This window comes from Kitasatospora sp. NPDC001261 (genome assembly GCF_042896795.1).
Classification (GTDB): domain Bacteria; phylum Actinomycetota; class Actinomycetes; order Streptomycetales; family Streptomycetaceae; genus Kitasatospora.
The window spans coordinates 87200-314838 of sequence record NZ_JBIAXP010000003.1; the positions used below are offsets into that span (position 1 = coordinate 87200).

The 227639-nt window shown below is 74.6% G+C and carries 198 protein-coding genes and 1 pseudogene (2 of these 199 running past the window's edge); 109 read left to right on the top strand and 90 right to left on the bottom strand.

Annotated features, from left to right (window positions below; genetic code table 11):
* From ACFY4B_RS05395 to ACFY4B_RS05405, 3 genes are all read right to left on the bottom strand, one after another.
* A protein-coding gene (locus ACFY4B_RS05395) for a ferredoxin (protein ID WP_387966561.1) crosses the window boundary here: on the bottom strand, positions 1-460 show its 5' portion. It extends 203 nt beyond the left edge of the window; the window shows 460 of its 663 coding nt (coding positions 1-460); its start codon is at positions 458-460; its stop codon lies beyond the left edge, outside the window.
* A gap of 122 nt (positions 461-582) precedes the next feature.
* Positions 583-1077, bottom strand: coding sequence for a hypothetical protein (locus tag ACFY4B_RS05400; RefSeq protein WP_049651013.1), 495 nt, complete (start codon positions 1075-1077; stop codon positions 583-585).
* A gap of 65 nt (positions 1078-1142) precedes the next feature.
* Positions 1143-1586, bottom strand: coding sequence for an ArsI/CadI family heavy metal resistance metalloenzyme (locus ACFY4B_RS05405; protein WP_387966562.1), 444 nt, complete (start codon positions 1584-1586; stop codon positions 1143-1145).
* A gap of 88 nt (positions 1587-1674) precedes the next feature.
* Between ACFY4B_RS05405 and ACFY4B_RS05410 the strand changes: the two genes are divergently transcribed.
* From ACFY4B_RS05410 to ACFY4B_RS05425, 4 genes are read left to right on the top strand one after another with little or no spacing between them, the layout of a single operon-like run.
* Complete coding sequence (locus ACFY4B_RS05410; protein WP_387966564.1) at positions 1675-2097, top strand: ArsR/SmtB family transcription factor; 423 nt, start codon at positions 1675-1677, stop codon at positions 2095-2097.
* Positions 2094-3194, top strand: a complete 1101-nt coding sequence (gene arsB, locus ACFY4B_RS05415; protein WP_049651011.1) for an ACR3 family arsenite efflux transporter — start codon at positions 2094-2096, stop codon at positions 3192-3194. Before ACFY4B_RS05410 ends, arsB begins: the two co-directional genes overlap by 4 nt.
* Before the next feature lie 28 nt (positions 3195-3222).
* The gene (locus tag ACFY4B_RS05420; protein WP_387966738.1) at positions 3223-3654 is read left to right on the top strand and encodes an arsenate reductase ArsC; all 432 of its coding nucleotides are present in this window, start codon (positions 3223-3225) and stop codon (positions 3652-3654) included.
* Positions 3655-3677: 23 nt separating this feature from the next.
* The gene (locus ACFY4B_RS05425; RefSeq protein ID WP_387966739.1) at positions 3678-4169 is read left to right on the top strand and encodes a GNAT family N-acetyltransferase; all 492 of its coding nucleotides are present in this window, start codon (positions 3678-3680) and stop codon (positions 4167-4169) included.
* A 121-nt stretch (positions 4170-4290) separates the two neighbouring features.
* On the opposite strand, the gene ACFY4B_RS05430 is transcribed toward ACFY4B_RS05425, so the two are convergent.
* Complete coding sequence (locus ACFY4B_RS05430; RefSeq protein ID WP_117490663.1) at positions 4291-4632, bottom strand: hypothetical protein; 342 nt, start codon at positions 4630-4632, stop codon at positions 4291-4293.
* A gap of 198 nt (positions 4633-4830) precedes the next feature.
* Between ACFY4B_RS05430 and ACFY4B_RS05435 the strand changes: the two genes are divergently transcribed.
* A complete protein-coding gene (locus ACFY4B_RS05435) occupies positions 4831-5214 on the top strand; it encodes a VOC family protein (protein ID WP_049651006.1) in 384 nt (127 codons plus the stop codon).
* On the opposite strand, the gene ACFY4B_RS05440 is transcribed toward ACFY4B_RS05435, so the two are convergent.
* The 4 genes from ACFY4B_RS05440 to ACFY4B_RS05455 all read right to left on the bottom strand — a co-directional run bounded on the left by ACFY4B_RS05440 (position 5201) and on the right by ACFY4B_RS05455 (position 8619).
* Positions 5201-5701 carry a hypothetical protein gene (locus tag ACFY4B_RS05440; protein ID WP_387966565.1) on the bottom strand — a complete coding sequence of 167 codons (501 nt, stop codon included), beginning with the start codon at positions 5699-5701 and terminating at the stop codon, positions 5201-5203. The genes ACFY4B_RS05435 and ACFY4B_RS05440 overlap by 14 nt on opposite strands.
* A gap of 150 nt (positions 5702-5851) precedes the next feature.
* Positions 5852-6718, bottom strand: a complete 867-nt coding sequence (locus tag ACFY4B_RS05445) for a DUF3592 domain-containing protein (RefSeq protein WP_387966566.1) — start codon at positions 6716-6718, stop codon at positions 5852-5854.
* Between the two features lie 24 nt (positions 6719-6742).
* Positions 6743-7834, bottom strand: coding sequence for a hypothetical protein (locus ACFY4B_RS05450; RefSeq protein ID WP_387966567.1), 1092 nt, complete (start codon positions 7832-7834; stop codon positions 6743-6745).
* Positions 7835-7941: 107 nt separating this feature from the next.
* Positions 7942-8619, bottom strand: coding sequence for a CPCC family cysteine-rich protein (locus ACFY4B_RS05455; RefSeq protein WP_387966568.1), 678 nt, complete (start codon positions 8617-8619; stop codon positions 7942-7944).
* 212 nt (positions 8620-8831) lie between these two features.
* Between ACFY4B_RS05455 and ACFY4B_RS05460 the strand changes: the two genes are divergently transcribed.
* Both ACFY4B_RS05460 and ACFY4B_RS05465 read left to right on the top strand, forming a co-directional pair.
* A complete protein-coding gene (locus ACFY4B_RS05460; RefSeq protein ID WP_387966569.1) occupies positions 8832-9671 on the top strand; it encodes a helix-turn-helix domain-containing protein in 840 nt (279 codons plus the stop codon).
* A gap of 146 nt (positions 9672-9817) precedes the next feature.
* Positions 9818-11620: a CocE/NonD family hydrolase C-terminal non-catalytic domain-containing protein gene (locus ACFY4B_RS05465; RefSeq protein ID WP_387966570.1), complete on the top strand. Its 1803-nt coding sequence runs from the start codon at positions 9818-9820 to the stop codon at positions 11618-11620.
* A gap of 73 nt (positions 11621-11693) precedes the next feature.
* Here ACFY4B_RS05465 and ACFY4B_RS05470 read toward each other — a convergent pair whose 3' ends face one another.
* Positions 11694-13262 (bottom strand): MFS transporter, encoded by a 1569-nt coding sequence (locus tag ACFY4B_RS05470; RefSeq protein WP_387966740.1) that lies wholly within the window; start codon positions 13260-13262, stop codon positions 11694-11696.
* Between the two features lie 160 nt (positions 13263-13422).
* Here ACFY4B_RS05470 and ACFY4B_RS05475 point away from each other — a divergent pair, with 160 nt between their 5' ends.
* Entirely contained in the window at positions 13423-13734 is a 312-nt protein-coding gene (locus ACFY4B_RS05475) for a helix-turn-helix transcriptional regulator (RefSeq protein WP_049650999.1), read from the top strand.
* Between the two features lie 110 nt (positions 13735-13844).
* Positions 13845-14078, top strand: coding sequence for a helix-turn-helix transcriptional regulator (locus ACFY4B_RS05480; protein WP_049650998.1), 234 nt, complete (start codon positions 13845-13847; stop codon positions 14076-14078).
* Positions 14079-14090: 12 nt separating this feature from the next.
* Here the strand turns inward: ACFY4B_RS05480 and ACFY4B_RS05485 are convergent, their stop codons facing one another.
* A complete protein-coding gene (locus tag ACFY4B_RS05485) occupies positions 14091-17264 on the bottom strand; it encodes a putative bifunctional diguanylate cyclase/phosphodiesterase (protein WP_387966571.1) in 3174 nt (1057 codons plus the stop codon).
* A 231-nt stretch (positions 17265-17495) separates the two neighbouring features.
* Here ACFY4B_RS05485 and ACFY4B_RS05490 point away from each other — a divergent pair, with 231 nt between their 5' ends.
* The 5 genes from ACFY4B_RS05490 to ACFY4B_RS05510 all read left to right on the top strand — a co-directional run bounded on the left by ACFY4B_RS05490 (position 17496) and on the right by ACFY4B_RS05510 (position 24581).
* Positions 17496-20960 (top strand): amino acid adenylation domain-containing protein, encoded by a 3465-nt coding sequence (locus ACFY4B_RS05490; protein ID WP_387966572.1) that lies wholly within the window; start codon positions 17496-17498, stop codon positions 20958-20960.
* Positions 20957-21772, top strand: a complete 816-nt coding sequence (locus ACFY4B_RS05495; protein WP_387966573.1) for a leucyl/phenylalanyl-tRNA--protein transferase — start codon at positions 20957-20959, stop codon at positions 21770-21772. Before ACFY4B_RS05490 ends, ACFY4B_RS05495 begins: the two co-directional genes overlap by 4 nt.
* 79 nt (positions 21773-21851) lie before the next feature.
* Positions 21852-23414 carry a hypothetical protein gene (locus ACFY4B_RS05500; RefSeq protein WP_387966574.1) on the top strand — a complete coding sequence of 521 codons (1563 nt, stop codon included), beginning with the start codon at positions 21852-21854 and terminating at the stop codon, positions 23412-23414.
* Between the two features lie 136 nt (positions 23415-23550).
* Positions 23551-24096, top strand: a complete 546-nt coding sequence (locus tag ACFY4B_RS05505; protein ID WP_387966575.1) for a hypothetical protein — start codon at positions 23551-23553, stop codon at positions 24094-24096.
* Complete coding sequence (locus ACFY4B_RS05510; protein WP_387966576.1) at positions 24093-24581, top strand: hypothetical protein; 489 nt, start codon at positions 24093-24095, stop codon at positions 24579-24581. Before ACFY4B_RS05505 ends, ACFY4B_RS05510 begins: the two co-directional genes overlap by 4 nt.
* Before the next feature lie 123 nt (positions 24582-24704).
* Here the strand turns inward: ACFY4B_RS05510 and ACFY4B_RS05515 are convergent, their stop codons facing one another.
* Both ACFY4B_RS05515 and ACFY4B_RS05520 read right to left on the bottom strand, forming a co-directional pair.
* The gene (locus ACFY4B_RS05515; protein WP_387966577.1) at positions 24705-25670 is read right to left on the bottom strand and encodes a DUF2510 domain-containing protein; all 966 of its coding nucleotides are present in this window, start codon (positions 25668-25670) and stop codon (positions 24705-24707) included.
* A 9-nt stretch (positions 25671-25679) separates the two neighbouring features.
* Positions 25680-26921 carry an MFS transporter gene (locus ACFY4B_RS05520; RefSeq protein ID WP_387966578.1) on the bottom strand — a complete coding sequence of 414 codons (1242 nt, stop codon included), beginning with the start codon at positions 26919-26921 and terminating at the stop codon, positions 25680-25682.
* Between the two features lie 152 nt (positions 26922-27073).
* Between ACFY4B_RS05520 and ACFY4B_RS05525 the strand changes: the two genes are divergently transcribed.
* The 5 genes from ACFY4B_RS05525 to ACFY4B_RS05545 all read left to right on the top strand — a co-directional run bounded on the left by ACFY4B_RS05525 (position 27074) and on the right by ACFY4B_RS05545 (position 30802).
* Complete coding sequence (locus ACFY4B_RS05525) at positions 27074-27613, top strand: CGNR zinc finger domain-containing protein (protein ID WP_387966579.1); 540 nt, start codon at positions 27074-27076, stop codon at positions 27611-27613.
* 95 nt (positions 27614-27708) lie between these two features.
* Positions 27709-28281, top strand: coding sequence for a hypothetical protein (locus tag ACFY4B_RS05530; RefSeq protein ID WP_241853023.1), 573 nt, complete (start codon positions 27709-27711; stop codon positions 28279-28281).
* Positions 28282-28358: 77 nt separating this feature from the next.
* A complete protein-coding gene (locus ACFY4B_RS05535) occupies positions 28359-29126 on the top strand; it encodes an HAD hydrolase family protein (protein ID WP_387966580.1) in 768 nt (255 codons plus the stop codon).
* A 160-nt stretch (positions 29127-29286) separates the two neighbouring features.
* Positions 29287-29736 (top strand): nuclear transport factor 2 family protein, encoded by a 450-nt coding sequence (locus ACFY4B_RS05540; protein WP_387966581.1) that lies wholly within the window; start codon positions 29287-29289, stop codon positions 29734-29736.
* 34 nt (positions 29737-29770) lie between these two features.
* Positions 29771-30802: an aminoglycoside phosphotransferase family protein gene (locus tag ACFY4B_RS05545; protein WP_387966583.1), complete on the top strand. Its 1032-nt coding sequence runs from the start codon at positions 29771-29773 to the stop codon at positions 30800-30802.
* Positions 30803-31282: 480 nt separating this feature from the next.
* On the opposite strand, the gene ACFY4B_RS05550 is transcribed toward ACFY4B_RS05545, so the two are convergent.
* Positions 31283-31672: a nuclear transport factor 2 family protein gene (locus ACFY4B_RS05550; protein WP_049655217.1), complete on the bottom strand. Its 390-nt coding sequence runs from the start codon at positions 31670-31672 to the stop codon at positions 31283-31285.
* 65 nt (positions 31673-31737) lie between these two features.
* Positions 31738-32886 (bottom strand): MFS transporter, encoded by a 1149-nt coding sequence (locus ACFY4B_RS05555; protein ID WP_387966741.1) that lies wholly within the window; start codon positions 32884-32886, stop codon positions 31738-31740.
* A gap of 241 nt (positions 32887-33127) precedes the next feature.
* Here ACFY4B_RS05555 and ACFY4B_RS05560 point away from each other — a divergent pair, with 241 nt between their 5' ends.
* On the top strand, positions 33128-33724 hold the full coding sequence (locus ACFY4B_RS05560; RefSeq protein WP_387966584.1) for a TetR family transcriptional regulator: 597 nt from the start codon (positions 33128-33130) through the stop codon (positions 33722-33724).
* A 228-nt stretch (positions 33725-33952) separates the two neighbouring features.
* Positions 33953-34234, top strand: a complete 282-nt coding sequence (locus tag ACFY4B_RS05565; RefSeq protein WP_387966585.1) for a hypothetical protein — start codon at positions 33953-33955, stop codon at positions 34232-34234.
* A gap of 120 nt (positions 34235-34354) precedes the next feature.
* On the opposite strand, the gene ACFY4B_RS05570 is transcribed toward ACFY4B_RS05565, so the two are convergent.
* Positions 34355-36049, bottom strand: coding sequence for a hypothetical protein (locus ACFY4B_RS05570; RefSeq protein ID WP_387966586.1), 1695 nt, complete (start codon positions 36047-36049; stop codon positions 34355-34357).
* A gap of 318 nt (positions 36050-36367) precedes the next feature.
* Between ACFY4B_RS05570 and ACFY4B_RS05575 the strand changes: the two genes are divergently transcribed.
* From ACFY4B_RS05575 to ACFY4B_RS05595, 5 genes are all read left to right on the top strand, one after another.
* The gene (locus tag ACFY4B_RS05575; protein WP_387966587.1) at positions 36368-37771 is read left to right on the top strand and encodes a cytochrome P450; all 1404 of its coding nucleotides are present in this window, start codon (positions 36368-36370) and stop codon (positions 37769-37771) included.
* Between the two features lie 122 nt (positions 37772-37893).
* A complete protein-coding gene (locus ACFY4B_RS05580) occupies positions 37894-38550 on the top strand; it encodes a DUF1707 domain-containing protein (protein WP_387966588.1) in 657 nt (218 codons plus the stop codon).
* Between the two features lie 84 nt (positions 38551-38634).
* Positions 38635-39453, top strand: coding sequence for a serine hydrolase (locus ACFY4B_RS05585; RefSeq protein WP_380779363.1), 819 nt, complete (start codon positions 38635-38637; stop codon positions 39451-39453).
* Positions 39454-39625: 172 nt separating this feature from the next.
* Positions 39626-40834, top strand: a complete 1209-nt coding sequence (locus tag ACFY4B_RS05590; protein WP_387966589.1) for a transferase — start codon at positions 39626-39628, stop codon at positions 40832-40834.
* A 30-nt stretch (positions 40835-40864) separates the two neighbouring features.
* Positions 40865-41515 carry a DUF4328 domain-containing protein gene (locus tag ACFY4B_RS05595; protein ID WP_387966590.1) on the top strand — a complete coding sequence of 217 codons (651 nt, stop codon included), beginning with the start codon at positions 40865-40867 and terminating at the stop codon, positions 41513-41515.
* A 12-nt stretch (positions 41516-41527) separates the two neighbouring features.
* On the opposite strand, the gene ACFY4B_RS05600 is transcribed toward ACFY4B_RS05595, so the two are convergent.
* The 5 genes from ACFY4B_RS05600 to ACFY4B_RS05620 form a co-directional block, all read right to left on the bottom strand.
* The gene (locus ACFY4B_RS05600; RefSeq protein WP_387966591.1) at positions 41528-42661 is read right to left on the bottom strand and encodes an FAD-dependent monooxygenase; all 1134 of its coding nucleotides are present in this window, start codon (positions 42659-42661) and stop codon (positions 41528-41530) included.
* 141 nt (positions 42662-42802) lie between these two features.
* Complete coding sequence (locus tag ACFY4B_RS05605) at positions 42803-43393, bottom strand: ATP/GTP-binding protein (RefSeq protein ID WP_049654460.1); 591 nt, start codon at positions 43391-43393, stop codon at positions 42803-42805.
* 2 nt (positions 43394-43395) lie between these two features.
* Positions 43396-43971, bottom strand: coding sequence for a DUF742 domain-containing protein (locus tag ACFY4B_RS05610; RefSeq protein WP_387966592.1), 576 nt, complete (start codon positions 43969-43971; stop codon positions 43396-43398).
* 5 nt (positions 43972-43976) lie between these two features.
* Complete coding sequence (locus ACFY4B_RS05615) at positions 43977-44441, bottom strand: roadblock/LC7 domain-containing protein (protein ID WP_049654463.1); 465 nt, start codon at positions 44439-44441, stop codon at positions 43977-43979.
* Entirely contained in the window at positions 44441-47380 is a 2940-nt protein-coding gene (locus tag ACFY4B_RS05620) for a nitrate- and nitrite sensing domain-containing protein (RefSeq protein ID WP_387966593.1), read from the bottom strand. The genes ACFY4B_RS05615 and ACFY4B_RS05620 overlap by 1 nt, the downstream gene beginning before the upstream one ends.
* Before the next feature lie 879 nt (positions 47381-48259).
* Here ACFY4B_RS05620 and ACFY4B_RS05625 point away from each other — a divergent pair.
* Complete coding sequence (locus ACFY4B_RS05625; protein WP_255357445.1) at positions 48260-48391, top strand: hypothetical protein; 132 nt, start codon at positions 48260-48262, stop codon at positions 48389-48391.
* A gap of 234 nt (positions 48392-48625) precedes the next feature.
* A complete protein-coding gene (locus ACFY4B_RS05630; RefSeq protein WP_387966742.1) occupies positions 48626-50452 on the top strand; it encodes an ABC transporter ATP-binding protein in 1827 nt (608 codons plus the stop codon).
* Positions 50453-50468: 16 nt separating this feature from the next.
* Here the strand turns inward: ACFY4B_RS05630 and ACFY4B_RS05635 are convergent, their stop codons facing one another.
* From ACFY4B_RS05635 to ACFY4B_RS05645, 3 genes are all read right to left on the bottom strand, one after another.
* Positions 50469-51113: a response regulator transcription factor gene (locus ACFY4B_RS05635; RefSeq protein WP_049654400.1), complete on the bottom strand. Its 645-nt coding sequence runs from the start codon at positions 51111-51113 to the stop codon at positions 50469-50471.
* The gene (locus ACFY4B_RS05640) at positions 51104-52267 is read right to left on the bottom strand and encodes a sensor histidine kinase (RefSeq protein WP_387966594.1); all 1164 of its coding nucleotides are present in this window, start codon (positions 52265-52267) and stop codon (positions 51104-51106) included. The genes ACFY4B_RS05635 and ACFY4B_RS05640 overlap by 10 nt, the downstream gene beginning before the upstream one ends.
* 86 nt (positions 52268-52353) lie before the next feature.
* A complete protein-coding gene (locus tag ACFY4B_RS05645) occupies positions 52354-53019 on the bottom strand; it encodes a DedA family protein (protein WP_387966595.1) in 666 nt (221 codons plus the stop codon).
* Positions 53020-53216: 197 nt separating this feature from the next.
* Here ACFY4B_RS05645 and ACFY4B_RS05650 point away from each other — a divergent pair, with 197 nt between their 5' ends.
* Positions 53217-53723 carry a hypothetical protein gene (locus tag ACFY4B_RS05650; RefSeq protein WP_387966596.1) on the top strand — a complete coding sequence of 169 codons (507 nt, stop codon included), beginning with the start codon at positions 53217-53219 and terminating at the stop codon, positions 53721-53723.
* A 45-nt stretch (positions 53724-53768) separates the two neighbouring features.
* Here ACFY4B_RS05650 and ACFY4B_RS05655 read toward each other — a convergent pair whose 3' ends face one another.
* Positions 53769-54572 carry a nucleotidyltransferase family protein gene (locus ACFY4B_RS05655; RefSeq protein ID WP_387966597.1) on the bottom strand — a complete coding sequence of 268 codons (804 nt, stop codon included), beginning with the start codon at positions 54570-54572 and terminating at the stop codon, positions 53769-53771.
* Positions 54573-54782: 210 nt separating this feature from the next.
* On the opposite strand from ACFY4B_RS05655, the gene ACFY4B_RS05660 reads away from it, so the two are divergent.
* Complete coding sequence (locus ACFY4B_RS05660; RefSeq protein ID WP_387966598.1) at positions 54783-56003, top strand: glycosyltransferase; 1221 nt, start codon at positions 54783-54785, stop codon at positions 56001-56003.
* A 55-nt stretch (positions 56004-56058) separates the two neighbouring features.
* On the opposite strand, the gene ACFY4B_RS05665 is transcribed toward ACFY4B_RS05660, so the two are convergent.
* Together ACFY4B_RS05665 and ACFY4B_RS05670 are read right to left on the bottom strand one after the other, a co-directional pair.
* Positions 56059-57009 carry a hypothetical protein gene (locus ACFY4B_RS05665; protein WP_387966599.1) on the bottom strand — a complete coding sequence of 317 codons (951 nt, stop codon included), beginning with the start codon at positions 57007-57009 and terminating at the stop codon, positions 56059-56061.
* Positions 57010-57017: 8 nt separating this feature from the next.
* A complete protein-coding gene (locus ACFY4B_RS05670; protein WP_387966600.1) occupies positions 57018-57551 on the bottom strand; it encodes a SigE family RNA polymerase sigma factor in 534 nt (177 codons plus the stop codon).
* Positions 57552-57673: 122 nt separating this feature from the next.
* Between ACFY4B_RS05670 and ACFY4B_RS05675 the strand changes: the two genes are divergently transcribed.
* From ACFY4B_RS05675 to ACFY4B_RS05725, 11 genes are all read left to right on the top strand, one after another.
* Complete coding sequence (locus ACFY4B_RS05675; RefSeq protein ID WP_387966601.1) at positions 57674-58435, top strand: alpha/beta fold hydrolase; 762 nt, start codon at positions 57674-57676, stop codon at positions 58433-58435.
* 99 nt (positions 58436-58534) lie between these two features.
* A complete protein-coding gene (locus tag ACFY4B_RS05680; RefSeq protein WP_387966602.1) occupies positions 58535-59365 on the top strand; it encodes a dienelactone hydrolase family protein in 831 nt (276 codons plus the stop codon).
* Positions 59366-59629: 264 nt separating this feature from the next.
* Complete coding sequence (locus ACFY4B_RS05685; RefSeq protein WP_387966604.1) at positions 59630-60568, top strand: urea transporter; 939 nt, start codon at positions 59630-59632, stop codon at positions 60566-60568.
* A gap of 114 nt (positions 60569-60682) precedes the next feature.
* Positions 60683-60988 (top strand): urease subunit gamma, encoded by a 306-nt coding sequence (locus ACFY4B_RS05690; protein WP_117490737.1) that lies wholly within the window; start codon positions 60683-60685, stop codon positions 60986-60988.
* A gap of 3 nt (positions 60989-60991) precedes the next feature.
* Positions 60992-61855: a sirohydrochlorin chelatase gene (locus ACFY4B_RS05695; RefSeq protein ID WP_387966605.1), complete on the top strand. Its 864-nt coding sequence runs from the start codon at positions 60992-60994 to the stop codon at positions 61853-61855.
* A 23-nt stretch (positions 61856-61878) separates the two neighbouring features.
* On the top strand, positions 61879-62316 hold the full coding sequence (locus ACFY4B_RS05700; RefSeq protein ID WP_063780133.1) for an urease subunit beta: 438 nt from the start codon (positions 61879-61881) through the stop codon (positions 62314-62316).
* Positions 62316-64040 carry an urease subunit alpha gene (gene ureC / locus ACFY4B_RS05705; RefSeq protein WP_387966606.1) on the top strand — a complete coding sequence of 575 codons (1725 nt, stop codon included), beginning with the start codon at positions 62316-62318 and terminating at the stop codon, positions 64038-64040. Before ACFY4B_RS05700 ends, ureC begins: the two co-directional genes overlap by 1 nt.
* A gap of 35 nt (positions 64041-64075) precedes the next feature.
* On the top strand, positions 64076-64792 hold the full coding sequence (locus ACFY4B_RS05710; protein WP_387966743.1) for an urease accessory protein UreF: 717 nt from the start codon (positions 64076-64078) through the stop codon (positions 64790-64792).
* Positions 64793-64844: 52 nt separating this feature from the next.
* Complete coding sequence (gene ureG / locus ACFY4B_RS05715) at positions 64845-65465, top strand: urease accessory protein UreG (RefSeq protein ID WP_049651049.1); 621 nt, start codon at positions 64845-64847, stop codon at positions 65463-65465.
* Positions 65462-66466: an urease accessory protein UreD gene (locus ACFY4B_RS05720; RefSeq protein WP_387966607.1), complete on the top strand. Its 1005-nt coding sequence runs from the start codon at positions 65462-65464 to the stop codon at positions 66464-66466. The genes ureG and ACFY4B_RS05720 overlap by 4 nt, the downstream gene beginning before the upstream one ends.
* 81 nt (positions 66467-66547) lie before the next feature.
* On the top strand, positions 66548-67837 hold the full coding sequence (locus tag ACFY4B_RS05725) for a PQQ-binding-like beta-propeller repeat protein (RefSeq protein ID WP_387966608.1): 1290 nt from the start codon (positions 66548-66550) through the stop codon (positions 67835-67837).
* 10 nt (positions 67838-67847) lie between these two features.
* On the opposite strand, the gene ACFY4B_RS05730 is transcribed toward ACFY4B_RS05725, so the two are convergent.
* Complete coding sequence (locus ACFY4B_RS05730; RefSeq protein ID WP_387966609.1) at positions 67848-68345, bottom strand: MarR family winged helix-turn-helix transcriptional regulator; 498 nt, start codon at positions 68343-68345, stop codon at positions 67848-67850.
* 68 nt (positions 68346-68413) lie between these two features.
* On the opposite strand from ACFY4B_RS05730, the gene ACFY4B_RS05735 reads away from it, so the two are divergent.
* The gene (locus tag ACFY4B_RS05735) at positions 68414-69310 is read left to right on the top strand and encodes an NmrA/HSCARG family protein (protein ID WP_387966610.1); all 897 of its coding nucleotides are present in this window, start codon (positions 68414-68416) and stop codon (positions 69308-69310) included.
* A gap of 139 nt (positions 69311-69449) precedes the next feature.
* Here ACFY4B_RS05735 and ACFY4B_RS05740 read toward each other — a convergent pair whose 3' ends face one another.
* Together ACFY4B_RS05740 and ACFY4B_RS05745 are read right to left on the bottom strand one after the other, a co-directional pair.
* Positions 69450-69896, bottom strand: a complete 447-nt coding sequence (locus ACFY4B_RS05740) for a protein phosphatase (protein WP_387966611.1) — start codon at positions 69894-69896, stop codon at positions 69450-69452.
* A gap of 31 nt (positions 69897-69927) precedes the next feature.
* A complete protein-coding gene (locus ACFY4B_RS05745; RefSeq protein ID WP_387966612.1) occupies positions 69928-71271 on the bottom strand; it encodes a LuxR C-terminal-related transcriptional regulator in 1344 nt (447 codons plus the stop codon).
* Positions 71272-71510: 239 nt separating this feature from the next.
* Here ACFY4B_RS05745 and ACFY4B_RS05750 point away from each other — a divergent pair, with 239 nt between their 5' ends.
* The 3 genes from ACFY4B_RS05750 (at position 71511) to ACFY4B_RS05760 (ending at position 74395) form a co-directional block, all read left to right on the top strand.
* Positions 71511-72437 carry an NADP-dependent oxidoreductase gene (locus tag ACFY4B_RS05750; protein ID WP_380740964.1) on the top strand — a complete coding sequence of 309 codons (927 nt, stop codon included), beginning with the start codon at positions 71511-71513 and terminating at the stop codon, positions 72435-72437.
* Positions 72438-72668: 231 nt separating this feature from the next.
* Positions 72669-73400 (top strand): MIP family channel protein, encoded by a 732-nt coding sequence (locus ACFY4B_RS05755; RefSeq protein ID WP_049651042.1) that lies wholly within the window; start codon positions 72669-72671, stop codon positions 73398-73400.
* A 206-nt stretch (positions 73401-73606) separates the two neighbouring features.
* Positions 73607-74395, top strand: coding sequence for an SDR family NAD(P)-dependent oxidoreductase (locus ACFY4B_RS05760; protein WP_049651041.1), 789 nt, complete (start codon positions 73607-73609; stop codon positions 74393-74395).
* Between the two features lie 80 nt (positions 74396-74475).
* Here the strand turns inward: ACFY4B_RS05760 and ACFY4B_RS05765 are convergent, their stop codons facing one another.
* The gene (locus ACFY4B_RS05765; protein WP_387966613.1) at positions 74476-75405 is read right to left on the bottom strand and encodes an NAD(P)-dependent oxidoreductase; all 930 of its coding nucleotides are present in this window, start codon (positions 75403-75405) and stop codon (positions 74476-74478) included.
* 130 nt (positions 75406-75535) lie between these two features.
* Here ACFY4B_RS05765 and ACFY4B_RS05770 point away from each other — a divergent pair, with 130 nt between their 5' ends.
* Positions 75536-76117, top strand: a complete 582-nt coding sequence (locus ACFY4B_RS05770) for a MerR family transcriptional regulator (RefSeq protein WP_387966614.1) — start codon at positions 75536-75538, stop codon at positions 76115-76117.
* Between the two features lie 4 nt (positions 76118-76121).
* Positions 76122-76895 carry a GNAT family N-acetyltransferase gene (locus ACFY4B_RS05775; protein WP_380777048.1) on the top strand — a complete coding sequence of 258 codons (774 nt, stop codon included), beginning with the start codon at positions 76122-76124 and terminating at the stop codon, positions 76893-76895.
* A gap of 447 nt (positions 76896-77342) precedes the next feature.
* On the opposite strand, the gene ACFY4B_RS05780 is transcribed toward ACFY4B_RS05775, so the two are convergent.
* The 4 genes from ACFY4B_RS05780 to ACFY4B_RS05795 form a co-directional block, all read right to left on the bottom strand.
* Positions 77343-78479 (bottom strand): PP2C family protein-serine/threonine phosphatase, encoded by a 1137-nt coding sequence (locus ACFY4B_RS05780; RefSeq protein ID WP_387966744.1) that lies wholly within the window; start codon positions 78477-78479, stop codon positions 77343-77345.
* Between the two features lie 232 nt (positions 78480-78711).
* Positions 78712-79134, bottom strand: a complete 423-nt coding sequence (locus ACFY4B_RS05785; protein ID WP_049651037.1) for a MarR family winged helix-turn-helix transcriptional regulator — start codon at positions 79132-79134, stop codon at positions 78712-78714.
* Between the two features lie 30 nt (positions 79135-79164).
* Complete coding sequence (locus ACFY4B_RS05790; RefSeq protein WP_387966615.1) at positions 79165-80385, bottom strand: M48 family metallopeptidase; 1221 nt, start codon at positions 80383-80385, stop codon at positions 79165-79167.
* A gap of 166 nt (positions 80386-80551) precedes the next feature.
* Positions 80552-81340: a universal stress protein gene (locus ACFY4B_RS05795; protein WP_387966616.1), complete on the bottom strand. Its 789-nt coding sequence runs from the start codon at positions 81338-81340 to the stop codon at positions 80552-80554.
* A 359-nt stretch (positions 81341-81699) separates the two neighbouring features.
* Between ACFY4B_RS05795 and ACFY4B_RS05800 the strand changes: the two genes are divergently transcribed.
* The gene (locus tag ACFY4B_RS05800) at positions 81700-82947 is read left to right on the top strand and encodes a CapA family protein (RefSeq protein WP_387966618.1); all 1248 of its coding nucleotides are present in this window, start codon (positions 81700-81702) and stop codon (positions 82945-82947) included.
* A gap of 157 nt (positions 82948-83104) precedes the next feature.
* Here ACFY4B_RS05800 and pepN read toward each other — a convergent pair whose 3' ends face one another.
* Positions 83105-85594, bottom strand: a complete 2490-nt coding sequence (pepN, locus tag ACFY4B_RS05805; RefSeq protein WP_387966619.1) for an aminopeptidase N — start codon at positions 85592-85594, stop codon at positions 83105-83107.
* Positions 85595-85842: 248 nt separating this feature from the next.
* On the opposite strand from pepN, the gene ACFY4B_RS05810 reads away from it, so the two are divergent.
* The 6 genes and pseudogenes from ACFY4B_RS05810 (at position 85843) to ACFY4B_RS05835 (ending at position 91501) form a co-directional block, all read left to right on the top strand.
* On the top strand, positions 85843-86658 hold the full coding sequence (locus tag ACFY4B_RS05810; protein ID WP_375874454.1) for a 2,3-dihydro-2,3-dihydroxybenzoate dehydrogenase: 816 nt from the start codon (positions 85843-85845) through the stop codon (positions 86656-86658).
* Positions 86659-86752: 94 nt separating this feature from the next.
* Complete coding sequence (gene dhbC / locus ACFY4B_RS05815; RefSeq protein ID WP_387966745.1) at positions 86753-87964, top strand: isochorismate synthase DhbC; 1212 nt, start codon at positions 86753-86755, stop codon at positions 87962-87964.
* On the top strand, positions 87961-89640 hold the full coding sequence (locus ACFY4B_RS05820) for a (2,3-dihydroxybenzoyl)adenylate synthase (protein WP_387966621.1): 1680 nt from the start codon (positions 87961-87963) through the stop codon (positions 89638-89640). The genes dhbC and ACFY4B_RS05820 overlap by 4 nt, the downstream gene beginning before the upstream one ends.
* 51 nt (positions 89641-89691) lie before the next feature.
* Positions 89692-90309: pseudogene (locus ACFY4B_RS05825) on the top strand (isochorismatase family protein); the annotation flags it as partial.
* Positions 90310-90425: 116 nt separating this feature from the next.
* Positions 90426-90659 (top strand): phosphopantetheine-binding protein, encoded by a 234-nt coding sequence (locus tag ACFY4B_RS05830; protein ID WP_049657883.1) that lies wholly within the window; start codon positions 90426-90428, stop codon positions 90657-90659.
* The gene (locus ACFY4B_RS05835; RefSeq protein ID WP_049657881.1) at positions 90659-91501 is read left to right on the top strand and encodes an AMP-binding protein; all 843 of its coding nucleotides are present in this window, start codon (positions 90659-90661) and stop codon (positions 91499-91501) included. The genes ACFY4B_RS05830 and ACFY4B_RS05835 overlap by 1 nt, the downstream gene beginning before the upstream one ends.
* Positions 91502-91619: 118 nt before the next feature.
* Here ACFY4B_RS05835 and ACFY4B_RS05840 read toward each other — a convergent pair whose 3' ends face one another.
* Positions 91620-92765 (bottom strand): amidohydrolase, encoded by a 1146-nt coding sequence (locus tag ACFY4B_RS05840; protein ID WP_387966622.1) that lies wholly within the window; start codon positions 92763-92765, stop codon positions 91620-91622.
* A 231-nt stretch (positions 92766-92996) separates the two neighbouring features.
* On the opposite strand from ACFY4B_RS05840, the gene ACFY4B_RS05845 reads away from it, so the two are divergent.
* From ACFY4B_RS05845 to ACFY4B_RS05855, 3 genes are read left to right on the top strand one after another with little or no spacing between them, the layout of a single operon-like run.
* Complete coding sequence (locus ACFY4B_RS05845) at positions 92997-100307, top strand: amino acid adenylation domain-containing protein (RefSeq protein WP_387966624.1); 7311 nt, start codon at positions 92997-92999, stop codon at positions 100305-100307.
* Positions 100304-100489, top strand: coding sequence for an MbtH family protein (locus ACFY4B_RS05850; RefSeq protein WP_049656914.1), 186 nt, complete (start codon positions 100304-100306; stop codon positions 100487-100489). The genes ACFY4B_RS05845 and ACFY4B_RS05850 overlap by 4 nt, the downstream gene beginning before the upstream one ends.
* The gene (locus tag ACFY4B_RS05855; protein WP_375874448.1) at positions 100486-101892 is read left to right on the top strand and encodes a DHA2 family efflux MFS transporter permease subunit; all 1407 of its coding nucleotides are present in this window, start codon (positions 100486-100488) and stop codon (positions 101890-101892) included. The genes ACFY4B_RS05850 and ACFY4B_RS05855 overlap by 4 nt, the downstream gene beginning before the upstream one ends.
* Positions 101893-102187: 295 nt before the next feature.
* Here ACFY4B_RS05855 and fes read toward each other — a convergent pair whose 3' ends face one another.
* A complete protein-coding gene (gene fes / locus ACFY4B_RS05860; protein ID WP_387966625.1) occupies positions 102188-103297 on the bottom strand; it encodes an enterochelin esterase in 1110 nt (369 codons plus the stop codon).
* Positions 103298-103317: 20 nt separating this feature from the next.
* Positions 103318-105510: a Fe(3+)-hydroxamate ABC transporter permease FhuB gene (gene fhuB, locus ACFY4B_RS05865; RefSeq protein ID WP_387966626.1), complete on the bottom strand. Its 2193-nt coding sequence runs from the start codon at positions 105508-105510 to the stop codon at positions 103318-103320.
* A 107-nt stretch (positions 105511-105617) separates the two neighbouring features.
* On the opposite strand from fhuB, the gene ACFY4B_RS05870 reads away from it, so the two are divergent.
* The 8 genes from ACFY4B_RS05870 to ACFY4B_RS05905 all read left to right on the top strand — a co-directional run bounded on the left by ACFY4B_RS05870 (position 105618) and on the right by ACFY4B_RS05905 (position 121137).
* Positions 105618-106646, top strand: coding sequence for an ABC transporter substrate-binding protein (locus ACFY4B_RS05870; RefSeq protein WP_049658516.1), 1029 nt, complete (start codon positions 105618-105620; stop codon positions 106644-106646).
* A 27-nt stretch (positions 106647-106673) separates the two neighbouring features.
* Positions 106674-107456, top strand: coding sequence for an ABC transporter ATP-binding protein (locus ACFY4B_RS05875; protein ID WP_049658517.1), 783 nt, complete (start codon positions 106674-106676; stop codon positions 107454-107456).
* A 248-nt stretch (positions 107457-107704) separates the two neighbouring features.
* Positions 107705-108562 (top strand): DUF4132 domain-containing protein, encoded by an 858-nt coding sequence (locus tag ACFY4B_RS05880; RefSeq protein WP_049658519.1) that lies wholly within the window; start codon positions 107705-107707, stop codon positions 108560-108562.
* Positions 108559-113658, top strand: coding sequence for a hypothetical protein (locus ACFY4B_RS05885; protein WP_387966627.1), 5100 nt, complete (start codon positions 108559-108561; stop codon positions 113656-113658). The genes ACFY4B_RS05880 and ACFY4B_RS05885 overlap by 4 nt, the downstream gene beginning before the upstream one ends.
* Complete coding sequence (locus ACFY4B_RS05890) at positions 113655-114818, top strand: AAA family ATPase (RefSeq protein ID WP_387966628.1); 1164 nt, start codon at positions 113655-113657, stop codon at positions 114816-114818. The genes ACFY4B_RS05885 and ACFY4B_RS05890 overlap by 4 nt, the downstream gene beginning before the upstream one ends.
* Positions 114819-114822: 4 nt before the next feature.
* Complete coding sequence (locus ACFY4B_RS05895) at positions 114823-118443, top strand: DUF5682 family protein (RefSeq protein ID WP_387966629.1); 3621 nt, start codon at positions 114823-114825, stop codon at positions 118441-118443.
* A gap of 2 nt (positions 118444-118445) precedes the next feature.
* Positions 118446-120353, top strand: coding sequence for a hypothetical protein (locus ACFY4B_RS05900; protein WP_387966630.1), 1908 nt, complete (start codon positions 118446-118448; stop codon positions 120351-120353).
* Positions 120354-120678: 325 nt separating this feature from the next.
* Positions 120679-121137, top strand: coding sequence for a MarR family winged helix-turn-helix transcriptional regulator (locus tag ACFY4B_RS05905; protein ID WP_049660429.1), 459 nt, complete (start codon positions 120679-120681; stop codon positions 121135-121137).
* Between the two features lie 124 nt (positions 121138-121261).
* On the opposite strand, the gene ACFY4B_RS05910 is transcribed toward ACFY4B_RS05905, so the two are convergent.
* Both ACFY4B_RS05910 and ACFY4B_RS05915 read right to left on the bottom strand, forming a co-directional pair.
* Positions 121262-123112: an ATP-binding protein gene (locus ACFY4B_RS05910; RefSeq protein ID WP_387966631.1), complete on the bottom strand. Its 1851-nt coding sequence runs from the start codon at positions 123110-123112 to the stop codon at positions 121262-121264.
* Positions 123113-123614: 502 nt separating this feature from the next.
* Entirely contained in the window at positions 123615-124892 is a 1278-nt protein-coding gene (locus ACFY4B_RS05915) for an acyl-CoA dehydrogenase family protein (protein WP_063780157.1), read from the bottom strand.
* A gap of 467 nt (positions 124893-125359) precedes the next feature.
* Between ACFY4B_RS05915 and ACFY4B_RS05920 the strand changes: the two genes are divergently transcribed.
* The 3 genes from ACFY4B_RS05920 to ACFY4B_RS05930 all read left to right on the top strand — a co-directional run bounded on the left by ACFY4B_RS05920 (position 125360) and on the right by ACFY4B_RS05930 (position 130876).
* On the top strand, positions 125360-126433 hold the full coding sequence (locus tag ACFY4B_RS05920; protein WP_079272425.1) for a GAF domain-containing protein: 1074 nt from the start codon (positions 125360-125362) through the stop codon (positions 126431-126433).
* Between the two features lie 253 nt (positions 126434-126686).
* Positions 126687-128273: a lipase maturation factor family protein gene (locus ACFY4B_RS05925; protein WP_387966746.1), complete on the top strand. Its 1587-nt coding sequence runs from the start codon at positions 126687-126689 to the stop codon at positions 128271-128273.
* Positions 128274-128593: 320 nt separating this feature from the next.
* Positions 128594-130876, top strand: a complete 2283-nt coding sequence (locus ACFY4B_RS05930) for a hypothetical protein (protein WP_387966632.1) — start codon at positions 128594-128596, stop codon at positions 130874-130876.
* 118 nt (positions 130877-130994) lie between these two features.
* Here ACFY4B_RS05930 and ACFY4B_RS05935 read toward each other — a convergent pair whose 3' ends face one another.
* A complete protein-coding gene (locus ACFY4B_RS05935; protein ID WP_387966633.1) occupies positions 130995-131816 on the bottom strand; it encodes a helical backbone metal receptor in 822 nt (273 codons plus the stop codon).
* Between the two features lie 259 nt (positions 131817-132075).
* Here ACFY4B_RS05935 and ACFY4B_RS05940 point away from each other — a divergent pair, with 259 nt between their 5' ends.
* Genes ACFY4B_RS05940 through ACFY4B_RS05950 form a run of 3 tightly spaced genes read left to right on the top strand, consistent with a single transcriptional unit; the run spans position 132076 to position 135080 of the window.
* On the top strand, positions 132076-133176 hold the full coding sequence (locus tag ACFY4B_RS05940; protein ID WP_387966634.1) for an ABC transporter substrate-binding protein: 1101 nt from the start codon (positions 132076-132078) through the stop codon (positions 133174-133176).
* A gap of 3 nt (positions 133177-133179) precedes the next feature.
* Positions 133180-134268 carry a FecCD family ABC transporter permease gene (locus tag ACFY4B_RS05945; protein WP_387966635.1) on the top strand — a complete coding sequence of 363 codons (1089 nt, stop codon included), beginning with the start codon at positions 133180-133182 and terminating at the stop codon, positions 134266-134268.
* The gene (locus ACFY4B_RS05950) at positions 134265-135080 is read left to right on the top strand and encodes an ABC transporter ATP-binding protein (protein ID WP_387966636.1); all 816 of its coding nucleotides are present in this window, start codon (positions 134265-134267) and stop codon (positions 135078-135080) included. Before ACFY4B_RS05945 ends, ACFY4B_RS05950 begins: the two co-directional genes overlap by 4 nt.
* A 32-nt stretch (positions 135081-135112) precedes the next feature.
* Here ACFY4B_RS05950 and ACFY4B_RS05955 read toward each other — a convergent pair whose 3' ends face one another.
* From ACFY4B_RS05955 to ACFY4B_RS05970, 4 genes are all read right to left on the bottom strand, one after another.
* Positions 135113-136102, bottom strand: coding sequence for an L-tyrosine/L-tryptophan isonitrile synthase family protein (locus ACFY4B_RS05955; RefSeq protein ID WP_387966637.1), 990 nt, complete (start codon positions 136100-136102; stop codon positions 135113-135115).
* Between the two features lie 94 nt (positions 136103-136196).
* Entirely contained in the window at positions 136197-137528 is a 1332-nt protein-coding gene (locus tag ACFY4B_RS05960) for a cytochrome P450 (RefSeq protein ID WP_387966638.1), read from the bottom strand.
* An 88-nt stretch (positions 137529-137616) separates the two neighbouring features.
* Entirely contained in the window at positions 137617-138990 is a 1374-nt protein-coding gene (locus tag ACFY4B_RS05965; protein WP_387966639.1) for an MFS transporter, read from the bottom strand.
* Between the two features lie 259 nt (positions 138991-139249).
* Positions 139250-139852: a sigma-70 family RNA polymerase sigma factor gene (locus tag ACFY4B_RS05970; RefSeq protein WP_117490806.1), complete on the bottom strand. Its 603-nt coding sequence runs from the start codon at positions 139850-139852 to the stop codon at positions 139250-139252.
* A 16-nt stretch (positions 139853-139868) separates the two neighbouring features.
* Between ACFY4B_RS05970 and ACFY4B_RS05975 the strand changes: the two genes are divergently transcribed.
* On the top strand, positions 139869-140135 hold the full coding sequence (locus ACFY4B_RS05975) for a zf-HC2 domain-containing protein (protein WP_387966640.1): 267 nt from the start codon (positions 139869-139871) through the stop codon (positions 140133-140135).
* A 327-nt stretch (positions 140136-140462) separates the two neighbouring features.
* Here the strand turns inward: ACFY4B_RS05975 and ACFY4B_RS05980 are convergent, their stop codons facing one another.
* Positions 140463-141395, bottom strand: a complete 933-nt coding sequence (locus ACFY4B_RS05980; RefSeq protein ID WP_387966641.1) for a hypothetical protein — start codon at positions 141393-141395, stop codon at positions 140463-140465.
* Positions 141396-142153: 758 nt separating this feature from the next.
* Between ACFY4B_RS05980 and ACFY4B_RS05985 the strand changes: the two genes are divergently transcribed.
* Positions 142154-143383: a cytochrome P450 gene (locus ACFY4B_RS05985; protein WP_387966747.1), complete on the top strand. Its 1230-nt coding sequence runs from the start codon at positions 142154-142156 to the stop codon at positions 143381-143383.
* Positions 143384-143519: 136 nt separating this feature from the next.
* Here ACFY4B_RS05985 and ACFY4B_RS05990 read toward each other — a convergent pair whose 3' ends face one another.
* Together ACFY4B_RS05990 and ACFY4B_RS05995 are read right to left on the bottom strand one after the other, a co-directional pair.
* Positions 143520-144227, bottom strand: a complete 708-nt coding sequence (locus ACFY4B_RS05990) for an N-acyl homoserine lactonase family protein (RefSeq protein WP_049652745.1) — start codon at positions 144225-144227, stop codon at positions 143520-143522.
* Between the two features lie 57 nt (positions 144228-144284).
* Positions 144285-144743, bottom strand: a complete 459-nt coding sequence (locus tag ACFY4B_RS05995) for an Lrp/AsnC family transcriptional regulator (protein WP_049652743.1) — start codon at positions 144741-144743, stop codon at positions 144285-144287.
* A 228-nt stretch (positions 144744-144971) separates the two neighbouring features.
* Between ACFY4B_RS05995 and ACFY4B_RS06000 the strand changes: the two genes are divergently transcribed.
* Genes ACFY4B_RS06000 through ACFY4B_RS06010 form a run of 3 tightly spaced genes read left to right on the top strand, consistent with a single transcriptional unit; the run spans position 144972 to position 147781 of the window.
* The gene (locus ACFY4B_RS06000) at positions 144972-145601 is read left to right on the top strand and encodes a LysE family translocator (RefSeq protein WP_387966642.1); all 630 of its coding nucleotides are present in this window, start codon (positions 144972-144974) and stop codon (positions 145599-145601) included.
* A 22-nt stretch (positions 145602-145623) separates the two neighbouring features.
* Positions 145624-147099, top strand: a complete 1476-nt coding sequence (locus tag ACFY4B_RS06005) for a CoA transferase (protein WP_387966643.1) — start codon at positions 145624-145626, stop codon at positions 147097-147099.
* Between the two features lie 46 nt (positions 147100-147145).
* The gene (locus ACFY4B_RS06010) at positions 147146-147781 is read left to right on the top strand and encodes a DUF6461 domain-containing protein (protein ID WP_387966644.1); all 636 of its coding nucleotides are present in this window, start codon (positions 147146-147148) and stop codon (positions 147779-147781) included.
* Positions 147782-147884: 103 nt separating this feature from the next.
* Here the strand turns inward: ACFY4B_RS06010 and ACFY4B_RS06015 are convergent, their stop codons facing one another.
* The gene (locus ACFY4B_RS06015; protein ID WP_049652737.1) at positions 147885-148484 is read right to left on the bottom strand and encodes an HdeD family acid-resistance protein; all 600 of its coding nucleotides are present in this window, start codon (positions 148482-148484) and stop codon (positions 147885-147887) included.
* Positions 148485-148657: 173 nt separating this feature from the next.
* Here ACFY4B_RS06015 and ACFY4B_RS06020 point away from each other — a divergent pair, with 173 nt between their 5' ends.
* Positions 148658-150559, top strand: coding sequence for an NAD-binding protein (locus ACFY4B_RS06020; RefSeq protein WP_387966645.1), 1902 nt, complete (start codon positions 148658-148660; stop codon positions 150557-150559).
* 113 nt (positions 150560-150672) lie between these two features.
* Here the strand turns inward: ACFY4B_RS06020 and ACFY4B_RS06025 are convergent, their stop codons facing one another.
* The 5 genes from ACFY4B_RS06025 to ACFY4B_RS06045 form a co-directional block, all read right to left on the bottom strand.
* On the bottom strand, positions 150673-151458 hold the full coding sequence (locus ACFY4B_RS06025; RefSeq protein WP_074004199.1) for an enoyl-CoA hydratase: 786 nt from the start codon (positions 151456-151458) through the stop codon (positions 150673-150675).
* A 192-nt stretch (positions 151459-151650) separates the two neighbouring features.
* Positions 151651-154377 (bottom strand): pyruvate dehydrogenase (acetyl-transferring), homodimeric type, encoded by a 2727-nt coding sequence (aceE, locus tag ACFY4B_RS06030; RefSeq protein ID WP_387966646.1) that lies wholly within the window; start codon positions 154375-154377, stop codon positions 151651-151653.
* A 193-nt stretch (positions 154378-154570) separates the two neighbouring features.
* Positions 154571-155236: a GntR family transcriptional regulator gene (locus ACFY4B_RS06035; RefSeq protein ID WP_387966647.1), complete on the bottom strand. Its 666-nt coding sequence runs from the start codon at positions 155234-155236 to the stop codon at positions 154571-154573.
* A 62-nt stretch (positions 155237-155298) separates the two neighbouring features.
* Positions 155299-156393, bottom strand: a complete 1095-nt coding sequence (locus ACFY4B_RS06040) for an enoyl-CoA hydratase/isomerase family protein (protein ID WP_387966648.1) — start codon at positions 156391-156393, stop codon at positions 155299-155301.
* A 148-nt stretch (positions 156394-156541) separates the two neighbouring features.
* A complete protein-coding gene (locus tag ACFY4B_RS06045; protein WP_387966649.1) occupies positions 156542-157195 on the bottom strand; it encodes a TetR/AcrR family transcriptional regulator in 654 nt (217 codons plus the stop codon).
* A 101-nt stretch (positions 157196-157296) separates the two neighbouring features.
* Between ACFY4B_RS06045 and ACFY4B_RS06050 the strand changes: the two genes are divergently transcribed.
* Complete coding sequence (locus tag ACFY4B_RS06050; protein WP_387966650.1) at positions 157297-158067, top strand: SDR family oxidoreductase; 771 nt, start codon at positions 157297-157299, stop codon at positions 158065-158067.
* Positions 158068-158171: 104 nt separating this feature from the next.
* Here the strand turns inward: ACFY4B_RS06050 and fahA are convergent, their stop codons facing one another.
* The 5 genes from fahA to ACFY4B_RS06075 all read right to left on the bottom strand — a co-directional run bounded on the left by fahA (position 158172) and on the right by ACFY4B_RS06075 (position 164451).
* Positions 158172-159395, bottom strand: coding sequence for a fumarylacetoacetase (gene fahA / locus ACFY4B_RS06055; RefSeq protein ID WP_387966651.1), 1224 nt, complete (start codon positions 159393-159395; stop codon positions 158172-158174).
* Complete coding sequence (locus ACFY4B_RS06060) at positions 159392-160303, bottom strand: hypothetical protein (RefSeq protein WP_387966652.1); 912 nt, start codon at positions 160301-160303, stop codon at positions 159392-159394. The genes fahA and ACFY4B_RS06060 overlap by 4 nt, the downstream gene beginning before the upstream one ends.
* Positions 160300-161502, bottom strand: a complete 1203-nt coding sequence (locus ACFY4B_RS06065) for a homogentisate 1,2-dioxygenase (RefSeq protein WP_387966653.1) — start codon at positions 161500-161502, stop codon at positions 160300-160302. Before ACFY4B_RS06065 ends, ACFY4B_RS06060 begins: the two co-directional genes overlap by 4 nt.
* A gap of 140 nt (positions 161503-161642) precedes the next feature.
* Positions 161643-162857: a 4-hydroxyphenylpyruvate dioxygenase gene (gene hppD, locus ACFY4B_RS06070; protein ID WP_049659944.1), complete on the bottom strand. Its 1215-nt coding sequence runs from the start codon at positions 162855-162857 to the stop codon at positions 161643-161645.
* Between the two features lie 229 nt (positions 162858-163086).
* On the bottom strand, positions 163087-164451 hold the full coding sequence (locus ACFY4B_RS06075; protein ID WP_387966654.1) for a phosphoribosyltransferase family protein: 1365 nt from the start codon (positions 164449-164451) through the stop codon (positions 163087-163089).
* Between the two features lie 340 nt (positions 164452-164791).
* On the opposite strand from ACFY4B_RS06075, the gene ACFY4B_RS06080 reads away from it, so the two are divergent.
* From ACFY4B_RS06080 to ACFY4B_RS06095, 4 genes are all read left to right on the top strand, one after another.
* Positions 164792-165196, top strand: coding sequence for a hypothetical protein (locus ACFY4B_RS06080; protein ID WP_117490834.1), 405 nt, complete (start codon positions 164792-164794; stop codon positions 165194-165196).
* Positions 165193-165603, top strand: a complete 411-nt coding sequence (locus ACFY4B_RS06085; protein WP_387966655.1) for a hypothetical protein — start codon at positions 165193-165195, stop codon at positions 165601-165603. The genes ACFY4B_RS06080 and ACFY4B_RS06085 overlap by 4 nt, the downstream gene beginning before the upstream one ends.
* 46 nt (positions 165604-165649) lie before the next feature.
* The gene (locus ACFY4B_RS06090) at positions 165650-166315 is read left to right on the top strand and encodes a hypothetical protein (RefSeq protein ID WP_387966656.1); all 666 of its coding nucleotides are present in this window, start codon (positions 165650-165652) and stop codon (positions 166313-166315) included.
* A 213-nt stretch (positions 166316-166528) separates the two neighbouring features.
* Positions 166529-167239 carry a response regulator gene (locus ACFY4B_RS06095; protein WP_387966657.1) on the top strand — a complete coding sequence of 237 codons (711 nt, stop codon included), beginning with the start codon at positions 166529-166531 and terminating at the stop codon, positions 167237-167239.
* A gap of 166 nt (positions 167240-167405) precedes the next feature.
* Here the strand turns inward: ACFY4B_RS06095 and ACFY4B_RS06100 are convergent, their stop codons facing one another.
* Together ACFY4B_RS06100 and ACFY4B_RS06105 are read right to left on the bottom strand one after the other, a co-directional pair.
* Positions 167406-169121, bottom strand: coding sequence for an acyl-CoA dehydrogenase family protein (locus ACFY4B_RS06100; RefSeq protein WP_387966658.1), 1716 nt, complete (start codon positions 169119-169121; stop codon positions 167406-167408).
* Between the two features lie 91 nt (positions 169122-169212).
* Positions 169213-169761: a PadR family transcriptional regulator gene (locus tag ACFY4B_RS06105; protein WP_049652276.1), complete on the bottom strand. Its 549-nt coding sequence runs from the start codon at positions 169759-169761 to the stop codon at positions 169213-169215.
* Positions 169762-169946: 185 nt separating this feature from the next.
* Here ACFY4B_RS06105 and ACFY4B_RS06110 point away from each other — a divergent pair, with 185 nt between their 5' ends.
* Positions 169947-170420 carry an SPW repeat protein gene (locus ACFY4B_RS06110; protein ID WP_310593178.1) on the top strand — a complete coding sequence of 158 codons (474 nt, stop codon included), beginning with the start codon at positions 169947-169949 and terminating at the stop codon, positions 170418-170420.
* Between the two features lie 131 nt (positions 170421-170551).
* Here the strand turns inward: ACFY4B_RS06110 and ACFY4B_RS06115 are convergent, their stop codons facing one another.
* Positions 170552-171958, bottom strand: coding sequence for an aspartate ammonia-lyase (locus ACFY4B_RS06115; protein WP_074004214.1), 1407 nt, complete (start codon positions 171956-171958; stop codon positions 170552-170554).
* Positions 171959-172092: 134 nt separating this feature from the next.
* Positions 172093-172872: a carbon-nitrogen hydrolase family protein gene (locus tag ACFY4B_RS06120; RefSeq protein ID WP_387966659.1), complete on the bottom strand. Its 780-nt coding sequence runs from the start codon at positions 172870-172872 to the stop codon at positions 172093-172095.
* A 342-nt stretch (positions 172873-173214) separates the two neighbouring features.
* Between ACFY4B_RS06120 and ACFY4B_RS06125 the strand changes: the two genes are divergently transcribed.
* Complete coding sequence (locus ACFY4B_RS06125; RefSeq protein WP_387966661.1) at positions 173215-175239, top strand: cholesterol oxidase substrate-binding domain-containing protein; 2025 nt, start codon at positions 173215-173217, stop codon at positions 175237-175239.
* Between the two features lie 31 nt (positions 175240-175270).
* On the opposite strand, the gene ACFY4B_RS06130 is transcribed toward ACFY4B_RS06125, so the two are convergent.
* Positions 175271-175918 (bottom strand): helix-turn-helix domain-containing protein, encoded by a 648-nt coding sequence (locus ACFY4B_RS06130; protein WP_387966662.1) that lies wholly within the window; start codon positions 175916-175918, stop codon positions 175271-175273.
* Positions 175919-176091: 173 nt separating this feature from the next.
* On the opposite strand from ACFY4B_RS06130, the gene ACFY4B_RS06135 reads away from it, so the two are divergent.
* Positions 176092-176856 carry an AzlC family ABC transporter permease gene (locus ACFY4B_RS06135; RefSeq protein ID WP_049652290.1) on the top strand — a complete coding sequence of 255 codons (765 nt, stop codon included), beginning with the start codon at positions 176092-176094 and terminating at the stop codon, positions 176854-176856.
* On the top strand, positions 176856-177164 hold the full coding sequence (locus ACFY4B_RS06140) for an AzlD domain-containing protein (RefSeq protein WP_369808302.1): 309 nt from the start codon (positions 176856-176858) through the stop codon (positions 177162-177164). Before ACFY4B_RS06135 ends, ACFY4B_RS06140 begins: the two co-directional genes overlap by 1 nt.
* Before the next feature lie 79 nt (positions 177165-177243).
* Here the strand turns inward: ACFY4B_RS06140 and ACFY4B_RS06145 are convergent, their stop codons facing one another.
* Positions 177244-177570, bottom strand: a complete 327-nt coding sequence (locus ACFY4B_RS06145) for a hypothetical protein (protein ID WP_074004216.1) — start codon at positions 177568-177570, stop codon at positions 177244-177246.
* Positions 177571-177641: 71 nt separating this feature from the next.
* Positions 177642-178181 carry a GNAT family N-acetyltransferase gene (locus ACFY4B_RS06150; RefSeq protein WP_387966663.1) on the bottom strand — a complete coding sequence of 180 codons (540 nt, stop codon included), beginning with the start codon at positions 178179-178181 and terminating at the stop codon, positions 177642-177644.
* A 100-nt stretch (positions 178182-178281) separates the two neighbouring features.
* On the opposite strand from ACFY4B_RS06150, the gene ACFY4B_RS06155 reads away from it, so the two are divergent.
* From ACFY4B_RS06155 to ACFY4B_RS06175, 5 genes are all read left to right on the top strand, one after another.
* Complete coding sequence (locus tag ACFY4B_RS06155) at positions 178282-179469, top strand: acyl-CoA dehydrogenase family protein (RefSeq protein WP_387966664.1); 1188 nt, start codon at positions 178282-178284, stop codon at positions 179467-179469.
* Between the two features lie 75 nt (positions 179470-179544).
* Positions 179545-179922 carry a hypothetical protein gene (locus tag ACFY4B_RS06160; protein ID WP_049652263.1) on the top strand — a complete coding sequence of 126 codons (378 nt, stop codon included), beginning with the start codon at positions 179545-179547 and terminating at the stop codon, positions 179920-179922.
* A gap of 361 nt (positions 179923-180283) precedes the next feature.
* Positions 180284-181162, top strand: a complete 879-nt coding sequence (locus ACFY4B_RS06165) for an alkaline phosphatase family protein (protein ID WP_387966665.1) — start codon at positions 180284-180286, stop codon at positions 181160-181162.
* Positions 181163-181576: 414 nt separating this feature from the next.
* Positions 181577-182059, top strand: a complete 483-nt coding sequence (locus ACFY4B_RS06170) for a hypothetical protein (protein WP_049657923.1) — start codon at positions 181577-181579, stop codon at positions 182057-182059.
* A 285-nt stretch (positions 182060-182344) separates the two neighbouring features.
* Positions 182345-183646 carry a multidrug effflux MFS transporter gene (locus ACFY4B_RS06175; RefSeq protein ID WP_387966666.1) on the top strand — a complete coding sequence of 434 codons (1302 nt, stop codon included), beginning with the start codon at positions 182345-182347 and terminating at the stop codon, positions 183644-183646.
* A 158-nt stretch (positions 183647-183804) separates the two neighbouring features.
* Here ACFY4B_RS06175 and ACFY4B_RS06180 read toward each other — a convergent pair whose 3' ends face one another.
* The 10 genes from ACFY4B_RS06180 to ACFY4B_RS06225 all read right to left on the bottom strand — a co-directional run bounded on the left by ACFY4B_RS06180 (position 183805) and on the right by ACFY4B_RS06225 (position 195516).
* The gene (locus ACFY4B_RS06180; protein ID WP_387966667.1) at positions 183805-185862 is read right to left on the bottom strand and encodes a glycosyl hydrolase family 18 protein; all 2058 of its coding nucleotides are present in this window, start codon (positions 185860-185862) and stop codon (positions 183805-183807) included.
* 592 nt (positions 185863-186454) lie between these two features.
* Positions 186455-187030: a hypothetical protein gene (locus tag ACFY4B_RS06185; RefSeq protein WP_387966668.1), complete on the bottom strand. Its 576-nt coding sequence runs from the start codon at positions 187028-187030 to the stop codon at positions 186455-186457.
* 202 nt (positions 187031-187232) lie between these two features.
* A complete protein-coding gene (locus ACFY4B_RS06190; RefSeq protein ID WP_387966669.1) occupies positions 187233-188171 on the bottom strand; it encodes an ABC transporter substrate-binding protein in 939 nt (312 codons plus the stop codon).
* Positions 188172-188215: 44 nt separating this feature from the next.
* A complete protein-coding gene (locus ACFY4B_RS06195) occupies positions 188216-188893 on the bottom strand; it encodes an ABC transporter permease (protein WP_049657036.1) in 678 nt (225 codons plus the stop codon).
* Positions 188890-189558 (bottom strand): ABC transporter permease, encoded by a 669-nt coding sequence (locus ACFY4B_RS06200; RefSeq protein WP_049657035.1) that lies wholly within the window; start codon positions 189556-189558, stop codon positions 188890-188892. The genes ACFY4B_RS06195 and ACFY4B_RS06200 overlap by 4 nt, the downstream gene beginning before the upstream one ends.
* Positions 189548-190756: an ABC transporter ATP-binding protein gene (locus tag ACFY4B_RS06205; RefSeq protein ID WP_079272437.1), complete on the bottom strand. Its 1209-nt coding sequence runs from the start codon at positions 190754-190756 to the stop codon at positions 189548-189550. Before ACFY4B_RS06205 ends, ACFY4B_RS06200 begins: the two co-directional genes overlap by 11 nt.
* A gap of 215 nt (positions 190757-190971) precedes the next feature.
* The gene (locus ACFY4B_RS06210) at positions 190972-191358 is read right to left on the bottom strand and encodes a rhodanese-like domain-containing protein (RefSeq protein WP_049657033.1); all 387 of its coding nucleotides are present in this window, start codon (positions 191356-191358) and stop codon (positions 190972-190974) included.
* Complete coding sequence (locus tag ACFY4B_RS06215) at positions 191352-191942, bottom strand: cysteine dioxygenase (protein ID WP_387966670.1); 591 nt, start codon at positions 191940-191942, stop codon at positions 191352-191354. The genes ACFY4B_RS06210 and ACFY4B_RS06215 overlap by 7 nt, the downstream gene beginning before the upstream one ends.
* A gap of 195 nt (positions 191943-192137) precedes the next feature.
* A complete protein-coding gene (locus ACFY4B_RS06220) occupies positions 192138-192215 on the bottom strand; it encodes a putative leader peptide (RefSeq protein WP_107086570.1) in 78 nt (25 codons plus the stop codon).
* A gap of 145 nt (positions 192216-192360) precedes the next feature.
* Complete coding sequence (locus ACFY4B_RS06225) at positions 192361-195516, bottom strand: hypothetical protein (RefSeq protein WP_387966671.1); 3156 nt, start codon at positions 195514-195516, stop codon at positions 192361-192363.
* Between the two features lie 430 nt (positions 195517-195946).
* Between ACFY4B_RS06225 and ACFY4B_RS06230 the strand changes: the two genes are divergently transcribed.
* The 4 genes from ACFY4B_RS06230 (at position 195947) to ACFY4B_RS06245 (ending at position 201061) form a co-directional block, all read left to right on the top strand.
* Entirely contained in the window at positions 195947-196789 is an 843-nt protein-coding gene (locus tag ACFY4B_RS06230; protein WP_387966672.1) for a nitrilase-related carbon-nitrogen hydrolase, read from the top strand.
* Positions 196790-196800: 11 nt separating this feature from the next.
* Entirely contained in the window at positions 196801-198249 is a 1449-nt protein-coding gene (gene hydA / locus ACFY4B_RS06235; RefSeq protein ID WP_387966674.1) for a dihydropyrimidinase, read from the top strand.
* 178 nt (positions 198250-198427) lie between these two features.
* Positions 198428-199441, top strand: coding sequence for a TIGR03842 family LLM class F420-dependent oxidoreductase (locus ACFY4B_RS06240; RefSeq protein WP_387820187.1), 1014 nt, complete (start codon positions 198428-198430; stop codon positions 199439-199441).
* A 63-nt stretch (positions 199442-199504) separates the two neighbouring features.
* Complete coding sequence (locus tag ACFY4B_RS06245; RefSeq protein ID WP_387966675.1) at positions 199505-201061, top strand: NCS1 family nucleobase:cation symporter-1; 1557 nt, start codon at positions 199505-199507, stop codon at positions 201059-201061.
* Between the two features lie 58 nt (positions 201062-201119).
* Here ACFY4B_RS06245 and ACFY4B_RS06250 read toward each other — a convergent pair whose 3' ends face one another.
* Positions 201120-202364 (bottom strand): glycosyltransferase, encoded by a 1245-nt coding sequence (locus ACFY4B_RS06250; RefSeq protein WP_387966676.1) that lies wholly within the window; start codon positions 202362-202364, stop codon positions 201120-201122.
* A gap of 285 nt (positions 202365-202649) precedes the next feature.
* Here ACFY4B_RS06250 and ACFY4B_RS06255 point away from each other — a divergent pair, with 285 nt between their 5' ends.
* Complete coding sequence (locus tag ACFY4B_RS06255) at positions 202650-202916, top strand: GlsB/YeaQ/YmgE family stress response membrane protein (RefSeq protein WP_117491020.1); 267 nt, start codon at positions 202650-202652, stop codon at positions 202914-202916.
* Between the two features lie 206 nt (positions 202917-203122).
* A complete protein-coding gene (locus ACFY4B_RS06260; RefSeq protein ID WP_063780048.1) occupies positions 203123-203386 on the top strand; it encodes a GlsB/YeaQ/YmgE family stress response membrane protein in 264 nt (87 codons plus the stop codon).
* 101 nt (positions 203387-203487) lie between these two features.
* Here ACFY4B_RS06260 and ACFY4B_RS06265 read toward each other — a convergent pair whose 3' ends face one another.
* The 5 genes from ACFY4B_RS06265 to ACFY4B_RS06285 all read right to left on the bottom strand — a co-directional run bounded on the left by ACFY4B_RS06265 (position 203488) and on the right by ACFY4B_RS06285 (position 207679).
* Entirely contained in the window at positions 203488-204411 is a 924-nt protein-coding gene (locus ACFY4B_RS06265; RefSeq protein WP_387966677.1) for an ADP-ribosylglycohydrolase family protein, read from the bottom strand.
* Positions 204412-204519: 108 nt separating this feature from the next.
* Positions 204520-205107 (bottom strand): TetR family transcriptional regulator, encoded by a 588-nt coding sequence (locus ACFY4B_RS06270; protein WP_049649716.1) that lies wholly within the window; start codon positions 205105-205107, stop codon positions 204520-204522.
* A gap of 79 nt (positions 205108-205186) precedes the next feature.
* Entirely contained in the window at positions 205187-206200 is a 1014-nt protein-coding gene (locus ACFY4B_RS06275) for an aldo/keto reductase (protein WP_387966678.1), read from the bottom strand.
* A 239-nt stretch (positions 206201-206439) separates the two neighbouring features.
* Positions 206440-206742, bottom strand: coding sequence for a GNAT family N-acetyltransferase (locus tag ACFY4B_RS06280; RefSeq protein WP_049649718.1), 303 nt, complete (start codon positions 206740-206742; stop codon positions 206440-206442).
* A gap of 49 nt (positions 206743-206791) precedes the next feature.
* Entirely contained in the window at positions 206792-207679 is an 888-nt protein-coding gene (locus ACFY4B_RS06285; protein ID WP_387966680.1) for a class I SAM-dependent methyltransferase, read from the bottom strand.
* Between the two features lie 197 nt (positions 207680-207876).
* Between ACFY4B_RS06285 and ACFY4B_RS06290 the strand changes: the two genes are divergently transcribed.
* The 8 genes from ACFY4B_RS06290 to paaE all read left to right on the top strand — a co-directional run bounded on the left by ACFY4B_RS06290 (position 207877) and on the right by paaE (position 216995).
* Positions 207877-209379, top strand: coding sequence for a histidine kinase (locus tag ACFY4B_RS06290; protein ID WP_387966682.1), 1503 nt, complete (start codon positions 207877-207879; stop codon positions 209377-209379).
* The gene (locus ACFY4B_RS06295) at positions 209376-210035 is read left to right on the top strand and encodes a response regulator transcription factor (protein ID WP_049649719.1); all 660 of its coding nucleotides are present in this window, start codon (positions 209376-209378) and stop codon (positions 210033-210035) included. Before ACFY4B_RS06290 ends, ACFY4B_RS06295 begins: the two co-directional genes overlap by 4 nt.
* An 843-nt stretch (positions 210036-210878) precedes the next feature.
* Complete coding sequence (locus tag ACFY4B_RS06300) at positions 210879-212552, top strand: M20 family metallopeptidase (protein ID WP_387966683.1); 1674 nt, start codon at positions 210879-210881, stop codon at positions 212550-212552.
* 331 nt (positions 212553-212883) lie between these two features.
* A complete protein-coding gene (gene paaA, locus ACFY4B_RS06305) occupies positions 212884-213885 on the top strand; it encodes a 1,2-phenylacetyl-CoA epoxidase subunit PaaA (protein WP_117491030.1) in 1002 nt (333 codons plus the stop codon).
* A gap of 83 nt (positions 213886-213968) precedes the next feature.
* The gene (paaB, locus tag ACFY4B_RS06310; protein WP_220450137.1) at positions 213969-214235 is read left to right on the top strand and encodes a 1,2-phenylacetyl-CoA epoxidase subunit PaaB; all 267 of its coding nucleotides are present in this window, start codon (positions 213969-213971) and stop codon (positions 214233-214235) included.
* 13 nt (positions 214236-214248) lie between these two features.
* The gene (paaC, locus tag ACFY4B_RS06315) at positions 214249-215172 is read left to right on the top strand and encodes a 1,2-phenylacetyl-CoA epoxidase subunit PaaC (RefSeq protein ID WP_387966684.1); all 924 of its coding nucleotides are present in this window, start codon (positions 214249-214251) and stop codon (positions 215170-215172) included.
* A 95-nt stretch (positions 215173-215267) separates the two neighbouring features.
* Positions 215268-215816, top strand: coding sequence for a 1,2-phenylacetyl-CoA epoxidase subunit PaaD (paaD, locus tag ACFY4B_RS06320; protein WP_387966748.1), 549 nt, complete (start codon positions 215268-215270; stop codon positions 215814-215816).
* Positions 215817-216995 (top strand): 1,2-phenylacetyl-CoA epoxidase subunit PaaE, encoded by a 1179-nt coding sequence (paaE, locus tag ACFY4B_RS06325; protein ID WP_387966685.1) that lies wholly within the window; start codon positions 215817-215819, stop codon positions 216993-216995.
* Between the two features lie 39 nt (positions 216996-217034).
* Here paaE and ACFY4B_RS06330 read toward each other — a convergent pair whose 3' ends face one another.
* Both ACFY4B_RS06330 and ACFY4B_RS06335 read right to left on the bottom strand, forming a co-directional pair.
* Positions 217035-218243, bottom strand: coding sequence for an NAD(P)-binding domain-containing protein (locus tag ACFY4B_RS06330; RefSeq protein WP_387966686.1), 1209 nt, complete (start codon positions 218241-218243; stop codon positions 217035-217037).
* 66 nt (positions 218244-218309) lie between these two features.
* Complete coding sequence (locus tag ACFY4B_RS06335; protein ID WP_049649739.1) at positions 218310-218681, bottom strand: YbjQ family protein; 372 nt, start codon at positions 218679-218681, stop codon at positions 218310-218312.
* A gap of 125 nt (positions 218682-218806) precedes the next feature.
* On the opposite strand from ACFY4B_RS06335, the gene ACFY4B_RS06340 reads away from it, so the two are divergent.
* Positions 218807-219736 (top strand): hypothetical protein, encoded by a 930-nt coding sequence (locus tag ACFY4B_RS06340; protein ID WP_143204631.1) that lies wholly within the window; start codon positions 218807-218809, stop codon positions 219734-219736.
* 141 nt (positions 219737-219877) lie between these two features.
* The gene (locus ACFY4B_RS06345; RefSeq protein WP_387966749.1) at positions 219878-220576 is read left to right on the top strand and encodes an aminoacyl-tRNA hydrolase; all 699 of its coding nucleotides are present in this window, start codon (positions 219878-219880) and stop codon (positions 220574-220576) included.
* 129 nt (positions 220577-220705) lie between these two features.
* Here ACFY4B_RS06345 and ACFY4B_RS06350 read toward each other — a convergent pair whose 3' ends face one another.
* From ACFY4B_RS06350 to ACFY4B_RS06360, 3 genes are read right to left on the bottom strand one after another with little or no spacing between them, the layout of a single operon-like run.
* Positions 220706-221449: a hypothetical protein gene (locus ACFY4B_RS06350; protein WP_375873381.1), complete on the bottom strand. Its 744-nt coding sequence runs from the start codon at positions 221447-221449 to the stop codon at positions 220706-220708.
* A 30-nt stretch (positions 221450-221479) separates the two neighbouring features.
* Positions 221480-222244 carry an ABC transporter permease gene (locus ACFY4B_RS06355; protein WP_049649726.1) on the bottom strand — a complete coding sequence of 255 codons (765 nt, stop codon included), beginning with the start codon at positions 222242-222244 and terminating at the stop codon, positions 221480-221482.
* Positions 222241-223164 carry an ATP-binding cassette domain-containing protein gene (locus ACFY4B_RS06360; RefSeq protein ID WP_074004242.1) on the bottom strand — a complete coding sequence of 308 codons (924 nt, stop codon included), beginning with the start codon at positions 223162-223164 and terminating at the stop codon, positions 222241-222243. Before ACFY4B_RS06360 ends, ACFY4B_RS06355 begins: the two co-directional genes overlap by 4 nt.
* A gap of 198 nt (positions 223165-223362) precedes the next feature.
* Between ACFY4B_RS06360 and ACFY4B_RS06365 the strand changes: the two genes are divergently transcribed.
* A complete protein-coding gene (locus ACFY4B_RS06365; protein ID WP_387966687.1) occupies positions 223363-224679 on the top strand; it encodes a sensor histidine kinase in 1317 nt (438 codons plus the stop codon).
* 44 nt (positions 224680-224723) lie between these two features.
* Positions 224724-225383 carry a response regulator gene (locus ACFY4B_RS06370; RefSeq protein ID WP_380737469.1) on the top strand — a complete coding sequence of 220 codons (660 nt, stop codon included), beginning with the start codon at positions 224724-224726 and terminating at the stop codon, positions 225381-225383.
* Between the two features lie 31 nt (positions 225384-225414).
* Here ACFY4B_RS06370 and ACFY4B_RS06375 read toward each other — a convergent pair whose 3' ends face one another.
* From ACFY4B_RS06375 to modA, 3 genes are all read right to left on the bottom strand, one after another.
* On the bottom strand, positions 225415-226491 hold the full coding sequence (locus ACFY4B_RS06375; RefSeq protein WP_387966688.1) for an ABC transporter ATP-binding protein: 1077 nt from the start codon (positions 226489-226491) through the stop codon (positions 225415-225417).
* A gap of 142 nt (positions 226492-226633) precedes the next feature.
* The gene (locus ACFY4B_RS06380) at positions 226634-227479 is read right to left on the bottom strand and encodes an ABC transporter permease (RefSeq protein ID WP_387966750.1); all 846 of its coding nucleotides are present in this window, start codon (positions 227477-227479) and stop codon (positions 226634-226636) included.
* 92 nt (positions 227480-227571) lie between these two features.
* On the bottom strand, positions 227572-227639 hold the final stretch of the coding sequence (gene modA, locus ACFY4B_RS06385) for a molybdate ABC transporter substrate-binding protein (protein ID WP_375873386.1). 781 nt of this gene lie beyond the right edge of the window; only the last 68 of its 849 coding nucleotides appear in the window; its start codon lies beyond the right edge, outside the window; it ends in the stop codon at positions 227572-227574.

Sequence of the window (227639 nt, forward strand, 5' to 3'; positions counted from 1 at the left end):
CGCGTACCGCCTGCGGGGTCCAGTGCAGGTCGCCGTCCCAGGCGTAGCCGCCCAGGGGCTCGTCGTGGGCGATCTCGACCAGGGCGGCCACTTCACGCGGGTTGACGGGCTGGCGGTGGACGAACTCGCAGTGCCTGTCGTCGGAGAGCACGTGCTCGGGGAGGTAGTACGGGCCGTTCAGCCCGCTGTCGGTCTCGCCGGCGTAGAACGGGCCGGGCACGTTCAGCCTGCCGCGCTGCTCCCAGCGGCCGTAGCCCACCGAGTCGGTCATCTCCCGGGCGGTCGGCAGCGGGTCCCAGTAGGCGAGCTCCTGCCACGGCCCCTCCGCCGGGTGGAGGAGCAGCCGCCCGCGCATCCGTACGGCCGACTGCCGCAGCGCCGCCTCGTGCGAGAGCTCCTGCCCCCGGTTCAGCGACCGGATCCACCGGCCGATCACCCCGCCCACCTGCGTCTTTCTCATGCGGCCCAGCCTAGGACCTGCCTTTGGGCGCGCGTCGTTCGCCCGGGGGGCGGGGGAGCGCCGGCCCGTGGACGGGGCGTTCGCCTGAGCGGGCTCGCGGGCTCGCGGGCCCTCGGAACCGCTCAGGCGAAGCCGGCCTCGGTGAAGCGGCAGCCGCCGCGCTCGGCGCCGGACAGGACCGGGGTCGAGGTGAGCCGCGGGGTCTCGCGGATGTACTGGCGGAAGCCGGAGGCGCGGAACTTCAGATCGAAGGAGTGGCCCTCGATGTGCCAGTGCGGCGAGTCCTGCTTGTCGTCGTCCGGTGCCAGCCGGTGCAGGTCGGCGATCTCCAGCTCCGGGGCCATGCCCTCGAAGCCGAAGTCGCCCTGGAGGTCCCAGACCTCTTCGAAGGCGAGGGTCGCGGGGGCGACCCAGAAGGAGAAGTTCCGCGCGGGCCGGACGGGGTGGACCCACTGGACGATGTAGTCGAGGTCGAGGAGGAGGCGCGGCAGGAAGTCGTCGGTCTGCTGCACGTACAGGCCGTGGACGGTGGCGTCGTGCCAGCCCATTTCCTCGAAGTCGGCGTCGCTCCAGACGCTTTTCGAGAGGCCTGATTCCTGGTGACCGCCGCTGTTCATGGTCGTCATCCAATCAGGCCCGGTGCGCGGGAAGTCGGCCGGGCCGACTTCCCGTGCACGCCGGCTCAGGCGGACGGCTCGCCGGTGGCGGTGCCCGTGCAGCAGGCCTCGGGGGCGCCGGCGGCGCTCTTGCCGAGGGTGTCGGCGTCGGCCTTGACCACGTAGACCTCCCAGGGCTCCCTGCCGGGGGCGGTCACCCAGACCTTGTCCTGGACGGCGTAGCAGCAGGAGGTGTCGTTCTCCTCGAAGGCGGCGAGGCCGGCGTCCCGGAGGCGGGTGGTGGCGGCGGTGACCTGCTCGGTGGAGGCGACCTCGACGCCGAGGTGGTCCAGGCGGGTGTCCTCGCCCGGCTCGCCCTCGATGAGGACGAGCTTCAGCGGGGGCTCGGTGATGGCGAAGTTCGCGTAGCCGGGGCGGCGCTTGGCAGGCTCGGTGCCGAAGAGCTTGGTGTAGAAGGCGATGGAGCCTTCGAGGTCGGCGACGCGCAGGGCGAGCTGGACACGGGACATGGTGGCCTCCAACAGGCTGGATCGAGCCTGGATCGATATCCGTCGATGCAAGCTTGCGGACTGGATCGGCGTTCGTCAATATAGAAGCATGTCGAAACAGGAACTCCGAGTGCTGGGCCAGGACGACGGCGCGGACGGCTGCTGCCCCGGGCTGCTGAGCGCTCCGCTGGACGAAGGGCAGGCCGCCGAACTGGCGCCGCTGTTCAAGGCCCTGGGCGATCCGGTGCGGCTGCGGCTGCTGTCGATGATCGCCTCCGGCGCCGGCGGCGAGGTGTGCGTCTGCGACCTGACCCCGGCCTTCGACCTGTCCCAGCCGACGATCTCCCACCACCTGAAGCTGCTGCGGCAGGCCGGGCTGATCGACTCCGAGCGCCGGGGCACCTGGGTGTACTACCGGCTGGTCCCCGAGACCACCGACCGCCTCGCGGGCGTCCTCACCCGCCCGGCGCCGCTCGGAGCCGGCCCGGCGTCGACCCGAACCCGCCCGGTGCCGCTCGGAGCCGCCGAGTGAGCGCCGCAACCGGGGCGCCCGCCCCCGCCCCCGTCGCCGGCCGGCTGTCGTTCGTCGACCGCTACCTCGCGCTCTGGATCCTCGCCGCGATGGCCCTCGGCATCGGCCTCGGCCGGCTCGTCCCGGGCCTGGGCGACGCGCTCGCGAAGGTGACCGTCACCGGCGTCTCGCTGCCGATCGCGCTCGGCCTGCTGGTGATGATGTACCCGGTGCTCGCCAAGGTCCGCTACGACCGGCTGGACACCGTCACCCGGAACCGCCGCCTGCTGATCCCCTCCCTGGTGCTCAACTGGCTGGTCGGGCCCGCCGTGATGTTCGCCCTCGCCTGGCTGCTGCTGCCCGACCTGCCGGAGTACCGCACCGGGCTGATCATCGTCGGCCTCGCCCGCTGCATCGCCATGGTGATCATCTGGAACGACCTGGCCTGCGGCGACCGGGAGGCCGCCGCCGTGCTCGTCGCCCTGAACTCCGTCTTCCAGGTGGTCGCGTTCGGCGCGCTGGGCTGGTTCTACCTGTCCGTGCTGCCCGGGTGGCTCGGCCTGGAACAGGCGGCGCTCGACGTGTCGGCCTGGGAGATCGCCCGCAGCGTGCTGGTCTTCCTCGGCATCCCGCTCGCCGCCGGCTACCTCACCCGCCGCCTGGGCGAGAAGGCCCGCGGCCGCACCTGGTACGAGACCGGGCTGCTGCCGCGGATCGGCCCGTTCGCGCTGTACGGGCTGCTGTTCACGATCGTCGTCCTGTTCGCGCTCCAGGGCCGTGCGATCACCTCGCAGCCCCTCGACGTCGCCCGGATCGCGCTGCCGCTGCTGGTGTACTTCGCCGTCATGTGGGCCGGTTCCCTGGCGCTGGGCCGCGCGGTGGGCCTGGACCACCCGCGCGCCACCACCCTGGCGTTCACCGCCGCGGGCAACAACTTCGAACTGGCCATCGCCGTCGCCATCGCCACCTTCGGCGCCACCAGCGGCCAGGCCCTCGCCGGAGTCGTCGGGCCGCTGATCGAGGTGCCGGTGCTCATCGGCCTCGTCCACGTGGCCCTCGCCGCCCGCCGCTACTTCCCCCAGCCCGCCACCGCCGTCGAAGGGTCCGCCCGTGTCTGAGCCTCAGTCGCCCGTGCCCGCAGCCGGGTTGCCGTCCGGGCCGTCCAAGCCGTCCAAGCCGTCCGTGCTGTTCGTCTGCGTGCACAACGCCGGCCGTTCCCAGATGGCCGCCGCCTTCCTCAGCCACCTCGGCGGCGACCGGGTCGAGGTCAGGTCGGCCGGGTCCGCGCCCGCCGACACCGTCAACCCGGCCGTGGTCCGGGCGATGGCCGAGGTGGGGATCGACCTCTCCGCCGAGACGCCCAAGGTCCTCACCGTCGAGGCGGTCCGGGCCTCGGACGTGGTGATCACCATGGGCTGCGGCGACGCCTGCCCGTACTTCCCCGGAAAGCGCTACCTGGACTGGCAGTTGGCGGACCCGGCCGGCCAGGGCGTCGACGCCGTGCGCCCGATCCGCGACGAGATCGAGCGGCGGGTCCGCGCTCTGCTCGCCGAGCTGGGCGTGGGGGCGGGGGCGTGAACGGGGACGTGACCGTCGTCGCGATGACGGCGGCGCACGCCGAACAGGTCCTGGCGATCTACCGGTTCGGGATCGACGGCGGCGACGCCACTTTCGAGACCGCCGCGCCGAGCTGGGAGGCGTTCGACGCCGCGCGCCTGGCCGAGCACCGTCTCGTCGCCCTCGACGGACACGGAGACGGGGACGGGCACGGCCGGGTGCTCGGCTGGGCCGCGGTGGCCCGGGTGTCGGACCGGTGCGCGTACGCGGGTGTGGTCGAACACTCCGTCTACGTCCACCCCGGGGCGCGGGGGCGGGGTGTGGGCGCCGCCCTGCTGGAGGCGCTGATCGCCTCCACCGAGCGGGCCGGGATCTGGACGATCCAGTCGGGGATCTTCCCGGAGAACACGGCCAGTCTCGCCCTGCACGCCAGGGCCGGGTTCCGGGTCGTCGGGACGCGGGAGCGCATCGGCCGGCGCGACGGCCGGTGGCGTGACGTGGTCCTCCTCGAACGCCGCAGTCCTACGGTCGGTTGAGCACATCGCCATCGGGAGGGTTGACCGAATCGCCGTCCGAAGAGCCGTCCGGCGGGTGGCGCGGAGTGGGAAGTCGGCCCGGCCGACTTCCCACTCCGCACGTGTCCGGGTGCGGCGCCGACTACACGCCGACCGCGGTGCCGGCGTGGGCGGAGGCCGCCTGGTACTCGTCGTCGCCCTCGAACCGTGCTTCGCAGCCGGTGGTGAGGGTGCTGGCGACGATGACCGGATCGAGGATCTTGGAGCCGGAGTTCAGCTTGGCGATCCCGCTCTGGTCGGTGGTCGCGGAGCCGACGCGCTGGCCGCTCGCGGTGCTGTAGAAGGTGATCTGCCGCCCCACGATCGGCTTGCCGTCCGTGTCGGTCAGCGTGGCCTCGAAGTCGCCGCTGATCGGTGCGTTGGCGACCACGTGGCCGCTCACCGTGCGTGCCGTGAGCTGGACGGGCTTCTTCTCGGAAGTCATAACGTAACCTCCTGGATGCTCTGGGCTACTCCTTCCACCGTAGGCACGTCCGTGAGGGCCTGCACCCGGGCCGTATCGCCGCAGGTCAGGGCCGTCGGCGGGCCCGCTCCTCACGGGCCGGTCCCGCCCTCGGCGGGGGTGCGGGGAGCGGGCGCGACCCGGTGGCGTCCGGCGCGGGGATCGGGGAGACTCGCGCGCATGGTTTCGGTGTTGCAGAACGTGGCGATCGACTGTGCGGACGCCTATGAGCTGGCGCGGTTCTGGAGTGGTGTGACCGGTCGGCCGTTGGACCCCGACTGCCGGCCGGGGGACCGGGAGACGCAGGTGCTGCTGGCGGAGGGGCCGGTGCTGTACTTCAACCAGGTGTCCGAGGCGAAGACGGTCAAGAACCGGGTCCACCTGTGCCTGCGGCCCGAGACCTCGCGCGACCAGGAGGTGGAGCGGCTGCTCGGCCTCGGCGCCACCTTCGTCGGCGACCACCGGAACCCCGACGGTTCGGGGTGGGCCGTTCTCTCCGACCCCGAGGGCAACGAGTTCTGCGTGCTGCGCAGCGACTCCGACCGGGCCGTCACGAACCCCTGACGCCGGCGCGCCGTCCCGGCCGGAGCTGCGACCAGGCCCCGACGCCCAGGGCCGTCCCGATCCCCAGGAAGGCGCCGACCCCGGCCGGCGCGACCCACCCGGTGATCGGCGCCGCCGCGCCGCCGCCCTCCCCGGTGAGGGCGAGCAGCGCGGTGAGCAGACCGTACGGGACCAGCAGCGTCCCCGCGCAGGCCAGGGCGAGCAGCGGCCCGCGCGGGAGGCGCCGTCCCCACGGCCAGGCGAGGGCGCAGGCCATGGCGAGCCCGGCCAGGGCGAGGACGGCGGTGAAGTCGACGCCGTGCCGTTCGAGCCAGACCAGGGCCCAGGGCGCGCCGTTGCGGGTGAACTCGTCCGCCACGTCGAACCCGGCCGCTAGCCCGGCCCGGCCGCCCGCCGCCCAGTAGCTCTTCAGGCCGATGTACGGGACGGCGGCGGCGACGCCCAGCGCCGCGACCCTTCGTGCCGTGGCCGGTGTCGGTGCGCGCATGCCGTCTCCTCCGGTGTCCCCGCCCGCCGGCCGCTGCCGCCGGGCGGACTCCACCGTGCCCGCGCCCGGGGCACCGGGTCGTCCTCCCCGGAGCCGGGTTCCGGGCCGAGCCGTCCCCCGCCCGGGGGAGTGGGCGACGGGGGCCAGGGGCTACCGGGAGAGCAGGACCGCTCCCGCGGCTGCCGCCGCGGCCAGGATGACGAGGGCCAGGACCGCGCAGCCGAGGTTCGCCTCCACGGACCCGCGGGTGGCGGCGAGGGCCGGGGTGAAGTCGGCCGGGTTGTCGGGCGCGTAGTGGATCACGACGTCCTGGCCGTACACGGCGGTGGTGTCGGACAGGTACGAGGGCTGGTAGCCGGTGACGGCCGTCCCCTCGGGGGTGGTGAAGGAGTAGACGGGCGTCCGGCTGGTGCGGAGGTCGCCGTCCGCGTCGGTCTCGACGGTCCTGAGAACGGCGATGACGCGGCCCGTCGCGGACGCCATGGCGTCCAGCTCGGCGAGACGCTTCCTCATGCGCCGCCGCTCCCCGGGCAGATGGAAGGCGGTGAGGACGGTGAGCGGCCCGCAGACCGCGACCAGGGCCCACGGCCAGCCCCAGTCGATCGAGGCGACGACCACCAGCCCGACGTAGATCAGGAGGACGGCGGAGTTCGGCAGGCCGAGCCCGCGCCCGCCGTCCTGGGGGCTGTTGGTGAACCGGAAGGCGTGCGGCCGCCCCGGCGGGTAGCGGATTCCGACCTCCCGGCCCACCCAGGCCGTGGTGATCAGGTCGCCGGTCCCGGTGTCGTTCGTGACGACGAACTCCTCGCCGGTGGAAGGGTCCCGGAAGCGGACGACCACCGCGATCCCGTCCTCCTGGGAGCTCCCATGCCGCGGCTCCCGCACCCGTTCGATCCGCCCCGTCACCCGTACCGTCCGCTGCGCCCGGGTCAGGCCGGCCAGCGACCGCCCGTACCCGACCAGCGCGACGAGGCCGAACGCCCCGCACCACAGCGCCAGAACTCCGTGCCAGTTCATCTGCGTCCCGTTCCTGTCCGTGGTTCAGTGCGCCGAGGTGCGCCGCAGCACCCGGCCCTGCCCGTCCGCCTCCAGCACGGCGGCGCCCCCGGGCCCGGTCACGCTGACCGTGATGGTGACGGGGCCGTCGGTGCGGAGGATGGTGATGCTCCAGGCCTGCGGGGCGTGGACGCCGAGGGTGGTCCTGGCCTCCTCGACCAGGGCGGGGAACCGCTCGTAGGGCAGCGACTTCGGGTCGAACTCGCGGGCCTTCGTGGCGGCCGAGGAGAACGTCACCGCCAGCAGGTTGTCCGTCACCTGGAGGGTGGTCACCGGGCCGTACTCGCCGTTCCGGGTCACGGAGTCGATCGACCGGCCCAACGCGCCGTCGTCGAGGAAGGACTGGCCGGCGCCGAGCACGACGGTGCCGGACCCGCCCGTCACCACCTCGGCCGACCATGAGGAGGAGACCGAGGGGTCCGCCGAGGAGGACGGCGGTTCGGCGGGCCGCTGCTCGAACAGGTCCGCGCGGAACAGGAAGACGACGGCCGTGGCGGCGAGCAGCAGGCCGAGGAGCCCGACGAAGCCGACGGCACGGCTCTCGGGAGGCTCGCTCAGCCTGGTCGCCTCGGGTGCGGAGTCGAGTCGGGCTCCGGCCGCCCGCTCCTCCCACTCCGGGGTCGGCCGCTTCACGATCCGCATGTCCGTCGGCCGGTCCGGCGGGTAGCGGACCACCAGAACGGTGCGCGGCACGTAGTCGGGGAGGTCGGCGACGTTGATGTCCTGGGTGAGCTCCACCCGGAACGCGGGCCCGTCGTCCGGTACGACGGTGAGGTCGAACCGCACCGCCCGGTCGGTCACCTGGCCCTCGGGGACGGTCCGGCCCTCGACCACCGCCAGCGCCGTACGCGGGACGACGGCCGCCTCCCGCGCCCGCCGCGGCCAGCCGGCGAGGAGGTACAGCAGGCCGTAGCCGATCGGCACGCCCAGGCCGCCGACGAGCAGCGGCACATTCTCCAGGACGACGCCGACGACCAGCCCGGCGAGTGAGCCTCCGATGACGCCACCCGTCAGGAAACTGCGGCCGAGGGCGATCGGCAGGTTGCGCCTGGGCGGCACGCCGGGGGTGATCGTCATACCGGTGATTGTGCCGGGCTGAGGGGCCGGCCGATAGGCCTTTGTGCCGTCACCGGTGGGGAGTTGCTCGCGACCGGCCCTGCCGGACGGGCTTCGGCCTCGGTCGGCTACTCGTCGTAGACGACCGTGAAGTCCCGTTCGGCCGTGGCGAATTCGGCCAGCCGGCTGCGGAGCAGCGCCGCCGACGACGGGACCTCGCGCTCCAGCTCGGCCCAGCCGGTGAAGCACAGCTCGCGGGGCATCGCGACCAGGCCGGTGATCGCGTCCCAGAAGGCGTTCCAGTTCCTGCCGTAGAACGCCGGGAAGCCGAGTTCGCGCTTCAGGACGGCGTGGAGACCGCTCTCGTTGCGGACGGATCCGACGTCGATGGTGACGAGGCGGGGCACGCTCGGTGTCGGGTCCTCGGTGGCGCCCGGGAAGGACGGCAGCCACCAGCACCAGACCGACCGGTCCTCGGGCCAGGGGCGGCCTTCCTCGTCCGCCCGGTCCTCGAAGACGTCCCTGGCCAGGTCGATGGGCCGCCAGGCGGGGTCGAGCGGCTCGTCCGGCGTCGGCGGCCGGACGAAGCGGCGGCCGCGCTGGTCGCAGGCGCCGTACTCCTGGACGTTCCGCTGGGCCCGCAGCAGCGAGACGCTGTTGGCGCCGCGCGGCAGGAGCGGCCGACGGAGCTGGGTCGGGTCGTCCTCCCAGGAGCAGACCGGGCAGACGACGGACGAACCGGGCCACCCCTCCCGGACGTCGAAGACGAGATGGCCGCAGCAGGGGCAAGGCCGACGAGTGTCCACCCCGGCAGTCTGGCCCGCCGTCCCGGCCGGTGGCGACCCGGTTTCGCGCGGCCGTTCGTCAGCCTTCCGTTCTGCTCCCCAACTCCGCTGCAACTGTGTGCAATCGGCTCGGGGGCGGCGGCGGTGCGCGGCTACGCTTCTCGGTAGGAGCCGCACGGGGAGTGCGCCGTCCACCCCGACAATTCCCAGGCAGGTGAACCATGCCCTCAGTCATGCCGTCCAGCAGTGCGGTGGCGGTCCGCAAGGAGGTCGCCGACCGGTTGCGCGAGCTGTGCCGCGACGCCGGGTTCAACGGGCGCGAGCTGGCGCTCCGGGCCGGCTGGCACCCCTCCAAGTCCTCCCGGATCATCAACGCGCTGACCTCGCCGTCCGACGGGGACATCCGCACCTGGTGCCGGCTCTGCGGGGCGGAGGAGGAGTCGGCCGACCTCATCGCCGCGACGCGCTCCGCCGAGTCGATGTACGTGGAGTGGCGGCGGCTCCAGCGCACCGGGCTCACCCGGCTGCAGAACTCCTACGTGCCGCTGTTCGAGCGCACCAGGGTGTTCCGGGTGTACAGCTCCTCCCTCGTCCCCGGGTTCCTGCAAAGCCGGGGCTACGCAACGGCGTTGCTCTCCGCCATCACCCGTTTCCACGGCACCCCCGACGACGTCGCCGACGCGGTCGACGCCCGGCTCGCGCGCTCGCGGATCGTCCGGGAGGGCGGGCGGCGGTTCGCCCTGCTGATGGAGGAGTCGGTCCTGCGCCACCGGATCGGGGACGCCGGGGTGATGCGCGGGCAGCTGGACGACCTGCTGGCCGCGACCGCGCTGCCCGCCGTCTCGTTGGGGATCGTCCCGGCGGGTGCGGAGCGGGAGGTGTGGCCGCTGGAGACCTTCAGCGTCTACGACAGCGAGCAGGTGGAGGTGGAGACCCTCACGGCGAGTCTGACCGTCACCCGGCCCCGCGAGGTCGCCCACTACCTGGACGCCTTCGAGAAGTTGTCCGGCACGGCGGTGTACGGCGACCGGGCCCGGGAGCTGATCGCCTCGGCGGTGGACTCGATCGGGTGACATCGCCCTACCACGGTTTGGGATTTGCCGGGGGAAGTCACCCAAGAATCACCGGTCCGAGCGAATCCGACGGTTCGTCAGTTTCGCCGACCCCTCTTCTGATCAGGAAGCCGTTCGATAATCCGTTCAGGAAAGGGTGATTCCGCATGACCGAGCCGAACTCCTCCCCGTCGATCACCGAGGCGACGCTGGCCTCCGTCGCCGACAACGGCCTGTGGGGCCCGGGTGCCGCCACCGTCAACCCGGCCGTCATCGACCTCGGCAACGGCCTGCTGTCGGCCCTCCAGGGCGACGAGACGGTCCAGCTCCCGCCGGAGCTCGCGGAGTTGGTGGCCGCGGTGCGGCGGATCGCCACGATCGGCGTGCCCAGGATCACCTCGGGGGACGGCGTCCGTCTCTCGGCGTTCTCCATCAAGCTGAACGGCGACCAGCCGCGCCCCGTGGTGATCGTGCCCGCGGGCTGGAGCCCGGTCGGCTGGCTGCCCTTCGTGTACGCGTACCTCAAGCTGGCGCAGCGCGGCTACCACGTCCTCGCCTACACCCCTCGCGGCCTCGGCTTCCCGGGGTGGATCTCCACCTCCGAGGGGTTCGTCGACGTCGCCGGGCCCAACGACTGGGCCGACGGGGCGACGGTGATCGACTACGCGCAGGAGCACTTCGAGCCGAGCCGGGTGGGCTTCCTCGGCGAGTCCTACGGCTCCGGGATCAGCCAGCTGGTCGCCGCGCACGACCCGGCGAACCGGGTGTCCGCCGTGGTCGCGCTCAGCACCTGGGGCAACCTGGCCACCAGCCTCTACGCCAACGGCACCCGGCACGTGAAGGCCGTCGAGCTGCTGATCGGCTTCACCGGCGGCGAGAAGGAGGACAAGTTCGACGCGGTCACCCAGGAGATCCTCGACAGCTTCGCGACCGGCCGGAACCTCGACGAGGTGGTCGCCTGGGGCACCGAGCGCTCGCCGGAGGCCTACGCCGACATCACCAACGCGCGCGGCATCCCGACCTTCGTCTCCAACACCTGGCACGAGACCCTCTTCCCGGCCTCCTCGGTGATCGAGACGTTCAACCGGCTGACCGTGCCGAAGCAGCTGAACCTGTGGATCGGCGACCACGGCGCGCCCGAGGGCGCCGGCCTGTCCGGCCTGCTGACCCACCTGCCCTTCCCCGGTCTGGCGGAGCCCCTCCGGGAGGCCTACGAGTTCCTGGACCACCACCTGCTGGGCGCCGACAACGAGGCGCCGAACCGCCGGCAGGTGACCAACCAGGTGATGTTCAGCTACAAGACCAAGCCGGTGCTGGGCGGCGGGCAGCGGATCACCGAGGCCGCCCGCCGGGAGGGCCACGACTCGTGGGCGGACGTCACCACCGGCACGGAGGCCTGGTACCTCACCGGTGTCAACGGTGACGGTGACGGCGCGCTGGCCGACAAGCAGAACGCCGGCTGGTCGCGGAGCTTCACCGCCGGGCTGGAGACCAAGGCCACCGCGGTGGACGAGGTCCTGAAGACCGGCCAGAAGGAGTGGACGGGCAATCCCAGGCCGTACGCCCTGGCCGAGTTCGAGCGGGAGAACCTGCTGGTCTGGTCGACCGACCCGCTGACCGGTAGTGGCGGGGCGGCCCGCCGCATCCGGGGCGCCGCGTCGGTCCGGCTGACCGTGAACAGCACCGAGGCGGCCGCCACACTGGTGGCGTACCTGTTCGACGTGGCCCCGGACGGCTCCGCGCGGATCATCACCCACGAGCCGTACACCCTGGCCGACCTGACCCCCGGCGAGGACATCACCGTCGACTGGCAGCTCCAGCCCGCCGCGTACGACGTGCCGGACGGGCACCGGGTGGCGCTGGTCGTCAACAGTCGCGACCAGCTGTACTCCTTCGCCGCGAAGCAGGGCACCGTCACCGTCGGCTCGCCGAGTGGGAACGAGTCCCGACTGGAGCTGCCGCTGGGCTGATCCGCCCGCCGCTTCTGCCCGGCCCGTCGTTCCCGGCCCGTCGCCCTCGTGGCGGCGGGCCGGTCGGCGTCCGTCAGGCCGTGGTCCTGGCGGAGGTGCCGCGCAGCAGGAGCGCGATGAGGACGGCGAGCAGCGCGCCGACGGCCGCCAGGCCCCACAGCACGGAGTGGAAGGCGGAGTCGTAGGCGTGCGCCAGGAAGTCCGTGAAGGCGCGGTGGTCGGTGGCGCCGGAGAGTTCGGCGGCGCCCGCGAGGTTCCCGCCGGCCGCCCGGTCGGCGACCTCGCCGGCCCGGGAGGCATCCGGGTGGGCGTCGATGCCGTCGGCGACCCGGGTGCCGAGCACGGTGGCCAGCGCGGAGCCGTACACCGCGACGGCGACGGCCTCGCTGCCCAGGCGCAGGGTGTTGAGGAAGCCCGCCGCCATGCCGGCCTTGGCCGGGTCGACCAACTCCAGCGCCTGGCCGTCGACCAGGCCGGCCGACAGCCCCATCCCGGCGCCGGTGATGAGCATCGGGGCGGCGAGCAGCAGCACGGTGGCGGAGGGGGAGAGCAGGGTGAGGGCGAGGTCGCCCGCCACCAGGCAGGCCAGGCTGAGGAGGACCAGGGTGAGCGGGCGCACGCCGCGGGCGACCAGCCTGGCGGCGAGCATCGGCAGGACCAGCACCGGTGCGGTGAGCAGCAGCATCAGCAGCCCGGCGGCGCCGGTGCCGCGGCCGGTGACGGCGGTCAGGTAGCTCGGCAGGTAGGTGAGCACGGTGACGAAGCCGAAGGAGGCGGCCACCGGCACCAGGCAGAGGCCGAGGAAGCGGCGGTCGCGCAGCAGGCCGAGGTCCAGCATCGGGTGGGCGCTGCGGTGCTCGACGGCGGCGAAGACGACGAGTACGGCGACCGCGCCGGCGAACAGGTCGAGCACGCCCGCGCTGCCCCAACCCCACTGGGAGCCCTGGACGATGGCGGTGGTGAGCAGCACCATGGCGAGCACGAACAGCGCGCTGCCGGGGACATCGATCCGCCCGCCGCCGGTGCCGCCGCTGCCGGCGGATGTGGCGGCCACGGCGCGGGCGATCGCGGGCAGCGCGAGCAGGACGAACGCCAGGGCGACGGCGTGCACCGCGAACACCCAGCGCCAGCCGAGACCCTGCACCAGCACGCCGGCCAGCGACGGGCCGAGGGCGACGCCGGCCCCGGCGACGGTGCCGAACAGCGCGAAGGCCCGGGCGCGGGCCGGGCCGTCGAAGACGGTCGAGAGGATCGCCGCACCGCAGGAGAAGATCGCGGCGCCGCCGATGCCGGTGAGGGCGCGGGCGGCGTCCAGCCAGAGCACGTCGGCGGCGACGGCGCTGGCGAGCGAGCCGAGGGCGTAGAGGGCGACGCCGGCGGCGAAGGCCCTGGCCCGGCCGATGACGTCGGCGACCGAGCCCCAGACCAGGGTGAAGCAGGCGAAGGCCACGTTGAAGGCGTTGACCACCCACTGGAGCGGGGCGAGGTCGGCGTGGGTGCCGGCGCCGATCCGGGGGAGGGCGACCGCGGTGCCGGAGATGGACATCGGGACGACGAAGACCGCGAGGAGGACGGCGGCGAGGACGGGCGTGCGGGCGGGGCGTCGCCGCTGGTCGGGGGCGTCTGACGGCGCGGCCGGCATGGCCTGCGTCGGCTGTGCGGCCTGTGTGGGCTGCGTGCTCAAGGGGGCGTGACTCCAGGCTTGAACCGGCCACGGGGTGGCCAGGTACGGATTTGATCGAACCTAAAGCTGCCACGGCGCCGAGGTACGATGCAACCCATACCTTGCGGAGGAGGAACCGATGCCCGACGCCGAAGGCCACCCCTCGACCGGGGAGATGGACCTGCGCACCGTCCTGGGCGCGCTCGCCGACCCGCTGCGCTACGGCGTGGTCGCGGCCCTGCTGCGGGAGGGCGAGGGGGCGGCGCGCACCTGCGCCTCCTTCAACCTCCCGGTCTCCAAGTCCACCCTCACCCACCACTTCCGGGTGCTGCGCGAGTCCGGCCTGATCCGCCAGGTCGACCGCGGCAACAGCCGGGCCGCCACGCTGCGCCGCGAGGACCTGGACCAGCGCTTCCCGGGGCTGCTCGACCTGGTCCGCGGTGACTCCTGACGGCGGGGGAGGCCCAAGCGGAGGTCAAGGAACCTTGACCTCCGCTTGGGGCCGCCGCGGGCTGACGGCGTGTCAAACTGTGCGCCCCGCAGGCCGATGAGGAGAGTTCGGTGGATCTGGCGCGCCCCCTGATCGAGGACTTCCCCGCCCACCCGGACGGCGACCCCGCCGACGCCCTGGCCCGCGCCGTCCGGGCCCGCCGCACCGCCCTCGGTCTCACCCTCCCCGACCTCGCCGTTCGCACGGGCCTCGCCGAGGCCGACGTCCGGGCCGTCGAGGCGGGGCACGCGAGGCCGACACTGGCGCTGCTCACGGTGCTGTCGCGCGCCCTGCGGAAGGTGTAGCCGGGGAGGTCTTCAGACCGGCTCGTAGGAGGTCCGGCGGACCAGGGCGCGGGCGTGGGGGGAGTCCATGGGGTGGGCGAAGAGGTACCCCTGGCCGAGCGGGCAGCCCATGGCGGCGAGCAGGTCGCGCTGGTCGGGGTGTTCGATGCCCTCGGCGATGACCTGGACCCCGAGGGTGTCGGCGATCCGGGTGATGCCCTCGACCAGGGCGTACTGCTGGGGCGAGTGGCCGAGGCCGTCGATGAAGGACTTGTCGATCTTGAGCAGGGAGATCGGGAACTCGCGCAGGTAGGACAGCGAGGAGTAGCCGGTCCCGAAGTCGTCGATGGCGATGCCGACGCCGAGGCCGGACAGCGTGGCCATGTCGGCGTGGACGCGGTCGTCGCGGCGCATCAGCACCGACTCGGTGAGCTCCAGGACGAGGGTGTGGGGGTCGATGCCGGTGGCGGCCAGCGCCCGGCGGACCACGTCCACGAAGCCGGCGTCGCGGAACTGGCGGGCCGAGACGTTGACGTTGACCCGCAGCGGCGGCCGGCCGGCGGCCGTCCGCGCCGCCGAGCTCGCGGCGTGCCAGGCGGCGACCTCCTGGGCGGCGCGTTCCAGCACCCAGGCGCCGAGCGGGACGATCTGGCCGCTCTCCTCGGCGAGGGCGATGAACTCGTCGGGCAGCACCATGCCGCGCCGGTCGTGCGGCCAGCGGACCAGCGCCTCGAAGGCGACCAGATCGCCCGAGCGCAGGTCGACGATCGGCTGGTAGTACAGCTGGAAGGCCGATTCGGCGATCGCCGAGTCGAGGTGCTCGTTCAGCTCGTGCCGCTCCACCATGCCGGTCTGGAGGGCCGGCCGGTAGTGGCGCCACTGGCGGCGGCCGGCCGCCTTGGCGGAGTAGAGCGCGAGGTCGGCGTGGGTGAGCAGCTCGGTCGCGTCCACGCTGTCCTCGGTGGTCGCCACACCGATGCTGGCCGTCACCCGCACCGTGCCCGACGTGAGCTTGAACGGTTCGGCGAACACCGCCAGCACCCCGGACGCGATGGTGTCCACGTCGGCGGGCCGTCTCGCGTCCTCCACCAGGACGGCGAACTCGTCGCCGCCGAGCCGGGCGGCGGTGTCCGAGGCGCGCAGCGCGGTGGAGATCCGCAGCGAGACGGCGACCAGCAGCTCGTCGCCGACCGCGTGGCCCTGGGTGTCGTTGACCACCTTGAAGTCGTCCAGGTCGATGAAGAGCACCCCGGTGACGGCCCCGCTGCGCTCGCCCCGGGAGAGCGCGTGCCCGACCCGGTCCTGGAACAGCACCCGGTTGGCCAGGCCGGTCAGCGAGTCGTGGAAGGCCCGGTGGGTCAGCTCGCGCTCCATCTGCCGCTGCTCGGTCACGTCGCGCAGGGTGAGCACCAGGGCGCCGACGGTCGGGTCCGCGCGCAGGTCGTCGGAGCGGACCTCGGCCTCGATCGGGGTGCGGTCCTGGCGCAGCAGCCGCCAGTGCTCGCGCGGCTGCTCGCCCCGGGGCGGCTCGGCGGTCCCGCGCATCCGGGCCAGCGCCTTGCCGACCTCCCGGCTGTCCTCGGGCGGGACCAGGTCGGTCAGCGGGGTGCCGGCCAGGTCGGGGCGGCCGAGCACCGTCGCGGCGGACGGGGAGGCGTAGCGCACGCCGTCGTCGGCGTCGAGGATCAGGATGACGTCGCTGGCGTTCTGCACCAGCGTGCGGAAGTACAGCTCGCTGTTGCGTTGGGTGACCTCGCGGCTCAGCACCACCCGCTCGACCGCGAGGGCCGCCTGCGCGGCGAGGATCTCCAGCGAGCTCCAGAGGCCGGCCAGCTCCTGCTCCGTCCCGGTGACGACGAGCGCGCCGATCAGCGGGTCGCCGGAGGGGCGCTCGGCGAGGGTGAGCGGGCAGACCAGGGCGTACGGCATGCCGCCGAGGCGGGCGAGGAGGCCGCCGTCGGCCGGGGTGGCGGCCGGGTCCAGGCCGAGGGAGCCGACGGGCAGCAGCACGGCCTCCCGGGCGGTGGCGAGCTCCAGCACCCGGTCGGACTGCGCGGTGTCCCCGGGCGTGGGCCGGGGGGTGTCGCTCCCGGCGTGCCGGACGTGCAGCACCCCGGCCTCGGCGACGGAGAGCAGGGCGACGTGCCCGGCCTCGGCCGGCATCAGGGTGGAGGCGGCGGACTGGACGGCGTCCGCGACCTCCCCCACCGTGACGGCCGCGGTCAGCCGGGCGCCCGCCTCGCGCAGTGCCCGCTCGCGGGCCACGGCCTGCCTGCGGGCGGAGACGACCACCGCCAGCCGGGCCAGCACCAGCAGGTAGAGCACCGCCGAGAAGGCGCCGATCACGCCCGCGTTGCTGGTGTTGCCGGCCAGCGCCTCGATGATCAGGATCGCCGGGGCGATCAGCGAGGCCAGGGTGAGCAGCACCAGCCGGGCGGTGCTCAGGTCCGGCTGCTGGGTGGGCACCGGCCGGGTCAGCTCGACCATCGACGGGTGCAGCGCCGCCGCGCCCCAGGCGGTGTAGAAGGCGGCCCAGCCGAGTTCGACGGGCGTGCCGATGTGCCAGGTGCCGTGCAGCTGGATCAGCCCGTACAGCACGTCGGAGACCATGATGCCGAGCGAGCCGACGGCGAGCAGCTGCAGGGAGCGGGAGTTGCCGCCGCGCGGGGTCAGCAGCCGCAGCAGCAGGGCGAGCACGACCACGTCGCCGAGCGGGTAGGCGATCGAGACGGCCTTCTGGAACCAGTCGAGGTCCGGGTTCCGGGCGTACGGGAGGATCAGGTAGATCCAGGCGAGCAGGGCCAGTCCCATGGTGGGGACGAGGGCGTCGAGCAGCCCGGCGCGGTCCTGACGGGCCGTGCGCCAGCGGATGAAGCCCAGCACGCCGACCGCGTACAGCACGTACTCGGCGAGGTAGAAGCCGTCCGCGACGGACGGGAACGGGTTGGGCACGTGCAGGATGTCCAACTGGACGGCCTGCACCACCTCGCCCACCGTGAAGCTGAGGTTGGCGAGCGCCAGCACGTACCAGTAGCGCGCGTGCGCGGGACGGTTGAGGCGGACGCCGACCACGATGGCGGCGACGCCGCCGAGGCCGATGCCGGTCCACCAGATGATCCGCTGGCCGGGATTCGCGTAGTAGATGCCGGTGAACAGCACCATCCAGAGCAGGTAACAGACCATCAGGTGTTGTCGCCGGCGAGTCAACGAGGCTACCTCCTCCACGACATCACCCCGCCGGTCGGGCGGGGGAGTTCGGGTGAGGACGGGACGGGCCGGGCGTTGGAGCCGGTCCGGGTGGGGCGGATGAGCGCTTTCGCGCAGCAGCGAGGCGTCCGGTGGGGGGTGCGACCGGACGTCCTCGACGGGGCAGGAGTGCGTATAGTCGGAAATGTCGCACTCCCCAGCATTCTGCCGCCACAGCACGAGGTCAAGCCGGTGGACGACGCAGTAGACAGCGCACAGGGCGTACGAACGGATGCGAGCTCCGGCCGTCACGCCGTGGTCCGCAACGGCAACGGTCAGTATGCGATCTGGCCGGGCGACTTGACCGTCCCGGCCGGCTGGCAGCAGGTCCACGGGCCGGCCGGGCGGGCCGACTGCCGGGACTGGGTGGAGCGCGAGTGGCGCCCGGCCGGGCTGGGCTTCCCCGACGGCGCCCCGGTACGGCGGGCGGCGGGCGGAATCGCCGACCCGACGGCCGGATCGGCGGACCCGTCGGCCGGATTCCCGCACACCGTCGCCGGATTCGCGGACACGGTGCACGGGCTGTTCCGCGCGCGGGCGGCGCACGACCCGGACGCGGTCGCCGTCATCGCCGCGGACGCCACGCTGAGCTACCGCGAACTCGACCTGCGCAGCGACCGGTTGGCCGCCGCGCTGCGGGCGCGCGGGACCGGCCCGGAGCAGGTGGTGCCGGTCTGCCTGGACCGCGGGGCGGGCCTGGTCACCGCCTGGCTGGCCGTGCTCAAGGCCGGCGGGGCCTTCCTGCCGCTGGACCCGGCCCACCCGCCGCGGCGACTGGCCCGGCTGGTCGAGGACTGCGGGGCACGGGTGGTGGTCGCGGACGGTGACGGGTTCCCGGAGGCGCCCGGGGTGTCCGTGCTCGGGGTGTCCGCGCCCGGGGTGTCCGTGCTCGGGGTGTCCGCGCCCGGGCCGGAGGACGGCGGGGAGCCCCTGAACTCCGGGGCGTACTTCGCCGGGGACGACGGCGTCGCCCCCGACGACCTCGCCTACCTGATCTACACCTCCGGCACCACCGGCCGCCCCAAGGGCGTCCCCGTCACCCACCGCGCGCTGCTGTTCACCCTCGACCGGATCGTCCACGCCTACCGGCTGCGCCCCGGCGAACGCGTCCTGCACCTGGCCGCGCTGGGCTCCGACACCGCGCTGGAGCAGGTGTTCGGCGCGCTGCTCGCGGGCGCGACGGTGGTGCTCGGCGGGGGCGGCGGCGCGGGCGGCACCTGGGCGCCCACCGAGCTGGCCGGCCGGCTGCCCGGGCTGGGCCTGGCCGTCGCCGACCTCACCCCCGCCTACTGGCACCACCTGCTCGACCTGCTCCCGCCCGGCGGGCCCGGCCCCCAGGGGCTGCGCCTGGTGGTGGTCGGCGGGGACGCCGTGCACGCCGCCGACAGCCGGCACTGCCTGGAGCGGCTGCCGGGCGCCCGGCTGCTCAACGCGTACGGGGTCACCGAGGCGGCCGTCACCTCGACGCTCTGCGAGGTCACGGCGGAGCTGCTCGACGGGGGTGGCGGAAGCTCCGCGGGGGCGGGCGGCACCCCGGCCGCGCCCGTGCCGATCGGACGGCCGCTGCCCGGGGTGCGGGTGCACGTGCTGGACGCCCGGCTGCGCCCCGTCCGGCCCGGGGAGAAGGGGCAGATCCACCTCGGCGGGCCCGGCCTGGCCCGGGGCTACTGGCGGCAGGCCGGGCTCACCGCCGAGTCCTTCCTGCCCGACCCGTACGCGCCGCTGCCCGGCGAGCGGATGTACCGCACCGGCGACGCCGGGCGGTGGCGGGCGGACGGGCAGCTGGAGATCCTCGGCCGCTTCGACGACCAGGTGAAGGTGCGCGGGCACCGGGTGGACCCGGCCGAGGTCGAGGCCGTCCTGGCCGCGCACCCCGACGTCCGGCAGGCCCGGGTCGCGGCCGACGGCGAGGCGGCCGACGGCAGCCGCACGCTCACCGCGTACTACACGCCCGCCTCCGGGACGGCCGTCGGGGCGCCGGGGCTCCGGGCGTTCCTGGCCGACCGGCTGCCGGAGTACCTGGTGCCGGCCGAGTTCGTGCCGCTGGAGGCGATGCCCCTCACGGCGGCGGGGAAGATCGACCGGCGGCGGCTGCCGCACGCGCCGGTGCGCTCCCCGGCGTCGGCTCCCGTTCCCCCGTCGACCCCTTCGCCGGCTCCCGCACCCGGCCCCGCCGGAGCCGGGGCGCTGGAGGCGGCCGTCGGGCAGCTGTGGGCGGAGCTGCTCGGCGTCGAACACGTCGGCCCGGACGGCGACTTCTTCGCGCTCGGCGGCACCTCGCTGCTCGCGATGGAGATGCTGGCGCGGGCCCGGATCCTGCTCGGCATCGACGTCGGGCAGGTGCGCACGCTCACCCGGGCGCTGCTGCGCGAGCCCGTCCTGCGCGCCTTCGCGGCGGCGCTGTCGGCGGCGCGCGCGGACACCCCCGCCGGGGCCGCACGGGACGCGGCGGTCGACTGGTTCGCGGAGGCCCGGCTCACCGAGGACCTCCGGCAGTCCTGGAGCCCGGCGCCCTCCCGCGCCGAACCCGCCGAGATCCTGCTCACCGGCGCCACCGGCTTCTGCGGCGCCCACCTGCTGCACGCGCTGCTCGCCACCACCCGGGCGCGCATCCACTGCCTGGTCCGCGCGCCCGACGAGGAACACGCGCTGGAACGGCTGCGGGCGGCGCGGCAGCGCTTCCTGCGGCAGGACCTCGCCGACCGGCGGGTGGTGCCGCTGGTCGGGGACCTCACCCGGCCGAAGCTCGGCCTGACGGACCGTCAATTCAACTGGCTGGCCGGGCACCTGGACGCGGTCCACCACCTCGGCGGACAGGTCAACTTCCTTTACCCGTACCACCAGCTGCGTGCGGCCAACGTCGGCGGCACCCGGGAGGTCGTCCGGCTCGCCGGGCACAGCCGGGGCATCCCCGTGCACTACCTCTCCACCCTCGCCGTGCTGGCCGGCTTCGGCGCGGCCGGCGTCCCGAAGGTCACCGAGCGCACCCCGCTCGCCCACCCCGAACGGCTCGGCGTCGGCTACGTCGAGAGCAAGTGGGTCGCCGAACAGCTGCTGCACAACGCGGCCGCCGCCGGGTTGCCGGTCACCGTGCTGCGCACCAACGACGTCACCGGGGACCTCGCGTCCGGGACGATGAACACCGGCACCGAACTGTGCGCGCTGATCGCCTACTTGGCCGACAGCGGGACCTACCCGGACGTGCGACTGCTGCTCGACTTCGTCCCCGCCGACCGCTTCGCCCGGGCCATCGCGCACATCGCCGCCCACGCACCCGCCGCCGGCGAGGTCTACCACCTCACCTCCCCGCGCCCGGGCACCCTCGCCGACCTCGCCGAGCGGCTGCGGGTGCGCGGCCACCGGATCGCCCCGCTGCCGTACGGGGACTGGGTGCGGCGGCTGGTCCGGTTCGCCGCCGGGAACCCGACGCACCCGATCGCGCCGTTCGTCCCGCTGTTCGTGGACCGCGCGCCGGGGTCGGAGCTGTCGGTCAGCGAGATGTACTTCCGGCCGACGTTCCCGCTGTTCGAGCGGGCGAACGCGGACGCGGCGCTGGCCGGGAGCGGGATCGAACTGCCGCCGGTGGAGGCGGGGTTGATCGACCACTACCTGGCGGGGCTGGAGCGGGAGGGCTTCCTGCGGGCGGCGTCGCCGTGAGCCCCTCCGACGCGCTCGAAGCACTGGATGTGCTCGGCGCGCTGGATGTGCGGCACGGGCCCGGCGACGGCCCGGTGGCCTTCGGCGGGTCGCTCGGCGCGCTCGGCCCCGGCGGGCTGCTGGCGGCGTACCGGCGCGGGCTGTTCCCGCTGCCGGCGGCGGACGTCTACGCGAGCGCGTACAGCGAGGCGGTGTACGGGGACGCCGTCGAGGCGGGGGAGGTGGCGCTGCTGCCCGGCGGGGCGGACCCGTACGCGCTGGCCTGGTGGTCGCCCGACCCCCGGCCGGTGATCGCGCCCGACGGTGTCCGGCTCGGGAGCCGGCTGGCGCGGCGGCTGCGCAACCGGTCCACGTGGTGGACGAGCGCGGACCGGGCCTTCGGACGGGTGCTGGCGGCGTGCGCCGAGGGCCGTCAACCGGATTGGCTCACCGAGGAGTTGGCGGCGGTGCTGGTGCGGCTGCACGAGCTGGGGGCGGCGCACAGCGGGGAGGTGTGGGAGGGGGAGGAGCTGATCGGCGGGGTGTTCGGGATCGCGGTCGGGCCGGTGCTGAGCCTGGACTCGATGTTCCACCGCCGCCCGGACGCCGCCCGGGTCGCCGTCGCCGACCTCGGGGCGCGGTTCGGTGCGGCGGGCGGGCGGCTGCTCGACGCCCAGTGGGACGGGCCGCACGTGCGGAGCCTCGGGGCAGAGCCGATGGCGCGCTCGCGGTACCTCGCGGAGCTGTCGGGCGGGGGCGGGGCTTCCGCTGTGGTCCCGGACGGGGCGCCGCTGCCGGTGGCGCGGCTGGGAGAATCGGCACGCCTCCGCTGACCTGCGGTTAAACCTGATCGGGCTGGCTTTTTTGGCCTGTCTTCGACAAACTTATTCCTCGTCAGTAACATGACGCCGCGTGTTCAAAAGTTCCATAGGCAGGGCCTCCGGCCCCGCCGTCCTCACCCTCACCCTCATCCTCGCCGGGGCCACCGCGTGCGGGCCGACCGACCCCGGCACCACCCAGGCCGGTGCCGAACCGGCCGCCGCCACCGTCGACGACCCGGCCGCGACCGCCGCCGGGGGCAGCCCGGCCGCCGCCGCCCGGCCCGCCGGTGCCACCCCGCACGCCAGAGCGGCCGGCCCCGCCACCGGCCGTCCGACCCCGGGCAAGGCGCCCGTCACCGCCGCGCCCGCCGGCGACCAGCAGGCCGCGATCGGCAGCCCCGGCAAGGACGGTGGCGCCGTCACGGCGGCGACGAAGAACCTCCAGCTGACGGCGTACGACCCGGCGGGCGGGACGGCGGTGCTGTCGGCGACGGGGCCGGGCGCCACGGCCCCGACCTCGCCAACTGCCGCCCCCGGCACCGCTCCTGGCGCTTCTTCCAGCGCCGTGCCGAGCGCCGTACCGAGCGCCGCCCCCAGCGCGGCCGCCGCCGTCCAGCCCGGGCAGCTGATCGCCAGCCCGCCCACCGCCGCCGCTCCGCAGGGCGCCCTGGTCGCCGTCACCGGCGTCCGCCCCGGCGCGGGCAACACGCTCGCCCTGACCACCCGCCCGGCCACCCTGGCCGAACTCCTCGGCGGCACCGAGGCCGACGGCAATGTCCCCGTCGACCCGCACGGCATCACGGTGACCCCGCTGGTCAAGGACCTCAAGGCCACCGCCGGCCTGACCGGCAACGGCGTCCAGGCCGACGCCTCCGGCACCCTGGAGGTGAACCTCAAGGCCCCCGTCCCGCTGCCCGACGGCGCCAGCCTCGACGCCTCCGGCTCGCTCCAGCTCCACCCGGCCGTCCACTTCGCCTACCACGGCGCCGCGGCCGGCAGTCCGCGCACCGCCTCGATCGGCTTCGACCTCGGCGCCCACGCGCAGTGGAAGGTCGCCGGCGACGCCGCCCGCAGCACCGGCGCGGCGCCCATCCGGGTGCCCTTCGCCAAGCTGCAGGCCAGCCCGGTGCTGACGGTCGCCGGCCTGCCGGTGGTCGTCAACCTCGGCCTCACCTGCTACCTGGAGGTCAGCGCCGACGGCCAGGTCCACCTGGAGGCGGAGCAGGACGCCACCGGCACCTGGGCGGTCCGCGCCGACTACACCGGCGGCAAGGGCTGGACCCCGGTCACCAACGCCGACACCAAGGTCACCCCGGTGCACGTGCGGCTCAATGGCAAGGCGGGCGTGCGGGCCGCGCTCGGCGCCGAGATCAGCCTCGGCCTGTACGACACCGTCGGCGTGGAGGCCACCGTCGCCCCCTACCTGCGCGCCCAGGCCGAGGGCTCGCTGGTCGCCGACTCCTCCGGCAACCCGCCGCAGGTGCAGGGCAGTTGGTCACTGGTCGGCGGCGTCGACCTGAACGGCTCTCTGCTCGCCCACCTGAAGGTCTTCGGTACCCCGATCATCGAGGGCAAGCTGCCGCTGCCGCCCTTCCACCGGGAGTGGCCGCTGCTCGGGGGGTCGGCGACGCTGCCCGCGCCGCAGCACAGCTGATCCGACGTCACTTCGTGGGCCCCTCAACCGGGTTGTCCGGTCGAGGGGCCCTCGTCGTGGGTAGGCTCGGGTCGAAGCTCGGGCCTGAGTTCGAACCGGTCGGAGGGGGTGCGGGGGCGGGATGCGGAACAGACAGGTGGCCTACGGCGTTTCGGTCGCCCTGGTGTGGGCGGTGTCGCTGACGCTGTACGCCGCCACCGGGATCGGCTGGTGGGCGGCCGTACCGGCGGGGCCGGCCGTGCTGGTGCTGCTGGCGGTCCTGTGGCCGCGGCGGCGGGGGAGCGGGGCCGGGCGGGGAGGGGATGTCGCCTCGTGGGGCGCGCCCCGCTCCGCGGCCGGGGCGGCGCCCGGCCGCGCGGCCCCGCTGCCGGAGAGTTCGGCGGTCTGGGAGATGGGGGACCCGGCCGGCCCGCCGGTCGTCAAGGGCCCCGTCGCCGGAAGCGCCGTCCTCCCGGAGCGGATCGACTCCACCGAGCGGGACGACGACCTGGTGATCGTCGGGAGCGGTGCCGCCTCCCGGTACCGTCCCCTGCACGAGTACGCCCAGGACCCGCTGACCCCGGCGGCCGCCGAGACCGTCGCCACGGGCCTGGAGCGGCTGTTCCTCCGCCTCGGCCCGCCGCCGGGCTCCGCCCACGGCCCCGACCAGTCCGCCCCCGCACCCCGAGGTGACGACCGGTGACCACCCCCGAGGAAGGCCGCCTCCGCCGCCCGACGGCCCTGGAGATCGCCACCCAGTGGGCCCAACTCCCGCCCGAGCACCTGCGGGCGGCCCTGGAGCACCTCGAACTGGAACTCCAGCGGGAGCACACCCGGGAGACGGCAAGGGAACGCCACCGGGCGTCCCTCGAAACGGTCCGCCTCAAGGAGGAGCACGCGACCGAGCGCGTCCGGATCGCGGCCCGGGAACGCCGCGACCAGCGAGCCCACCAGCTCTACGTCGGCGGCCTGGTGGCCGGCTTCGTGCTCGCCGCCGGGATGCTCGTCGGCTCGGTGCTCGTCGGCCTCGACGGCCGCCAGTGGCTGGCCGGCCTGCTCGCCGGGCCCAGCCTGATCGCCCTGCCGGTGGTCTTCGTCCTGCGCCGCAGCGACCGCCCCACCGCCCGCCCGCGCCCCCTCCTGCCGTCCTCGGCCCCGGATCAACTCCCGGGCGACCAACCGGCGTAGCCGGGGGCGGGTGCCCGCGTCGGGTTGGTCCTGCGGCGTCCGCCGTGGTGGAGGCGTGTCGTGGATTCCGGAGCGCCCCGCCGCCGTGGAACCGGGCGGCCGGCGGCGTCCCGGAGCGGTGCGTCAGGTGCCGCTGGTCGGGGTGTCGTCCTTCTTGACGCCCAGGAGGATCTGGTCGAGCACCGAGACGTCCGGGGCGGCCGGGTCCTCGTCCACGCCGCCGTCGAAGACCACGTAGCCGCCGCCCTTGGCGGGGAGGGCGGCCAGCAGGACGAAGCCCTGGGTGCCGTCGGTGTTGGTGATGTGCCAGCGGGTCGCGTACCCGGCCACGCCGGCCACGGTGATGGTGCCCGAGCCGTAGTCGGTCTGCGAGGCCATCCCGCTGAAGATCTGCTTGGCGACCGTCGGCATGGCGGCGTCGGCGGCGGCCTTGGGGGTGTCGCCCTGGACGGTGTTCTTCTCCACCGAGAACCGGCCGCGGATGCAGGCCTTGCCGTTCGCGCAGGTGTAGCGGCCGCTGCCGAGGTAGACCGACCACTGCGGGGTGTCGGTCGCGGAGACCTCCCAGCCCTCGAACACCGGCAGGGTGATCGAGTGCTGCTTGTCCGCGACGGTGCTCCGGAGGACCGGGGCGGGCTTGGGCGTGGACGGCTTCGGGGCGGGGGTGGGGCTGGTCGTCGGGCCGGTGCTGCTGGTGACGGGGACGGTGGGGTCGGTGGTCGGGGCCGCCGCCGGGTCGCCGCCGTGGCTGAGCGCGATCCCGGCGACGCTGCCGCCGATCGCGAGGACGCCGACCGCGATGCTGATGAGCACGCCGGGCTTGACCCGCTTGGGAGTCGGGGCCGGGGGCGGGTAGCCGGGGCCGGGCTGTCCGTAGCCCGCGCCGGGGTAGGCCTGCCGGGACGGGTGGGCCGGGTAGGCCGGGTACGCCTGCTGCGCCGGGTACGCCTCCTGGCCCGGGTAGCCGTAGGCGCCCTGGGCCGGCCGGACGTCGCCGGTCCAGGCGTTGCCGTCCCACCAGCGCTCGTGGCCCGGGGCGCCGTCCGGGCCGGGGACCGGGTACCACCCGGGAGGCGTCTCGTTGCTCACGGCCGTACGCTACCCGGCGGTGTGCCGCCCGGGCCGGGGAGGGGTGCCGCGCCCACCGGCACCCCGGCGGGCGGTGGCCGCGAGGGTCACGGCCGTGGTCGCGGCGAGGGCCGCCCAGGCGGCGGTGAAGCCGTGGGTGGTGTCGCGGAGCAGCCCGAGGGCGGGCGGGACCACGACGACGGCCACTTGGTTGACCGCCATGACCAGGCCGAGGGCGAAGCCGGTCCGTCCCGGCGGCGCCGACTCCGCCAGGTGGGCCACCCAGGGGCCGTACCAGCCGATCCCGAAGAAGCCGAGCCAGGTGAACAGGACGGCGGCCGCGGCGGGGGACCGGCCCGCCGGCGTCGTCAGGACCACCAGCCCGGCCACCACCGCGGCCAGGCAGACCAGGACGGGCCGGTACCGCCCGGCGCGGCTCCGGTCGCTCCAGGCGGCCAGCGCGATCCGGCCGACCGCCCCCGCGACCTGGACCGCCACCAGGACGGCGGCGCCGGCGCCGGGGCCGAGGGCCGTCACGTCGTGGAGGTACAGGGCGCCGAGCACGCCGATGCCGCTGTGCACCGAGACCATGGCCAGGCCGGAGAACAGGATCCTGGCCATGGCCGGTTCACGGAGGATCCGCAGCCGGGCGCGGACGGAGGCCGTCGGTGCCACGGGGCCCGGGGCAAGGCTACGAGCCGGGGCGGGAGCGGGGCGTACCGGCGGGGCGCTCGGCGGGCGCCGGTAGAGGGCCGTGAAGAGCCCGGCGCCCAGGAGCGCGACCAGCCCGCCGACCACCAGTGCCGCCCGCCACCCGTACGCCACGGCCACCAGCGGCAGCACGGCGGCGGCGAGCGCCCCGCCCAGCGGCAGTCCGGCCTGGCGGACGCCCATGGCCAGCCCCCGCTGGGCCGGGTCGAACCAGGAGGCCACCGACTTGCTGCCGCCCGGCTGCACGGTGCTGTACCCGGCGCCGACGGCCAGCAGGACGGCCAGCAGGGAGGCGTACCCCTGCGCCAGGCTGCCGAGGAGCAGGGCCGCGGCGACCACGGCGGCGCCGAGGCCGACGACCCAGCGCTCGTTGTACCGGTCCAGCAGCTCGCCGGCCACCAACAGGCCGACCAGCGGCACCAGTTGGGAGGCCGACAGGAGCAGGCCGAGTTGGCTGGTGCTGAGGTCCAGCGCGTGCTGCAGGGGGACGGCCATCGCCCCGATGCCCTGGACGAAGAAGCCGGAGGCGGCCTGGGTGACGGTGGCGACGGCCAGGACCACCCAGCGGTACCGGAGCGGGCGGGCGGTGTCCCCGGGAGCCGCCGGTGCGGAAGTCGTCGGATCGGAAGTCGGTGAGGTGGAAGTCGCCGGTGCGGAAGGCTTTCCGGTGTCGGTGTGCTGACGCATGCCCAGCAGCCTGCTGTCATGGTCTTATGCACCTCAACCCTTACGGCGAGAGCGCCGTGCACCTGGCCGCGGCCCTGGCCAACCGGCGCCCCGGGACCGCCGAGGAACTGGCGGACCGCTGCCGCGCGGCCGGGCTGGTGGTCGACGGACCGGTCCGGCCGGCGGACCTGGCGCGCATCCTGGCCCTGCTGGACACCTGGGAGTCGGTGGTCGACGCGACTGACGACCGCGAACGGGCCGAGCGGCTCAACCGGATGCTCGCCGCCGACGCCGCCCACCCCCGGCTGACCGACCACACGGGCGGCTGGCACCTCCACTACCGCGACGACCACCAGTCGTTCGGCGCCGTGCTGTCCACCCTGATCGCCGTCGGCACCGCCTTCCACCTGGTGGGCCGCGGCATGCGCCGGCTCGGCCGGTGCGCCGTCGCCGAGTGCGCCACCGTCTTCGCCGACACCACCCGGACCGGCCGCAAGCGCTACTGCACCCAGCGCTGTGCCAACCGCGACGCCGTCCGCCGCCACCGCCGCGCGGCGCGGCCGGCGAACGGCACGGCCCGCGCGTGACCGTCCCGGCCTCGGGAGCAGGAAGTCGGCCCGGCCGACTTCCTGCTCCGACTGCCCCGGGGGCCGTGTCGGTGCCGAGGGCTACGGTGTCGATCATGACCGACTACGACTGGATCCACCGGGGCCCCATCGACTGGCTGGAAGGACAGGGCTACGGAGAGGACGAGACCGTCCTGGTGTACTTCCGGGGAACCACCCGGGCCGCCGTGGCCGACGGGCTGACCGCGCGGCACCGTCCGCCCTTCGCCCGGGGCGAGGAGCCGGCGCCCGGCGAGTGGGGCGTGATCGTGCACCCCATGCTCAACCCGTCCCGCAACGACTACGACGACATCGACTACCGCGGGCTCTGCCCCGAGGGCGCCGAACTGGTGGTGTTCGTGCCCAACCCCTGCATCGTCAAGGCCCACGGCCCCAAGGCGTACCACTACCGGGACGGCCGGATCTCCTCGTGCGTCGACTACGAGGGCGCCGAGCACGTCGGGGAGCGCTGGCCCAACGCGCTGGCCCCCCTCGTCACGGCGGCCGGGCTGGGCATCGGGGGCGAGTTCGCCGAGAGCCCGGACCACGAGCAGCGGCTCACCGCGCTGATCTGCGAGCACCTGGGCCTGCCGGCCCTGGACCGGGCCGCCATGACGGTGGACCGCGAGCTGATGGACGACTACCAGTAGGGGCCCGGCTCGTGGGGGCGTTTCCGGGCGGGACCGGTGGTGGATCGTGTACGGCACCGGCTGGATAGCATCGTCTTATGATCTCCTCCAGCGCCCGCACCACGGTCTTCGACATCGACGGCACGCTCTGCTTCGACGGGCGGACGATCGACAGCCGGATCCTCGCCGCCCTCGACGCCTGCGAGCGGGCGGGCCACCAGCTGGTCTTCGCCTCCGCCCGGCCGGTCCGCGACCTCCTGCCCGTCCTCGACGGGGCCTTCCCCACCGCCACGCTGATCGGCGGGAACGGCAGCCTGGTCTCCGTCGACGGACAGGTGCGGGCGCGGGCCGCGTTCGAAGCCGGTGAACTCGGGCGGCTGCTGGCCGAGGTCGAACGCTTCCGGGCCGGCTACCTCGCCGACGGCCCGTGGGACTACGCCTACACCGGACCGGCCGACCACCCGATCCGCGGCCGGGTCGACCAGGGCGGCCTCGCCCGCCGGGTCGAGCTCGCCGAACTCCCCGCCGTCGTCAAGTTCCTGGTCGTCGACGCGACCGACCTGCCGGCCCTCGCCGAGGCCGGCCGCGCGCTCGGGATGACCGTCAACCACCACCTCGACGAGGCGATCATCGACTTCGCCCCGGGCACCACCAACAAGTGGGAGGCGCTGACCTCGCTGGGGATCGACGCCTACAACGCCTTCGGCAACGACATCAACGACCTCGACCTGCTGCGCAACGCGCGGCACTCCGTCCGGGTCGGCGGCCACCCGGGCCTGGACGGCGTCGCCCGCGTCACCGTCGCCGCCGAACCGGAGGCCGTCGCCGCCGAGATCTCCCGCCTGGCCGAGGCACCCGTCCGGTAGTCGCCGGTCGCCGGTCGCCGGTCGCCGCTCGCCACGCGGGCACGGCGAGCCGCCGGGTGCTTCCCGTGGTCGCCGCCGCCGTGCCCCATCGGGACCCGACGCCCGGTCAAGGCGTGGGAGCATCAGGGGAGATGACCGCCGTCCGGCCCCGGGGGAGACCATGACCGCGCCCGTCGATCCGGTGCCGAGCCACCGGGCGATCGAGAACCTGATCGCGCGCTACGCCGAACTCGTGGACGACGGCGACTTCGCGGGCCTCGGCGCCCTGCTCGCCGACGCCGTCTTCGTCGGCAGCGGCGAGCCGGTGCGCGGCGGCGCGGCGATCGAGGCGATGTTCCGGGAGACGGTGATCATCCACGCCGACGGGACACCGCGGACCCAGCACGTCACCACCAACGTGGCGGTCGAGGTCGACGAGCCGGCGGGGACGGCGGTCGCCCGCTCCTACGTCACCGTGCTGCAGGCACTGCCCGGGCTTCCGCTGCAGGCCATCGCCGGGGGCCGGTACCACGACCGCTTCGCGCGCGGGGAGGACGGGCGGTGGCGGTTCGCCGAGCGGCGGGTGCGGATCACCCTGGTCGGCGACGTGAGCCGCCACCTGCGGCGGTAGGGTGCCGCCGACCGGGACGACGAGGGGCGGGGCAGTGGTGCGGGAACGGTTGGCGGGTGCGGCGCGGGCCGCGCTGGGCGGCGGGCGGCGGCTGGAAGCGGTCGAGCGGCTGGCGGGCGGCAGCAAGAAGGGCGTCTACCGCCTGCGGATGGACGACGGGACGACGGCGATCGCCTACCGCTGGGACCGGACCGAGAACTACTGGCCGGCGGCCGAGGGCGACGACGACCTCGCCGACCCGTTCTCGCCCGGCCTCGGACTCGACCTGTTCGAGGCCGCGCACACGCGGCTGGACGCACTCGGCGTCCGGGTCCCGGCGCTCCGGTTCGTCGAGCGCGCCACGCACCGGGACGGTGGGAGTGCCCCGGGTGCGGCCGATCCCGCGGCCGACGACCCGGCCGACCGCACGGCCGACCTCGCGATCGTCGAGGACGTCCCCGGCGAGAGCCTGGAGAAGCTGCTCGCCCGCGACCCGCACGCCGCCGCCCCGGTCCTGGCCCGGCTCGGCGAGGCACTGGGCGCCATGCGCGGCCACCGGGCGCCCCGCTACGGGAAGGTGGCGGTGGTCGACGGGGGAGGAGCGTCGCACGGGCCGTCGTGCGAGGGCGTCGTGCTGGACCGCGCGCTGCGCGACCTCGCCGAGGCGGCCGCGCGCGACCCCCGGATCGCGGAAGCCCGGGACCGGTGCGCGGACCGGCTGCGGGCCCTGGCGGCGGCGGTGCGCCCGCGCGCCGAGTACCCGGTGGTGCACGGCGAACTCGGGCCCGACCACGTACTGGTGGACGCGGACGGCCGCCCGGTGCTGATCGACATCGAGGGCACGATGTACTTCGACGTCGAGTGGGAGCACGTCTTCCTGCGGATCCGCCTGCCCCGGGCCGACTACCGGCCGCTGGCGGCGGACGGCCTGGACGAGGACCGGCTCGCCCTCTACGCACTGGCCCAGCGCCTCTCGCTGACGGCGGGACCGCTGCGCCTGCTCGACGGGCCCTTCCCGGCCCGCGAGGCGATGGCCGCCATCGCCGAGCACAACCTGCGCCAGGCCCTGCGCCTGCTCGGCGACTGAGGCCGGGTGGGGCGGATGGACCCGTGGACGGCAGACCCCCGGACCGCTCTCGCCGAGGCGGGCCTGGACGAGTGGGTCCGGTGTCGGGCAGTGGTCGTAGGCGATCAGTGGGCGGGCGACGGTGCGGCCGCTGTGCTGTTCGGGGCCGAGTCGGCGCTTGACGGACTCGATCAGGACTTCAGCGGATGCTTGCCGGGCCATGGTGTGAGGCTGCGGTAGGACGGTCGCAGGCAGGCCGGGCCGCAGACCAGGTGCGGCTTCAAGTCCCGGAACCAGCGCGAGCGCGAGCGGCTGTAGCCGGCTCGTCCGGCCGGTGCCGAGCGCCGGAGTGTCGTGGGAGGCGGGCCGGCGGGGCAGACCCGGGAACATGCCCTGTACGTGGGCGCGGGCGAAGCGGATCCGGTGGCGCGTCGCCGGCTGGACGGCCTCCCGGGGCGGACCTGATCGCGGGGTGGCCGCGATCAGGTCCGCCCCGGCCGGTCAGCCGGTGAGCTGGGCCTGGAAGACGGCGCTGTTGAAGTACGCCCGGGCCTCGCGGATGAGGCCGGTGTCGTCCAGCTCGTAGACGTTGATGCCGGACCAGTTGACCGGTTTGCCGTCCAGGGCCACGGCCGCGCCCCGCCAGGAGACGGCGACGTGGCTGCCGACGGTGTGCGCCTCCAGCGGCGTCAGCCCGAGGAAGGGGCGGAAGCCGGGCAGGACGGAGGAGATGAAGGCGTGGATCGCGGGGCGGCCGGTGATCGGCGGCGCGCCGACCGGGTCGTGGAAGACGCCGTCCTCGGCGAAGGACCCCGCCCAGGCGTCGGCGTCGCCTTCCTGGGAGGCGCGGAAGAACTGGAGGACGGCGGGCGGCATGGCCGGGAACGTCATGGGAACTCCTTCGGGATGCGGTGACACGGTGACGTGGTGGTTTGGTGGAAGCGGTTGGAAGCGGCTCAGCGACCGGCCCCGGCCCTGACCCCGGTCCGCAGGGCGGCCAGGGCGGCGGCCGCGGTGAGCGCGACGAGGCCGCACACCCCTGGCCAGCCGAGCTGGGCGTGGAGGCGGATGCCGAGCCAGGAGCCGGCGCTGCCGCCGAGGAACGAGCAGGTCATGTAGGCGGTGTTGAGCCGGCTGCGGGCCTCCGGGCGCAGTGCGAAGATCCGGGCCTGGTTGGCGACCTGGCCGCACTGCACGGCCAGGTCCAGCAGCAGGAGGCCGGCGGCCAGCGCGACGAGCCCCGTCGCGCCGCCGGTGCCGCCGGCGGCGAGCACCGCGGCCGCGGCGAGGGTGGCGCCGGTGCACCAGGCGTTGACCCGCTCCGGGCCGTGCCGGTCGACCCGGCGGCCGGCGGCCGGGGCGCAGAACATGCTCGCCGCCCCGATCAGGGCCAGCAGGCCGAGGGCCTGGGCGCCGAGCCGGTAGGGCGGGCCGGTGAGCAGCAGGGCGAGCGCGGTCCAGGTGGCGCTGAAGCCGCCGAAGAGCGCGGCCTGGCCGAGTGCGGAGCGGCGCAGGGCGGGTTCGGTGCGCAGCAGCCGGACGGTGTCGGCGAGCAGGGCCGGGTACCGGTCGCGGACGGCGGGCGGGGTGGCGGGCAGGGCCAGGCCGAGGGCGAGGGCGAGCAGCGCGGTGAGGGCGGCGGCGGCCAGGTAGGGGGCGCGCCAGCCGAGCTGTTCGCCGAGGACGCCGCCGAAGGTGCGGGCCAGCAGGATGCCGCCGATCAGGCCGCCCTGGAGGGTGCCGATCACGGCGCCGCGCCGGTCGGGTGCGACCAGGCCGGCGGCCAGCGGGAGGAGCAGCTGGGGGACCACCGTGGCGAGGCCGACGACCGCGCCGGCCGCGACCAGCGGGCCGGCGGCCGGGGCGAGCCCGGCGGCCAGCAGCGCGCAGGCCGTCACGACCAGGAGCACAGTGATCAGCGGGCGGCGGGGGAGCCGGTCGCCGAGCGGGACCAGCAGGAAGATCCCTGCGGCGTAGCCGAGTTGGGTGACCGTGGCGAGGTTCGCCGCGGTGCCCGGTGCGATGCCGAGGCCGTCGGCGACGAGCGGGGTGAGGGCCTGCGGGAAGTAGACGTTGGCCACGCTGACGCCGCAGGCCAGCGCCATCACCAGGGGCAGCCGCCGGCCCGTGGCGGCGGGCCGGGGCGCGGGTTCCGGTGGCGGCGTCGCGGGCGGTGTGGGCCCGGGCGGCGCGAGGGCCGTGGGTGGCTCGGGCTCGGGCAGGACAGCCGGATCGATCCGGGGCATCGTGACTCCAACCGAACGAACTAGATGGTTCGAATGCTCGCCGTGAGCGTGCCAGACCGTCGCGGGATCGTCAAACGAACCAGTTCGTTACCATCGGCCCATGGCGTACGACTCGACGGCAACCAAAGAGCGGATCCTCACGGCGGCGGCCACCGAATTCGCCGCGTACGGCGTGGCCGGCGCCCGCGTGGACCGCATCGCCGCCCAGGCCCAGGCCAACAAGCGGGCGATCTACGACTACTTCGGCGACAAGAACAGGCTCTTCGCCGCCGTCCTGGAGCGCCTCATGGCCGACCTCGCCCAGGCCGTCCCGCCCGGCGACGAGGACCTGGCGGCGTACGCCGAGCGGCTCTTCGACTACCACCGCGACCACCCGGAGGCCCTGCGGCTGCTGCTCTGGGAGGCCCTCGAACTCGGCGACGAGCCCGTTCCGGGGGAAGCGGACCGGACCCGCCACTACCAGGACAAGATCCGGGCGGCGCGGCCGGCGGGCAGCGGCGACAGCGGCGGTAACGGCGACGAGGCCCGCGCGCGGCTGTTCCTCACGCTCGGCATGGTCGGCTGGAGCCTCGCCATGCCCCAGCTCCGCCGCATGATCCTCGGCCCCGACCACACCCTCGATGGACTGCGCACCGAGATCGCCGACGCCGTCCGGGCGCTGCCGACCGCCGGAAGCGGGCTCCCCGAGCAGTCGTGACCCCCGCCGTGCGGTCGCCCCGTCCTTTGCGGAAGGGCGTGGAAGGACGCGGAAAGTCGGCGGGTCCGACTTTCCACTCCCGGCGGACCGCGGGCGAATGCCGAGCCGGGCATTGTCCTCGGTTCGGGGGATTTGCGGCGGGATTTCTGACATGGACAGGGCGGTGGGGGAATTCATGGCCCGGAAGGGTGCCGTAACCGATGTGCGCCCTCGGAAGGGAGAACAGTCATGCGTCGTCGGATTGCCGCGGTCGGGATGCTGGCCGCCGCCGGAGTGCTCGCACTCGCCGTGCCCGCACAGGCGGCTACGGGGGTTCTGGTGGTGAACGGTGTGACGCACCAGAATCCGGCGCGGGGGTGCTACCCGACCGTGTCGCCGGTGGTCGTCGAGAACCTCACGAACGTGACGGTCGACGTGTATTCCGCGCCGAACTGTCAGGGGATGGTGACGCGGGAGGTGGCAGCCGGGATGACCGCGGCGACGGTCGGGTTCAGCTACTTCGTCAACTGAGGTACGTCGTCAACTGAGGCACTCCGTCAACTGAGGCCGGCCCGCCGGCCGCGCGACGGAAAGGGGCCGGGGCGGTGCTCCGTACGGAACACCGCCCCGGCCCTCACGTCGTCCGGTGGGTCAGTTCGACTGGTAGAAGCCGAGCAGGTCGACCAGCAGGTCGGCGTCCGACCAGCTCTGGTTCCAGAAGTCGATGATGCCGCCCTTGCCGCCCGGGGTCTGCGCGAGGTTCGGGACGGTCGCGCCGGCCGTCCAGTTCAGCGTCGAGGAGACCGGGCGCTGCGGGACGACCGCGGTGCCGTTCCGGTAGGCGGACCAGTAGTTCGGGTCGGTGTCGACCGAGAGGAAGCCGGCCCCGGCGGTGTTGGTGACGGTGGTGTTCAGCACCCAGCCCTCGACCTGCGGGGATGTGGTGTCGCCCTCCATCCCCAGCGCGAAGAAGCTGCGGCCCGGCATCGGGGCGCCCGTCCGGTCGGGGGTGGTCTCGCGGGTGTCGAGGACGCGCTCCGGCGACACGAGCGGGACCAGGGCGGACCGGCTGGCGGGGCTGTAGTAGCCGACCACGTCGACCACCGCGTCCGTCGGGAGCCAGCTGCCGTTGCGGACGGTGATCTTGCCGTCCTGGCCGACCGGCACGATCACCGCGTTGGCCACCGTCTGGCCGGCGGTGAAGTTCACGTTGGAGGTGGTCGGGACGGCCTGCCCGGTCGGGTAGGCGATCAGGTGGCCGTCCGCCTGCGGGTTGGTGACCGTCAGGTTGAGCGCCACGGCGGTGACGCCCGACGGCACCCCGTTGCGGCCGGCGACGGCGACGTCGAAGCCCGACGTCGCGGGGACCTTGCCCTGGGCCGTGCCGATGCCCTCGCGGGTGTCGACGATGCGGGTCTGCGGCACCGACTTGTAGCCGCTGGCGGTGCTGGGCGTGAAGTAGCCGGTGACGTCGGCGAGCAGGTCGACCGGGGCCCAGTCCGAGTTGAACAGGTACACGTAGCCGTCCGGACCGACCGAGGCGACCACCAGGTTCGGAACGGTCTGGCCGGGGACGAAGTTGAGGCTCGACGTCGTGGCGTTCTGGGCCAGGTCCTGGCTGGGCGCCACCGAGATGTGGCCGGAGCCCGAGGTGTTGGTGACGGTGACGTTGAGGACCACCGCGGCGACCCCGTTCGGGATCTGGGCGGCGCCGTCGATCTTCAGGGCCACGGTGCCGCGGGCGGGGACCTTGGCCTTGGCGGCGCCGATGCCCTCCCGGGTGTCCAGCAGGCGGGTGGGGGTGTGCGGCGTGAACTCGGCGCCGGCGGTGACGACCTGGACCTGGTTCTTGGCGACCACCGTCCCGCTCGTGAGCGTGACCGTGATGTCGAACGCGCCGACGGTCTTGTACTGGTGGATGTCGACGTGCGGGTTGGCGACGCCGGCGGTGAGGGCGACGGGGTAGGAGCTCGTGGTCCCGTCGCCCCAGGAGATGGTGAGGTTGCCCGTGGTGGTCTCGCTGGACGAGAGCGTGGTCTTGAGGCTGAAGCCGTGAGCGCTGAAGGCCGTGGCCTGTAGGTCGACGCCCAGGTTCGCGGCGTTCTGCGCGGCGGGTGCGTTCTGGGCGGGCGCGTCCTGCGCGGGCGCACCCTGTGCCGGGGCCGCCGCCCGCTCGCCGGCCTTCGACGAGACGACCGTGCGGTCGGCGGAGCTGTTGAAGGTCTTGCCCGGGAGCTTCTTCGTCGCGTCGAGGCCAGCGACGCCGGAGGCGGGCGAGGAGGGTGCCGCGGCGGGAGCGGCCGCCTGGGCGATTCCGGACGAGGTGAGACCGACACCGGCCGCCACGAGGGCAGCGAGAACCACAAGTCGGCGATTGCGCACCGATTCCCCCACAGTTTCATCAAATGCCGAACGGATTCGACACAGTTCGAATGTGTGTTCAGCGTACAGGTCGTGCGCAGGTCATGGGACCGGGTTTTTCCGGGGCGTTCGACGGTCACTCGACGGGGCGTTCGACCCGTGGGCGATTTACGACCCATGGATGATTTAGGAATTGACGCCGCATTTGCGCGGTCCGGGGTACGGAGTCGGAAAACACGGGAAGGCCCCGGTTCGTACAAAGGCACCGCGGAACGATCCCCGGAAGACACCCCAGGAGGTCCGATGCAGATCCCCGGTCCCGAGCCGAGAGCGGACGGCGGGGTGGGCGCCATCGCGCGGGCGGGCGGGTTGCACGACTACCAGCTGTGGCTGCACGCCGAGTACGGGCCCGTCGTGCGGTTCCAACTGCCGGGGGCCGAGACCGCGGTGTCGATCGCCGACCCGGTGCTGCTGGAGGCCGTGGCCCACCTCGACGAGCGCCCGCCGGGGCTGTTCTCGTTCCTGGACCCGCTGTTCGAGGCGGGCAACCTCCAGGTGCTCCCGGCCGGGGAGCACGGCCCGTGGCGCCGGCTGCTGCTCACCGTCCTGGCCGGACGGCCCTCGCACGAACGGCACTTCGCCCGCTTCACCGCCCTGGCGGCCGGGCTCGCCGACCGCTGGGCCGCCTTGCCCGCCGGTCAGGCCGTCGAGCTCCAGCGGGAACTCACCGGGCTCTCCCTCCGGATGATCTGCGGCTACGCCCTGGACGGCGGGACGGAGGACCCGGACGGGGGGATCGAGGACCCGGAGGGTGTGGTCGAGGCCTTCGAGGCGGTGCTCACCGACCAGTTGGAGCGCCTCTACCGGGTGCCGTCCGAGCAGCCCCCGGAGCAGCGCGCCGAACGGGCCGCCCGGGCGCTCGCCCGACTGCGGGCGACGGTCGACCGGGTGATCGCCGCGCACCACCGGGGCCACCCCGGCGGCCGGAGCGGTGGGGACGGCAGCGGCGGGGACGGCAGTGGTGGGGACCGCAGTGACCTGATCGGCGCCCTCGTCGAGGCCGGGGAGAGCCCCGCGCGGATTCGCGACACCGTCCTCGCGGTGATGCTGGCCGCCCACCACACCATGGGCGTCGCCGTCTCCTGGACCCTGCACCTGCTCGCCGCCCACCCGGCGGCGGCCGCGCGCGTCGCCGAGGAGCTCGACCGCGTCCTCGGCGACCGCCCGGTGCCCGACCACGCCGACCTGCGCCGGCTGCCGTACCTGGGGATGGTCCTGCGCGAGTCCCTGCGCCGGTACCCGCCCGGCCCGTACGGCGCCCGGCTGACCACCGGGCCGCTGGCCGTCGGCGGGTACGTCGTCCCCGCCGGGGCGGTGGTCTTCCTCCCGATCCGGGCCGTCCACCTGAACCCCGCGTACTGGCCCGAGCCGGAGCGGTTCCGGCCCGAGCGGTTCACCCCCGAGGAGTCGGCGGGGCGGCCCCGGCTGGCCTGGATCCCGTTCGGCCTGGGGCCGCGCGCCTGCGAGGGGGAGGGCCTGGCCGTGGTGGAGGCCCAGGTGCTGCTGGCCGTGCTGCTCAAGCGGCTGCGCTTCCGGCCGGAGCCGGGCCACCGGGTGGTCCCGGTCGAGCGGTTCGTGCTCTGGGCCGCCGACGACATCCGCATGCTGGTCGAGCCGCGGGCCGCGGCGGGCGAGCCCGCCCGCTGAACGGGCTGAACGGCCCCGCGGAACCGGTCTGGCGGGAAACCCTATCGCGATATATCGTGAGTTCCTGTCCGCGCCGCTGACCCCAACGCGCGAAGACCATCGCCGAGTTCAGGACGGGAAGTATGCCGGGAGAGATCGTGCCCGCCGCAGGGAAGCAGGCCGCCCGCGGCCAGGAGTCCGCGATGCGGGCCTCCCACGCCGACCGGGACCGGGTGGCCGAGCTGCTGCGCATCGCGGCGGGCGACGGCCGGCTGACCTCGGAGGAGCTGGACGAGCGCCTGGAGGCCGCCCTGTCCGCGCGGACGATCGGCGACCTGGCCGGACTCACCACCGACCTGCCGCCCGTCTCGCTCGCCCCCGGCGGGGTGGTGGCGGAGGTCAAGGACGTCCTGACGATCGACCAGCGGTGGAGCCGGGTCAGGCGGGAGGGGCGCTGGGTGGTGCCGCGCCGCCTGGAGCTCTTCGTGGAGTGGTGCGACGTGACGCTCGACTTCACCGAGGCGGTGATCACGCAGGACACCCTGCAGATCGACCTGGACATGGAGGGCAAGACCCTGACCCTGATCACCGGGCCGGGCATCGTGGTCGACACCGACGGCCTGGCCCTGGAGTTCAGCCGGATCAGGAACCGCCGGGCGCCGGACCGCGGTGCGCCGGTCACACTGCGGATCGAACTGGTCGGCAGGAAGCGCCACGGCCGCGTGGTCGTGCGCCGACCCCGGCGGACGGCCGGACAGTGGCTGCTCGGGAAGCCCCTGGCCCTGCCGCCCGGCGACTGACGGTCCGTCATGGCGGCGGAGGCGGTTTCGTGTCGTACGCCGCAACCGTCGAGCTCCGGCCCCGACCTCCCCTACCCTTCCTCCATGCTCTCTGTGGTGGTCGCCCCTTGGGCGGGAAAAGCGGAGCCGGTGTTCGTCCACAATCCGGACGAACTTCACGACGCCGCCAGCACGATGAAGGTCGCGGTGCTCGCCGCGCTCTGCCGTGGCGGGGCGAACCTCGACGCCGAGGTGCCGGTGGTGAACCGCTTCGAGTCCGTCGTGGGCGGCGAGTTCGGCAACGACCCGGACTGGGACAGCGATCCGCTGCCCTGGGAGCTGGTCGGCACCCACGTGCCGCTCCGGCTGCTCGCCGAGCGGATGATCACCCACTCCTCCAACCTGGCCACCAACATCTGCCTGGCCCGCACCACCCAGCAGGCCGTCACCGAGGTGTGGCGCCGCGCCGGTGCCACCCACAGCTCCACCCCGCGCGGGATCGAGGACTACGCGGCGCGCGCCCAGGGCGTGCACAACCGGGTGACGGCCCGCGACCTGGTCCGGCTGCTGCGCTCGCTCGCCGGGGAGCCCGAACTCCTCGCCCTCCTCGAGTGCAACGAGTTCCGGGTGGACCTGGCCGCCGGCCTCCCCTCCAACACCCGGATCGCCTTCAAGAACGGCTGGGTCCCCGGCGCCCGGCTCGGCGTCGGCCTCGTCCAGCCGGCCGACTGCCCGCCCTACCTGATCGCCGTCTGCTACACCGGCCCGCTCGCCGACGGCACGGACCGCACCGACCCGGCGGCCCGCCTGCTCGCCCGCGTCTCCAAGGCGGTGTGGGACCGCCGGGACCAGATCAGCCGCCCGGCGCCGGTGACCCGGCCGGTGCCCTCGGCCGGTCCTGCGCCGCTCCGCTCGGCGGGTTGATCCGCACCGGCCCCGCGTGGCCGGTGCGTTCGCCACGCTCCCCGTCGGGCTTCGGACCGCCCCCGTTCTGGTGTTCGGCGCCAAACCGTAACCGATCGTGCGCGCATGATGATCGGTTGGTTGCGGTATCCGATTGAGGCGTCCTGCTCAAGCGGTCGGGGGTGGGCTGAGAATGTCGTCCCGTCTACGGATGTTCGCCCGGTGGATCACGGCGACCGCCGTCGCCGCGGCCTACGTCGCGCTGCACCTGCTGGTCAACGTCGGCACGGGGGTGGATGTCGAGGCCAGCAGGGCCGGTGCGCTCTGGTGCGGGGCGATCGCCCTGGCCCTGCTCGGGCCCGCCCTGTGGCTGCGGCACCGGCGCCGGTCCGGGGTCGCCGAACTCGTCGGGCTCGTCGACCGCTTCGGCGCGCGACAGCCACGGTGGCGGCGGGCCGTCCGGATCGCCAACGGCGCCGGGTACCTGCTGTTCGGGGGCGGCACCGCTGCCGTCGCCGTCTCGGAGCGGGGCGAGGGCATGGGCCTGACGGTGTCGTTCGGGGTGCTGGTCGGCGGAGTGGCGGCCGGGGCGGCGGGACTGCTGATCCTGCGCCGCACCCGCCCGCTCGCCGCCCGCGGGGCGGCCCAGGCCCTGTTGCGGGACGGGCGCAGGCCGGTGCTCTACCTGCGCAGCTTCGACGACGACGCGACCGCCGCCCGGGTGGACGACGGGGCGGAGATCAACCTCCACAGCCGGGAGGAGCAGTTCGCCGCCGCGCTGGGTGCCGTCGGACCGGTGATCGCGGTGGGGCGGCCGGGGGAACCCCTGCCCCTCCTGGGCGCGGCCCGGTTCTACCTGCCGCTCGACGACTGGCAGGGCACCGTGCGGCGGCTGATGGACCTGTCCCAGCTGATCGTCCTGCGCCTGGGGAAGGGCGAGGGGCTGCGCTGGGAGATCGGCGAGGCGCGGGCCACCCAGCCGCCGGGGAAGCTCGTCCTGCTGGCTCCGCGCGGACTGTCCGACCTGGCCGACCAGTTGAACGAGGGCCTGCCCACCCCGCTGCTGCCGAAGGAGGCGGTCACGGGTGAGGACTGGATCGGCGCCGTGATCGCCTTCGACGGCCACTGGACGCCCCGGGTGTTCCCAGTGGTGGAACGCAAGGGACCGTGGGCGTGGATGGAGCGGGTGGGCCTCACCACGCCGCAGACGCCCACGGTGCACCTGGCCCATGCCATCCGGACGGCCCTGGCGGCCACCGGGTGGCGGCCCCGGCGGACGATGACCTGGCGAGCCCAACTCGCGACGAGAAAGGCGGACTTGACGGGCGTGGGGTTGGCCGTCGCGCTGACCCTGCCGGGCTGGCTCGGCTACCGGGTGCTGCAGCTGGCCGGTCTGTGGTGAATCGGTGAACCGACAGGAAGAGGGGGAAGCGTGGACAGGTCGAAGCAGCACAGGGCCGTGGTCGGATGGGGTGCCGCGGCGTCGCTGCTGATCCTCGCGATGGTGGCGTGGGACGTACTGCTCGCCGCGGCCGACTGGCGCGTCTACCTGGTCGTCCAGGACGCCCTCGCGGGCAAGGCGACGGAGGCGGAGTTCACGGCGGCCGCCGACTTCTGGGACTCCGTCAGGGGGCCGCGGTGGCTCCTGTTGCTCGTCCCGGTCTACGCGGTGTTCGCCGTGTGGATGTGGCGGGCCCGGCTCAACGCCGAGGCACTGGGCGGTCCGGGCAGCCAGCGCCGGGCGCGGGCCTGGGCGCTCGCGGGCTGGATCACCCCGGTGGCGAACCTCTGGGTGCCGTACCAGGTCGTCTCGGACGTCTGGAAGGCCAGTGCGCCCGAGCGGTCGGCTCCCCGGGCGCGGCTCGCCGTGTGGTGGGGAGCGCTGCTGGTCGGAACCTACGTGGGCAACGGGTACGTGAACCTGGTCAAGAACGAGCTCGACACGGTCGACGACCTGCGCCGGCTCGTGACCCTGTCCACCACCAGCGCGGTGCTCGACGTGGTCGCCGGCGTGATCATCCTCCATGTCATCCACCGCGTCAGTACCTGGCAGACCCAGCGGCGCGCCGAAGCGCGCCGCTGAATCCGCCGGCCGTCAGTACGGCTGCACGAGGACGTGCGCCGCGCCGGGGATGCCGACCTTGAGCAGCTCGTCCTCCTCCGGCGTGGTCGCGGTGCCCGTCTCCTGCTTGAGGACGGCCCGGGACAGGGCCTGGACCCACATGGCGCGCGGGCGGCGGCGGGCCTCCCAGGCGGTGAGGGCGGCCGGGACGGTGTCCTCCGCGTCCAGGCTCTGGGCGAGCACGAGCGCGTCCTCGACGGCCATCGCGGCGCCCTGGGCGAGGTGCGGGGTGGAGGCGTGGGCGGCGTCGCCGGCCAGGACGATCCGGCCGACGTGCCAGGGCTCCTCGACGGTGACCTGGGAGATCCGCGAGTAGACCACGGCGGCCGGGTCGGTGATCTGCGCCAGCGCCTCGGCGATCGGGCCGCCGAAGCCGGCCAGCCGCTCGCGCAGCTGCTCGTGGGCGCGCTCCGGGTCGGGGCGGAAGTCCTCGGCCTCGGCGAAGACCGAGCCCAGGTACATCTGCTCCGCGCTGATCGGGGTGAGCAGCGCCTTCGCGTTCAGGTTGCCGGAGGACATCACCACGCCCCGCACCTCGGGCGAACGCGGGACGGTCACACGCCAGTTGGCGAAGCCGGTGTACTCGGGGGCGTACTTCTCGCCGTACAGGTGGCGGCGCAGCGGCGAGCCGATGCCGTCGAAGCCGACGACCAGGTCGTAGCGGGCGACCTGCCCGTCGGTGAGGGCGGCCTCGATGCCGTGGGCGTCCTCGCGCAGGGTGCCGATGGTGGTGCCGAAGCGGAGGGTGGCGCCCGCCTTGACGGCGGCGTCGGCGAGGACGCGGGCCAGCGCGGGGCGCGGGATGCCGTTGTTGGAGGGGGCGTCGCCCATCCGGGGCTGCGGGATCTTCGCGAGGGTGGCGCCGGCCGGGTCGCAGATGGTCAGCACCTCCCACTCGAAGCCGGCGGCGAGGCAGTCGTCCAGGACGCCGATCTCGCGCATCACGTGCAGGGCGTTGGACGGCTGGATGATGCCGACGCCGAGGGCCTCCAACTGCTCGCGCAGCTCGGCGACGTCGACCTGGTGGCCGCGCGTGGCGAGGGCGGTCGCGAGGGTGAGGCCGCCGATGCCGCCGCCGTTGACGAGGACGCGCAGGGGTCTGTTCATGAGGGGGGCTCCGAAAGGAAGTTCACAGGAGGTGCGGGGGTGCGGGGGCGGTGCGGGGGCCCGGCCGGAGCCGGTCCGGCCGAGCGGGCACGGCGGTCGAGGGGAAGGGTCGGCCGGGATGCCGGTCCGGCCGGGGCCGGTTCAGCCGACGGGTGCGGCGGCGAGCTCCATCAGGTGGTCGACCAGGGCGAGCAGCAGGTCCCGCCCGAAGGCGCGCTCGCGCACGTCCCCGAGCAGCATCGGCACCTGCGGGTCGAGGTCGAGCGCGGCCCGGATCTCGTCGGGGGTGCGGGTGTTGGTGTTGTGGAAGCAGTTGATCGCGACCACGAACGGGATGCCCCGGCTCTCGAAGAAGTCGATGGAGGCGAAGCTGGTCTCCAGCCGGCGGGTGTCGGCGATGACGATCCCGCCGAGGGCGCCGTTGACCAGGTCGTTCCACATGAACCAGAAGCGCTCCTGGCCGGGCGTGCCGAACAGGTAGACGACCAGCTCGGGGCTGACCGTGATCCGGCCGAAGTCGAGGGCGACGGTGGTGGTGGTCTTCTGGTCGACGCCGGCCAGGTCGTCGACGCCGACGCTGGCCCGGGTCAGGTACTCCTCGGTGCGCAGCGGGGCGACCTCGCTGACCGAGCCGACCAGGGTGGTCTTGCCCACGCCGAAGCCGCCCGCGATCAGGATCTTGACGGCGGCCGGGGCGGCGGGGGCGTCGGTGGCGGAGTGGGGGGTTGCCATGTTCAGAGTCTCCGGAGTCCTTCGCGTACGGCCGTGAGCAGGCCGAGGTCCACGCCCCCGGCGGCCCGGGCCACCGACAGCGGCGCCCGGGCCTTCAGCAGGCCCTGGGCGACCAGGTCGCCCAGCAGGATCTTGGTGACCGAGACCGGGAGGTCCAGGCCCGCCGACACCTCGGCGACGGCGATCGGGCGCCGGCAGCGTTCGAGGATCAGCCGGTGCTCGGGCTGGAGGCCGCGGGCACCGGCGCGGCTGCCCCGTGCCAGGGCGGCGTCGGCCTCCTCCTCGACCGTGGTGAGCACGGTGATGAGGGTGAGGTCGTCGCGCTCGGGCGCGGTCCGGCCGCGGGTGATCGTGTACGGGCGCACCATGCTGCCCGTCTCCTCCTCCGCGTCGTCCTCCAGCTCGCTCCAGTGCGGCACGGTGCCGCGCCGCCAGGAGTCGTCCCAGCCGGACTGCCGGCCCGAGGGCGGGCCGGACGGCGGGCCGGGCTGCGAACCGGAGGCCGGACCGGGTCGCGGGTCGGCCTGCCGGCCGTCGTCGCGGCCGTCCCCCCAGGCGTCGTTCCCGTACGGTTCCACCCTGGTCAGCCCCGGTTCCGGGCGGCGAAGGCGTCGAAGGAGGCCGGGGCGGCGGGGGCGCCGGGGGCCTCCTCGTGGCGGACCGGGGTGGTGAGCTTCTGGCCGACCTGCTGCACCAGGGTGTGCATCGCGACGGACATCACCTCGGCGTCCACCTCCTGGGAGGCGACCACGGCCAGGTGGGTGCCCTGGGCGGCGGCGATGACGAACAGCCAGCACTCGGCGAGCTCGACGATCACCTGGTGCACCGGGCCGCCGTCGAACAGCGCCCCGACCCCGCGGGCCAGGCTCTGCTGGCCGGTGGCGACGGCGGCCAGGCGCTCGGCGTCGGCCCGCTCGATGGTGCGGGAGTGGCTGACCACGAGACCGTCGTCGGAGAGCAGGACGGCGTTCCTGGTCCCGGGCACCGAGTCGACGAGTCCGTCCAGCAGCCAGTCCAGGTCCTGGTGGGTGGCGATCGTGCGGTTCATCACTGCTCATCCGTTCGTGTGGTTCGGGGGTCCGCGGCCGGAAGGGCCCAGGGGGCGGGCGCGGGGGCGGGGGAGGGCTCCGGCGGGGTGGCGGGCAGGCGGTGCTCGCCGCTGTCCTGGGTCCGGGCGGCGCGGGACTGCCGCTGGAAGGCGCCGATCGCCGCACCCGAGCGCCGTACCGGGCGCTCGGTGCGCTGGAACGGGCCCGCGGGCGGGGTGTCCGCGGCGGGCCGCTCGACCCACTGCGGCTGGGCCGGCGGGGGCACCCGCAGCTCGGCCGCCAGGCTGGCCTGCCGGACGCGCTGCGGCAGCGGGGGCTGGCCGGCCTGGGCCGGGCTGAACGGCACCGAGGTCCGGTACTCGCGGGGCTGGCGCCGCTCGGCCAGCCGGTAGTGGTCGGCTGGGCGGTACTGCTCGTCGGCGTACGGGGCCTCGGCCTCGGTGACCCGGGCGTAGGCGATGTCCGGGTAGGCCGGGGCGTCCTGGGCGGGCGCCGGGTCGGCCGGGGAGGTGTGCTCGATCGGCTGCTCCGGCTGGTGGTCGGGCCGGGCAGCCGTGGCGGGCTGCTCCACTCCGTACGACGGCACGGGGCCGGTGGACGGTTCAGCGTCGTACGACGGCTCCGATCCGAAGGGCTGCCCGGACGGGTACGGCTGCTCCGCCGGGTACGCCTGCCCGGCCTGGTACGGCTGCTCGGCCTGGTACGGCTGCTCGGGCCACTCCGCCTCGAACGGAGCCGCCGGGAGGACGGCCGGGGCGGCCGGGGCGTCCGGGGCCGACGGCAGCGGCTGGACGACCGCCGGCTGGAACGGGGCCGCGGGCAGCGGGACCTCCTGGAGCGTGGCCTCCGGTGCCGCGCCCCATCCCGCCGCCGGTCCCGCGTCCGGTCCCGGCCACGTCCCGGCCTCCGCCGGGGACAGCGGCACCGGGGCCGCCTGCGGGGTGTGGTCGCCCTGCGTGAAGGAGTCCACCGGCGCGACCGGCGGACCGGCCGGCACCGGGACGGGCGTCTCGTCGGAGGCCGAGCGGACGGCCCGGCGCGAGCGGCGCACCAGCGGGATCGGCTCGGTGGCCGTGCCGCCGGCGCCGTCCGGCAGCCCGGTGTCGCCCTCCAGGACCAGCTCGTCGGGGACGAGCACGACCGCCCGGGTGCCGCCGAAGGCGGACGGGCGGAACTCGATCCGCAGCCCGTGCAGGGCGGCCAGCCGGGAGACCACGTGGAAGCCGAGGCGGATGTCGTCGGCCCGGGCCAGCACGTCGGTGCGCGGCGGGCGGCTCATCAGCTCGTTGGCCGCGTCGTACTGCTCCGGGTCCATGCCGAGGCCCCGGTCCTCGATCTCGATCGCGAGCCCGCGGCCGACCACGGCGGCGCGCACCTCGACCGGTGTGGGCGGCTTGGAGAAGGTGGTGGCGTTCTCCATCAGCTCGGCGAGCACGTGCGCCACCGGGCCGACGGCCCGCTCGGAGAGCCAGGGGTCGCCCTCGATGTCGATCGAGATCCGCCGGTAGTCCTGCACCTCGCCCTGCGCGGCGCGCAGCACGTCCAGCAGCGGGACGGGCTTGCGCCAGCGCCGCTGCGGCTGGCCGCCGGCCATGATGACGAGGTTCTCCTCGTAGCGGCGCAGGCGGGCGGTGAGGTGGTCGAGGTCGAAGAGGCCCTCCAGGACCTCCGGGTCGTCGTGCTTGCGCTCCAGCTCGTCCAGCTTGCGCAGCTGGCGGCCGATCAGCAGCTGGGTGCGGCGGGCGATGCGCTGGAGCAGCCGCTCGAAGCCGCGGTGCTGCTCGGCCTGGCCGACGGCGGACTCCAGGGCGGCGGAGCGGGCCAGGTTGAGGGCCTGGCCGAGCCGGGCCAGCTCGTCGGTGCCGTTGCCGTGCGGGCCGTCCGTGATGGTGCGGGTCTCGGCCTCGACGTCCACCTGCTCGCCGCGGCCGAGGCGGTCAACCACCTCGGGCAGGGTGCGCTGCATCTCCTCGGCCTGGGTGTGCAGGTCCTTGATGCGGCGGCGCAGCGAGCGGCTGAGCCGCCAGGAGACGATGATCACCGCGACGACGGTGATCAGGCCGACGACGGCGGTCAGCACCACGCGGGTCAGCAGGCCCATGATGGCGCCCTTGCCGACCTCGACGATGGCGCTGGTACGGGCCTCGATCGCCTTGACCAGCGGCGGGTTGAGCTGGTCGAGGGCCTGGCGCCACTGGTCCTGGGCGGCCGGCAGTTTGACGGTGCCGTTGGCGTCGGCGGCGGTGGGCCTGGTCAGCTGCTGCTCGACGGCGGCCTTGGCCTGCCAGGCCGGGCCGTTCATCAGGTCGTGCCAGCCCTGGACCTCGGTGTCCGGGATGTACGGCAGCACCTGGACGTTGAGCAGGTGGTCCTGGGCGCCGATGGCCTGCTGGACGGCCTGGTAGTCGGCGGTGCTCAGCCGGCCGCTGGGCCAGCCGCGGGCCAGGATGGCGTCCTCCCGGGCCAGCATCTCCTTGGCCCAGAAGGCGTTGACGAGGGTCTTGGAGATCCAGGTGACCTCGCCGGTGTCGACGCGGCTGAGCGCGGTGAACAGCCGCAGGTCCACCGCGATCAGGTCGGTGTAGTACGTGTAGACCGTCTGCTGGTCGACGGAGCCGCGGTCGACGCCGGCGCGCTGCTCGACCAGCTTGCCCATCGCCTGGCGTGCCTCGGCGACGGCGGTGCGCACCTCTTCGGGCGCGTTGTCGGCGGTCTCCCCGGAGAGGGTCTGGAACTGCCGCACGGCGTCGTCGGTCAGCTGCCGCTGGCGGCGCAGCTGGTCGGCGTTGGAGCCGGGCCGGGCGAGCGCCTCGGCGCTGAGCCGGCGCTCCTCCTGGAGGTTGTAGTAGACGATGTTGGACGGTTGTCCGGCCTTCTGGGCGAGCAGGGCCTGAGCGCCCTGCCGCTGGAAGTCGAAGACCGTCTCACCGCTGGTCACGGCCCAGAGGGCGACCAGGGCGATGCTGGGGACGACGGCCAGGACGAGCAGCGCCGTCCGCAGGGACAGGCGTGGACGCCTGCGGGGGCCCTTCGGCGTCGGGGGCCGCCGATTCGCACGCGCGCGCAGAGCTGACTCCTTGGGGCTGGCGGCCGGCCGGTGAGGGGCGGGCCGTCCGGGCACGGTTTTTTGACGAAGCGATACTAGTCATACCGTGTGATTAGAGTGAAAACCCGTTCGCTGCCTGGGCTGTGCTTGCACACGGAGCAGACACAATGTCATTCATTCGTTGACCGTCCGTATGCGGAGCAGGCGCTTCCGGACTCGCCCGACACAGTGTCAACGAGGCGCGCGGCCGCCGGATGGCCGGGGTGTGAAAACTGTGTGACGCCCCGCCGGGACCCGCTCGGCACGCCCGCCGGGCCATCGCCCGGCCCGGATCCGCCCCTCCGGCCGCGTGGCGGCCCGTCCGGCGAGGGGGAGGGCGTGGAGGGCGGCCATCGGACCCATTTGTCAGGTTCTCTGAGGACTCGCGTACCACGGTCAGCCTACCCGGCACACGGCCGCGGACGCCCTCCGTGGGAGCCGCCGTTCCGATGACGTACCGGGAGTCGCCGAACGTGACGGGCGGGACACCCTCCACGGTGGCGGCCGGTCGTCGCGAAGTCCGTACGGCTCTGGAGCTGCGAACACGCTCGGTGGGCGGATACTGGAGGAGTGGGACGGATCGGACCGGGCGTCGCCGACAGGCCGCCGGAACGGTCCGACCACGGGCAACGGCCTCCAGGTCCCCGGGACCGCGCCGCCGGTGCAGGTCTCGGCGGGCGCCAGGAGCGCCGACGCAACGAGAGAGAGAAGCCGTGATGAGTTACTTCGGCCGTGGAGGAGACAGAGGCGGTGGTTACGGCCGTGACCGTGACCGTGGTCGTGGGCGTGATCGTGATCGTGGCCGCAACCGTCGTGGAAACCACCGTCGCCGTTTCGGCATGTGGTGACGGTGATTTCGGCTAGGACTGCGCACAACAGTCCCGACTAGCGCCATCACAGGGGCCGGCGGTACCACCGCCGGCCCCTCACCCTGGGGCCGGCACCGCCGCCACGCGGAGGGTGACGCGTCCCGGACGACGGGGCCCGGACGACGGGGCCCCGGATGACGGGTCCCCACCTCGGAAACGGCGGATCCGGACCCCGAAAGGTCGTTTCCGGACACCGGAACGACGTCTCCGAGAGCAACGGGTCGTGGCCATGCGCGAAGTGACGCCCCCGGGCGACCGGGCGGCGCGGGACGACGACGACCCGGGGCCGGTGACGGACCCGCCCGTCGTCCCGCTGCGGGAGCTGATGCGCCGGTTCTGGCCGTGGGTGCGCCCCGACGTGCGCTGGCTCCCGGTGAGCGCGGTCCTGCTCGTCCTCGGCGCCTTCGGCGAGGTCGTCTCCGTCTGGCTGTTCAAGGACCTGATCGACGACGTCCTGGTGCCCCGGCACTTCGCCGACTTCTGGCTGCTCGCCGCCCTCATGCTCGGCGCGTCCGTGGCCGCCGCGCTGTTCACCTACGGCGGCACCTACACCAGCACCAGGACCGCCGAGCGCTACATGCTGCGGCTGCGCACCGACACCCTCGCCCACCTGCACACCCTGCCGCCCGACACCCTGGAGACCCGCTGGCGCGGCGACCTGGTGGCACGGCTCACCTTCGACATCGCCGAGATCGAGCAGATGGTGGCCACCGGACTGGTCGAGGGCGCCGTGGCCGCGGTCAGCCTGCTGCTGTTCACCGGAGCCGCCTTCTACCTGAGCTGGCCGCTCACCGTGGCCGCGCTGCTGGCCGCCCCGCTGTTCGTCCTCTCCACCAGCCTGTTCGGGCGCCGCATCCGGCGCCGGGAACGGCAGGTCCAGCGCCGCGCGGGCGGCGTCACCGCGCTGCTGGAGGAGTCCCTGCGCAACGCCACCGTCACCCGGACCTGCGGCCAGGAGAGCCGCGAGGTCGAACGGGTCCACCGGGAGGGCAAGGCCCTGCTCGACGCCGAACTCTCCGCCGCCCGGGTCGCCGACCTCTACCAGCCCTTCCTCGGAGTGCTGCAACTGCTGGCCGGGCTCACGGTGGTGGGCGTCGGCGCGCTGGAGGTCATCCACGGGCAGCTCAGCCTGGGCGGCCTGCTCGCCTTCGCCGCCTTCATGGCCCAGCTGTTCGAGCCCGCCCAGCAGCTCGCCGCCCTCGTCCCGCTGGCCGGCACGGCCTGCGCCTCGGGCGAACGCGTGCTGGAACTGCACGACCTCACCAGCCCGGTGCGCGAACGCCCCACCGCCCGCGACACCGGCCCGGTCCAGGGCCGGGTCACCCTCCAGGGCGTCCGGGCCGGCTACCCCGGCGCCACCGGGACCCCCGGGCCGCCCGTCCTCACCGACCTGGACCTCGACCTGCTCCCCGGTGAGACCCTGGCCCTCGTCGGGCCCAGCGGCAGCGGCAAGTCCACCCTCGCCAAGCTCCTCGTCCGCTTCCTCGACCCGCAGGCCGGCACCGTCCGCCTCGACGGCCAGGACCTGCGCGACCTCACCCTCGCCTCGCTGCGCCAGGCCGTCACCCTGCTGCCCCAGCAGGCCCCGCTGTTCCGCGCGACCATCGCCGACAACATCGCCTACGGCCGCCCCGACGCCCCGCCCGCCGCCATCGAACGCGCCGCCCGCAACGCCGGCGCCCACGACTTCGTCACCGCGCTCCCGGACGGCTACCGCACGGTGATCGGCGCCGACGGCTTCCAGCTCTCCGGCGGCCAGAGCCAGCGCGTCGCCATCGCCCGCGCCTTCCTGCGGGACACCCCCGTGCTGGTCCTGGACGAACCCACCACCGGGCTGGACCCGCACACCGTCGAGCAGTTCGTCCCCGCGCTGCGCCGCCTGATGACCGGGCGCACCACCGTCCTGATCACCCACGACCGGGCGCTGCTGCCCCTCGCCGACCGCGTCCTCACCCTCCGGCCGCCGGGCACCGCCGGGCCGGCCGCCGGTCCGGACAGCCGCCCGGACGCCAGCCCGGTCGACGCGTTGCGCGGCCGGGAGCCGCGGAAGCCCTGAGCCGACGGCGCGGAGGCTACGCGCCGAGGTAGTGCAGGACGGCCAGGATGCGGCGGTTGTAGTCGGTGGTGCGGGGCAGGTCCAGCTTGTCGAAGACGGCGTTGAGGTTCTTCTCCACCGCGCTCATCGAGACGTGCAGCCGCTGCGCGATGGCGGCGTTGGTCCAGCCCTGGGCGAGCGCCTCCAGGACGCTGCGCTCACGCGGGGTGAGCCGGGCCAGCGGGTCGGTGCGGGTGGTGCGCACCACCAGTTGGCGCACCACCTCCGGGTCGATCACCGCGCCGCCCGCCGCGACCCGCACCAGGGCGTCCAGGAACTCGTCGACCTCCGCCACCCGGTCCTTCAGCAGGTAGCCGACCCGCTCCGCGCCCGCGTCCAACAGCCGGGCCGCGTACCCGCGTTCGATGTGCTGGGAGAGCACCAGCACGCCCACCTCCGGCCAGCGCTCGCGGATCTCCACCGCCGCCCGCAGCCCCTCGTCGGTGTGGGTCGGCGGCATCCGGATGTCCACCACCACGACGTCCGGCGGCCGTTCCGCCACCGCCGCCGTCAGCGCCGCCGCGTCGCCGACCGCGGCCAGTACCTCGTGCCCCTCCTCGGCGAGCAGCCGGACCAGGCCCTCCCGCAGCAGGGTCGAGTCCTCGGCGAGGGTCACGCGCATGGCAGCTCCGCGGTGATGACGGTCGGGCCCCCGGCGGGGCTGTGGACGTGGAGGGTACCGTCCAGCGCGGCGACCCGCCCGCGCAGGCCGGTCAGGCCGCTGCCCGCCGGGTCCGCGCCGCCGGTGCCGTCGTCCTCGACCCGTACGGTGAGCACGCCGGCGGTCCGCTCGACCAGGGCCGAGACGGCCGAGGCGGCGGAGTGCTTGGCCGCGTTGGTGACGCACTCCGACACCACGAAGTAGGCCGCGGTCCGGACGGGTTCGGGCAGCGGGCCGGCCACCTCGTAGCGGAGCCGCAGCGGGATGGCGCACCGCTCGGCCACCCCGCCCAGCGCCTCCTCCAGGCCCAGGGTGTCCAGCGCCGACGGGTACGCCCGCCAGGCCACCTCGCGCAGCTCGGTCAGCACCCCCTGCGCCTCCCGGTGCGCCTGGCGCAGCAGCGCCTCCGTCCGCTCCGGGTCCTGGCGGCGGTCCAGGCCGCGCCGAGCCCGGCCGATCAGCATCGCCAGCGCGACCACCCGCTGCTGCACGCCGTCGTGCAGATCCCGCTCGATCCGCCGCCGCTCGGCGTCCACGGCCTGCACCACCGCGGCCCGGCTGTCGGCGAGTTCGGCGATCCGGCGGCGCAGCAGCTCGGCCTCGGACGGCCCGAAGCACTCCCGGGCGGTCCGGGCGTCCAGCGCGGCCAGCGAGAACAGGCCCTGCACGGCCAGGAAGAGCAGCACCCCGCCGAGCAGCACCTGGGTCGCCAGCTCCTCCCAGCCCAGCGAGCCGCGCAGCACCCCGCCGACCAGCAGGACGGCCAGCGCCAGCCCGAAGCCCAGCAGCCCCAGCACCACCCCGGCGACGAGCCCGCCGCCGCTGCGCACCGCCAGGTAGCGCAGCACCCGGCGGTCGTCCGCCCGGTACTGGTGGGGGAAGCGGTCGCCGAAGAAGGCGCTGCGCCGGGCCCGCTCCAGTGCGGCCAGCCGGCGCACCCCGGACAGCAGGCCCGGCACCGCGTACGGGCGGGTGCGCGGCCAGAGCAGGAACGGGCCGAGGACGGCGGCCGCGAGGAGGAGGTACAGCGCGGAGAGCGCGGCGCTCGGGCAGCCGAGCAGAACTCCGGTGGCCCGGCGCGGCCATGACGTGGTGTCCGCTGCATCCCCCCGCACGGGGTCCGAGCTTACGGGGCGGGCCGGGCCTTCGGAGGCGGTGGGGTGTTCGGGGCCATCGGGGCCGGTGGGTCCGGCCGGGCCGGTCACCGGGCGCGGCGGTGCTGGGCGGCGCTGTTGCGCCCGCGCCAGCGCATCACGACGTACCCGGCCACGGCCGCCGCGACCACCACCAGGACCGCCTTGGAGAAGAGGCCGACGTACGTCTCCACCGTGTCCCAGCGGTCCCCGAGCAGGAACCCGGCCATCACCAGCACGCTGTTCCACACCAGGCTGCCGATCGTGGTCAGCATGACGAACGCGGGCAGCGGCATCCGCTCGACCCCGGCCGGAACGGAGATCAGGCTGCGGAAGATCGGCACCATCCGGCCCAGCAGCACCGCCTTCGTCCCGTGCCGGGCGAACCAGGCCTCGGTGCGCTCCAGGTCGGAGGCCTTGACCAGCGGCAGCCGGGCCCAGATCGCGTGCATCCGCTCCCGGCCGAACAGGGCGCCCAGCCAGTAGAGGACGACGGCCCCGGCGACCGAGCCGAGGGTCGTCCAGGTCAGCGCGGAGGCGAGGCTGATCACGCCCTGCCCGGCGGCGAAGCCCGTCAACGGCAGGATCACCTCGCTGGGCAGCGGCGGGAACAGGTTCTCCAGCGCGATCGCCAGGCCGGCCCCGGGGCCGCCCAGGGTGTCGACCAGGTCGGCCGCCCAGCCGGCGAAGCCGTCGGCGGGCTGCTGGGCGATGGCGAGGACGGTGTGCGGCATGCGGGCTCCAGGGTGGTCGCGGTGCCGGCGCCTGGTGCGCCCGGCTCTGCCCTCCACGCTAGGAACCGCAGGTCAGCGCCGGTATGCGGGTTTCCGGCGGACGCCCTGTGGTTTTCCGTACCGCCGCACCCTGTGGTTTTCCGCAGGGGCGGAGAATCCGGTGGCGGCTGGCGTGGCCGCTTTGTCAGGATGGCGCCATGGACGACGCATTCACCCTGGCCTGGCAGTATTCCGCCGGACTGGTCTTCCCCGAGGACCTGCCGATGGCCGCCGCCGGGCTGCTGGCGGCGGGCATCGGCGGGGACTCGCCCGCGCTCTGCGACCTCGCGGGGCGGCCGGGCCGGGGCGAGCCCCCGGTCGAGCTGACGGAGCTGCTGTGGCAGGCGATGGCGGAGCTGGGCCTGCCGGTGCCGGACGACGGCTTCGTCCAGCGCAGCCTCCTGCACCACACCGCGGCCCGGCTGGTGTCCGGGGAGATCACGCCGGTTGAGGCCGTCGCCATGCTCTGGTCCCGGATCGACGAGCGCACGACCGGGGCGGAGCGGCGGCTCGCGGAGCTGGTCGACCGGGTCTGCTGCCCGGGCTGCGTCGACACGTGGCCGGTCGAGGTGACGCGGGACTGGGAGCGGGAGATGAGGGCGGCGGCCGTCGAGGTGGCGTCGGCGGCCGACCACCGGAACGCCGCCTCCTGGCACCGGGGCTGAACGCGCCTCGCCCGCCGGGCGGTTGGCGATCAGTCGTTCGGCGGCTCAGCGGTTCAGTGCGGCCACGGTCTCCCTGGTCAGCTCCCGCGCCCGGGCGACGGTGGCCGTCAGCTCCGCCGCCGACCCGCCGGGCTCGGCGAGCAGGCCGTGCGCGCGCCGGCCGAAGTACGGTGGGGCGTCCGGCAGTCGACCGGCTACGGCCAGCGCGCCCTTCTCGTTCAGGCACCAGCGGCGGTGGTGGGCGAACAGGGCCTGGACCAGGATGCCGACGGCGTGCGACAGGCAGAGCGAGACGTGCAGGGCGTCGGCGCGGACGGCGCTCTTCGCGGCGGTGTCGAGCAGGAAGCCGGCCTCCCAGGTGGCCGCGGTGAGGGCCCCGCGCAGCGGTTCCGGGTAGTCGGCGGTCTGCCGCTTGAGCCGCGCCAACTCCCCGGTGGGGTCGGCCAACGGCTGTCCGAGGGCGACCTCGCCCGGGTAGCAGGGCGACCAGAAGCCGAGCGGGTGGCCGGCCTGCGTCCCCACCTCGTAGCGGCCCGCGCGGCAGTCCGCCCACACCCGTCCGACCCGGTCGAGGTCCCGCAGGATCCAGTCCACGGCGACGCCGTCGACCCGCAGCCACGCCCCGCCGTTGACCCACGGGCCCCAGCCGCCCGGGCCGGCCACCTCGGTCCCCGGCCCGGCGAGCGCCCGCAGCGCGTCGAGGTCGGGGCCGCCCCGGTAGTACACCCCGAGGTCCCAGTCCGAATCCGGCCGCTCCTCGCCCCGTGCCCGGCTCCCGCCGAGCATCACTCCCACCACGCCCGGCACACGGGCGAGTTGACCGGCCATGTCCTCGATGATCGCGCGCATGAAGGAGATTCTGGCAGGAGAAGCGGTGTCCGCCCGGGAATTTCGGATGCGGTGGTGGCGTCCGCGGAGGCGTACCCACTCCTCGCCACTCTCAACGTACAGCGCACGGGGGGCCTTGCCGCAAGGCCCCGGTGGTGACGCAGAATCACCGCTTCGAGGACGCAGGTCCGCGAAGCACGGAAGCAGATCCGCGAAACGGGGAGTCACGAAGTGCGAGTGGTGTTGTCGACGTACGGGTCGCGCGGGGACGTCGAGCCGATGGCCGCGCTGGCGGTGCGGCTGAGGGAACTCGGCGCCGAGGTGCGGGTCTGCGCGCCGCCGGACGAGGAGTTCTCGGCGCGGCTGGCCGAGGCCGGAGTCGAGCCGGTGCCGGTCGGTCAGTCGGTGCGCGCGCTGGTCAGCGGGCCGCCGCCGAAGCCCGGGGAGCTGCCCGCGCGCGCCGCCCGGCTGGTCGAGCAGTTCCACGCGGCGGTGCTCGCGGCGGCCGAGCCGGGCGGCGCGGTGCTGGCCACCGGGCTGTTCCCGGCGGCGGCCGGCGCACAGGCGGCGGCCGAGCAACTGGGCGCCCGCTTCGTGTACGTGGCCCTCCAGCCGACCGTGCTGCCCTCCCCGCACCACCGGCCGTTCGAGTACCCGATGCTGCCCTACCCGCCGGAGGCGACCGACCCCCGGGAGCTGTGGGAGCTCAACATCGGGACGATGAACGCGCTGTTCGGCGACGCGGTCAACTCCCGCCGGGCGGCGGTCGGACTGCCCGAGGCCGACAACGTCCGGGACCACGTCCTCACCGGCCGGCCGTGGCTGGCCACCGACCCGCTGCTCGACCCGTGGCCGCGGCCCGCCGAGGCGGACGCGGCCTGGCCCGAGGCGGTGCAGACCGGCGCGTGGATCCTGCCGGACGAACGCCCGCTGCCCGCCGACCTGTCGGCCTTCCTGGCGGCCGGCGAGGCGCCGGTGTACGTCGGCTTCGGCAGCATGCCGCTGCGCGACCCGGCGGGCGCCGCCCGGGTCGCCGTCGAGGCGGTCCGGGCGCAGGGCCGCCGGGTGCTGCTCGGCCGCGGCTGGGCCCGACTGGCGGAGGTGGACGGGGCCGAGGACTGCTTCGCGGTCGGCGAGGTCAACCAGCAGGCGCTGTTCCCGAAGGTGGCCGCCGTCGTCCACCACGGCGGCGCGGGCACCACCACCACGGCCGCCCGGGCCGGGGTGCCCCAGGTGCTGGTCCCACAGATGGTGGACCAGCCGTACTGGGCCGCGCGGGTGGCCGAGTTGGGCATCGGCGCCGCCCACGACGGCCCGACCCCGACCACCGCGTCCCTCACCGCCGCCCTGCGCCGGGCCCTCGCCCCCGCCGCCCGCGAGCGCGCCGCCGCCCTCTCGGCCCGGGTCCGCACGGACGGTGCGACGGCCGCCGCGAAGCTGCTGCTCGGCTGAGGGAGACAGGGGCGCGGGAAGTCGGCCCGGCCGACCTCCCGCGCCTGCCCCGGGCTCAGGAGGCCGGTTCGGTGAAGTACTTGGCACCGGCGTCCGGGAGCTTGTTGCCGTCCTTGTCGAAGAACTGCCAGGACTTCGCCCGCATCGTCCCCGGGCGGGCCACCACCAGCTCGCGGATCGGGGAGTCGGCCACGGTGACGGGCGTCGGCTCCGTGGTGCTGCCGTCCGCCCAGGTCACCACCACCCGGCCGACGTCCGGTCCGATCGAGAGCAGCACCACGTCCAGCGGGGCCACGGTGTCGCCCTTGCCCCGGTGGCCGACCAGGCCGCCGCCGAAGACGGTCCGGTTGCGCGGGTCGACCTTGCCCGGGGCCGCCTGGGCGCCGTCGGAGTCATGGCTGAGCCGCACCCCGTCCACCGTGAAGTAGACGTTGGTGACGTCGCAGTCCGGCTGCCAGTACCGCTGGACGTACTCCTCCGTCGGCTTGGAGACCGCCGAGTCGTACCTGCTGCGCTCCTCCCACACCGCCGTCGCCTGCTCGAACGCCCGCTCCCGGGGGGCCTCCGGCCACAGTGCCTCCCACAGCTGCCACTGCTTGCCGTCCGGGGTCAGGCCCTGGCCGAGCAGCACCCGGACCGGGGTCAGCGGGTTGCGGAAGGCCGGGGCGGTCCCGTTCGGCGGGAGGGGGGTGCCCAGCCCGGGGGTGTTCGCCACCGTGAGCGTGGGCGTGGGCGCGGCGCCGACGCCGGCCGGACCGATCCCGTGGGCGGGCGCCGGGCCCGGCCGCAGCTGCGCCAGCGCCCCGCCGGTCAGCGCCACCGCGGCGGCCAGCGCCGCCGCGCCGACCACCGTACGGCGGCGGTGCCGCAGCCGGCGGCCCCCCGCCAGGATGTCCGTCACCGGCGCCGGGCCGATCCGCGCGCCGGCCGCCGCCTCGGCGAGGCCGAGCCCCACCCACAGGTCCGTGCCGTCGTCCCCGCCCACCCCGTCCGGTTCCCGGTCCATGCCGCCCCTCATGCCGCTCCTCCGATGTGCGTCGTGTCCTTGAGTCCCACCAGTGCCGTGACCTGCCGCAGCCGCGCGATGCCCTTCGCCGCGTGGCTGCGCACCGCGCCCACCGAGCACCCCATGGCGGCCGCCGTCTGGCTGTCGCTCAGGTCCTCCCAGTGCCGCAGCACCACCGCCTCGCGCTGGCGCGGCGGCAGGGTGGCCAGCGCGGCCAGCAGGGCCCCGCGCTGGTCGGAGCGGGCGTAGCCGTCCTCCGCCCCCGCCGCGTCCGGCACCGCGTCCACCAGCAGCTCCGGCGCCCGGCGGCGCCAGCGGCGGGCGTGCTGGTTGACCAGGATCCGCCGCACATAGGCGTACGGATCGTCGGCCCGGCGCACCTTCGACCAGGCCGCGCAGGCCTTCTCGGCGGCCGACTGCACCAGGTCCTCGGCCGCGTACTGCTCGCCGGCCAGCAGGTACGCCGTCCGTACCAGGCGCGGCCAGACCGTGACGATGAACGCCTGGAACCCGTCGTCCCGATCGTCTTTCGCTTCTCCCATGAGCACCTCCGAGCACCTCCTTCACCCGTCCAGAGCCCGGGGGCGGTCGAAAGCGCTTACCTGTGACCGCGGCGGCTTCAAATCGCTTGGGGAACAGCGGCGGGGACACTACGATCCGCCGAATGATCATTTCTCATGACGTAGCGGGCAGTGGGCCCGCCGTGGTGCTGCTGCACTCCTCGGTGTGCGACCGGCGGATGTGGGACGCGCAGTGGCAGCCGCTGGTCGACGCCGGACACCGGGTGGTCCGCTGCGACTTCCGCGGCTTCGGCGACACGCCGCTCGCGGACGCCCCGTACAGCGACGCCGGGGACGTCCTGGCCCTGCTCGACCACCTGGGCATCGGGACCGCCGCCCTGGTCGGCGCCTCCTACGGCGGCCGGATCGCCCTGACGGCGGCCGCGCTGCGCCCCGAGGCGGTCACCAGACTGGCCCTGCTCGGCGCGGGCATGCCCGGACACCAGCCCAGCGACACCCTGCGCGCCTTCGGCGGGCGCGAGGACGAGCTGATCGAGGCCGGGCGGATCGACGAGGCCGTCGAGCTGAACGTCGAGTCCTGGCTCGGCCCGGAGGCCGACGAGCGGACCCGCGCGGACGTCCGCCGGATGCAGCGCCACGCCTTCGACGTCCAGATGACGGCGACGGTCGGCTCCGACCGCGAGGACGTCGACCTCGGCCGGATCACCGCCCCCACCCTGGCCGTGTCCGGCGCCCACGACTTCCCGGACTTCCGGGACATCGCCGCCGCCCTCCCCGCCCTCCTCCCCGACGCCCGGCACCAGGAGCTCCCCTGGGCCGGCCACCTCCCCAGCCTGGAGCGCCCGGCCGAGACCACCGCCCTGCTGCTCGCCTTCCTCCACGAGGACGGCCCGGCCGCGCGGTAGCGGCGAGCCGTGCGGTGGCGACGGCGGTGACCCCGTCGCGGGGCAGCCCGTCGAGGGAAAGGCCGGACCCGAACGTGTGTCGGGAGCCATGATGACGGGGTGCACTTCACCACGGAATCCAGCGCGGACGGCGTGACGCAGCGCCACTTCACCCTCGACGGCGCGCCCGGAGTGCTCTGGCAGCCGGACGGATCGCCCCTCGGCGGGCGGCCGTTGGTGCTGCTGGGGCACGGCGGCGGCCAGCACAAGCTGGGTCCGGGACTGGTGGACCGGGCCCGGCGGTTCGTGCGGCGGCACGGGTTCGCGGCGGTGGCGCTGGACGCGCCGGGGCACGGGGAGCGGACGCGCAGCGCCCAGGACGAGCGGTTCGCCACCGAGATCGGGGAGTTGATCGCGGCGGGTCGGCCGGTCAGCGCCTGGGTGGCGCGGCACACGGCGGCGCTCGCGGAGCGGGCGGTGCCGGAGTGGGTGGCGGTGCTGGACGCGCTGAGCGGTGAGGCGGAGCGCACCGGTCGGACAGAGGGCCCCGGACAGGCGGAGCGCCCCGGTCGGGTGGAGGACCCCGGACACGCGGAGGGCCTCGGGCCGGTCGGGTACTGGGGGTTGTCGCTGGGGGGCGCGATCGGCATCCCGCTGGCGGCGGCCGAACCGCGCGTCGCCGTCGCGGTGTTCGGGCTGACGGGGCACGCGTCGCAGACGGAGGCGGCGGGTCGGGTCGGCGTGCCGGTGGAGTTCCTCCTCCAGTGGGACGACGCGCTGGTCCCGCGCGAGGGGGCGCTGGCGCTGTTCGGCGCGCTGGGCTCGCGGGAGAAGACGCTGCACGCCAACCCCGGGGGCCACCTCGAGGTGCCGGAGCCCGAACTGGAGTCGTCGGAACGGTTCCTGGCGCGGCATCTGATCCGGGCGGGAGCGAGCGCGGCCCCGGCATAGCCGATGCCAACCGTCAGTAAAACTTCGCAAAGGATTTCTCCCTGCAACGAACCCGACGGACCGTGACTTCAACAGATTGTTGCAGCTCAGCGGCCCGATGGTCACCCTTCGTGGATTTGGCATAACACCCCGTACCCCCTGGACTTCGCAAACCATAGGAGTACGGTTCCGGAGGAATCGCCGGGGCCGACATTCAGGCAGGCCGGCCGTACCGGAAAATTGGTGCGCAGCATGGGTTTGCAACAGGGTGGGGAGAGCGCCTCGGTGGCGACTCGTCCGATATCCGCCAGGGTGGTCGCGGAGGTCCTGCGCGGCGTCGCGCAGGTCGATTTCATGCCGTCCGTCGTCTGCGGACTCTTCTTCGTGGCCGCACTGTTCGCCGCCGACTGGCGGTACGGCCTCTACGGACTGCTCGGCAGCGCCGTCTCCACCGCCGTCGCGTACGGGCTCGGGCTCGACCGGGAGACCGTCGGGGCGGGGCTGCACGGGTACAACGGCTGCCTGGTGGCGCTGAGTTGCGCCGTCTTCCTGGGTGCCGGGCACCCGGCGACGGTCGCGGTGGCGGCCCTCGGGTCCGCCGTCGCCGTGGTGGTCACGGCGGGGCTCGGGGCGCTGCTCGCCACCTGGCGGCTGCCCGCGCTGACCGCGCCGTTCTGCCTGGTCGCGACGGCCGTCACGGCGGCCGCCCCCGGCTTCCGGCGACTGTGGCAGGGCGCGGGCGCACCCGCCGCGCTGCCCGTCCCGGCCGACGGGCCGACCGGGCTGAGCTGGGACCAGCTCTGGCACGGCTTCTTCGCGAACATCGGTCAGATCTTCTTCATGCCGCAGTGGTACGTCGGACTGCTGTTCCTGGCCGGGCTGTTCGCGGCGAGCCGGCTCGCGGGCCTGATGGCCTGCGCGGGGAGCGCCACCGGGCTGCTCACGGCCTGGGTGTTCGGCGCCCCCGGCGAGGCGGTCGGGCAGGGCCTGCTCGGGTACAGCGGCGTCCTGGTCGCCCTCGCGCTGTGCGGGGTGTTCCTGGCGCCCGACGCCTGGAGCGCGGCGTACGCCCTGGTCGGTGCGGCCGGCGCGACCGTGCTCACGCCGGCGCTCGGCGCGGCCTCCGCGCCCTTCGGCGGTCACGCCTTCACCTGGCCGTTCGTCCTGACCACACTGCTGTTCCTGGCGGCGGTGCCGGCCGTCCCGCGCCTGCGCCGGACTTGATTCCGCGTCCGGCGCCGCCGAATTCATCTGATGTCGAGTAACACCGGGCTCACCGAAGCCCGTTGAGCATCTTTCTGCATTCCATCGGATTCTCGGAAAGGAAGAGTGATACCCGTGAATCTCTCGCCGCGTGAGATCGACAAGCTGTACATCTACGTCGTCGCCGATCTGGCCCGCAAACGCCGGGACCGCGGCGTCAAGCTGAACTACAGCGAGGCCTGCGCGCTGATCAGCGAGGCGATCATGGAGGGTGCCCGGGACGGCCGCACCGTCGCCGAGTGCATGGAGATCGGCAAGCAGGTCGTCGGCGGCGAGGACGTCATGCCGGGCGTGCGCGAGATGCTCCCGCTGCTCCAGGTCGAGGCGGCGTTCGTGGACGGGACCAAGCTGGTCTCCTGCCACGACCCGGTGGGTGCCTGAGTGATGACCCGGTCCCATGCCGCCGCCACCGTGGTGCTGGCCGGCGGCCACGAGAGCGACGGCGGCCGGGACCTCGCGGCACTGGCGGCCCGCGAGTCCACCGTGCACGCCGCGGCCCCCGCGGGCCGTCCGCTCACCGAGGCCGTCCGGTCCGCGCTCGCCGCGGCGGACGACGGGCCGGTGTGCGTCGTACCGATGACGCTCGGCCGCGACCCGAAGCTCGTCGCCGACACCGCCCGGGCGCTGCGCTGGCTGGCCGCCGGGGAGGGCCGCGGACGGCTCGCCCTGACCGCGCCGTTCGGCGCCGCTGACCACCTGATCGGCTGGCTGCGCGCCGCCGCCGGCCCCGCCCCCGACGGCGCGGTGCTGGTCACCGCCCCGGCGGCCGGCCCCTTCGAGGACGCCGAACTGTTCCGGATCGCCCGCCTCGCCCGCCAGTACGGGCGGCACCGGTGGGTCGAGGTCGCCTTCGACGGCGGCGACCCGGACCCGGCCGAGGGCGCCGAACGCTGCCGGCTGCTCGGCGCCCGCGAGGTGACGGCCGTTCCGGCCTCCTTCGGGCCGGCCCTGCGCACCGCGCTGCCCGGCGTACGGGACGGCGGCCCGCTGCTGCGGCCGTCCGCCGTCGCCGGGGTGGTCGCGGCCCGGACGGCGGCGGCGCTGCACCTGCTCGGGCACGGGGAGGACGGCATCCTGGCCGGCCTCGACGCCGAGCACGGGCACGGCTACGCGCACAGCCACGGGCCGGGGGAGCAGGGCCACGGTCACAGCCACGGGCCGGGCGGGCATCAGCACGGCCACGCGGCCCACCCGCACCACCCGCACCACCCCAGCCATACCCATGAACCCGCACACACCCCCCACTGACCCGGCAGAGAGGAAGGCCAGCCATGTCTGGTGGCGCCGCGTACCTGTACGGCGACGACCCGGTGGAGATCAACGCCGGCCGCGCCAAGGCCACCGTCACGGTCAGCAACACCGGTGACCGGGCGATCCAGGTCGGATCCCACTACCACTTCTTCGAGGCCAACCGCGCCCTCGACTTCGACCGCAACGCCGCCTTCGGCAAGCACCTGGACATCCCGGCCGGCACCGCCGTCCGGTTCGAGCCGGGCGACACCAAGGACGTCACGCTCGCCGAGTTCGGCGGCCACCGCCGCCTGGTCGGCTTCGCCAACCTCGTGGACGGCGGCATCACCGCCCCCGCCACCCGCGCCCGCGCCGTCGACCGGGCCATCGCCCTCGGCTTCAAGGGCACCAACCTCGACCACAAGGAAGACCGGCCCCGGGACTTCCACACGGAGACCCACCCGGAAGGCGACCGCTGATGGCCATCCTCTCCCGCAGGCAGTACACCGACCTCTTCGGCCCCACCGTCGGCGACCGCTTCCACCTCGCCGACACCAACCTCCTGGTCGAGGTCGAACAGGACTTCAACCAGGGCCACTACGGCGACGAGGCCGTCTACGGCGGCGGCAAGGGCATCCGCGACGGGATGGCCCAGGACCCGGCCGCGACCTCCCTCCAGGGCGCCCTCGACCTGGTCATCACCAACGTGGTCGTCATGGACGCGGTGCTCGGCGTGGTCAAGGGCGACATCGGCGTCAAGGACGGCCTGATCGTCGCGGTCGGCAAGGCGGGCAACCCGCACACCCAGAGCGGCGTGCACCCGCGGCTGGTGATCGGCCCCGGCACCGAGGTGATCTCCGGCGAGCACCTGATCGCCACCGCCGGCGGCATCGACACCCACATCCACTTCATCGCCCCGCAGCAGGTGCAGGAGGCGCTGAGCAACGGCATCACCACCCTGATCGGCGGCGGCACCGGCCCGTCCGACGGCACCAACGGCACCACCTGCACCCCCGGCCCGTGGAACATCCACCGGATGTACCAGGCCGTCGAGGACCTGCCGGTCAACGTCGGCCTGCTGGGCAAGGGCAACGGCTCGCTGCCCGGCGCGCTGCGCGAGCAGGTCGAGGCGGGCGTGTGCGGCCTCAAGGTGCACGAGGACTGGGGCAGCACCCCGGCCGCGATCGACAGCGCGCTGAGCGTCGCCGACGAGTACGACGTGCAGGTGGCCATCCACACCGACACCCTCAACGAGTCCGGCTACTTCGAGGACACCCTGTCCGCGATCGACGGCCGCACCATCCACACCTTCCACACCGAGGGCGCGGGCGGCGGCCACGCCCCCGACATCATGCGGATCGCCGGCGAGCCCAACGTGCTGCCGTCCTCCACCAACCCGACGCTGCCCTACACCGTCAACTCGGTGGACGAGCTGCTGGACATGGTGATGGTCTGCCACCACCTCAGCCACAACATCCCCGAGGACGTCTCCTTCGCCGACTCCCGGGTCCGCGCCGAGACCATCGCCGCCGAGACCGTGCTGCACGACGAGGGCGTCATCTCGATCTTCTCCTCCGACTCGCAGGCGATGGGCCGGATCGGCGAGTCCTTCACCCGGGCCTTCCAGACCGCCCACCACTGCAAGGACCAGCGCGGCAAGCTGGCCGGCGACAGCGAGCGCAACGACAACACCCGCGTCCTGCGCTACCTCGCCAAGCTCACCATCAACCCCGCCGTCGCCTCCGGCACCGCCGACCACATCGGCTCGCTGGAGCCCGGCAAGCTCGCCGACATCGTGCTCTGGCCGATCAACTCCTTCGCCGCCAAGCCGAAGATGGTCATCAAGGGCGGCGTGATCAACTGGGCACTGATGGGCGACCCGAACGCCTCGCTGCCCACCCCCCAACCGGTCTACTACCGCCCGATGTTCGGCCAGTACGGGCGGGCGAAGCAGGCCACCCGGGTGTCCTTCATGTCGCAGGCCGCCGTCGACCTCGGGGTTCCGGCCCAACTCGGCCTGGAGAGCCGGGTGCTGCCGGTGCGGCGGTGCCGTACGGTCGGCAAGCAGCACATGGTGCGCAACGACGCGCTGCCGAAGATCGCGGTCGACCCGGAGACGTACAAGGTCACCCTGGACGGCGAGCCCGCCACCATCGAACCGGCCCGCGAGCTGCCGCTCAACCACCTGTTCTACCTCGCGTGAGCCCCGTCACCGAGACGCGGCCGGGCCTGGATGCCATGGGCGGCCTGGGGGATCCGGATGCCCTGGACGGCCTGGACGCCCTGCTGGTCTGCCTCCAGCTGACCGACTCGGCCTTCCCCAGCGGCTTCTACACCCTCTCGCACGGGCTGGAGGGCTACGCCCAGGCCAAGGCCGTCACCCCGGACACCCTGCCCGGGCTGCTCGCCGACCTGCTGCGGCACGGCGTCGGGCCGTCCGACGCCACGGCCCTGGTCCTGGCCCACCGGGCGGCCACGGCGGGCGACTGGGAGCTGCTCGCCGAGACCGACCAGCGGCTGCACGCCACCAGGCTCAACCGCGAGCTGCGCCTGGCCGCCACCCGGACCGGTCGCCAACTCCTGGACATCGCCCGGGAGTCGGTGGGCGGCGAGCCGCTGGAGCGGTACGCCGCGCTGGTCGCGGAGAAGCGGGCCCCCGGCTGCCAGGCGGTGGCGGCCGGGGTGGCGTACGCCTCGGCCGGCGTCCCCGTCCAACAGGCCGTCACCAGCGACCTGTTCGCGTTCTGCACCAGCTTCGTCGGCGCGGCGCTGAGGCTCCGGCTGACCGACCACCGCAAGGCGCAGGTGGTGCTGCGGGCGGCCTCCCCGGTGATCCGGGAGGTCGTATCCGCCGCCCTGGAACGGGACTTGGCGGACCTCGGCGGCTGCGTGCCGGTCGCGGACGCCATGTCCGGGCGGCACGAGCGGGCGGAGGCCCGGCTGTTCATGAGCTGACCGCCCGATGCGTACGTGCGCCACAGAAGAACGACCGACAGAAGGAGGAGAGTTGACCGAGAACGTGCTCCGCGTGGGCATCGGCGGACCGGTGGGCTCCGGCAAGACGGCGCTGATCGAGGCGCTCGTCCCGGTGCTGATCGCCCGCGGCCACCGCCCGGCGGTCATCACCAACGACATCTACACCCAGGAGGACGCCCAGCACGTGCGGCGCACCCTGGCCGGGATGCTGGACCCCGAGCGGGTCGTCGGCGTGGAGACCGGCGCCTGCCCGCACACCGCCGTACGGGACGACCCGACGATGAACCTCGCGGCCGGCGCCGAGATGTTGGAACGCTTCCCGGACGTCGACACCCTGCTGTACGAGTCCGGCGGCGACAACCTCACGCTGACCTTCAGCCCGGTGCTGGTCGACCTCTTCCTCTTCGTCCTCGACACCGCCGAGGGCGAGAAGATGCCCCGCAAGCGCGGCCCGGGCATCACCGAGTCGGACCTGCTGGTCATCAACAAGATCGACATCGCCCAGTACGTCCGCGCCGACCTCGGGGTGATGGAGTCCGACGCCCACCGGGTGCGCGAGGGCGGACCGGTGGTGCTCACCAACTGCCTGACGGGGGAGGGGTTGGAGGAGATCGCGACCTTCCTGGAGACCTTCCGCAAGGTCCCGGCGTGACAGCCTCCCCGGCTGCGGCAGTGCCCCGGCTCGACCCCCGGCACTACGAGCCGGCCCGCGTCCCGTACGAGGTCCGCCGCCACGCCGGGACGCCCGACACCCTCGCGGTCGGACGTCCCGGCAAGGTCGGGCTGCTGGAGCTGGCCTTCGAGCGGGTCGGCGGACGCACCGAACTCACCGGCCACTACCAGAAGTCGCCGCTGCAGATCATGCGCCCGCTCTACTTCGACCCGGCCCGCCCCGACCTCGCCGTCACCTTCCTGATGTCCACCGGCGGCGGCATCCTCCAGGCCGACCGGCTCCGCACCGACCTGCACTGCGGCGCCGACACGGCGGTCCACCTGACCACCCAGGCCGCCACCAAGGTCTACCGGATGGAGCACGACTACGCGACGCAACTGGTCAACCTGACGGCCGGCCCGCGCGCCTACGTCGAGTACCTGCCCGAGCCGGTGATCCCCTTCGTCGACTCGCGCCTCTACCAGCGGACCGTCCTCACCGTCGACCCGGACGCGACCGTACTGGCCGGCGAGACCGTCCTGGCCGGCCGCCTCGCCCGGGGCGAGCGCAACGCCTACCGGGTGTTCGCCTCGGACCTCGAAGTGCGGCGCCCAGGTGGTGAATTGGTGGCACTGGACACCGTGCGGCTGGAGCCCTCGCCGGGTGGAGGCGGAGGCGGAGGCGGAGGGGGCGGTAGGGGTGCCGGGGTCACCGGGCCGGCGGTGCTGGCCGGGCACGACGTGATGTCCAGCCTGTACGTCCTCAGCCCGCTCGCCCCGGCGGCCCGGGTCGCGGACGTCCTGCACGAGGCGGTGGCCGGCTGCGGCCAGGAGTACGGCGAACTGCTCTACGGGGTCAGCGTGCTGCCGCAGGACAGCGGCGCCTGGCTGCGGCTGCTCGGCTCCGACACCCGGGCCTGCGCCGCCGCCCTGCGCGCGGCCTGGGACGCGGTCCGGCGGCTGCTGATCGGGGTGCCGGCGCCGGAGCTGCGGAAGACGTAGGGCCGTCGGCCGGCGCCGCCGGTCGTGATCTTCTTCCGGATCCGGCACAACCCCGGGGCGGGGTGCGCGGTCCTGTCTGGCGTGAACGACGATGCGAGACGGGACGCCGTGCCGGACGAGGTGGGCAAGAAGGTGCCGGACGAGGCGCGCGAGACGGCGCCGGACGTGGCCCGCGATGCGGTGCCGGATGACGTGCGCGATGCGGTGCCGGAGGACGTGCGGGAAGCCGCACCGGACGGTGTGCCGACGCCACCGGCCCGGCGCCTGGTCAACTGCCGGCGGCTGCTGACGGGCGCCGCCGCCCTGGGCGCCCTCGCGGCCGCCGCCGGCGTAAACGAGTGGGCCCGCCGAAAGAGCTCCCACGGCCCGCGACTCTGGCGGACGACCGCCGCGAGCGGGCGGCTCGTGCTGTCCGCCGACCGCCGACAGGGCCTCTACGCCTCCGGCTTCGACGGCTGGGTGCGCGCCCTCGACCCGCGCACCGGCGAAGTCCGCTGGAGCCGTACGGTCAGCACACCCGACGCCGCCGCTGCCCCGGGCGGCTGGCCGTCGGCCGCCGGGGACGGCGTGGTGTGCGTGGCCACCGACACCCGTCTGCGGGTCCTGGACGCGGCGTCGGGGGAGCAGCGCTGGGAGGCCGCCCTGCCGGACTGGTCCGAGGGCGGGTGGCGGCAAGGCCCCGCCGTCGGCGGCGGCAGCGTGTTCGCGGTGTACGGAAGTTCGGTGCGCTGCTACGACCTGGCCACCGGCGAGCCGCGCTGGACCGGCCCGGCGGGCGTCTCGGCCGCTCTGGCCCTCGGCGGCGGCACCGTGTACGCGGCGGGGAGGCCGAGGGGGCTCCTGGCGCTGGACGCCCGCACCGGCGAGCGCCGCTGGGAGCGCGACCTCGTCGTCAGCGGCCCACTGACCGTCCACCGGGACGCCCTGCTGGTCTCCTCGCCCCCGGAGACGATGGCCTCCACGATCGTCGGCGCACTGGACCCGGCGACCGGCGCGCAGCTCTGGGCGTCCGTCCAGCACGGGGAGCTGAGCTGCCCTCTGTCGGCCGCCGGTCGGACCGTCTACATGGGCGGCGGGGACCGTCTGTTCGGGTTGGACACGACGACCGGTGACTGGGTCTGGAAGGCCAACACCTTCGCCGGTCGGAAGGGCGGGACCCCTGCCATGGTCGCCACCGAGGACGGCGTCTACGCCTGGTCGGGGGACGGCCGGCTGTGGGCGTTCGATCCGTCGACGGGCGGGATGCGCTGGCAGGACGATTCGGAGGAGGTCGGCCGGATCTCGCTGGCCGCCGCTGGTGGGACCGTCTACCGGGGCGGCCCGGGCGGCGTTCTCGCGCTGGGCGCCCTGCTGGCGCCGCCGTCGGCCTGACCAGGCGGGTTCAGGGGCGGCCCGTCCCGCCCGGCCCGCCCGGTTCCATGGTCGCCAGGCGGGCGACCTGGCGGTGGCTGAGCTCGACGGTGCGGTTCATGTGCCGCAGGAGGAAGGCGAGTTCGGCTTCGCTGTCCTCGGCGAAGACGGCCGCCCAGTCGGTGGACAGCTCGCGCCACACCTCCCCGAAGCGCTCCAGCGCCTCGGGGAGGACCGCGACCAGCACCCGTCGGCGGTCGGCCTGGTCCCGCTGCCGGGCGACCAGCCCGGCCTTCTCCAGCCGGTCGACCAGCCGGGTGGCCGAGCCGCTGGTCAGCCCGGTGAGCTCGGCGATCCGGCCGGTGGTGACCGGCCCGTCCTCCAGGGTGAGCAGGTTGAGGCACTGGACGTCGGTCGGGTGCATGCCCAGGTGGTCGGCGACGGCCTGGTTGAACAGCACGTACGAGGCCAGGTAGCGGCGCGAGACCGGCCACAGCCGGGCCATCAGTTCGTCGCGGGTCGTCGTCATGGGGGAAGGGTAACCGGCTGCCCGATAATTGTTTGCGCCATGCAGAGATCTTTCCCTATGTTGTCTGCATGGCGCAGATAACTGAGTCCGCAGCCCCCCGTGCCCGCCTCCTCCCCGTCGCCGTCACCGGCGCCACCGGCGCCCAGGGCGGCGCCACCGCCCGCGCCCTCCTCCGCGCCGGCCGCCCCGTCCGCGCCCTCACCCGGAACCCCGGCTCGCCCGCCGCCACCCAGCTCGCCGCACTCGGCGCCGAACCGGCCCGCGCCGACTTCGACGACCCGGCCTCGCTCGCCACCGCCCTCGACGGCGCCGGCGCACTGTTCGCGATGTCCACCCCGTTCGGCACCGACCTCGGTGTCGAAGTCCGCCAGGCCACCGCCCTGCTGGACGCCGCCCGGGCAGTCGGAAGCGTCCGGCACGTCGTCTTCACCTCGGCCACGAACGCCGACCGCTCCACCGGCATCCCGCACTTCGACAGCAAGCACCGCATCGAACAGCACCTGGCCGGCCTCGGCCTGCCCTGGACCGTCCTCGGCCCGGCCGCCTTCATGGAGAACTACGCCAACGACTGGACCCTCCAGTCCCTCCGCGACGGCGTCTTCCACCTCCCCATGCCCCCCGGCGTCCCACTCCCCGTGATCGCCGCCGACACCATCGGCACCTTCGCCGCCCACGTCCTGGCCGGGCCTGACGCCTACGCGGGCCGCCGCATCGACATCGCCTCCCAGTGGCGCACCGGCGAGCAGATCGCCGCCGCGATCAGCGCCGCCAGCGGCCGCCCCATCCGCTTCGAACAGGTGCCGCTCTCGGTCGTGGCGGCCCACTCCGAGGACCTCGCCACGATGTTCCGCCACTTCCAGGCCCCCGGCCTCACCATCGACACCGCCGCCCTGCACGCCGAACACCCCACCATCGACTGGCAGCCCCTGGAGACCTGGGCGGCGGCCCGCACCTGGGACCTCTGAGGACTTCAGGCGCCCGCAGTGACCTTGGGTGCTGAGGCCTTGATCGGGTTGATCGTTCCAGCCTGGTGCACATCGCCGTTGACCGTTCCGCCCGTGACCTGATTGGCGGTCGAGATCCTTGGATCGCTACCCACCCGACCTAGGCCAGCCGCTCCACGAACTTGCGCTGCCACGGTGTTTCGACGGCGTGCCGGCTGTAGTGCTCCCGCACGTACGCCACCGCCTCGGCGGCCGGGACGCCGTCCAGGACGGCGATGCAGGCGAGTGCGGTGCCTGTGCGTCCCCGGCCGCCGGCGCAGGCGAGTTCGACGCGTTCGGTGGCGGAGCGTTCCCAGGCTTCGCGGAAGGCGTCGGTGGCGTCCGTGCGGTCGGTGGGGAGGCGGAAGTCGGGCCAGCGTACCCAGCGGCTGGGCCAGTCGACGTGCGGCGGGCGGCCCAACAGGTAGAGGCCGAAGTCGGGTCGGGGGCCGGGCGGCAGGGGCTTGCTGAGGCCGCGGCCGCGCAGGAGGCGGCCGGAGGGCAGGCGCAGGAGCCCGGGGGTGGTCGGGTCCCAGGTGGTCGGGTCCGGGGTGGTGGGGTCGGTCATGTCGGCCATTCCTCAGGTGGGGGAGGGGTGTTCAGGATGCCGCGTGCAGTCCGACCGGGCCGCGGGGCAGTCCGGCGCGGTGGGCCAGGGCGGCGGCTTCGCCGCGGGAGGAGACGTCGAGTTTGGCGAGGATGTTGGCGACGTGGAACTTCACCGTCGACTCGCTGATGTGGAGTGCCGCCGCGATGTCCCGGTTGCGGCGGCCCCGCGCGAGCTGGTCGAGGACCTCGAGTTCGCGCGGTTGGAGGCCGTCGAGGGGGTCGGTGGCGAGGACGGGTTCGGGCAGGGCGAGCGGGAGGTCGACGGTCACGGTGGTGCCCCAGCCGGGGACGGCTTCGACGCCGTGGCGTCCGCCGAGGGCGGTGATGCGGTCGGCGGTGCGGTGGACGGTGAGGGCGTCGGCGGTGAGCAGGCCGAGGCCGTCGCCGCGTACGACGGCGCGCAGTTGGCCGTCGGCGGTGAGCTGCCAGCTGACGTGCAGCCGGGTCGGCTTCTCCTGTTCCAGCATCAGCAGGACGGCCACCCGGACGGCGTCGCGGGCGGTGTGGGCGGCGTCGGCCGGGACGGAGCGGTCGGCTTCCGGCGGGGGTGCGACGTCGAGGTGGACCCGGGTGTGCCGCAGCAGTGGGCGCAGTTCGCGGACGAGTCGGGCGAAGGCGGCGTCGGCGGGTTCCTCGCTGAGGGTGCGGTCGAGTTCGGCGCCCTGGCGCAGGTCGAGCAGGGCGGTGACGGCCAGTTCGGTGGCGTTGCGGCGGGCGGTGGCGTCGTCCAGGCCGGTCGAGCGCAGTGGGGCCAGGATCGCGGTGAGCGCGGCGCTGTGGGTGCCGGTGAACTCGGCGATGGCGCGGGCGCGGGCGTTGGCGGAGGCGCGGGAGGCGGCGGTCTGGGTGGGGGCGGCGTCGGTGGCGCGGTGGTCGGAGTGGGCGATGACCAGGTCCCACAGCTGTTGCAGGACGGCGAGTGCCCCGGGGGCGACCGGTTCGGTGCCCGCCCGGACGAGGACGAGGACGGCGCCGCTGTCGTTGCCCGGCGTGGTCGTGACGACGACGACCGGCCGGGACTGTCCGGCGAGTTCGGCCTCGCCCTGCCAGGGGCGGCCGGCGGAGGTGGTCGCGGCCGCCTGTTCGGCCAGCCGGGACAGGTCCAGCGTGCTGATGGCGGCGGTGAGTTCGGGCGGGCCGTAGCTGTGGGAGGGGTTGAACGTGCAGACGCCGCTGAGCTGCGCGAGCGCCGTGTGCGGGACGAGGGTGCCGAGCACGTCGGACAGGCGCAGCAGGAGGTCCGGCCGGGGGGCGCGCAGCACCTCGACGGCCCGTGCGAGCGCGTCCTCGGGGCGGCCCCAGCGGTCGCGCCAGGTCCCGTCCGTGTGCGTCACGTCCGCGCGCGTCCCGTCCGTGCGCGTGCGCGTGCCCGTCCCGCCCGTGCGCGTGCCTGCGGCGGTTCCGGGCGGCTCAGTGGTGTCCATGCGGTCCAGCCTAGTTCGGGCGCCCCCGGGCCCGCCTGGCCGTTCGGACAGGTCGAACCGTCCGAAGGACTGGCTGGGCGGTCGCCGCCCCGGTCGCAGGATGGAAGACGTCGGAGGCAACAACTCCCCTGGAACCGAAGGACCTTCCCATGACCAAGGCGATCGCCTTCCCCGAGTTCGGCGGCGCGGACGTGCTGCGCCCGATCGACATCGAACTGCCCGTCCCGGGCCCCGGCCAGGTGCGGGTCGCGGTCCGCGCGGTGGGCGTCAACCCGCTGGACCACAAGCTGCGCACCGGCGAGCTGGCCGGGTTCTTCCCGGTCTCCTTCCCCTACGTTCCGGGCTTCGAGGTGTCCGGTGTGGTGGAGGCCGTCGGCGCCGAGGTGCGCGGCTTCGCCCCCGGCGACGAGGTGTTCGGTGCCCTGATGGGCGGCGGCTACGCGGAGCGGGCGCTGGTGGACGCGGCGATGCTGGCCCACAAGCCCGCCACCCTGGGCTGGACGGAGGCCGCCGCGATCCCGACGGCGGCCGAGACGTCCGAGCGCGCCCTCGCCGTCCTGGGCGTGCGGCCCGGCGAGACCCTGCTGGTGCACGGTGCGGCCGGCGGGGTGGGCACCGTGCTGCTCCAGTTCGCCCGGGCCCGTGGGATCACCGTGGTCGGCACCGCGAGCGAGTCGAACCACGACCACCTGCGCGAGCTCGGCGCGATCCCGGTGACGTACGGCGAGGGCCTGGCCGAGCGGGTGCGGGCCGCCGCCCCGGGCGGGGTGGACCGGGTGCTGGACGCGGCCGGGCGCGGGGTGCTGCCGCTGTCGATCGAGCTGGTGGGCGGCGCGGACCGGGTGCTGACGATCGCCGACATCCAGGGCGCGCAGGAGCACGGCGTCCGGTTCACCGGTGGCGCCGAGGGTGTCGAGCCCTACTACACGAGCGCCTACGCGGCCGCGCTGGCCCTGCACGAGGCGGGCACCCTGCGGCTGCCGCTGCACCGGGTGTTCCCGCTGGCGGAGGCGGCCGAGGCGCAGCGGGTCAGTGAGGGCGGGCACCTGCGCGGCAAGATCGTGCTGACGGTCTGACAGGCACACGGCGCCCGCCCTGTCCCTGTCTGCCCGTTTTGCTTCCGTTTTGCATTGGCTGCGCCATTTCCGTACGGTTTCATCCGTTCGGAGTAATTCGGCAGGCGGACGCGCCGTAAACACGGCGCTACGCCGTCCGGCCGACATGCGGTCCCTCGAACGGTCGACCAGGGTTGGCCGGACGTGGGCGGCACCGGACCGCCTGCCCTGACGGTCAGGAGGACCAGGCGCATGGGTGGAACGGACAGGCGGGCGGTGATCGGCGAGTTCCTCGGGACCCTGCTGCTGGTGCTGCTGGCAGTGGGTGCTGCGGTGCTCGCGGGGGTGGCGATCGGTCCGGTGGGCATCGCGTTCGCGTTCGGCTTCGTGCTGCTGGCGCTCGCGTACGCGCTCGGCCCGATCTCCGGCTGCCACGTCAACCCGGCGGTGACGCTCGGCTTCCTGCTGGCCCGCCGGATCGACGGGCGCACGGCGGTGTCGTACTGGGTGGCGCAGCTGCTCGGCGGCATCGCGGGTGCGGGGCTCGTCCTGCTGCTGGCGAAGCAGATACCGGGGCTCGAGACCCACGGCAAGCTCGGCACCAACGGCTGGGGCGAGCGCTCCCAGATGCACATCAACGCCGGCGGCGCGTTCCTGACCGAGGTCATCCTCACCTTCCTGCTGGTGTACGTCGTCCTGGCGGTCACCCACCGGCTGGCCGCGGTCGGCTTCGACGGGCTGCCGATCGGCCTCGCGCTGGTGGTCGTCCACCTGGTCGGCATCCCGCTCACCGGCACCTCGGTCAACCCGGCGCGCAGCCTCGGCCCGGCGCTGTTCGCGGGCGGCGACGCGCTGTCGCAGCTGTGGCTGTTCCTGCTCGCCCCGCTGGTCGGCGGCGCGCTGGCGGCGGGCGTGCACCTGCTGACCCACCCGCAGCCCAACCTTCCGGTGGCGGAGGCCCTGGCGACGGACGCGCGGGTGTAGTACCCGCCGTCGAGCCGGCGCGGCGGCCGGGACCGTACCGACGGTCCCGGCCGCCGTTGTCGTCGGTGGCCTTCTGCCGGCTCCTGCTTCTCTCCGCTCCGCCCCCCGGTCCCGCTCCGGGCCGCTTTTGAGCCGCCGACCGGCCGGATCCGGCGGACCGGCCGAAGGCGCCCGACGCGTGGCCGCCCGCTGGGTAGAGTCGCGCCATGGTGACTGAGAACGCGGGGAGCCCCGCGGGCGGGCGGCTGGCCGGCCGCTCCTGTGCGGTGACGGGCGCGGCCAGCGGTATCGGACGGGCCGTCGCCGAACGCTTCGTCCGGGAGGGCGCGTCGGTGGTCGCCTTCGACGTGGACGAGGCCGGGCTGGACCGGCTGGCCGAGCGGTTCCCGGACGCCGTCAGCACGGTGGTCGGCGACGTGGCCCGGGACGAGGACGCGCGCCGGCTGGTGGCCGCCGCCGTCGAGCGGCACGGGAGGTTGGACGTACTGGTGGCCAACGCCGGGATCATCCCGCTGATGGAGATCACCGAGGCCACCGCCGAGGACTGGGACCACGTGATGGCGGTGGACGGCCGCGGCATGTTCCTCACCTGCAAGTACGCGATCGAGGCGATGACCGCGCAGGACCGGCCCGGCGGCTCGATCGTCTGCCTCTCCTCCATCTCCGGCGAGGCCGGACAGCGCGGCCAGGCGGTGTACGGGCCCGCCAAGTTCGTCGCCTCCGGCCTGACCAAGCACCTCGCCGTCGAATGGGCCGACCGCGGCATCCGGGTCAACGCCGTCGCCCCCGGCACCATCACCACCGAGCGGGTCGCCCGGCTGTACGACGAGCCCGGCGGCACCGAGTACCTCGGGGCGATCGAGAAGCTGCACCCGATGGGGCGGCTCGGCGACCCGGCCGAGGTCGCGGCGGCCGTCCTCTTCCTCGCCTCCGACGACGCGTCCTTCGTCACCGGGGTCGTGCTGCCGGTGGACGGCGGGTACCTGGCGCAGTAGCGGGCCCGGTCGGCGGGGTGTCCGGCTGCCCGGTTCCCGGCTGCTCGGTTGTCCGGTGACCTGGCTGCCCGGCTGCCCGGCTATCCGGCGAGCAGGTCGACCAGGGCGGACACCCCGTCCGACCCGTGCCCGGCCCCGACCGCCCGCCGGGTGACGGCGAGCGCCGCGTCCAGGACGGAGGTGTCCAGGCCGCGCGCCCGGGCGGTGTGCGCGACGTGCGCCAACCCGGCTTCGGCGGAGGCGAGGCTGCTGTGGTCGCCCGGATGCCGGCGGTCGTCTGCGCGCTGCGCGAAGCGGTCGATCAGCGGCGGCAGCAGGCGCGGCAACCCCTGGGCGTACGGCGCGAGTTCGGCGCCGCTGATGCCCTCGGCGCGGGCCAGCGCGAGGGCGTGCAGGCAGCCGTGCACGGTGGTCCAGAACAGGTCGAGCAGGGCCGCGTCGAAGGCCGCCGCCCGGCCCGGGTCCGCGCCCACGTGGCGTACGGTGCCCAGCGCCCGCAGCGTCGCCTCGTGGGCGGCGAAGGCCTCGGCGTCGCCGCTCAGCAGGACGGTGCCCTCCGGGCGGCCGATGGTCGGGGTGGGGGTGAGGACCGCGGCGTTCAGGAGGCGGTAGCCCCGGGCCTCGGCGTCGGCGGCGTTCGCCCGCGCGTCGCCCGGCGCGGTCGAGGTGGCGTTGACGACGGTCCGGCCGCGCAGTGCCGCCCCGGCGGCCTCCAGTACGGCACGGGCGGCCGACTGGTCGCGGACGCAGAGCAGGACGAGCGGGGCGCCGGCCTCGGCGGGGCCCGTGGCTCCTTCGGTGGAGCCCGTCACCGCCTCGGCGGGGCTCGCGGCCGACCGCGCGCCGAGGGCGAGCGGTTCGGCGTCCCGGCCCGGCGTGCGGTTCCACACGGTGACCGGATGGCCGGCGGCCAGCAGCGCCCCGGCCAGCGCCCGGCCCATCGGACCCAGGCCCAGCACGGCAACGGCGGTGCGGGCAGGGGAGGTTGAGGAAGATCGTTCGTTCGGCATGGCGGTTACGCTAGACCTTCACGCCGACGGCAGAGTCAAGGCGGAGGGGCACGGCGGAACGTCACGGGGGCTTCGGTGGAGAGCCTCGGTGGCGACCCGCGGTGGACGGTCCGTCGAGGAGGTGTCCGCGATGCGGATCGGAGAGCTCGCCCGGCGCACCGGGGCCACCCCGCGCGCGCTGCGCTACTACGAGGAGCAGGGGCTGCTCGCACCCGAGCGCCGTCCCAGCGGCTACCGCGAGTACGGAGAGCCGGACGTCGACACCGTCCGCGGGATCCGCACCCTGCTCGCGGCCGGCCTCAACAGCGCCGTGATCGCCGAGATCCTCCACGGCCTGCCGGGCCCGGGGCAGCGCCCTCCCGGCCCGACCTGCCCCGAACTGCTCGACGGTCTGGCCCGGGAACGCGCCCGGATAACCCGGCAGATGGATGAACTCGCCGAAGCGCGCGGCCTGTTGGACGCCATCATGGGCGCGGAGGCGCCGAGCGAGGCGATCCGGTCCGGCCGGCTCCGGGCGGCGGACCGCCGGTCGGCCGGGGAGCGTGAGCAGACCGGGGGCCGTCGCCCGCGGCAGGACGGGGAGCGTGAGCAGGCCGGGGGCCGTCGCCCGCGGCAGGACGGGGAGCGCCGCCCGGAGCCGACCCGGGGGCGCCGCCCGCAGCCGGTGGCGCGGAAACTCGATGGTGCGCGCTCGCGGACCGTGCTGGAGTGAGCGGATGGATCATGACGACATGCTTGCCCTGTTCGACGACCGGATCCGGCGCAACACGCCGCCCGATCCCGGCTGCCGCGTCGAGCGCGACGGTGCGGTGGTCCGGCAGGTGGGCTCGGAGCACAGCTGGAACGGCGTGGTCTGGTCCGGGCTGGACGAGGCCGGGGCGGACGCGGCGATCGCCGCGCAGGTGCGCCACTTCGCCGGACTGGGGCTGGAGTTCGAGTGGAAGGCCTACTCCCACGACCGCCCCGCCGACCTCGGCGCCCGCCTGCTGGCGGCCGGTTTCACCCCGGAGCCGGACGAGGCGCTGATGCTCGCCCGGATCGCGGACCTGCCCGCCGAGGCCGCCCTGCCCGAGGGCGTCCGGCTGCTCCCGGTGACCGACCCGGCCGGGGTGGACCTGCTGATGGACGCCCACACACAGGCCTTCGGCGCCGAGAACCCCCGTCTGCGCGAGCGGCTGCTCGACCACCTGCGGCACGGCGTCGGGACGGTCAGCATGGTCGTCGCGATGGCCGGCGACCGCCCGGTCAGCGGCGCCAGGATGGAGCTGATCCCGGGGACCGGGTTCGCCGGCCTCTGGGGCGGCGGCACCGCACCCGACTGGCGCGGCCGGGGCATCTACCGCGCCCTCATCGCCCACCGCGCCCGCCTCGCGGCCGAGCTCGGCTACGAGTACCTCCAGGTCGACGCGAGCGACCAGAGCCGGCCGATCCTGCAGCGCCTCGGCTTCGCCTGGGTGAGCACGACGACCCCGTACGTCCGCCGGCCGTAGGGCCTGCCGGGGGCCGCGGGTACGGGTACGGGTACGGGCGGGGAGATTCCTTTCCACCGTGTGGACGCGGCCGGTGTGCCCCTGCCGATCGGCAGGGGGACGTGGGGGTGCCGCTGCTCAGGATGTGCCGTTCGGTACATGTGCGGGAGGGGTGGCCGGGGTCATTGTTGGGGCACCACGAGCGGGGCCGTCCGGGCCCCGGGAAGGAGCCCCGGCATGTTCGACCTCCGCCACCCGCGCGCCCTCGCCGCGACGGTTGCCGTGCCCGCCCTCCTCGGCCTGGGCTTCGGCCTCGGCCTCGGGCTCGTACACGCCCGGAGGCGATCAGGCCGGGAGCCGTGCCCGAGGTACGGCGGCCGGCCCGACGAGGGTCGTGAGAAGGCAATCCGACAGGGCTGCCTGCCGTCGTTCCGAGGACGCTCGTCACGGGGCGCTCGTCGGCCGCCCTCACGGCAGCCGCTCGACCACGACCATGGCCGCGTCGTCGTCCAGTCGGCCGCCGACGTGGGCGAGCAGGTCGCGGCGCAGGTGGTGGAGCAGGGCGGCGGGGTGTTCGGCACGCCAGGCGGTGACGCGTTCGGTGAGCGGGTAGAAGCGCCGCTGGGCGTCGCGGGCCTCGATCACGCCGTCGGTGTAGATCAGCAGCCGGTCGCCGGGCCGGAACGGGAAGGTCTCCGTCTCGTACCGCGTCGGCGCGAGCTCGCCGAGGCCCAGCGGCGGGGAGGGTTGGCGGGCGGCGAGGGCGGTGATGCCGTCGGGGTGCAGCAGCAGCGGGGGAGGGTGGCCGCAGTCGATCAGGCGCACCGGGGAGCCGTCGTCGGGGATGTCGAGCAGCACGGCGGTGATGAACGACTCGCCGGAGTCGCCGCTCTCCTCCGGGGGCTCCTCGGGCGGGGGGAAGGGCAGTGCGGAGAGCGCCTGCCGCTCGCGCCGCTCCCACCGGTCCCGCCGGGACTGTTCGGCGAGCTGGGCGAGGTCCCAGCTGACGCTGCCGTCCAGGTAGGCGGCCAGGTCGGGCAGTTCGGCGTGCAGGTGGGCGGCGGCGCGGAAGGCGCCGAGCAGCAGGGCCGCGTCGCCGAGCGAGGAGAGGCCCTTGCCGCGCACGTCGCCGACCAGCAGCCGGGTGCCGGTGGCGGTGCGGGCGGCCGCGTACAGGTCGCCGCCGACCTGCGCCTCGGCCTCGGCGGCCAGGTAGACGGAGGCCAGGTGCAGCGGTCCGATCCGCTCCGGCAGCGGGCGCAGCAGCACCCGCTGGGCGGCCTCGGACACCGAGCGCACCCGGGCCAGTTCGCGCTCGTGCCGTTCGCGCAGCACCCGCAGGCCCACGATCAGTGCCGAGACGATCAGCTGCGCGCTGAGCTGGGTCTCGATGTTCGCGCTGGTCAGGCCGTCCCGGACGGCGCCGATGACGGTCAGCGCGGCGAACGCGAGCGCGGCGACCCCGGCGGTGGCCTGGGGGCCGGCGAAGGAGGCGGTGAGGGCGGGGGCGACGATCAGCAGCGGGCCGAGGTGGACGTCCGGCGGGGAGACGATGTCGACGACGGTGATCAGCACGATCAGCGCGAGCGTGAGCGCCGTCAGCACCCGGCGGTCGGGCCGCCAGGCGCGGCGGTGGTCGGGGGGATGCGGCGCGGGCGGCGGGTGCGGCGCATCGGGACGCTGCCGGAGGGGCACTCCTCCTCTGTACACCGTGGGGGTGCCGGGGCGCACCCGGAGCGGCCGGGCTCACTCCCCGGCAGCGTTCGGTTCCTGCTCCCCGCCAGCGCTCGGCTCACGCCTCCCGGCAGGGCTCCGCCCGCTCCCCTGCGGTGCCCGGTCAGCCCTCCTGGCCGTAGCGGGCCAGGTAGTCGGCGAAGCGGGCGACGTCCTCGTCGGACCAGTCGGTGAAGCGCGCGGTGAAGGAGAGCCGACGCTGCTCGTTGGCGTCCCGCAGCAGGGTGAGCCCCGCCTCGGTGGCGCGCAGGATCTGGCCGCGCTGGTCGTCCGGGTCGGTCTCGCGGGCCAGCAGGCCGAGCTTCTCCAGGGCGGTGACCTGGCGGCTGACGGTGGACTTGTCGAGCATGAAGTACGCGGCCACGTCGGCGGCCCGGCAGCCGCCGCGCTCGGTGATCAGGTCGAGGATGCTGTAGGTGACCAGCGAGAGGTCGGGGTGCAGCTGGGAGGCCTTGTGCCGGGCGCGGCGGGCGAAGGCGGTCAGCTCGCGCTGGATGGTCTCGATGGACGACTGGCGGCCGGGCACGGCGTTCCTATCTCCTCGATATTTGTTGCACTATACAACAGATGTGCCCGGGATCGCGCCCCGCTCCGGCGCCCGCCGTTCCGGTGCGGCCTGCCAGGCGCGGGCGGCGGTGATCCGGCTGGTCGCACTCGGGTGAGTGGCGAACAGTAGCTCAAGCACCCTCGGCGGGTCGACATCGGAGACGTTCGCCACGGCCAGTCTGCGCTGCATCGCCACGAACTGCTCGACGTCCCCGGTCAGTTCGAGCGCGTGCCGGTCCGCCCTGGCCTCGATCCGACGGCTCACCGCACACTGCGCCGGCCCCGACAGCGCGCCCAGCAGCGCCGCCAGTGCCGCCAGCAGCGGCAGCGCCCGGGGGTCCGCCGCGTCCGTCGCCCCGGCGGCGTCCAGCAGCGGCCGCCAGGTGGCGAGCAGGCCGAGGACGGCCACCGCGACGGCCGCACCGACCGCGCCCAGCGCGGTGCCCACCGGCACGTCCCGGTGCTTGACGTGGCCCAGCTCGTGCGCGACCACCAGTTCCACCTCGCGCGGCTCGGCGGTGGTCAGCAGGGTGTCGTACGCGACGATCCGGCGGGTCGCCCCGAACCCGGAGACGTACGCGTTGAGCGCGGTGGTGCGGCGGGAGGCGTCCGCGACCAGGACGTCCCGCACCCGGACGCCGTCCCGCTCGGCCAGTGCCAGCAGCGCGGTGCGCAGCTCCCCCGGGGGCGTCGGGGAGAAGCGGTTGAACACCGGCTCGATCAGCAGCGGATGGAGGAAGGAGAGCGCCACCGTCAGCAGCGCCGCCGCGCCCGCCCCCGGCAGCCACCAGCGCTGCGGCGACCAGGCGGTCAGCGCGAACAGCCCGAGCGCGAGCGGGAGGACGAGGACGAGGGTGAGCGCGAGGCCGCGTACGGCGTCCAACGCCCACCCGGCCCAGCCCTGGGTCACCAGCCCGTACCGGGCCCGGACGGTCCGCGCCCCGGCGCCGAACGGCAGCTGCAGCGCCTGGCCGAGCAGCACCAGGGCTGCCGCTCCGGCCAGCACCCCGGCCGTCCGGGAGCCGCCGAACCAGCCGCCGACGGCGGTCACCAGGGCGGCGCCGGCCGGGGTGAGGCCGAGCAGCAGGGTGAGCGCCAGGCCCGCCAGCCGCCCGCCCAGCGCCCACGGCAGCTGGGCGCGGCGCAGTGCCCGGCCCCGGGCGCGCTCGTCGGGGGTGAAGTCCGGGGCGGCCTCCGGGGTGGGGGCCTCGGAGGCTGGCGTGGTGTCCATGGCGGGGAGCGGCTCTTCCGGTCGGGGCGGGGCGGGGATGATCGGGTCGGGGAGGGACGGGGGTACGGCGGTTCAGCAGTTCAGTGGTTCAGCGGTGATTCAGCATGGCGTACCCGGCCGCTCGCCGCTCACGCCACGGCCCGGTTCCCACCCCCGGCCGGGTTGTTCACTCCTCCGTGGTCCCGGTGGCGCCGTGGACGCCGGCGCGCAGCAGCTGGTGGCCGAGGTCCACCAGGGCGCGGCCGACCGCGAACTCGTCGCCGACCGCCGGGGCCGGGGCGTCGCGCGGGTTGCGGCGGGAGCGGGTGTCGCTGTGCAGCACGTTGCCGTCGGCGTCCAGCACGGCGTGCACCCGGGTGGTGTCCTCGTCCTCCACCACGTGCAGGCTGAGCTGCCAGTCCTTGGTGCGCACGGCCCCGGGCGCCGGCTGTTCGACCCCGAGGGCGGTAGCCGCGGGGGAGGCCGCCCCGTCGGCGCGGACGATCACCACCGGGCAGACCCCGTGCACCGCGCACCGGGTGGACACCGAGCCGAGCAGGGTCCGGGCGAAGGTGCCCCGGCCGCGACTGCCCAGCACCAGCAGGTCGGCCCCCTCGGCGGCCTCCAGCAGCACCTCGGCGGCGTGGCCCAGCACCAGGCTCTCCCGGACGTCCACCGGGCGGTCCGGGCCGAGGACCTCGTTGATCTCGGCGCTCAGCGTCCGGCGGGCGATCCGTTCGAAGCCGTCGTCCACCATCGGCGCGAACCACCCGTACAGCGAGGGGTACTCCCAGGCCGCCACCGCGTGCACCACCGCCCCGGTGAGCACGGCCTGGCCGACCGCCCAGCGCAGGGCCGCCTTCGACGGCGGGGAGCCGTCGATCCCGACCACGATCCGGCGCTCCCGGGCGGGGGAGGCGCGGCCGCCGCCCGCGGGGGAGACGTCACCTGCGGAGGAGAGCTGATTGCTGCCCATCACGTCACACCTCCGGGCCTTCGGTGCGGGACTCGCCCCCCTACGCGCGCGCTCCCCTGCACGGGCTCCCCTGCACGGGTTCCCCCCGCACGCGCTTCCCCCGTACTCGTCCCCTCCACACCACGCTGCGCGCCCCGCCCGCCTCCGCGCCAGGGACATGGTGGCCCGGTCGGGTGGGCGGTTGGGACGGGTCGGCCAGGCGGGCCGGGCGCGCCGTCCGGGGAGCGGCCGTCGGCGCCCGGTCGGGGCCGCCGCGCCGTGCCCTTTTGTGGCCGGAATGTTGCGGGCTCGGGTCCAAGCGGTGGTGATTCGGTGGCGTACGCTGATCGTTCTCGCATCATCCTCGGGGGGATCCACTCATGCGCCGTGCCGCGGCCGCCGTCGCGCTGTTCGCCGGACTGACCGCCGTCACCGCCTGCGGGCCGGACGACCCCGCCCCGGCCCCGGCCTCCGCCGCCCCCGTCCCGCCGGGCGAGTCCTCGGCGCCGGGCGGGACGCCCTCCGGCACGGCCCCGGGCAAGAGCGCCCCGCCCCGGCCCGACGGCACCATCACCGTCGCCTTCGCCGGGGACGTCCACTTCGAGGGCCGCACCGAGGCCCGGCTGGCGGTCAAGCCGCCCGAGCCTGCGCTCGGCCCGATCTCCCGCACCCTCGCCGACGCCGACCTGTCCGTCCTCAACCTGGAGACCGCGATCACCGGGCGCGGCGCCCCGGAGCCGAAGACGTACACCTTCCGCACCTCGCCCAAGGCGCTGTCGGTGCTCAAGGACTCGGGCGTCGACGTCGTCTCGATGGCCAACAACCACGCCGTGGACTTCGGCGCCGACGGCCTCACCGACACCCTCGCCGCCAAGGACTCCTCGCCGATCCCGGTGGTCGGCGTCGGGCGCAACGCCAAGGAGGCGTACGCCCCGTACGTCACCACCGTGCGCGGGGTGAAGGTCGCGGTGGTCGCCGCCAGCCAGGTCGAGGACCTCACCAACCAGAAGTGGCGGGCCGGCGCGAGCAAGCCGGGCATCGCCTCGGCGCTGGACGTCCCGGCGCTGGTCAAGGCGGTGGAGACGGCGAAGCAGCAGGCCCCGGTGGTGCTCGTCTACCTGCACTGGGGCGACGAGGGCAAGGCCTGCCCGACCGGTCCGCAGACCACCATCGCCAAGAAGCTCGCCACCGCCGGAGCCACCGCCGTGGTCGGCACCCACGCGCACACCATGGTCGGCTCGGGCATGCTCGGCGACACCTACATCGGGTACGGCTTCGGCAACTTCCTCTGGTACGGCACCTCGAACTACGCCAACTCCAACGAGACCGGCGTCACCACCCTCACCCTCACCGCCGACGGGAAGGTGACCGGGGAGGCCTTCACCCCGGCCACCATCGACGACAAGGGCATCCCGGAGCCGGTCACCGGCGCCACCGCCGAGGCCGCCCTCAAGCGCCGCGACGGCCTGCGCGGCTGCACCGGCCTCTCCCCGGCGCCCGCCGCCCCGGGCGCCCCCGGCACCCCCGCGACGGCCCCCACCGCCCCGACGGCCCCCGCCTCCACGGCTCCCGGGAAGTCCTCGACGGCTCCCGCGAAGGCTCCGACGACCCCGGCCGCGCCGCGCTAGGGTCCGGTCGACCGGCCCGGCGCACGTCCTGCGGGAGCCCTGCCGGACGGGCCCTGCCGGACCAGGGCGCGGCGTCGCGGTGCGGCGGCACGGGACAGCACGAGACGGCGGCGCGACCACCCGGGCCACGCCGCCGCCTACCGCCCGCCGGGGGGTGCTACCGCTCGGCCCGCGCCCGTGCCCGGACGGCGCGGCGCAGGGTGTCCAGCTGGTCCACCAGTCCGCGCCGGGTCGCCGCGGTGAGCTCCGGGTCGGCCAGGCAGGCCTCGGCTGCCCGTACCGTCCGTTCGGTGGCGGCGAAGGCGGGGAAGCCCGTGGTGGCGAGCACCCGGGCCAGTGCGGGGCCGCGGCGGGCGGCGGCCGACCCCAGCTCCTCGAAGTAGCGGGCGGTCAGCCCGTCCAGCAGCTCGGCCTGCTCGGGCTGCCACAGGCCCCTGGCGGTGGCCGCGGCCAGGTAGTTGGAGAGCTCGCCGTGGAACAGCGCCTGCCAGGCGGCCTCCTTGGCCCCCGGGTCGGGCAGTGCGGCGCGGCAGCGCGCGGCGCCCTTCTCGCTGGTGTCGCTGGGGTCGGCGGCGAGTTCGGCGGCGATCTCCGGCTCGCCCGCCGCGCCGAGCACGCACAGCCGCAGCAGCAGCTGCCAGCGCAGGTCCGGGTCGAGCACCGGCCCGCCGGGCACGGTGCCGGCCGCCAGCCAGTCGCGCAGCTCGGCGGCCTGCGCCTCGCCGGCGGCGGTGCCGATCACGCCGCGCGCGGCCACCAGGCGCAGCCCGGTGCGGTCCGTTTCGTCCTCGGTGCGCCGCAGCAGGGTGCGGCAGACCTCGTTCAGGACGGCCAGTGCCGCCGGCCGTGCGGTCGGCGGCACGGCGCAGTCCACCACGAAGTCGCGGGCGAAGGAGAGCACCGCGTCGACCAGGTGCACCGAGGTCTCGCCGGGCAGGTGGGCGGCGACCAGCTCCAGGTACTCGCCGGGCGCCAGCTCCCCGTCGCGCACCTGGTCCCGGGCGGCGCTCCAGAGCACGGCCCGGGCCAGCTCCTCGGGTACGGCGCCGAGCGAGGAGCGCACGGTTCGCCAGGAGCCGGGGTCGAGACGGATCTTGACGAAGCTGAGGTCGGTGTCGTTGAGCAGGGTCAGCTCGGCGTCGGCCTTCACCGCCGCGGTGCCGTCGGCCGCCAGGTCGAGCGGCACGCGGTCGGCCAGCTCCAGGGCGCCCTCGGCGGTGCGCCGGTAGTGGCCCACGGTCAGCTGGTGCGGGCGCGGCCCGCCGTCGGCCGAGGTGTGCTCGATCCGGCCGTCGGTCAGCCGCAGGGTGTCCACGCCGGTGGTGCGCAGCCAGCGGTCGGCCCAGCCGTGGACGTCGCGGCCGCTGGTCGCGGCCAGGGCCCGGAGCAGGTCGTCGAGGGTGGCGTTGCCGAAGGCGTGCTCGTCGAAGTAGTCGTTGACGCCGGCCAGGAAGGCCTCCTCGCCGAGCCAGGCGACCAGCTGGCGCAGCGCGGCGGCGCCCTTGGCGTAGGAGATGCCGTCGAAGTTCTGCAGCGCCTGGGCGGTGTCGTCCACCGTGCCGGGTGCCACCGGGTGGGTGGAGGGGCGCTGGTCGGCGTCGTAGCCCCAGGCCTTGCGGTTGGCGGCGAAGCCGGTCCAGGCACTGGTGAAGCGGGTGGAGGAGGCGGTGACGCTGTAGGCCATGTACTCGGCGAAGGACTCGTTCAGCCACAGGTCGTCCCACCACTTCATGGTGACCAGGTCGCCGAACCACATGTGCGCCATCTCGTGCACCACCACCAGGGCGCGCTCCTCGCGCCTGGTGTCGTCCACGGCGGAGCGGAAGACGAACTCGTCGCGCAGTGTGACGCAGCCCGGGTTCTCCATCGCGCCGGCGTTGAACTCCGGGACGAAGCACTGGTCGTAGCTGTCGAAGGGGTAGCGGTGCCGGAAGACCCGGTGGTAGTGGTCGAAGCCCTGCCGGGTGACCTCCAGCAGCTCGGGGGCGTCGGCGTCCAGGTGGGCGGCGAGCGAGCGGCGGCAGTGCAGGCCGAGCGGGATCCCGTCGTGCTCGGCGCGTACCGAGTGCAGCGGGCCGGCCACCACGGAGACCAGGTAGCTGCTGATCGCCGGGGTGGGCGCGAACTCCCAGCGCCCGGGCGTGACCTGGCGGCCCACGCCGTTGCCGACCACGGTCCACTGCCGCGGCGCGGTGACGGACACCGTGTACCGCGCCTTGAGGTCGGGCTGGTCGAAGGACGCGAACACCCGCGGGCCGTCGTCGAGGAAGGACTGGGTGTAGACGTAGTCCTCGCCGTCGGCCGGGTCGGTGAAGCGGTGCATGCCCTCGCCGGTGTGCGAGTAGGCCATGTCGGCCTCGACGGTGAGCTCGTTGTCGGCCGCCAGACCGGTCAGCGGGAAGCGCCCGGCGCGCAGCGCGGCGACGTCCAGTTCGCGGCCGTTCAGCACCACCCGGCGGAGCGCGGCCGGTTTGACGTCCACGTAGGTCCCGGCGCCCGGGGTGGTGCAGCCGAAGCGGATCACCGTGGTGGAGCCGAAGACCTCCCGACCGCGGGTCAGGTCGAGGTCGAGGCGGACGGTGCGGACGTCGAGCAGGCGGTGGCGCTCGACGGCCTCGGCCCGGGTGAGTACTGAGGTATCAGACATACGGGTCATGCTGCTTCATCCACGGGTGGGCGGCACCCGTTTTTCGGCACCCGCTTTTTGGTGCTGGCCTTTTGGCACCCGCTCTTCGATGCCCGCTTCTCGGTGCCGGTTCTTCGGTGCCGGAAGGAGACCGGGGCCGCCGGATCGTCCGGGGCGGACGGCCTCCGTGCGTCCGGAGCGAGTTGACGGCGAAGCAGCGGGATTCGTACAGGCGCTCGGCACAGGCGAACAGCTGTGTTAGGTTAGGCTTGCCTAATCTTGCTGGTCGGAGGGGATGTCCTGTGCAGCAACAGTCCGAATTCGCCGGTGCCGTCGCGATGGTCACCGGGGCCGGGCAGGGCATCGGCGCGGCCGTGGTGCGGGCGCTGGTGGCCGAGGGAGCCGTCGTCGCGGCGGTGGACCGCGATCCCGGCGGGATCGACGCGCTGGCGGCCGAACTGCCGTCCGTGCGTCCCTACGCGCTGGACGTCTCGGACGCCCGGGCGGTCGACAGCACCGTGGAGTCGATCGAGAGCCGGCTCGGACCGATCGGCGTGCTGGTCAACGTCGCGGGAATCCTGCGCACCGCCCCGGTCGTCGAACTCACCGACGGGGACTGGGCGGACACCTTCGCCGTCAACACCACCGGCGTCTTCCACACCAGCCGCGCCGTCGGCCGCCGGATGGCGGACCGCGGACGCGGGGCGGTCGTGACCGTCGGCTCCAACGCCGCCGGGGTGCCGCGCGCCGGGATGGCCGCCTACGCGGCGTCCAAGGCGGCGGCCACCATGTTCACCCGCTGCCTGGGGCTGGAGCTCGCCCGGTCCGGGGTGCGGTGCAACGTGGTGTCGCCCGGCTCGACCGACACCGCGATGCAGCGCGCGCTGTGGGGCGAGGACGCCGAGGCGGCCGAACGCCGGGTGATCGAGGGCGACCTGGGCGCCTGGCGGGTCGGCATCCCGCTCGGGCGGATCGCCGCGCCCGCCGACATCGCGGAGGCCGTGGTGTTCCTGGCCTCCGACCGGGCGCGGCACATCACCATGCACGACCTGTACGTCGACGGCGGCGCGACCCTGCGCGCCTGAGCGGAACGCCGCCGGTCCTCCTCCCACCCCCGAAGAACCGTCCCAGACTGGAGAAACCGCCGTGACCACGGTGCACCACGCCCCCGCCGGGCCGATACCCGCCGGGCCCGACGCCCCGGCGACCGCCCTCGCCGAGGGCCAGGACCACGCCGTCATCGGCGCGGCCAGCGGACTGCTCGGCCAGTACCGGGCCGGCTCCGACGAGGCGTTCTTCGCCTCGCCGACCCGCACCCTGCTCGGCTCCGGGGTGCACGCCCGGGTGCCGCAGGACGGGCGGCCGCTGCCGGTGCGGGTCGCCGAGACGCTGGCCGAGGCGGGCCGCTCCGGCGTCGAACGGCCGCTGGTGGTCGGCGCGGTGGCGTTCGACCGGGACAGTCGGGTCGAACTCGCCGTCCCCGCCCGGGTCCGCACCGCCGGGGCGCTGCGCGACGACCCGCTGATCGCCCTGCCCGCGCCGGCGGCCGAGCAGGCCGACTGGCGGATCGACCCGGTGCCCGCGCCCGAGGCGTACGGCGCGGGCGTCGCGGCCGCCGTCGAGCGGCTGCGCGGAGGGGAGTTGAGCAAGGTGGTGCTGGCCAGGACGCTGGAGCTGAGCGCCGAACAGCCGCTCGACCTGCCCGCCATCCTGCAGCGGCTGGCCCGCCGCGACCCGGGCGGCTACACCTTCGCCGTCCCGTCCGGCGGCGGCCGCACCCTGGTCGGCGCCAGCCCCGAACTCCTGCTCTCCCGGCGGGGAACGGCCGTGCTGGCCAACCCGCTGGCCGGCTCCGTACCGCGCAGCGAGGACCTCGGCGAGGACGTCCGGCGCGCCGCCGCGCTGCTGGAGTCGCCCAAGGACCTGCACGAGCACGCCGTCGTGGTGGACGCCATCCGCGAGGCGCTGGCGCCGTACTGCCGCACCCTGGAGGTGCCCGAACGGCCCACCCTGGTACGGACGGCCGCGATGTGGCACCTGGCCACCACGATCCGCGGCGAGCTGGCCGACCCGACGGTCTCCGCCCTCGAACTGGCCTGCGCGCTGCACCCCACCCCGGCGGTCTGCGGCACGCCGACGGACGTCGCCCGCCGGGTGATCGGCGAGGTCGAGCCCTTCGACCGCGGCCTCTATACCGGCATGGTCGGCTGGGAGGACGCGACCGGCGACGGCGAGTGGGTGGTCACCATCCGCTGCGCCGAGGCGGAGGGGCGGACGCTGCGGGTGTACGCCGGCGCCGGCGTGGTCGAGCAGTCCCGGCCGGAGGCCGAACTCGCCGAGACCAGTGCCAAGTTCCGCACCTTCCTGGACGCCGCGGGGGTGGCCCGGTGACGCCGCTGGAGACGGCCCGGGCGGGCTTCACCCCGTACCCCGCCGAGTTCGCCGAGCGCTACCGGGCCGCCGGGTACTGGCGCGGCGAGACCTTCGGGCGGATGCTGCGCGAGCGCGCCGCCGAGCACGGCGGGCGCACCGCCGTCGTCGACCCGGGCGGCCACGGCGTGGCGGCGACCGAGCGGCGCTGGACGTACGCCGAACTCGACCGCCGGGCCGACCGGATGGCCGCCGGACTGCTCGCCCGGGGCATCCGGGCCGGGGACCGGGTGGTGGTCCAACTGCCCAACGCCGCCGAGTTCTTCGAGGTCGTGTTCGCGCTGTTCCGGATCGGCGCGCTGCCGGTCTTCGCGCTGCCCGCCCACCGGTACGCCGAGATCGGGTACTTCTGCTCCTTCACCGGGGCGGCGGCGTACGTGGTGCCCGCCGTCGAGGGCGGCTTCGACTACCGCGAACTCGCCAGCCGGGTACGGGCGGAGAACCCCGGGCTGCGGCTGGTGCTGGTGGCCGGCGAGGACCCGGGGGAGCACGTCCGGCTCGCGGACGTGCCCTGCGACGGGCCCGGCCCGGAGGCCTTCGGCGGGGAGCCCGGTCCCGAGGACGTCGCCTTCCTCCAGCTCTCCGGCGGCAGCACCGGCGTGCCGAAGCTGATCCCGCGCACCCACGACGACTACATCTACTCGCTGCGCGGCTCGGTCGAGCTGTGCGGCCAGGACCCGGACAGCGTGTACCTGTGCGTGCTGCCCGCCGCCCACAACTTCCCGCTCAGTTCGCCGGGTTCGCTCGGCACGCTGTACGCCGGCGGTCGGGTGGTGCTCTGCCCGCAGCCCGCCCCCGAGACGGCCTTCCCGCTGATCGAGCGCGAGGGCGTGACCATCACCGGGCTGGTGCCGCCGCTCGCGCTGCTCTGGCTGGACGCCGCCGAGCGCGGCGCCCGCGGCTACGAGAGCCTGGAGGTGCTGCTGGTCGGCGGCGCCAAGTTCAGCGAGGAGGCGGCCCGGAGGGTGCGCCCGGTGCTGGGCTGCACGCTCCAGCAGGTGTTCGGGATGGCCGAGGGCCTGGTCAACTACACCCGGCTGGACGACCCGGAGGAGCTGGTCACCACCACCCAGGGCCGGCCGATCTCGCCCGACGACGAGGTCCGGGTCGTGGACGACCAGGACCGGGACCTGCCCGACGGCGCCACCGGACACCTGCTCACGCGCGGCCCGTACACCATCCGCGGCTACTGGAACGCGCCCGGGCACAACGCCGACTCCTTCACGGCGGACGGCTTCTACCGCACCGGGGACCTGGTCCGGCGCACCCCCACCGGCCACCTGGTGGTCGAGGGGCGGGCCAAGGACCAGATCAACCGGGGCGGGGAGAAGGTCGCCGCCGAGGAGATCGAGAACCACCTGCTCGCGCACCCCGCGGTGCACGACGCGGCGGTGGTGTCGATGCCCGACCCGTACCTGGGCGAGCGCACCTGCGCGTATGTGGTGCTGCGCGCCGAGAGTCGTGAACAGCCCCCGAAGAGCGTCGAGTTGAAGCGGTTTGTGCGACAGCGCGGGCTCGCCGAGTACAAGGTGCCGGACCGGGTCGAGTTCGTCGCCGCCTTCCCGGCCACCGGGATCGGGAAGGTCAGCAAGAAGGAGCTGCGGGCCGCGATCGCGGCCTCGCTGACCACCGGCTGACGCCTCCGTCCGTCGTCGCCACCTCGCCACATCTAGCTAAGGAACACCACCGTGGGCCTGCCCCGCATTCCCCGCTATCCCATGCCCGCCGCCGAGGAACTGCCCGCCAACCGGGTCTCCTGGACGGTCGACCCGGCGCGCGCCGTCCTGCTGGTGCACGACCTGCAGAACCACTTCCTGGACGCCTTCGACGCCGAGGCCGCGCCGGTGCCCGAACTCCTCGGCAACGTCCAGGCGTTGGCGGAGGCCGCGCGTGCCGCCGGCGTGCCCGTCGTGTACTCGGCGCAGCTCGGCGGACAGAGCCCGGCCGAGCGCGGGCTGCAGCAGGACTTCTGGGGCCCGGGCATCCCGGCCGACCCGCGGGCCACCGCGATCGCCGACGCCGTCGCTCCCGCGTCGGGCGACACCGTTCTCACCAAGTGGAAGTACAGCGCCTTCGTGCGCACCGAGTTGGAGCAGCTGCTGCGCGAGCAGGGGCGGGACCAGCTGGTGATCACCGGCGTGTACGCGCACATCGGGGTACAGGCGACCGCCTGCGACGCCTGGATGCGGGACGTGCAGGCCTTCGTGGTGGCCGACGCGGTCGCCGACTTCGGCCCGGCGGAGCACCGCGGTGCGCTGGCCTGGGTGGCCGGGCGCTGCGGGATGGTCGCCACGGCGGAGACCGTGCTCGGGGCGATGGCTCCGGCCGCTGCGGCGGCCGGCCTGGATGCCGTGGCCGGCCTGGACGCCGCGGCCGGTTTGGACACCGCAGAGATCGACGTGCTCGAAGGGGTGGGCGGCAAGTGACGGGTACGGGCTTCACGGTGGAGCGGATCCGGGCCGAGGTCGCCGACCTGCTCGGCGAGGACCCGGCGGAGATCCCGCTGGACGAGAACCTGGTCGACTGGGGGCTGGACTCCATCCGGCTGATGACCCTCGCCGGGCGCTGGCAGGAGGAAGGCGCCGAGGTGGCGTTCGTCCAGCTCGCGGAGCGCCCGGCGATCGAGGCCTGGGCCGAGCTGCTGGGCGCGGCGTGATGGCGGCGGGGGTGGGCGAGGCGCTGCGGGACTCGGTGCGGGATCCGCTCCGGGAGCCGGTTCGGGACGGGGACCGGGACGCGGCCCGCGGGGCGGTGCTGCCCGAGGTGCCCGAACTGCCTCCGCTGCCGCGCCGGACGGTGCGCTACCCGGCCACCACCGCGGTGGGGCCGGTCGAGGCGCAGGCGGCGCGGACGCCGGACGCGCCGGCGCTGGTGCTCGCGGGTGGGGAGACCGTCGGCTACCGGGAGTTGAACGCCTCGGCCAACCGGCTGGCGCGCGCCCTGGCCGCCTGTGGGGCCCGCCCGGGTGCGGTGGTCGGCCTGGCGGCGTTCCGCCGTCCGGCGGAGCTGGTGACGGCGCTGCTGGCGGTGGCGAAGTCGGGTGCGGCGTACCTTCCGCTGGACCCGTCGGACACGCCCGGGCGGCGCGAGCGGCTGCTCGTGGAGAACGCTCCGGTCTGCGTGCTGGGGGAGGGAGTGCCGGGGGCGCTGGCCGGGCTGGAGACGGAGGGCGAGCTGCCCACCGACCCGCCCCGGGCGCTGACCCCGCACCATCTGCTCTGCGTCGGGTACGGCCCGGGCGGGCGCCCGAGCGCCGTCCGGCTCACCCACGCCGAGGCGGACCGCCGGGTGCGCGAGCTCCAGGCGGCCCACCCGCTCGGGCCGGGCGACCGGGTGCTGCAGCTGGGCCTGCCGCTCTGGGAGTACCTGTGGCCGCTGCGGACCGGCGCCGCCGTGGTGCTCGCCGACCCGTGGCAGGAGGGCGAGGTCGGGGCGCTGGTGCGGGAGTTGGGCGTGACGGCGGTGCGGGTGGCGCCCGGGGTGCTGCTCGGCGGGTGAGCGGGACCCGGGGCGCCGGGGGCGACGGCTGACGGAAGACGGTCGACGGGTAACAGATGACAGATGACAACTTTCAGCGAACAGATTTCGTTATCTGTTCGCTGAAAGTTGTCGGCCGTCATTCGTTCGTCGCTGCCGCCGACTCCGCCGACTCCGCCGACTCCGCCGCAAGATCCGCCGCCAGGTCCGCCGCCGTCCACGCCATCGCCACCGCGCCGTCCAGCACCGCCCGCTCCGCCTCCGCGCCCAGCGCCGCCTCGGCGAACGCCTCCTCGTGCGGGGCGCAGGCGCCGCCGGTGATGTCCAGCACCGGATGGATCGACGGCACCGCGTGCGACACGTTCCCCATGTCCGTACAGGCGAAGGGTCCGCTCTCGACCGGTTCCGGCCGGCCGAGCGCCGCCGCGTTGGCCCGCCACAGCGTCAGCAGCCGGGGGTCGGAGCGCATGTCCAGGTAGTCCGGCTCGGGTCGGGTCAGTTCCACCTCGCAGCCGGTGGCGAGCGCCCCGGCGCGGAAGCAGTCCTCGACCCGGGAGCGCAGTTCGGCGAGGTCCTCGGCCGCCGAGGCCCGGATCTCGTACTCGGCGCTCGCGCTGTCCGGGATCAGGTTCGGCGCCGTGCCGGCCGCCGTGGTGATGCCGTGCACCCGCCACTGCGGCGGGAGGTGCTGGCGCAGCAGCCCGATCGCGACCTGGGCGACGGTGAGCGCGTCGGCGGCGTTGCGCCCCCGGTGCGGGTCGAGGCTCGGGTGGGCGGCGCGCCCGGTGTAGCGGACGGAGAGCGTGCCGAGGGCGAAGGAGCGGAAGTCGGCGACCTCGACGGGGCAGGGGTGGACCATCATGGCCGCGTCCACCCCGTCGAACGCCCCGGCCTCCAGCAGCAGGGCCTTGCCCGCCCCGCGTTCCTCGGCCGGCGCGCCGATCACCCGTACGGTGAGCCCGAGTTCGTCCGCGTACGGGGCGAGCCCGAGCGCCGCGCCGATCCCGGCGGCGGCGATCAGGTTGTGCCCGCAGGCGTGGCCGAGTCCGGGCAGGGCGTCGTACTCGCAGACCAGCGCGACGGTGACCGGCCCGCTGCCGAGGCGTGCGTCGAAGGCCGTGGCCAGGCCGTGGGCGGGCGCGGTGACCGAGTAGCCGTGTGCGCGCAGCAGTTCGGAGCACCAGGCGGCCGCCAGGTGCTCCTCGAAGGCGGTCTCGGGGTGGGCGTGGATGCGGTGGCTGAGCGCGAGGAGTTCCGCCCGCAGGGCGAGGACGCGCTCGCGCACGGCCCGCTTGGCGGCGCTGGGTCCGGTGGGTTCGGTGGGCCCGGTTGGTTCGGTTGGTTCGGTTGGTCCAGTTGGTTCGGCGCTCTGCGGCAGCGGTTCGGTCTGGGGCACGGGTGGCGTCTCCGGGGTGTCAGGGGCCCGACCCTGCGGGGCCGTTGACCAGATCATATGAACTTAGATTAGGCTAACCTAAGTAAGGCGTTCCGGATCCCCCGAGGAGCTCTCCACCCCATGCCTGCCGTCGAAACCCAGATCGCCGACAGTCAGACCGTCGACAGCCAGATCGCCGACAGTCGGGCCGCCCACGGCCGGACCGTCGACGGTCAGGCCGCCGACGTCCCCCTGCTCGCCGCCCAGGCCGCCATCTGGTACGCCCAGGCCCTCGACCCCGACAGTCCGGTCTACAACACCGGCGACGCCGTCGAGATCACCGGCCCGCTCGACGACGAGCGGTTCGAACAGGCGCTGCGGCAGGCGGTGGAGGAGGCCCAGGCGCTGAGCGCCGTCGTCGTCACCGACCCGGACGGCACGCCCCGCCAGCGGCTGCGCCCCGGCCGCCACTGGCCGCTGCACCGCCTGGACCTGCGCGCCGCCGAAGACCCGGCCGCCGAGGCCGAGGCCTGGATGCGCGCCGACCTCGCCCGCCCGGCCGACCTCGCCGAGGGCCCGCTGTTCACCCACGCGCTCATCCGGCTCACCGGGGACCGCCGGCTCTGGTACCGCCGCATCCACCACCTCGCCGTCGACGCCTACGCGTTGACCCTCCTCGGTGACCGGGTCGCGGCCCTCTACACCGCCCTCGCCACCGGCGCCGAACCCGCGCCGAACCCCTTCGCCGGACTCGCCGAGGCCGCCGCCGAGGAGGCCGCCTACCGCGAGAGCGCGCAGTACGGGGCCGACCGCGCCCACTGGTCGGCCCGGATGGCCGACGCCGACACCCCGGCCACCCTCCCGGGCACCCCCGAGTCCGGCGCGTCCCCCGAGCCCGGCGCGTCCCCCGAAGCCGGCGCGTCCGGCGCATCGATCCGCCTCACCGCCGAGCTGCCCGCCGGCACCCGCGACCGCCTGGAGCGCGCCGCCGAGGCCGTCCGCGCCACCTGGGCCGAGCTGCTCCTCGCCGCCGCGGCCGGCTACCTGCACCGCCTGACCGGCACTCAGGACGTCGTCCTCGGCCTGCCGCTCGCCAACCGCCGCGGCCCGGCCGCCCTGCGCACCCCCGTCGCCGCCGCCAACGTGCTCCCGCTGCGCCTCGCCGTCCGCCCCGCCGACAGCGCCGAGACCCTGCTGCGCGCCGTGGTCCGCGAACTGCGCGCCGTCCGCCGCCACCAGCGCTACCCGCTGGAGGAGCTGCGCCGCGACCTCGGCCGCACCGGCGACCGCCGCGCCCTGTTCGGCCCGATGGTCAACATCAAGGCCTTCGAGAGCGACCTCGACCTGGCCGGCCTGCCCGGCACCGTCCGCAACCTCGCCGCCGGCCCGGTCGACGACCTCGCCCTGAACGTCTCGCCCGGCCCGGACGGCGCGCTGCGCCTGGTCATCGACGCCGACCCGGCCCGCTACGGGGCCGCCTCCCTCGCCGCCCACCGCGACGGCCTGCTGCGCTACCTCGACGCCCTCGCCGACCTGCTGCTCACCGACCCCCGGACGCCCGTCGCCCGGATCGACCTGCTCGACCCGGACGGCCTGCGCCGCGCCACCGAGGGCCGTACCGAGCCGCCGGTCGAGCGGACCGTGCCCGAGCTGTTCGCCGCCCAGGCCGCCCGCACCCCGGAGGCCGTCGCCGTCCGCTCCGGCGCGGCCGCGCTGACCTACCGGCAGCTCGACGTCGCCGCCAACCGGCTCGCCCACCGGCTGACCGCCCTCGGCGTCAAGGACGGCGCACCGGTCGCGATCGCCCTGCCGCGCGGCACCGACACCCTGGTGGCGATGCTCGCCGTCCTCAAGGCGGGCGGCGCCTGCGTCTCCCTCGACCTCGCCCACCCCGAGCGGCGCCTCGCCGCCGTGCTGGCCGACGCCCGCCCGGTCTGCGCGATCGGCACCGCCGAGGCCCTCGCCGGGCTCGGCCTGCCCGCCGGCCTGCCCGTCGTCCGCCCGCAGGACGCGGCCGGCGAGCCCGACACCGCCCCGCCCGCGCCCCGACTCGACCAGCCCGCCTACGTGTTGCACACCTCGGGCTCCACCGCCCGCCCCAAGGGGGTGGTGGTCACCCACGCCTCGCTGGCCAACCTGCACGCCGGCCTCGGCGAGGACCACGTCGCCCCCGCCCTGCGCCGCGCCGGCCGGGACCGGCTGCGCGTCGCCCACAGCGCCTCGTTCGCCTTCGACGCCTCCTGGGACCCGGTGCTCTGGATGGTCCACGGCCACGAGCTCCACCTGCTGGACGACGCCACCTACCGCGACCCGGCCGCGCTCGCCGCCCACCTCGACCGCGAGCGCGTCGACTACCTCGACCTCACCCCCTCCTACCTCGAAGTCCTGATCGCCGAAGGCATCCTGGACGAGGGCCGGCACCGCCCGTCCGTCCTCGTGGTCGGCGGCGAGGCCACCCCGCCCGCCCTCTGGCAGCGCCTGGCCGCCGTCCCCGGCCTGCACCCGGTCGACCTCTACGGCCCGACCGAGACCACCGTCGACGCCTACGCCTGGACCCCGGGCCCGGACGGCGCCCCGCGCGGCCGGGTGGTGCGCGGCTCCCGCGCCTACGTCCTGGACGGCTCGCTGCGCCCCGCGCCCGACGGCGTCACCGGCGAGCTGTACGTGGCCGGCGCCTGCCTGGCCCGCGGCTACCTCGGCCGCCCCGACCTCACCGCCGAACGCTTCCTCGCCGACCCCTTCGGCCCGCCCGGCAGCCGGATGTACCGCACCGGCGACCTCGCCCGGCGCCGCCCCGACAACACCCTGGAGTTCCTCGGCCGGGCCGACGACCAGGTGAAGATCCGCGGCTTCCGGATCGAGCCCGGCGAGATCGCCGCCGTCCTCGCCGAACTCCCGGGCGTCGCCCAGGCCGTGGTGATCGCCCGCCCCGGCCCGCAGGGCAAGCGCCTGCTCGGCTACGCCGTCCCGGAGAGCGGCAGCGCGCCCGACCCGGACGGGCTGCGCGCCGCGCTCGCCGCCCGGCTGCCCGCGCACATGGTCCCGGCGGCCGTGCTGCTGCTGGACGAACTGCCGCGCACCGCCCACGACAAGCTCGACCACCGGGCCCTGCCCGAGCCCGCCGCGGCCACCGAGGGCACCGCGGCGGCCACGCCCCGGGAGGAACTGGTCTGCGGCCTGTTCGCCGAGGTCCTCGGCCTGCCGCAGGCACCCGGCCGGGAGGCCTCCTTCTTCGACCTCGGCGGCCACTCGCTGCTCGCCGGCCGCCTCGCCGCCCGGCTGCGCGAGACCTTCGCCGCCCCGGTCGGCTTCGCCGACGTGTTCCGGCAGCCGACCCCGGCCGGCCTCGTCGAACTGCTCGACCAGGCCGCCCTGTTCGACCCGGCGGAGCCCGAGCACCGCCCCGCCCTGGTGCCCGTGCCGCGCACCGAGCGGATGCCGCTCTCGCCCGCCCAGCGCGGGCTCTGGTTCCTGCACCGCCTCGAAGGCCCCAGCCCCACCTACAACATCCCGCTGGCGCTCACCCTCACCGGCCCGCTCGACCGGCACGCCCTCGGCCTCGCGCTCGGCGACCTCGTCGCCCGGCACGAAGTCCTGCGCACCGTCTACGGGGAGGAGCCGGACGGCACGCCGTACCAGCGCATCCTCTCCGATTTCCGGCCCGAACTCCACGGGAGCACCGGAGAGCTGGCCGATGAAGTCCGGTACGCCTTCGACCTGACCGCCGAACCGCCGCTGCGCGCGAGCCTGTTCACCGAAGGCCCCGAGCGGCACACCCTGCTCCTGCTGCTCCACCACATCGCGGGCGACGGCGCCTCCACCACCCCGCTGCTGCGCGACCTGGCCGCCGCCTACAGCGCCCGGGCCGCCGGTCGGGAACCGGAACTGCCGGAACTCGCCGTCCAGTTCGCCGACCACGCGGCCTGGCAGCGGGAGCGGCTCGGCACCGCCGACGCGCCCAGCCCGCTCGCCGTCCGGCAGGTGGAGCACTGGCGCGCCGCGCTCGCCGGACTGCCCGACCAGCTGGAGCTTCCGCTCGACCGCCCCCGTCCGGCCGTCGCCGGCCACCAGGGGGCCACCGTGCCCTTCGCGCTCGGCGCCGAGGCGCACACCGCCCTGGCCGGGCTCGCCCGGGCCGCCGACAGCACCGTCTTCATGGCCGTCCAGGCCGGGCTCGCCGCCCTGCTCACCCGGCACGGCGCCGGCACCGACATCCCGGTCGGCACCCCGGTGGCCGGCCGGGAGGACGAGGAGACCGCCGCGCTGGTCGGCTACTTCGTCAACTCGGTGGTGCTGCGCACCGACACCTCCGGCGACCCGACCTTCCGCGAGCTGCTGGCCCGGGTCCGCGGCACCGTGCTCGCCGCGCACGAGCACGCCGAACTGCCCTTCGACCGCCTGGTCGAGGAGCTCAACCCGGCCCGCTCGCTCGCCCGCCACCCGCTGTTCCAGGTGATGCTCGCCTGGCAGAGCCGCCCGGACGAGCGGACCGCCCTGGGCGGCGGCCTCACCGCCGACATCGCCGCGATCCCCAGCGGCACCGCCAAGTTCGACCTCACCCTGAACGCCGGGGAACTGCCCGGCGGCGGCATCGGCGGCTTCCTGGAGTACCGCACCGACCTCTTCGACGCCGCCACCGTGGCCGCCCTCGGGGAGCGCCTGACCCGGCTGCTCACCGCCGCCGCGAGCGCCCCCGACACCCCGATCGGCCTGCTGCCGCTGATCAGCGAGGAGGAGCGGCAGCGCGCCCTGGTCGAGTGGAACGGCCCGTCGGTGGACACGTCTTCGGACGCCACCCTGCCCGAGCTGTTCGAGGCGGCCGCCGCCGCCCATCCGCACGCCGTGGCGGTGGGCTACCGGGACGAGCAGCTCGACTACACCGAACTCGCCGCCCGTGCGGACCGGTTGGCCCGGCTGCTGGCCGCCGAGGGCATCGGTCCCGGCACCATCGTCGCGCTCGCCCTGCCGCGCTCGCTCGAACTCGTCGTCGCCCTGCTGGCGGTGGCCAAGTCCGGCGCCGCCTACCTGCCGCTCGACCCCGACTACCCGGCCGACCGGCTCGCCTACATGCTGGCCGACGCCACCCCGGCCGCCCTGCTCACCGACCGCGCCACCGCGCCCCGGCTGCCCGCCCACGAGGTGCGGCAACTCCTGGTCGACGGGCCGGAGTCCGCCGCCTTCCCGGCCGTCCCGCTGGAGCAGCACGAGCGCACCCGCCCGCTGCGCGCTGAGGACACCGCGTACGTCATCTACACCTCCGGCTCCACCGGCCGGCCCAAGGGCGTGCCGGTCACCCACCGCAACGTGGTCCGGCTGTTCGGCGCCACCGACCACTGGTTCGGCTTCGGCGCCGAGGACGTGTGGACGCTGTTCCACTCCTACGCCTTCGACTTCTCGGTCTGGGAGCTGTGGGGCGCCCTGCTGCACGGCGGCCGACTGGTCGTCGTCCCGCACCTGGTCAGCCGCGACCCGGCGGCCTTCCTGGACCTGCTCGCCCGCGAGCGGGTCACCGTGCTCAACCAGACGCCGTCCGCCTTCTACCAGCTCAGCGCCGCCGACCGGGACCGCCCCGGCAGCGAACTCGCCCTGCGCTACGTGGTGTTCGGCGGCGAGGCGCTCGAACTCGCCCGGCTGGACGACTGGTACGACCGGCACGCCGAGGACGCGCCCACGCTGGTCAACATGTACGGCATCACCGAGACCACCGTGCACGTCTCGTACATCGCCCTGGACCGGGCGAGCGCCGCCGCCGGGAGCAGCAGCACCATCGGCGTCAACATCCCCGACCTGCGGGTCTACGTCCTCGACCAGCACCTCCAGCCCGTCCCGCCCGGTGTCACCGGCGAGATGTACGTGGCCGGGGCGGGCCTGGCCCGCGGCTACCTCGGCCGCCCCGAGCTGTCCGCCACCCGCTTCGTCGCCGACCCGTACGCCGCGCTGTTCGGCGAGCGCGGCACCCGGATGTACCGCTCCGGGGACCTCGCCCGGCGCCGCGCCGACGGCGTCCTGGAGTACTTCGGCCGCGCCGACCAGCAGGTCAAGCTGCGCGGCTTCCGGATCGAACTCGGCGAGATCGAGGCCGTGCTGGCCGCCCACCCGGCCGTCGCCGACGCCGCCGTGGTGGTGCGGGAGGACGTGCCGGGGGACAAGCGGCTGGTCGGCTACGCGGTCTCCCCGGTCGGCGCCGTGGGACCGGTCGGCACCGCCACCCCGGACGAGCTGCGCGCCCACGCCGCCGCCGAACTGCCCGCCCACATGGTGCCCTCCGCCGTCGTGCTGCTCGACCGCCTCCCGCTGACCGCCAACGGCAAGCTCGACCGCCGCGCCCTGCCCGCCCCCGAGGCCCCCGCCGCAGGCGCCGGCCGCCCGCCGCGCACCCCGCGCGAGCAGCAGCTGTGCGAACTGTTCGCCGAGGTGCTGGGCGTGGCCTCGGTCGGCGTCGAGGACGACTTCTTCGCACTCGGCGGGCACTCGCTGCTGGTCGTGCGGCTCGCCGGGCGGATCCGCGAGGTGCTCGGACTGGAGGTCGGCATCGGCGCGCTGTTCCAGGCGTCCACCGTGGCCGCCCTGGACGCCGCCCTCGCGGTGGGCGCGCCCGGCGCCGACGCCCTGGACGTGCTGCTGCCGCTGCGGCCCGTCGACCCCGGCCGGCAGCGCCCGCTGTTCGCCGTCCACCCGGCCGGCGGCCTCAGCTGGTGCTACACCGGCCTGATCCGCAACCTGCCCGGCGAGGTGCCGATCTACGGCCTCCAGGCCCAGGGCGTCGGTGCCGCCACCGCCGAACTCCCGCTGCCGGAAACGCTGGAGGAGCTGGCCGCGCACTATGCCGGCCGGCTGCGCGAGGTCCAGCCGGAGGGCCCGTACCGGCTGCTCGGCTGGTCCACCGGCGGGATCATCGCGCACGCGGTGGCCGTCCGGCTCCAGGAGCTGGGCCAGCAGGTCGAGTTGCTCGCCATCCTGGACGCCTACCCGGCCGAGGGCTTCCGCGAGCTGCCCGTCCCCGACCAGGCCGAGGCGCTGGAGGCGCTGCTCACCATGGGCGGCTTCGGACCGGAGGACCTCGACGGCCTGCCGCTCGAACTCGGCGCCGTCACCGCGCTGCTGCGCCGCGAGGGCAGCCCGCTCGCCGGGCTGGACGAGAGCACCGTGGCCGCGCTGAACCGGATCTACCTCAACACCAACCACCTGGTGCGCGGCTACGACCACCGCCGCTTCGACGGCGACGTGCTGTTCTTCCGCGCCACCGTCGACACCATCGACGACACCCTGGTGCCCGAGCTGTGGACGCCGTACGTGTCCGGCCGGATCGCCAACACCGACGTGGCCTGTTCCCACAAGGACATGACCCTGCCCGAGCCGATCGCGCACATCGCGAGCGTGATTGCCGACCACCTCAAGCAGTCCGACAAGCAGTCCGACAAGAAGACCGACGATGGAGAAGACCACCGATGAGTGACGCCCCCGCCAACCCCTTCGACGCCGACGGCGAGTTCCTCGCGCTCGTCAACGCCGAGGGACAGCACTCCCTGTGGCCCGCCTTCGCCGCCGTCCCGGCCGGTTGGACCGTCGCCCACGGCCCCTGCGAGCGGCCGGCCGCCCTGGAGTGGATCACCGCGCACTGGACCACGCTGTGACCCCTCCGGCAACCCCTCCGGCGGTCCAGGCCCCGGCGCGCCCCCTGCTCGCGGGGCGCGCCGCGGTGGTGGTCGTCTACACGGCCGCGATGTGCATGAACGGCCTGGACTCGACCATCGTCAACCCGGCGCTGTTCAGCATCGCCGAGGACTTCGGCCGCCCGGTCTCGGCGGCGAACGCCGTGGAGACCGCCTTCCTGGTCGGCCTCGCCCTCGGACTGCCGGTGGCCGGCTGGCTCGGCGACCGGTACGGCGTCAAGCGGGTCTTCCTCGGCTCGCTCGCCGCCTTCACCCTCGCCTCCGCGCTCTGCGCGGCGGCGCCCGGCCTGGGCACGCTGTCCGCCGCCCGGGCCGTCCAGGGCGTGGCCGGCGGGCTGCTCACACCGGTCGGGATGACCCTGCTGTTCCGGGCCTTCGCCCCGCACGAGCGGGCCGGCCTGGGCCGCATCCTGATCGTCCCGACCGCGCTGATGCCCGCCCTCGGGCCGCCGCTCGGCGGCTTCCTCACCGAACACCTCTCCTGGCACTGGTTGTTCCTGGTCAACGTGCCGATCGGCGCGGCCGCCGTGCTGATCGGGCTGATCGGCCTGCGCGGTGAACAGGAGCCCCCGGCCGGCCGCTTCGACACCACCGGCTTCCTGCTCGCCACCCCCGGCCTCGGCCTGCTCACCTACGCCCTCGGCTTCGGCCCGGCGCACGGCTGGACCTCCCCGGGGGTGGCCCTCGGCGGACTGCTCGGCCTGGTCCTGCTGGGCGCCGCCGTACGGCACCAACTGCGCACCGCCGAACCCCTGGTGGACCTGCGGCTGCTCGCCGACCGCACCTTCGGCACGGCGAGCTGGCTGGCCCTGCTGACCTCGGCCGGGCTGATGGGCGCCCTGTTCGTGCTGCCGCTGCTCTACCAGGCGGCGCGCGGCGCCACCGCCCTGGACGCCGGGCTGAGCGTCTTCCCGGAGGCGATCGGCCTGATGGCCGCCTCGCAGGTGGTGGACCGCCTGCTGCCCCGCCTCGGCCCGCGCCGGCTGGCCCTGCCCGGGCTGCTGCTGGCGGCGGCCGTGCTGGCCGCGCTCGGCTTCGCGGAGAACCCGTGGGCCGTACGGGCGTTGATGTTCGCCGTCGGACTGGTGCTGGGCACCGCCGTGCTCACCGTCCAGATCGCCGGCTTCGCCGATGTCCCGCCGCCCGCGATGGGCCGCGCGATGGGCCTGTTCACCATCCTGCGCACCCTCGGCGGCGCCCTCGGCATCGCCGCCACCGCGGCCCTCATCGGCGCGTTCGGCGACGGCGCGGGCGCCGGACCGTACCGGCTCGCCCTCGGGCTCACGGCGGCCCTGGTCGCCGCCGGCGCCCTCCTGGCCGTCCGCCTCCCGGTCGACGCCCCGGGCCCGCCGCCGGAGGACTGAGCCCTCAGGAGGTGGTCGTCCGCCCGGCCGCGTCGTGCGGCCCGGCGGACGACCACCGCACCGGGCACGGGAGCAACGCCACCGTGCCGGATCGACCCGCCGACCGACCCCGACAACGACTCGAGCGGGAAGCCCATCCGCGACTACCCGCGGATGGGCTTCCCGCTCTACCCGATCGTGGACCCCGGAAGAAGACGGTGACGCCGTTCCCGGATCCCGACCGCGACCGCCGGCGGCGATCAGGGGTGAGGTCCCGGACCGCCGCCGACCGCCCGCGGACCGGCTGGTCCGCAGGTCACCGGCCGCCCAGCAGGTGGGCGAGCCCGTCGGCCAGGCCGCCGCGCCAACAGGCGTAGTCGTGGCCGCCGTTGAACTCGCGGTAGGCGAGGTCGTAGCCGCGGGCGGTGAGGACGTCGCGCAAGTGGCGGTTCTGGGCGAGCAGCATCCACTCCTGGAGCCCGACCTCGATCCAGAAGCGGGCCGGGCGCCGCTGTTCGGCGGCGAGGCGGCGGGTCAGCCACTCGCTGCCGACGTCGAACTCGGTCTCGTCGGGCCACCAGAAGGAGCCGGACTGGGAGAGCGCGTTGCCGAAGCGCTCCGGGCGGCGGTAGGCCGCGTAGGCGGCGGTGAGGCCGCCCGCGCTCTGGCCCGCGACCACGGTGTCGGCGGGGTCGGTGCTCGCGCCGAACTCCGTTGCGGCCCAGGGGAGGAGGCGGTCGGCGAGGAGGTCGACGAAGGCCGGGTTGCAGCTCAGGTCGTCCGGCCGCTGCGGGCCCATGGTGTGCACGAGCAGGGCGACGGTCGGCGGGATCGCGCCGTCCGCCGCCAGGTTGTCGAGGGTGTCGCCGACGGACAGCACCCCGCCCCACATCTCGCCGTCCAGCAGCACCGCGACCGGGTACGGTCCGCCGTCCGCGCGGTGCCCGGCCGGGAGGTGGACGTCCACCCGCCGGCCGGCCGCCGTGTGCGCGACCGTCCGCCCGCGCGGCACGCCCTCGCGCCGCACCACGTACGGCTGCGCGGGCGCGGCGGGCAGGCTGAGCACGGAGGAGGGGTGCCGGCCGTCGCGGGCGGGCAGCCGGGGTTCGGTGTCGTACGGGTCGGGGCGGGCCCGGTCCAGGACGCGCAGCCAGTCGGCGCGGGTGGTGCCGGGGGCCTCGCCCCGGAAGGGGTACAGCTGGTAGGAGGCGCGGTGGTCCTCGCGCAGCCGGTAGGTGATCGACCAGCTTCCGTCGGCCTGACGCGCCATCAGGTGCGGTGTCAGGTCCCCGGCGTGGCGGTCCTTGTCGGTGACGGTGTGCAGCAGGGCGAGCACGCCGTCGCAGTCGGCCTCCCGGTGGGTGAAGGTGACCAGGCGGTAGGCGGGGTCGTCGGGGTCGAGGGCGACGACGGGCGGGGCTTCCACGGTGGGTTCTCCAGGGGTGGTCACGCGGGGCTGCCCTTGCGGCTGAGCAGCACCCAGAGCAGGAACGGGCCGCCGAGGACGGTGGTGACGATGCCGACGGGGATCTCCACCCCGCCGAGCAGCACCCGTCCCAGGGTGTCCGCGAGGACGACGAGCAGGGCGCCGGTGAGGGCCGAGCCGAGCACCGGCACCCGTGCGGGTCCGGCCAGCCGCCCGGCGACCACCGGCGCGGCCAGTGCCACGAAGCCGACCGGCCCGCAGACGCCGACCGCCAGCCCGGCCAGGGCGACGGCCAGCAGCAGGCAGGCGAGCCGCACCCGGCCCGGGTCGACGCCGAGCGCCGAGGCGACGCTGTCGTCGAAGCGCAGCACCGCCAGCCGCCGGGCCGCCACCAGGGCGAGCGGCACCAGTACGGCCAGCCCGACCAGGACGGGCGTGGCGATCGCGAGGTCCCGGCCGTTGAGGCTGCCGGAGGTCCAAACGTACAGCGATCCGGCCGAGTTGAGCGAGCGGCGGGCCAGCGCGACCTGGATCACCGCCGAGGCCAGCGCGGACATCGCGAGGCCGACGACCAGCACCCGATAGCCGCGCGCGCCGAGCCCGCCGGAGACCAGGGTGACCACCAGGACGGCGGCCAGCGCGCCGAGCGGTCCGGCCCACCAGGCGCCGAAGGTGCCGGAGGCGGTGGCCGAGATCAGCACGGCCGCGGTCGCGCCGTCGTTGACGCCGAGGAGTTCGGGGGTGGCCAGGCGGTTGCGGGCGAGGGTCTGGGTCAGGCAGCCGGCCAGGCCGAGCGCGGCCCCGGCGGCGAGGGCGGCGACGATCCGGCCGAGCCGGAACTTCTGCACCAGCAGCACGTCGAGGCGGTCGCCGTAGCCGAACACGGCCTGGAAGGTGCGGCCGAGGTCGAGTTCGCTCTGCCCGGCGTGGGCGGCGACCACCACGGCGGCGAGCAGGGCGGCGGCCAGGCCGAACGAGGCGGCCAGCGCCCGGCGGGGGAGCAGCAGCGACCAGGCGCCGTACCGCAGTGCCAGGTCAGGCTTCGGGGCGGGTGGTTCGGCCCGCCGTCCGGCCGGCGGGGTGGCCTCGGCCGGGTCGCTGAGGGCGAGCGCGGCGGAGCGCCGGGAGCGGACGATGGCGATCAGGGCCGGGGCGCCGACGAGGGCGACGATCACCGACACCGGTGCCTCGTACGGCCTGGCCACCACCCGGGCCAGCACGTCGGCGCCGGTCAGCACGGCCGCGCCGAACAGTCCGGCGAGCAGGGTCAGTCGGCCGATCCGCGGACCGGCGAGGGACCGGGCGAGGAAGCCGGCCAGCAGGCCGAGGAAGGACACCGGCCCGGCCATGGCGACCGCGGAGGCGGTCAGCAGGGTGACCGCGACGGCGACCGCGGCCCGGGTGGCGCCGGGGCGGTGGCCGAGGCCGCGGGCCAGGTCGTCGCCGAGTGCCAGGGCGGTGAGCGGCCGGGTGGTGAGCGCGGCGAGCAGGAAGCCGGCGCCGAGGACGGGGGTGAGCCGGGCGAGTGTGCTCCAGCCCTCCACCCCGGCCAGTGAGCCGAGCACCCAGACCCGGTAACGGTCGTAGGCCTCGGGCGAGTTGACGATCAGCACGCCGGTGAGCCCGCCGAAGGTGGCGCCGACCGCGGAGCCGCCCAGCACCAGCCGCATCGGCGAGCCGCCGCCCCGGCTGCCCGCGATCAGCAGCACCAGCGCGCTGGCGAGCACGGCGCCGCCGAAGGCGAAGGCGAGGTAGCCGTAGGAGCTCTGGACGCCGAGTACGGCGATGCCGAGCACCACGCCCAGCGAGGCGCCGGCGTTGACGCCGAGCAGGCCGGTCTCGGCCAGCGGGTTGCGGGTGACGGACTGCAGCTGCGCCCCGGCGACGCCGAGCGCCGCGCCGACCAGCAGCGCGGTGAGGGTGCGCGGCAGTCGCAGGTCGCCGACGACCAGGGCCAGTCGGCCGTCGGCGCGGGCGCCGTCGTGGTTCAGCAGGTAGTCCAGCACCCGGCCGGGGCCGACCTCGCCGGCGCCGACCGACAGCGAGAGCGCGGCCAGGGCGAGCAGGAGCACCACCGCCGCCGTGACGGCCGGCCAGGTGGGGCGGGTGCCCTCCGGGCGGCCCCCGGGCCCCTCCGGGCGGCCCCCGGGCCGTCGGGGCTCCGGCGCGGTGGCGGGGGGCGCCTTGGTGACGCCGGCTTGCGACAATGTCATAAGGTAAGGCTAACCTAATGGTCGAGTCCGTCCCGCGGGGCCCCTCCGCCCCGCCGAACAACCCGGACGCCGCTCAACTCCCGTACCACCGTTGCCCGGAGGCACCCATGCCGTTCGCCCGTCGCCCGCTCAGCCCCGTCCGCCGCCGTGCGGCCCAGGCGCTGGCCGTCACCGGGGCGGCCGCGCTCCTGCTCACCGGCTGCGGCTCCTCCGGCTCCTCCTCCTCGGGTTCGTCCACGGCCGCCTCCCCGGCGGCCGACGCGGCGGGCGGCGGCAAGGGCGGCGACACCGGCAAGCGCACCGTCAAGGACGCCACCGGCAAGGCCGTCGAGGTCCCCGCCGAGCCCAAGCGGATCGTCACCCTCACCCAGGAGGACCTGGACGCGGTGCTCGCCCTCGGCGTCAAGCCGGCCGGCATCACCAACGGCCAGGGGCTGGCCGAGCCGCCCGCGTACCTCAAGGACAAGGTGCAGGGCGTCCCGGTGGTCGGGAACCTGCTCCAGCCCGTGATGGACAAGGTGATCGCCGCCAAGCCCGACCTGATCCTGGCCGGCGACATGCAGGACGAGCAGGTGCTCAAGCAGCTGCGCGAGATCACCCCCGCCACGCTGGTCACCATGGCGCCCACCGACGACTGGAAGCTCGCCTTCCGGGGCATCGGCAACGCCGTCAACAAGCTCGACCAGGCCAACAAGGTGATCGGCGACTACGAGGCCAAGGCCGCCAAGGCGGGCGGCGAGCTCGGCAAGAACAAGGGCGCCGCCGTCTCCATCGTCCGCTGGAACCCCACCGGCCCGAGCTGGATGGAGAAGAAGCAGTTCGCCAGCGGCGTCGCCCTGGACATGGGCCTGACCCGCCCGGCCGCGCAGGACAAGGACGGCAACGCCCACAGCCCGGCGCTCAGCCTGGAGAAGCTCAACGAGATCGACGGCGACTGGCTGTTCCTCTCCACCCTGACCGACGACGGCAAGACCGCGCTCAAGGACGTCCAGTCCAAGCCCGCCTACCAGGAGCTGGGCGCGGTGAAGAACAACCACGCCGTCACCGTGGACGGCTCGGTCTGGTCCACCCGGGGCGGCCCGCTCGCCGCGGACGTCGTCATCGGCGACCTCGCCAAGGCGCTCGGCGGCAGCTGAGCGGGCGCCGGTCGAGGGGGAGCTGCCATGGAGTTGACGATCCAGGGACTCAGCGCCGGCTACGGGCCGGGGCGCCCGGTGCTCGGCGGCGTCGACCTCACCGTCCCGGCCGGCCGGGTGGTGGCGGTGGTCGGGCCGAACGGCTGCGGGAAGTCCACCCTGCTGCGGTCCGTCGCGCGGCTGCACCGGCCGGACGGCGGGCGGGTCCTGGTCGGCGGCGAGGACGTGTGGCGGCTGCGCCCGCGCCAGGCCGCCCACCGGGTCGCGCTGCTGCCGCAGAGCCCGCAGGCCCCGGAGGCGGTGACCGTCGCCGGACTCGTCCGCTACGGCCGCCACCCGCACCAGGGACTCTTCCGGCAGTGGTCGGCGGAGGATGAGCGGCTGACCGCCGAGGCCCTGCGCGCCACCGGCGTGGAGGAGTTGGCCGACCGCCGGCTCGACCGGCTCTCCGGCGGCCAGCGCCAGCGCTGCTGGCTGGCCATGGTGCTCGCCCAGGACACCCCGGTGGTGCTGCTCGACGAGCCGACCAGCGCGCTCGACCTCGGGCACGCGGTGGAGGTGCTGGAGCTGGTCCGCCGGGTCGCGGCGGGCGGGCGGACGGTGGTCATGGTGCTGCACGACCTCGCGGCGGCCGCCCGGTACGCGGACCTGCTGGTCGCGCTGCGGGACGGCGCGGTGGTGGCCTGCGGGCCGCCGCGCGAGGTGGTGGACGCTCCGCTGGTGCGGGCGCTGTACGACATCGACAGCCATGTGCTCGCGGCGCCGGGGGACGGCGCGCCGGTCATCGTGCCCCGGGCGCCGCTGGGCTGACGGGGCGGGGGCCGAGGGGTCGTCGGGGCCGGGGGACGGGCGGGGCGGAAGGACGGGCGGGGCGGCTGCGTGGGGGCAGCCGCCCCGCCTTTTTCGTCTCTTCGATCACCCGTTCGAGTGGTTTGAAGTCTGCATGTCACGGCCGGAGTTCACCCCGCCCGTCGCATTGTCAGTGGGCCTCGCTACGTTCCTCGCATCGCTGGTCAGCAGGCGATCGACAGGTGTTTCCCGGTGGGAGGAGTACGGCCGTGGCATGGGTGGAGACGGACGCGGGAGGGTACCGCGTGGCGCTCGACGGGGAGGGCAGGGTGGCGTGCCGCAACGCGGCGGGCCGAGACCTCAAGTCCCTGCCGTCGAAGCTCGGTGACGACCGCGTGGTCGTCCAGCTCAAGCAGCTCGCCGAGTGGCTGGCCGCGCACGAGCGGGGCTGCCTGGAGGACGTCGAGCGCTGGATGGTCCGCTCGCTGCCGGTGCCCGCCGCGGTGCTCACCGCCGTGTGGCCGGACGAGGCCTGGCAGGGCGTCCTGAAGGACCTCGTGGTCACCGCCGTGGACGGCTCCGTGGCCGGCTTCCTGCGCGGCGCCGACGCCGAGCGCGGCCTCGGCCTGGTCGACCTGGACGGCGACACCGTGCGCCTCACCGACGGCGAGGTGCTGATACCGCACCCCGTCCTGCTCGAAGACCTCGACGAGCTGCGCGAGTTCGCCGTCGAGCTCGGCGTCTCCCAGCGCGTCCAGCAGCTCTACCGCGAGGTCTGGCACCGGCCCGCCGACGGGTCGGCCGGCACCGAGGTCACCACCTACGCCGGCGGCCGCTACCGGGAGCTGCGCGAGCTGGTCGGGCGCTGCAACCGGCTCGGCTGCCGGGTCCGCGGCGGCTCCGCCGTCCAGTCGGTCACCGAGGGCGGGCGCACCGTCGAGGCCCGGGTCTGGGTCGGCGACTACTACGAGTACGACGCGTGCGAGACGGGCGCGCTCAGCTGGGCCGGCCCGGACGGCCGGGCCCTGCCGCTCACCGAGGTCGGACCGGTCGCCTGGTCCGAGGGCATGCGGATGGCCGCCGCCCTGTACGCCGGCCGCACGATCCAGGGGGAGGAAGCCGCATGACCGCCACCGGCCTGACCACGACCACCACCAACCCGGGCGGCAACGGCGCCGACCGCGCCGCGACGCCCGAGGAGCTGCTCGACGCCGGGGCCGTGCTCCCGTCCGGCACCCTGCCCGACGCCGGCCGCCCCGACAGCGCCGCCGACGTGCTCACCGCCCGCACCTACACCCACCCCGCGCTCGACGGCCGCCGGATCGTCCGGCTCGTCCCCGGCGCGCTCGGCCCGGCCGAGGACCTCGCCCTCGACTTCCTCGGCCTGGCGCCGGAGGCCGGGGCCGCCGAGGTCGGCCAGGTCCGCCAGGAGGCGCTCGGCTTCCCCGCCTGGGCACTGGTCCACGACCCGGCCAACGGCCACCACGCGCTCGCCCTGGTCAAGGAGCTGGAGCGGATCGCCCGCCAGGCCGCCTCCAAGCCCGGCGCCGCCAAGGACGGCTTCGACGAGCTCGCCACCCGCCTCGGCCGCGCCGTCCCGCACTTCCTGCCCACCTTCTGCGAGGAGGTCGGCCGGATCTTCCTCGGCCACGGCAACCAGACCTACGCCGCCGCCTGGTTCGGCAAGGCCCGCGAGGCCGAGCGCACCCACGGCCTGACGGTGGACGAGGAGCGGCTGCGCGCCGTCTTCCTGGAGTTCGCCCTGGCCGGCGCGCTCACCGTCAAGTCGCTGCGCCAGTACGTCAAGGAGCTCGCCCAGCGGCTCGACCCGCTGACCGCCTGGCAGCGCTTCCGCCAGCTGTGCACCGAGCGCTCCGCGGCCGGCATGGCCCCGTATGCCGGGATCGCCGAGGACGCCCGTGCCCTGATCAAGGCCGCCGGACTGGACCGCACCGAGCACGAACGGGCGCTGCTCGCCGAGCTGCTGGACTCCCCGGCGGTCAACCGGGCGCCCGCCGCGTTCTGGAAGTCCTGGCACGGCGCGCTGGTCGAGCTCGGCCGCGACGACACGGCGGTCCGCACCCGACTGCTGGAACTGCTGCCCGACCCGGCCTCCGCCGACCCGGCCCCGCACGACACCGCCTGGCTGGCGGTGCTCGCCGAGACCGGCGCCGAGGAACTGCTCACCGGCCCCCGCGCCGAGGGCGCCGAGCCCGCCGCCGCATGGCTCCAGCGCTGGTGCCACCACCACGGCCGCGGCTGGCGCAACCGGCCCAGCTGCCCGGCCACCCTCGCGCTGGCCGGCCGGATGGTCGAGCGGCTGAAGGCCGACGCCGTCCCGGTGGACCTCCACACCGGCATCCGCGCCAGCCACACCCGGATCGACCTGCTGGACCTGCTGCTGGCCGCGGGCGTGCCGGTGGCCGACCCGCCCGGCGGCCTCGGCTTCGACCTGCGCGACTGGGCGGCGCAGAGCGGCCCCGACAGCTCCGCCCTCACCGCCGTCGGCGCCGACGCGCGCTACCGGCCGCTGCTGCGCCGGGCCACCCCGCCCGCCTGGGAGACGGCCGTCCGGCGCCAGGCCCCCGCCGTGCCGCTGCTGAACGAGCTGTTCGCGGAGTGGGCCGAGGAGCGCGCCGAGGAGCTGACCGCCGCCCGCGGCCTGGCCGGCGCCGCCGACCTGGTCCGGTCGATCGGCCAGTACCACACCGCCATCCGGACGGTCGCCCCGGCCGTCGCCGAGCGGATCGCCGCCCTCGACGTCACCGCGCTGCTCACCGACGCCCTCCGGGCCGGAATCCTGGACGAACTCGGCTGGCCCGCCCTGGAGGAGGCGCTCGGCAAACTCGCCGACCCGCCCGCCGACGACGCCCCGCAGCACCCCGTCCCCAGCCTGGCCGGCGCCGGCCTGAGCGACCTGCTCATCGAGGACGCCTGGCCGCACCTGATCCTCGCCCGCCTCGACCGGGCCGTCGTGGTCGGCCCGCAGGGCATCGTGCTGGAGCACACCCTGCGGCTGCCCGAGCGGCCGTCGCACGAGCGCAACCGGACCAGGCTGCGCTTCGTCGACGGCGAACTGCTGGTCGTCTGGTCCGAGGAGGGCAAGCAGCTCGCGTACTGGTCCAGCCGCCCGGACGAGCGGTTCGAGCTGGAGGGCGAGACCATCGCCGGCTACTACTACCGCGACCGCGAGCCCGAGGCGCCCTCCCTCCAACTGCCCGGCGGCGGCCGCACCACCGGCGAGCGCCCGCTGCACGCCGGCGACACCCGGATGCCCCACGAGCACCCCGTCCTCGGCGACGGCACCGGCTACTGGACGATGCGCCGCACCGCCGAGGGCGAGGCCGTCCTGCGCGAACTCGACCCGGCCACCGGCACCCTGGGGCGCACCGCCGAACCGCCGGTGATCGCCGCCACCGCCCACGCCGGCCGACTGGTCCAGCGCAGCACCTGGCTGCTGCCGCTCCAGCCCGGCCTGGAGCGGACCCCGCTCGGCACCGACGGCACCGTGCTCGGCAACTGGGTCAGGACGGAGCCCGGCAAGGCCGTCACCGCCTTCACGGCCGACGGTCACCGCATCGAGCTGCCGCTGGCCGGTCACCGGACGGACACCGTCCCGGTGGCCAGGCTCGCCCTGCCCGGCGCGGCCGCCCCGGTGGTCAGCCACACCTCCGGCGAGCACTTCTCGCTCAACCTGCCCGACCTCACCGGCCAGGCCGACCGCACCGTCGACCTGCGCCCCGGCCGCTCCGGCGAGCTCTCCGCCGCGGGCACCCCGCTCATCCCGCCGTACCCGCACTGGCACGCCCTGCGCCCGCGCGACGAGGCGGGCTCGCAGGCACTGCGCGCCGTCACCGCCGAGCAGGCCGCCCGGCTGGTCGACGCCGCCTGGCCGGTCGACACCGAACCCGTCCCGGCCGGCGAGCGGTGCTGGCTCACCGTCCAGGGCGTGCGCCGCCCGCTCGCCCGGCGCACCTCGCGCACCCTGCCCGTCCCGGAGGTCGGCGCGATCCTGCCCGGCATCGCCCACCCGCGGCTGCTGGCCGGCGTCGCCGGGCTCGCCCGCACCGCCGCCGACCTACTGGACCGGGTCGCCCGGTTCGTCCCGCAGCCGGAGGCCGAGCGCCCCGGCAAGGCGAAGAACGCCGAGTGGCGGCCCGACCACGGCCGCGACCACGAACTGCGCGACGCCGTGCGCGCCGTGCTGCCCGAGATCGGCGGCTTCGGCAACAACTGGGGCTCCGAGGAGCGCTGCCGGGTGCTCAACAACCTGCGCGCCGTCACCGCCGTGCTGGCCGCCCCGCCCGCCGCCGAGGGCGAGGGCTGGACCAGCCCCGCCACCGTCACCCTGCACAACGGCAGCGTCAGTTACGGCTGGCTCCGGCTGCTCGGCCGGATCCACGCGCTGGCCTACGCGGTGGCCTCGCCGTTCACCGAGCCCGCCCACCGCTCCTCGCTGGTCCTGCTGCTCGGTGAGCTGACCAGGGGCCCGTTGGCCGACCGCGGCGCCACCCTGCGCGAGATCGTCCTCGCCGAGCAGGTGCCGCCGGCCCCGAACGCCACCGGCCCCCGGCCGGTCACGCCCCGCGAGGGCGAGGTGCTGCGGCACGGCGGGCGCACCGTCGTCATCATCGGCCACCAGCGCCAGGTCGCCGACGGCTGGGTGCACTGGCTCGCCGTCGACCACGACCCGAGCGGGGAGTTCGGCCCCGTCGCGCACTTCACCACCCTCGAGGAGCGCGGCACCGAGGAACTGGTCGACGCCGCCTGGGTCGCCAAGTTCTGGCGGGTCGCCGCGCTGCACGGATCCGTCCCCCGGGACGCGGCCAGGGCGGAGGCCTTCAACGAGCTCACCGGCATCGGCACCGCCCGCTCCGCCCTGCTGCTCAGCCCGCCGTCCGGCCTGCTGTACTGGACGGACATCTCCGCGCCCACCGAACTCGGCCTCAAGGCCGCCGAGTTCAAGGCCGCCCGGGCCTGGCTGCGCGGGCACGACCACAACGGCCTCGCCGCCGTCTGGGGCGCCCTGCTGCCCGCCGACCCGAAGACCTTGTGGACCGAGGGCCCCGACATCGCCGCCGGCGCCGAGGAGTGGATCCGGCGCTTCGGACGGCTCGTCACCCTCCCCGAGGAGGCCCTGGCCACCGTCCAGGGCGTGTCCATCGACACCGTCGAGGCGGTGCTCAACCCCGCCCACACCCCGTGGCTGGCCGGCCGCACCGGCTTCCGGTTCACCGAGGTGGACGGGGTCGGCCAGCGGCTGACGCCCGAGGACGAGTCCGCCGTCCCCGAGACCGGCGCCCTCGGCTCCACCATCGCCGCGCTGCGCTGGCTCGCCTACCACCTGCCCGCCGACAGCCCGCTGCGCCCGCTGCTGCCCACCGCCGCCGCCGCGCTGCGCGACCGCCTCGCCGACCCGGAGCTGCTGCTCGACCTCGACCTGGTGCGCACCGTCAAGGGCGCCTCGCTGGCCGCCGTCCTGCGCACCCACTTCGGCCTGCCCACCGAGGGCGGGGCCGACCGGGACGGCCTGGTCCACTGCGGCCCGGCGCTCGTCCTGACGCCGTACCACGAGGACTACGAGCGGATCTGGCTGCGCCCGGCCGCCCTCACCGGCCCGGACGACCCACTGCTCGAACTGCTCGACGGGCTCTCCAGCAGCTACTGGTTCTCCGCCGAGCGGGGCGCCATCGAAGCCGTGCTGCGCGGCGAGCCGGAGCAACTGGCCGCCTCCGCCGCCTCGGTGCCGGCCCCCGGCGAGGGCCCGGCCTGGCTGCAGAACCCGCTGCTGTCCGTCCCCGAGCTGGTCGCCGAGGTGTCCCGCACCCACGGCCTGGGCGAGGACGCGGCCACGCTCTACCTCCAACTGCTCGCCCTGCCCGACCCGACCGACCGCAACGCCGCCCGCTGGACGGGCTGGAAGCCCGCCCGGCTGAAGAAGGCCCGCGCCGAACTCGCCGCCAGCGGCCTGGTGCTGGAGGCCAAGCGCTCCCGGGCCGGCCGCAGCCTCTTCCTGCCCGGCGGCTGGCAGGAGGCCAAGTCGCCCGCCCTGCCCGCCGAGACATGGAAGGCCGCCCTCTACGAACTGCCCACCCACCGGCCCGCGCTGGTCCCCCTGCCCGTCCCCGAGCTGTTCGCCCGGGCCTGGCAGCGGACCGTCGACGGCGACGCCCCCGGATACGAAGAGCTCCAGACCGGCAAGCGCAGGAAGGCCCGCCGATGACCGCCACCGAGACCACCAAGGGCGCCGCCGCCCCCGCCGCGGCCGACCGGCAGACCGTCCCGCCCGAGGAGAAGTACGCCGCCGAACTGGAGTTCCTGGCCGCCCACGACAGCGGCCCGCGCCCGCCCGGCTGGCTCCTGACCCCGCGCGCCGTGGTCACCTTCGTGATGGGCAGCGGCGGCGAGAAGCTCAAGGCCGGGCGCAAGGGCCTGATCATCGAGCCGAAGTTCGTCGGCGAGCGCGCCCTGGTCGAACGCTGCGTCGTCACCCTCGCCGGGGAGCGCGGCCTGCTGCTCGTCGGCGAGCCCGGCACCGCCAAGTCCATGCTCTCCGAGCTGCTCGCCGCCGCCGTCTGCGGCAGCAGCGCGCTCACCGTCCAGGGCACCGCCGGCACCACCGAGGACCAGCTCAAGTACGGCTGGAACTACGCCCTGCTGCTCGCCAAGGGGCCCAGCCGGGAGGCCCTCGTGCCCTCGCCGGTGCTCACCGCGATGACCACCGGCGCGGTCGCCCGGGTCGAGGAGGTCACCCGCTGCCTGCCCGAGGTGCAGGACGCGCTGGTCTCGCTGCTCTCGGAGCGGCGCATCGCCGTCCCCGAACTGGCCGGCACCCCGGACGGCCAACTGCACGCCGCGGCCGGCTTCACCCTGATCGCCACCGCCAACCTGCGGGACAAGGGCGTCAGCGAGATGTCCGCGGCGCTCAAGCGGCGGTTCAACTTCGAGACGGTCGGCCCGATCGGCAGCCTCGCCGCCGAGGTCGACCTGGTCCGCCGCCAGTCCACCGCCGCCGTGGCCCGGGCCGGTGCCGCCTACGCGGTGGACGACGCCGTCCTGGAGGCCCTGGTCACGGCCTTCCGGGACTTGCGCAGCGGCCGGTCCACCGAAGGCTGGGACGTCGAACGCCCGTCCACCGTGATGAGCACCGCCGAGGCGGTCTCCGTCGCCACCGCGCTCGGCGTCAGCGCCGCCTACCTGCCCGACGGCGGGGACCTGCTCGGCCGGCTGCCCGGCCAGCTCCTCGGCGTGGTCCGCAAGGACGAGCCGTCCGACGCGGCCCGGCTGCTCGGCTACTGGGACGGCCCGGTTCGCCGTCGCGCCGAGCAGGGCGCCGCCACCTGGCGCACCCTGTGGGACCTCCGCCCGGCACTGGAGGCCTGATCCGATGAGCAGCGCGGAGACCACCCGCCCGGACGACGCGGACCAGGCGGAGCACCCGGACCAGGCGGTCCGGGCCGAGGCCGACCGGCTGGCCGCTGCCGGCACCGGTCGCCCCGGCCCCTACCTGATCGGCGTGCGCCACCACGCGCCGTCCCTCAGCGCGGTGGTCCCCGCGCTGCTCGACGCCGCCCGGCCGGACGTCGTCCTGGTCGAGCTGCCCGCCGAGTTCCAGCCCTGGCTCGGCCCGCTCGCCGACGAGGCCACCCGGGCCCCGGTCGCCCTCGCGGCGGCCCCGGCCGGGCCCGAGGAGGCGGCCGGGCCCGCCTTCTACCCGTTCGCCGACTTCTCCCCAGAGCTCGCCGCCCTGCGCTGGGCCCGGCGCAACGGGGTGGAGGCCGTCGCCTGCGACCTCCCGCTCGCCCACCGCGCCGCCCGCACGGCGGAGCGCGGGCGCACCGATCGGATCCCGGACGCACCCGGCGTCGCCGACGCGCTGCGCCACCGCCTCACCGGCCGGGACTCCGACGAGGACCTGTGGGACCGCCTGGTCGAGACGGCCGCCCCCGGCTCCACCCCGGAGGCCGTCCGGCGCGCGGCCCTGCTGGTCGGCTGGGCACTGCGCCGGGACGCCGAGACCGGCCCCGGCGTCGACCCGTACGACCTGCGCCGCGAGGCCTGGATGCGGTCCCGTATCCAGGCCGCCTCGGTCGGCGGGCGCCGGGTCGCCGCCGTGATCGGCGCCTTCCACGCCCCCGCCCTGCTCGGCGGTCCCCTCGCCACCGAGGAGCCGCCGCACCCGGACGACCCCGGGCACGTCCTGTCCCTGATCCCGTACACCTACCCGCTGCTCGACGCCCGCTCCGGCTACCCGGCGGGCATCCGCGACCCGGAGTGGCAGCACACCGTCCTCGACGCCGGCGGCGACCCGGAACGCCTCGCCGAGGCGCTCACCACCACCGCCGTCCGGATCTGCGCCGCGCTGCGCGTCCAGGACCACCCCAGCGGCCCGGCCGACGCCCGCGAGATCGTCCGGCTGGCCGGCGACCTCGCCCGGCTGCGCGGCCACGCCGCCCCCGGCCGCGGCGAACTCGTCGAAGCGGTGCAGACCGTCCTCGCCCAGGGCGAACCCCTCGGCCGCGGCCGGGCCGTCGCCCGCGCCCTCGAACAGGTCCTGGTCGGCACCCGCACCGGCCGCCCGACCCCCGCCGCCCCGCGCAGCGGACTCGCCCCCGCCGTCGAGACCCTCCTCGCCGACCTCGGCCTCCCCGGCCCCGGTGACCCCGGCCCGCGCGACCTGCGTCTCGACCCGCTGCGCAGCGGCCTCGACCGCAGCCGCGAGATCCTCCTGCACCGCCTCACCGCCTGCGAGGTCCCCTACGGCGAGCCCGTCGCCACCACCGGCGCCGGCGGCACCGAAACCCTCGGCACCCGCTGGCGCCTGCACTGGACGCCCGCCACCGCCGCCATGCTCACCGTCGCCGGCACCCGCGGCGTCACCCCCGCCCAGGCCGCCGAAGGCGCCCTGCGCGCCCGCCTCACCGACCAGCCGACCCCGCGCGAGATCATCGACGGCCTCACCGCCGCCGCCTCCTGCGCCCTCCCCGCCCTCACCGAGGCCCGTCTCACCCAACTCACCACCCTCCTCCCCGCCTCCGCCACCCTCCCCGACCTCCTCGACGCCCTCGCCCTCCTCGACCGCCTGACCGCGGGCCACTTCCCCGGCCACACCCCGGCGGGAGCGGCGGAAGGCCCCGTCGCCGCAGACGACGGCACGCCCGTGGCCGGCGCCCCCGTGGCCGGCCCGCCCGTGCTCGTCGCGGCCGGGGAGGTGCTCACCGTCGCCGCCGTGCGGCAGTTGGAGGGCCTGGGCGGGTCGGACGATCCGCAGGACGCGCGGGCGCTGGTGGAGCTGGTACGGCGGGCGGACCGGCTCGGCGGGGTGCGGCTGGCGTACGTGCTGGCCGGGCTCGCCGAGCAGGGGAGCCCGCTGGTGCGGGGTGCGGCCGGCGCGGTGCGGGTGCTGCTCGGCCAGGAGCCGGCCGAGGTGCTGGGCGGCCGGGCCGCCTCGTGGGTGGACGGCGCGACCGCTCCGGAGGCGCGACAGGCGCTCGGGCGGGCGCTGGTCGGCCTGCTGACGGCCGCGGAGGGGCTGTTCGACTCCGCGCCGCAGGCACTGGAACCGCTGCTGGAGCGGGTCACCTCGCTGCCCGACGACGCCTTCCTGGACCGGCTGCCCGCGCTGCGCGGCGGGTTCGACACGCTCAGCCCGGCCGCCCGGGACCGGCTGCTGGCCCTGGTCGAGGAGCGTCTGGGCGCCCGGCTCGCCGCCCTGCCCGAGGAGGCCGGCCCCGCTGTGCTCGCCGGCTGGGTGCGCGCGGACCTCGCGGCGCGTGCGGCGCTCGTCCGTCGCGGCCTCCTGCCCGCAACGCCCGCGCAGCCCGCGGCCATTGCACCGTCGGTTACGGCTTCGGCTATGGCCGAGGTGCCGCACATCCCCGACCCCGACCCCGCCCGTACCCTCGCCCCCGCCGAGCGTTGGCGGCTGCTCCTCGGCCGCCCCGGCAGCGGCGGCCTGACCGGTCGCGGTGCCCGACTCGCCACCGCCCTGGACGAGTTGTACGGCGGCGGCCACGGCGAGGGCTCCGGCCCGGGCCTGGACAGCCGGGGAGGCAAGGGCGGCCGCGAGGCCCCGTACCCCGGTGTGCGGGAGTGGGCCGAGGAACTGGAGTCGCTGTTCGGCCCCGGCGTGCGCGAGGAGGTGCTGGCCGCCGCCGTCGCCCAGGGCCGCACCGACGTCCTGGAGACGATCGACCCGTCCGCCGTCCGCCCGTCCGTCGAGCTGCTGCGCACCGTGCTGGACCACGCGGGCGGTCTGCCCGAGGCCCGGGTGGCCCGGCTGCGCCCGCTGGTGCGGCGCCTGGTGGACGAACTGAGCCGGGAGCTGGCCACCCGGCTGCGCCCGGCCCTGACCGGGATCGCCGTGCCGCGCCCGTCCCGCCGCCCGGGTGGCGGGCTGGACCTCGACCGGACCATCCGGGCCAACCTGGCCACCGCCCGCCCCGCGCCGAACGGCGGCACCCTGATCGTGCCCGAGCGCCCGGTCTTCCGGACCAGGGCGCGGCAGGCCAACGACTGGCGGCTGATCCTGGTCGTGGACGTCTCCGGGTCGATGGAGGCCTCCACGGTGTGGGCCGCGCTGACGGCCTCGATCCTGGCCGGGGTGCCCTCCCTGAGCACCCACTTCGTCGCCTTCTCCACCGAGGTCCTGGACCTCACGGAGCGGGTGGACGATCCGCTGGGCCTGCTGCTGGAGGTGAGCGTCGGCGGCGGCACCAGCATCGCGAGCGGGCTGCGCTACGCGCGGGAGCTGGTGACGGTGCCGTCCCGCACGCTGGTCGCGGTGGTCAGCGACTTCGAGGAGGGCGGGCCGGTCGGCGGGCTGCTGGCCCAGACCCGGGCCCTGGTGGACTCCGGCGTGCACCTGCTCGGCTGCGCGGCGCTGGACGACACCGGGACGGCCCGCTACTCGAAGGCGGTCGCGGGCCAACTGGTCGCGGCCGGAATGCCCGTGGCGGCGTTGAGCCCGCTGGAACTGGCCCGCTGGGTGGGGGAGAAGGTGCGATGAGCGTGACGGCGCGGACGAGCGACTGGCCGGGTGTGCGGCCCGAGGTGGTCGCCGAGGTGGTGGCCGGGCTGAGTGCCCGGTTGCAGAAGCGGCTGGACGGCGCGGCGGCGAAGCTGGCGGAGCGGCCCGTGGCCCGGGAAGGCGACGAGTGGCGGGTGGAGGTGGACGAGGAGACGGTGCTCGTGCTGCACGCCCCGGGCGGGGTGGTCGCGGCGGAGGCCGGCGTCCGCTGCGGCTGCCTGCTCGCCCCGGCCTGCGTGCACCGGGCCGCGGCGGTCACCCTCTGCCCGCTCGCCGAGGCCGGGGCCGAGGCCGAGCCGGGGCCGGAGCCCGAGCAGGAGCCCGAGCCCAGGAGTGACACGGACGGCGCGTCAGGGGAGCCGAACGACCGGCCGGCCGCCGACCCGATCGCCGCCGACCCGCTCACCGCCGTCGAACTCGCCGCCGTCCGCCACCTCCACCGGGCCGCGGCCGCCGTCCTGGCCGCCGGGGTGAGCGGGGCGGGCGCCGTCTCCCAGGCCGAACTGCTGCGCGCCGCCCACCGGGCGCGCCTCGCGGGCCTGCACCGCCCGGCCGCGGCGGCCGTCACCGTCGCGACCAGGGTCCGGGCGGCGCGCTCCGGCGCGCCCGACCACCGCCTGGTGGACCTGGTCGCGGGCCTGCGCGAACTCCTCGGCCTCACCACCGCCCTGGCCACCGGCACCGCGCCGGTCGCCGAGCTGCGCGGCACCGCACGCCAGGCCTACCGGGAGGAGGGCGGTCTGCGGCTCTACGGCCTGTTCGCCGAGCCGGTGCTGACGGCCACCCATGCCGGTGCGGTCAGCTGGGCGGTGGACGCCGACGGGCGCCTCAGCACGATCGCCGAGGTGATGCCGCACGACGACGCGGCGGCCGCCGCCCCGCAGGCGGTCGGGGCGGGCAACCGGACGGTCCGGTTGGGCGACGCCGCGCTCAGCCACCGTGAGTTCAGCCGCGCGGGGCTGGCCGTCCAGGGCGCGACCAGGTCCGGTGGTGGTCGGCTGGGCGCCGGGGCCTCGGTCCGGGCGGTGCGGGCGACGGGCGCGGCATGGACGGCGGAGCCGGCCGCCCGGCTCTGGTCGGAACCGGCCTCCGCCCAGGTGGCCCGGGCACTCGCGGCGCAGGAACTGCCGTACGAGAGCCGCCCGGCCGGGAGCGACCTGCTCTTCCTGGACGTCACCCTGCTGGGTACGGCCCCCGGCCCGGGCGGTGCACCGCAGCTGCTGGCGCGCTGCACGGCGAGCGGTGCGCAGGGCGGTCCGGTGATCGTCCTGCGTCCGGCGCACGAGCACCCCGACCTGCCGTTCCGGGCGAACCTCGCGCTGCTCGCCACCGCCCCCGGCCTGCGACTGCGGGTGATCGGTCGGCTGGAGCGCGCGGACCGTCCGGAGCTGCGTCTGCTCGCGATCGGTACACCCCCGGCCGCCCCCGACCCGCTCGCCCTGTCCGCGGACCGGGCGGGCCGGGTCAACCTCGGCCTCGAACGCCTCCAGACCGCCGACCTCGCCGCGTCCGCGACGGCCTCCGCCACGGTCGGCGAGTCGGCGGACGGGTTGGAGGACGGATCGACCACCCCGGCGCCGTACGGCCCGCCCGTCCACGTGCTCGGCCGCCGGGTCGAGCAGACGGTCACCACCGGTCGGCACGCCCTCGCCCCGAGCGAGGCCTCGGCGGCGGCCGACCGCGGTCTGCTGCGCGCCGCCGGGCTGGCCACCGCCGCCGAACTCCTCGACGGCCTGCGGGCCTCCGCCGCCAACCAGCAGCGCGACGTCTTCGGCCGGATCGTCACCGACGACCACGAGGATTTCGCCACCGCCTGGCTGACCGCGGCCTCCTACACCGAGGAACTGGCCACGGCGCTGTGCGCGTCGGCCTGGTCCGGGGAGGGGTGAGGAGCCGGTCGTGTGCGGCCCCGTGGTGTCCTTCGACGCCCCGGGTGACGAGCGGGCCGGACCCTCGTGCGGGGTCCGGTCGCTCACCGCAGAACGGCCTCCGCCCCGCCGTCGCGGCGGCTGACGGCCCGGAGCGGAGGCCCGCGACGGGGAACCGGCGGGGGTATAAGCCGAACTATTTGCACAGTCCGATATTCCGCGCCAAATGGCATACTTGTCACAGGAAGACACGGGACGAAACCTCGTACGAGACCCCGGACGAGAGACCTCACGCGGGGCCGCGTCCGGCACACGGTACGAGCAGCGCGACGGAAGGGTAGGCGTCATGGGAATCCGCGACGATGCGGCCGAGATCCGGGCCCGCGGCTGGCGGACGCTCGCCGCGCTGCACGGCATGATCGACACCGCGCTGGAGAAGGCGCTCCAGGCCGAGTTCAAGCTCTCGGTGGTCGAGTACACGGTGCTGGAGGCGCTCTCCCGCCAGGACGGCTGGCACATGCGGATGCAGCAGCTGGCCCGCGCGGCGGCGCTGAGCAGCAGTGCGACCACCCGGCTGGTGAGCCGCCTGGAGGACCGGGGCCTGCTCGGCCGGTTCCTCTGCGCGGACGACCGGCGCGGCATCTACACCGAGCTGACGCCCGAAGGCCGCGACCTGCTGACGGCGGCTCGCCCGGTGCACGACGCCGCCCTGGAGGCGACGCTGGCCGAGGCCACCGAGGTCCCGGAGCTGGCCCCGCTGGTCGGGTCGCTCGCCGAACTCCACCCGGTCCACGCCAACGCCTGAGCCCCGCACCGACGGCTGAGACCGAGGCGGGCCGCCCACGGAAGCGGTCCGCCCGGCCCGGATCGTCCGGCAGCACCTTGACCTCGCCCAGCGCCGAGCGGTCGAAGCGCAGGTCGAAGCGGCGTCACCGCCACTCCTCGGCCTCCCGGACGGTGGGGGAGTCCGCAGAGGCCCGCTGCGGGGCGGAAGGGGCGGAAGGGGCGGACAGGGCGGGGTGTTGCGCCCCGTACACGGGCGTCGCCGGGCCGAGCTGCCCGGCCGGGCCGGCGTCCCGGGCCCGTTGCGGCACGGCCGCTTGGGCGTGCGGTGCACCGTCCGAGCCGTCGTCGGGCCGTGGTGCCGGGCGGCGCTGGTCCACCGCGGGGCTGCCCGACAGGTCGTACATGCGCGGCAGCACGGGCCGGGGCACGACCACGGCGCCGGGGAGTCCGGGGATCTCGGCGCCGACGGCCAGGCCTCCGTTGGCGGGCGCCTCGGCACCGCCGACCCCGGCGGCACCCGTCCCGGCACCCGTCCCGGCACCCGTCCCGGCAGCCGTCCCGGCAGCCGCCCCGGCAGCCGCCCCGGCGCCGTCCGCGCCGTAGGGGACGGCCGGGGCCCCCGGGGCGCCGAACGGTCCCGGGCCCGCCTGGCTCCCGCCCGGCAGCCCGCCGTGCCCTGCGGCCGTCGCACCCGGCGGCTCCTGCCCGAGGGCTTCGGACGCGGAGCCGCCCCCGACCCCCGCCCCCGCCCCAGCGTCCGCTCCCGCCCCCGCCCCCGCGTCCGCTCCGGCCCCTGCCCCCACGTCGGTCACGGGAGCCCGGGTGATCCGGGCCCCCGAGGGCAGCCCGGACACCGCGGCCGACTGCGCTGCCTGCTCCAGCAGCGCCGAGGGCACCAGCACCGCGGCCCGGGTGCCGCCGTACGGGGACGGGTGCAGGGTGACCCGGACGTCGTGCCGGGCGGCCAGGTGCGCGACGACGAACAGGCCGAGCCGCAGGTCGTCGCCGAGCGCGGAGACGTCCAGGTCGGGCGGGGCGGCCAGGTACGCGTTGAGGCGCTGGTACTCCGTCTCGGTCATGCCGAGTCCGCGGTCCTCGACCTCGACCGCCAGGCCCTCGGGCACCTCCTTCGCGGAGATCTGCACCTGGGTGTACGGCGGGGAGAAGGTGGTGCCGTTCTCGATCAGTTCGGCGACCAGGTGGATGACGTCGGCGACGGCCTGCCCGCCGAGCGAGACGCGCGGCACGCCCCGGACGACGACCCGGGAGTAGCTCTCGGTCTCCGAGACGGCGCTGCGCAGCACGTTGACCACGGGTACGGCGTTGCGCCAGCGCCGGGCGGGGAGGTCGCCGCCGAGGATGACGAGGTTCTCGGCGTTGCGCCGCATCCGGGTGGCCAGGTGGTCGACCGCGAACAGTTCGCGCAGCAGTTCCGGGTCCTCGTGCTCGCGCTCCAGCGCGTCCAGCATGCTGATCTGCCGGTGGATCAGGATCTGGGTGCGCCGGGCGATGTTGAGGAAGACCTTCTTCGTCCCCTCGCGGCCCTGGGCCTGGTGGACGATGGCGGCGACCGCGGCCTGCCGGACGGCGGCGAGGCCCTCCGAGGCCTGCTGGACGTCGTCGCCGGTCCGTCGGGAGGGTGTCCAGGCGGCCGGGGCGGGTACCTGCTCCCCGGCGCGCAGCCGCCCGACCACCTCGGGGATCTCCTGCTCGGCGAGCGCCATGGTGTCGGCCCGCAGTTCGGACAGCCGCGCGGACAGTGCCCAGGCGGTCCGGATGCCGCGGACCAGGCTGATCAGCACCACCGCGGCGACGACCGCGCTGCCGGCCAGCAGCGCGGTGCGCTGGCCGGAGTCGCGCAGCAGGTAGGCGGCGTAGCCCCAGGCGGCGGCGAGGCCCAGGCTGGGGACCAGTACGGCGGCGAGGAGCGGGCTGCGGAGCGAGCCGGACCGCCCGGCGCGGTGGCCGGTGCGGGGGGCCGGTATGCCTGGCATCTGATTCCTTGCTGCAGGGCCGAGTCGCGGGGCCGGGTCGTGGAACCCGGCCGTGGGGCCGGGCCGTCGAACCCGACCGCGGGGCCGGGTCGTGGAACCCGGTCCTGGAACCGGGTCGTGGGGCCTGGCCGCGGGACCGGCGCGCCGGTTCGGACCGGTGGGTCCGAGCGGCGGGCCGACCCGTACGGCGCGGCCGGGTCGCAGGGAGCCGGGGCCGGGATCCGTCGGAGCCGGTGACGTGGTGTCACCGGTCCGGCGGGGTGCAGCACGGCCGCCGACGGCACGGAACGCTATCAGCCCGTGGTGCGGTCGGCGCAATATCAACTGGCTCTGCGCACAAGGCCGATGGCCTCGCGACGGTGCCCGCGCCGGACGCTCCGCCGGCGCGAAGCCGCAGCTCACGGCCCTCGGTCGGGTCGGGCCGACGGCCCTCGGAGGTCGGGGACGGCCACGGCAAGGATGCGACAGGAACAGGTCAAGTCGCGCCGCGGCGGGCGGGATCTCAGCCCGCCAGCGGCATCGGCAGCACCCGTCCGCCCAGGCCTGGCGGCTTCTCCACGTGGGCCTCCCGCTGGGCGGCGAGTTCGCTCCAGGGCCAGCTGGTCAGCTCGGACAGCTCCGCCGACCACTGCTTGCCGTACGTGCCCGAGGCGAACTGCCCGAGCCGCAGCCGCTGGACGTCCGAGGTGCCGGCCGGCGGGTAGACGTGGGTGGCGTCCCGCAGGTAGCGCTCGATACGGAACTCGGGCTGGAGGCCGCGGGCGGCGTGGATCTCCATGGCGTTGCGCGCGGAGTCCAGCGCGTACTCGGTGTTGATGAGCTTGGCGTTCATCAGCTCGGCGTCGCAGGCGCGGCCGTGGTCGAGCAGGTGGGAGGCGTGGTAGGCGGCGAGCCTGGCGGTCATCAGCCGGGACTGCATCTCACCCAACTTGAGCATGATGTTCGGGAGTTGGTTGATCGGCCGGCCGTACAGGACGCGCCCCTCGGCGAACCGGACGGTGTCCTCGACGATCGCGGTGTGGATGCCGAGCGCGACGGCGGCGAGGTTGATCCGGCCGTAGAGGGTGGAGGAGGAGTAGGCGACGTCCAGTCCCCGCCCCTCCCGGCCGAGCCGGTTTCCGGCCGGGATGCGGCAGTCCTCCAGGATGATCTCGCCGAAGCTGAAGCCGTGCAGCCCGCTCTGGGAGCCGGGGGAGCCGGTCCGGAACCCGGGGCGGTCGCTCTCGACCAGGAAGGCGGACAGGCCCCGGCTGCCCTGGCCGGTGCGCAGCACCACGCCGTGCACGTCCCCGATGTGGGAGTTGCCGACGAACCACTTGCGGCCGTTGAGCACGTACTCGTCGCCGTCGCGGACCGCGGTGCCGGTCATCCCGAGCACGTGCCCGCCGGACTCCGGCTCGGTGACGGCGATGGTCGGCAGGCACTCTCCGGAGGCGAACTTCGGCAGCCACGTGCGGCGTTGGGCCTGGGAGCCGTAGTGGAGGACCTTGGCCACGCCCAGCTGGGAGGCCTGCGCGATCGAGCCCGCGGCCCCGCTGACCCGGGCCAGCTCCTCGATGATCACGGTCTTGGCGACGTGCCCCAGCCCGAGGCCGCCGAACTCCCGGGGAATCGTCACGCCGATCCAGCCCTGCCGGGCGATCTCCCTGGCCAGCTCGACCTCGATCGTCCGCTCGGCCTCCATCCTGGCCACCCGCGGACGCACCTCCTTCTCCGCGAAGTCACGGACCTCGGCGCGAAGGCCCTCGTGACGGTCGTCGGTGAAGTAGTCCATCGCCATGCTCCGGTCCTCTCGATACGTGTGGTGCCGTGCCTCCGTCCGTGCCGTCGATGCCGCTCCGGCGACCCCTACGGGGGGCGGTGGGTGTGCGGGGGTGTCGGCCGGTCGCCCCGGTGCGATCGGCGCATGCGTCACCGGGCGGTGTCCCGGTGACGGGAACCGTCCGTGTCTTCGGCAGGGCTCATTGTTGTATGGGGTACCGGGGCATCCCAGAGTCGATCTTGGATTGGCGCGATTCGGCCCGTCCCCGTCGGGAGGGGTTTCGTCCGGGCGCCGGGCGGGAATCGATCTTCGCTTCCGTGACGGTCCGTCGACCGGTCGTCCACATGCGGTTTTGACGAGCCATCGGCAAGGCTCCGGTGCGGCTCCGGCCGGGCGCTGGAAGGACTCCGGAAGGACATCGGCAGGACTGAAGAACGGTCGATCGGACCCGCCCGGGCGTTCTGATGTCTGGTTACATGTGCGCCATGACAGATGTGATGAGCACTCAAGGCCAGTTCCCGGGTGCCTCCGGGGAGTCCGCGCGAACCCGCAGGCTGCGCGGCCTTGGGCTCAACGACCCGTCCGCGGACGAGGCCTTCGACCGCTTCGCCCACCTGGCAGCCAGTATCACGCGCGCTCCCATTGCGATGGTCAACTTCATCAACGACGAACGCCAGATGTTCCGGGGGCTCTACATTCCGCCAAGTTCGGCCGACGCCGCGGCCGAGGACGGATCGTCCTGGGCGGAACGCGGCATCGCCTTCGACCTCCCCACCCGCGAGATGCCGCTGAGCCACGGCTTCTGCCCGCACGTGGTCGCCCAGCGCTCCCCCCTCGCCCTCGACGACATCCTCGCCTACCCCCGGTTCGCGGGGAACCCGGTGGTGGACGAACTCGGCGTCCGCGCCTACCTCGGCGCCCCGCTCGTCGACGACACCAACACCGTCATCGGCACCGTCTGCGTGCTCGACCGGGAACCCCGGCAGTGGGGGCGCGAGCGGCTGCGCGACATCCAGCACCTCGCCGAGGCGCTGCTCTCCGAGATCCGGCTGCGCGACAGCCTGCTCGCCCAGCGCCAGGAGATGTTCGCCGCCTTCGACGGCTCGCCGTACCCCATCCTGCTCACCGAGGGCCCGGGCCAGGAGATCCGCTACGCCAACGCCCAGCACGCCGACACCTTCGGCGCGCCGACGGCGTACGGGACGATCGGCGCCGCGTACCCGCAGCTCGGCGCGGCGGGCCTCGAACAGACCGTCGTGGAGGCGTACCGCACCGGTCGCACCGCCGTCCTCGACAACGTCCGGATGCAGGCCGCCCGCCCGGACGCCCAGCGCGGCCGGCAGGTCTTCAGCTTCACCTGCACCCCGCTGCGGGCCGCGCTCACCGGCCGGATCAACGGCGTCCTCACCGTCGGCATGGACATCACCGCCCAGTCCCGCACCGAGGAAGAACTCGGCACGCTGGCCGCCCTGCTCGTCGACCGGCTCCAGCAGAGCGGCGGCTCCGTGCCCGGACGATCGGCCATCGCGGGCGAGGCCGGTCCCGTCCTGCCCGGCTGAACCCCGGCCGGTGCGGACCGCCCACCGCCGTGGTGGGGCGCCTCTCACCCCCGTGGAGAGGACCCCGCCACGGTGTCGGTGCGGTGCCGATGGTGTCGGCGCGGTACCGCCCGGGCCCGTCCGGTATCGGGGGTTCGCCGGGATGCCCACGGGATCCCCCCGGGATTCCGCCGGGCCGAGCGGGTGAACCGTCCCCGCTCCGCCGCCCCGACCGGGCCCGCGCCCGGGGTGCCGGGTGGTAGGCATGGGCCGCATGGACTGGTTCGCCGCCCCCGACTACTGGCTGAGCCGGCTGCTCGTCCAACGCCTGCTCGCCGCCCTCTACCTGATCGGATTCCTGGCCGCCGCCGCGCAGTTCCGCGCCCTGATCGGCGCCGACGGCATGCTGCCGGTGCCCCGGTTCACCGCCAGGGTCCCGTTCCGCCGATCCCCCGGCCTGTTCCACCTCCACTACAGCGACCGGTTCTTCGCCGCCGTCGCCTGGAGCGGCGCAGCCCTCGCCGCCGCGGTGGTGGGCGGGCTCGCCGACGCCGTCCCGCTCTGGGCGTCCGTCCTGCTGTGGGCGGTGCTCTGGGTCCTCTACCTCTCCATCGTCAACGTCGGGCAGACCTGGTACTCCTTCGGCTGGGAGTCCCTGCTGCTCGAAGCCGGCTTCCTCGCGGCCTTCCTGGGCAACGCCGACACCGCCCCGCCCACCCTGGTGCTGTGGTTGATGCGCTGGCTGGTCTTCCGGGTCGAGTTCGGCGCCGGACTGATCAAGCTGCGCGGCGACAGCTGCTGGCGGGACCTGACCTGTCTCCGGTTCCATCACGAGACCCAGCCGATGCCCGGACCGCTCAGCTGGTTCTTCCACCACCTGCCCGCCCCGGTCCACCGCGTGGAGGCCGCCGCCAATCATTTCGTCCAACTCGTCGTACCGGTGGGCCTGCTGCTGCCGCAGCCGATCGCGAGCTACGCGGCCTGCGCCGTCCTCGTCACCCAGTTCTGGCTGGTCGCCTCCGGCAACTTCGCCTGGCTCAACTGGCTGACCATCGTCCTCGTCCTCGCCGCCGTGCAGCCGGCCCGCCTGGGCCTGCCCGTCCACGCCCGCGCCTACCCCGGCGCGCCGCTCTGGTACGAGGCGCTCGTGATCGCGTTGACCACCACCGTCGTGGTGCTCAGCTACTGGCCGGTGCGCAACATGCTCTCCCGCGCCCAGGCCATGAACCGCTCCTTCAACCGGCTCCACCTCGTCAACACCTACGGCGCCTTCGGCAGCGTCAACCGGCTCCGCCAGGAGGTGGTGGTCGAGGGCACCGACGAGGCCGTGCTCACCCCGCACACCGTCTGGCGCGAGTACGGCTTCAAGGGCAAGCCGGGCGATGTCCGCCGGCTCCCGCGCCAGTTCGCGCCCTACCACCTGCGGCTCGACTGGCTGATGTGGTTCGCCGGCATCTCGCCCGCCTACGCCCGCCCCTGGTTCCTGCCCTTCGTCACCCGCCTGCTGTCCGGCGACCGGGCCACCCTGCGCCTGCTGCGCCACAACCCGTTCCCGGACGCCCCGCCGACCCACGTCCGGGCGACCCTCTACCTCTACCGGTTCACCGATTGGCGCGAACTGCGGGAAACCGGCGCGTGGTGGCACCGCACCGCGCTCGGTGAGTACCTCGCTCCGGTCGATCTGCACGCCGTCGGCCGGGCCGGGTACCGGCCGCCGCTCGGCCGACGGGGACCGGCACGGGGACGCGGCGTACGGGAGGTGCCGCTGGAGCGGTTCCGTCGGCCCGGCAGGCGACGGGACATGCGGCCGGACCGGCGGCCCGGGCCCTCCGGCGGAGAGCGGCGGGAGGACGCGGGATGAGGGCCGGCGGTGTGGAGCCGTGAGCAGCGGAGACACCCGTCCGGACCAATGCCGGGCCACTTCCGGACCAGCTCCGGAGCGGCGCCGGACCACCCGGTCGGACCGCCCGAGTGGCGGCCAGGCGGGCGGTATGGCACACGACACCCGCCCGTCCGGGCGGTGGGTGCGTGCAAGGCTCGAACGGGCACCCGTATTCTGGGCGTCCACACCGGCAGCCCGACCGCGCGCCCCCTAGCCCCGCCCCAGGGGCGACCCCGCGCACCCGGTCCGCCGCCCCCTCGCCGCCAGCCCCGCCGTCGACGCCCAGAACCGGACCTCACATGACAGTGCTTCACTCGCGCAACGCCGACGCAGCCGACCCGGCGGACGTCGCCGACGCCGCAGACGTCAAGGACCCCCAGGACGCCGCCGCGGAGCCCGACCTCCGCGAGGACCTCGGCCGCTACGCCGAGCTCGGGGCCTTCACGCTCACCGCCGAGACCCACGCCTGGTACGCGGCCGTCGACACCGTCGCCACCCCCGAGGACGCCCGCGCGGCCTCCACGGCCCTCGCCGAACTGCGCGGCAGCGACCTCCAGCAGACCTGGGAGGCCGTCCTCTCCCTCGCCGCCGACACCAAGCTGGACGAGCCCGACACCGTCGCCAAGACCGCGCTGCTGGTCGAGATGCTCCAGCGGGTGCACCGCACCTCCGCGGCCCTCTTCCCCGCCGCGTACGACGCCGACCTCGGCGCCCTCGCCGCCGCCACCGCCGACAGCACCTGGCGCCGCGAGAACGGCGTCAAGCTCTCCTGGCTGCGCGGCCGCTCGCTGCGCAAGCAGGCCGTCGCGCTCGCCACCGACCGCCGCATCCGCCGCGAGGACCTGCACGAGGCCCTCACCTCCGCCGAGATCGAGCGCCGCGCCTGGGCCGCGCTCGCCCCGGCCGGCACCCTCCCGCGTGTGCCCACCGACGGCGCCCTGGTCGACCGCACCGCCCAGGCCTTCGAGACGATCAACACCGGCCTGCGCGGCCTCGCTCGCCTGCTGCCCGACCACGACCTCGACGGGCTGCCCTTCGCCGAGCTGATCGACCTGGTCGAGCGCCTCGCCGCCGACGAGGGCACCCTCTACCGCCTGCCCACCATCCGCGGCCTGCGCGCCGGCCTCGAGGAGGCCGGCCTCGCCGACCTGCTCGCCGAACTCGCCACCGCCAAGGCCGACCGCCGCGCCGCCGAGGCCGCGTACACGGCCCGCCAGGCGCTGGCGAGCGGGCAGCGGGACGGGCTGGCGGAGAAGAGCGCCGCTGCTGTCGAGGCGGCGCCGGTCGAGGAGCCGGGTGCCGAGGACGCTGCCGGTGCTGTGGCCGAGGCCGATGCTGAGGCCGATGCCGATGCCGATGCGGATGTCGACGGTGCGACCGGTGCGGAGGAGGCTACGGCCGAGGAGTCCGGGACCGAGGAGCCGACCGACCGGGCCGACGCCGAGGCGGCTGCCCTGCAGGCGCTGGCCGGTGGACAGCGGGACGGGCTCGTGGAAGAGGCCCCGGCCGCGGTGACGGCTCCGGTGGAGGACGCCGAGGAGACCGCTGCGGCGACTGCGACTGCCGAGGTCGAGACCGAGGAAGAGACCGAGGAAGAGACCAAGGCCCAGGTCGAGATCGAGGCCGACTCGGCGTCGGCCGCGGTTGCCGCTGACGACGACCCGGAGGCGGCGCAGGCCGAGGAGGAGACCTCGGCCGCTGTGGTCTCCCTCCCGGCGCCCTCCCCGGCAGCCGACGACCTGGTGGCTGCCGCGACCGCCGCCCTGGCCGAGGCCGCGGCCGCGGACGAGACGACGGTGGACACGGAGCCGGAGGCCGCCCCGCTCGCTGAGGCTGACGAGGCCAAGGAGACCGCGGTCGAGGTCGCGGTCGAGGAGCCGGTTGTCGAGGCCGCTGAGATTGCCGTCGAGGCCGAGGTTGTGGCCGAGCCGGTTGTCGAGGCCGAGCCCGAGGCCGTTGCGGTGGAGCCCGCTGTCGAGGCGTCGGCCGTGGAGGCTGATGAGCCTGCGGTTGAGGTCGAGGCGGTCGTCGCTGAGGTTACGGTCGAGGTGGTCGTCGAGGCCGTTGTGGTGGAGCCCGTGGCCGAGGCGCCGGCCACCGTGCCTGCCGTTGAGGCGGAGACGGTCGAGGCCGAGGTCGAGCCTGTGGTCGAGGCCGAGGCCGTTGTGGTGGAGCCCGCCGTCGAGGAGTCGGCCGCCGTGACTGCCGTTGAGGCCGAGGCTGTGGTTGAGGCCGAGCCCGAGAGCGTTGTCGAGGAGCCCGTCGTCGAGCCCGAGGCCGTCGCCGAGGAGCCCGCCGTCGAGCCCGAAGCCGAGCCCGAGCCCGTCGCCGCCGTCGAGGCGCCCACCGCCGAGCCCGAGGCCGACGCCCGTCCCGCGAAGCCGGACTTCACGCCTGGCCGCCCCGTGACCGCCTACTCCGCCGACGAGCTGCTCGCCGTCGTGCGGTGGGTGGACGGCGACGGTGCCGAGCGGACCGATGAGGAGCTGCTGCGGGCGGCCATGAAGGAGCTGGGCTTCGCCCGTCTTGGCCCCCGCATCAAGGAGGCGCTGGGCGCCGCCGTGGCCGCCGCGCGCGGCTGACGACGTACGGCCACACAGGCCGAGGGCCCGGGACGCGAGCACGCGTCCCGGGCCCTGTCGTGTTCCGGGGCGCCCTGTGGCGACGTACGCCGGTCCCCAGGTGTCACGGGCGGTCGTCCTACGAGGCGTCCGGACCGCCCGGACCGAGGGGGTGGTCGAGGGCGTGCCGCAGTACGGCCGGGGCAGTCACCAGCGACGGTCCGTACCAGGTCAGGTGCCGTCCGCTGACCAGTGCCGCCGGTGTGCCCGGGAACGCCTCCGGGCCGTCCTCGGCGGTGAAGCGGTACGGCTCGTCCGGCAGGACCACCAACTCGGGCTGGCAGGCGAGCAGTTCGGGCAGTGGAACGGCCGGGTAGCGCTCGGGGTGGGCGGCGTGGACGAGTCGCAGGCCCAGGCGGCGCAGCAGGTCCCCGGCGAAGGTGTCGCGGCCGAGGACCATCCAGGGGCGGCGCCAGATCGGGACGACGGTCCGGGGGCCGTCGGCCTCCGGGGGCGCGCCGCCGCTTCCGACGGAGGCCCAGGCGGCCTCCGCCTCGTCCAGCCAGGCGGGCCGGGGCAGCCCGCAGGCGGTGGTCAGCAGCCGGTGCAGGGAGCGGAAGGCGTCGTCCAGGGTGCGGATGTCGGTGACCCAGACCGGGACGCCGGCCGCCCGCAGCGCGTCCAGGTCGGGGCGCCGGTTCTCCTCGTCGTTGGCGAGGACGAGGTCGGGCGCGAGCGCGAGGATGCGCGGGACGTCCGGGTTCTTGGTGCCGCCGATCCGGGTGACGGACAGGTCGGCGGGGTGGCTGCACCAGTCGGTGGCGCCGACCAGCAGGCCGGGCGCGGTGGCGGCGACCGCCTCGGTCAGTGACGGCACCAGCGAGACCACCCGGCGGGGCGGGCGCGGTCCGAGCCGGACGGGGAGGTCGAGGTCGTCGCGCGGGGCGGTGGGGTCGGCCATCCGGTCAGCCTACGTCCGGCCCCCGGCGAGGGGGCGTACGGACGGCGACCGGCCGCGCGCGGCACCGGAGACCCGCTGCCGGGAACTCGCTGCCGGCCGCGCATCGCCGGAGACCAACCGCCGGGAACCCATCGCCCGGGCCGTCCGACTACCTGGTCCGGGTCCGCAGCACGGGCCCTCAGTACGACCACCCGGTGCCAGGGCCGAGCCCGGTCACCCGGACCGTCACCGAGCACCATCACCGACCAGGAGAGTTGTCATGCGCCCTCGTGTCGTCTGCGGAATCGCGGCCGCCGTCGCCCTGTTCGCCACGGCCTGCGGAAGCGGGACCGGGGGCGGGTCGAGCGCCTCCGTCACCGTCCGGCCCGACGCCGGCGGTGGTTTCCCCGTCACGGTCGCCGACTGCGCGGGCAAGGAGACCACCATTGCCAAGGCGCCCGGCAGGATCGTCACCAGCAACGCCTCCAGCCTGGAGCTGCTGCTCCGACTCGGCGCGGGGGAAAGGGTGATCGGCACCGGCTTCCCGCCCGGCAAGGGCACCCTGCCCGCCGCGCTCGCCGAGCAGGGCGCCAAGGTGCCGGCGCTCGGGGACAAGAGCATCCCCAAGGAGAAGCTCCTCGGCTCCGGCGCCGACCTCTACGTGGACACCTTCGGTGCGATGCCGATGATGGGCGGCGGCGCCACCGGGCCGAGCGAGGAGGAGTACGCGGCGGCCGGCATCCAGCACGTGTACCTGCTCTCCACCGCCTGCGCCGGGACGCCGAAGGCCGCCAAGGCGCCGCGCACCGACCTGGCCGGGATCGAGGAGGACGTCCGCCGGCTCGGCGCCGTCACCGGCACGGCCGCGCGGGCGGAGGAGCTGGTCGCGGGGATGGAGAAGCAGCTCGGCGAGGTCCGCACCGCGCTCGCCGCCGTGCCGGAGGGGCAGCGGCCGAGCTACTTCGTCTTCGACTTCGACGCCGGCACCAAGCAGCCGGTGGCGGTCTGCGGCCGGCAGGTCGCCAACGCCGTGATCACCCAGGCCGGGGCGCGCAACGTGTTCGCCGACTGCGACGCCGACTTCAAGCCCGGCTCCTGGGAGGACGTGGTCGCCAAGAACCCGGACTGGATCCAGCTGGCCGTGCGCAACCGGGGCAGCGAGGAGGCCACCCGCAAGGCCTTCGACGAGGCCGAGGCCTTCCTGAAGGGCTTTCCCGCGACCCAGGGCCTGAAGGCCGTCCAGGAGGGGCACTTCGTCCGGCTCGGCTCCGAGGTGACGACCATCGCGGGGGTGCGCAACGCCGACGCCGTCCGGCAGATCGCCGCGACCGTCCACCCTGACCTCGTCAAGGCCCCCGACCTCGCCAAGAACGGGCAGTAGCCGGTGACGTCGGCCACCGCTCGGAAGGAGCGCGGCGAAGTCCGCCCGGCCCGCATCCTGCGGGCCGGGCCGCTGGCCGCCGTCCTCGTCGTCGCCCTGGTGCTCGCGCTGACCGCCGCCGTCTCGCTCGGCTCGGTGGACGTCCCGGCCGCCGAGGTCTGGTCGGTGGTCGCCCGCCGGCTCACCGGCCGGGCCCCGGAGCCAGGCACCCGTGATCTCATCGTCTGGCAACTGCGCGTCCCCCGTGCCCTGTTGGCGGCCGTGGTGGGCGCCGGGCTCGGCCTGGTCGGCACCGCCGTGCAGGCCCTGGTCCGCAACCCGCTCGCCGACCCGTACCTGCTCGGCATCTCCTCCGGGGCCTCGCTCGGCGCGGTCGCCGCGATCGTCCTCGGCACCACCCTCGGGCTCCAGCTCTCCTTCGGCAGCGCGCTCGGCCTCACCGTCTCCCTGGCGGCGTTCGCCGGCGCGCTCGCCGCGTTCTCGCTGGTCTGGCTGATGGCCCGGCGCGGTGGCGGCTTCTCCCCGCTGCGCCTGGTCCTCGCGGGCATCGGCATCGCCCAGTTCCTCGGCGGCATCACCAGCTACCTGGTCCTGCAGACCCGCGACGAGCAGCAGACCAGGGGCGTGCTGTTCTGGCTGATGGGCAGCCTCGGCGGCGCCGTCTGGGCCCAACTCGTCGTCCCGGCCGTCGCGGTGGCGCTCGGGCTGGCCCTGCTCCAGGCCCGCGCCCGGGGGCTCAACGCGATGCTGATGGGCGACGAGACGGCCGCCGGGCTCGGTGTGGACGTCGCCCGGCTGCGCCGCGAGGTCTTCGTCGTCACCAGTGTGCTCACCGGGGTGCTGGTCGCCGTCTCCGGGGCGATCGGCTTCGTCGGGCTGATGGTGCCGCACGTGTGCCGGCTGCTGGTCGGCGCCGACCACCGGCGGCTGCTGCCGCTGTCCGCGCTCACCGGGGCGCTGCTGCTGGTCGTCGTCGACACCGTGGCCCGCACCGCCCTGGACGGCCAGGAACTGCCGATCGGCGTGGTCACCGCCGTCCTCGGCGCCCCCACCCTGCTCTACCTGCTGGACCGACGACTGGAGCGCAGTTGAGGATCGCCGTCGAGGACCTGAGTGTCGCCCTGGCCGGCCGGACGGTGCTGGCCGGGGCCAACCTGATCGCCGAGGAGGGGGAGATCGCCGGACTGGTCGGACCCAACGGCAGCGGCAAGTCCAGCCTGCTGCGCACCGTCTACCGGCACCTGCGGCCCAGCGCCGGGCGGGTGCTGCTGGCCGGGCGGGACCTGGCGGAGCTACGGCCCGCCGAGTCCGCCCGGCACATCGGGGCGCTGCCCCAGGAGCGCGGCGGGGACTTCGAGTTGAGCGTCCGCGAGGTGGTCGCGATGGGCCGCACGCCCTACAAGCGGGCCTTCGCGGCCGACGACGCCGAGGACCGCCGGATCACGGCCGAGGCGCTGGCCCGGGTCGGCATGGCAGGGGCCGCCGACCGCCGGTTCGCCCAACTGTCCGGCGGGGAACGGCAACGGGTGCTGCTGGCCCGGGCGCTCGCCCAGCAGCCGGACGTCCTGGTGCTGGACGAGCCGACCAACCACCTGGACGTCCGGCACCAGGTCGAACTGCTCGCCCTGCTCCGGGAGCAGCGCCGCACCACCCTGGTGGCCCTGCACGACCTCAACGCCGCCGCCTCGGTCTGCGACCGGCTGCACGTCCTGCACCGCGGCGCCCTGGTGGCCTCCGGGACGCCGCGCGAGGTGCTGACCGCCGAGCTGCTGGCCGAGGTCTTCGGGGTGCGGGCCGCGGTGGTCGAACACCCGCTCACCGGCGACCCGTTGATCGCCTTCGACCACCGCGCCCCGGCAGCGGCGGCGGAGGTGGAGGCGGAGGCCGCCACGCCGGGGCGCTAGGTGTTCCGTCCCTTCCCGTACGGGACCGTGTCCTAGCGGCACTCGTAGTGGCTCGGCCGGCCGTCCCGCAGGACCAGTCGGCCGAGCCGGGCGGCCTCGTCGCTGCGCAGCAACTCCCGCCGGCCGTCGGCGCGGTGGAGCACGGAGGAGTGCCAGGGGGTGGTCCAGGAGTCGGCCGCCGCCAGCAGTCGGATGCCGAACTTGGACGCCCCGGCCGGCTGCGGGTGGATGGAGAGCCGGACGGCGCGCGGGTGGTATTCGGCGATCAACTCGCCCCAGGCGCGGCTGCGCTGGATCACGCCGTAGGCGCGACGGCGGCACTCCCGCTGGAGGGCGGAGCGGGTGCCGGTGAAGCCGACGGTGTCCTCGGTGAGGAAGCGGGTGATGCCCCGGTAGAGCCGCAGGGTCTCCTCCTCGGTCAGCACCTGTTCGCGCAGCTCCTCGACGCTCGGCGCGTACCGGGCGTGCACCCGGGCGCGCTTCTCGTCGTACGGGAGGTCGCCGAGGACGGCCCGCAGGTCGAAGGTGTCGAGGTGGGCCAGGCCCTCGCGGGCGATCATGGCGGTCAGGGCGTCCGAGTAGGCGTCTATGTGGTCGTCCGGGACGTTGATCAGGTCGCCGAAGATGTGCCCGTCCGAGCAGATCAGGATGCGCGCACCGGGTGCGTGCAGGCGGCCGATCTCGGCGCACAGGCCGTCGAGGAAGGTCAGCGACAGCCGTTCGCCCTCGTCGGGCAGGTGGCCGAGCACCTTCGCGGGGTTCGGCGACTTGCAGGGGAAGCCGGGCAGGGTCAGGACGATCGGTTCGCCGGCGGCGATGAAGTCCGCCAACTGCGCCAGCTGGAGCGGGAAGTGCTCCGGGCGGGCGTCGAACTCCGGGTCCGCGGCGCGGCGGTGCGGCAGCAGCAGGCCGAGGACGCGGGCGGCGAGGGCGGCGGCGGTGGTGCCGGTGTCGGGGGCGGTGGTGTTAGTGGTGAGGGCGTCGGGGGTGATGACGGCAGGGGCGGTGCCGACGGGCGGCATGGTGGGTCCTCCACGAAAGGCGGTGCGGTACGGGTTTCGGGCTCCGGGCGGTCGGAGCCGGACGGTCGGAGCCGGGGCGCGGTGCGCCCGGGGGTCAGCGGCGGTGGTCGTAGGCGACCGGCAGCCGGTTCACCCCGCGGGCCAGGACGGCGGGGACCCAGGCCAGGTCCGCCAGGCCGTCGCCGGGCGCCTCGGCCGGACGCAGCCCGGGCAGCCGGGTGAGCAGGGTGGCGACGGCGACCTGGAGTTCGGCCCGGGCCAGCGCGGCGCCGGGGCAGTAGTGGATGCCGTGGCCGAAGGCCAGGTGGGCGTTGGGCGTGCGGTCGAGGTCGAGGCGGTCGGGCTCGGGGAACTGCGCGTCGTCGCGGTTGGCGGCGCAGAGCGAGACGATCACCGAGTCGCCGGCCGGGACGGTGGTGCCGAACAGGTCGCTGTCCTCGGCGAAGAACCGCCAGGTGGTGAGCTCGAACGCGGCGTCGTGGCGCAGCAGTTCCTCCACCGCCCGGGCGAGCCGGCCGGGCTCGTCGACGCCCTCGCGCAGCCGGGCGAGCTGCTCGGGGTGGCGCAGCAGGGTGACCAGCATGGTGGTGATCTGGTTGGTGACCGGCTCCTGCCCGGCGACCAGCAGCTGGAACACCATCGAGTCCAGCTCCGCGCGGCTCAACTCGCCCGCGTCATGGGCTGCGACGAGCCGGCCCAGCAGGTCCTCCTGCGCCGCCCAACCGGGCTCCCGGCAGTCGGCGCGCTTACGGGCGACGACGTCGGCGATGTACGTCTGGAGGCCGCGCAGCCGGGCCTCGTACGCCGGGCGGCCGGGGTCCTGCGGGCCGACCGGCTGGACCACCTTGCCCCAGTCCCGGTCGAAGCGGTCCGCCAACTCGGGCGGCAGGCCGATGACTTCGGCGAGCACCCGGAAGGGGTAGTGGGCCGCGAAGCCGGCCACCAGGTCCGCGCCGCCGGACTCCGGCAGCTCGTCCACCAGGGCGTCGGCCAGCTCCTGGAACCGGGGGCGCAGCGACTCCACCCGGCGCGGGGCGAAGGCGTCGAGCACGAGCCGGCGCATCGAGGTGTGCTTGGGCGGGTCCTGGTGGAGCAGGTGGACCTGGAGCTGCGAGTGCTGGGGCTCGGGCATGATCGACGCGAGCCGGCGCCAGTTGTCGTTGCCGAGGGTGTGGTTCTTCCCGAGGCGGGGGTCGTTGAGGGCCGCGTGGGCGGCCCGGTAGCCGGTGACCAGCCAGGCGTGGATGCCGCTGGGGAACTCCACCCGGTGCACCGGCCCGACCTCGCGCATCCGCTGGTAGAGCGGGTACGGGTCGCGCTTGTACGCGGGACCGTACAGCGGGACGGGGGAGGGCAGCCGGTCGTACCCGTACGGGCAGCGCGGGGCGTCGTCGGTGGCGGCCGGGTCGGGGATCGTGTCGGTCATCTGAGGAGGTCCTTCGGTGGGGAGGGGGTGGTGGTGAGGTGCGCTCGGGCGGGTGCGGCGCGGTGCGGTGCAGTGCGGGGTGGGGCGGTCAGGGCCTGGGGCGGCGGTGCAGGGCGAGCAGCGCGACGGCGGTGGCCGCGACGAGGGCGGCCAGGGCGATTCCGGCCCGGGTCCCGGTGGTGTCGCGGGCCCAGGCCAGGGCGGTGGCGGTCGCGAGGGCCGGGCCGAGCGCGAAGCCGAGGCTGCGGGCGAGTTGGACGGCGGAGCCGGCGGTGGCGAGCTTCCCGGGTGGGGAGGCGGACATCACCAGGGCCTGGGTGGGGCCGCCGTTGAGGCCCATCCCGGCACCGGCGAGGGCGAGTCGCGCGGCGATCTCGGGGGCGGACCAGCCGGTGTCCAGCGGGACGAGCAGGGCCAGGCCGAGGGTGGTGACGGCGGCGCCGGTGAGCGCGGTCGGGCGGGCGCCCCAGCGGTCGGCCAGCCGGCCGCCGACCCGGCCGGCCAGCACCATGCCGAGCGGGAACGCCAGCATGGTGAGCGCGGTGGCGGTGGCGCTCTCGCCCCGAGGGCCGCGCAGGTGCTGGGCGAGCAGGTAGTGGCAGGCCGCGAAGCCGGCGGCGAGCGCCAGCACGGAGGCGTTGACCCCGGCGGTCCCGGCGGCCCGCAGCACCTCGGCCACCGGTCGGCCGCCCGGGCGGCGCAGCCAGAGCAGCACCAGCGGAACGGCGGGCAGGACGAGCAGCAGCCACAGCGCGGACTTCGGGGCCAGGGTGAGCCCGAGCAGGACGGCGGCCACGGCGGCGCCGATCAGCGCGGCGTCGCCGAGCGAGGACCGGTCGGGCGGCCGCAGTCCGCCGCGGCGCGGGGCGTGGCGCCGCACGATCAGCGCGGCGGCCAGGCAGACCGGCAGCTTCACCAGGAAGATCGCCCGCCAGCCCAGGTGGTCCAGCAGCAGACCGCCGATCACCGGCCCGGTGACGGCGCCGAGCGGACCGAGCGTCGCGGGCACGCTCATCGCCCGGCCGCGCAGCTCGGGCCGGACGGAGGTCGCGGCGAGCACCGGCATCAGGACGAAGAGCACGGCCCCGAAGGCGCCCTGGAACAGCCGGGCCGCGATCAGCCAACCGGCCCACGGGGCGCAGGCGGCCAGCACGCTGCACAGGGCGAAGCAGCCGACCGCGAGCAGCAGGGCCGAGCGGGTGCCGACCTGGTCCAGCCAGCGACCGGCGGGCAACAGCAGGGCGACGAGCGGGAGTTGGTACCCGAGGACGGCCCACTGGGCGACCCCGGGGGAGACGTGCAGGCCGGCCGAGATGTCGGTGAGCGCGAGGTTGACCACGTTCATGTCGAGCATCGCGACGAAGGACAGCAGTCCGGCGGCGACGACCAGGCTCCAGCGGTCCGCCGGTGGTTGCTGACGCTCCGTCAGAGATGAGGCGGTCGGGGTTGGTTGCGCCGTCATGAAGTCCCTCCGTCTCCCGTACTGCTGTACCGGACGCCGCCTCGGCGGCGGGGTCCGGTACAGCAGTCGGTGGCGAGGGGGCTCCGGTTCCGAACACTTGGGGGATTTCTTCTCGATAGCCGGAAGCTGACGGCTGGCAGCGGACAACGGACAGACGACAGACGACAGCTTTCAGCGAACAGATAACAGATTTCGAAATCTGTTATCTGTTCGCTGTCAGTTGTCCGCCGCTGCCCGCTGCCCGCCGCCCGCCCGCCGCTCAGCAGGCGGTCGCGAGCTCCCCGGCCTCGGCGGCGCGCAGGCGTGCCACCAGCTCCTCCCGCGCCCGGGCGACCCGGGAGCGGACGGTCCCGACGGGGCAGCCGGCGACCTCGGCCGCCTCGGCGTAGCTCAGGCCGACCACCTGCGTCAGCACGAAGGCCTCGCGCCGCTGGGCGGGCACCCGGTCGAGCAGGTCGCCGAGCGCGACTCCGTCCTCGAACCCGGCCGTCGGTGCGCCGCCCTGCCGCTCCGCTGCCTCCTGCCAGTCCGGCAGGGCCGCGCAGCGCGGCCGGGCGGCGGCCATCCGGTACCGGTCGATCACCGTCCGCCGGGCGATCGACAGCAGCCAGGTGCGGGCGGAGGAGCGCCCCGCGAACGCGGGCAGGCCGCGCAGTGCGCGCAGGAAGGTCTCCTGGGCGAGGTCGTCGGCGGACTGCACGTCGGTCAGGTGGGCGACGAAGCGCCAGACGTCCCGCTGGGTCGCCCGGACGAAGGCCTCGACGTCGGCCGCCCGTCCGGAGCGGGCGGTCAGCGCCAGTGCGGTGAGCTGCTCGTCATCCACGGCGGCCCCCCGCCCGGCCGGTCCCGGCGGCACGGCCATGCGGGACGATGGTCGTATGAGATGCGCGCAGTTCCGTACCGCTCTGTCCGCCCGGCTCGACGGCGAACCGAGCGGTCTGCCGGAGGTACGGCTGGACAAGCACGTCGCGCGCTGCGCCGGCTGCCGGGAGTGGCTGGCCAGGGCCGAGCAGCTGCACGGCCGGGTGCGGGCGGGCGCCACCGACGGGCCCTCGCCCGAGTGGTCGGCCCGGCTGCTGGCCCGGCTGGGCGAGGGCGGCCCCGAAGGCCGTGCTCCGGACGGACCGCGGTCCGTCGAGCGCTAGGCGCGGTGGGCGTGCCCGGCGGGGCGGGCGCGTCCGGGGGAGCGGGAACGGCGGGACGGTGGCGCCGGCCGGAGCCGGTGCGCCGTCGAAGTCAGGCATGGGAAGGTCCCGAGGGGAAGGCGGGGAGCGGCACCGCGCAGGGCGGCACCGTCGGCGTCCATGGGCAGCCGCGCGGCACGCCGGCCCTGGGGAGGCGCGGCGGCGGACGACGGCCCGCACCCTGACGGCACGACGGCGCGGGGCGCGGCCGTACGGCAGGGCGACCTGCCCGTCGCGGGGTCCCGGTGGCCGGAGGTGGCCGGGCGGGGAGAAGCAGCGGCGGGCGCGTCAGCAGGCGAGGGCGAACGCCGGCGGCCCGCGCCGGACCACGGCATGCGTCAGCAGCACCGACCGGGGCGGCCGGGCCCGGTCGTCGGCCGGGCGGGGCGGTGCCGGGGCCCGGTAGCCGAAGGGGCGCGCGAACAGCGCCAGCAGCGGGAGCAGGAGCGCGCCCGCGACCACCGCGCCGAGCGCACCGAGCAGCTCGAAGAGCCGGACCAGCGCCGCGTCGCCGCGCCAGAGCAGGAGCGCGCACGCCAGCGCGGCGAGCACGTGGGCGGCGGCCATTCCCGGTGACATGCCGTGGGACATCCCGTGCGCCATGTCGTGCGCCGGTCCTTGCGCCGGTGCGCTCACCAGGTCCTGCGCCGTGCCGTACGACCCGCCGCCGTACGACCCGCCGCCGTGCAACGCGCCGTCGGGCATCATGTGCGGTCCGTCGGGCATCCCGGTCATCCCGGGCAGGCCCGCGTCCACGGCGGTCGCGCCCGAGCCCCCGTGGTGCGTCCCGGCCGCCGGCCGCAGACCGCCGGTGGCCGGCGGGACGTCCGGGTCGATGCCCGCCATCCGCGCCAGTTCGACCGGGGAGAGCCCGCCGGGCGCCCGGTCGGGGTTGCAGAGCAGGAGGGCGGCCCAGTCCGTGGTGGCGAGCCGGCCGAGGCCGCCGCCCCCTCGGGAGAACGCCGCGGCCTGTTCGAACAACTGGTGCAGCGCGGTCTGCGCCACGACCATCCAGAGGCTGATCACCCCGAGTCCGCGCCGCTTCCCGGCGAGCAGCCAGGTCAGCCCGAGGACCGCCCCGGACCCGCCGGCCAGCACCGTCGGAGAGACTCCGGATCCGGCCATGGCGACGTGCGCGGTGGCGGCCATCGCCACGCACAGCGCGGCGAAGACCACGGCGCGCAGCAGGCGGATCCGGTCGGTCATCACGATGGCACTCATCGTCGCACCCGCCCTGCCCGGCCCGTAGCGCACCCTCCGGTCATGGCCGGTTCTGTGCCGTGAGACCATGCCCGGCCGCCGGCCCCCGGAGCCCGCCGGATCACCACCCGGTTCGGCCCACCGACCCGACGCGACGAACCGAACAACGGCTCGTAGGACCATCGGGGCGGTTTGACAGCACGTACCCCATTGCTCACTTAATGTGCACCACCCCGTACGGTGCGTATCGGGACGACGCTGTTCAGAAGCAGGGAGGTCCGGCCTTGGAGACCCCGACGGATACCTCGGCGCCCATTGCCGACAATGCCAAGTCCGCTGCCCCCACGGAGCCGACCGTCCCGCAGCAGGCGACAGGCCGGAAACAGGCGACGGCCGTGGTTGAAGTCGAAGCCGAGGAACTCGGCGAGCAGGCCGAAGCCGCCGCCCCGGCCGGAGCTGTCGAACCGGCCGAAGCCGTCGAGCCGGCTGAAGCAGAGGAGTCGGCCAAGGCTGAGGAAGCTGCCGGACCGGCCGAAGCCGCCGAGTCGGCCGACGTCGCCGGACCAGCCGAAGCCGCAGAGCGGGCCGAAGCCGAAGAGCCGACCGAAGCCGCGGAGGCGGCCGGAACCGCTGAACCGGCCGAGGCCGCAGAGCAGGCCGACCCACCCGGATCCACCGAGCCCGCCGACGAGGCCGACCCCGCCACCCCGGCTGAAGCAGCGGAGTCGGCCGAGGCCGCCACCCCGGCCGAGCCCGCGAAGCCGACCGAGCCCGCCGCCCTGCCCGCGTCCGTCGACCTCGCGGACCCCGGCTTCTGGCAGCTGCCCGCCCCCGACCGCGCCGCCGCCTTCGCCGAGCTGCGCCGCCGCCCCGGTCCGATGTTCTTCGGCGACCGCGCCACCGGTCGCGGCTTCCACGCCCTGGTCCGTCACGCCGACGTGGTCGAGGCCAGCCGCACCCCCGCCGTCTTCCTCAGCGGCCCCGGTGTGACCACCCCCGTCCCGGCCCGCTGGGTCCGGCTGCTGTTCGGCGACTCGATGGTGAACCTGGACGACCCCCGCCACGCCCAGCTGCGCCGGATCGTCTCGCGGGCGTTCACCCCGCGGCTGCTCGACCGGGTCGAGGAGGACGTCCGGCGGATCAGCACCGAGCTGGTCGACCGGATCGAGCGGGAGCGGCCGGAGGACTTCGTGACCGCGGTCGCCGCCGAACTCCCGTTCCAGGTGATCTGCACCATGATGGGCATCCCGGAGCGGCCGCGCCGCACCATCCTCGACCTGGTCAACCGCACCTCCGAGGACATCGGTGTGGCCCGGCCGCTGCGCCGCCGGCTGCGGGTGCCGGGGCGCGGGCTGCGGGCGCTCGCCCGGATGCAGGGCATCGTCGCCGGGATCGGCCGCCGTCGCCGTCGTCGGCCGGAGGAGGACCTGATCTCCGCGCTGGTCACCGCCGACGTGGACGGCCGCCGGCTCACCGGACGCGAGCTGGGCGCCTTCTTCAGCCTGCTGCTGGTCGCCGGGGTCGAGACCACCCGCAACGCGCTGGCCCACGGCCTGCACCTGCTGACCGTCCACCCCGAGCAGCGCGCCCTGCTGCTCGAGGACCTCGACGGACGGCTCGGCGGCGCGGTGGACGAGATGGTCCGCCACGCCACGCCGATCATCCAGTTCAACCGGACCCTCGCCGTCGACCACGAGCTGGGCGGCTCCGGCGGCCCGCTGCTGCGCGCGGGGGAGAAGGTCGCGCTGTTCTACGGCTCGGCCAACCGCGACGAGGAGGTCTTCCCCGACCCCGACGTCTTCGACATCACCCGCACGCCCAACGCCCACCTCGGCTTCGGTGGCGGCGGTCCGCACTACTGCCTCGGCGCGCACCTGGCCCGGCAGGAGATGACGACGCTGTTCCGCGAGCTGTTCACCCGCCTTCCCGAGGCGCGGTCGGTCGGCGAGCCGCAGCTCGTCCCGTCCAGCTTCGACCACCGGGTCCGCTCGCTGCGCTTCACCTTCTGAGCCTCCTGAGCGCCCCGGCCGCCCTAGATGTCCCGGCTGCCCCGGCCACCCTGGGCGCCCCGGAGGTCCAGGCCGCCCCGGACGCCCCGGACCTCCTGAGCGCCCGGTCCCCTCCGGACAGCCGGGGCTCCGGCGGCTACTCGGCCGGCTCCCAGACCGCGTTGTCGTGCGCGAACAGCACCCGGTGCGGCCCGTGCTCGGCCACCCGGTCGAGCCAGGCCCGGTACCCGGGCAGCGGCGGGGCCACGCCCTCGCGCACCGCCCGCCGGGCGAGCACCGCCTGCCCGTACTCGGAGGCGAAGTCGTAGGCCTGCCCGGCCAGCAGGACCGGCCCGCCGCCCGGGCGGTCCACCAGCAGCGACTGGTGGCCCCCGGTGTGGCCGGGGGTGGGCAGCACCCGGACGCCCGGCCAGACCTCGGCCTCCCCGTCGAGTTCGCGGTACTCGGCGCCGGGGAAGTCGACCAGCGCGTCGATGGTGTACCCGCCGCGCCGGGCGGTGGCCAGCTCCTCCGCCTGGACCAGGACGGGCGTGCCGGCGAACAGCGGGTTGCCGCCGCAGTGGTCGAAGTGGAGGTGGCAGTTGACCACCAGGTCGATGTCGGCGACGGCGACCCCGGCCGCCGCGAGCGCCTCCGGCAGCGGGCGGCGGACCGGGCGGTAGTGCGCCTCGGTCTCCGGTTCGCCGCCACCGATCCCGGTGTCGAACAGCAGCAGCCCCTCCGGACGCCGGACCAGGTACGCGAGCACCGGTTCCACGCGCGGCTCCGGGCCGCCCACTTCGGTGGCCGGTCGGACGAAGTACCCCAGGTCGAGACGGCGGATCACGTGCAATTCAGCCCCCATGTCGCAGTGCGTCGCTCTGCCCCCGTACGGGCGGCCGCGCGGGCCCCCGTTCGCACCCTACCCGCCGACCGGCAGCCCCCGGTCGGCCTTCACCTGCTTCATCGTCAGGTGCGAGTTGACCTGCGCGATGCCCGGCAGGCCGGAGAGCACGTCGGTGATGAAGCGTTCGTACGCGGCGATGTCGGCCACCGCGATCCGCAGCAGGTAGTCGGGCTCGCCGAACAGCCGGTGGGCCTCCACCACTTCCGGCAGCTCGGCCACCCGGCGCTCGAACTCGGCGACCGTCACCTGGTCCTCGTGACGCATGGTGATCGTCACGAAGGGCTGGAACCCGCGCCCGACCGCCGCTCCGTCCAGCACCGCCCGGTAGCCGCGGATCACACCGTCCTGCTCCAGTTGACGCACCCGGCGCAGGCAGGGGGACGGGGTGAGGTCCACCCGGGAGGCCAGCTCGGCATTGGTCAGGCGCCCGTCCTGCTGGAGCTCGCGGAGGATTCTGCGGTCGATTCGGTCCATGGCGCAACATTCTGCCAAAACGCCGCTCCGACCAGCACGAAGTCGCCATCGCGTGCCAGCCCGATCCGGCTACCTTCAGTGACCGAACCCGCTGCCGGGTCACACCGGCAGATCCCCCGGGCACCCCGGCAGGCCGCTGGAACAACCTCCGGCCGACCCGCCGGAACGACCCCCGGCCGATCCGCCGGGCCCACACCGCGACGAGCACGACAGGCCACGCCCACGCCCATGGACACCCACGCCCTCCTCCTCTTCCTCGGAGTCGACCTCCTGCTGGTCTGCACCCCGGGCCCCGACTGGCTCTACATCGCCGCCCGCGGCCTCGGCCAGGGACGCCGTGCCGCGCTGATCGCGGTCGGCGGGGTCTGCGCCGGGTACGCCGTCCACACGCTGCTCTCCAGCGCCGGACTGGCCGCCGCGCTGCGCGCCGTCCCGGCCGCCCTGCCCGTGCTGCGCCTCACCGGCGCCGCGTACCTGCTGGTGCTGGCCGTCATGATGCTGCTGGCGCTGCGCAAGAGCGGGGGCGCCGCCGCCCTCGCCGCGCCCAAGCCGCAGCCCACCGCGACGGTGCTGCGCCAGAGCATGCTGACCGCGCTGCTCAACCCCAAGGGGCTGCTGCTCTACCTGTCCCTGGTGCCGCAGTTCGTCGACCCGGACGCCGCCCTGCCGGTCGGCGGCCAGGTGCTCGCGCTCGGCTCGCTCAACGTGCTGGCCTGCGCGGTGGTGTACGGGCTGGTCGCGTACGCCAGTGGGCGGCTCGGCGGTCGGTTCGGCGGCACCCCGCGGGCGGCCCGCCGGATGACCATGGTCTCGGCGGTGCTGTTGATGCTGGTGGCGGGCGTCACAGCGAGCGCCTGAGAACGGGAGCACAATGCCGGGCATGACCGAGCGCCCGTTGCCAGAAGGAACCACCGCGGCCACTGGAACCACCGGAACGGCGGCAGCCGCCGGAGCCGTCGACCGCCCGACCGCCCACGCCTGGGCGGCTCTCGGCGGACCGCCCGAGTTGCTGGAGCGGGTGACCTTCCACGGCCCGGAGGACGTCCTGCCCTCCGGGCTGCCGGTGCGCCGGCTCGCCCGGGCCACCGTGGCGGTCTGTTCGCTGGCCGCCGCCGAGCTCGCGTCCCACCGCGCCGGCGGTTCGGCGCCCCTGGCCGCGTCCGTCCCCGCCGTCCGGGTGGACCAGGGGGCCGTCGCCACCGCCTTCGTCAGTGAGCGGCACCTGACGGTCGACGGCCGCGCGCCCGTCAACTTCGCCCCGCACTCCGGCTTCTGGCGCACCGCCGACGGCTGGGTGCGCACCCACGCCAACTACCCGCACCACCGGACCCGGCTGCTCTCCGCCCTCGGCCTCGCCGCGGACGCCGGGCCCGAGCAGCTCGCCGAGGTGCTCGGCAGGCTGCCGGCCGAGCTGATCCAGGAGCGTGCGTACGCGGCGGGAGCGCTCGCGGTGGCCGTCGTGCCGGTGAGCAGCGCCGTGCACCCCCTCGTGGAGCACCTGGAGGTCGGCGCCGCCGCCGGAACCGCGCCGGTCCGCCCGCTCGGCCAGGCCCCGGTGGACCGGCCCGCCGCCGGGATCCGGGTCCTCGACCTGAGCCGCGTGATCGCCGGACCGGTGGCCACCCGTACCCTCGCCCTGCTCGGCGCCGACGTCCTGCGGGTCGACTCGCCCCGGCTGCCCGAGGCCGACGACGCCCACGCCGACACCGGTTTCGGCAAGCGCTCCACCCGCCTCGACCTCGCCGAGCCCGCCGACCGCGCCGTCTTCGACGGCCTGCTCGCCACCGCCGACGTCGTCGTCTCCGCGTACCGCCCCGGCTCCCTCGACGCCCACGGCCTCGGCCCCGACGCGCTGTTCGCCCGTCGCCCGGACCTGATCCTCGCCCAGCTCTGCGCCTGGGGCTGGACCGGCCCCTGGGCCGGGCGGCGCGGCTTCGACAGCCTGGTCCAGGCGGGTGTCGGCATCGCCGCCCACGAGGCCGCCCCCGAGACCGGATCCGCCACCGGCGGCCGCCCCGGCGTGCTGCCCGCCCAGGCCCTCGACCACGGCACCGGCTACCTCGTCGCCGCCGCCGTGCTGCGCTCCCTCACCGACCAGCGCACCCGCCGCCCCGGCGGCCGCCACCTGCGCTTCTCCCTCGCCGGCACGGCCTCCTGGCTGCTGCACGGCATCGAACCGGAGACGCCGCGGGGAGGCCCGTCCGAGCCCTACGACCCCGCCCGCCGGCTGGCCGAGGTCGACTCCCCGTACGGGCGGCTGCGCCACGCCCTGCCGCCGATCGGGTACGAGGGGGCGCCCGCCGACTGGTCGCGCCCGCCGGGGCGTTGGGGAACGGACGAGCCGGTCTGGCTCTGACGGCCTCGGGCGGGCGCTGTCCGAGGCGTCTGGCAGCATCGCCGTCATGACCGCACACGCCATGGACTACACCTGGTTCACCCGGCGCTACCCCGTCCTGGGTGAGGCCTGCTGCCTCACCCAGGTGCAGGGGCTCGAGGCCGGTGAACTGCTGCGCCGCTTCAACGCCCTGCCGGGGACGGGTGCCGTCGGGCTGGAGGAGGTGGTGGCCCGCTGGAGCTCCTACACGAACGGGGCCGACGCCGAGGCCAGGGAGCTGTTCGACCCCGCCGAGGACCGGCTGCTCGTCGCCGTCACCGAACTCGACGGCTGGGCACTCGCGGTGGAGCCCTTCGGCTACCTCGGCATCCTGGAGAAGGAGATCCTCCGGCTCGCCGAGGGCACCCGGCTGGTCTCGCACTACCGCAACGCCCTGGGGGCCGACCACTTCCACTGGTGGGAGCACGGCATCCAGCGGCTGCACTTCGAGCCGCTCTTCCCCGACCAGCGGGACGGCACGGACGCCGAGGCGCCCGGCATCCCCGAGCTGCTGACCGCCTGCGGCTTCGAGCTGGAGGCGGAGGCGTACGACCTGTGCGGCGAGGCCGCGTTCGCGCTCGCCGAGCGGCTGACCGACGTCCGGCTCGACCCGGAACGGCTGGAGGCCGCGACCTTCCGGATCGGCTACGCCCCGCGTCCGTGAGCCGTTCCGTGCCCGTGAGCCGCTCCGCGTCCGTGAGCCGTTCCGCCCAGCGCCGAGGCCGCGCCCCGGCGGGACGCGGCCTCGGTGTACCGGACGGCTGTTGTCAGACCCCGGACGGGATCTGCTTGGCCCGGCTGCGGACCTGGAGCGCCGTCACGATCTCGACCAGGCCCAGGATCACCAGCCAGCACCCGGACAGTACGGCCAGCGCGGTGATCGACCCGACCGGCCACACCATCAGCAGCACACCGGCCAGGGTGTTGGCCACGCCCGCGAAGGCCTGCCAGCCCCGGGCGGGCATCATCGGGTCGGAGATCGCGGCGGCGAGCTGGGTGATGCCGCGGAACAGCCAGCCGATCCCGATCCAGAGCGCGAGCAGCAGCAGCGACTGCACCGCACTGCGGAAGCAGAGCAGTCCCAGCAGCACGCAGATCGCGCCGCTGATGAAGGCCAGCACCCGCAGCGCGGTGGTGGAGTGGGTGCCGAACGCGGCGATCAGCTGCACGATGCCGATCACCAGCAGGTAGAGGCCGAACAGCACGCCCACCACCAGGAGCGTCTCCCGGGGCCAGGCGAAGACCACGATCCCGAGGGCGAGCGAGGCGAGTCCGGCGACCAGCAGGACCTGCCAGGCGGCCTTGGCGAGCAGTCCGAGCGGACCCTGGACCGGGGTGCCGTCGGGGGTGATGATCGGAGGGGCCACGGTGGCGTACTCCTCGGGGCTGACGCCGGGGCGGCCGGCTGACGGGCAGGGAACGAACCCCAGCCTCTCCGCGCCACGGCCGTACCGCGCGTCGGATACGGCCGTTCGGGGGATTCGCCGCGGTCGCCGGAACGTCACCCTCCGGACACTTGCCGTCGATACCATCCGTCGGTATGACTTCTGAAGGGTGGGGGACCCCTCCGGTCGAGCCGATCAGCCAGCACTACATCGTCTGCGGGGGCAACGCGCTGGCACACCGACTGGTCCTGGAACTCGTCGAGCACTACGAGGTGCCGGTCGTCGTCCTGGTCGCCGACCGGACCCGCGACCACGCGCCGCAGATCGAGCAACTCTCCGGCGTGGCGGCGGTCGTGGAGTACACCAGCGTCACCGAGGAGGCGCTGCGCGCGGTGTCCATCGGCACCGCGCGCGGCCTCGCCCTGGTCGAGGGGAGCGACCAGGAGAACATCCACGCCGCGCTCAGCGCGCAGAACCACAACCCGGACATCCGCATCGTGTTCCGGATGTTCAACCAGCGGCTCGGCGAGAACATCGAACGGCTGCTCAGGAACGGTGCCGCGCTCTCCGGCTCCGCCACCGCCGCCCCGGCCTTCGCCTCCGCGGCGCTCGGGCGGCCCAACTCGGTGGAGATCGAAGGGCGTTACCTGCACATCGCGTTCGACGACGACATCACCTCCGACCGGATCTGCGTGGTCGCCGACCAGATCGACCGGCAGGACCTCGGCAGGATCCGGCTGCTGCCCGAGCAGCAGGGCGACTCGGCCGAATTCGTCCGGCTCGCCGCCGAGTTCGGCGACCAGGGGCCGATCCGCCCCGGTGGCGTACGGCCCGAACCGGCGCCGTCGGCCGAACCAGCGCCGCCGGCCGAACCGGAGCCTTCGGCCGGGCCGATGCCGCCGGCCGGTCCGGAGCCTTCGCCCGGCCCCGCCCGGGACGGGGAGCCGGGCGGCCGGGCGGCGCTCCAGGTGCTGCGGATCGAGCCCCGGGAACCGATCGACTGGATGAGACGGCTGCGCTGGCGGCTGCTCGACACCATGCGCTTCTTCACCAGCGCCCGGATGCGCCTGGTGCTGCTCACCGCCCTCGCGGCGGTGCTGCTGGCCTTCGGCGTGCTCTGGTACCTCAACCGGAACTTCGGCTGGACCGTCTACATCGCGCTGCTCGACCTGGCCGGCGCCGCCCAGCCGGACCAGCTCTCCGACGTCGCCGCCGGGACGGGGGCGGGCACCGGCGGGTTCTGGCAGCGGGTCGCGCAGGTGGTGATCACCATCTGCGGGATCACCTTCGCGCCGGTCGCCACCGCGATCGCGGTCGAGGTGCTGGGCTCCGGGCGGCGCGGGCAGCCGCGCAACCCCGGGGCGGGCACCCGGGACCACGTGATCGTCGTCGGCCTCGGCAACGTCGGCACCCGGGTCGCGACCCAGCTGCACACCATGGGCGTGCCGGTGGTCTGCATGGAGCGGGACCCGCAGGCGCGCGGCATCGCCGCCGTACGGGCACTGGGGATCCCGGTGGTGATGGGCGACGGCCCGTTCGAACAGCAGCTGCGCCGGGCCCGGCTGAAGCACAGCAGGGCGCTGGTCGCGGTCAGCGGGGACGACGCCACCAACCTGGAGGCGGCCCTGGAGGCGCGCCACGGGAATCCCGAGGTCCGGGTGGTGGTGCGGCTGTTCGAGGACGACTTCGCGAGTCACTTCTACAAGACGCTGGACAACGCGGCCTCCCGGTCGGTGTCCTACCTGGCCGCGCCCGCCTTCGCGGCGGCGCTGATGGGGCGCGAGGTGCGCGGGACGCTGTCGGTGCTCCGGCACGTGCTGCTGATCGCCGAGCTGACGGTGGAGGACGGCAGCGGGCTGATCGGGCTGAACCGGCACGACCTGGAGGACCCGGGCGGCGTCCGGGTGATCGCGGTGCGCTTCGCCCACGGCGGACAGCTGCAGTGGAACTTCCCCGACCGCACCCGGCGGCTGGCCCCGGGCGACCAGATCGTGGTCGCCGCCACCCGCAGCGGGCTCGCTCGGCTGAACACGGTGGCGGTGGAGGAGCAGGGCTGAGCGGGGCTGTCCTCGGACAGGGTTCAGCTGACAGATTTCAGATTTCAACATCTGAAATCTGAAATCTGTCAGCTGTTATCCGTCGGCCGTCAGTTGTCAGCCGTCCTCGGCCGTCAGCGGTTCTGGAACTCCGGCGGGCGCTTCTCGGCGAAGGCCGTCATGCCCTCCTTCTGGTCCGCCGTGGCGAAGGCCGCGTGGAAGAGCCGGCGCTCGAAGCGGACGCCCTCGGCGAGCGTCGTCTCGAAGGCGCGGTTGACGCTCTCCTTCATCATGATCGCGGCCGGGGCGGACATCGCCGCGATCGTCTCGGCGGTGGCCAGCGCCTCGGACAGCAGCTGGTCGGCGGGGACGATCCGGGAGACCAGTCCGGCCCGCTCGGCCTCCTCGGCGCCCATCATCCGACCGGTCAGGCACAGCTCCATGGCCTTCGCCTTGCCGACCGCCCGGGTCAGCCGCTGCGAGCCGCCGATGCCCGGGATGACGCCGAGCTTGATCTCCGGCTGCCCGAACTTCGCGGTGTCCGCCGCCAGCAGGACGTCGCACAGCATGGCCAGCTCGCAGCCGCCGCCCAGCGCGAACCCGGCCACGGCCGCGATCACCGGCTTGCGCAGGGCGCCGAGCCGGTCCCACGGGCCCAGCCAGTCGTCCAGGTAGACGTCCGGGAACCGGTTGCCCTGCATCTCCTTGATGTCGGCGCCGGCCGCGAAGGCCTTCTCCGAGCCGGTGATCACCAGACAGCCGATCTCCGGGTCCCGGTCGAAGGCGGTCGCGGCGGCGACCACCTCGTTCATCAGCTGGGTGTTCAGCGCGTTGAGCGCCTTGGGCCGGTTGAGCGTGATCAGCCCCACCCGGCCCTTGCGCTCGACCAGGATCGTCTCGTAGGTCTCGGTCTCGGTCATCGCCGTCGACTCCCATTTCCGCTGCTCGGCGCCCGTGGGCGCGCCCTGACCACCCAACGATCTACGACGTGCCCCGCCTCGCGCCAGTCTTGGTATGCGAGACGCCGGTCACCAGGCGACGGAGGCGGCGGCGGGGCGGTCGGACGGAGGCGGCGGCTGGACGGAGTGACGGCCGGACGGACGCCGGGCCGGTCAGAAGCGGACGCCGTAGCGCTCCGCCGCCTGCCGTACGGTCTCCGCCTTCACCTCGCCCCGGCGGGCCAGCGCGGCCAGCGCCGCGACCGTCACCGACTCGGCGTCCACCCCGAAGTGCCGCCGCGCCGCCGCCCGGCTGTCCGAGAGCCCGAAGCCGTCGGTGCCCAGCGAGGTCCAGTCCTGCTCCACCCACGGGCGGATCTGGTCCGGCACCGCGCGCATCCAGTCGCTGACCGCCAGCACCGGCCCGGGCGCCCCGGCCAGCGCCCTGGTCACGTACGGGACGCGGGCCGCCGCGCCGGTACCGGCCGCGGCCTGCGCCAGGTTGGCCGCGTCGCAGTCCAGCGCCTCGCGGCGCAGCTCCGTCCAGGAGGGTGCGGACCAGACGTCGGCCGCCACGCCCCACTCCTCGCCGAGCAGCCGCTGCGCCGTCAGGGCCCACTGCACGGCGGTGCCGGAGGCGAGCAGTTGGAGCCGCGGCGGGTCGGCGGGCAGGTCGACGGCCGGGGTGGCGGACGACGCGGCGGCGTCCGCCGTGCGGTAGCGGTAGAGGCCTCGCAGGATGCCGTCCACGACCTCCTCGCCGTCCGGGAGCGCGGGCTGCACCAGCGGCTCGTTGTAGACGGTGAGGTAGTAGAACACGTCCTCGCCGTGGGGGTGTTGCTCGCTGCCGCCGTACATCCGGCGCAGGCCCTCGCGGATGATCACGGCCACCTCGCAGCCGAACGCCGGGTCGTAGGAGAGCGCGGCCGGGTTGGTGGAGGCGATCAACTGGGAGTGGCCGTCGGCGTGTTGGAGGCCCTCGCCGGTCATGGTGGTGCGGCCGGCGGTGGCGCCGATCAGGAAGCCGCGGCCCAACTGGTCGGCCATCGCCCACATCTGGTCGGCGGTGCGCTGCCAGCCGAACATCGAGTAGAAGATGTAGAACGGGACGACCGGCTCGCCGTGGGTCGCGTACGAGGTCGCGGCGGCGGTCAGCGAGGCCATCGAACCGGCTTCGGTGATGCCCTCGTTGAGGATCTGGCCGGTCGCCGACTCCTTGTAGTGGAGCAGCTGGTCGCGGTCGACCGGGTCGTAGGTCTGCCCGAGCGGGGAGTAGATCCCGGCGGTCGGGAAGAGCGACTCCATGCCGAAGGTGCGCGCCTCGTCCGGGACGATCGGCACCCAGCGGTGGCCGGTCGCCTTGTCCCGCAGCAGGTCCTTGACCAGCCGGACGAAGGCCATGGTGGTGGCGATCTCCTGGCTGCCGGAGCCCTTGAACAGCGTCTCGAAGGGCTTCGCGGGCGGGGTGGGCAGCGGGGTGAAGCGCACCCGGCGGGCGGGCGCCGGCCCGCCCAGTGCGGCGCGGCGCTCGCGCAGGTAGCGGGCCTCCGGCGAGTCCGGGCCGGGGTGCGCGTACGGGGGCAGCGGGTCGTTCAACGCGGCGTCCGGAATGGGGAGTTCGAGCAGGTCGCGCATGGCCCGGAACTCGGCTCCGGAGAGCTTCTTCATCTGATGGTTGGCGTTGCGGGACTCGAAGCCGGGGCCGAGCGTCCAGCCCTTGACGGTCTGCACCAGCACCACGGTGGGCGCGCCCCGGTGTTCCAGCGCCGCGCGGTAGGCCGCGTACACCTTGCGCGGCTCGTGGCCGCCCCGGGAGGTGGCGACCGTCTCGATCAGCCGCCGGTCGTCCACGGTGTCGGCGAGCGCCCGCAGTTCGGGCGAGCTGTGGAAGAGGTGCTCGCGGACGTACCCGGCGTCCGAGGCGGCGTAGGTCTGGAACTGCCCGTCCGGCACCTCGCCGAGCCGGCGGACCAGTGCGCCCGTGGTGTCGCGGGCCAGCAGCTCGTCCCAGGCCTCGCCCCACAACGACTTGACCACGTTCCAGCCGGCCGCGCGGAAGCGGCGTTCCAGCTCCTGCACGATCTTGCCGTTGCCGCGCACCGGCCCGTCCAGGCGCTGCAGGTTGCAGTTGACGACGAAGGTGAGGTTGTCCAGGCCCTCCCGGGCGGCCAGCGCGAGCGCGGCGGTGGACTCGGGCTCGTCCATCTCGCCGTCGCCGAGGAAGGCCCACACGTGCGAGCCGGAGGTGTCCTTGATCCCGCGCGCGGTCAGGTAGCGGTTGAACCGGGCCTGGTGGATCGCCGAGAGCGGCCCGAGGCCCATCGAGACGGTCGGGAACTCCCAGAACCAGGGCAGCCGGCGCGGGTGCGGGTAGGAGGGCAGGCCGTCGCCGCCGGCCTCCTGGCGGAAGCGGTCCAGCTGGGCCTCGGAGACCCGGCCCTCCAGGAACGCGCGGGCGTAGACGCCCGGGGCGGCGTGGCCCTGCACGTACAGCTGGTCGCCGGAGCCGTCGGCCTCCTTGCCGCGGAAGAAGTGCTGGAAGCCGACCTCGTACAGCCAGGCGGCGGAGGCGTAGGTGGCCATGTGCCCGCCCAGGCCGCCGCGGTGGTTGCCCCTGGTCACCATGGCGGCGGCGTTCCAGCGGTTCCAGGCGGTGATCCGGCGCTCCATCTCCTCGTCGCCGGGGAACTCCGGTTCGGCGGCGGTGGGGATGGTGTTGACGTACGGGGTGTCCAGCAGCGGAGGGACGTCGAGCCGCTGCAGCTCGGCGTGCTCGACGAGGCGGCGCAGCAGGTGGGCGGCGCGGTTCGGTCCGCCGAAGTCGCGGGCGGCGTCGAGGGACGCGCGCCACTCCGCGATCTCCTCGGGGTCGTGGTCGGGAAGCTGGTCGAGCTGGGACACGGGTGGTTCCCCTTTACCGGTGCGCTTCAGGGTGCTTATTCCAGGATGCGGAATAGCATTTCTCTTCATGGAACTATTTGGACGGTAGAGAGTGATCGGGTGGCCCGTCAACCGCTACTGGTGGGTAGTTTGAGAGATGATCGATCATCTCTATGCGAACTTTATGCGGAAGGGCAACCCCGGCCCGAGCGGCTCAGTCGGAGTGCCGGGCGTACTCCAGGACGTGCTCGGCCAGCAGCCGGCCGACCGCCGGGTCCTGCCGCCGGAAGGCCTCGATCAGCGGCCGGTGGTCGGTGGCGTTCTCGTGCAGCTCCGGCCGGACCCGGTGCAGCGACAGCACCGTCCACACCTCGACCCCGAGGCCCTCCCAGGCCCGCAGCAGCGTCCCGTTTCCGGAGGCGGCGACGATCTCGCGGTGGAAGGCCACCCCGTGCCGGGCCTGGCCGAGGGCGTCGCCCGCCGCAGCGGCCGCCGCCATCCGCTCGGCGTGCCGCTCCAGCGCGGTGGTGTCCCCGGCCAGCCGGACCACCGCCGACTCGGCGGCCAGCCGCTCCAGCGCGGCCCGCACCTGGTAGACCTCGCGCAGCTCGGCCGGTCCGATCTCGCGCACCCGCACGCCCCGGTTGGGCTCGGCGTCGAGCAGCCCGAGGGTCTGGAGCGCGCGCAGCGCCTCGCGGACCGGCGCCTGGCTGACGTTCAACTCGGCGGCCAGGCGCCGCTCGACGATCCGGTCCCCGGGCTGCCAGCGGCCGTTCAGCAGGCCCTCCAGCAGCAGCCCGCGCACCTGCTCGCCCAGCGGCACCCGGGACAGCGGGTCGGTGCCCCCGGCCGGAGTCGGCGGCGGGACCGGGTGGTTCATGGCGGGCTCCAGGTGTGCCGGTGGAGGTGGGGCGGGGGAAGGGGGCGGGGAGGGGGTGGGGCTCAGGCCAGGCCCAGTTCGTCGCCCACGCGCGGGGCGAGGAAGCGGGCGACGTCCGCCTCCGTCACCTCGGCGAGCGTGCCGGGCTTCCACCGGGGGTTGCGGTCCTTGTCGATCACCTGCGCGCGGACGCCCTCGACCATGTCGTGGCCCTCCAGCGCGGCGCAGGAGATCCGGTACTCCTGGTCGAGCACGGCCTCCAGCGAGGGGAGCGTACGGGCGCGGCGCAGCGCGGCCAGGGTGGTCTTCACGGCGGTGGGGGAGTTCGCCAGGACGGCCTCGGCGGCCTCCTTCGCCTCCGGGACACCGGAGTTCAGCAGCCGGTCGACGATCTCCTCGACCGTGTCGGCCGCGTAGCAGGCGTCGATCCAGGGGCGCTGGGCGGCCAGTGCGGCGGGCGGCGCGGGCTCGGCGTGCGCGGCGACGATGGTCGCGACGGCGGAGGCGACGGCGGTGGTGCCGGCGGTGGTGGTGCCGGGCGCCGTGGCGGTGCTCCGGCCCAGGGCGTCGAGCAGGTCCGGGATGCGCCGCGAGGGCACGAAGTGGTCCGCGAACCCGCACAGCAGGGCGTCGCCCGGGCCCATCGAGGCCGCGCTGAGCCCGAGGTGGGTGCCCAACTCGCCCGGGGCGTGGGCGAGCAGCCGACTGCCGCCGATGTCCGGGGCGATCCCGATCCGGGTCTCGGGCATCGCGACGGTGGACCGCTCGGTGACGATCCGCACCGCGCCGTGGGCGGACACGCCGACGCCGCCGCCCATCGTGATGCCGTCCATGACCGCGACGTACGGCTTCGGGTAGCGGGCGATCAGCGCGTTCAGCCGGTACTCGTCGCGGAAGAACGCACGGGTGCCGGCCCCGCCCGCCTTGGCGTCGTCGTGCATCGCGCGGATGTCGCCGCCCGCGCACAGGCCGCGCTCGCCCGCGCCGGTCAGCACGACGGCGCGTATCCGGTCGTCCGCGGCCCAGCCGTCCAGGGTGGCGCGCAGGGCGGCGACCATGCCGTGGGTCAGCGAGTTGAGCGCCCGGGGGCGGTTCAGCACGAGCCGTCCGACGCCGCCGTCCAGGAACGCCTGGACCTCCGCCACCTCTGCGCTCATCGGGCCCGCTCCCGTTCCTCGGTGATGTCGTCGGCGATGCCGATTCCCGCCGTCCACCGTACCGGGGCGGGCGCCCGTTGTGATCACTCGCCCGGCGATCATGTTTCCGACGGGCGCTCCAGGGGCGCTCCGCGGTGCGCGGGAGGCGCTACGGCCAGGCGCGCAGGGCGAGTTCGGCGGTGCGGGCCAGGTCGGCGGGGGTGGCGCCGTCGCGGGCCTGCTGGGACATGCCCTGGAGGACCGCACCGAAGTAGCCGGCCAGCCCCTTCGGGTCGGCCTCCGGCGGCAGTTCGCCGTCCTGCTGTGCCCGGCGCAGCCGCTCCTCGAAGGTGCGCAGGTTCCCGTTGCGTCGCTCGCGCAGCTGGTCCTGGATGACGGCGTCCTGCTGGGTCACATTGGTGGCGGCGGAGATCACCAGGCAGCCGGCCGGATGCGACGGGTCGGCGTAGACGGCGGCGGCCTCGCGCAGGATGCGGGCGAAGGCGCCGTACGCGGTGGGCTCCTCTGCCAGCGCGACGGCCGCGAACTCGCCGGCGGGGGAGTGGCCGTACTGGCGGACCACCTCCTCGAACAGCGACCGCTTGTCGCTGAAGGCCGCGTACAGGCTGCCGGGGCGGATGCCCATGGCGGTGGTGAGGTCGGTGACGGAGGTGGCCTCGTAGCCGTGCTGCCAGAACAGCCGGGTGGCCGCGGCCAGGGCCTCGGCGCGGTCGAAGGCCGGCGGGCGTCCGCGACGGGGAGTGCGCGGCGGGCCGGTGGGCCCGTCCGGGGATGCCGTTGTCGCCGCGTGCGCCTCTGTCATGCGCTGAATTTTAGAGCACTCACTCAAGAAGTGTGTGCTAGCGTATTTTTTGAGCGATCGCTCAAGAAATGCGTTGAGTACAAGCAGGAGGGGGCTCGGACATGGGCGCGGACAGGCTTCAGGGCAAGACGGCGCTGGTCACGGGGGGCAGTAGGGGGATCGGCCGGGCCATCGCCCGCCGGCTCGGGCGGGACGGCGCCACCGTCGCCGTCGGCTACGCCCGCGATGCGGTGGCGGCGGAGGAGGTGGTGGCGGGCATCCGGGCGGACGGCGGGCGGGCCTTCGCGCTGCCCGCCGCGCTCGGGCGGCACGGCGACGCCGTCGCGCTGTGGGAGGCCTTCGACGCGCGGATAGGCGAGTACGCGCCGGCCGGGGGTGTCGACATCATCGTGAACAACGCCGGGATCGGGCGCAGCTCCGACCTCGCCGGCCTGACCGAGGAGGAGTTCGACGAGGTCTTCGCGGTCAACGTCCGCGCACCGTTCTTCATCGTCAAGCACGGGCTGGAGCGGCTACGTGACGGCGGCCGGATCATCAACATCTCCAGCGGCCTGGCCCGGCTCGCCATGCCGGAGATCATGGCCTACGGCGCCACCAAGGGTGCGCTGGACACCTTCTCGCTCAACCTCGCCCAGCAGCTCGGGCCGCGCGGGATCACCGTCAACTCCGTGGCGCCCGGGGTCATCGACACCGACCTCAATGCGGAGTTCCTGGGCGATCCGGAGGCGCGGGCCTGGGCGGCCTCGGTCGCCGCGCTTGGCCGGGTCGGGGCGCCGGAGGACATCGCGGACGTCGTCGCCTTCATCGCCTCGGACGACGCGCGGTGGATGACGGGGCGCGTGGTCGACGCCACCGGCGGCTCGCGGCTGTAGGCGGGAGCCGCCGGCGGTGGGCTGGCAGATAACAGATGACAGCTGACAGATGATGAAATCTGTCAGCTGTTATCTGTCATCCGTCATCCGTCGGTCGTGAGCCCTCAGCCCCGCACGCGCCCGGTGACCTCGCCGAACCCGATCACGGCGCCGTCCGGCCCGGGCGCCGTGGCGGTGATGGTCACCTCGTCGCCGTCCTCGAGGAACGTCCGGGTCGTCCCGTCCGGGAGCTTCAGCGGCTCCTCGCCGTTCCAGGTCAGCTCGATCAGCGCGCCCCGGGTGTCCCGCTCCGGCCCGCTGACCGTCCCCGAGGCGAACAGGTCGCCGGTGCGCAGCGAGGCGCCGTTGACCGTCATGTGGGTCAGCTGCTGCTGTGCCGTCCAGTACATGGTGGCGAACGGCGGCCGGGAGACCTGGTGCCCGTTCAGCCGGACCTCCATCGCCAGGTCCAGGCCCCACGGCTCGCCGCCCCGGTCGTCCAGGTACGCCAGCGGCTCGACGTCGCGCTCCGGCGGCGTGACCCGGGCGTGGTCCAGGGCGTCCAGCGGCACGATCCACGGCGAGATGGAGGTCGCGAAGGACTTGCCGAGGAAGGGGCCGAGCGGCACGTACTCCCAGGCCTGGATGTCGCGCGCCGACCAGTCGTTGAGCAGGCAGACGCCGAACACGTGCTCGCGGAAGTCGTCCAGCGCGACCGGCCGGCCCAGCTCCGACGGCGTGCCGACGACGAAGCCGACCTCGGCCTCGATGTCGAGCCGGCGGGACGGCCCGAAGGTCGGCGCGGCGTCGGCGGGCGCCTTGCGCTGCCCGGACGGCCGCACCACCGGCGTGCCGGAGACCACGACCGTGCCCGCCCGCCCGTGGTAACCGATCGGCAGGTGCTTCCAGTTGGGGGTGAGCGGCTCCGAGCCCGGGCGGAAGATCCGGCCCAGGTTGGTGGCGTGGTGCTCGGAGGCGTAGAAGTCGACGTAGTCGGCGACCTCGAACGGCAGGTGCAGCTCCACCTCGCCGGCCGGCAGCAGCGCCGGCGACAGGGCCTCGCGGAAGGACTCGTCGGTGAGCCAGGTGGTGAGGTCCGCCCGCACCCGGCTCCAGACCGGGCGCCCCGCCGCCATCAGCGGGTTGAGCGAGTCCGAGTCCAGCAGCACCGACGGCGCTCCGGCCGCGCGGGCGGCCGCCCCGGCGTCCAGCACGAAGTCCCCGACGCGCACGCCGATCCGGCGCCGCCCGGGCTGGTCGGCGGCGGTGAAGACGCCGTACGGCAGGTTGTGCACGCCGAACGGCGAGTCCTGGGCGCTGGCGAGCCAGCTGCTGGGGGTGGTGCTCAACGGTCCTCCTGGTGCAGTGGACTGGGCGACGACAGCAGGCCGAGCGCGGCCAGGTCACCCAGGGGCTCGGCGATGCTACAGGTGCCGAACGCGGTGAACGAGTTGCGGATCACCACGATCTGACGGTCCGTCAGTGCTCGTGCCGCCTTGGCCAGCACCTCGCCGTCGCGCTCCGCCAGCACCGCCGCCGCGGCGGCCCGGTCGGTCTCCTGCGCGGCCAGCAGCACGTTCAGGAAGCCGTGGTGCTCGAAGCCGGTCTCCGGGTCGGTGTGCCGGACGGCGTTGTGCAGCCCGGCCGTGCACTTGTACGGCAGTCCGCGCTGCGCGCAGCCGGTGAGGAAGGCGGCCAGTTCGTCCTCGTTCGGGAAGGCCTCGGCGACCAGCCCGCCGGTGCGGAACTTCGCCCGGTACGGGCTGTCCACCAGCACGTCCAGGACGGCGTCCAGCCCGTCCCCGCGCAGCAGTTCGCGCGGGAGTTCGACGGCGGCGGGGACGTCCGGGGGCAGCAGCCGGTCCAGCGCGGCCACCGCCTCGGCGGCGTCCCGGGTGGCCAGCTCGGCGCCGGCCAGCTCGAACGGTGCGGCGGCGGCGAGCGCCGGGGCGAGCTCGATGCTGCCCCCCGGCAGCACCAGCCCGACCTTGAGCGGCCGGTCGCCCGCCACCACCGAGTCGTCCGCCCCCGCGGCGCCCGGAACCGCGCCGGCCGAGACCGCCGCGGCCAGCTCACCCAGTCGGCCGGCCCCACAGAGGAAGGGCCCGACCGCCTCGGCGTACCAGGCCGCACGGTGCGCCCGGTGCGCGGGCACCGCCTCGGCGACCGGCAGGTTCCCGGGCGGGAACACCGCCGCGTCGTCGAACAGTCCGCGGAACAGCTCGGGGATCACACCCCCCGAAGGCAGCGCGTTCATCGCCCGGGCCCCCGACCGGCCCAGGTCCAGGCGTAGTTGGCGTCCTCAGTGGCCCGGCCGCCCTCGCCGAGCTCCAGCGGGCGGAAGGTGTCCACCATGACGGCCAGCTCGTCGAAGAACTCCGCGCCGATGCTGCGCTCGTACGCCCCCGGCTGCGGCCCGTGGGTGTGCCCGCCCGGGTGCAGCGAGATCGAGCCCTGGCCGATGCCGGAGCCCTTGCGGGCCGCGTAGTCGCCGCCGCAGTAGAACATGACCTCGTCGCTGTCCACGTTGGCGTGGTAGTACGGCACCGGGATCGCCAGCGGGTGGTAGTCCACCTTGCGCGGGACGAAGTTGCAGATCACGAAGCCGTTGCCCTCGAAGACCTGGTGGGCCGGCGGCGGCTGGTGGATCCGGCCGGTGATCGGCTCGAAGTCCTTGATGTTGAACGCGTACGGGTACAGGCAGCCGTCCCAGCCGACCACGTCGAACGGGTGGTGCGGCACGGTGTAGCGGGTGCCCGCGATCCCGTTCGGGCCGCGGTGCTTGACCAGCACGTCGACGTCCCCGGGAGCGTCCACGACCAGCGGGCCGACCGGTCCGCGGAAGTCCCGCTCGCAGTACGGCGCGTGCTCCAGCAGCTGCCCGTACTTGGACAGGTAGCGCTTGACCGGGGTGATGTGGCTGTTCGCCTCGATGCAGTACGCGCGCAGCGGCTCGTCCCCGGCCGGCACCCAACGGTGGGTGGTGGCACGGGGGATGACCACGTAGTCGCCCTGCCCGACCTCGATCGAGCCGAACACCGTCTCGACCGTGCCGGAGCCGGACTCCACGTACACGCACTCGTCGCCGAGCCCGTTGCGGTAGAGCTCGCTCGGGGCCCCGGCGGCGACGTACGAGATCCGCACGTCGCCGTTGCCGAGGACGAGCCGGCGGCTGCCGACGACGTCCGCGGACTTCCAGTCCTGCTCCGCGAACAGCTCGTGCAGCTTGAGGTGGCGGGGGAGGAGGGGGTGGTTGGGCACCGTGGACTGGTCCGGCAGCTCCCACGGCACCGCGTTGACCACCGCCGAGGGGATGCCCCGGTGGTAGAGCAGTGAGGAGTCCGAGGAGAACCCCTCCTCGCCCATCAACTCCTCGTAGTACAGCCCGCCTTCGGGGGTGCGGTGCTGGGTGTGCCGCTTGGGCGGGATGTTTCCCAGCTGCCGGTAGTACGCCATCTCCGTGGTCCTCCTCGACCGTTCGGCAGAGATCCGTTCGTCAGAGCCTGCCAGAGCCTGTCAGGGCCCGGACAGACCCTTGTCAGGGTCCGTCCGGGCTTCTACAGAGCTCGTCGGGGCCCGTCAGAGCCCTCGGACGCTCACAGGTTGCCGCGTCGGTCCTGCTCGCGCTCGATGGACTCGAAGAGCGCCTTGAAGTTGCCCTTGCCGAAGCCGAGCGAACCGTGCCGCTCGATGAACTCGTAGAAGACGGTGGGGCGGTCGCCGATCGGCTTGGTGAAGATCTGCAGCAGGTAGCCGTCCTCGTCGCGGTCGACCAGGATGCCGCGCTTCTTCAGCTCCTCGACCGGCACCCGGACCTTGCCGATCCGTGCGCGCAGCTCCGGGTCGTCGTAGTAGGAGTCCGGGGTGGAGAGGAACTCCACGCCGCGCGCCCGCAGCACGTCCACGGTGGTGAGGATGTCGTTGGTGGCGAGCGCCATGTGCTGGCAGCCGGGGCCGGTGTAGAACTCCAGGTACTCGTCGATCTGGGACTTCTTCTTGGCGATGGCCGGCTCGTTGAGCGGGAACTTCACCCGGTGGTTGCCGCTGGCGACGACCTTGGACATCAGCGCGGAGTAGTCGGTGGCGATGTCGTCGCCGACGAACTCGGCCATGTTCACGAAGCCCATGACGCGGTTGTAGAACGCCACCCACTCGTCCATCCGGCCCAGTTCGACGTTGCCGACGGCGTGGTCGAGGGCCTGGAAGAGGCGCTTGGGCGAGCCCTCCGGGTGGGTGACCCGGCTCTCCGCGACGACGTAGCCCGGCAGGTACGGACCGTGGTAGCGGGAGCGGTCGATCAGGGTGTGGCGGGTCTCGCCGTAGGTGGCGATGGCCGCGCGGCGCACGGTGCCGTTCTCGTCCGAGACGTCGTTCGGCTCCTCCAGCACGGTGGCGCCGGTCGCGCGGGCGTGCTCGATGCACTTGTCGACGTCCGGGACCTCCAGGGCGAGGTCGACGACGCCGTCGCCGTGGCGGCGGTGGTGGTCCAGCAGCGGGCTGTCCGGCTGGACGCCGCCCTTGATCACGAAGCGGCAGGAGCCGGAGCGGAGCACGTACGCCTTGCGGTCGCGGCGGCCGGTCTCCGGGCCGGAGTAGGCGACCAGCTCCATGCCGAAGACGACCTGGTAGAACTGCGCCGTCTGGGTGGCGTTGCCGACCACGAAGACGACCGCGTCCTGGGCCGTCACCGGGAAGGGGTCGGCGGCGGCGTCGTGCTCGACGAGGCCGACGAGGCGGCGCAGCTGGTCGGCGTCAAGACCGGCCTCGCGCTCCTCGGGGGTCAACTCAAGGGCGTGGGACTGCGGGGTCATCGCTCGTTCCTCCACTTCGGGCCTCGCCGTCGAGGCTTCCGCTGGATCGCGACCGCACCGAACGGGTGGGCGGTGTGGTTGCGGAGAGCTTGCTCCTGTCGGGGTGGTTGGGCAACAGGTCGGATTTTGACTGCTCAATGTGTACAAGCTGATCAGAAATTCCCGCTGTCAGCTGCGCAAAATGCGTTGCTCACCGGGGGTGAAGCACGAAGTCTGCGCAATGGGACGGTCACGCGCTCCCGGGGCCGACGGGGCGCGGGAGGTGGCGGAGGAACCAGTCCGCGGCCAGCTCGGCGACCCGGTCCAGGGTCCCCGGCTCCTCGAACAGGTGGCTCGCGTGCGGTACCACCGCGAGCCCGGTCTCGCAGCGCAGTCGGCTCCGGGCCCGCCGGTTGAGGTCGAGCACGGTGGGGTCCAGCGACCCGACGACGAGCAGCGTCGGGGCGCGGACCCGGGCCAGGGTGTCGGGCGCGGCGAGGTCCGGGCGGCCGCCCCGGGAGACCACGGCGCGTACCGCCGGGCCCAGTTCGGCGGCGGTGTGCAGCGCGGCCGCGGCGCCGGTGCTGGCACCGAACAGGCCGAGCGGCAGGCCCCGGGTCTCGGGCACGGTGGCGTCCGGGCCGCCCTCCGCCGGGCCCAGCCGCCGGGCGACGGCCGTCAGCCGGCCGCCCAGCAGCGCCACGTCGAACACGTTCCGCCGGTCGGGCTCCTCGGCCTCGGTGAGCAGGTCGAACAGCAGCGTGGCCAGCCCGGTGCGGTTCAGGTACTCGGCGACGTGCCGGTTGCGCGGGCTGTGCCAGCCGCTGCCGCTGCCGTGTGCGAAGACGACGACCCCGCGCGCGCCGGCCGGGACGGTCAGCCGGCCCGCGAGGCGGACCCCGGCGACGGGCAGCAGCAGCTCCCGGTCGACCCCGGCGGAGGCCCCGGGCGGGTCGCCACGGGCGGCCTCGGCCAGCAGCCGCAGCACCTCCTCGTCCTCGGTCTGCGAGAAGTCGGCGTAGAACTCGCCGATCGCGTAGAACGGGGACGGCGTGTCGACGCAGACCAGCTCGTCGGCGACCTCGTCGAGACGCTCGGCCCAGTCCGCGGGTGCGACCGGCACCGCGAGCACCACCCGGGCCGCGCCGCGCTCCCGGACGATCCGGCAGGCCGCCCGGGCGGTGGACCCGGTGGCGATGCCGTCGTCCACCACGACCACCGTCCGTCCGCGCAGGTCGGCGGGCGGCCGGTCACCCCGGTAGCGGCGGGCCCGGCGCGCCAGCTCGGTGCGCTCGCGCCGTTCCACCTCGGCCAGTTGGCCGTCCGTGACCGAGGAGAACCGGATCACCTGCTCGTTCAGCACCCGGACGCCGTCCTCGCCGATCGCCCCCATGCCCAGCTCGGGCTGGTACGGCACGCCGAGCTTGCGGATCACGCAGATGTCCAGCGGTGCGCCGAGCGCCGCGGCGACTTCGGCGGCCACCGGCACGCCGCCCCTCGGCAGCGCCACGATCACGGTGTCGGGGCCGGTCAGGTGGCCGAGCCGGGCGGCCAGCCGACGGCCCGCCTCGGTGCGGTCGGCGAAGCGGGTGAAGTGGGTTCCGGTGACGTGCATGACACGGCCTCCGGTTCCACCGTACGTCGTTCCGGGCGGCTCGGGGCGGTCGCGGACGGGGCTCCCGGGGTGCGCGCGGAGGGCGGTGCGCGGGATCGGGAGCCGCGGCCGGACCGGGGGCGCGACCAGGGTGCGAGCAGGGCGGGAGCAGGGCAGGACCCTGGCGCGACCGGGGCGGGACCGGAGCGGGATCCGGCCGGGACGGGGCCGGGATCCCGGGTGGGATCGGGTCGGGAGACGGACGGGACGACACCCCCGTGTGGCCGGGACAACGGGCGGCGCACGGTGGATCACAGAGGTGGACCGCAGCGCCCGCCCGCGACCGGAAGGAGCGCCCGTCATGTCGGGCACCGTGATCACCGACCTGCGCCGCCGAGGCGCCGTCGACCCCGGCCGCCTGCTCGCCGGACCGCTGCGCGGCGTCGGCCTGCAACGGCTCGACCCGGGCCGGCGCACCGAGGTGGCCGCCGACGGCGTCGAGCACGCGCTCTACGTCACCGCCGGCTCCGGTCTCGCCGAACTGCCCGAGGGCGCCGTGCACCCGAACCAGCCGAACCAGCCGGACCACCAGGACCGCCAGGACCATCCGGAGCGTGCCGAGGCCGGCCTGCCGCTGGTCGAGGGCACCGCGATCGTGCTGCCGCTCGGCTCGCGGACCGTGCTGACCGCCGGCACGGCCGGACTGGAGTACTTCCACGCCGTCCTCGCCGTCCCGCCCTCCTCCGAAGAAGGTGACCCCAGGTGATCGTCACCACCGACACCGGCGCGGCCATGGTCGTCATCGGCCCGAACGGCGAGCGGGTACGGATCCGCTCCCTCGCCCGGCGCCCGATGCTCGCCAGCGCCTGCGAGGCCTTCGACCACCTGCGGCTGAGCCCCGGCGCGCACCACGTGCTCGCGGGCCGGCCCGACACCGAGACCGTCCTGCACGTGCTGCGCGGAGCCGCCGTCGTCGGTCAACTCTCCGACGAGACCGACCACTTGGCCTCCGCGGGGGACCTGCTGATGGCCCACCGCGGCCGCACGCTGCACCTCGAAGCCGGACCGCTCGGCGCGGAACTGCTCTGCCTGACCCTCGCCGTCCCCCGGCACACCGCCGGCGCCCGGGCCGCCCCGGCCCGCCGCCGAGCCACCCGCCGCGACCGGCCCTGACCGGCCCCGACGGGTCCTGCCAGTCCTCGATCCGAGGAGACCCCTCGTGATACTCGTCCCCGCTGCCGTCCCCCGCACCGCACCCGCGTTCCAGCGGCTGATCGACCCCGAGCAGCGGCCGGCCGTCCGCGCCGGACTCACCGTCGAGGCGCTGCCGCCGGGCGTCCGGGTCGAGCAACTCCCTTACGAATCCGTCGAATCGGTGACCGTGGTGCTCTCCGGTCGGCTGCTCGCGGCCGACCGGATCCTCTCCCCGGGCGAGGTGCTGCACCACCGGCCCGGCACCTCCTACCGGCTCACCGCCGTCCGCGGCGCGCCGACCGCCGTGCTCACCGTCCGTCCCACCCCGCCCCGGGCCGCCATCCCGGCCCAGCGGTCGGGCTCCGCATCCGCCCCGAGCTGGCGGCAGGTGGAGGTGGGCACCGTACGGCTCGACCCGGTCGGTGTCTGCGGACCGTACGCGGACCGGGCCGCCGACGCCTTCCTGGTGGTCCTCTCCGGAGCCTGCTCCTTCCTCGGCGAGCTCGGTGAAGTGCCACTGCTCCCCGGCGACTTGGTCTACATCCGGGCGGGGGAGCGGTACGGCCTCCGGGCCGGCCGCCGCGGACCGGTCACCGCCGTCCTGGGCCGCGTCGGCACCCCCGGCGCCGCCCTGGGGCCGGAGTGGGACAGCAGGCCCATGCGCTCGGGGCAGGCCGATCCGCAGGGGTGAGGGCGCGAGGCCGGGAGGCCGCGGTGAGATGACAGTCGACAGCTGACAGAGTTCAAAATCTGTCAGCTGTCGACTGTCATCTGTTATCCGTCCGCCCGCCCGCCCGTCGCCCGTCCGTCGCCGTCGGGTGCGGCGGGCGGTGGGCCGACACGCGGAGGGCTTCACGCGCACGTCACGGAAAGTCACGCGATCGCCGCTGATAGTGTCGGCCGGGTGGATGAAGAACAGCCGGTGGAACCTGCGGACCCGGCCGGAGACCCGCCCGTCCGTGTGCTGATCGTCGACGACCACCCCCTGTTCCGGGAGGGGCTCAAGGCGGCACTGGAGAGCGCCGAGGGCGTCCTCGTGGTCGCCGAGGCCGAGCGGGTCGCCGACGTTCCGGGGGAGGTCGCCCGGCACCACCCCGACGTGGTGATCATGGACCTCTCGCTGCCCGACGGCTCCGGACTGGAGGCCGTCCGGCAGCTCGCCACCCGGGAGGCGCCGCCGCCGGTGCTGATGCTGACCATGTCGGACGACGACGGGAACCTGCTCGCCGCCCTCCAGGCGGGCGCGCGCGGCTACCTGGTCAAGGGGGCCGGGCGGGAGGAGGTGCTGCACGCGGTGCGGACGGTCGCGACGGGCGGCGCGGTGTTCGGCGGCGAGGTGGCCGGACGGATCACCGCCCTGCTGGCCGGGGCGAGGATGCGGGAGGCGGGGCAGCTCTTCCCCGAACTCACCGCCCGCGAGGCCGAGGTGCTGGGCCTGGTCGCGCGCGGGCTGGACAACCGGCGGATCGCCCGGGAGCTGGTGGTCGCGGAGAAGACCGTCCGCAACCACATCACCCACATCTTCGAGAAGCTGCACGTCGCCACGCGCGCCGAGGCGGTCGCCCGGGCCCGCGACATGGGCCTCGGCGACGGCCGGACCTCCCCGGAGCGGTGAACCGGAGCGGTGAACCGAGGGGCGCACCGGGGCGGTGAACCGAGGGGCGCACCGGGGCGGTGAACCGAGGGGCGCACGGGGAAGGTGAACGCGGGCGGTGGGCCGGAGAAGTGAACCGGGGGTGCCGGCCCGCCGACCGGCACCCCCGGAGTCCTGCCGCTCCGCCCTACGGCCGCATCTCGTACGCGCCGGAGATGGCCTCGACCCGCTCCCACACCCGCGCGTCCCGCGCCGGGTCGGCGACCGGGCGGCGCACGTTCGTCAGCGCCCAGGCGGCCTGCTCCTCGGTGGCCGAGGCCTTGCCGTGCAGCTCGGTGGCGTGTGCGGAGAAGTCGCGGACCAGCGCGTCGAAGATCCGGTCCAGCACGTCGCCGCCGTCCTCGGAGGCGGTCAGGCCGGTCAACTCGGCCTGCTCCAGTACCAGCTGGCCGTAGACGATCAGCGCGAACAGCTGGCCGATCTCCAGCAGGAAGTCCAGGTCGGCCTGCTGCTCCTTGCTCGGCGCGTTCTCGAGCAGCAGCGCGCAGAAGCCGTCGGCCTGCTCGCGGAAGCGGGCGACGTTGGGCAGCGCGGCGTGGCGGTCGTAGGCGGCGCGCCAGTCGTGGAAGCGGATCGCGCCGAGGCCGCGCGCCGGGCCCTGCCGGAACAGGAAGTCGTCGTCGGCGGCGTCCAGGCGGCTCGGCACCGGGGCGTAGTCGGCCGGGGCGAACAGGTAGTTGCCCATGAACTTGAGGATCAGCGCCAGGTTGACGTGGACGGTGCCCTCCAGCTTCGGCAGGCCGCGGATGTCCTTCGCGGCCTTGTCGAAGTAGGTGTCCGCCTCGAAGCCCTTGGCGGCGATGACGTCCCACATCAGGTCGATGACCTTCTCGCCCTCGGTGGTGACCTTCATCTTGGTCATCGGGTTGAACAGCAGGTAGCGGCGGTCCTCGGGGGAGGCGGTGCGGAAGTAGTCCACGGCCCGCGCGCTGAACAGCTTCATCGCCACCAGGCGGACGTAGGCGTCGGTCAACTCCCGCTTGACGTGCGGGAAGTCGGTGACCCGCTTGCCGTACAGCACCCGGTTGTGGGCGTGCGTGACGGCCTCGTACATCGCGTGCTCGCAGATGCCGATCGAGGCGGTGCAGAGGTTGAACTTGCCGACGTTGACGGTGTTGAGCGCGGCGTCGAAGGCGGCCTGGCCGGTGTGCAGCACGTCCTCGGCGCGCACCGGGTAGTCCTCCAGGCGGAACTCGCTGACGTACATCTGCGCGTTCACCACGTTCTTGACCAGGTGGTACGCGTCGTGGCGGCTGTCGGCGGCGAAGAAGACGTAGCCCTCCGGGCCCTCGACGTCCGAGCGGCGGCCGAACACCGAGACCAGGCCGGCCACGTTGCCGTTGCCGATGTAGTACTTGGAGCCGGTCGCGGTGAAGCCGCCCTCGCCGTCCGGGGTGAGGATCATGTCGGTGGAGTAGATGTCCGCGCCGTGGGTGCGCTCGGAGAGGCCGAAGGCCATCACGTGGCCCTCGGCCAGCAGCTTGGCGGCGCGGGCGCGGACGGCCTCGTTCCCGCTCTGCCAGACCGGGCCCAGGCCCAGGATGGTGACCTGCCAGGTGTACCAGTAGCCGAGGCCGTAGAAGCCGAGGATCTCGTTCAGCTCGGCGATGCGGGCGGTGTCCCAGCGCTTGTCGGGGTCGGCCGAGGCGGGGGTCAGGAACTCGGCGAACAGGCCCTCCTGCGCGGCGAAGTCCAGGAAGTCGGCGTACCAGCTGCGGTCGATGTAGGTGTCGATCAGCGCCTTCTTGCCGCGGGACTCGAACCAGTCCACCGTCGCGCGCAGCAGCCGGCGGGTCGGCTCGTCGAACTGTGCGGGGTCGTAGTTGCGCGGGTTGAAGAGCATCGAGGGGCTCCCGGGGGTCGAGGGTGTGAGGAGGGGCGGGTGGCAGGGACCGGGCGTCGCCCGCCGTCCGCCGGTCGTCGGCGGTCCGCCGTCAGCCGGCGGAGGAGAGGCGGCGCAGGGTGGCGAGCACGTCGTCGAGCCAGGCGAGGGTCATCCGCTCGTACTCGATGCCGCCGCGCAGCACCACGTGCTGCAGCTGCTGCCCCGCGTCGAGCGCGGTGGCGTCGGGGAAGTCCCGCTGCTCGCCGTGCAGGTAGCGGGCGAGCAGGGCGGCATGGCCCTCGCGGTGCCGTTCGACCTCGGAGATCAGCGCGGCCGGGTCGTCGAAGGCGGCGGCCCGGATCTTGACCGCGAGCTCGTGCCGGACGGTCTCCGGTTCGACCGGTTCGCGCAGCCAGCCGGCCAGCGCGGCCCGTCCGGCCTCGGCCGCCGAGTAGACCTTCTTGTCCGGGCGTCCGTCCTGGCTGACCTCCTGCGCGGCCACCCAGCCGTCCGTCTCCATCCGCCGCAGCACCCGGTAGATCTGCTGGTGGGTGGCGGTCCAGAAGCGCCCGATCGAGCGGTCGAAGCGCCGGGCCAGCTCGTAGCCGGAGCCGGGCTGCTCCAGCAGTGAGACGAGGATCGCGTGCTCCAGTGCCATGGCCCGCATCCTGCTATGCAACGAGTTGCATAGGCAATGGCGACCCGGACGGTTGAGACGCAGGTCACCGGCGTGATCCGATGGTTATCGGTTATTCCAGACTATTGGGTGCAAATCGTTGGATAAGAGCCAGAATGGGTACGGGGCAAGCGCCTTACCGGTTCCGACCACAGGAGGTGGTATCGGTGGCAACCCATATCCCGACGACGGGCATGGAGCACCATCCGGACATCGTCGAACTGCGCGAACGCTACGAGCGGGTCACCTCGACCCCCCGCGCCCAGGGCATCGAGGCCCTGGCCGTCCTGGCCGGCCTCTTCCTGGCGGCATCGCCGTGGATCGTCGGCTTCACCGCGTACAACACCCTGACCGTGACCTGCCTGATCGTCGGGCTGGCCTACACGGCTCTGATGGCCGGCTACGGGTCGGCCTACGAACGCACCCACGCGCGGGCCTGGGCGGCCGCCGCGCTCGGTGCCTGGACGATCATCTCCCCGTGGGTCGTCTCCGGGTCCGTCGCGCACGGCAAGAACATCGTGACCTGCGTCATCGTGGGCGCCGTGATGTTCCTGCTCGGCCTCGCGGCGATCTCGATGGCGACCATGACGTCGAACGGAGCATCGATGCGGCGCGGCCGGGCCGGTCGCGCCAAGGGCTGATCTTCCCCGCAGCCCGTGACCGGGGCGCGGAGGGCGCAACCGCCCGCCGCGCCCCGGCGCACGTCCTCCGGCGAAGGCGAGGCCGGCGACCGGGACCAAGCCGTGTCACAGCCGCCGGCCGGCCCGGCCCGCTAGGGGTGCGTCATCCGCAGCACGTCCAGCGCCTCGTCCAGCTGCTCCACGGTGAGCCTGCCCTGTTCGACGTAGCCGCGCTCCAGAACCACCTGACGGATCGTCTTGCGCTCCGCCAGTGCCTGCTTGGCGACCTTCGCGGCCTCCTCGTACCCGATGTAGCGGTTCAGCGGGGTCACCACCGAGGGCGAGGACTCCGCGTACTCCCGGGCCCGTTCGACGTTGGCGGTGATGCCGTCCACCGTCCGGTCGGCCAGCAGCCGGGCGCTGTTGGCGAGCAGCCGCACCGACTCCAGGACGTTGCGGGCGAGCACCGGGAGCATCACGTTCAGCTCGAAGTTGCCGCTCGCGCCCGCCAGGGTGACCGTCGCGTCGTTTCCCACCACCTGGGCGGCGACCATCAGCACCACCTCGGGCAGCACCGGGTTCACCTTGCCCGGCATGATCGACGAACCCGGCTGGAGGTCCGGCAGGTTGATCTCGCCGAGCCCGGTGCGCGGACCGGAGCCCATCCACCGCAGGTCGTTCGCGATCTTCGTGAACCCGACCGCCACCGTGCGCAGTTGACCGCTCAGTTCGACCAGGGCGTCCCGCGCGCCCTGCGCCTCGAAGTGGTTCCTGGCCTCCGTCAGCGGCAGGTCGGTGGCGCGGGCGACCTCCGCGATGACGGCCTCCGGGAAGCCGGGCGGGGTGTTGATCCCGGTGCCCACCGCCGTGCCGCCGAGCGGGAGTTCGGCCACCCGGGGGAGGGTGGCCAGCAGCCGCTCCCGCCCGTGCCGCACCTGCGCCGCGTAGCCGCCGAACTCCTGGCCGAGCGTGACGGGCGTGGCGTCCATCAGGTGGGTGCGGCCCGACTTGACCACCCGGGCGAACTCGGCGGCCTTGCGCTCCAACGCCTCCGCGAGGTGCTCCAGCGCCGGGACCAGGTCGTGGGTGACGGCGCCGGTGGCGGCGATGTGGATCGAGGACGGGAAGACGTCGTTGGACGACTGGCTGGCGTTGACGTGGTCGTTCGGGTGGACCGGCCGGCCCAGCCGCTCCCCGGCCAGGGTCGCGATCACCTCGTTGGTGTTCATGTTGGACGAGGTGCCCGAGCCGGTCTGGAACACGTCCACAGGGAACTGGTCGTCCCAGCGCCCCTCCGCGACCTCCTCGGCCGCCGCCGCGATCGCCTCCGCCGTCTCCTCGTCCAGCACCCCGAGCCGGGCGTTCACCCGGGCGGCTGCCGCCTTGATCCGGGCCAGCGCGGCGATGTGCGCCCGCTCCAGCCGCTGACCGGACACCGGGAAGTTCTCCACCGCCCGCTGCGTCTGCGCCTGCCACTTCGCGTCGGCCGGTACCCGGACCTCGCCCATCGAGTCGTGCTCGATCCGGTACTCCTGCGGCTTCTCCTGCTGGCCACCCATCGCGCGCTGCACCTCCTGTACGGGCCCGACCGGGCCCGGAACGGATCTCCGATCACCACAGCCGCGAGCGGGGCCCGGGTATTTCCGGTGGGGGTGACCCGGTTCCGGTTCTGGTCCCGGTTCGGGCCCGGCGCCTACTGCCGGGGCAGGCCGGTACGGGCCACCTCGGCGCGGACCAGCCCGCCCGGGGCGGTACCGGCCTGGGCGACGAGGCCGCCGCCCGGGGCCCAGACGCCGGAGCCGCCCGAGCTGTCCGGGTACTCGCCGGTGGCCCCGGCGCAGGTCGCGAGCACGCACCACACCCCGTGGGCGGCGGCCCGGTCGCGGACGTGGCCGTCCCGGCGCTCGGCCTGGGCGGCGCCGGGCCCGTAGAGGGTGGACGCGACGTAGGCGTCGATGCCGAGCGCGGCGGTCTCCTCGGCGTGCGTCGGATCGGCGGCGTCCGCGCAGACTGCGAGGCCGAGCCGCAGACCGTCCAGCTCCAGGACGACGGGCTTCCCGCCCGGGGTGAAGCGCTCGACCTCGGCGCCGTGCAGGCGCATCTTCCGGTAGACGACCTCGGCGCCCTCCCCGGTGACCGCCAGCGTGGCGATGGACTCGCGCCCGTCGGCCTCGACCACCGGCGCCCCGACCAGGGCGACGGCGCCGGCCGCGGCGCAGGCCGCCACCAGCGGTGCGAGCCGGGCGTCCGCCGGGTCGACGGCCGGTGCGGCCAGGTCGTAGCCGGTCAGCGACAGCTCGGGGAACACCACCAGCCGGGTGCCCGCCTCCCGTACCGCCTCGGCGTGCAGGGCCACGTTCTCGGACACGGTGTCCGGACGGCCGGCGGCGGCGCAGACGGGCTGGGCGACGGCGACCGTCAGCGGCCCGGGCACGGGACGCGCGGGCACGGGCGGGTTCGCGGACGAGGGCATGGCGGGGCCTCCGGCGGGCGGGGTGGGGTGATCGCGATCAACCTATGCGCCCGCCGAGGAGCCGGGCAACAGAGTCCGGACGAGGAGCTGTGCAGGTGGACGGGGTTCCCGGGGCGGATCGGACCGATCTCACTCGAAGGAGTGAGATCCCCGGCGGGTGCTTCAAACGGCCGTACGCCCCTCCCTACGCTCCAGACCGGGCCGGGCGGACTCCGGCCGGACCCGGATCGCCGCAGCTCGGCCCGGGGGGACCAGCGCGAAGGGGCGGACGGACGGATGACCACAGGACACGGCCCGATGGGCGGAACGGGTGACGGGGCGACACCGGAGGGGATGACCCCCATGAATACCCGCATGAACGCCCAGGTGGACGCCGCTGCGGACGCCCCGACGGAGGCCTCCGCGGGCCCCCGGGCGCAGGCCCCGGCGAGAGCCTCGTCGACGGCCCCGGCGGCCCCGGCGGCCCCGACGGCCCCCGCGGGCACGCGGAGGAGCACCACCGACGGCCTCACCCGCCGACAGCTGCTGGGCGCGTCGGCGGTGCTCGGCGGCGCGGCCTGGCTGCTGCGCGGCACCGTCGGCCCGGACAGCGCCGAGGCCGCCGGGCCCGTACCGCCCGGGCTGCCCGCCGGCACCGAGCTCTACCAGCGGGTCTTCCAGAACTGGTCCGGCGAGATCCGCACCGACCAGCTGTGGACCTGCGCGCCGCGCACCCCCGAGGAGGTCCCGGCCCTCGCCGACTGGGCGCACGCCAACGGCTGGCGGCTGCGCGCCTCCGGCTACCGGCACACCTGGGCGCCGCTCACCGTCGCCGCCGGGACCCCGGAGAGCGCCCGGGTCCTGCTCGTGGACACCAGCCGGTACCTCACCGCCATCAGCGCCGACTCGCCCGGCACCGTCCGGGTGCAGACCGGCGCCACCATGGAGGCCCTGCTCGCGTACCTGGCCCAGCGCGGCCTCGGCCTGACCGCCTGCCCCGCCCCCGGCGAGCTCACCGTCGGCGGCGTGCTCGCCATCGGCGGCCACGGCACCGCCACCACGGCGGTCGGGGAGGCGCGGCCGGAGGGGCACGGCTACGGCTCGGTCAGCAACCAGGTCGTCCGGCTCACCGCCGTCGTCCTCGACCCGGCCACCGGCCGCTACACCCTGCGCACCTTCGACCGCTCCGAGGCCGACAGCGCCGCCTTCCTGGTGCACCTGGGCCGCGCCTTCCTCACCGAGGTGGTGCTGCGGGCCGGCGCCGACCGCCCCTTGCGCTGCGTCAGCCGGCTCGACATCCCGGCGAGCGAGCTCTTCGCCCGCCCGGGCAGCGGCAGCGGCACCGGGACCGGCGGCGGGCTCGGCGGAGTGCTCGGGGGAGTGCTGGGCGGCGTCCTCGGCGGCGGGAGCGGCCCGCGCACGCTCGCCGAGTTCGTGGACCGCGACGGCCGGGTCGAGGCGATCTGGTTCGCCTACACCGAGTACCCCTGGCTCAAGACCTGGAGCGTCACCCCGAACAAGCCGCTCGGCTCCCTCTCCGTCGACCGCCCCTACAACTACCCCTTCTCGGACAGCATTCCGGAGCCGGTCGCCCGACTCGCCGGGGAGATCGTCGCCGGCGCCTGGGCATCGGCCCCGCTGTTCGGCCAACTCCAGTACCTGGTCGCGAAGGTGGGGCTCACCGGCGACATCACGGACATCCTGCTCTCCGGCGACCTGCTGCGCCGGCTGCTCAGCGGCGAGGTGCTCACCCACCTGCTCGCCGGCGGACTGCACTCCGACCTCTGGGGCCCTTCCCGTGCCCTGCTCCAGTACGTCCGCCCGACCACCCTGCGGGTCACCGCCAACGGCTACGCGATCCTCACCAAGCGCGCCGACCTCCAGTGGGTGGTGAGCGAATTCGCCGCCTACTACCGGGAGTTGCTCGCCGCCTACCAGGCCCGGGGCGAGTTCCCGGTGAACGGCGCGGTGGAGATCCGGGTCACCGGCCTGGACGACCCGGCCGCCTCCGGCGTCCCCGGCGCCCGGCCCCCGCTGCTGTCCGCACTGCGCCCGCGCGCCGACCGTCCCGAGTGGGACACGGCGGTCTGGCTGGACGTCCTGGCCTTCCCCGGCACCCCCGGACTGGAGCGCTTCGCCCGGGAGTTGGAGCAGTGGCTGCTGCGCACCTTCGACGGCACCCGGGCGGGCCTGCGGGTCGAGTGGTCCAAGGGCTGGGCCTACACCGACGCCGCCGCCTGGTCCGACCCGGACATGATCGGCCGGGCCATCCCCGACAGCCTGCGGGTCGGCGGCGGGCCCGGCTGGGACGAGGCGGTCGCCGTCCTGGACCGCCACGACCCGCACCGGGTGTTCGGAAATCCCTTCCTGGACGGGCTGTTGAAGTAGTCCGTGCCCGCAAGGGGATGCTGACTGGTCGTCAGATGTGTTCCATGACGATCACCGCGAGGGTGTCCGGGGCCAGGGCGCGGAACACGTGCGGAGCGTCGCCCGGGTAGCTCACGTAGTCGCCCGGGCCCAGTTCCACCGGCGCCTCCGTCGGCCCGACCAGCGCCCGCCCGGCACCGATCAGCACGTGCTCGACGGTGCCGGGCATGTGCGGGTCGGAGGCCCTGGTCTCGCCCGGCTGCGCCTCGATCCGGTAGATGTCGCGCCGGGCGTTGGGCGGGCAGGAGGAGAGCACGGTGGCGGCGTAGTCGGCACGCTCGGAGTGGGTCACCGGGCCCTCGCCGGCCCGGATCACCTTGACCACCGGGCGCGGCGGGTCGACCAGCCGGCTGAACGGCACGTTCAGTGCGACCCCGAGCGCCCAGAGCGTCTCCACGCTGGGGTTGCCCGCGCCCGACTCCAGCTGGGACAGGGTGGACTTGGCGATGCCCGCACGCCGGGCCAGCTCGGCCATCGACAGGCCGCTGCGCTCGCGCTCGCGCCGGATCGCGGCGGCGATCTGGCCGATCAGCTCGGTGCCGTTGCCGCCGGTGCCGCCGGTGCCGTTGCCGCCGGGGCGGTTGCCGGTGCCGCCGTCGGGGCCCGTGGCCGGGGTGGTCTGGTCACTCATGCTTGCCACTCACGCTTCCTCCTGGCCCCTTCCACGTCCACGGCTCCCGGTGCGGCCGATGCCGCCGTTCATGCTGCCACGGTCGGTCGCGCCGACCGTACCGACCGCGTCGGCCATCGTTCGCCGGATCGGTCCGCCTGTTCGCCTTGACGAACGAGCTGGAGCGGTTCACTCTAATGAACATGCGTTCGCTACTCCGAACACTGGAGCGCGCCACCCTCCGGGATGTCGCTCTGGTCTGCCTGGCCGATGCCCTCGTCGGCGCCTCCTTCGGCGCGATCAGCGTCTCCGGCGGTCTGCCGCTCTGGGTGCCGGTCGCCCTCTCCGTCCTGGTGTTCGCGGGCGGCTCCCAGTTCGCGGCGGTCGGCGTGGTGCTCTCCGGCGGCGGCGCCCTCGCCGCGGTCGCCACCGGGCTGGTGCTTAACGCCCGGCTGCTGCCCTTCGGCTTCACCGTGGCCGATGTGCTCGACGGCCCCTGGTGGCGGCGCCTGCTGGGCGCGCAGCTGCTCACCGACGAGACCGCCGCCTTCGCCCTGCAGCAGAACGAGCCGCGCCGGCGCCGGGCCGTGTACTGGCTCTGCGGGATCGCGCTGTTCGTGGTCTGGAACGTCTCGGTGCTGCTCGGCGCGCTCGCGGGCGGGCTGCTCGGCGACACGGACGCGCTCGGCCTGGACGCCGCCTTCCCGGCGGTGCTGCTCGCCCTCGTCCTGCCCTCGCTCGTGGACCGCCGCATCCGTACGGCGGCGCTGGTGGGAGCGGTGGTCGCGGTCGCCGCCACGCCGTTCGTCCCGGCCGGGCTGCCGGTGCTGCTGGCCCTCGTCGGGCTGCTGTTCGCCGGACGGCCGGCGGCGGGGGAGGCGGCCCGGAGTGCTGCGGACGAGCAGAACGTGGAGAACGCGGTGGGCGGGGAGAGTGCCGTGAAGAGCGAGAAGGAGACGGTTCGATGATGCCGCTGTACGCCGTTCTGCTGCTCGCGGCCGGAACGTACGCCTACCGGCTCGCCGGGCCGCTGCTCGCCGGCCGGCTCGCCCTCTCGGAGCGACTGCGGCACCTGCTGGCCGTCGCGGCGACGGTGCTGCTCGTGGCCCTGGTCGCGACCGGCGCGCTGACCCAGGGGCACGGTTTCGCGGGGTGGGCCCGCCCGGCGGGCGTGCTGGCCGCAGGGGTGCTCGCGCTGCGCCGGGCACCGTTCCCGGTGGTGGTGGTCGCCGGTGCGGCGACGACGGCGGTGCTGCGGCTCTGCGGGGTGGGGTGACGGCTGACAGCTGACAGAGTTTGAAATCTGTTATCTGTTATCTGTCGGCTGTCATCTGTTCGCTGTCACCCGCCCTCCGTCACCCGTCCTCCGCGTCCCCCTCGGCCAGGCGCTCCGCCTGGACCTCCGGCCGCTCGCTGTCCCACAGCAGCTCCCACACCTTGAACACGCAGTGGTAGTCGCGCATGCTCCCCTGCGAGACCAGCAGGTAGGTGTCCCCGTCGCGGAGCAGCGTCCGCCGTCGGCTGTTGAACGGGTGCTGCGGGGTGTAGGAGGGGACCAGCCGCTTCAGCTCCTCGACGGCCTCCTCACGGCTGCCCTCGACCTCGGCGAGCACCTTGCTGCCCCAGGTCCGGTCGTGCCCGGTGCCCACCGTCTCCTCCACGACCAGCGCCCAACGTGCCATGCCCTGCTCCCGTTCCGTTCCGATCCGTCGTGTTCCCCCGGCCCGCTTCGCCCGCTCGGGCCGTCGACCCGTCAGCGCGTCGGCGACTTGAAGAAGATGGTGGTCGGCCGGAGCACGCCCGCCGGATCGGCCGCGAAGTCCGGCACCGAGCCGACCCGGGTCCAGCCCGCCCCCTCGTAGAGCCGCTCCGCCGGGCTCCCGGTCTCGGTGTCCAGCACCAGCAGCCGGATGCCCAGCTCCACCGCCCGTTCCTCCAGGGCCGCCAGCAGCCGCCCCGCCAGCCGGTGCCCGCGATCGGCGGGGTGCACCATCAGCTTGGCCACCTCGCCCCGGTGGCGGCCGTTCGCGGTGGTGGCGGGCCGCAGCTGCACCGTGCCGGCCAGCCGTCCGTCGGCCCGGTTCCGTGCGGTCCACAGCACCAGCCGGCCGGCCGCGAGGTCCGGGCCGAGCGCCCGCCACCACGTCCTGGCCTCGTCGGGCGCCAGCGGGGCGAGAAACCCGATCGAGGCGCCGCCGTGCACGGTCTCCACCAGGAGCCCGGCGAACTCCTCCGCCGAGTCGTCCAGCTCCTGGGCCGTCACCTCGCCGATCACGTACGCACCGTCGGACATGTCGCCATCCTCACTCGTTCGCGCCCGCCCACCGCTCGGCCCGGTGCGCGATACTCGCCGGTATTCCGCTGGTATTCCGCCGAGAGTACAAGGAGCTTCGATGACGAAGCCGACCCGGATCGACCCGTCCGACCTGCTCGCCGTCGGCGACCTGCTCTCGGACGAGGAGCGGCTGATCCGCGACACCGTCCGCCGGTTCACCGAGGAGCACATCCGCCCGCACATCGGCGACTGGTTCGAGCGCGGGGTCTTCCCGGTCCGCGAGCTGGCCCCCGAGCTCGGCGCCCTGGGCGTGCTCGGCATGCACCTCGAGGGCTACGGCTGCGCGGGCGCCGACGCGGTGGCGTACGGGGTGGCCTGCATGGAGCTGGAGGCGGCCGACTCCGGGCTGCGCAGCTTCGTCTCCGTCCAGGGCTCGCTCGCCATGCGTTCGATCCACGCCTTCGGCTCCGAGGAGCAGAAGCAGCGCTGGCTGCCCGGCATGGCCGCCGGTGAACTGATCGGCTGCTTCGGCCTCACCGAGCCGGACTTCGGCTCCGACCCCGCCAACATGCGGACCCGGGCGGTGCGCAAGGGCGGTGAGGGCGGCGACTGGGTGCTGTCCGGCAGCAAGATGTGGATCACCAACGGCAGCATCGCCGACGTCGCCGTGGTCTGGGCGCAGACCGAGGAGGGCGTGCGCGGCTTCCTGGTCGAGCGCGGCACCCGCGGCCTGACCGCCACCGACGTGCACGGCAAGCTCTCGCTGCGCGCCTCCGTCACCAGCGAGCTGGCCTTCGACGAGGTGGTGCTGCCCGCCGACGCCGTGCTGCCCGGGGTGGTCGGCCTGCGCGGCCCGCTCTCCTCCCTCAACGAGGCCCGCTACGGCATCCTCTGGGGCACCGTCGGAGCCGCCCGCGACTGCTACACCGCCGCCCTGGACTACGCCAAGAGCCGGATCCAGTTCGACCGCCCGATCGCGGGCTTCCAGCTGACCCAGCAGAAGCTGGTCGAGATGATGCTGGAGGTCGAGAAGGCCTACCTGGTCGCCCTGCGGATCGGCCGGCTCAAGGAGCAGGGTGCGGCCCGCCCGCCGCACATCAGCTTCGGCAAGCTCAACAACGTCCGCACCGCGCTGGAGATCGCCCGCAGCGCCCGGACCATCCTCGGCGCCAACGGCATCACCACCGAGTACCCGGTGCTGCGGCACGCCAACAACCTGGAGTCGGTGCTCACCTACGAGGGCACCAGTGAGATCCACACCCTGGTCCTCGGCGAGGCCATCACCGGCGAGTCCGCCTACCGCTGACGGGCCGCCGCCCGCCCTTCCCGGCCCGGGAAAACCGGTGGCCGGGCCCGTCGCGGCCCGGCTACCGTCCCTGCCATGACCAGCCAGTACGTCCCGACGCGGCCCCCGACCACCACACTCTGGCGCCCCACCGGCCCGGAGGAGCTGGCCCTGGTCGAGGCCGCCGACCGGCGCGCCTGGCCGCCCCGCCTGCCCGAGCAGCCGATCTTCTACCCGGTCCTCAACGAGGACTACGCGATCCGGATCGCCCGGGACTGGAACGTGCCCGCCTCCGGCGTCGGCTACGTCACCCGCTTCGAGGTCGACACCGCCTTCCTCGCCCGCTACCCCGTCCAGCGGGCGGGCGGCCGGACGATCCTCGAACTCTGGGTGCCCGCCGAGGAGTTGGCCGAGTTCAACCGGCACATCGTCGGCCGCATCGAGGTGGTCCACGAGTTCCGCCCGCAGTCGTGACCCGCCCCGCCGCCGGCAGCCCCGACCTGCCCCGCCGTCCGTAGCGCCGACCTGCCGCCTCCCCGCCTGCCGCCCCGCCGTCCGTAGCGCCGACCTGCCGCCTCCCCGCCTGCCGCCCCGCCGCCCGGAGCCCGCCGCCCGGAGCCCGCGGCGTCGGCACGGTCGGCGGGGCGGCCCGTTCCGTACGGTCCCCGTCGGCCGCGGACCGCCCCGGAGGCTTCCCGGCGCGCTTCCGACACCTCGTGGACACCCGGCGTTCGGTGAGGTGACGCCGACCGGTACGGCGGTCGGTGGAGCATGGCGCGGTCGGCGGCGCCCTCGGCGGGCGCGGCCGGGTGCGCACGACCGAAAGGAACGCCCCATGTCCGCTGCCCAGTGGCCCCGCCCCCGCGTGCTCGTCGTCGGGATCGACGGTGTCCGCCACGACTACCTGGCGCAGGTGCCGATGCCGCGCCTGGAGGAGGTCGCCGAGGCCGGGTTCCTGGTGCCGGTCACCGTCGCGGACGGCACGCCCACCATGTCCGGGCCGTGCTGGACCACCATCGTGACCGGGGTCGAGCCCGCCAAGCACGGGGTCTGGGGCAACCACCTGGGCGGCAACCGGCTCGACGTGTTCCCCGACTTCGCCACCCGCCTCGCCCGGGGCGACCGCCGCCGCACCTTCGTCGCGGCCGGCTGGGACCCGCTGATGATCAACGAGTCCGGCGGCCCGCTGTTCCGCGCCCCCGGCCGGCTCTCCTACGTGGCCCCCGCCGAGGACACCCCCGAGGCCTGGGAGGCGGTGGACGAGGAGGTCGTCCGGGAGGCCGTCCACGTCCTCGGCACCGCCGACCCCGAGGCCTCCTTCGTCTACCTCGGCGCCGTCGACGAGACCGCCCACTTCCTGGGCTGCGGCGACGAGTACCGCGCCTCCATGCGCACCGCCGACGAGCGCCTCGGCCGCCTCCTCGACGCCGTCCGCGGCCGGGCGACCTACGCCGAGGAGCAGTGGACGGTCATCGTCGTCACCGACCACGGGCACGTGGACGCCGGCGGCCACGGCGGCCGTACGGTCGAGGAGCGGACGGCCTGGGTCGCCTGCGCCGGGCACGGCATCCCGGCCGGCCCGCCCACCGGCGAGATCCGCCACCCGGACGTCGCCGCGCAGGTGTACGCCTCCCTGCTGCGCCCGATCGACCCGCACTGGACCCTCGACGGCCGCCCGTTCCCGCTGGCCAGGCCGGTGCCGGCGGCGGTCTGAGCGACGGGCGGTCCGCGATCCGGGGGTACCGGTGCCCCCGGGTGCAGCAGGCCGGGCTGCGGCGGCGCCGGGCTTGAGCGAGGCTCGACCGGGGCTCGGGCCGCGCTCGACCCGGGCGTGCCGGCCTGGGCGCCGGAGCGGCACGCGTCCGAGACCGCGGGGCCCCGGACCTGCGGGCCTCAGGGTCCCTGCCGAAGGAGATACGCCTGAAGGTGGAGAAGGTACCCCGTGGGTTGGAGACAAGATCGCGACCTGGTGGTGACGATCCGACGGGTCGGGACGGGCCACGATGGTTGCACCGGACGGTGGAGCACGCCGACCGGGTCGGCGACGCGGACCTGAGCGGCCGCCGGCGGCGGAGACGAGCGGTCGGCGACGGCCGCACCGGTCACGACACGGAGAGGACAGCCGGGCATGAAGGGCATCGTGAGCAAGGTCGCGCTGGGAGTCGCTGGTACCGGCATGGCCGTCGCCGTGGCGGCCGTGGCAATCGGCCCGCGGGTGTCCGACTGGTACGACGAGCACCATCAGCAGCAGGGCTCGTACGAGACCGGCACCCAGGCCAAGGCCGACCGCCGGTCGATGCCGACCTGGCTGCCCGACAACGCCTCCGGGGTGAAGTACCTGATGTCCACCAGGGGCGACGACCGCCTGCTGCGCGCCACCCTCCCGGAGGAGCGGCTGCCCGTCGGCTGCACCGCCGGGCAGCCGGGCAAGAGCGCGCACCCGGTGCCGGAGTCGCTCAAGGCCGGCTGGTTCCCCGAGGGCGTCGCGACCAAGGTCATCGGCACCTGTGGGTACTACAACGTGGCGCTGACCGGCAACCAGCTCTACGCGTGGCAGGACGGCGCGGCGGTGCAGGCGGCACTGCGCGCCGAGCACGTCGCCAAGCGTTGAGTCCGGCGGGCACCCGAGTACTCCTGACCATTCCCGGGAATCCCTGAACACCCCTGAACACCTCTGAGCACTCCTGGTCGCCGCGACCGGGGAACGGAACGGCCCGCCGGGCACCGGAAGGTGCGGGCGGGCCGTCGCCGTGTGCGGGCCGGAAACGGGCGCCCGGCGATCCGCCCGGCGCACCCCCGCAGCCGGACAGCACGTACCCCCGCTGTCGGAACCGGACCGTGCTGCGGTAGGACGGAGCGCGAACGAACCCCACGTCGCCCGTCCGTAAGGAGAACCATGCCCGGCCCGACCGTCGGCCCCACCGACGACACGTCGACCGCTGCCGCCACCACCGCCGCCCCCGCATCCGTCGCCGCACCCGCCACCGGCCAGACCCGTCCCGGCTGGGCCGTGATCGCCGCCCTCGGCGGCCTCACCGCGCTCGGTCCGCTCACCACCGACCTCTACCTGCCGGGCCTGCCCGCGATCGCCGACGACCTGGTCGCCCAGCCGGCCGCCGTCCAGCTCACCCTGACCTTCTCGATGTTCGGGGTCGCCGCCGGGCAGCTGCTCTTCGGGCCGCTCAGCGACCGCTACGGGCGCCGGGTGCCGCTGCTCGCCGGGCTCGTCCTCTACACCCTGTCCAGCGTGGTGTGCGTGCTCGCGCCGAACCTGGCCGTGCTGATCGCCGCCCGCTTCGTCCAGGGCGCGGCCGGCTCCGCCGGGCTGGTGATCGGACGCGCCGTCTCCCGGGACCGCTTCCAGGGCGTCGCGCTGCTGCGCTTCCTCGCCTCGATCGCCCTGATATCCGGGCTGGCGCCGATCCTCGCGCCGATCATCGGCGCGCAGCTGATGCGGTTCACCTCGTGGCGCGGCACCTTCGGCGTGCTGACGGCGCTCGGGCTGCTGCTCACCCTGGTCTCGTTCGGGGTGCTGCGCGAGACGCTGCCGCCGGAGACCCGGGACCGCGGCGGCGTGGGCTCGACCCTGCGGACGATGGGACGGCTGCTGGGCAACCTGCCGTTCCTCGGGCTGGCGCTGACCAGCTCCCTCGCCTTCGGGGCGCTGTTCGGCTACATCAGCGGGTCGTCGACGGTGCTCCAACACGTGTACCAGGTCTCGCCGCAGACCTACAGTCTGCTGTTCGGGCTGAACTCGTTCGCGATCGTGGTGATGACCCAGGTGAACGGGCGCGTACTGGCGCCGCGCTTCACGCAGCGGGTGCTGATGCTGGGCAGCCTCGCGGCGGCGGTCGCCGCCGGGGTGGCGCTGGTGCTGCTGACCACGGTGTGGGACTTCGGACTGGCCGGGTTCTGCCCGCCGCTGTTCGTGATGATGGGCAGCCTGGGCGTGCTGCTGCCGAACACCGCCGCCCAGGCGCTCGGCCTGGTCGAGCCGCAGGTGGCGGGTACCGCGTCGGCGCTGCTCGGGACGGGCAACTTCCTGTGCGCCGCGGTGGTCGCGCCGCTGAGCAGCCTCGGCGGTCAGCCGTCGGCGGTGCTGCTGGCGCTGGTGGTCCTGGTCTGCGGGGTGCTCGCGACGGTGGTCTACCTGGCGCTGTGCCGACCGGAGCGGATGCGGGCGGCGGCGGGCGGCTGACAGGAGACGGGCGGCAGGCCGCGGCCGGACGACTGACGGCGAACGGGTAACAGCGAACAGGTAACAGGTAACAGAAGACAGATGACAGCTGACAGATGTTGAAATCTGTCAGCTGTCATCCGTTACTCGTCAATCGTCATTCACCACCCGGGGCGGCCTCAGGCGATGGAGAAGTCATCCCCGTACACGTTGCCCTGGCCGTACCAGCCGTGCAGGTACACGGAGACGGTGCCGTTGGCGCTGGTGGTGAAGGGGACGGACACCTTGGTCCAGCCGGAGGAGTTGGCCCACGCGCTGGCGGTGGCGCCGCCGTTGACGCCGATGTAGGCGTAGTTGCCCTGCACCCAACCGCTCAGGGTGTAGCTGGTGTTGGGCTTCAGCGTGACGGTCTGCGCGCACTCGCCGGTCTGGGCGGCGGTAACCGCGGCCTGGAGGGCCTTGGTGCCGGAGTGGACCGGGGTGGAGACCACGGCGCCGCCGCTCTGGCAGGTCCACGGGGTCAGACTGCCGCTCTCCAGGTCGCCGTTGACCAGGCCGGTGGTCGGCGTGGTCCCGGTGACGGTCAGCGTGTAGGACGCGATGTGGTTGCCGGAGGCCCCGGTGGCGCTGATGCCCAGCGGGTAGGTGCCCGGAGTCACGGCCGAGGTGGTGGAGATGTTCAGCGTGGCGCTGTTGCCGGCGGTGACGCTGCCGGGGGTGATGGTGGCGGTGATGCCGGGGACGGGCTGGCTGACGACCGCGAGGTTGAGGTTCTGTGCCGAGCCGGCGGTGACCGCCGTCGAGATGGTCGCCGAGACGGACGAACCAGCAGCGACCGTACCGGAGTTCGGGTTCACGGCGACAGAGAAGTCATTGCCGGGCTGGGTGCCGGTGACGGTCAGGGTGAAGGTGCTGGTGTGGCTGCCGGAGGCCGCCGAGCCGGTGACCGTGATCGGGTAACTCCCGGGCGTCACCGAGGAGGTGGTGCTGATGTTCAGCGTGGCGCTGTTGCCGGCGGTGACGCTGCCGGGGGTGACGGTGGCGGTGACGCCGGCCGGGGCGCCGCTGACCGTGAGGTTGACGCTCTGCGCGGAGCCCGCCGTCACGGCCGTCGCGATGGTGGCCGAGGTGGACGAACCAGCCGCGACCGTGGCGGAGTTCGGGCTGGCCGACACCGAGAAGTCGTTGCTCACCGTCGAGCCGCTGGTGAACGGCGCGAAGACGTGGGTGAAGTCCCAGGTGTTCTGGGCGATCCCGGAGCAGTTGTCGTTGCCGGCCGTGCCCGGGCAGCCGCCGTTGTCGCGCTGGAGGGCCCAGAAGGACAGCGTGTTGATGCCCTTGGAGACCGCCCAGTTGTACACGGTGGTGGCGTTGGCCAGGGTGAAGGTCTCGGCCGGACCGAAGTCGTCGACACCGATCATCTCGGTGATCCCGATCGAACCCCACAGCTGGGCGGGGGTCTTGGACGGGTAGAGCTTGGCGAGCTGGTTGTAGAGGCCCTGCGCGGAGGTCTGGGTGTCGGCCGCCATGTCGTGGGCGGCGTTGTCGTAGTAGTCGAAGGTCATCATGTTGACGACATCGATCCGCGCGTTGTTGCTGACCGCGTTCTTCAGCACCGCGAGACCGCTGCTGGCCAGCCCGGAGGTGGTGGTGGGCAGCGTGTAGGAGAACTGGATGCTCCGCCCGTTGGCGGCGGCCCAGTCCTGCACGAGCTTGATGGCCTTGTTGCGGCGGTCGATCCCGGCGGTGTTGGTCAGCGAGTTGTCCTCGATGTCGAGGTCGATCCGGCTGACGTCGTAGGTGGTGATCACGTTCTGGAAGGCGGCCGCGATCTGGTTGACGTCGGTGCAGCTGTCGGCGATCTCGGTGCCGGTGTTGTCGGCGGTGTAGCCGCCGAAGGACGGGATCACGTCCCCGCCGTTGGCGCGGATGGTCGCGATGTCCGCGCCGAACGTGGAGGAGGACACCGGCTTGGAGGTGTCGCCGTTCCAGTACGGTGTGCAGGAGCCCTTGGTGGCGGCCTGGAGGAACGCCATGGTCAGGTGCTTGGCGCCGGACTGCGCGGCCAGCTGGGCCGGGCTCTGGCCGGTCCAGGACTCGAAGTAGGGGGCGAAGACCCGGCTGGGGAGCGGGGTGGCGGCCTGGGCGGAGCTCGTCCCGGCGGCGACCAGGCCGGCCGAGGCGGCCAGCGTGGCGCAGGCCGTCAACACGGCCTGGACTGTTCGGCGGAGGCGCATGGATTCTCCAACAGACTTGGTGGGGCAGGACGTTGGGGAGGTGCGGTCGGTCCGGGTGGGGCGGCCGTGTGGGGTCGGCGGCGGCCCCGGGACCGGGTCGGAACCGGGAGTACGGGGAAGTGCGGGGGCGTGCGGGCGTGCGAAGGCCCACCGACTCGCGTGGACGCGGGCGGCGTGCGGAAGCGCGCGCCGTACGGAGCGGGGGTGGAGCGGAGCATGGCAGGGCATGGCAGTGCCTCAGCCGCCGGTGGTCACACCCCCACAGTGCATCCCGGTCGGATCGACATGCTTATGTTTGGACTAGACCACTGGTCTGTCAAGAGTCCTAACAGTTCGTCAGCACACGGCCCGCGCGACGGAAGGGGGGCGGACCGGCGTCGGGGCGGGTGGGCCGCCGGTGGGGCCGGCCAGGGGGAGGGTGTCGGACGCTCCGGACGGCGGTGAGGGGCGCCGGAAACGAGAAGACCGTGGCCGCGCACCCGGAAAGGGGCGCGGCCACGGCAGCCCGGCGCTCAGGACACCGGGCGGATCATGGTGCTGCGGACCAGCGGACCAGCGGACCAGCGGACCAGCGGACCAGCGGATCGGCAGGTCAGCGGGACGGCGGGCAGAGCGTGGCGAGCAGCGCGTCGTTGATCTTTGTGGCGGTGTCCGGCCCGAAGCCCTGCGGGTGGTCGGCGGAGGTGAAGCGCTGGTTGGCCAGGTCCGCCAGCTTCTGCTTGTCCTTGGGGAACTGGTACATCGACTGGCACTGGTTGCGCGCCCGGTCCACGGCCTGGTCCGGCTTGCCGCCGACGATCGCCGGGTCGATCGCGTCCAGCGCGGAGACCAGCTTGGCCGTCACGTCGGTGCCCGGCTTGGCGGGCAGTCCGGCGTCGGCGGGCGGCGCGGGCTTGGACGGTGCGGGGGCTCCCGAGGCGCCGGCGTCGGGGGCGGGCGCGCCGGTGCCGCCGTCGGCCGTGGGGGCGGCCGGGGCGGACCCGGGGGCCGCGGGCGTCGTCGCCGCGGGCGTGGCGGCGTCGGAGGGCGCGGTGGCCGAGGCGGCGGGGATGCTGGGGGAGCCGGCCGCGGAGGTGGCCTTGCCCGAGCCCGATCCGGAGCTGGAGCAGGCAGCGAGGCTCACCGCGGCGAGTGCCGTGAGGGTGGCGGCGAGGAGACGAGTGCGCATGGCGCCCAGACTGTCATGTTCGCGCCGCAGAAGGGAAGGTCCCTTCAGTGGTCGGAAAGCACCTGGAACGCACCCGTGAGCGCACACGCGAGCGCACCCGGAAAGCCCAGGGACGGTGCCTCCGGAACGGCCGACGGCGGCCCGGAGGAGCTTCCTCCGGGCCGCCGCGTTCACGCTCCACGGCCGCCGGGCCGAATCGCCGTCAGCCGAGGCCGTTGGACTTCAGCCAGGCCTTGGCGACCGCCGACGGGTCCTCCTTGTCCACCGACACGCGCTTCATCAGCGCCACCAGCCCGGCCGTGTCGAGCTTGGCCGACACCGCGTTGAGCGCCGCCGTCGCGGTCGCGTCCACGCCTGCCTTGTTGACCAGCGGGGTGACGTTCTGGGCGCCGAAGATGTTCTTCGGGTCGGCCAGCGGGACCAGCTTGTACTGGACGATCTTCGGGTCGGTGGTGAACACGTTGCCGACCTGGATGCTGCCGTCCTTGAGCGCGTTCGCGGTGGCGTCGCCGGTGGGCTTCCACTCCTTGAAGGTCAGCCCGTAGACGTCCTTGAGCTGCTGCTCGCGGCGGCTCTTGAACTCCGGCGGCCCGCCGATGGTGTACTCGCCGGCCTTGGCGGCGAGGTCGGCGATGGTCTTGAGGTTGTCCTTGTCGGCCGTCTCCTGGGTGACGCTGAGCGAGTCCTTGTCCTCGGCCGGGGAGGACTCGAGGATGCCCAGCGTGGCGGGCAGCGTCTTGGCGAGCTCCGCGTTCACGTCCTGGGTGGTGACGGCGGTGGACTTGGCGTCCAGGTAGGCGAGCAGCGAGCCGTTGTACTCCGGCAGGACGGTGAGGTTGCCGCTCTGCAACTGCCCGTAGAGCACCTCGCGGCTGCCGATGTTGAACTTCTCCTGGACCTTCACGCCCTTGGCCTTGAGCGCCTGCGAGTAGATCGACCCGAGCAGGACGTTCTCCGGGAAGTTGGCCGAGCCGACCACCACGGTCGAGCCGGACCCGCCCGCGCCGCCCGTGGCGGCCGAGGCGCTCGAACCCCCGTCGAGCGGGTTGCCGCCGGAGGAGCCGCAGGCGGTGGCGCCGAGGGTGAGCGCGGCGAGGGTGCCGAGGGCGGCGACGCGGCGGCTTCGGTTGATTGTCGACATGGTGACAGATGTCCTTCCGGAACGGGAGGGGAGGGGAAATGGAGTCAGCGGGGCCGCTGCTGGGCGCGCACCCCGGGCGGGAGCGCGAACCGGGCGAGCAGGGCGAAGAACAGCTGGGCGACGACCGCGAGCAGGACCACCAGCAGCGCGCCACCCACGGTCACGGCGTACTTGCGGGTCGCCAGCCCGTCGATGACGTAGCGGCCGAGGCCACCCAGGCCGACGTAGGCGGCCACCGTGGCGGTCGCGATCACCTGCACGGTCGCGGTGCGGAAGCCCGCCAGCAGGGTCGGGGCGGCCGAGGGCAGGCAGACCTGCCACAGCACCTGGGGGTGGGTCAGCCCGATGCCGCGCGCCGCGTCCCGGACGTCCGGGTCGGTGCCGCGCACCCCCTCGACGGCGGCCACCAGCAGCGGCGGCGCGGCGAGCGCGACCAGCGGGACCAGTACGGCGGTGTCGCCGACCCCGGCGAGCAGCACCGCCAGCGTCACCAGGCCGAGGGTGGGCAGGGCGCGGGCGGCGCCCGCGAGCGCGGTCACCACGGTGACGCCGCGCCCGGTGTAGCCGATCAGCAGCCCGAGCGGGACGGCGAGCAGCGCCGCGAACAGCAGGGCCGCGCCGGAGAGCAGCAGGTGCTCGGAGACCCGGTGCACGATCGAGTCCGGCCCGCTGAGGTGGTCCGGGTCGGTGAAGAAGTCGCTCAGCCAGTTCAGCCAGTTCACGAGCCCGCCCCCTTCTCCCGGACGGCCCAGGGCGCGAGCAGCCGCCGGGCGGCCACCAGCACCAGGTCGACGGCCAGCGCGAGGACGGCGATCAGCACGATGCCGGCCAGGATCGGGGTCGGGAAGGTGCGCTGGAAGCCGTCGACGAACAGGTAGCCGAGCCCGCCGCGACCGACCAGCGCGCCGACGCTGGCCAGCGAGATGCTGGACACCGCCGCGACCCGCAGTCCGGCGATCAGGTACGGCACGGCGGCGGGCAACTCGACCGAGGTCAGCCGGTGCCACGGCCCGTACCCCATCGCGGTGGCGGCCTGCCGGACGGAGTCCGGGACGGCGCGCAGCCCGTCCACGGTGGTCGGCAGCAGCACGGCGAGGGCGTAGAAGGTGAGCGGGATCATCACCGTCGCCTGGGTGGCGAGGCCGGTGTACGGGATCAGCACCACGAACACGGCCAGCGAGGGCAGCGCGTAGACGATGTTGAACACGGCGGAGAGCGGCTGGTACAGCCGGGGGTAGCGGGCGCAGGCCAGGCCGAGCGGGACGGCCAGCAGCAGGCCGATGAGCACGGGGACGAGGGCGATCACGGCGTGGTCGGCGAGCAGGTGGCCCAGGTAGCCGAGGTGGTCGCCGATCCAGTACCAGCGGACGATCGGTTCATCGTCCACCGTCGGCTCCGTCCGTGCTGCCCGTTCCGTCCGGGCCGCCCGTGTCGTCCGGGTGGCTTCCGGTGGTGGCCGGGGGCTTGTCGGTGCGGACGGGCGCATCAGCGGCCGGCGAACCGGTGGCAGACGGACCAGTGGCAGACGGACCGGCGGCCGGCGGGCCGGAGGCGTCGGGCCGCAGTGCGGCGAGGACGGCCTCGCGGCTCGCGGTGCCGGTGACCCGGCCCTCGGCGTCCAGCGCGACCGCGACCCCGGCGGGGGAGAGGACGGCGGCGTCCAGCGCCGTGCGCAGGGTGTCGGCGTCCGGGCGGAAGGCGGCCGCCGGGTGCAGCTCGGCGGTGACGGCGTCGCGGTCGATCCAGCCGATCGGGCGGCGCCCGTCGTCCAGGGCCAACTCCCAGCCGCCGTACCGGAGTCCGTCGCCCACCGGGCGGAGCCGGACGCCGCTCGCGGGGCGCAGGGCGAGGCCGCGCAGGCCCCGGTCGCGCCCGAGGAAGGCGGCCACGCCCTCGTCGGCGGGGGTGGTGAGCAGGGTGTGCGGGTCGGCCAGTTGGGCGATCCGGCCGTGTTCGCGCAGCACCACCACCTGGTCGCCGAGCCGGACGGCCTCCTCGATGTCGTGGGTGACGAACAGCACCGTCTTGTGCAGCTCGGACTGGAGCCGCAGCAGCTCCTCCTGGAGCCCGGCCCGCACCACCGGGTCGACCGCGCTGAACGGCTCGTCCATCAGCAGCACCGGCGGGTCGGCGGCCAGTGCGCGCGCCACGCCGACCCGCTGCTGCTGGCCGCCGGACAGCTGGAACGGGTACCGCTTGGCGGTCTCGGGCGCGAGCCCGACCAGTTCGAGCAGTTCGGCGGCGCGGGCGCGGGCCTTCTTCCGGTCCCAGCCGAGCAGGTAGGGGACGGTGGCGATGTTGTCGATCACCTTGCGGTGCGGGAAGAGCCCGGCCTGCTGGATCACGTACCCGATGCCGCGGCGCAGCTTGGCGGGTTCCAGCTCCGCGACGTCCGTGTCGTCCAGCAGGACCCGGCCCGAAGTGGGCTCGACCATCCGGTTGACCATGCGCAGCAGGGTGGTCTTCCCGCAGCCGGACGGTCCGACCAGGACGGTTATCCGACCGGTCGGGACCTCCAGGTCCAGTCCCTCGACGGCGATGGTGCCGTCGGGGTGGCGCATTCCCGCGCCCTCGAATCTGATCACGTGGAGTTTCCTCGTCAGGGCGCCCCGGAAAGGCGGCGCCTGGGTCGTTCGGTCGTTCGGTCAGGGTCGTTCGGTGGCGGCGGTTTCAAGCGCCCGGGCGTACTTCCGCCCGCGTGGTTGCCCGGCTTTGGACCAGCGGAAACTCTGATCACACTATGACCTGCATCATCTCCTGTCCCTGATTTACCGCCCCGGCACGCGGTGCGACCGCAGGCTCAGCCGCCCTGACGGGTCGGCAGGCCGGCGGCCGCCCAGCCGACGAAACCGCCGTCCAGGTCGGTCGCCCGGTGCAGTCCCAGCTCGCGCAGGGAGGCCGCGGCCAGGCTGGAGGCGTAGCCCTCGGAGCAGACCACGACCACCTCGACGTCGTAGCCCGAGGCCTCGGGAATCCGGTGACTGCCCGTCGGATCGAGCCGCCACTCCAGCACGTTGCGCTCGATGATCAGCGAGCCGGGGATCTCCCCCTCGGCCGCCCGCTGCGCCGCCGGACGGATGTCCACCAGCAGCGCGCCGTCCAGCTGGGCCTGGTACGCCTCGCGGGCGCGCGGTCGGTGGACGCCCTCCCGGGCCCGCTCCACCAGGTCGTCGATCGTGGTCACCACTGTTCAGGTCCTTCCTCGGAGGTGCGGACGAGCCCGCCGGCCCGCAGGTCGTAGTGCGCCATCGAACTCAGCGGCGGCGAGTAGGCGTGCAGGGTGACGGCGGGGCCGACGGCGGTGTTGCGCACGTCGTGCACGTACTCGGGGCCGAAGGCGCGGGCGGTGCCGGCCGGGATCCGGCGGATCAGCAGGCCCTGCTCGGGCCCGCCGAGGGACAGCTCCTCCAACTCGCCGAGGGCGACGGCGAAGGCGCCGCGCGAGCCGCCGTGGTCGTGGAAGCCGGTGGACTGGCCGGGCAGCCAGCTGATCAGCCACACCTCGTGGTCGTCGTCCGCGGCCAGCCGCCGGTACCAGCGCTCCTCGGTGGAGAGGCGGACGTGGTGGATCCACTCCTCGGGCCGCTCGGCCAGTTCGCGGACGATGGTCCGCAGGGTGCTGGGGGTGAGCGGCGCGGGGGTGCCCCCGGCGGGCGGCGTCGGTGGTGGCTCGGGGGTGCTCGTGGGGCTCGCGGCGTCGGGGCGGGTGTTGTCGGGGTTTACGGTCGGGTGGGTTCCGGGGCTGATGCTCGGGCTCGGGCTCAGAGTCATGAGGGCGTCCTCGGGTGCGGCGGGAACGTCGGTGGGAAGCGCCCGGTGTCCGGCGGCGGTGGAGGGCGCGGGCCGACGGGGCGGCCCGGCACGCAAGGGTGCGCCGGGGCTGGGCGGGGTCAGGACTGCGGGTGCGGGTGCGCGGCGCGGGCCCTGGCAGACGTCACAGAGCGGGACCGGCGGGGGAGAACAAGGTCAACAGGCACAGATGGAACTCGCCTGGCGTCGCAGATCGACGTGCAGGCGGCATACCAGAGTGGCGCCGGAGTCCATGCGCCGGATCTTTCCCGAGCGAAGCGGAGGAAGTCAAGCCGAGCCGACCGTCCGCCGCCGTCCGTTCCCGGCGACCGGCGGACCGGTCGGCTACCCGTCGCCCGCTCGCCGAGCGCCCTTCGAGCATCCGTCGGTCGCCTCCCGGCTACTCCTCGGCCGGGCGGCGCGGTGCCGGGGGAGCCGTGGCGGACGGTGCCGGGTCGGTGTCGCGCGTCGGCTGTGCGGGCACCGACCCGGTGGGGCCCGGGGCCGGTCCGGCCGGTGCCTGCCCGGCCCGCGCCTGGTCGGCCCTCGCCTGGTCGGTCAGTGCCTGCTCGATCAGCGGCGCGGCCTGTTCTCCCAGGTGGCGGCCGAGCGTCTGGTAGGCGTCGAACTGCTGGTGGTCGAACCACTGGTCGCTGGTGCGGTCGTTCGGGAAGGCCCGGTTGGCCATCGCGTAGGCGTGCAGCTCGTACGGCATCCCGGGGGTCAGTACCGCCTGGAGGAGGATCAGCCGGCCGTGCCGGACGGCCCCGGGCCCCTCGTCCAGATCCGGGTAGCGGATGTCCCCGGTGACCACCGCCCGGGCCGAGAGCCGGGCGGAGAGCTGCGCCGCGAGCCCGCGCAGCGGCGGACGGTGGCCCGCGCGGCCCTGCACGCCGTCGTCCGTGTGGTTGTCCACGCGGCCGTCCGCGTCGTCACCCTCGGCGGGCCGGTCGGCGGCGGTGCCCGGGATCAGCAGCTCGGGCTCGTGCAGGGTGATGGCGACGCCCAGCTCCTCGCGGGCCAGGGTGATCGCGGCGGCCAGGTTGGTGGCGTACCCCGCGTCGCCGCTGGCGTCGATGCAGACCACCGTCCGCACCCGGTGCCGCAGCAGCTCGACCAGCCCGAGGTTCTCGTAGTGGCCGCCGTCGGTGGTGAGCAGGAAGCGGTCGTCGGCCGGGAACCGCCCGATCAGCTCCCGCAGTTGGTACGGGAGGCGGCGGACGGCGGGCTGCGCGGGGCGGCGCCAGTCCGGCGGACCGGACCAGTCGGGGCCGAGCACCGCCGGGTTGGGCAGCCACGTCCCGAGGCGGGCGTTGGTCACCGCGAACAGCCGCTGGTAGACGCGGGATTCCCGCCCCATCGCGGAGGAGAAGGCCGCGCCGGAGACGGCCATCGCCGACTGCACGGTGAGGTCCCGGGCGATGTGCGCACTGGTGCGCCGCTCCAGCAGGTCGGTGCGCGCGTACCCGATGTCCGGGCCGCCCACGTAGTCGTAGGAGAGCGAGAAGGAGGCCGCCGGACGGCCCGGTGGCGTACGGGAGTTGCCCGACAGGTTGGCCGCCGCCGAGAAGATCACCTGAGGGAAGTCGGGGTGCCGGGCGCCGTAGTGGCTCAGCCACGTCTGCTCCCGGAAGAAGTGGTACGGGCGGGCCACCGACCGGCCGCCCTCGGTGGCCCGCCGGACCGCGAACGCCGAGGCCAGCCGCAACCGGTAGAACGGGTGCAGGCTCACCCAGGTCTGGTCGAGGTTCAGCCCGACCGCGCCGAGCACCAGGGGCAGCAGCACCTGGACGGCCGTCGGCCAGGCGTAGCCGGTGGCGACCGCCCAGCCGAGGGCCAGCAGCGCACCCGCCGTCAGCGCCAGGAGGGCGGAGCAGACCACGAGGGTCTGCGGGAGGCTGGCGCCGCTGACACGGGGCCGGCCCGCCGCGCCCGGCGTGGTGCCACCCCGACCGGGCGTCCGGCGGTCGCGCCAGAGTATGCCGAGCAGCAGCGCCAGGTAGCTGAGCGCCACGGTCAGGCCGAGCCCCGCGCCGGTGAGCTGCGGCCCCGCCGCCAGCGCCTGCTGGAGCCGCACCGCGCCCCAGGCCAGCCCCGGCACCACCAGCACCCCGACGGCCAGCAGGGCGGCCAGGGCGAGCAGGCCGAGATTGGCCCTGCGCAGCGCCCGTGGCAGCAGCGCCTGCCAGCCGAGCGAGGGGAAGGCCAGCAGCCAGAGCAGCCAGCACCCGGTGGCCGAGGCCAGCAGGAGGCCGAAGGCGGCGAGCGCCGGTGTCCGGAGCTCCAACGGCCCCGGTACGGCGCCGGCGTGGCGCAGCCCGGCCGCCGCCAGGTGGCTCAGGTCGGTGAGCGGCACGGCCCGGTAGAAGCGGCTGAGCCCGAGGCCGAGTGTCAGGACGGCGGCCAGCAGCAGGGTGAGGGCGGACAGCACCCCGCGCAGCAGCGTCCCGAGGGCGACCAGCCATTCGCCCGCGCCGTCGGCGATGTACTTGCCGTGTCGGCGGAGGTGGTCCTCCTCGGGGGACCCGGACTCCATCACGGTGTCGGCCGTCAGGCCCGAGACGGCGCGCACCGGGCTGCCGGGCGCGGAGTCGCTGAGCGCGAGCTGGAGCGCGCCGACGGTGTAGCCGCCGCCCGAGACGGAGACCAGGTAGCGGGCCCGTTTCAGCCACGGCCGCAGCGACTGGAGCGCGCCGAGGGTGACGCAGGCGGAGCGGATGCCGCCGCCGGAGGCGCAGAAGCCGAGTTCGGCGGGTTCGCGGCCGGGCGGCACCCGGGCGGCGTCGCGCCAGTGGGCGTGCCGGACGGGCGTGTCCGGGGCGTCCGGCGCTTCGGCGGCGGGTGCCGTGGCGCCGCGCCGGGCGGCGATCGGCCAGGGCGGGATCAGCGCCGGACGGTCGGGGGAGTCGGTGCCGCGGGCCTTCGCGCCCGCCCGCGACGGCCGGAGCCCGCGCACCGCGCGGGTGGCGGTCACCAGCAGGATGCCCGCCGCGAGCACCCCGGCGGGCAGGAGCAGCAGCCACTTGACGGTGGCGAGCGCGGTGGCGACGGCGAAGGGGGTGTCGGAACCGCCCGCACCCGGGTGGAGGCCGTCCAGCCCGGCGCGCAGCAGCGCGTCCTCGCCCAGGTCGCAGCAGGCCGCGAGCAGCCCGGCGCCGCCGACCGCGACGGCCGACAGCCGCCGGCGGGCCGGCCCGAGCACGTACCCGCCGAGCAGTGCGGCGGCGAGCAACGTCAGCCCGTAGCCGCCGATCAGCCAGCCGTCGGCGCGCAGCGCGGCCAGGTGGTCCGCGGCGCGGCCGCCGACCACGGCCTCGGCGGCCGCGCGGGAACCGGCGAGCTGGAGGGCGATGTTCCGTACGCGCGGCGCCTGATGACGGAACAGCAGCCCGCCGAGGAGGACCGGCAGCAGGGCGCCGAGGGCGAGCAGCAGGCCGGCCCAGGCGGGCAGGGCGGGCGGCCGCGCCGCCGGGCCTCCGCCCGCCGCGCCACCTGCCGTACCCGTCGCCTCCGCCGCTTCCTTCGCCGCCGCCGTCTCCGTTGCGGAATCCGCCACCACCATCGTCACCCCCCGCTTGGCCGCCCCGATCCCCCGTGACCGGGACGCTGAACTCGTAGGAAACCACCGATGACTGACGATCCGTAGTGATCCACCGCGATGTCCACGCGGGTCTTACCCCACCATCGCCGATTGCGCACCCGGGGTGTCCGGTTTCACTCGAACGAGTAAGAAGGCGACGCGTGGGGTAGATCAGCTTTTCATCCCACCCGGGACCATCCGCGTGTCCGCGCAACAAGATCACCCCAGACGCGTTTCCACCGACGTATTGTCAGGCCACCGAGGCCGGGCCTACCGTCTACAGATCGCTTTCTACGCACGTAGACCCTGCGGTTCCCCGAGCGGACCCGCAGGCGAGACCCACCCCGTCAACCCTCAGACCGCGGGCCCGACCGCACGGCCGGGCCGCGGAGTTGCGGAGGTAACCATGTCGCAGATCGTCCGGGCCGCGCTCGTCCAGACCCGCTGGACGGGTGACCAGGAGAGCATGATCGCGCTCCACGAGCGGTACGCCCGCGAGGCCGCCGCCCAGGGAGCGGAGATCATCGGCTTCCAGGAGGTCTTCAACTCCCCGTACTTCTGTCAGGTCCAGGAAGCCGAGCACTACCGCTGGGCCGAGGCCGTCCCCGACGGCCCGACCGTGCGCCGGATGCGGGACCTCGCCCGCGAGCTCGGGCTGGTGATGGTCGTCCCGGTCTACGAGGAGGAACAGGCCGGCGTCTACTACAACACCGCCGCCGTCATCGACGCCGACGGCAGCTACCTCGGCAAGTACCGCAAGCACCACATCCCGCAGGTCAAGGGCTTCTGGGAGAAGTACTACTTCAAGCCCGGCAACCTCGGCTGGCCCGTGTTCGACACCGCCGTCGGCAAGGTCGGCGTGTACATCTGCTACGACCGCCACTTCCCCGAGGGCTGGCGCGCCCTGGGCCTGGCCGGCGCGCAGATCGTCTACAACCCCTCCGCCACCAGCCGCGGCCTGTCCGCCTACCTCTGGCAGCTCGAACAGCCCGCCGCCGCCGTCGCCAACGAGTACTTCGTCGCCGCGATCAACCGCGTCGGCACCGAGGAGTACGGCGACAACGACTTCTACGGCACCTCCTACTTCGTGGACCCGCGCGGGCAGTTCGTCGGTGCCGTCGCCTCCGACAAGGAGGAGGAACTCGTCGTCCGCGACCTCGACCTCGGCCTGATCGAACAGGTCCGCCAGCAGTGGGCGTTCTACCGGGACCGCCGGCCCGACGCCTACGGGCCGCTCGCCGAGGCCTGAGGAGCAGCGCGATGACCACCAACGACGTGAGGGTCACCCGCGACCCGCACCAGCGCACCGTCGTCCGCGGCGGCCTCGTCATCACCGCCACCGAGGAACTCCACGCCGACGTCCTGATCGAGGGCGAGCGCGTCGCCGCCCTGGCCACCACCGGCAGCTCCGCCGCCGAGGCCTGGACCGCCGACACCGTCATCGACGCCACCGGCCACTACGTCATCCCGGGCGGCGTCGACGCCCACACCCACATGGAGCTGCCGTTCGGCGGCACCGCGGCCTCCGACACCTTCGAGACCGGCACCCGCGCCGCGGCCTGGGGCGGCACCACCACCATCGTGGACTTCGCCGTCCAGTCGGTCGGCGGCTCGTTGCGCGAGGGCCTGGACACCTGGCACGCCAAGGCCGAGGGCAACTGCGCGATCGACTACGCCTTCCACACCATCGTCTCCGACGTCAACGACGCCGTGCTCAAGGAGATGGACACCCTCGTGGACTCCGGCGAGTCCACCTCCTTCAAGCTCTTCATGGCCTACCCCGGCGTCTTCTACAGCGACGACGGCCGCATCCTGCGGGCCATGCAGCGCGGCGCCGCCAACGGCGGGCTGATCATGATGCACGCGGAGAACGGCATCGCCATCGACGTCCTGGTCGAACAGGCGCTCGCCGCCGGGAGGACCGCCCCCCGCTACCACGGCGAGGTCCGGCGCGAACTGCTGGAGGCCGAGGCCACCCACCGGGCGATCAAGCTCGCCCAGGTGGCCGGCAGCCCGCTCTACGTGGTGCACGTCTCCGCCGCCGCCGCGCTCGCCGAACTCGTCGGGGCCCGGGACGCCGGCCTCAACGTCTTCGGCGAGACCTGCCCGCAGTACCTCTTCCTCTCCACCGACAACCTCGCCGAGGAGGGCGCCGACGGCTTCGAGGGCGCCAAGTACGTGTGCAGCACGCCGCTCAGACCGCGCGAGCACCAGGAGGCGCTCTGGCGCGGGCTGCGCACCAACGACCTCCAGGTGGTCTCCACCGACCACTGCCCGTTCTGCTTCGTCGGCCAGAAGGAGCTGGGCCGGGGCGACTTCTCGAAGATCCCCAACGGCCTGCCGGGCGTCGAGAACCGGATGGACCTGCTCCACCAGGCCGTGGTGGACGGGCACATCAGCCGGCGCCGCTGGGTCGAGATCGCCTGCACCACCCCGGCCCGGATGTTCGGCCTGCACCCGCGCAAGGGCACCATCGCCCCGGGTGCCGACGCCGACCTGGTGGTCTACGACCCCACCGCGGTGCAGACCGTCTCCGCCGCGACCCACCACATGAACGTGGACTACTCGGCCTACGAGGGCCGTCGACTCACCGGCCGGGTGCGGACGGTGGTGTCGCGCGGCACCGTCGTGCTGGACGACGGCGACTGGCGCGGCCGGGCCGGCCACGGCACCTTCCTGCGCCGGGACACCTGCCAGTACCTGGTCTGATCCCTCTCCCGATTCCCGCCCCTCCCGTTCCTCCCGTTCCTCGACGTCCACCCGCCGCCGCCCGGTCTGCCGGCCGTCCGGTCGCCCGCCCGCCCGGCTGCCGGCCCGGCCCTTCGACCGGGGCGACCGATCCGGTCGACGGCCGGGTGGCGGTCAAAACCCTTACCTGGAGCCCCTCATGGACATCGGCCTCGTCCTCCAGACCGACCCGCCCGCCCGACTGCTCATCGACCGGATGATCCGCGCCGAGCAGGCCGGGTTCAGCCACGGCTGGACCTTCGACTCCTGCGTGCTGTGGCAGGAGCCCTTCGTCATCTACAGCCGGATCCTCGCCGAGACGGAGCGGATGACCGTCGGCCCGATGGTCACCAACCCCTCCACCCGCACCTGGGAGGTGACCGCCTCCACGTTCGCCACGCTCAACGACATGTACGGCAACCGGACCGTCTGCGGCATCGGCCGCGGCGACTCCGCCATGCGGGTCGCCGGGCGGAGCCCCGCCACCCTCGCCCGGCTCTCCGAAGCCATGCACGCCATCAAGGAGTTGGCCGAGGGGCGCACCGCCGAGGTGGACGGCAGCGAGATGCACCTGCCGTGGGTCCGCGCCGGCGCCTCCCTGCCGATCTGGATGGGGGCTTACGGGCCGAAGGCGTTGAACCTGACCGGACGTCAGGCCGACGGCTTCATCCTGCAGTTGGCCGACCCCTACCTCACCGAGTTCATGGTCAAGGCGGTGCGGGCCGCCGCCGTCGAGGCCGGCCGGGATCCGGAGTCGATCACCATCTGCGTCGCCGCCCCGGCCTACGTCACCGCCGACGACTCGCCCGAGGCGCTCGCCCACGCCCGGGAGCAGTGCCGCTGGTTCGGCGGGATGGTCGGCAACCACGTCGCCGACCTGGTCAGCCACTACGGCGAGCACTCCGACCTGGTACCGGAGGCGCTCACCGACTACATCAAGGACCGCCAGGGCTACGACTACAGCCACCACGGGCGGGCCGGGAACCCGGACACGGCCTTCGTCCCGGACGGGATCATCGACCGCTTCTGCCTGATCGGCCCGGTGGAGGCGCAGCGGGCCCGACTGGCGGAGCTCCGCTCGCTCGGCGTCGACCAGTTCGCCGTCTACGCCATGCACGACGCCATCGAGACCACCATCGACGCGTACGGGACGGACGTCATCCCGCACCTGTGACCCCGCCCGGCGCCCCCACCCGAGCTCAGCCGCGGATCCGCCCGCGGCGGACGGGAGTTGCCCATGCCCGGAACCGCGACCAGTGACGGCAGACAGTGGCACCACCCCGACGGCCGGGTCGAACTCGACCCGGCCGCCGGGGACTTGCCTCCCAACGGCTTCACCAGCGACGACCTGCGGCCGGTCCCGGTGGCACGGCGTACCTGGACCACGTACAACTTCCTCGCGCTCTGGGTCGGCATGGCCCACAACATCCCGTCCTGGACGATGGCTTCGGGCCTGGTCACGCTCGGCATGGACTGGAAGCAGGCGGTGCTGACGATCGCGCTCGCCAACCTCCTCGTGCTGGTCCCGATGCTGCTCACCGGGCACGCCGGCACCAAGTACGGCATCCCGTTCCCGGTCTTCGCCCGGGCCGCCTTCGGGCTGCGCGGCGCCAACCTGCCCGCCCTGCTGCGGGCGGCGGTGGCCTGCGCCTGGTTCGGCATCCAGACCTGGATCGGCGGCGAGGGCATCTTCCTGCTGGCGGGCAAGCTGTTCGGCGAATCCTGGCGCACGGCCGGTGAGTTCGGCGGCTACCCGTGGACGCAGTGGCTCTCGTTCCTGCTGTTCTGGCTGATCGAGATGGCCATCATCGCGCGGGGGATGGAGGCGCTGCGGCGGTTCGAGAACTGGGCGGCGCCGTTCGTCATCGTCGGCGCGCTCGCGCTGCTGGTGTGGATCACCGTCAAGGCGGGCGGGCTCGGGCCATTGCTCGACCAGCCGTCCAGGCTGGGGTGGGGCGGCGGCTTCTGGAAGGTCTTCTTCCCCGCGCTGATGGGCATGATCGGGTTCTGGTCCACCCTCTCGCTGAACATCCCCGACTTCACCCGCTTCGGCGGCAGCCAGCGGGCCCAGATACGCGGGCAGGCGCTCGGCCTGCCGACCACGATGACGCTCTTCGCGTTCCTGTCCGTGCTGGTCACCTCGGGCTCCGAGGCGGTCTACGGGGCCCCGGTGTGGGACCCGATCCAGCTGGCCGCCACGATGGAGAACCCGGTCGGCATCCTGTTCGCGCTGCTGACCGTGCTGGTCGCGACGCTGTCGGTGAACATCGCCGCCAACGTGGTGTCGCCCGCGTACGACCTCGCCAACCTGCTGCCCCGCTTCGTCACCTTCCGGACCGGGGCGCTGATCACGGGGGTGGTCGGGATCGTGATCCTCCCGTGGCGGCTGATCTCCGACCCGCACGTGTACATCTTCACCTGGCTCGGTGTGGTCGGCGGGCTGCTCGGCACGGTCGGCGGAGTGCTGATCGCCGACTACTGGGCCCTGCGCCGCACCCGCCTCCGGCTCGCCGAGCTGTACCGCCCGGGCGGGGCGTACTGGTACGCGGCCGGCTGGAACTGGCGGGCCGTGACGGCGCTGCTGGTGGGCGGCGTGCTGGCCGTCGGCGGCTCGTACTCCACCGTCGACGCCGACGGTGCGAAGCAGGGACCCTTCCCGGCGGACGGCCTGATCCCCGTCCTCAAGCCGCTCGCCGACTACGGCTGGGCCGTCGGGCTGACGGCGGCGGCCGTGGTGTACCTGGGGCTGAGCGGGGTGTTCGGGAGGGGGAGCGGGGAAGCGGGGGAGGGCTGACGGGAGAGGGCGAATGACTGACGGGTGACAGCGAACAGCTGACAGATTTCGAAAGTTGTCAGCTGTTCGCTGAAACCCGTTCGACGGCGGCGAGGACCTTGGCCGCGCCGTCCTCGGCGGCCAGGGCGGTGGCGACGGCTCGGGCGCGGGTGCGGTAGCGGGGGTCGTCGAGCGTCAGGCGGAGGGAGGTGGCGAGGCGGGCGGGGGTGAGGCCGCGCAGGGGGACGGGGCCGGGGGAGACGCCGAGCCGGGCCAGTCGGGCGGACCAGAACGGTGCGTCGAGCTGGGCGGGCACGGGGACGGCGGGGGTCCCGGAGCGGAGGGTGGCGGCCGTGGTGCCGGCACCCGCGTGGTGGACCACGGCGGCGGTGCGGGGGAAGAGCCAGTCGTGCGGGGTGTCGCCGACGGTCAGGACGGAGTCCGAGTCCTCGGCGGCCAGTCCGCTCCACCCCGACTGGAGCAGGAGGCGCACCCGGGCGGCGCGGGCGGCGGCGAGGACGGTCGCGGTCAGCCGCTCGGCGTCGGGGACGACCAGGCTGCCGAAGCCGACGAAGACCGGCGGCGGCCCGGCGGCCAGGAAGTCGAGCAGCCGGGCCGGGGGCTGCCGGTCCGGCCGGTCGGCCGGCCACCAGTAGCCCGCCACCTCCAGTCGGGGGCGCCAGTCGGCGGGTCGGGGCACCACCAGTGGCGAGAAGCCGTGCAGGACGGGGTGGTTGCGGCGGGCCCGGGCGATGCCGAGCGGCGGCAGGCCGAGCCGACGGCGCAGCCCGCGGACGGCCGGGACGAACAACTGGTCGGTCGCGGCCTGGACGGCGTGTCCCGCCAGCAGGTTGCCGGACCGGCCGAGCGATCGGGTGCCGGTGACGGCGGGCGCGAACTCCCGGGTGGGGGCGAGGGGTTGGAGGTACAGCCCGATGCTGGGGATGCCGGCCGCCTCGGCGGCTACCTGGCCGAGTGCGCTGGTGGTGCTGGTGGTCAGCAGCAGGTCGGTCCCGAGCGCCGTGGCGTCGGCGATGCCGTCGCCGAGTGCGGGCATGAACCTCCGGCCGAGCCGCAGGAGTTGCAGGACGGTGCCGGGTCCGCTGCCGGCCCGCAGCAGGCGCCGGCCCTCAGCGGAGGCGAGTTCGGCGCGCGGGTCGACCGGCAGCGGGCGGAACTCCAGCCCGGCGGCCCGTACCGACTCGGCGAAGGTGTCGTGGGTGGCGACGGCCACCTGATGCCCGGCCGCCCGCAGCCGGACGCCGAGCCCGGTGAAGGGGGCCACGTCACCCCGGGAGCCGGCGGTGGCGATCAGGATGCGCATGGCCGCAGTATTTCGGCGTGGGCGGCGCGCGGGAAGGGCGCCACGCGCGGGCGGTCCGGCCTGGGCGGCCGGTGTCGTCCGCCGGTCCCGTCCGCCGGCCCCGTCCGCCGGCCCCGTCCGCCGGTCCCGTCGGCCGGTCTCGTCCGCCGGGTTCGGACGGTGCTGCGCGGGTGGCCGACCGGGGCGGCCGACGCGGGTGGCGGAACCGGGCGGCGGGCGGTGGCGTCCTTGCGGGCAGAGCGGACGGGACGGGGCCGTCGCGCCTTGGACGGGAAGGGATGCCGGATGAGCATCGTCGCGTGGATCGTGCTGGGCCTGCTGGCCGGTGCGCTGGCCAAGCTGCTGCTGCCGGGGAAGGACCCGGGCGGCCTGATCGTGACCACCCTGATCGGCATCGCCGGCTCCTTCGTCGGCGGCTGGATCGCGTCGCACTTCATGCACCGCTCGATCTCCGCGCACTTCTTCGACGCGGCGACCTGGGTGTCGGCGATCGGCGGCGCCCTGGTGCTGCTGATCGCCTACCGGCTGCTGTTCGGCAACTCGCGCCGCTGACGGAATGGTTCGGTGCGGCCCCGGCGTGCGGGAGACGGCGGGGCGTGCCGGGGGAGGAGTTCCGCCGACCGGTACGACGGCGCCCGGATGGCCGGTTCGAACCGGTCCTTGCCGGTGCTGGAACGGTGCGAGGCCCTCGTACGTCCTTCCGAACGGGACCCGGGGGCTCGACGGGGTCGCCACACCGATGACGCAAGGGGCGGCGGATGAGCTGGATGGCGTGGATCGTGCTGGGCCTGGTGTCGGGGACACTGGCCAGGATGGCGATGTCGAGGGGGGAGCGCGGTCTGATCGGCAGCACCCTGATCGGCATCACCGGCTCCTACATCGGCACCTGGATCGTCTCGCACTGGATGCACGGGACGGTGAAGGTGAGCTTCCTCGACGTCACGACCTGGGTGTCGGCGATCGGCGGCGCCATGGTCCTGCTCTTCGGCTACAAGGTGCTCCGCTTCCTTGCCCGGCGCTGACCATCTGGTGCTGACGGCTCGATGCTGATGGCTCGGCGCTGACGGCTCGGTGCTGACCGCCGGGCTCTGAAGCCGGGCGGTCAGCACCCGGCACCGCCCGGTTACCGGTCGGCGGTCCGGGACGCCTCGGCGACCCAGCCCGGGAGCGGCTCGCGCGCGGCGAGCCAGCCGGGCGGCACGTCCGCGAGACCGGTCCGGGCGGCGGTCACACCGGCGGCGATGGCGCAGGTGGTGTCCTTGTCGCCCCAGCCCTCCAGGGTGTTCCAGATGGTCTCCGGCAGCGAGTCCAGGTGCCCGGCCGCGGACCAGAGGGCGAACGGCACGGTGTCCGCGGCGGAGATCAGCGCTCCCGAGCCGAGCACGGTGGCGGCGTGCCGGACGCTGGTGTGCTCGGGCATCCGGGCGGCGATCCGGAGCCCGGAGCGGACCTCGCTGTCCGGCAGCCGTCCGGCGATCTCGGTCAGCAACTCGGCCCGGCCGGGCGGGTTTCCGCCCCGGCTGCGGACCGCCAGCGCCGCCGCGAGCGCGACCGCCACCGCACCGGCGACGGCCTCCGGGTGGAAGTGGGTGGTGAGCGCCTGCAGTTCGGCCTGCCGGACCACCGTGTCGAGGTCCTCGGCGAACCAGGCGCCCAGCGGCGCGACCCGCATCGCGGCGCCGTTCCCGTGCGAGCCCTGACCCTCGAACTGGGCCGCGGTGATGGCGCGCCAGTCCCCGCCGGCGCCGATCCCGCGCAGGACCCGGTGCATCGACGGGCCGTACTTGCGCCCGTACTCGCGGGCGTACTCGGCGGCGAACTCCCGGGCGAGCGCGTCCGGTCGGACCTCGCCCGCGTCGAGCAGGTGGCGGACCAGCACAAGCGCCATGGCGGTGTCGTCGGTCCAGTGCCAGGGTGCGGGCCGGACCAGCCGGGCGGCGAGCGCGGCGGGCGCCTCGTCCAGCGGGACCGAGAACCACCGGTCGCCGAAGGCGTCGCCGAGGGCGAGTCCTTCCAGGCTGTCCAGGACCGGGCGGGCCGCACGCATGTCATCCTCCATGTGAGATCAACTGTGTGCGGCAGTCTGCCGGAGGGGGCAGGACGCCGGCGAGCGGTTATTCCTCCGCTCGCCGGCGCCACATCTGCTGACGGTTCGTCACTTCGCCTTCAGGCCACCGAGGACGAGCTTCCAGACGGCGTCGAACCGGTCGTCGACGTCGGGGGTGGACCAGGTGGAGGCGTAGGCCGGGTCGTGGAAGGGGCCGGTCGCGTCGAAGACGGCGCGGGCGGTGTTGCGGATGTGGGCGAGCTTGAACTCCTTGGTCTCGATGCCCTCCGCCACCATCCGCGAGATCTGGTCGACCAGGGTGTCGACGTGGGTGTCCACCAGGCCGCTGTTCTCCTCGACCAGCACCATGTAGGTGGCGAACAGCTCCGGGTCGTCCAGCGCCTTCTTCCGCTTGGCCGTGAACAGCGCCGTCAGCCACCGCTGCAGCCGCTCGGAGGCGGGGCCGCCCTCGTTGGAGACGGTCGACAGCTCGTGGTGCGCCTGGTCGAGCCAGCGCTGGGTGACCGCTTCGCGCAGCGCGGCCTTGCTGGGGAAGTGGCGGTAGACGCTGCTGTGGCTGACGCCGAGGATGCGGGCGACGTCCACGACGGTGGCCTTGGCCGGGCCGAACCGCCGGAGGACATCCTCCGCCGCGCTCAGGATCTGCTCGGCGGTGAGTGTGGTGTCCGTGGTCACGGGGAGGTCCGTCCTTAGGTCGTGCGGTCGGGTCGTGCGGCGATGGCGCCGGTGGTGCGGCGCGGCGCTGGAGGTGCGGTCAGCGCTCGCTGTCCAGGTGGGCCATCTGTGCGGCAGCGTACCGGTCACCGGCGGCGGAGCCGGCGGGTACGGCGGCCTCGACGGCGGCGAGGTCGGCCTCGGTCAGCGCGACGTCGAGGGCGCCGAGGGCCTCGGTCAGGCGGTCCCGGCGGCGGGCCCCGACCAGCGGGACGACGTCCTGACCGCGGGAGGCCACCCAGGCGATGGCGACCTGGGCGACGGTGGCGCCCCGTGCGACGGCGATCTCGCGCAGGGCCTCGACCAGTGCCAGGTTGTGGGCCAGGTTCTCGCCCTGGAAGCGCGGGCTGTGGCTGCGGAAGTCGGTCCCGGCGAGGGCCCGTTCCCGGTCCCAGTGGCCGCCGAGCAGGCCGCGGGAGAGCACGCCGTACGCGGTGATGCCGATGCCGAGCTCGCGGGCGGCGGGCAGGACGGCGGCCTCGATCGAGCGGGAGAGCAGCGAGTACTCGATCTGGAGGTCGCTGATCGGGTGGACGGCGGCGGCCCGGCGCAGGGTGTCGGCGCCGACCTCGGAGAGCCCGATGTGGCGGACGTAGCCGGCCTGCACCAGGTCGGCGATGGCGCCGACGGTCTCCTCGACCGGGACGCCCGGGTCCAGGCGGGCCGGGCGGTAGACGTCGACGTGGTCGGTGCGCAGGCGGCGCAGGGTGTAGGCGAGCGCCGTCTTGGTGGCGGCGGGGCTCGCGTCGTAGCCGAGCCACTGGCCGTCGGGGCCGCGCTGGGCGCCGAACTTCACGCTGATCTGCACGCTCTCGCGGTCGCGGCCGCGCAGCGCCTCGTGGATCAGCAGCTCGTTGTGGCCCATGCCGTAGAAGTCGCCGGTGTCGAGGAGGGTGACCCCGGCGTCGAGGGCGGCGTGGATGGTGGCGATGCTCTCGGCCTCGTCGGCCGGGCCGTACAGGTCGGACATGCCCATGCAGCCGAGGCCGAGGGCCGAGGTGACCGGTCCGGTGGTGCCGAGGGCGCGCCGGGCGGGGCGGGTGTGGGAGGACACGGGTGACTCCAAGGGGGCGGGGGCGGTGCCGGAGGGGCAGGAGCAGGGTGACCCGGGTCTCACTGTGACACGACAGCGAACAGATTTCAAAATCTGTTCGCTGTCGTCTGTTATCTGAAAGTTGAAATCTGTCGACTGTCATTTGTTCGGCGGACGGGCGGACGGGCGGACATGCGTGCGGTCGGGCGGACGGGCGGGCGACTGCGGCATGGCGGCAGACGCCCGCACCGAAGCCGACATCAGTCGGCGACCCGGCTCCGGTTCTCGTACGCGAGGTCGGTGTACTCGGGGTGGCGGAGCATCCAGCCCTTGATGAAGGGGCAGGTGGCCAGCACGGACAGGCCGCGGGCGCGGGCGTCGTCCAGGGCGGCGCGGGCCAGCGCGCTGCCGATGCCCCGGCCCTCGAAGGCGGGCTCGACCACGGTGTGCGGATAGACCACCAGCTGGTCGCTGCGCAGGTACTCGGCGAAGCCCGCCGGCTTCCCGTCCTCCCAGGCCTCGAAGCGGTTCCGGGCTTCCACGTCACGTACCGAGATGGTCATCGCGGCTCCTCACTGCGGGAGAGTCGGAGCCGGGCCCGGCCCCGGTCCATCATCGGGGGAGCGGGGCCGCCCCGCCCGCTGATCCGGACGTTGTGTCCGTGGCGGTCGTCGTGCTCGGTGCCTTGTCCGGGGGTGCTGGTTCGACCGCCGGCCCGACAGCGGGCCCGACAGCGGGGCTCCCGGCCGGTGCCCAGGTCTCGCGGCCGCCCGGCGACCGCAGCAGGCAGGCGCGGGCGGGCGGCACATTGCGCCACACCGTGCGCTCGCCCAGCCCGTACGCCTGCTCGAACCGCCGCAGCAGCCGGACCACCGCCCGGTGGCGGGCGCCCCGGCGGGGGCCGGAGGTGAGGCTGCGCGCCGTCGTCGTGCCGAGGTACCCGAAGTACGTCAGCTCGCCGCCGGGCGCCAGCAGCCGCAGGTAGAGGTCGAGGATGTCGCGCACCTGTGCGGGCTCGAAGTTGGTGAACGGCAGCCCGGACACGATCACGTCGTACCGCTGCCCGCGGTCCTCCGCCCGGGCCCCTTCCGGCGCCGGTCGACGGCACTCCGGCAGCTCCTCGACCCGGCAGGCCGACAGTCGCAGGCCGACCCCGGGGTGGCGTGCGGCGAGGACCGGGTCCTCCCGCAGCCGTTCGGCGAACCGCGGGTTGGCCTCGACGACGTGCAACCGGTCGCCCGGGCGCAGTACTTGGGCCAGTCGGCGGGTGACCACGCCGGTGCCGGCGCCGACCTCCAGCACCGAGATCGGACGGTTCGGGCGGCTGGTGACCGGTACCACCAGGGCGTTCACCAGCTCCGGGCCGCTCGGGGCCAGCGCGCCGGTGTCGTGGAAGGTGCGCAGGGCCTCGGCGAGGAACAGCAGGTGGTCGCCGCCGGCGGGCGAACTGTACAGGGGGGAAGGGGGGTCCGGACGGTGGTGGAGCCGTTCGTTGGTCATGCCGTCGACGCTAGGCAGGGCGGAGCCGCCGCGAATCGGCCGGTCAGCGGCGCCGACCCCCGACGAAAGTCGAGGGTGCGGTTACCCGGAAGACAGAGGCGCTCCGCGGCCGAGCGCCCCTAGCATCGAGCCCGAGGTGCCCAAGGGTGGACGTACGGAAGGCTTTCGGGCCGAGGAGAGCGGAAAGGAGGAGCACCATGCGCCGGAGTGTGCTCGGCTGGTACGGGCCGGACCACCGGGCCGGGACGGACACGTTGCTGCTGCTCGGCCTGCTCGGCCTGACCATCGAGGAGGCCCTCGCCCAGTGGACGCAGACTGACGGTCCGCTGCGCCTGCCGCGCACGGTCGTCGCCGCGCTCGCGGCGGTCTCGCTCTTCTTCGCCCGCCGCCACCCGGTGGCCTCGGCCGTGCTGCCGGTGCTCACGGGCGGGCTGTTCAACCGGGCCGTCCCCGGCCTGTTCAGCGTCTTCCACCTCGCCTACCTCGGCCGGCCGGGCCTGGCGATGGCGGGCGGCTCGGTCATCGCGGTGGCCAGTGCGGTGGGTGTGGACTCACTGGTCGGCCGGGCGGGTACCGCCGGGTCCCAACTCCTGGTCCAGGCCGCCACGATGGCGGTCGGCCTGTGGCTGCGGGGCAGACGGGTGCTGATCCGCACCCTGCACGAGCAGGTCGACGCGCTGCGCCGCGAGCGCGAGCTGCGCGCCGAACAGGCCCGGTCCGCCGAACGGGCCCGGATCGCCCGGGAGATGCACGACGTGCTGGCCCACCGGCTCAGCCTCCTGGTCCTGCACGCCGGGGTGCTGCGCGACCAGGCCAGGGCCGGCACCGTCGCCGACGACCCCGACCGGCTCACCCACCGCCTCGAACTGCTGCGCACCACCGCCGCCCGGTCGCTCGACGACCTGCGCGACGTCCTGGGCGCGCTGCGGGCCGACCCGTCGGCCCCGCCCGCCACGGGAGGCGAGCCGTCCGTGCCCGTCGAGGCCGGGCGCGTCCCGGCGCCCGCGCTGCGCGACCTCACCGAGCTCGTCGGCGAGGCGACCCAGGCCGGCCAACGGGTCGAACTCACCCTCTCCGGGGAGCCGGAGACCATCCCGACCACCCACCGGCTGGCCGTGCACCGGCTGGTGCAGGAGGCGCTGACCAACGCCCGCAAGCACGCGCACGCCGCGCCCGTCACCGTCCGGGTCGGCTACGGGGCGCCGGCGACGACGGTCGAGGTCCGCAACGGCCCGGGCGAGGCGCCGTTGGGCGGGCCGGGCACCGGTGGCGGGTACGGGCTGGTGGGGCTGGCCGAACGGGTCGGCGCCCTCGGCGGCCACTTCGACGCCGGTCCGGACGGTGGCGGCGGCTTCCGGCTCTCCGCCCGGTTACCCGCGCCGGACCGCCCGCCGCAGGCGGTGCCGGAGGAGGCTTCCGTCCGGCTCCGTGGCGACGGTCCGGATCCACAGTCGGCGCGCGCGGTGGCGCACCCCGGGCGGGCGTCGCCGCGGCCGGAGCGGGGGAAGGGGACGCCAGGGGCGCGGCAATCGCAGGAAGGGGCGCAGGGGGCGCGAAGAGTGAAGCAGTCGGAGCCACCGAAGCAACCGAAGCGACCGGAGGAACCGACGCAGCCGAACCAATCGACGCAAGCGACGCAACCGACGCGAGCGAAGCACGTTGAGCAGGAACCGAAGCCGCAGCCGAAGGACGCCGCATGATCCGAACAATGGTGGTCGACGACGACGCGCTGGTCCGTCTCGGCCTGGTCGACCTCCTGGCCCAGGACCCGGAGCTCACCGTGGTCGCCGAGGCCGCCGATGGGCTGCAGGCCGTCGAGCTCGCCGCCGGTCGGCGGATCGACGTCGCGCTGATGGACATCCGGATGCCCCGGCTCGACGGGATCGCCGCCACCCGGCGGCTGCGCGAACTCCCCGACGGTCCGCGGGTCATCGCCCTCACCACCTTCGACCTGGACGAGTACGTGTACCAGGCGCTCGCGGCCGGGGCGGACGGCTTCCTGCTGAAGGACACCCCGCCCGCGGAGATCGCCCGGGCCGTCCATGTCGTCGCCGGCGGCCAGGGGATGCTGCACCCGGCGGCCGCTCGGCGGCTGATCGACCGCTACCACCGGGTCGGGGCGCCCCGGTCGGTGGCCGCCCGCAGCCGGGCCGCCGGACTCACCCCGCGGGAGACGGACGTACTGCGCGAACTCGCCGACGGGCTCTCCAATGCCGAGATCGCCGGTGTGCTCGGGATGCGCGAGAGCACGGTCAAGGCGCACGTCAGTCGGATCCTGACCGGGCTCGGAGTCGCCAACCGGGTCCAGGCGGCGCTGCTCGCACGCGACGCCGGGCTGATGGGCGACGGCGGCTGAGGACGGACGGCTGGGATCGGCCGGGCCCGGGTTCGGGTGCCCAGGTGCCGGGGTGCCCGGGTGCCGATCGGTCGTGCACCCGCGGGTACGTTCGCGAACGTTCGCGAACGCGCATATCCGGGCGCTGTCCCGCTGTTCCGGGGTGCCGCCCCGTTGTGCCAGGGGTTGCAGCCGAAGCACGTCGGGGCTCGGTGGGGCACATCGGGGCACGGCATCGGCCGGTGTTCACCTTGGCGTTCCCCGGACGTTCCTCCGGAGTCGGGGCGGATGTCGAAGCGGGCTTCCATGAGCCGCCGCGTGCTCCCGGTTCGTATCGCGTGCTGAGCCGCTGTCACCCATCCGGCGTGGAAATGCCGTGCCTTGGCCGTTTGCGCTGCCGAACTCGGGCGGCGGGTCCATGGTGGAGATGGGCGCGATCCGGCGACCGCGTCCGCGCGCCGATCCAGGCCCGCGCGCCGAGCGCCCGCGCCGAAAGCGGACGGGTGTTGTCCGAAGCGGGGCCCGGTACCGGCACGCTGGGAACAGGGCCACCTCGCAGGAAACCGAACGGTTCTTCTAGGCTCACATCTCGGCTTCCCTGCGGCGGTCCGGCCACTGCGCCCACCGCCACGAAGCCGCCGTCCACGGGGCTCCGGGCGGACCGGGGCCACCGGATCGAGCGAGGAGGACGCACATGCCAAGCACGCCGCCCAACCGTTCCACCGTACTTGGGCCAGACAGGCCGATTCGGTGGGCCGCTCATCATCCCGGTCGGCCGGTGCGGTCCGGCCGGGCCTGGTACCCGGGCGGGAGCGGTCGGCCGGCACGGCCGCTGTATACCGGCGGCGGCCGCGGAGGCGAGCGTTGAGTCCCCAGATCGTCGGGTCGCCCGCCGCACCGGGCGCCGCCGCGGAACCCGCCCCGACGTCGGTCGCCGTCCCGGCCGCCACCGACGGTGAGGCCCTTGCCGCCGCCACGGCCACTGCGACCGCCGCCGCCGCTACCGCCGCAGCCACCGCTACCACCACCAACGGCACCGCCGCCGGCACCGCAACTGCCGCTGCGGATCCGGGCACTACGGTCTCGGCCCCTGCGCTTCCCGCCGCTTCGGTCCAGGCCACCGCGGCCGCTTCCGGTGCCGCGAAGACCGTCGTGGCCAAGGTGGCCGTCACCACGACCGCAGCCGCAAAGTCCGCCCTCACGAAATCCGCCCTCACCAAACCCGTCGTCGCGAAGGCCGCGGCGGCGAAGAGCCCCGTGACGAAGAGCCCCGCGACGAAGAACGTCGTGGCGAAGAACGTCGTCGCGAAGCCCGCGACGGGCCCGGCCGCCACCGCCTCCCACGGGGCCGCCGCCGTCACCACGGCGCTGCCCGGTGTGCCGCAGGCGCTCAGCACCCGGGCCCGTACCCTCGCCGGGGCCGTCCGGCGTCGCTGTGTCGACCTGGCGCGGATCGAGTCGCCCAGTGGGGACGCCCCCAGACTCGACGCGCTCGCCGAGGAGTTGGCGGCCGGCTTCTGTGCCACCGGTGCCACCGCCCGGCGTGAACCCGGACCGGCCGGCGACCACCTCGTACTGGAGTGGGAGGGTCGGGACGAGTCCCTGCCGCACCTGCTGATCGTCGGGCACCACGACACCGTGTGGCCGGTCGGCACCCTCGCGGACTGGCCGGTGACGGAGGAGGACGGCCGACTTACCGGGCCCGGCGTGGTCGACATGAAGGGCGGACTCGCCATCCTGGAGGGGGCGTTGTCGCTGCTCGCGGACCTGGGTGAGCGCCCGCACCGGACCGTCCGCCTGGTCGTGGTCTCCGACGAGGAGGTGGGCAGCCCCGACGGACGCCGCCTGGTCGAGCGCCAGCTGCGCGGAGCCGCCGCGGTCCTGGGTCTCGAACCGCCGCACCCCGACGGTCGGTTGAAGACCGCGCGGCGCGGCAGCACCCGGGTGCGGCTCACCGTGACCGGCCGCGAGGCGCACGCGGGCAATGACGCCCACGACGGGGTGTCCGCGGTCGACGAGCTGGTGGACCAGCTCGTGCTGGTGCGCGACCTCGCCGGTCAGCCCGGCACCGAGCTCAACGCCGGTCGGATCAGCGGTGGTTCGCGCGCCAACGTGGTCGCCGGCCGGGCCGAGGCCGAGCTGGGGCTGCGCTTCGCCACGGTCGAGGCGCAGCGCCGTACGCTGGACAACCTCGCCCGGCTCACCGCGCTGCGTCCGGGCGCCCGGGTGCGTACGGAGGTGCTGTCCAGCCGTCCGGCCTGGCCCGAGCGGACCGGCAACCCGCTGTTGCGGCACGTGCGTTCGCTCGCCGCGGTGCTCGGGCAGCAGTTGGACGGCGCTCCGGCGGGCGGGGCGGGGGACACCAACCTGCCGGGCTCGCGCGGGCTTCCGACCCTGGACGGCTTCGGCGCGGTGGGCGCCGGGGCCCACGCCCGGCACGAGCACATCCGGGTCGACCAGATCGCTCCCCGGATCGCCCTGCTGGCGGCGCTGCTCGCGGTGCCGCTGCCGCGACTGCGCGACCGCGCGGAGGGCTGAGCCGGTGGTGAGCCGCTGACGGCCGGGAGCCGGTCGCCGGTCGCCGGCCCCCGGCAGTCGGCGGCGGCGAACGTAGAACGGCGGACAGCGGACAGCGGACGGCGGACGGCGGACGTAGAGCAGCGAATGTAGAGCAGCGAACAGAGAACAGAATACAGCCGACGGATAACAGCTGACAGATTTCAGAATCTGTCAGCTGTTATCTGTTGCGCACCTTGCCATCCCTCAGCCCCTCCGCGCAGAATGGTACCGACCGAACGGTCAGTCGGTTGGCCGGTGCTCCAGGCGGCCTCCGGGCAGGAGACGAGAGGGGACTGTGGTGACAGCAGAGGTGGCCGAGACGGTCCCCGCGCAGACGCTGGAGGACCGGTTCGAGGCGGTCGTCGCCGCCGAGCAGCGGATCGAGCCCAGGGACTGGATGCCCGACGCCTACCGGGCCACCCTGATCCGCCAGATCGCCCAGCACGCCCACTCCGAGATCATCGGCATGCAGCCCGAGGGCAACTGGCTGACCCGGGCCCCGTCCCTGCGCCGCAAGGCCATCCTGCTCGCCAAGGCCCAGGACGAGGCCGGCCACGGCCTCTACCTCTACGCCGCCGCCGAGACCCTGGGCGTCGACCGCGCCGAGCTCACCGAGAAGCTGATCTCCGGCCGCCAGAAGTACTCCTCGATCTTCAACTACCCGACCCTCACCTTCGCCGACGTCGGCGTGATCGGCTGGCTGGTGGACGGCGCCGCGATCTGCAACCAGGTCCCGCTCTGCCGCTGCAGCTACGGCCCGTACGCCCGCGCGATGGTGCGGATCTGCAAGGAGGAGTCCTTCCACCAGCGCCAGGGCTACGAGCTCCTGATGACGCTGATGCGCGGCACCGAGGCCCAGCGCCGGATGGTCCAGGACGCGGTGGACCGCTGGTGGTGGCCGTCGCTGATGATGTTCGGCCCCTCGGACGCCGACTCGCCGAACACCGCCCGCTCGATGGCCTGGCGGATCAAGCGGCACAGCAACGACGAGCTGCGCCGGCGCTTCGTCGACATGACCGTCCCGCAGGCCGAGCACCTGGGCGTCACCCTCCCGGACCCCGAGCTGCGCTGGAACGAGGAGCGCGGCGGCTGGGACTTCGGCGAGCCGGACTGGTCCGAGCTGACCAGGGTCATCCACGGCCAGGGCCCCTGCAACGCCCAGCGGGTCGAACGCCGCCGCACCGCCCACGAGGACGGCGCCTGGGTGCGCGAGGCGGCCGTCGCCTACGCGGCCAAGCGCGCGGCCGAGGCCGCCGGGCCCACGGAAGCCTCCGAAGCCACCAATGTGACCGAACAGGAGAACGGAAAGTGACCGACCCCCAGGTTGGCTCCCCGTCCGGGCCCAAGGCCGGGCCCGAGGCCGGTTCCAAAGCCGGTCCCAAGGCCGGCTGGCCGCTGTACGAGGTGTTCGTGCGTCCCCGGCGCGGGCTGAACCACGTCCACGTCGGCTCGCTGCACGCCGCCGACGACCGGATGGCCCTGCTCGCCGCCCGCGACCTGTACACCCGCCGCAACGAGGGCGTGAGCCTCTGGGTGGTCCGCTCGGACGCGATCACCGCCTCCACCCCGGACGAGCGCGACCCGTTCTTCGAGCCCAGCGGCGACAAGGTCTACCGCCACCCGACCTTCTACGACATCCCCGAGGATGTCCCGCACATCTGACGGGGGAGCCACCGTGCACGACCACACCACCTCCACCACCTCCACCGCCGGCACCGGCCAGGACGACCACGTCTACCTCAGCCTCGCCGACGCCGCCCCCGGCCCCGAGGGCGAGGGCCGCTGGGCGTACGGGACGGGCTTCGCCGACCCCCTGCTCGGCGTGGACACCGCGCTGCCCGCCGGTCTGGACGGCGCCGACCTCGCCGCCTACTGCCAGATGCTGGGCGACGACGCGCTGGTCCTCGCGCAGCGGCTGATCGAGTGGTGCACCCGGGCGCCCGAGCTGGAGGAGGAGGTCGCGCTCGCCAACCTGGGCCTCGACCTGCTCGGCCAGGCCCGCCTGCTGCTCACCCGGGCCGGCCAGGCGGACGGCACCGGCCGCACCGAGGACGACCTGGCGTACTGGCGGGAGGAGCACGAGTTCCGCAACGTCCGCCTGGTGGAGGCCCCGAACGGCGACTTCGCGTACTCGATCGCCCGGCTGCTGCTGTTCGCGACCGCGCGCGGCGCCCTCTACGAGGCGCTGAGCGCGCACCCCGACCCGGTGCTGGCCGCGGTCGCCGCCCGGGGCGTCAAGGAGCTGGCCTACCACCGGGAGTACGCCACCGCCTGGACCCTGCGCCTGGGCGACGGCACGCCGTACTCCGCCGGGCGGATGCAGGCCGGGGTGGACGCGGTCTGGCCGCTGCTGGAGGAGCTGTTCACGGCGCACCCGGTGGAGCTGCGGGCGGGCGTCGACCCGGCGGCCCTGCGCGAACCGGTGCTGCGCTCGCTCGGCGCCGTTCTCGCCGAGGCAGGGCTGACCGTGCCGGACGTACCGCCGCTGGCCACCGTCCTCGGTCTGGCCGGCCGGGACGGTGTGCACACCGAGGCGCTCGGCCCGCTGCTCGCCGAGTTCCAGGTGCTGGCCCGCGCCCACCCGGGGGCGACGTGGTGACCGGCGACGTCGTGACGGGCCCGGGGCCGACGGGCACCGCGGAGCCGACGGGCGGGACGGTCGGGACGGGCACCGCGGACCCGACGACCCGCGAGCTGGCCTGGGCCGTCGCCGCGGCCGTGCCGGACCCGGAGCTGCCCATGCTCACCCTGGCCGACCTGGGCGTCCTCGCCGAGGTCGGGGTGGACGGCGGCAGCGGCACGGTGACCGCGTGGCTGACCCCGACCTACTCGGGCTGCCCCGCCGTCGCCGAGATGGCCGCCGACGTGGACCGCCGGCTGCGCGCGGCCGGGTACCCGGACGTCCGGGTGCGGCTGCGGTTGGACCCGCCGTGGTCCACCGACCTGATCACCGCCGAGGGCCGTCGCAAGCTCGCCGAGGCGGGCATCGCCCCGCCGCGCCCGACCGCCGCCGTCGCCGCGGCCGGACCGGTGGCGCTCACCCTCGGTCCCACCCGCACCGGAACCGCGACCGCGCCCACCACCGTGGCCGCGCCGAGGACCGTCGCCGCGCCCCCCGTGCCGTGCCCGCGCTGCGGCGACGCCGACACGGAGGAGCTGTCCCGCTTCGGTTCCACCGCCTGCAAGGCGCTCTGGCGCTGCCGGGCCTGCCGCGAGCCGTTCGAACGCGTCAAGGAGATCTGAATGCCCGCCGCTTCCTCCGCCGCCCCCGCGTCCTCCGCCGCCGGGTCCGCCCCCGACGCCGAGGGGACCGGCATCCGCCCCGCCCGCCGCCCGACCTTCCACCGGCTGCGGATCGACCGGGTCGAGCGGCTCTGCGAGGACGCCGTCGCGGTGACCTTCGCGGTGCCGGTCGGGCTGGCGGAGGAGTACGCCTTCCGCCCCGGGCAGACCCTGACCCTGCGCAAGCTGGTGGACGGCACCGACGAGCGCCGCTCGTACTCGATCTGCGCCCCGGTCGGCGGGCCGCTGCGGATCGCCGTCCGGGAGGTGCCCGGCGGGCTGTTCTCACGCTGGCTGGTGCGCGAGGCGAAGCCGGGCGAGGAGGTGGAGGTGCTGACGCCGTCCGGCCTGTTCACCCCCGAGCTCGGCGTCCCGGCCGACCACGTGCTGCTCGCGGCCGGCTCCGGGATCACCCCGATGCTGTCGATCGCCGGCTCCGTGCTCGCGGCCGACCGCAGCTCCACCGTCACCCTGCTCTACGGCAACCGGCGCAGTGACAGCGTGATGTTCGCGGACGAGCTGGCCGACCTGAAGGACCGCTACCTCGACCGCTTCCAGCTGGTCCACGTGCTCTCCCGGGAGACCAGGGATGCCGAACTGCTCAGCGGCCGGCTGGACCCGGAGCGGGTACGCGCGCTGCTGGCGGCGCTGGTGGACGTCGGGAGCGTCGGGCACTGGTGGCTGTGCGGCCCGTTCGGCATGGTCGTGGGCGCGAAGGAGCTGCTCGCCGAGCTGGACGTGCCGGGCGAGCGGGTGCACCAGGAGCTGTTCCACGCCGAGGACGAGCCGCTCCCGGAGCGGGACGAGGACTGGGACCGGACGGACGGCTCGTCCGGCGGCTCCGCCGACGGCGTGTCGGGCCCGCGGAGCGAGGTCACCGTCGTCCTCGACGGCCGCGGCAGCACGCTCTGCCTCCCGCGCGACCGCTCGATCCTGGACGGCGCCCAGCGCTCCCGCCCCGACCTGCCGTTCGCCTGCAAGGGCGGAGTGTGCGGCACCTGCCGTGCCCTGGTCACCGAGGGCGAGGTGGAGATGCGCCGCAACTTCGCGCTGGAGGAGAAGGAGCTGGCCGCCGGCTACGTCCTCACCTGCCAGGCCCGCCCGGTCACCGACCGGGTGACCGTGGACTACGACCGCTGAGCGGACCACCACCGCCGACCGGACCACGATCGCGGAGCCTCAGACGGTGGCGGGCTCCATGACCGGGTCACCGGGCGTCGGGCTCCCGACCGTCGGGCCGGCGATCGTCGGGCTCGCGATCGTCGGGCCGGAGATCGTCGGCCGCCCGGGCGCAGGGTCCCCGAGCAGCTTGACGAGGTCGTTGACGGCCGCCCGCCCGGCCCGGTTGGCGCCGACGGTGCTGGCGGACGGGCCGTAGCCGACCAGGTGGACGCGGGGGTCGGCGGTGGCCCGGGTGCCGGTGAGCGCGATGCCGCCGCCGGGGGAGCGCAGCCCGAGCGGAGCGAGGTGCCCGACCTCGGGCCGGAAGCCGGTCGCCCAGACGATCGCGTCCACGGCCAGCTCCTCGTCGCCCCAGGCGACCCCGTGCTCGGTCAGGCGGTCGAACATCGGCCGGCGGTGCAGCGCGCCCAGCTCCTCGGCGCGCCGGTAGGCGACGGACGGGCCGAGCCCGGTCACGCTCACCACGCTGCGCGGCGGAAGCCCCTGCCGGACCCGCTCCTCGACCCTGGCGACCACCGCGCGCCCGTACTCGGGGGTGAACGGCCCGTCGTGGTAGACGGGCTCGGAGCGGGTGACCCACACCGTCTCGCCGACCGCGGCGACCTCCGACAGCACCTGGACCGCCGAGGCGCCGCCGCCCACCACCAGCACCCGCTTGCCCGTGAACTCCTCGGGGCCGCGGTACTCGGCGTAGTGCAGCTGGCGGCCCGCGAAGCGGCCCGGGTAGTGCGGCAGGAACGGGCGGGTCCAGGTGCCGGTGGCGTTGATCAGCGCGCGGGTGGACCAGGTGCCGCGGTCGGTCTCGACCAGCAGCCGGGAGTCCGGGCGCTCGGACTCGGCGCGTACGGCGCGCACCGCGACCGGGCGTACGACCGGGAGCGCGTGCTGCGCCTCGTACGCCGCGAAGTACTCCGGCACCACCTCGCGCGCGGGGGCGTCCGGGGCCGGCGGCGGGAGTTCGGCGTCCGGGAGGTCGTGGACGCCGTGCACGGTGGCCATCCGCAGGGACGGCGAGCGGTACGCCCAGGCACCGCCGGGGACGGCGTTGGCGTCGAGGACGACGAAGCCGCCGTCGACGCCCGTCCGGTGACGGGCGAAGCCGCGGCGGTGCAGGTGGTAGGCGGCGGACAGACCTGCCTGTCCGGCGCCCACCACCAGGACGTCCACCCGTTCCGGAACGCTGTTCGTTGCACCGTAAACAGTCACGCCCGAGAAACATCGGGGGGTCGGCGGGTGTTCCCCGGTCAGGAGAGGAATGTCACAGGAGGAACGTCAGGAGACCGGGGAGATGACCGCGGCGGTGCCGTAGGCGCAGACCTCGGTACCCACGGCGGCCGCCTCCGTGACGTCGAAGCGCATCATCAGGACGGCGTTGCCGCCGCGCGCCTTGGTCTGCTCGATCAGCCGCTGCATCGCCTCGTTGCGGCTCTCGACCAGGGTCTTCGTCAGACCGCGCAGCTCGCCGCCGACCAGTGACTTCAGACCGGCACCGATCTGGCTGCCGACGTGGCGGCTGCGAACGGTCAGCCCGAAGACCTCGCCGATCACGTGGTCGACCCGGTAACCGGGGATGTCGTTGGTGGTCACGACCAGGACGTCGGCGTTCGGGCCCTGCCCGCCGCCGTACTCGTTGATGTCAGCCATGCGGCTCATCCTGCCAAACTCCTGCGTCCGAGTGACAGCGGCGGGGCCGGGCGGTGGCCGAGAAGGCTCCCGGAAGCTGGTCCGGACCGGTGATCGGGCGACCGAAAGGCCGTACCGTTAGCCCCATGGGCGAGCGAAGTGATCATCCACAGGGGCCGGGCGCGGCGGAGGACTCCGGCGCGCAGGAAATCGAGGCGACGGTGGTGCTGGGCCTGCGGATCACCGACTGGCCGGCCCTGCGCGCGGCCGCGATCAGGGCCGTCGAGGAGCTGGACTTCGGGGGCGTCGACCCGGCCGGGCAGCGCCGCGAACTGCTGCGCGAGGTCGCCGAGGACGCCAACGCGGCGCTCGGCGCGCTGCTGCATCCGGACCGGCTGGTGGCCGCCATCCCCGGGGTGGAGGCGATCGGCGGCACGCTGGAGATCAGCGTCACGGAGGACTTCACACCGGACTTCGCCGACCTGTTCCCGCTGGAGGGCGACGAGGAGGAGGGCGGCGCGGGCGCGGACTGGACGCTCACCCCGCGCACGGCCTGCCTGCTCCACGCCCAGCTGATCGGCCTGGCCGACGCCGCGTACGACGACCTCGACGAGCACGGCGACGAGGCGGTCGCCGACAGCGATGACGTGGACTGGACGGTCTTCGCCCGGCTTCCCGAACGCACCTGGCGGATGCACCGGGGCTGGCGCCGCGCGATGGCCCGGGCCTTCGACGACCTCGCCGACGACCTCGCGCTCGGCGAGTGGCCGCTGCCGCGCTGCCTGGCCGAGGACATCGCGCTGCGGATGGCTCTGGTGGACGCCCGGGCGCTGCTCGGTGCGCAGCCCGAGTCGGTGGCGGACATGATGGGCGACCTTCCGGCCGACCTGTACGACTACGACTGGGACGGCTGCCAGGACGAGCTGTTCGGGGTCTACGGGCCGGACGAGGGCGATCCGGAGCTGGCGGCGGAGCAGCGCACCGAGATGCTGCTCGCGGCCACCCACCCGGAGGGCTGGTTCCTGATGTACGAGGACGCGGAGGAGCGGGACCCGCAGCGCGGCTACCGGCGCTGACGGGGCCAGTGCCGGCGGGAGTGCCGGGGTGACCACCGGGGCGGACGGGGCGGGCCGAGTCGGTCGGGGCGGGGCTGGCATCCTGGACGGGTGACTTCTCCTTCCGACGCCCCGACTCCCCTCACCCCGGCCCCCGCTCCGGTGGCCGACCCCGGCGACGCCCCGTCGCGCGAGGACCGCGACGAGCGGCCGCAGTACGTGCTGCCGCTGGTCGTCCGGCTGGAGCGGGCCACTCCGCCGGGCCGGACGGACGCGCTGGAGACCTCGGCGCGGGCGGTGCTCACCCTGCTCGCCGACCCTCGGGTGACCGAGGCGGGCGGCGAGTGGGCGGAGCGGGTCGATGCCTGGGAGGACGCCCGGATCCGCAAGGTGGTCCGGCGGGCCCGGGGCGGGGAGTGGCGCCGGGCCGGCGAGCTGCCGGGCGTCACGGTGCACGGGCGGGAGGCCGAGGTGCGGGTGTTCCCGCCGGTCCCGCTGGACGGCTGGCCGAAGGAACTCGCCAAGCTCCAGGTGTCCGGGACGGACCTCGAGGAGACGGCCGAGGTCGGTGCGCCCGAGCCGGGGCTGCCGGTGCTGTGGCTCAACCCCGAGCTGGAGATGAGCGCGGGCAAGACGATGGCGCAGACCGGGCACGCCGCCCAGCTCGCGTGGTGGCGGCTGGACGAGGCGCGGCGCAAGGAGTGGGCCGAGGCCGGCTTCGCGCTCGCGGTCCGGACCGCCTCGCCGGAGGCATGGGAGGAGCTCGTCCGCAGCGGGCTGCCGGTGGTCCAGGACGCGGGCTTCACCGAGATCGCGCCGGGCAGCTGCACGGTGATCGCGGAGCACCCGGCGCTGCGGTGACGGGCTGACAGGCGACAGCGGACAGCCGACGGCCGACGGCGAACAGCTAACAGCTTGCAGCAAACAGCGAACAGATGACAGATTTCGAAATCTGTCATCTGTTCGCTGTTTGCTGTCGGCTGTCGTCCGTCAGCTGTGCTGGTACCGCCGCATCGCCCGGAGTCCGCCGTAGGCCGCCAGGGCCGTCCAGAGCGCCATGATCAGCAGCCCGGTCCAGTGGCCGTAGTGGATGCCCGGCTCGGTCTGGGTGCGCGTCGCGTAGAGGCCGGCCCGGTCGGGCAGGAACTGGCCGAGTTCCCGGACGCCGGGGATGGCGGCCAGCCAGGTGGTGCCCAGGAACACCATCGGGGTCAGTAGGCCGAGCGCGGCGCTGAAGTTGCCCAGCATCGCGGTCAGTCCGAGGCAGAGCAGCACCATCATCGGGTGGTACAGCACGCCGGCCAGGAAGCTGCGGGCCAGGCCCGGGGTGGAGAGGTCCAGGCCGACGGTGGTGCCGACGGCCAGGAACGAGCCCGCCGTCGAGGCCAGGCCGAGCAGCAGGCCCAGTCCGGCGCCGAGCGCGAGCTTGGCGCCGTACAGTCGGCCGCGCCGGGGGACGGCGGTGAGCGAGGTGCCGATCATGCGGGTGTTGAACTCCTGCCCGATCAGCAGGATGCCGAGGCAGGCCACCGCGACGTGGCCGAAGAGCAGCCCGTAGAAGATCCCGTTGGCCGGGTCCGGGGCGGGCGTGTGGTCCTTCGCCCCGTAGGCGGCGCTGACGGCGGCCGTGACGCCGACGGTCAGCGCCAGGGCGACCAGCGGGGCCGCCCACTGCGAGGGCAGGGTGGTGAACTTGACGCGTTCGGCGCGTAGGGCGCCGGCGAGCGTGCTCATGGTTTTCTCTCGTTTCCCGTTCGTCCGAGGTCACTTGGCGCCGATGCGGCGCAGCGCGCGCAGGCCGCCGTACGCCGCCAGCGCCGTCCAGAGCGCCATGATCAGCAGCCCGGTCCAGTGCCCGTACGCGACTTGCGGGTCGTCGGCGTACCGCAGGGCGTACTGGCCGGCCCGGTCGGGCAGGAACTGGACGACCCGGCGGATCCCGGGCACTCCGCCGAGCAGTGGCGAGAGCAGGAAGACGGTCGGCACCAGCAGTCCCATGGCGGCGGTGAGGTTGCCCAGCAGCGCGGTCGCTCCGAGGCAGAGCACCACCAGCAGCGTCTGGTAGAGCACGCCGGCGACGGCGCTGCGCAGGAGGGCCGGCCCGTCCCAGGCGCCCGGGGCGGTGGCCGCGTAGCCGGCGAAGGCGCCCGCCGTGCCGACGGCGCCGACGGCGAGGCCGACGAGCGCGCCGAGCGCCAACTTGGCGCCGTACAGCCGGTTGCGGCGCGGGACGGCGGTGAGCGACACGTTGATCATGCGGGTGTTGAACTCCTGCCCGATCAGCAGGATGCCGAAGCAGGCCAGGGCCGCCTGGCCGAAGTTGAGCCCGTAGAAGACCCCGACGCTCGGGTCGTCGGTGATGCTGTGGTCCTTGCCGCCGATGGCCGCGCCGATGGCGGTGGTGACCCCGGCGGTCAGCAGCAGGGCGAGCAGCGGGGTGATCCAGAGCGAGCGGAGGGTGGTGAGCTTGATCCGCTCGGCGCGCAGGACGTGCAGGACGTGCGCGGAGCCGGCAACGGGTGTGGTCATGCGGAGGCCTCCGCGCGGTACTCGACGCTGTCGGCGGTCATCCGCATGAACGCCTCTTCCAGCGAGTCTTGTTGGACGGCGATCTCGTACAGCACCACCCCGTTGGCGGCGGCGAGCGCGGCGATCCGCTCGGGTTCGGCGCCGCTCACCTCCCAGGCGCCGCCGTCGACTTCGGTGGCGTCGAGTCCGTGGTCGTGGCCGGGGCCGCCGAGCAGGGCGGCGAGCTTGGCGGGGGCGACGGCGCGGACCCTGATCCGGGTCCGGCCGTGGCGGTCGATGAACTCGGAGGTGGCGGCGTCGGCGAGCAGTCGGCCGCGCCCGATCACCACCAAGTGGTCGGCGGTGAGGGCCATTTCGGTCATCAGGTGAGAGGAGACCAGCACCGCCCGGCCCTCGGCGGCCAGGTCGCGCAGCAGGGTGCGGATCCAGCGGATGCCCTCCGGGTCCAGGCCGTTGACGGGTTCGTCCAGCAGCAGCACCGGCGGGTCGCCGAGCAGGGCGGCGGCCACCCCGAGGCGCTGGCGCATGCCGAGCGAGAAGCCCCGGATCCGCCGTCCGGCCGCGTCCGCCAGGCCGACCTGGCCGAGCACCTCGTCGACCCGGCGGGCCGGCAGCCCGTTGCTCGCGGCGAGCCAGCGCAGGTGGCCGTGCGCGGTCCGGCCGCCGTGCATCGCCTGGGCGTCCAGCAGCGCGCCCACCGTCCGCAGCGGGGCGGGGAGTTCGGCGTACGGGCGGCCGTCGACCAGGGCGTGTCCGGCGGTCGGCCGGTCGAGGCCGAGGACCAGGCGCATGGTGGTGCTCTTGCCGGCGCCGTTCGGGCCGAGGAAGCCGGTCACCACGCCGGGTCGGACCTCGAAGGTCAGGTCGTCGACGACGCGCCGGCCGTCGTACTCCTTGGTCAGGCCCTGGATCTCGATCACGGCCCGCTCCCCTCGTCTCGTCGTCGGTGGTCTCCGCCGGTGCCCGTTGTGGCTGCCCCGGTCGGTGGCTCCATTCGACCGGAGCGGGCCGGTGCGGCGGATCCCGCCGGGGCGGGGAGCCGTCTCCCTCCCAGGAGGGAGGGCGCGGGCGACCGGCGCGGGATCCGGGGACGGGGGGCGACCTGGCAGGATGGCGCAATGTCCAAGATCGCAGCGCTGAGGGGCGCGAGCGCGGTGTCCGGAGGCTCCGCGCCGGGAAGTGCGGTGTCCAGGCTCGTCGCGCCGCTGGCGGCCGGCGTCACGTACGCGCGGCTGCTGCACCTGCTGGTGGGGTGGATCTTCGCGGGCGTGGTGCTGATGATCTATCCGGGGACGTACCGGAAGGGCCTCGGCGAGATCCTCACGGCGAGCGTACTGGTGGACTGCGTGCTGCTCGCGGCGCTCGCGCTCATCCCGGCGGCTCGGCGGGCGGAGGGGGTGCAGGCGCGGCTGCTGCTGGTGCCCGACCGTGAGGAGGACATCGCCGCCGAGCCCTCCCGCACCTGGGCCGACCGGCGGCGGACGGCGGGTTGGCTGATCGGCCGGGTCGCGCTCGGCTCGGTGGCCGGGTTCGTGCTCTCCTTCGGCTCCGCCGCGTGCTACGACCGGCTGACCGGTCCGGACGCGCTCTGGTACCTCCCGTTCGCCCCGTTGCTGGTACTCGGTTTCGGCTGGTTCCTGGTCCTCGCCGGGCGCCTCCAACTCGCCATGGCCGTACGGCTGCTGGGCCCGTCTCCGACCGAGCGGCTGGCGGAGGCGGAGCTGCGGGCCGAACGCCTGCTGGAACGCAACCGGTTGGCCCGGGAGCTGCACGATTCGATCGGCCACGCACTGACGGTGACGGTCCTTCAGGCCGGCGCGGCGCGCGAGGTCGGGGACCCGGCCTTCGTCGCCAAGGCGCTCGAAGTCATCGAGGAGACCGGCCGGCAGGCCATGGAGGACCTCGAACGCACCCTCGTGCTGCTGCGCGAGACCCCGGCCGGGGCGAACGGCGTGGCCACCGAACAGCCCGGGATCGACCAGCTGCCCGCGCTGTTCGACACCGCCCGGGCGGCCGGCAGCCCGGTGGAGGCGCGGATGGAGGTGCCACCCGGCACACTGCCCGGGGTGCTCTCCCGCGAGTCGTACCGGATCGTCCAGGAGGGCGTCACCAACGCGCTCAAGTACGCGCCCGGCGAACCGGTCGACATCCGGATCGCCGTACGGGAAGGGCAGTTGGAGCTGCGCTGCGCCAACCGGCTGCCCGGCGCCGGGCGTTCGGCGGTCGGCGCGGCCGGGCCTGCCGGTTCGGCCGGCTCGGTACGGCCTCCGGCGGGCGGTGCGGGCCGGGGCGCGACGCGCAAGGGCGGCAAGGGGCTGCGCGGCATCCGCGAGCGCGCCACGCTGCTCGGCGGGGAGGCGGCGGCGGGGGTGTCGCAGGAGGGCGGAGGGGAGTGGGTGCTGACCGTCCGGCTGCCCCTACGCTTGGGCTCGTGACGAACAATCCTGTGACGCGAGGCCCGGCCGGAGGAGCCGCGGGGATGACGGACATCCTGCTCGCCGACGACGAGGAACTGGTCCGGGCCGGCCTGCGGGCCGTCCTGGAGGCGCAGGGGGACCTGCGGGTGGTCGGCGAGGCGGCCGACGGCGCGGAAGCGGTCGCGCTGGCCCGCGCGCTGCGCCCGCACGTGGTGCTGATGGACGTCCGGATGCCCGTGCTGGACGGCCTGGCGGCCACCCGCGAGCTGCTGCGCCCCGGCGCACCGGAGGAGCGTCCGCCGAGGATCCTGGTCGTGACCACCTTCGAGAACGACGACTACGTCTACCAGGCGTTGCGCGCGGGCGCCGACGGCTTCCTGCTCAAGCGCACCCGCCCGGCCGAGATCGCCCACGCGGTACGGCTGGTGGCGGCGGGCGAGTCGCTGCTGTTCCCGGCCGCGATCCGCCGGCTGGCGGCCGGGCACGGCAACCCGACCGCCCGGGCCGCCATGGAGCGGGCGGCGCTGACCGGGCGCGAGGCGGAGGTGCTGCGGCTGGTCGCGCGGGGCCTGAGTAACGGGGAGATCGCCGAGCGGCTGTTCCTCGGCGTGCAGACGGTGAAGACGCACGTCAGCAGCGTGCTGGCGAAGCTGGGGGCGCGGGACCGCACCCAGGCGGTGATCGCGGCGTACGAGTCGGGGTTCGTCGAGCCCTCGGAGTGACGCGAGCTGATGACGCGTCAGAAAGAGCCGCTCAGGCCGGGTAGGCGTGGGTCTGGGCGGCCTTGACCGAGGCCCAGACCGCGACGCCGGGCGCCAGCTCCAGCTCCGCGACGGCGGCCGGGGTCAGGTCGGCGGCCATCGGCAGGTCGCCGGCGAGTTCGACGCGGACCTGGTCGCCGTGCAGGTCGAGCCCGGTGACCTCGGCCTCCCAGAGGTTGCGCGCGCTGGTCCGCGGACGCTCCCGGTACAGCGTCACGGCGGAGGGCGGGAAGGCGACGAAGGCCGGACCGTCCAGCTCCTCGGTGGTGGCCAGCACCGTGCCGTCCGGGAGCGTGACCCGGGAGCCCTCGGCCCGGCCCTGGTACAGGTTCAGCCCGACCAGCCGGGCGATGTAGTCGGTGCGCGGGCGCCGGGCGACCTCCGCCGGGCTGCCGGACTGCACCTCGTGCCCGTCCTCGATCACCACCAGTCGGTCGGCCAGCACCATGGCGTCCAGCGGGTCGTGCGTCACCAGCACCGCCACCGCCTCGAACTCGGCCAGGTGGCGCCGCAGTTGGGCGCGTACGTCGAGCTGGGTGCGGGCGTCCAGGGCGGCCAGCGGCTCGTCCAGCAGGAGCAGCCGGGGGCGTACCGCGAGGGCTCGGGCGAGCGCCACCCGCTGGGCCTGGCCGCCGGAGAGCCGGCCGGGGCGGACCGTGGCGTGGTCGGCCAGGCCCATCCGCTCCAGCCAGTCGGCCGCCTCGGCCCGCGCCTCCCGCTTGGGGCGGCCCTGGCAGCGCGGGCCGAAGGCGACGTTGTCGAGCGCGCTCAGGTGCGGGAATAGCAGGTAGTCCTGGAACACCACGCCGACCGGCCGCTCCTCGGCCGGGGTGTGCACGCGCTGCGCCGGGTCCTCCAGGAGGCGGCCGTCCAGGCGCAGGTGGCCGCCGGTGAGCGGGAGCAGCCCGGCGAGGGCGCGCAGGGCGGTGGACTTCCCGGCGCCGTTGGGGCCGAGCAGCGCCACCACCTCGCCGGGGGCGGCGGTCAGCGCGAGGTCGAGGGCGAACGCGGCGCGCTCGACCCGCAGGCGGGCGTCCAGGGCGGGGCCGGGGCGGCTTTCGGTGCTCATCGGGGCGGCGTCCAGGTGTCCAGTGCGTCTGCTGCGTTCAGCGTGTCCGGGATGGCAGGTGGGGATGGGAGGGCGCGTGCGGTCGGGATGGTGCGGGTGGTCGGGATGGCGTGTGCGCTCGGGACGGCGCGGGCGGGCGGGGTCACGGCGTCGACAGCCAGCGGTCACGCAGGCCGACCAGGACGGCGACGGAGACCACCAGCAGCACCAGCGACAGCGCGATCGCCGCCTGCGGGTCCGACTCCATGGCCAGGTAGACGGCCAGCGGCATGGTCTGGGTGCGGCCCGGGAAGTTGCCCGCGAAGGTGATCGTCGCACCGAACTCGCCGAGCGCCCGGGCCCAGGCCAGGACGGCCCCGGCGGCGATCCCCGGCGCGATCAGCGGCAGGGTGACCCGCCGGAACGCGGTCAGCCGGGAGGCGCCCAGGGTCGCGGCGGCCTCCTCGTAGCGGGGGTTGGCGGCCCGCAGCGCGCCCTCGACGCTGATCACCAGGAACGGCATCGCCACGAACGCCTCGGCGATCACGACCCCGGTGGTGGTGAACGGCAGCGTGATGCCGAAGGCCGAGTCCAGCCAGGAGCCGACGATGCCGCGCCGCCCGAGCACCAGCAGCAGCGCCACACCGCCGACCACCGGCGGCAGCACCAGCGGCAGGGTGACCAGCGCCCGGATCACCCGCCGGCCCGGCAGCTCGGTGCGGGCGAGCAGCCAGGCCAGCGGGACGCCCAGGACCAGCGACACGGCGGTGGCCGCGGTCGCGCTGATCAGCGACAGGCGCAGCGCGTCCCAGACGGCGGTGCTGGTGAGCTGCTCGGACAGGTCGCTCCAGGGCGCCCGGATCAGCAGGCCGACCAGCGGCAGGACCAGGAACGCCAACCCGAGCAGCGCCGGGAGCAGCAGGGCGACCGGGGCGCGGTGCGTCCGCGGGCGTCGGTTTCGCGGGGCGCGACTTCGTGGGTCGCGGTTTCGTGGGTCGCGGCGCGGCAGGGCCTTCTCGGCTTCCGCCGCGCCGCCGCCGACGGTGCGGTTCCGACCGGAGTCGCGTCCGGAGCCGTCCCCGGGGCCGGTGGTGCGCTCGCTCACGGTGCCTGGAAGCCCGCCGCGGTCAGCACCTGCTTGGCCTCGGGCGACTGGACGTACGCGACGA

Coding starts and splice junctions, on each gene's coding strand:
- ACFY4B_RS05400 (WP_049651013.1), bottom strand. CDS start 1,077: ATGAACAGCGGCGGTCACCAGGAATCAGGCCTCTCGAAAAGCGTCTGG.
- ACFY4B_RS05405 (WP_387966562.1), bottom strand. CDS start 1,586: ATGTCCCGTGTCCAGCTCGCCCTGCGCGTCGCCGACCTCGAAGGCTCC.
- ACFY4B_RS05410 (WP_387966564.1), top strand. CDS start 1,675: ATGTCGAAACAGGAACTCCGAGTGCTGGGCCAGGACGACGGCGCGGAC.
- ACFY4B_RS05425 (WP_387966739.1), top strand. CDS start 3,678: ATGACGGCGGCGCACGCCGAACAGGTCCTGGCGATCTACCGGTTCGGG.
- ACFY4B_RS05430 (WP_117490663.1), bottom strand. CDS start 4,632: ATGACTTCCGAGAAGAAGCCCGTCCAGCTCACGGCACGCACGGTGAGC.
- ACFY4B_RS05435 (WP_049651006.1), top strand. CDS start 4,831: ATGGTTTCGGTGTTGCAGAACGTGGCGATCGACTGTGCGGACGCCTAT.
- ACFY4B_RS05440 (WP_387966565.1), bottom strand. CDS start 5,701: ATGCGCGCACCGACACCGGCCACGGCACGAAGGGTCGCGGCGCTGGGC.
- ACFY4B_RS05445 (WP_387966566.1), bottom strand. CDS start 6,718: ATGAACTGGCACGGAGTTCTGGCGCTGTGGTGCGGGGCGTTCGGCCTC.
- ACFY4B_RS05450 (WP_387966567.1), bottom strand. CDS start 7,834: ATGACGATCACCCCCGGCGTGCCGCCCAGGCGCAACCTGCCGATCGCC.
- ACFY4B_RS05460 (WP_387966569.1), top strand. CDS start 8,832: ATGCCGTCCAGCAGTGCGGTGGCGGTCCGCAAGGAGGTCGCCGACCGG.
- ACFY4B_RS05465 (WP_387966570.1), top strand. CDS start 9,818: ATGACCGAGCCGAACTCCTCCCCGTCGATCACCGAGGCGACGCTGGCC.
- ACFY4B_RS05470 (WP_387966740.1), bottom strand. CDS start 13,262: ATGCCGGCCGCGCCGTCAGACGCCCCCGACCAGCGGCGACGCCCCGCC.
- ACFY4B_RS05475 (WP_049650999.1), top strand. CDS start 13,423: ATGCCCGACGCCGAAGGCCACCCCTCGACCGGGGAGATGGACCTGCGC.
- ACFY4B_RS05525 (WP_387966579.1), top strand. CDS start 27,074: ATGCACCTCAACCCTTACGGCGAGAGCGCCGTGCACCTGGCCGCGGCC.
- ACFY4B_RS05530 (WP_241853023.1), top strand. CDS start 27,709: ATGACCGACTACGACTGGATCCACCGGGGCCCCATCGACTGGCTGGAA.
- ACFY4B_RS05535 (WP_387966580.1), top strand. CDS start 28,359: ATGATCTCCTCCAGCGCCCGCACCACGGTCTTCGACATCGACGGCACG.
- ACFY4B_RS05540 (WP_387966581.1), top strand. CDS start 29,287: ATGACCGCGCCCGTCGATCCGGTGCCGAGCCACCGGGCGATCGAGAAC.
- ACFY4B_RS05550 (WP_049655217.1), bottom strand. CDS start 31,672: ATGACGTTCCCGGCCATGCCGCCCGCCGTCCTCCAGTTCTTCCGCGCC.
- ACFY4B_RS05555 (WP_387966741.1), bottom strand. CDS start 32,886: ATGGCGCTGGCCTGCGGCGTCAGCGTGGCCAACGTCTACTTCCCGCAG.
- ACFY4B_RS05560 (WP_387966584.1), top strand. CDS start 33,128: ATGGCGTACGACTCGACGGCAACCAAAGAGCGGATCCTCACGGCGGCG.
- ACFY4B_RS05565 (WP_387966585.1), top strand. CDS start 33,953: ATGCGTCGTCGGATTGCCGCGGTCGGGATGCTGGCCGCCGCCGGAGTG.
- ACFY4B_RS05575 (WP_387966587.1), top strand. CDS start 36,368: ATGCAGATCCCCGGTCCCGAGCCGAGAGCGGACGGCGGGGTGGGCGCC.
- ACFY4B_RS05580 (WP_387966588.1), top strand. CDS start 37,894: ATGCCGGGAGAGATCGTGCCCGCCGCAGGGAAGCAGGCCGCCCGCGGC.
- ACFY4B_RS05585 (WP_380779363.1), top strand. CDS start 38,635: ATGCTCTCTGTGGTGGTCGCCCCTTGGGCGGGAAAAGCGGAGCCGGTG.
- ACFY4B_RS05590 (WP_387966589.1), top strand. CDS start 39,626: ATGTCGTCCCGTCTACGGATGTTCGCCCGGTGGATCACGGCGACCGCC.
- ACFY4B_RS05600 (WP_387966591.1), bottom strand. CDS start 42,661: ATGAACAGACCCCTGCGCGTCCTCGTCAACGGCGGCGGCATCGGCGGC.
- ACFY4B_RS05605 (WP_049654460.1), bottom strand. CDS start 43,393: ATGGCAACCCCCCACTCCGCCACCGACGCCCCCGCCGCCCCGGCCGCC.
- ACFY4B_RS05615 (WP_049654463.1), bottom strand. CDS start 44,441: ATGAACCGCACGATCGCCACCCACCAGGACCTGGACTGGCTGCTGGAC.
- ACFY4B_RS05630 (WP_387966742.1), top strand. CDS start 48,626: ATGCGCGAAGTGACGCCCCCGGGCGACCGGGCGGCGCGGGACGACGAC.
- ACFY4B_RS05635 (WP_049654400.1), bottom strand. CDS start 51,113: ATGCGCGTGACCCTCGCCGAGGACTCGACCCTGCTGCGGGAGGGCCTG.
- ACFY4B_RS05645 (WP_387966595.1), bottom strand. CDS start 53,019: ATGCCGCACACCGTCCTCGCCATCGCCCAGCAGCCCGCCGACGGCTTC.
- ACFY4B_RS05650 (WP_387966596.1), top strand. CDS start 53,217: ATGGACGACGCATTCACCCTGGCCTGGCAGTATTCCGCCGGACTGGTC.
- ACFY4B_RS05655 (WP_387966597.1), bottom strand. CDS start 54,572: ATGCGCGCGATCATCGAGGACATGGCCGGTCAACTCGCCCGTGTGCCG.
- ACFY4B_RS05665 (WP_387966599.1), bottom strand. CDS start 57,009: ATGGACCGGGAACCGGACGGGGTGGGCGGGGACGACGGCACGGACCTG.
- ACFY4B_RS05670 (WP_387966600.1), bottom strand. CDS start 57,551: ATGGGAGAAGCGAAAGACGATCGGGACGACGGGTTCCAGGCGTTCATC.
- ACFY4B_RS05675 (WP_387966601.1), top strand. CDS start 57,674: ATGATCATTTCTCATGACGTAGCGGGCAGTGGGCCCGCCGTGGTGCTG.
- ACFY4B_RS05695 (WP_387966605.1), top strand. CDS start 60,992: ATGACCCGGTCCCATGCCGCCGCCACCGTGGTGCTGGCCGGCGGCCAC.
- ACFY4B_RS05700 (WP_063780133.1), top strand. CDS start 61,879: ATGTCTGGTGGCGCCGCGTACCTGTACGGCGACGACCCGGTGGAGATC.
- ureC (WP_387966606.1), top strand. CDS start 62,316: ATGGCCATCCTCTCCCGCAGGCAGTACACCGACCTCTTCGGCCCCACC.
- ACFY4B_RS05710 (WP_387966743.1), top strand. CDS start 64,076: ATGGGCGGCCTGGGGGATCCGGATGCCCTGGACGGCCTGGACGCCCTG.
- ACFY4B_RS05730 (WP_387966609.1), bottom strand. CDS start 68,345: ATGACGACGACCCGCGACGAACTGATGGCCCGGCTGTGGCCGGTCTCG.
- ACFY4B_RS05735 (WP_387966610.1), top strand. CDS start 68,414: ATGGCGCAGATAACTGAGTCCGCAGCCCCCCGTGCCCGCCTCCTCCCC.
- ACFY4B_RS05740 (WP_387966611.1), bottom strand. CDS start 69,896: ATGACCGACCCCACCACCCCGGACCCGACCACCTGGGACCCGACCACC.
- ACFY4B_RS05750 (WP_380740964.1), top strand. CDS start 71,511: ATGACCAAGGCGATCGCCTTCCCCGAGTTCGGCGGCGCGGACGTGCTG.
- ACFY4B_RS05755 (WP_049651042.1), top strand. CDS start 72,669: ATGGGTGGAACGGACAGGCGGGCGGTGATCGGCGAGTTCCTCGGGACC.
- ACFY4B_RS05760 (WP_049651041.1), top strand. CDS start 73,607: ATGGTGACTGAGAACGCGGGGAGCCCCGCGGGCGGGCGGCTGGCCGGC.
- ACFY4B_RS05765 (WP_387966613.1), bottom strand. CDS start 75,405: ATGCCGAACGAACGATCTTCCTCAACCTCCCCTGCCCGCACCGCCGTT.
- ACFY4B_RS05770 (WP_387966614.1), top strand. CDS start 75,536: ATGCGGATCGGAGAGCTCGCCCGGCGCACCGGGGCCACCCCGCGCGCG.
- ACFY4B_RS05775 (WP_380777048.1), top strand. CDS start 76,122: ATGGATCATGACGACATGCTTGCCCTGTTCGACGACCGGATCCGGCGC.
- ACFY4B_RS05790 (WP_387966615.1), bottom strand. CDS start 80,385: ATGGACACCACGCCAGCCTCCGAGGCCCCCACCCCGGAGGCCGCCCCG.
- ACFY4B_RS05795 (WP_387966616.1), bottom strand. CDS start 81,340: ATGGGCAGCAATCAGCTCTCCTCCGCAGGTGACGTCTCCCCCGCGGGC.
- ACFY4B_RS05800 (WP_387966618.1), top strand. CDS start 81,700: ATGCGCCGTGCCGCGGCCGCCGTCGCGCTGTTCGCCGGACTGACCGCC.
- pepN (WP_387966619.1), bottom strand. CDS start 85,594: ATGTCTGATACCTCAGTACTCACCCGGGCCGAGGCCGTCGAGCGCCAC.
- ACFY4B_RS05835 (WP_049657881.1), top strand. CDS start 90,659: ATGGCGGCGGGGGTGGGCGAGGCGCTGCGGGACTCGGTGCGGGATCCG.
- ACFY4B_RS05845 (WP_387966624.1), top strand. CDS start 92,997: ATGCCTGCCGTCGAAACCCAGATCGCCGACAGTCAGACCGTCGACAGC.
- ACFY4B_RS05850 (WP_049656914.1), top strand. CDS start 100,304: ATGAGTGACGCCCCCGCCAACCCCTTCGACGCCGACGGCGAGTTCCTC.
- fhuB (WP_387966626.1), bottom strand. CDS start 105,510: ATGACATTGTCGCAAGCCGGCGTCACCAAGGCGCCCCCCGCCACCGCG.
- ACFY4B_RS05870 (WP_049658516.1), top strand. CDS start 105,618: ATGCCGTTCGCCCGTCGCCCGCTCAGCCCCGTCCGCCGCCGTGCGGCC.
- ACFY4B_RS05875 (WP_049658517.1), top strand. CDS start 106,674: ATGGAGTTGACGATCCAGGGACTCAGCGCCGGCTACGGGCCGGGGCGC.
- ACFY4B_RS05885 (WP_387966627.1), top strand. CDS start 108,559: ATGACCGCCACCGGCCTGACCACGACCACCACCAACCCGGGCGGCAAC.
- ACFY4B_RS05890 (WP_387966628.1), top strand. CDS start 113,655: ATGACCGCCACCGAGACCACCAAGGGCGCCGCCGCCCCCGCCGCGGCC.
- ACFY4B_RS05895 (WP_387966629.1), top strand. CDS start 114,823: ATGAGCAGCGCGGAGACCACCCGCCCGGACGACGCGGACCAGGCGGAG.
- ACFY4B_RS05905 (WP_049660429.1), top strand. CDS start 120,679: ATGGGAATCCGCGACGATGCGGCCGAGATCCGGGCCCGCGGCTGGCGG.
- ACFY4B_RS05910 (WP_387966631.1), bottom strand. CDS start 123,112: ATGCCAGGCATACCGGCCCCCCGCACCGGCCACCGCGCCGGGCGGTCC.
- ACFY4B_RS05915 (WP_063780157.1), bottom strand. CDS start 124,892: ATGGCGATGGACTACTTCACCGACGACCGTCACGAGGGCCTTCGCGCC.
- ACFY4B_RS05920 (WP_079272425.1), top strand. CDS start 125,360: ATGACAGATGTGATGAGCACTCAAGGCCAGTTCCCGGGTGCCTCCGGG.
- ACFY4B_RS05925 (WP_387966746.1), top strand. CDS start 126,687: ATGGACTGGTTCGCCGCCCCCGACTACTGGCTGAGCCGGCTGCTCGTC.
- ACFY4B_RS05930 (WP_387966632.1), top strand. CDS start 128,594: ATGACAGTGCTTCACTCGCGCAACGCCGACGCAGCCGACCCGGCGGAC.
- ACFY4B_RS05935 (WP_387966633.1), bottom strand. CDS start 131,816: ATGGCCGACCCCACCGCCCCGCGCGACGACCTCGACCTCCCCGTCCGG.
- ACFY4B_RS05940 (WP_387966634.1), top strand. CDS start 132,076: ATGCGCCCTCGTGTCGTCTGCGGAATCGCGGCCGCCGTCGCCCTGTTC.
- ACFY4B_RS05955 (WP_387966637.1), bottom strand. CDS start 136,102: ATGCCGCCCGTCGGCACCGCCCCTGCCGTCATCACCCCCGACGCCCTC.
- ACFY4B_RS05960 (WP_387966638.1), bottom strand. CDS start 137,528: ATGACCGACACGATCCCCGACCCGGCCGCCACCGACGACGCCCCGCGC.
- ACFY4B_RS05965 (WP_387966639.1), bottom strand. CDS start 138,990: ATGACGGCGCAACCAACCCCGACCGCCTCATCTCTGACGGAGCGTCAG.
- ACFY4B_RS05970 (WP_117490806.1), bottom strand. CDS start 139,852: ATGGCCGTGCCGCCGGGACCGGCCGGGCGGGGGGCCGCCGTGGATGAC.
- ACFY4B_RS05975 (WP_387966640.1), top strand. CDS start 139,869: ATGAGATGCGCGCAGTTCCGTACCGCTCTGTCCGCCCGGCTCGACGGC.
- ACFY4B_RS05980 (WP_387966641.1), bottom strand. CDS start 141,395: ATGAGTGCCATCGTGATGACCGACCGGATCCGCCTGCTGCGCGCCGTG.
- ACFY4B_RS05990 (WP_049652745.1), bottom strand. CDS start 144,227: ATGGGGGCTGAATTGCACGTGATCCGCCGTCTCGACCTGGGGTACTTC.
- ACFY4B_RS05995 (WP_049652743.1), bottom strand. CDS start 144,743: ATGGACCGAATCGACCGCAGAATCCTCCGCGAGCTCCAGCAGGACGGG.
- ACFY4B_RS06000 (WP_387966642.1), top strand. CDS start 144,972: ATGGACACCCACGCCCTCCTCCTCTTCCTCGGAGTCGACCTCCTGCTG.
- ACFY4B_RS06005 (WP_387966643.1), top strand. CDS start 145,624: ATGACCGAGCGCCCGTTGCCAGAAGGAACCACCGCGGCCACTGGAACC.
- ACFY4B_RS06010 (WP_387966644.1), top strand. CDS start 147,146: ATGACCGCACACGCCATGGACTACACCTGGTTCACCCGGCGCTACCCC.
- ACFY4B_RS06020 (WP_387966645.1), top strand. CDS start 148,658: ATGACTTCTGAAGGGTGGGGGACCCCTCCGGTCGAGCCGATCAGCCAG.
- ACFY4B_RS06025 (WP_074004199.1), bottom strand. CDS start 151,458: ATGACCGAGACCGAGACCTACGAGACGATCCTGGTCGAGCGCAAGGGC.
- ACFY4B_RS06035 (WP_387966647.1), bottom strand. CDS start 155,236: ATGAACCACCCGGTCCCGCCGCCGACTCCGGCCGGGGGCACCGACCCG.
- ACFY4B_RS06040 (WP_387966648.1), bottom strand. CDS start 156,393: ATGAGCGCAGAGGTGGCGGAGGTCCAGGCGTTCCTGGACGGCGGCGTC.
- ACFY4B_RS06045 (WP_387966649.1), bottom strand. CDS start 157,195: ATGACAGAGGCGCACGCGGCGACAACGGCATCCCCGGACGGGCCCACC.
- ACFY4B_RS06050 (WP_387966650.1), top strand. CDS start 157,297: ATGGGCGCGGACAGGCTTCAGGGCAAGACGGCGCTGGTCACGGGGGGC.
- ACFY4B_RS06060 (WP_387966652.1), bottom strand. CDS start 160,303: ATGAACGCGCTGCCTTCGGGGGGTGTGATCCCCGAGCTGTTCCGCGGA.
- ACFY4B_RS06065 (WP_387966653.1), bottom strand. CDS start 161,502: ATGGCGTACTACCGGCAGCTGGGAAACATCCCGCCCAAGCGGCACACC.
- hppD (WP_049659944.1), bottom strand. CDS start 162,857: ATGACCCCGCAGTCCCACGCCCTTGAGTTGACCCCCGAGGAGCGCGAG.
- ACFY4B_RS06075 (WP_387966654.1), bottom strand. CDS start 164,451: ATGCACGTCACCGGAACCCACTTCACCCGCTTCGCCGACCGCACCGAG.
- ACFY4B_RS06080 (WP_117490834.1), top strand. CDS start 164,792: ATGTCGGGCACCGTGATCACCGACCTGCGCCGCCGAGGCGCCGTCGAC.
- ACFY4B_RS06100 (WP_387966658.1), bottom strand. CDS start 169,121: ATGCTCTTCAACCCGCGCAACTACGACCCCGCACAGTTCGACGAGCCG.
- ACFY4B_RS06105 (WP_049652276.1), bottom strand. CDS start 169,761: ATGGCACTGGAGCACGCGATCCTCGTCTCACTGCTGGAGCAGCCCGGC.
- ACFY4B_RS06115 (WP_074004214.1), bottom strand. CDS start 171,958: ATGGGTGGCCAGCAGGAGAAGCCGCAGGAGTACCGGATCGAGCACGAC.
- ACFY4B_RS06120 (WP_387966659.1), bottom strand. CDS start 172,872: ATGCCCTCGTCCGCGAACCCGCCCGTGCCCGCGCGTCCCGTGCCCGGG.
- ACFY4B_RS06125 (WP_387966661.1), top strand. CDS start 173,215: ATGAATACCCGCATGAACGCCCAGGTGGACGCCGCTGCGGACGCCCCG.
- ACFY4B_RS06135 (WP_049652290.1), top strand. CDS start 176,092: ATGCGTTCGCTACTCCGAACACTGGAGCGCGCCACCCTCCGGGATGTC.
- ACFY4B_RS06140 (WP_369808302.1), top strand. CDS start 176,856: ATGCCGCTGTACGCCGTTCTGCTGCTCGCGGCCGGAACGTACGCCTAC.
- ACFY4B_RS06145 (WP_074004216.1), bottom strand. CDS start 177,570: ATGGCACGTTGGGCGCTGGTCGTGGAGGAGACGGTGGGCACCGGGCAC.
- ACFY4B_RS06150 (WP_387966663.1), bottom strand. CDS start 178,181: ATGTCCGACGGTGCGTACGTGATCGGCGAGGTGACGGCCCAGGAGCTG.
- ACFY4B_RS06155 (WP_387966664.1), top strand. CDS start 178,282: ATGACGAAGCCGACCCGGATCGACCCGTCCGACCTGCTCGCCGTCGGC.
- ACFY4B_RS06160 (WP_049652263.1), top strand. CDS start 179,545: ATGACCAGCCAGTACGTCCCGACGCGGCCCCCGACCACCACACTCTGG.
- ACFY4B_RS06165 (WP_387966665.1), top strand. CDS start 180,284: ATGTCCGCTGCCCAGTGGCCCCGCCCCCGCGTGCTCGTCGTCGGGATC.
- ACFY4B_RS06170 (WP_049657923.1), top strand. CDS start 181,577: ATGAAGGGCATCGTGAGCAAGGTCGCGCTGGGAGTCGCTGGTACCGGC.
- ACFY4B_RS06175 (WP_387966666.1), top strand. CDS start 182,345: ATGCCCGGCCCGACCGTCGGCCCCACCGACGACACGTCGACCGCTGCC.
- ACFY4B_RS06180 (WP_387966667.1), bottom strand. CDS start 185,862: ATGCGCCTCCGCCGAACAGTCCAGGCCGTGTTGACGGCCTGCGCCACG.
- ACFY4B_RS06185 (WP_387966668.1), bottom strand. CDS start 187,030: ATGCGCACTCGTCTCCTCGCCGCCACCCTCACGGCACTCGCCGCGGTG.
- ACFY4B_RS06190 (WP_387966669.1), bottom strand. CDS start 188,171: ATGTCGACAATCAACCGAAGCCGCCGCGTCGCCGCCCTCGGCACCCTC.
- ACFY4B_RS06215 (WP_387966670.1), bottom strand. CDS start 191,942: ATGACTCTGAGCCCGAGCCCGAGCATCAGCCCCGGAACCCACCCGACC.
- ACFY4B_RS06220 (WP_107086570.1), bottom strand. CDS start 192,215: ATGGACTCCGGCGCCACTCTGGTATGCCGCCTGCACGTCGATCTGCGA.
- ACFY4B_RS06230 (WP_387966672.1), top strand. CDS start 195,947: ATGTCGCAGATCGTCCGGGCCGCGCTCGTCCAGACCCGCTGGACGGGT.
- hydA (WP_387966674.1), top strand. CDS start 196,801: ATGACCACCAACGACGTGAGGGTCACCCGCGACCCGCACCAGCGCACC.
- ACFY4B_RS06240 (WP_387820187.1), top strand. CDS start 198,428: ATGGACATCGGCCTCGTCCTCCAGACCGACCCGCCCGCCCGACTGCTC.
- ACFY4B_RS06245 (WP_387966675.1), top strand. CDS start 199,505: ATGCCCGGAACCGCGACCAGTGACGGCAGACAGTGGCACCACCCCGAC.
- ACFY4B_RS06250 (WP_387966676.1), bottom strand. CDS start 202,364: ATGCGCATCCTGATCGCCACCGCCGGCTCCCGGGGTGACGTGGCCCCC.
- ACFY4B_RS06255 (WP_117491020.1), top strand. CDS start 202,650: ATGAGCATCGTCGCGTGGATCGTGCTGGGCCTGCTGGCCGGTGCGCTG.
- ACFY4B_RS06260 (WP_063780048.1), top strand. CDS start 203,123: ATGAGCTGGATGGCGTGGATCGTGCTGGGCCTGGTGTCGGGGACACTG.
- ACFY4B_RS06265 (WP_387966677.1), bottom strand. CDS start 204,411: ATGCGTGCGGCCCGCCCGGTCCTGGACAGCCTGGAAGGACTCGCCCTC.
- ACFY4B_RS06280 (WP_049649718.1), bottom strand. CDS start 206,742: ATGACCATCTCGGTACGTGACGTGGAAGCCCGGAACCGCTTCGAGGCC.
- ACFY4B_RS06285 (WP_387966680.1), bottom strand. CDS start 207,679: ATGACCAACGAACGGCTCCACCACCGTCCGGACCCCCCTTCCCCCCTG.
- ACFY4B_RS06290 (WP_387966682.1), top strand. CDS start 207,877: ATGCGCCGGAGTGTGCTCGGCTGGTACGGGCCGGACCACCGGGCCGGG.
- ACFY4B_RS06295 (WP_049649719.1), top strand. CDS start 209,376: ATGATCCGAACAATGGTGGTCGACGACGACGCGCTGGTCCGTCTCGGC.
- paaE (WP_387966685.1), top strand. CDS start 215,817: ATGCCCGCCGCTTCCTCCGCCGCCCCCGCGTCCTCCGCCGCCGGGTCC.
- ACFY4B_RS06335 (WP_049649739.1), bottom strand. CDS start 218,681: ATGGCTGACATCAACGAGTACGGCGGCGGGCAGGGCCCGAACGCCGAC.
- ACFY4B_RS06340 (WP_143204631.1), top strand. CDS start 218,807: ATGGGCGAGCGAAGTGATCATCCACAGGGGCCGGGCGCGGCGGAGGAC.
- ACFY4B_RS06350 (WP_375873381.1), bottom strand. CDS start 221,449: ATGAGCACGCTCGCCGGCGCCCTACGCGCCGAACGCGTCAAGTTCACC.
- ACFY4B_RS06355 (WP_049649726.1), bottom strand. CDS start 222,244: ATGACCACACCCGTTGCCGGCTCCGCGCACGTCCTGCACGTCCTGCGC.
- ACFY4B_RS06365 (WP_387966687.1), top strand. CDS start 223,363: ATGTCCAAGATCGCAGCGCTGAGGGGCGCGAGCGCGGTGTCCGGAGGC.
- ACFY4B_RS06370 (WP_380737469.1), top strand. CDS start 224,724: ATGACGGACATCCTGCTCGCCGACGACGAGGAACTGGTCCGGGCCGGC.
- ACFY4B_RS06375 (WP_387966688.1), bottom strand. CDS start 226,491: ATGAGCACCGAAAGCCGCCCCGGCCCCGCCCTGGACGCCCGCCTGCGG.